Genomic DNA, 226,860 nt, shown 5'->3' with positions numbered 1-226,860 from the left:
ATGGCCCTGCGCATGGGGGCGCTGGCGGCCCGCGGCGAGTATCTGATCTGCATCGACGGCGACGCCATCCTGGAACGCGATGCCGCAGCCTACCTGGCCGCGCCCATGGTCCATCACCCCAGAGTCGGGGCGGTCACCGGAAACCCGCGTGTACGCACCCGTTCCACGCTGATCGGTCGCATCCAGGTCGGCGAGTTCTCTTCCATCGTCGGCCTGATCAAGCGCACCCAGCGCGTCTACGGCCAGATCTTCACGGTGTCCGGGGTGGTGGCCGCTTTCCGGCGCAGGGCGCTGGATCAGGTCGGCTACTGGAGCCTGGATATGGTGACGGAGGACATCGACATCAGTTGGAAGCTGCAGCGCGACCACTGGTCGATCTTCTTCGAGCCGCGCGCACTGTGCTGGATCCTGATGCCGGAGACGCTGCGCGGCCTGTGGAAGCAGCGGCTGCGCTGGGCGCAGGGCGGCGCCGAGGTGTTTCTGAAGAATATTCCAGGCATCCGGGCCTGGCCCCACCACCGCCTCTGGCCCATGGCGCTGGAATACTGCATTTCGACGATCTGGTCCTTTGCCGTGGTCCTGTCCTTGATCCTGTGGATGGCCGGCCTGATCGTGGATCTGCCCGGCCGCCTCCATGTCGAAGCGCTGGTGCCGCCCGCCTTCACCGGCATGGTGCTGGCCACGGCCTGCCTGCTGCAGGCCTGCATCAGCGTCTTCATCGATCACCGCTATGAGCGCGGACTGTTCCGCTCACTGTATTGGGTGATCTGGTATCCCCTGGCCTATTGGCTGATCGGCCTGCTCACCACGCTGTGGGCCTTCCCCCGCGTCATGCTCAGGCGCCACCGCGCCAGGGCCCGCTGGGAAAGCCCCGACCGCGGCATCAAGGCGCCCACACCATGATGATGATCGTCAAGACCCCTCGTTCCGCCCTCGCGTCCGTGATCGATGGCCTGCTCACGGCACTGGCATGGACCGCCTTCTGCTTCCTGCTTGCGTCCGGCGTCCATACCCTGGCGCTGGATCCGGCCCATGCCGCCGGCCTCTCCGCCACCCAGGCGCTGCCCAATGCGCAGACCCTCTTGGCGTACACGCTGGCGGGGGCCTGGATCGGGCTGCTGCTGGCAGCCTGGGCCTGTTACAACGCCGTGCGCTTCAGTGGCCTGGACCGGCGAAAACCGCCCGGCGATACGCTGCCCGCCGCGCTGGCCGATCACTTCGGCATCAGTCTGGCGCAGCTCCGGATTCTGCACGCCAGCCGAACTATTCTTGTCCATCATACCGATGAGGGGCGGATCAGCATGATCGATTTCGCCCATGATCCGGGGGTTCATGACGGTTGCATGCAAATGAAACAATAATTCATATGCGATGGTAATCAACGGAAAAATGAGTCACGATTGGAAAGCCAAGGATTGCCAGAACGTACCTGCGAATAAAAAATAAAACAGTCGCCTCACACCAGGTGGGGCGCAGGGGGCCTTCAAAAGGAGCTTCGCGATGGTGAACGTCACTGTGGTAGAGCCCAACGCACTCGCGCGCATGGGTCTGCTGACGCTGCTGAAGACGCTGGACTGCGCCCTCGCCACAACCGGTATCGATTATTCACAACTGTTTCAGGAGCCGCCCCGGCGCGCCCACGTGGATCTGATGCTGCTGTCGGTGCCAGACGCCTATGACAGGATGATCGAACTCGTTGCCGCAGCCCAGCAACGCTATGCGCCGCGCCGCCTCCTGCTGCTGTCCGAGACGCCGACGCTGCCCTATTCGCTGATCAATCTTCCCCATGCCCTGTCCGGGTACATCTCCAAGCACGCCTCGCAGGAAGTGCTGAAGACGTCCATCATGCTCGTCCTGGCCGGCGGCAATTGCTTTCCCCCGCCCGACCCGCCGCCCGTCAACCACCCGCAGCCAGATCACGACGAGCCGCCGAAGCGGCGCTGGTATGACCGCCATTCTCCACCCAATACCATCCTGCATGACACGCCCGCTCCCGACAACCTCCTGCATCTTCCGCCGGCCAGGCCCGGATCGGGCGCAGCCGGGGGAGCGCACCGGACAATCGCCCAGGAACTCATTTCCCGGGAAGCCGGCCTGCTTCATCTCACGCCCCGCCAATACGAAGTGCTGGTGCTCTTGGCCAAAGGCTACCCGCTGAAGAAGATCAGCCGCGAATTGAACATCTCGGTGGCAACCGCCAAGACCCACACCGAAGCGCTCTACCAGCGCCTGGCCGTCAACAGCCGCAACGCGGCGGTCTATGCCGCCGTGTCGCGCGGCGCGACACTGGGATGGCACGATCCCGCCTCCGCGGTGCGCAGCGCGGCGGCGCAGAACGACACGTCCGCCTAGAAAGGCGACACACACCATTGCGCGATGGCGCGCGCGGCGCGGCTCGCGGCGGCATCGGGCTGATAACGCGTGATCGGTTGCTTGCACGCCAGCGCCTCGTGCAGGCACTCTTCGCGGCAGATCACCTGCGGGAGCAAGCGCGCGCCGTAGTGATGGCGCCAGTCCCGCACGATGGCCCGCTCCAGCGGCCGGGAAGGGTCATAATCATTGATCAGCAAGTGGCTGGTGGCGTCGAGCCCCATCTGCGCCAGCAGGACATGGGCGGCGATGTCCGGGCGGGCGATCAGCACGTCCAGCGTGCTGTGAAACCTCAAGGCAGGCGCCGAGCGGCCTGGATGGGACGGGCAATCGAACAGCACCCAGTCGAAATCGCCCGCCAGGCCAGGCAGGGCCCGCACCCAGAAATCATCGCCATGCAAAAGGGGCGACACCCCGGCGTCTTCGATGGCAGCCCGCCCGAAAGGAACCAGCATCAGGCCGGGCGCCAGTTCGAACGCCTGGCGCCGCCACTCGAATGGAAACCCGGCGGCGACCCAGCCATGCTCGTCCCCATGCGCGACGTCGAAATGCAGGCGCAGCAGATCCGAAGGGTTCAGATCCACCAGCAGCACGCGCTGGCCCAACGCGCGCAGGGCGTCCCCCAGCATTCCCGCGACCGTCGTCGTGCCCCCGCCCCCGCGCACGCCCGTCAGGGTCAGGATGTTCATTGCGGCACATTCGGACGGTCGCCCCGGGAGGGCGCCGCCCGCCGGTGCCAGACCAGATAGTGATCCATCTCCGCGAGCAACGGCCAATGAGCCAGCGCTTTTCGGAACGCCGTGCGTTCGGCGCCGGCGGGATCGGCGGCCTGCGGGGCGCCTGCGGCGTCGCCGCGGCCATGTGTCGATTGCGCTTCAGCCATTGCGCCCTCCCTCCGTCACCGGATCAGAACATTCACAACATTCTGTATCCAGTGACGATAAGGGTTTTCCGGAACGCCCGTAAGGGACGAATGGCCGATCGGCCATTCGGGCGAGGCGGCCCTGTGCGGGATGCGCACAGGGCGGACCGCGCTAGCGGTGCTTGAACTCCGGCTTGCGCTTCTCGACGAAAGCGCGCATGCCTTCCTTCTGATCTTCGGTGGAAAACAAGGCATGGAAATTGCGCCGCTCGAACAGCAGCGACTCATCCAGCGAAGCCTCGAAGGCGCGGTTGACGCACTCCTTGGCCATCATCACGGCGGGCAGCGGCATCGAGGCGATCGTCGCGGCGGCCTCGAGGGCCTCGTCCAGCAGGCGCTCGACCGGCACGATGCGCGCCACCAGCCCGGCGCGTTCGGCCTCGACGGCATCCATCATGCGGGCCGTCAGCACCAGGTCCATGGCCTTGGCCTTGCCCACCGCGCGAGGCAGGCGCTGGGTGCCGCCATAGCCGGGAATGACGCCCAGCTTGATTTCCGGCTGGCCGAACTTGGCGTTTTCGGCGGCAATGATGAAGTCGCACAGCATGGCCAGCTCGCAGCCGCCGCCCAGCGCATAGCCGGACACGGCCGCGATGAGGGGCTTGCGAATGCGGCGCAGCCCATCCCAGGCGCCGCCCAGGTAGTCGGACTTGTAGACGTCCATGTAGGTCCAGTCGGACATGGCGCCGATATCGGCGCCGGCGGCAAAGGCCTTCTGGCTGCCGGTCAGCACCATGGCGCCGATGCCGTCGTCCGCCTCGAAGGCGCGCACGGCGGCCGACAATTCCTCGATGACCTCGTTGCTCAGGGCGTTCAGGACCTGGGGACGGTTCAGGGTCAGCAGGCCGACGCGGCCCCGGACCTCGACCTTGACAAACGATTCGCTCATGGTGCCTCCAAAGTAAACTATCGACATGAAAAACGAACAGAGAATCCAGTACCAGGTGCGGCTGGCCGACCCTGCGGGGCACCGCTACGCCGTGCGCCTGACGATCCCGCACCCCGATCCGGCCGGCCAGGACCTGCGCCTGCCCGCCTGGATCCCGGGCAGCTACCTGATCCGTGATTTTGCCCGACAGATCGAAACTCTGCAGGCCCAGTGCGGCGGCGACCCGGTCGCCACGCGCAAAACCGACAGCCACACCTGGCGCTGCGCCCCCTGCACCGGGCCTTTGATCGTGGACTATCAAGTCTACGCCTGGGATCTGTCCGTGCGCGGCGCGCACTTCGATGAAAGTCATGCCTTCTTCAACGGCTGCAGCGTGTTCCTGGCCGTGGCCGGCCAGGAATCGCAACCCTGCCTGCTGGACCTGCGCCCGCCCGCCCACGCCCGCGGCTGGCAGGTCCACACCAGCCTGCCGCCTGCCGCAGGCCATCCGGCTGCGGCCCCCGCGCACGGTTTCGGCTGCTACCAGGCCCGCGACTACGATGAACTGATCGACCATCCCGTCGAGATCGGCACGCCCCAATGCATCAGCTTCGAAGCCCACGGCGCGCGCCACGACCTGGTGTTCACCGGCCGCGTGCCCGGCCTCGACCTCGATCGCATTGCCGCCGACGCGCAGAAGATCTGCGCCGCCCAGATCGCACTGTTCGAACCCGACAACCCCCGCGCGCCGTTCCTGGACGGCGCCGCACGCTACGTCTTCCTGGTGACCGTCACGGGAGACGGCTACGGCGGCCTGGAGCACCGCGCCTCCACCGCGCTGATCACGCGCCGCGCCGACCTGCCCGTCCGGGGCCGCGAAGCCCCCGAGGGCTACACGACCTTCCTGGGCCTGCTCAGCCATGAATACTTCCACACCTGGAACGTCAAGCGGATCAAGCCCGCCGCCTTCGTCCCCTACGACCTGAGCCGCCCGAACCACACGGCACTGCTGTGGGTATTCGAGGGCTTCACGTCCTACTACGACGACCTGATGCTGCTGCGCGCGGGCGTGATCGACGAACCCGCCTACCTGAAGCGGGTCGGCCGCACCCTGGACCAGGTGCTGCGCGCCGGAGGCCGCCTGAAGCAATCCGTGGCGGAAAGCTCCTTCGACGCCTGGACGCGCTACTACAAACAGGACGAAAACTCGCCCAACGCCCTCGTCAGCTACTACACCAAGGGCGCATTGGTCGCCCTGGGCCTGGACCTGGAGATCCGCCGCCAGTCCGGCGGCGCGCGCAGCCTGGATGACGTCATGCGCCTGCTGTGGCGACGCTACGGCCGCGATTTCTACCGGGGCAGCCCCCGCGGCGTGGCCGAAGACGCCATGCCGGCGCTGATCCGCGACGCCACCGGCGCCGACGTGGCCGATTTCATCTCCCGCTACGCCCTGGGCCGCGAGGACGTCCCCTTGAAAGCGGCCCTGGCCCGTGCCGGCATCGAGCTGTCCGCGCAGCCCGATCACACCCGCCCCACGCTGGATGTGCGCACCCAGGCCGATCCCGCGGGCCTGCGCCTGGCGACCGTCTACGAGCATGGCCCCGCGCACCGCGCCGGACTGTCGGCCGGCGATCTGCTGATCGCCGCGGATGGCCTGCGCATCACCGACGCCACCAGCCTGGACCGCCTGCTGGACGCCCGCCGGCCGGGCGAACGCGTGACCCTGCACGTATTCCGGCGAGACGAATTGCGCCAATACACCGTGCGGCTGGGCAAGCCGGCCGCCCTGCGCCACCGGCTGCGGCGCATCGATCCCGGCGTGCCGGCCCGCGACACCCGGGAGGCGGAATGAGCACCCGGCGCGTCATCCTGGACGGCCTGCGCGTCCAGGCCTCCATCGGCATGCTGGACCACGAGCGCCGCGCCGCCCAACCGTTGACGATCCGGGCGGAATTCGACACCGACGCCTCGCAGCCGGTGGACGACGCGGACATCGGCACGGTGCTGGACTACCGCCTGCTGCGCGCCGCCTTGATCGACGAGGTCACCCGCGCCCACACCGATTTGCTGGAAACCCTGGTTGACCGCGTCCTGGCGCGCATCCTGCGCGACTTCCCCGGCGTCCTGGGCGTTAAAATCCGCCTTTGCAAGCCGCAGGCCTTCGACGACTGCACCGTCTGCATCGAGCAATCGCGCCGCCGCTGACCCCGTTTCCGCCTCGAGCCATGACCCCTTCTTTTTCAGCGCCGTTCACGCCCGCCTCCGACCCGATCCTTCCCTCCGAGACCCCGGCCGCCACCGGGCCGGCCGCACACCAGCGCCGCAGCGTCAGCGAAAACAAGCTCGTCAAGCGCCTGCTGCGGGAAACCGGCAAGGCCATCGGCGACTACGGCATGATCGAGGACGGCGACCGTGTCATGGTCTGCCTGTCGGGCGGCAAGGATTCCTACGGGCTGCTCGACATCCTGCTGACGCTGCGCCAGCGCGCGCCCATCGATTTCGAAATCGTCGCCGTCAATCTCGATCAGAAGCAGCCCGGGTTTCCCGAGCATGTCCTGCCCGACTACCTGAGCGCGCGCGGCATCCCCTTCCATATCGAAAACCAGGATACCTATTCCGTCGTCAAGCGCCTGATCCCGGAGGGCAAGACCACCTGCTCCCTGTGTTCGCGCCTGCGGCGCGGCATTCTGTACCGCGTCGCCCGCGAACTGGGGGCGACCAAGATCGCCCTCGGCCATCATCGCAACGACATCCTGGCGACCTTCTTCCTGAACCTGTTCTACGGCGGGCGCATGAAAGCCATGCCGCCCAAGCTGGTGTCCGACAACGGCGAACACGTCATCATCCGACCCCTGGCGTACGTCCGCGAGAAAGATCTGATCGCCTACGCCAAGCTGCGCGAATTCCCCATCATCCCCTGCAATCTGTGCGGCTCCCAGGAAAACCTCAAGCGCAAGGAAGTCAGCCGCATGCTGGAAGAATGGGACCGCCATTTCACCAACCGCACCTGGAACATCTTCCGGGCCTTGTCGCATGTCGTGCCTTCACACCTGATGGATCCGGCGCTGATGGACTTCGCCGGCCTGCGGCCCACCGGGCGCGCCGATGCCGATGGCGACCGCGCCTTCGACGAAGAGGACTTCCCCATGCCGGCTTTTTCCGAGGACGAAGACGAAGACGGCCGCATCCCGGATGCAGACGGCCCGGCGGAACAGGTAATCATCCGGCCCCGCGCGCGCCGCACGGCCGAGCCCTGACGCGGCCATCCGCCGATCCAGGCGCACGCCCCGGGCAGACGGAATACGAGACGCATCATGCCGCGCTGGACGCTTGCCCTTCTGGCCATCGCCGCCGTCCTGGCGGTCCTCTGGTGGCTGAGCCTCAAGCCCTCGAACCACCGCGATTGGGCCGACGAGGTCTCCCGCACCCTGCGCGGCAGCGTGCAGGGTTCTCTCGTCACGCTGCACGACATCCGCGATTTCGACTGGCGCAGCGAAACGGACTACACCGCGCGCTGGCACGATGACGTCTACGATCTGGACGACCTGTCCTCCGTGGACATGGCGCTGTCCTACTGGATGGGGCCGGCCATCGCCCACACGCTGGTATCCTTCGGCTTCACGGACGGGCGCCACCTGGCGTTCTCCGTCGAAATCCGCAAAGAACGCGGCGAGGCGTTTTCCTCTCTGGGCGGTTTCTTCAAGCAGTTCGAGCTGTCCATCGTCGCCGCACAAGAGCGCGACATCCTGCACGTACGCGCCGGCCCCCGGGGCGAACAAGTCTTTCTGTACCCGGTGCGCATGCCTGCGCAGGCCCGGCACGCCTTGTTCCTGTCCTACGTAGCGCGCGCCAACCGGCTTGCGGACGAACCGCGCTTCTACCACACGCTGACGGCCAACTGCACGACGCTGGTCTACGACATGGTCCGCCCGCTGGTCCCAGGCCTGCCACTGGACGTCCGGCTGATCCTGTCGGGCTACCTGCCCGAATACCTGTACAGCCACGGCGGCCTGGACACGAGCCTGCCACTGGAAACACTGCGCGCCCGCGCCAATATCACGCGCCTCGCCGCCGAACGGGCCGACTCCGCAGAAGCCTTTTCACGCCGCATCCGCACACCGCGCGAATGACATCGCGGGCGCGGCCGCAAGCCGCCGCCTCGCCCCGTCTCGACAAACCGCTCGATATCGCTTCCATGCAGGGGGCACCGTTTCCTTTCCGGGCGCAACACGGCCGTCCCATGGCGGCATGGTCACGCGCGCCCGGGCCGATTGCCTCCAACAATGGAAAACTGAATTCGCATCAGACCTATTTATCGAGCAGCAGCAACGGCGCAGAATACGTCTCACCAAGGCAGGACATAGCGCGCAAAACGGAAAGCCCGCAGCGCCCTGCCCCATTGACCTACTTTAAATGAAGGAAACCATCATGAAAGTCACCGCCACCCTCGCCGCCCTCTCGCTCGGTCTTGCCTCTGCCGGCCTGGCCCACGCCGCCGACCTGACCCGCGCCCAAGTCGTCGAACAACTGCACGCCGCCCAGGCCCAGGGCCTCGTGACCATCGGCGAACAGGCCGCCTATCCGGCCGACGCCACGCCCAGCACTCTGAGCCGCACGGAAGTGGTCAATGCATTGCGTCTGGCGCAAGCGCAAGGCCAGCTTGCATTCGGCGAGCAAGCCCACTATCCGCGCAACCAGACCGAAGGCGCGTCCAAGACACGCAACCAAGTGCTGGCCGAGCTGGCCGCCGCCCGCGCCGACGGCTCGGTGATCATCGGCGAAAGCGAACACTATCCGCTGTAATTCCGGGCGGCCAGGCTGCGGCGCCCCGTGCGCCCGGCCGTGCTGGCGCGGATTGACGGCGGCGGCATGTTGCGCGACCAGCGAGCGAAACGCCGGGCTGTCGTAGCCGAAGTAGTAATCCGGCTGAGTGCAGATGGCGTAATCCGGCGGCTCGACATGCAAGATCGACGCGGCCTACCTGGTGGGCGCCGACGCCGCCCTGTACGCAGCAAAAAGCGCGGGCAAGAACCGGGTGAAGTGGGATGAGATGGTGGGCGGTACTGGGTTCGAACCAGTGACCCCTGCCGTGTGAAGGCAGAATGCCATTGTATTTCTAAGTTTCCTGACGTCTTTATACGTATATTTTTCAATAGGTTAGTTCTTTCAGAGTCCTTTATAATACCTGCAAGTACGCAGATGTTTTGCGTACTTGTTGCGTACAAAATGAGGACGACATGGCAAACAGCATTGATAGCGTGACGGCAAGGGCCAGACTCAAGGCGCGTCGTGATGCTTACTGGCATAAGATCGCTACCGGCTGTTATATCGGATTCCGCAAGACCACCCGCGACAGCACAGGCTCCTGGATAGCGCGATATTGGGACGACGCACACCGCAAGCAGCATTTTCAGTCGCTTGGTCAATTAGACGAGTACCTACCTGGGGATCGATTTGACAAAGCGGTAGCGCTTGCTCGCGACTGAATCACACCGGGGATCGCGGAGGCTGTTTGGTTAAAGTAAAACAGGTTCCACAGTCGGCGCTGCAAGTTGCCGATAGTATCGCGCTTCGGCCTCAGCGGGCGGAATGTCGCCGATGGATTCGAGCAGGCGTTGGTGGTTGAACCACGAGACCCATTCCAGGGTCGCCAATTCCACGGCAGCCTTGGTTTTCCAGGGCGCGCGCCGATGAATCACTTCCGTTTTGTAGAGGCCGTTGATCGTTTCGGCCAGCGCATTGTCATAGGCGCTTCCGGTGCTGCCGACTGATGGATTGATTCCGGCCTCGCTCAATCGGTCGGAGTAGCGGATGGACACGTATTGGGATCCCCTATCGGAATGATGGACGAGCCTATCGGACTGCGTCGGTCTTCGGTCATAGACAGCCTGCTCCAGGGCATCCAAGACAAAGTCTGTCGTCATGCTGCTGGAGGCTCGCCAGCCGACGATACGCTTGGCATAGGCGTCAATGACAAAGGCCACGTATAACCATCCCTGCCAGGTTGAGACGTAGGTGAAATCTGCGACCCACAGTCGATTGGGCCGGTCGGCCTCGAAGCGCCGCTTCACCAGATCTCGTGGACAGGCAGCTGCGCTATCAGGGATCGTGGTGCGAACCCGTTTGCCGCGCCTGATCCCCTCGATGCCAAGGTGTCGCATCAGACGCTCCACGGTGCACCGCGCCACCATCACCCCTTCTCGATTCAACTGCTTCCAGACCTTGCGGGCTCCATAGACCCGAAAGTTCTGTTCCCACACACGCTGGATATTCACCATGAGTTGTTCATCCCTCTTGGCTCGCAGGCTTCGCAGTTCCGGATTCCGGCATCGGGCGGCATATCGCCGGTAGGCTGACGGGGCGACCTGCAACACCTTGCAGATCGGCTCGACCCCATACAGGCCCCGATGCTGGTCGATGTAGGCGTTTATTTCTTCAGTTCGCGGTCGAGCGCCGCCTGAGCGAAAAAAGCGCTGGCCGACTTGAGAATTTCATTGGCCCGGCGCAATTCCTTGACTTCACGTTCCAGAGCCTTGATGCGCTCTTGCTCTGCCTGCGGCACGCCGGCCCGCGTACCGGCCTCCACTTCCTGGATCTGAACCCACTTCAACAGGGTGTATGCCGAGCAGCCGATCTTGGGCGCAATGGACTGCACTGCTACCCACTGCGATGGATACTCGCCACGATGCTCCTGGACCAGCCGTACGGCGCGCTCACGAACTTCGGGGGAAAACTTGTTGTTCTTGCTCATGGCTCCATTCTCTCAAGAATCGAAGCCTCCTGAAAACCCGGTGTGATTCAAATAGTACCTTGATCCGATGAGTGAAGACTGCCAAGATTCCGTCATGAAATCTTGGCAGTCTTGGTCATCTTGATTACCTTGACTAGAAACAACGGGGGTCATAACCTCCAGAACCAACCGCCGTTACCGTCCTTCTCCGCCCTTACTCGAAGCTCGGCTTTCGCGCGATTGATGGTTGATGTGGAGTGGCCCGCCTCCGTCGCAAGCTCTAGTATCTTCGTGGATGGTACCCGGCCTGAGCCGATCAGCACTCCACACAAGAAATCCTTCGCTTCATCCAACCTGCTCGACAGGTTCACACTTCGCTCAGCATCAGCCAAAATCGACTGTGCATCACCGTCCACTGAGTCGCCCCAAACCACCTTGGAGGTTTCAACGGCATGAGGAATGACTAAGTGCTCAACAGAGTATTCAAATCCTCCACCATCCGGCCCAAGATTGTTCTTCGCACGAGCAAAGAGTCGCTCGTCAGAATTTGAACGTCTGGCCGCGACCAAAACGACACGCGCAAGGGCGGCGAAAGCTTGCGATCCGATGACGCGATCTAGAGGATGCTGATTGACCTTCCCACCGCTTTTCGAAAAATGAGAGATTCCGATCACGGCGGCATTGGAACGAGCCAAAACGACGAGATCGTGCAAGTCCCGACGCACATCATTGGCACGGTGCGCATCTCCGGACACTGCGTTAATAATGGGATCAATGATTACGACAGCGGCCCCGCCGATCTCGGCAATCTTCATCATTAACTGACGTATATCAGTGCTCGGATCAAACTCTCGAAAGCTACCCTTGTCCTGAATCTGAGCCACAAAATGCACTCGCTCAAGGTCGGCGCCCATAGCAATCAGACGAGGTAGCAGCGTCGCTTCAATTTCATCTTCACCAGACCAAATCACGATGTTACCTGGCTTGATGCACTGCGATCCATCCGGCCAACACGCTGCACTTGATACGATCGATGCAATAGATAGCGCAAGTGTTGTCTTCCCAGTGCCGGGCATTCCCGCAAGAATCGTGATTGCGCCCCTCGGTAGCCAGTGCCTCCATAGCCATTGAACCGGTTGAGGCTCGCACTCAGCAGCTCGCAGCAGCCGAACCCCATCGGGGAACTCAGAAGTATCCCATGCCTTCATGACTGCCCCCCCGCAACAAGCTGGGCGGAGTCAATGGAAGAGGCTACCTCCATCCGCTTGCGCCATGCTGCAGCGGCTTCGACAGTAATCAACCGCCTGCGCCCTACGCGCATGAAAGCGGGCCCTTCGCCGTTGCCCCAAAGTCTGTATAGGTGGTTTCTACTAATTCCGTGCTCGTCACAGAAACTTTGTACTGAATAAACAATGTTTTCCTTTTTCATATCAGACCTTTAAGTAAAGCGCCATGGCCAGTTCCACAGCTAAGGTCATTATTCGGAAAATACCCGCTTCACGAGCGGGTATCAGTGCCCTTTGAGGGCACTGATAGGAAAAACTAGGACATCAGATGACGCTCTTTAGCATGCTAAAACGTCAAAATACGTCAAACGAGGCTCTTCATCATAATCGGGGGACAAGCGGTACTCATCATTAAACTTGTTGTTGCGACGAACAGGAATAATGAGAGGAAATACCGATGTCCCCAGTTGATTCTATCTTAGGCTTTGGCGGCTTGGCGATTGAACGCGTTCAGCGTCGAGAGGACATTCACGTGTGGGCCAAGCCTAAGCACCGTCCGGCATGTGTGTACTGCAACGAGACCGCAGTACGGATCAAGGCCACGTACCTGCGCACAGTCAAGCACACCCGTGTGGGCGACCGTTTAATGGTGCTGCACTTGAGGGTGCCTAAGTATCACTGCAAACAGTGCAATCGGTTCTTCCGTCATCGATTCCCTAGCATTCGCCCGCGTTATCGAGCCACCGAGTCGTATCGGCTGGAGGTCTTTGAGGCGCATGAGGGCGGTGTCAGTCAAAAGCGCCTGACCAGGACTCACAGGATCGGCAGCGCGACGGTTGAGCGCTGGTATCAGTCGTATGTGCGCCGTCGCGTCTCCGAGCTCTCGGGCAGGAGCTGCCCTCAGGTGCTGGGTATCGATGAGCACTTCTTTACGCGCAAGCGAGGCTACGCGACCACGCTGGTCGATCTGAAGAACCACAAGGTGTTCGACGTGGTGTTAGGGCGTTCTGAGCCGAGTCTACGCAGCTATCTGAAGCGTTTGCCAGGCAAGGAGAACGTGCGCGTTATCGTGATGGACTTATCGGAGACCTATCGCCGCATTGCCCAGCAGTACTTCCCTAACGCCATGATCGTGGCTGATCGATTCCATGTGGTGCGTCTGGTGAATCAGCACTTTTTGAAACTGTGGCAGCAACATGATCCCGAAGGGCGAAAGAACCGAGGTTTACTGAGCTTGATGCGCCGGCATCACTGGAAGCTCTCTGCGGTGCAGAAAGAGCGCCTGCATCAGTATCTGGCCCAGTCACCGACCCTTCAGGCGTTGTACTTCGCCAAGCAGCAATTGAATGGGTTTCTAGGGATGAAGAGCTTGAAGCGAAAGCGAGCCCGGCGGATGTTGCCACAGTTCCTTGCACTGATCGCACAGTTCGAGCAAAGCCCGGCCAGAGCGCTGGCGGCCACATTAAAATCCTGGCTAGAACCCATCGTCAGGATGTGGCGCTTCACCAAGTCCAACGGCATCACAGAGGGCTTCCATACCAAGATGGAAATGATCTCGCGCCGGGCGTATGGGTTTAGGAACTTTGAAAATTACCGGCTTAGGGTCTTGGCCCTGTGCGGTTGGGATGGTGTGATGCACCGTACTTGATGAGTGCCCTTCCCCCGATTATGGGGAAGAGCCTTGATTTATAAGGGAATATTTGGTGGGCGGTACTGGGTTCGAACCAGTGACCCCTGCCGTGTGAAGGCAGTGCTCTACCACTGAGCTAACCGCCCAATCGAACTGCTCAAAAGACGCGCGCGGGGCGCGAAAACAGCCGAATGGAAAGACAGCAATTATACATGGTTTTCAAGAGGCCCGCAGAACACGGCCTCAGCCGGCCACCTCGTGAGCTTCAAGCTCGACGGGGCGGTCGATCTGCCGCCACAGGCAAGGCCGGCCCGCCGCTTTATCCAGACCGTCCAGGTAGGCTTCATGCGCTTGCGAAGCCTGCTCGGCGACCTGAATGACAGGCAAGCCCGAGGCGTCGAACCGGCCATGGGCGCTCGCCGCGCCGGCGCCGGCATCCACCGCCTCATCGGACGCCTCGCCCAGCAGGGAATCCTGGCCGCGCGTCATCGCCAGCCAAACCTCGCCGAGCAATTCCGAGTCCAGCAAGGCGCCGTGCAAGGTCCGGTGCGCGTTGGAAATGCCGAACCGCTCGCACAGTGCGTCCAGGTTGTTGCGCTTGCCCGGGAACATCTCGCGCGCCACCATCAGCGAATCGGTGACCTTGCCGCACAGCTCGGTGAAGGGCGGCAGCCCGGCGCGGCGCAGCTCGGCGTTCAGGAATTTCACGTCGAAGGCCGCATTGTGGATGATGACCTCGGCATCGCGGACGAAATCCACCAGTTGCCGGGCAACCTCCCGGAAGCGCGGATGGCCGGACAGGAATTCGGTCGTCAGCCCGTGGACCCGCAAGGCCTCGGGATCGCTGTCGCGATCGGGATTCAGGTACAGATGCAGATGGCGGTCGGTGACCCGCCGGTTGAGTATCTCGACGCACGCCAGTTCCACCACCCGGTGGCCCTGCTCGGGCTCCAGGCCCGTGGTTTCCGTATCCAGAACGATTTGACGCATGGGTTTCCTTGCCGGTCCGCCGGACCCGGCCGTATGGCTAGAATTCAGGAGACGCGGACGCCTTGAGGGTCTTCGACGCCAAGGTTGGCGAGGGCATCCGCCCGCTCATTGCCGGGGTCGCCGGCATGGCCCTTGACCCACCGCCAGTGTAATTCATGGCCGGCGGCCAGTTCATCCAGGGTGCGCCACAGGTCGGCGTTCTTGACCGGCTTTTTATCCGCCGTGCGCCAGTCGCGCCGTTTCCAGTTGGGCAACCATTCGGTCATGCCCTTCTGGACGTAGGACGAGTCAGTATGCACCGTGACGATGCAGCGCCGCTTGAGCGCCCGCAACGCCTGGATCACGGCCATGAGCTCCATGCGATTATTGGTCGTATCCGGCTCGCCGCCATACAGCGTTTTTTCGTGCGGCCCCTGACGCAGCAGCACGCCCCACCCGCCCGGCCCCGGATTGCCCTTGCAGGCGCCATCCGTCCAGGCATCGACCCTGGGCACGGCCGGCGCGGCGCCGTTTCTGGATTCAGCCATGACCATCCTCATTGATTCGATTGGCGACGGGCGACACGGCGCCCCGGCGCACGCGGCGGCGCCGGGCCTGGCGCCAGGCCGGCCCGACCAGGCGCACCCCCGAGACCCGCTTGACCGCCGCAATCGCATAGACCGCGCCGCCGGCGGGCCACCAGCGGTCGCCCGCGTGTTCCATGAAACGCCAGCGATGCAACCAGAGCTGAGTGGCGCACAGGGGCGCGTAGCAGCCGAAACGGCCCCGGTCCATCTCGAAGGACAGCAGCTTGAACCAGTCTTTCAGGCGCGCCGGAGAGACCTGGGACGGCACCGGCACCGGAAGGCGCAGTTCCAGGCCCGGCAGGGATTCCCGCAGGCCCCACAAACTATAGGGATTGAAGCCGGTCAGCACCACCCGGCCCTCGGGCATCAGCACGCGCTCGACCTCGCGCAGGACCTGGTGCGGATCCGCGCACCATTCCAGCGTATGAGGCATGACCATCAAGTCGATGCTTTGCGTGTCGAAGGGCAGTTGCTCGGGTTCGCAGACCAGCCGGCCGGCCCGCGTGCCATAAGGCGCGCTGGGGCTGTGCGCCCAGGCCTTGTAGGGGATGCGGTTGGCCTGCAGCAGGTTCCAGTGCGGCAGCCCGACTTGTATGGCATGATAACCAAACGCATTGCCAACCATGGCGTCGACCTGGCGCTGTTCCCAGGCGCGCACATACCGCCCCGCCGGGGTTTCCAGCCATTCGGCCAATTCGACCGGCATTTCGCGCTGCGCCGCCACCCTCACTCCTTGCCATGAATCAGTCCACTTCCGCACAGGCCACCCTGACGCCCATCCCGGCCCTGTCGGACAACTACATCTGGATGGTACAAAAAAACGGTCACGCCTTCGTCGTGGACCCGGGTGAATCCGAGCCCGTCGAGGCCTTGCTGCATGACGGGCTGGTCCTGGAAGCCATCCTGGTCACGCACCACCACGGCGACCACGTCGGCGGGGTGCGTGCATTACAACAGCGAACCGGTGCGCGCGTCTATGGGCCGCGCCGCGAAAACATCCCGGCCTGCGACGTCCCACTGGCCGAAGGCGACATCGTCGATCTGCCCGGCACGGGCCTGCGGCTCCAGGTGCTCGACATCCCCGGCCACACGGCCGGCCATATCGCCTACGCCGGTCAGCTCGATCCCGGCCGGCCGGCGGTCTTCTGCGGCGATACCCTGTTTGCCGCCGGCTGCGGCCGCCTGTTCGAAGGCCCCCCCGCCCAGATGCTCCACTCCCTGGACAAGCTCTCCGGGCTGGCGCCGGACACCCTGGTGTGCTGCGCGCATGAGTACACGCTGTCCAACATCCGCTGGGCGCTGCAGGTCGAGCCGGACAACGCCGCCTTGCAGCGGCGCGCCCGGGACGCCGCCCGGCTGCGCGAACAGAACCAGCCCACCTTGCCATCCACGCTCGGCCTGGAGCGAGCGACAAACCCGTTCCTGCGCACCGGCCAAGCCGATGTCCGCGCCGCCGCCACGCGGCATGCCCGGGCGCCCCTGGACACTCCCCAGGCGGTCTTCGCCGCCCTGCGGCAATGGAAAAACGACTTCAGGTAAGCCGCCGATCTCCGTCCGCCATTCGGGCGGCTTCTCAAGTCCTCTGCACAAACATGTGATTCATTGGGTAAAATCGGGAAATTTCACGCCTTGAAATCCCCCATGATCCGCCGCCCATGAACATCCTGCGACTCCTTCTGCCGTTGATCCTGGTCGCATTGGCCGGCTGCGCCGCCAACCAGACCACCGAGCAGCGCCAGGCCTATGTAGCGGAAGACACCTCGCGCACCGTCGACCTGACCCACCCGCCCCGCGACATGTGGGATCGCATCCGGCGCGGTTTCGCCATCCCCAACCTGCGCAACGAGCGGGTCGACTACTGGACGGACTACTACGCCTCGCACCCGCAATCGGTGCTGCTCATGAGCCAGCGGGCGGGCAAATACCTGTACTACATCGTCGACGAGCTCAATCGCCGCGGCATGCCCACGGAACTGGCCCTGCTGCCTTTCGTCGAATCCGCCTACAACCCCAACGCCCTGTCGCGCTCCAAGGCGTCCGGCCTGTGGCAATTCATCCCCAGCACCGGCCTGCACTACAAGCTGGAACAAAACTGGTGGCGCGACCAGCGGCGCGATCCGGTCGCCTCCACCCAGGCGGCGCTGGATTACCTGAGCTATCTGTACGATTTCCAGGGCGACTGGTATCTGGCGCTGGCCTCGTACAACTGGGGTGAAGGCGCCGTGAAGCGCGCCATCGGCAGGGCGGCGGATGCCGGCCAACCCACTGGCTACACCGCGCTGGAGATGCCCGAAGAGACCCGCAACTACGTCCCGAAACTCCAGGCCATCAAGAACATCATCGCCCGGCCCGAAAAATTCGGCATCACCCTGCCCAACGTCAGCAACACCCCGTATTTCACCACCGTACGCAAGTCGCGCGACATGGATATCGCCGTGGCCGCCGCGCTGGCGGAAATGCCGCTGGAGGATTTCCAGGCGCTGAACCCCTCGTACAACCGGCCCGTCATCCTGGCGTCCCACCAAGCGACCCTGCACCTGCCTCTGGACAAGGTCGGCGTCTTCAACGAGAACCTGAAGGCGTATACGGGCCGCCTGACCTCCTGGCAGGTCGTCCACCCGAAAAAAGGCCAGTCCCTGGCGGCCATCGCCAAGGCGCACGGCATCACCCTGGAGCAACTGCGCCAGGCCAACAAGCTGAGCGCGAAGCAGACCCGCGCCACCGTCGCCACGCTGCTGATCCCGGCACGGGAATCCCAGGCCGGCGGCCTCATGCTGGCTTCCTACTCGGCGCCCACCGCCGATTCGACACCCCAGGCCGCTGCGACCGGACGGAGCAGCACTTCGATCCGCATCGTCAACCGGCCGCACGCCGCCGACCTGCGGCCCAAGCCCGTCATCCGCACCCACACGATCCGCCGGGGCGACACCTTGTATTCGCTGGCGCGGCGCTACAACACCTCGGTGGACGCCCTGCGCAAACTCAACAATCTGAAGGGCTCCTCCTTGTCCGCCGGCCAGCGCCTGCGCGTGCCGGGCGCGGATGTACAGGGATAAATTTTCATAGGACACATCATGGGCATTCTCAACGGCAAACGCATCCTGATCACAGGCGTCATTTCCAACCGGTCGATCGCCTACGGCATCGCGCACGCCTGCCGCGCCCAGGGGGCGGAGCTGGCGCTCACCTACGTCGGCGAACGTTTCGAGGAGCGCGTACGCGGCTTCGCCCAAGACCTGGGCAGCGACATCATCATCCCCTGCGACGTATCCGACGACGCCCAGATCGAAGCCACCTTCGCCACGCTGCGCGAGCGCTGGGACGGCCTGGATGGCCTGGTCCATTCGATCGGGTTCGCGCCGCGCGATGCCCTGGAAGGCGACTTCCTGGACGGCATGACGCGCGAGAATTTCCGCATCGCCCACGACATTTCCGCCTACAGCTTCCCGGCCCTTACCAAGGCCGCCCTGCCCCTGCTGGAAGGCCGCAACGGCTCGGTCCTGACCCTGACCTACCTGGGCGCCGAAAAAGCCATCCCCAACTACAACATGATGGGGCTGGCCAAGGCTTCCCTGGAAGCCAGCGTCCGCTACCTGGCCAAATCCCTGGGCAAGCAGGGCCTGCGCGCCAATGGCATCTCCGCCGGCCCGATCAAGACCCTGGCGGCCAGCGGCATCCGCGACTTCTCCAACATGCTGAAATACGTAGAATCCCAGTCCCCGCTGGGCCGCAATGTCACCATCGAGGACGTCGGCAAGGCCGCGTCCTTCCTGCTGTCGGACCTGGCCAGCGGTGTCACCGGCGAAATCCTGCACGTCGATTGCGGCTTTTCCAACACCGTGCCGGGCATGGACTGAAGCCCTTCATCCCATCGGCACACGGACTCAGGCAAGCCGCCATGGCGCACTCTGAACAGGACCGGGCCCGCAGCAAGCTGCAGGGCTTTCTGGAAGACAAGCTCAAGTGGCACGACTACACCCATCTGGTCGTGGCCGACGAAGACATGGATCCGGCCGCCTGGTTCATCCATACTATCGGCCTGGCCCGGGCGGGGGACGCCGAACTGATCATCACCGGCACACTGGACCATGCCCTGGCCATGGAGGTGATCTCGGATGTGGTGGCTTATGGCCGCCAGGCGGGCGGCCTGGCCGATGACCAGTCGCCCGGCCCCGCCGTGCGCATCCCCGTGCAGTTGCGGGACGTCTCCACGCCTTTCGTGCGCTCGCAACGGGTCGCCCAGGCCAGCAGCCGATTCGGCGCCTCGATCCGGGTGTTCCAGATCGTCTGGGCCGATGCGGCCGGGCGGTTCCCGGACGATCCGGCCTACGATCAGGCCGGCAGCCCCCAGCAGAAGCTGTGGGAGGCTCAAACCTGAGTCTCACGCCGCCTCAAAGAAAAACCCCGCAGCACCAAAAGGGCTGCGGGGTCTTTCTTTCCGGGGCCTGCCCGGAAGAATTCCTGGCGGACAAGGGGGGATTCGAACCCCCGATACGCTATTCACGTATACACGCTTTCCAGGCGTGCGCCTTCAACCACTCGGCCACCTGTCCTGCACGCCCGCACGCCATTGGCGGCAGACGAAGTCCGCTATTCTAACAGAAGAATGCCTGACTTGTCTGAAACCGGCCCTGGCTAGGCGCGGCCGGCTGCATGAACCGGGCGCGCCAGCCTGATCAGACGATGCCCATCCCCGCGGGCGCGGCCACGCCCATGCCGCCGACCATGCGTTCGACGTAGCGGGCGATGAGATCGATTTCCAGATTGACCGGAGCGCCGACTTCCAGGTTGCGCAAGGTCGTGACCTGGACGGTGTGCGGGATCAGGTTGATGGAGATTTCCGTGCCTTCTTCCTGGTCGTCCACGCGATTGACCGTCAGACTGACGCCGTCGACCGTGACCGATCCCTTGTAGGCCAGGTATTTCGACAGATGGGCCGGCACGATAATGCGCAACTCGGTCGATTCAGCCACCGCATCAAAGCAGGTCACGCGCCCCACGCCATCGACGTGGCCGGACACCAGATGCCCGTCCAGGCTGTCGCCCAGGCGCAGGGCGTGCTCCAGGTTCACCTCGCCGGAACGATCCAGGCCGCAGGTGCGGTCCAGGCTCTCGCGCGAGACATCGACCTCGAAGGCGTCGTCATGCAAGGCGACGACCGTCATGCAGGCCCCCTGGATGGCGATCGAATCCCCCAGGCGGGTTGCGTCGAGCGGCAGGCCGCCGGCCTGGATGAGCAGGCGCACGCCCGCATCCTCGCCCGCCCCGAGGGGGCGAACTTCGGTGATGCGGCCCACGGCCGCGACGATACCAGTGAACATGGGCTACTCTCTTTTCAAACCGCAGGCCTCGGCCAGCGCCTGCCAGCGGACCGGATCGCGCAGCCGCAGCCGCATGTCCCGGCCCAGATGCGCAACATCCAGGAACTCATACCGATAGGCTTGGTCCAGGGCTTCGACAGGGGCCGGCAAGGCCGCCAGGCCCTGGCCGTCGCCCAGAATGCTGGGCGCCAGGTAGGCGACCCATTCGTCCACCAGGCGGGCCTGGATCAGCGCGCCCTGCAGCCGTGCGCCGGCCTCGACGTGGACCTCGTTGATCTCATGCTCGCCCAGCCAGCGCATCAGCGCCGCGAGGGACAGGCCGCCCTGGTTGTCCGCGGGCAGCACGATGACGCGCACGTTGCGCGCAGACAGGCGGGCGGCCTTGCCGGCGTCGGGCCGCGTCGTGAAGACCCAGACCGGATCGCCGTTGATGATCCGGGCCTGCTCGCCCAGCACGAACTGGGTGTCCAACACCGCGCGGACCGGCTGGCGCGGTGTCTCGATCGCGCGCACGTCCAGCATGGGGTCGTCGGCCAGGATCGTCCCGATGCCGGTCAGCACCATGCAGGCGCGGGCGCGCCAGCGGTGCCCATCGTCGCGGGCGGCATCCCCCGTGATCCACTGGGAACGGCCGTCTGGCAGTGCCATGCGCCCGTCGAACGATGCGGCGGACTTCAGCCACAGCCAAGGGGTGCCGCGCGTCATCCGGGCGCAAAAGCCCGGATTCTGCGCCATCACATCCTCTGCGAACAGGCCGACGTCGACGCGGATGCCGGCGGCCCTGAGCCGTTCGATCCCGCGGCCGGCCACCTTGGGGTTGGGATCCCGCAGGCCGACCACGACCCGCTCGATGCCGGCGGCAATCAAGGCGTCGGCGCACGGCGGCGTGCGGCCTGTGTGGCTGCAGGGTTCCAGCGTGACAAAGGCCGTGGCGCCGCGCACGTCCACGCCCTGGAGGGCGGCCTCATGCAGGGCCTGGGCCTCGGCATGACGCCCGCCCACCTGCTGCGTGCATCCCTCGGCCAGCCAGCGGCCGCCGCGCACCAGCACACAGCCGACGCGCGGATTCGGATTGCTGACGAACAGGGACTGCTCGGCGACCGTCAGGGCGCGCCGCATCCAGCGGTGATCCTCGGTGGACGGGAAAGAGCCGCCGGACTGCGCCTGCGCCGCGCCGTTCACGGAAGAGGCGCCTTCCGCCTTGAGGCGGCCCGACGCCGAAAGAAGGGGATCAGACGGTTTCATCGGCATCGTCCGCACGGCGGAATTCGTCGATGGCCTGGACGAACTCGCGAATATCCTCGAAGCTGCGATAGACCGACGCAAAGCGCACATAGGCCACCGGGTCCAATTGGCGCAATTCCGACATGACCAGTTCGCCGACGCGGTCGGACGGCACCTCGCGCTGGCCGCTGGTCATCAGGCGCTCCTGGATGCGCGCGACGGCGGCGTCCACCGCCGTCGCGCTGACGGGGCGCTTGCGCAGGGCCAGGGACATGCTGCCATGCAGCTTGGCCGGATCGAATTCGACCCGGGTTCCGTTGCGCTTGACGATGGCGGGCATCATCAGGTCCACCCGCTCATAGGTCGTGAAGCGGCGCTCACAGGCCGTACAGCGGCGGCGGCGGCGGATCGTGTCGCCTTCCTCGGAAACCCGGGAATCCACGACCTGGGTATCGGCACAACTGCAGAACGGACACTTCATCTGCGCTGCGGGCGCCCTCAGGCGCCCGTTCCGGTTGGGTTAGCGGTAGACCGGCAGGCGCGCGGTCAGCTCGTTGACCCGCGCGCGCACCCGGGCGACGTTGTCGGCGTCGTTCGGATTATCGAGCACGTCGGCGATCAGATTGCCGGTGAGCTCGGCCTCGGCCTCTTTGAAGCCGCGCGTGGTCATGGCCGGCGTGCCCAGGCGGATGCCGCTGGTCACGAAGGGCTTTTCGGGGTCGTTCGGGATGGCGTTCTTGTTGACGGTGATATGCGCTTCGCCCAGGACGGCCTCGGCCGCCTTGCCGGTGATGCCCTTGGCGCGCAGATCCACCAGCATCACGTGGCTTTCAGTGCGGCCGGACACGATGCGCAGACCGCGCTTGACCAGGGTGTCGGCCAGCACGCGGGCGTTGGCGGCCACCTGGGCGGCATAGGCCTTGAATTCGGGCTGCAGGGCTTCGCCGAAGGCCACGGCCTTGGCGGCGATGACGTGCATCAGCGGCCCGCCCTGGATGCCCGGGAAGATGGCGGAATTGACGGCTTTCTCGAATTCGGCCTTCATCATGATGACGCCGCCGCGCGGACCGCGCAGCGACTTGTGCGTGGTCGAGGTGACGAAATCGGCGTGCGGCACGGGATTGGGGTAGACGCCGCCCGCCACCAGGCCGGCGTAGTGGGCGATATCCACCATGAACAGGGCGCCGTTGTCATGGGCGATGCGCGCCATGCGCTCGAAGTCGATGCGCAACGAATAGGCCGAAGCCCCGCCGACGATCATCTTGGGCTTGAGGGTGCGGGCGAGTTCTTCGAGCTTGTCGTAATCCAGGACTTCATTGGCGTCCAGGCCATAGGAATGGAAGTCGTACAGCTTGCCGGAAGCGTTCACCGGAGAACCGTGGGTGAGGTGGCCGCCTTCGGCCAGGCTCATGCCCAGCACGGTGTCGCCCGGCTTGAGCATCGCCATGTACACGCCCTGGTTGGCCTGGGAGCCGGAATTCGGTTGCACGTTGGCCGCCTCCGCGCCGAAGATCGCCTTCAAGCGGTCAATGGCCAGTTGTTCGACCACGTCCACGTATTCGCAACCGCCGTAGTAACGCTTGCCGGGATAGCCTTCGGCGTACTTGTTGGTCAACTGCGTGCCCTGGGCCTGCATGACGGCGGGGCTGGCATAGTTTTCCGAGGCGATCAGCTCGATGTGCTGCTCCTGGCGGGTGTTTTCCTGCTGGATGGCGGCCCAGATATCCGGGTCGGCCTGGTCGAGAGTACGGGAACGGTCAAACATGGGGTGATGGTCCTGAGGGCAGTGGAGTCGATGGGGTGAAAGGAATCCGGGTCATTCTAGCGCGAACCCCCGCGCCCTCTCTTCAGAGGGCGTGCAGGCGGGGATTCAGGGTATAGGTGCCGGTGAGGGACGCCTGGGCCAGAACGCGCCCCCGCATGGCCTCGAGCGCCTGGGCGCCGGTGAAGCGCCCGGACACGCCCAGCTCGGCCACGTCCAGCGCATAGACCGTGAAGACGTAGCGGTGGATGCGCGCGTCGTTCCAGGGCGGGCAAGGGCCGTCGTAGCCAAAGTAGTCGCCGCTCATGTCGCGATCGGCGGCGAACCAGCCCGTATAGTCGTTCAGCCCCTGGCGCGTACCGTCCAGCGCCAGCGGGCCCGCCTTGCCGCGCGGCGTGATGTCGTTGGAATAATCGCCCTCGGCGATGGCGCGCGCATCGGGCGACACATCCACCAGCACCCAATGAAAGAAATCGGTGCGCGGAAGGTCGGCGGGAATCTCGCGGCCTTCCTGGTTGACGTCGTCGGGCCGCGTCGGCACATCCGGATCGACGCACAGGATCGCGAAGGACCGCGTGCCTTCGGGCACGTTCGTCCAGGCCAGGTGGGGATTCCGGTTGCCGGCCAGGGCAACGTGGGTCTGCGGATCGATCCGCGCGAAGGCATTGCGTTCTGGAATGACCCCCTGGTCGGGGAAAGACTCGCTGTGCAGTTTCATGAGGGCCTCCGTGGGGGTTTTTGGCTCAGGTCAGCGTGACCCGGGCGAACTTGCGCTTGCCGACCTGCATGACGTAGGTGCCGGCCGCCAGCAGCAGGGATTTGTCTTCGACGCGGTCGCCGCCGATGCGCACACCGCCTTGCTCGATATTGCGCTGGGCCTCGGATGCCGAGGCCGCCAGCCCCGATTCGCGCAGAACCTTGAGAATGCCCATGGGCGCGGCCCCGACGGTGACCTCGGGCATCTCTTCGGGAATCGCGCCGTCGCGGAAGCGGGCGTTGAACTGCTCGAGCGCGCGCGCGCCGGCCCCGGCGCCGTGGAACCGGTCGACGATTTCGCCGGCCAGCAGCACCTTGGCGTCACGCGGATTGCGGCCGGCCGAGATTTCCGCCTGCAAGGCGCCGATGGCCTCGATCGAGCGGAAGGACAGCAGCTCGAAATAGCGCCACATCAAGGTGTCGGAAATGGACATCAGCTTGCCGAACATGGAGTCCGGCGCTTCGGTGATGCCGATGTAGTTGCCCTTGGACTTGGACATTTTCTCGACGCCGTCCGTGCCTTCGAGCAACGGCATCGTCAGCACGCATTGGGGCTCCTGGCCGTATTCCTTCTGCAGCTCGCGGCCCACCAGAAGATTGAATTTCTGGTCGGTGCCGCCGAGTTCCAGATCCGCCTTCAGGGCGACGGAGTCGTAGCCCTGCAGCAGCGGGTACAGGAATTCGTGCACGGAAATCGGCACGCCACCCTTGAAACGCCGGGTGAAGTCGTCGCGCTCCATCATGCGCGCGACGGTATAGCGCGACGCCAACTGGATCAAGCCCCGCGTCCCCAGCGGATCGCACCATTCGGAGTTGTAGCGGATTTCCGTGCGGTCGGGGTCCAGCACCAGGCTGGCCTGGGCATAGTAGGTCTTGGCGTTTTCGCGGATCTGCTCGGGCGTGAGCGGCGGGCGGGTGGCGTTGCGGCCGCTGGGATCGCCGATCTGGGCGGTGAAATCGCCGATCAGAAAGATCACGGTATGCCCGAGATCCTGCAACTGGCGCATTTTATTCAGCACCACCGTGTGGCCCAGATGGATGTCGGGCGCGGTGGGATCCAGACCGAGCTTGATGCGCAAAGGCGTACCGGTGGCGCGGCTGCGGGCGAGCTTGGTGGCGAATTCGGAGACGACGAGCAATTCGTCGCAACCCCGCTGGGCCACGCGCAGATCTTCGGCGATCCGCGGGTCGACGGGGTCGGAGGGGGACGACATGATAGACGCTTTTACCAGAAAAAAATGAAAAACCGCTCGAAAAAACAGCAAGTATGCGCTAGCATAACGTGCCATCGCAGCTTCTGTACAACACAATTCGACGCCGGTCCGGGCGGCAGGGATCTCATGTTAGCAGACCCCCCGCTTCCGCCCGGGATGCGCGCAGCCTGAATCCACCACACCGATCCCGCCCATGACGCCCGAGGCCACCCAGCCGCAATACCGCCGACACATCACCCGCAGTCTGTTGTTTGCCGCCGGCGGGCTTTTCCTGACCGCGGCCGCTTTGGCCGTCGTCCAGCCGTCACCCCCCCCCGAACCTGTCTTCCAGGCCCGCCAGACGCTCGACCTGCCGCCTCTGGACACCCAGGCCGGCCATCACGACGAAGCCCCCTATATTGCCTCGACCCGGATCCGCCGCGGCGATACGGTGGCCGAGCTGCTGAACCGTCTGGGCGTGAAAGAAAGCGGCTTGCTGGCCTTCCTGACGCACGACGAGCGCGCGCGATCCATCTACAAGCTCTACCCGGGCCGCTCCGTGCAGGCCGCCCTGGACGACCAGGGCCGGATGGTCTGGCTGCGCTACGCCCACACGCCGGGCGCCTCCGTGAAATCCGGCATCGAGTCCGCCTGGCTCGAGGTCCGCCCCGAAGGCAAGGGGTACACCGCCCAGGAGCGCACCGTCGCCGCCATCCAGGAAACCCGGATCGCAGAGGGCGAGATCACCAGTTCCCTGTTCGGCGCCGCCGACGAGGCGCAGATTCCCGATGCCATCACGATGGAAATGGTGGACATCCTGGGCAGCCGCGTCGACTTCCTGAAAGATCTGCGCAAAGGCGACCGCTTCCGCATCGTCTACGACGCCTACATGCACGATGGCGAGGAAGTCGGCACCGGCCGCATCCGCGCCCTCGAATTCATCAACCGGGGCAAGACCTACAGCGCCGTCTGGTTCCAGCGCGGCAAAGAGCCGGGCGGATATTACGACTTCTCGGGCGCCAGCCTGAAGGGCGCCTTTCTGCGCACCGCGATCAAGTTCACCCGCATCAGTTCGCGCTTCGGCATGCGCAAGCACCCGATCCACAACAAATGGATCGGCCACAAGGGCGTGGACTACGCTGCGCCCTCCGGCACGCCGATCCACGCGACGGCCGACGGCACGGTCGAGTTCATCGGCCGCCAAAACGGCTACGGCAACGTCATCATCCTGAAGAACTTCGGCAAATATTCCACGCTGTACGCCCACCAGAGCCGCTTCGCCAAAGGTCTGAAAAAGGGCGATCGCGTCCAGCAGGGACAACTGATCGGCTACGTGGGCGCCACCGGATGGGCGACCGGCCCGCACTTGCACTACGAATTCCGCATCGGCAAGAAGCCGGTGGACCCGCTGTCCGTCGATCTGCCGGTGGCGCGCACGCTCGAGGCCGCCGACCGAAAAGCCTTCCAGGCCGTGGTGGCGCGCTACCAGCCGCAGATCGAACTGATGGCACGGCTGCAGGACAGCCGCATCCAGCTCGCCCAGCGATAAGGCGCGCCACCGCATGTCCCCCGCCCAGGCGGTCGAGCCGTACATCGGCCTGATGTCGGGCACCAGCACGGACGGCGTGGACGGGGTGCTCGCGGACCTGGCCGGCGGCGCGATCCGCACGCTGGCGAGCGCCAGCCTGGCGTTGCCCGCCGACCTGCGCAGCGAACTGCTGGCGCTGAACACGCCCGGCCCCGACGAACTCGCCCGCGCCGCGCGCGCCGCCAATGCACTGGCGGACTGCTACGCGGGCGTCGTCCACGCACTGCTGGCGCAAGCCGGCCTGCCGGCCGGCCGCATCCGCGCCATCGGTGCCCACGGACAGACCGTGCGCCACGCGCCCGAGTCGGGCTATACCCTGCAAATCAACGCGCCGGCACGGCTCGCGGAGCGCACGCGCATCGCCGTGGTAGCCGATTTCCGCAGCCGTGACGTGGCGGCCGGGGGGCAGGGCGCCCCGCTGGTTCCCGCCTTTCATGCCGCGTGCTTCGGATGCGGCGCAGGCCGTGCCGTGCTGAATCTGGGCGGGATCGCCAACCTGACCGTGCTGGAAGACCCGGTGCGCGGTTTCGATACCGGACCGGCCAATATGCTGATGGATGCCTGGATCCGGCGCCACCAGGGCCGGCCCTATGATGACCAGGGCGCCTGGGCGGCGCAGGGCCGGCACCACGAAGGGCTGCTGGCCGCGCTGCGGGCCGAGCCCTGGTTCGACGAGCCGCCGCCGAAATCGACCGGGCGCGACCTGTTCAGCCTGGCCTGGCTGGACGACCGGCTGGCCGCCTTGCCCTCCCGTGAGCGGCCGGGGCCCGCCGATGTCCAGGCCACCCTGCTGCGTCTGTCTGTGGATACGATCCTCGATGCCGTACGACGGCATGCCCCGGCCGTGCGGGCAATTCTGGCCTGCGGCGGCGGCGTCCGGAATCCGGTGTTCATGGCTGCGCTGGAACAGGCCTTGCCCTGCCGTCTGGCGACCACGGAAACCTGCGGCGTCCCTGCCCAGGACGTCGAGGCGCTGGCTTTTGCCTGGCTGGCGCAGGCGCACCTCCAGGGCCGCCCCGCCTGCCTGCCCGCCGTGACGGGCGCGCGGCACCCGACCATCGCGGGCTGCCTGTATCCGGCCTGACCGGCCGCGTCAGGGCGCGAATGAAGAGCCGCAGCCGCAGGTGGTATTGGCGTTGGGGTTGCGAATGACGAACTGCGAGCCTTCCAGATCGTCCTTGTAGTCGATCTCGGCGCCGACCAGATACTGGAAGCTCATGGGGTCCACCAACAGTTGAACGCCATCGCGCTCGATGGTGGTGTCGTCTTCGGCCACGTCTTCGTCGAAGGTAAAGCCGTACTGGAAACCCGAGCAGCCGCCCCCCTGCACGAAAACCCGCAATTTGAGGCCGGGGTTGTTTTCCTCGACCAGCAATTCGCGGACCTTGGCGGCGGCGGCGTCGGTGAAGATGAGCGGGCTGGGCGGAACGTCGAGATCCGCGTGTTCGATGGTGGTGCTCAAGGCAAGACTCCTGCGCGTTCTGGAACCACGCGATTCAAATCGGCGTCCTGGGAGGCCCGGACCGTATCGCCTTCGAGGATTTCGAGGCGGACCGACTGGATCGAAAGATCCGGCACCCGTTGCAGGACACCCTGGCTGCGCTGGAACTGATCAAAGACCAGCGTCAGCGGATCCGCCCCCGGGGCGGACGCGGCGGCCTCGCCTGCGGCAGGGGCCACCGGCGGGCTCAATTCGATTTTAACGGCTTTCCCTGCGGAACGGCCACTCGCCACGAACCGCATGCGGCCTTTGAAGGGTTCAGCCAGGGGGGCGGCATTGCGCGTCAACAGCACCCGGTAGCGCAGAAACTCGCCATCGACCTGGAGATCGAAGGCGCGCACCGCCACCGCGCCCGCCGGCCCCGGCGGGATCAGTTGTTCGTAGAAGGCCAGTTGATCGCGGGTACGGCCCAGCTCCTGCTGCAATTCGGCATTCTTGTCCTGAAGCACGCGCTGCGTGCCCGCCTGGACCTGCGCCTCGCTGCGCAAAGCGGCCAGCTCGGCCTGGATGCGATCCAGATCCGCCTGCAGGGATTCGGCCCGGGCCTGCTGCTTCCGGAGCTCGGCGTGCTCGCCCGAATGCATGCCGAAATGCATGGCGAGCGCCCCGGCGGCGAACACAACCGCCAGCAGCATGAGCCGGGACAGGCTGCGCACCACCCAGCGGCTGAAGCCGCCGCCGTGCGCGGGGGCGTTTTGCGTCATGCGCGCCTCTCGTCAGGGAAGGACCGCCACCTGCTGCAGCCCGGTGGTTTCCGGCAGTCCGAACATCAGGTTCATGTTTTGCACAGCCTGGCCCGCCGCACCCTTGACGAGGTTGTCCTGGACCACCAGCACCACCAGGGTATCGCCGCCGGCCGGCCGGTGCACCGCGATGCGCAGCATGTTCGAGGCGCGCACCGAGCGCGTCTGCGGCAGGCTGCCCGCCGGCATGACATCGACGAAAGGCTCGTCGGCGTAGCGCTTTTCGTACAGCGCCTGGAAATCGGTGTCCAGGGCCTCCGGCAGAATGCGCAGGTACAAAGTGGAGAACATGCCCCGGATCATGGGAACCAGATGGGGCACGAAGGTCAGCCCCACCGGGGCACCCGCAATGCGCGCGAGGCACTCGGAGATTTCCGGATGATGGCGGTGCCCGGCCACGCCATAGGCCGCGAAGTTGTCGGCGGCTTCGGAGAACAGGGAGCCGACCTGGGCCTTGCGCCCTGCCCCCGACACCCCGGATTTCGAGTCGGCGATGACGTGCGACGTATCGATCAGGGGCCGCCCGGCCTGCAGCACAGGAGCGAGGCCCAGCAGGACCGTCGTCGGATAGCAGCCGGGATTGCCGACGACGCGCGCCTGGCGGATCCGGTCTCGATCCAGTTCGGGCAAGCCATAGACAGCCTCTTTGAGCACGTCGGGGCTGCTGTGCGGCATCTTGTACCACTGCTGAAAGGTATCGACGTCCTGCAGGCGGAAATCGGCCGCCAGATCGATCACGCGCACATCGTGCTCCAGCAGGCCGCGCGCCTGTTCCATGGCCACGCCGTGCGGTGTGGCGAAGAACACCACGTCGCACTGGTCGAGCGCGGCTTCCTCCGGCGTCCGGAAGCACAGGTCGACATGGCCGCGCAGGTTGGGGTACATATCGGCCACCGGCATCCCGGATTCCTTGCGCGAGGTGATGGCCTGCAGCCGCACGTCCGGATGCTGCGACAACAGGCGCAGCAACTCCACGCCCGTGTAGCCGGTCCCGCCGACGATGCCGGCCTTGATGGAGGGGGTGGTATTCGTGCTCATGCGATGGAATCCTGTCTGAAGAACGGTTGCCTGCCGGGAAAGCGGGCCGGGGATTTCCCCAATCCAGAATTATGGCATGCGCAGCGGAGCAAAGAAAAAACGCCGCCCGGACAGGGCGGCGTTTTTCGCATCGGGCGGATGCCGCCCGAACGCAGGATCAGCGCTTGCTGAACTGCTTGCGGCGGCGGGCTTTGTGGAAGCCGACCTTCTTGCGCTCGACCTCGCGGGCGTCGCGGGTCACCAGACCCGCTTGCTTGAGCGACGGCTTAAGCGTTTCGTCGTAGTCGATCAGGGCACGCGTGATGCCGTGACGCACGGCGCCGGCCTGGCCGGATTCGCCACCGCCGTGGACGTTGACGTGAAAGTCGAACGATTCCAGGTGGTTGGTCACCTCCAGCGGCTGGCGCACGATCATGCGGCCGGTTTCGCGGGCGAAGTATTCATCGACGGGACGGCCGTTGACGACGATCTTGCCCGTGCCTTTCTTCAGGAACACTCGCGCCACAGACGTTTTGCGGCGGCCGGTGCCGTAATTCCAATTACCGATCATGATGGCCTATCCTCAAAAATCCAGGGGTTGCGGCTGCTGCGCGGTATGCGGATGCTCTGCACCGGCATAGACCTTCAGCTTCTTCGCCATGGCGTAGCCCAGCGGGCCCTTGGGCAGCATGCCCTTGACGGCCTTCTGCAGGGCGCGACCCGGGAAGCGCTGCTGCATTTTCTGGAAATTGGTTTCCGTGATCCCGCCCGGATAGGTGGAGTGGCGGTAGTAGCGCTTGTCTTGCGCCTTGGCGCCCGTGACGACGATATCGGCGGCATTGATGACGACGATGTAATCGCCCGTGTCCACGTGCGGCGTGAATTCGGGTTTGTGCTTGCCACGCAGGCGGCGTGCGACTTCGCTGGCCACACGACCCAGGACCTTGCCCTTGGCGTCGATCACAAACCAGTCACGCTTGACTTCATGCGGCTTGGCCACAAAGGTCTTCATGATGGTGTTCCTGATAAATGAGTGAAGGAATTTCCGCTGGCTCCGCCAGGGCTTTATGTAAGGAAGGACAAAGCCCGCCATAGCCCGTACGGTGTAAACCCAAACGAAAATCCTACCATTGTACATGGCCGGGGCCTGATAGACAAACATCAGCGCCCCCCCGCGCCACACCGCCTGCCGCGGCTTGCCGCTCCCCCCAAAGGGGACGCTTTTTGCCTTGGGCCGTCCCAAGGCAAAAAGAAAGGGCGCCCCGAGGGGCGCCCCGGCAGCAGGCGGGCGGCTTATTTCTTGCGGGCCAGCGCGGCGCCCAGGTAGTTGTCGTAGGCGCCTTCGTTGACGCGGAACCAGGGCACGATGTTGTCGCGGAACGCCATGTAATTGTCGAAGATCTTCTTGAAGCCTTCGTCCTTGTCGCAGAATTCTTTGTAGACCTGCGTGGCGGCATCGAAGGAAGCGTCCATGACCTCGCGCGGGAAGCTCTTGAGCACGGCGCCCCCGGCGATCAGGCGGCGCAGGGCATCCGGGTTGTTGTTGTCGTAGTACTCGACCAGATGGTTGGCCGCCGCGCGCGAGGCCACGTCGACCGCCGCCTGGTAGGCCTTGGGCAGTTCGGCGTAGGCCTTGTCGTTGACGTACAGCGACACCTGGGCGGAGCCTTCCCACCAGCCCGGGTAGTAATAGTATTTGGCGACCTTCTGGAAGCCCAGCTTTTCATCGTCCACCGGGCCGACGAATTCCACCGCGTCCAGCGCGCCCTTTTCAAGGGCCGGATAGATATCGCCCGTCGGGATCTGCTGCGGCACCACGCCCATGCGCGACAGCACCTCGCCCGCAAAGCCGGCCGTGCGCATCTTCAGGCCCTTCAAGTCGTCGATCGTCTTGATTTCCTTGCGGTACCAGCCGCCCATCTGGGCGCCCGTGTTGCCCAGGGGGAAGTTCACGATGCCGCGCGGCGCGAACAGCTCGCGCATCAGTTTGAGGCCGTCGCCTTCGTACATCCAGGCGTTCATCTGGCGCACATTCAGCCCGAAGGGCACGGCGGTATCGAAGCAGAAAGCCGGATTCTTGCCGTAATAGTAGTAGGAGGCGGTCTGGCCGCATTCCACGGTGCGGTTGCCGACGGCATCCATCACGCCGAAGCCGGGCACCAGTTCGCCGACCGGGTACAGGCGGATGTTGAAGTTGCCGTCGGTCAGATCCTTGACCATGCTGCAGAACAGTTGCGCCGTGGAGTACAACGCAGGAGTCGCCGTCGAATACGTGGACGTCATCTTCCAGTTGAGCTGGGGCGAGGTCTGCGCAATGGCGGGTGCGGCCACGGAGGCCGTGCCGGCGACGGCACCCAACCCGGCCTTTTTCAGAAATGCACGACGCTGCATGATGAAGGATCTCCTGTTTGTTAGAAATATTGGTCTGGCTCAAAGCCAAGCGTTTCGATATTACACTGCGTGCCTGCAAGCTGCACGCCGCGCTGCACGCAAGACTCCCGGCCTACTGGCCGGCAACCGCCATGCGCTCGATCAGCACCGAGCCCGTCGACTTGGCGCCGCGCGCATAGACGTCGGCCCCCACTGCGACGATCTGGCGAAACATCTCGGCCAGGTTGCCCGCGATGGTGATTTCCTGGACGGGATGGCTGATGACACCGTCCTGCACCCAATAGCCGAATGCGCCGCGCGAATAGTCGCCGGTGACGTAGTTCACGCCCTGCCCGATGAGTTCGGTGACCAGCAGCCCCGTCCCCATGCGGCGCAGCAGGGCGGGCAGGTCGTCATCCGGCTCGGTCAGGCGCGAACGCAGGCTGAGATTGTGCGACCCGCCCGCGTTGCCGGTGGTCGCCATGCCCAGCTTGCGGGCCGTGTAGGTGGACAGGAAATAGCCCGTGAGCACGCCTTGATCCACCACCCGGCGGGCCTGGGGGCGGACCCCCTCGGCGTCGAAGGGCGAGCTGCCCTGCGCACCGGGGATGTAGGGGTTCTCGACCACATCCAGGTGATCGGCCAGGACGGGCTTGTCCAGCGCATCCAGCAGGAAGCTGGCCTTGCGGTACAGTGCGCCGCCGCTGGCAGCTTGGACCAAGGCCCCAAGCAGGCCCACAGCCAGAGGCGCCTCGAACAGGACCGGATAGCGGCCGGTCTTGACCGGACGCGCACCCAGGCGCGACAAGGCGCGCTGGGCCGCGTAGCGCCCCACTTCGGCGGGCGCGGCCAGGCTGCTTGGCCGGCGCGCGGACGTATACCAGTAATCCCGCTGCATGCCGTCGCCGCGCCCGGCGATGGGCGCCACCGACAGACTGTGGCGGGAATAGGGATACCCCCCCAGGAAGCCGCGCGAATTGCCCAGGACGAAATGACCTTCCATGGTATCCAGGGAGGCGCCCTCGGAATTGGTGATCTGCCGGCTGGTCGCCAGTGCGGCGCGCTCGGCCTGGATCGCCAGGCGGGCCGCCCCCCCGGCATCGATGGACCAGGGGTGATGCAGGTCCAAATCCGGATAATGCAGGGCGAAGCGTTCGGGCTCGGGCAGGCCTGCGGCCGGATCCTCGGCGGTATAGCGGGCGATGTGCCAGGCCGCGTCCACGGTGCGGTGCAGGGCTTCGGCGGAGAAATCGGAGGTGGACGCCGATCCCCGGCGCTGGCCGGCGAATACGGTGACGGCCATCGACCGGTCGCGGGTCTGCTCGATGGTTTCGATGGCGCGCTGGCGCACCGACACGGACAGCCCCCGGCTTTCGGAGATTTCCACGGCGGCATCCGTCGCGCCCGCCTGCCTGGCATGACGCAGCGCATCGCCGACCAGCTCGCGGAACTGGGCCTGCTGTGCAGGGACATCGAGGAAATCATCGGTTCGTTGGTTCATGCGGCAGGACACTCGGTATGGGACGGTTATCATAGGCAATCACGGACCATTTTATGCCTGATCCCATGGACGACATGCCCCTGCCCGCCTCGCCGGACGATTTTCCGGAAGATCGGCGGCCCAGCAAATCCCAGGTCAAGCGCGATATGCACGCCCTGCTGGACCTGGGCCGCGAACTGATCGCACTGCCCGCCGCCAAGCTGGCCCAGTTGCCACTGGACGACACGCTGCGCGAAGCCATCGCCCTGGCCCAGCGCATCCACAGCCACGAAGGCCGGCGCCGCCAGGTGCATTACGTCGGCAAGCTGATGCGCCGCACCGACGTTTCCGCCCTGCGCGCCCAGCTCGACCTATGGGCCAACGGATCGCGCGAACAGACGCGCGCCATGCATCGGCTGGAGGATCTGCGCGACCGCCTGATCGACAGCGACGAGATCCTGACCCGATTGCTCGAACGCTTTCCTGGCCTGGACATCCAATCCCTGCGCGCGCAGATCCGCGCCGCCCGCAAGGAAGCCCGCGACAATGCCGCGCTGCCCGAAGGCCGCGAGCCGGCGCGCAAGCACTACCGCGCCCTGTTCCAGACCCTGAAAACCCTGGATTTCGAAGACGAGACTTTCTGATGAACCCCACCCTGGAAACCATCGAGCGCGTCACCGGCCCCGAGCCCACGCACAGCATCATCTGGCTGCACGGCCTGGGGGCGGACGGCCATGATTTCGAGCCCATCGTGCCCGAATTGCAGCACCCCGGCCTGCCCGCGCTGCGTTTCATCTTTCCGCACGCGCCCGTGCGCCCGGTCACGCTGAACCAAGGCATGCCGATGCGCGCCTGGTACGACCTGTACGGGCTGGACCGCGATGCGCGCGAGGACATCGATGGCCTGCGCGCCGCGCGTCATGCGGTCACGGAACTGATCGAGCAGGAGAACCGCCGCGGCATCCCCGCCGAGCGCATCGTGCTGGCCGGTTTTTCCCAAGGCTGCGCAACGGCGCTGTACACCGGCCTGCGCCACGCCGAACCTCTGGCCGGCCTGATCGGCCTGTCCGGCTACCTGCCGCTGCGCAATACCCTGCCCGCCGAGCGCCACCCCGCCAACGCCGCCACACCGGTGTTCATGGCGCACGGCACGATGGACATGGTGGTTCCCATGACCTACGCCGAAACCAGCCGGGATGCGATGCTGGCGCAGCAACAACCGGTGCAATGGCATACCTATCCGATGCCGCATGGCCTGCACCCGCAGGAACTGGACGACATCCGCGCATTCCTGACGCGGGTGACGGCGACAGCCTGAAGTGTCTGGCGGCGCTCCGATGCGCCAGGCGCCTGACAGTCCGCAGGGGACTCTTGGATCGTGGCATCCCTCCACGTCGCGCCTTGCAAGGCGCTCCGATGCGCCAGGCGCCTGACAGTCCGCAGGGGACTTCAGGCGTCCAGGCGCATCCACAGTCTTCTCATTCCTGGGTCGTCTTCGTCGGGATCGTTGCGCATGCCCAGGGAGGTCATCAGGCCCAGCATCGGGCGATTGGTCGCCAGGACGACGCCTTCGATGTAGCCCAGGCCCTGGCGGCGCGCGACGTCGATCAGGCTGCGCATCAGTGCCGCGCCGACGCCGCGCCGCTGCCAGTCGTCGGCGATCACCAGCGCGTATTCCGCCCCCTCTCCGTCGGCATTGCGCAAATAGTGCGCAAATCCCACGATGCGCTCGCGCAGCAGGCCCCGGTTTTCCGGATTGGACACCTGGGCCGTGGCGACCAGTGCGACTTCGCGGTCATAGTCGATGCGGGTATAGCGCGCCAGCATGCGCGGCGTCAGTTCGCGCAGCATCGAGACGAAACGCATGTAGCGCGACTCGTCCGACAGGTCCCGCACGAACTCCTGCAACAGCACGGCATCCTCTGGCCGGATGGGACGAAGCAGCCATTCCTGGCCGTCTTTCCGGACCATGGGCTGGACCAGGCGGCGTGGATACGGGTGGATCGCCATATGCCGATAGGCGCGGTTTTCGGGCCGCTCGCCATCGTAATCGGGATCCAGGCCGACCTGGATGCCCCCGGCATACAGGCTGGTGTCGTCCCACCAGAGAGGATCGATCGATAGCGTTCGGATGCCGGGCAGTTCGCTGACGATCTCCGAGATCCGCTCCAGCGCCTCGCGCAATTGCTCGAACGCGGCCGGGCTGAGATCTCGCTCCAGCACGCGCGACCAGAACTTGCCTCGCTGGATCAACTGGCGCGCCAGGTAATTGTTCAGCGGCGGCAGTTCGATTTCCCGATGGGGTGATGCCAGCAGGGCGGCATCGCCCCCCGGCCCGAACTGCAGGTAGGGCCCGAAGCGCGCGTCCTGGCGCAGATGGATGGCCATGGGCAGGTGTTCGAGGGCAGCGTCGGGCACGGGCTGATCGTCGGACAGAATCGGCACATGGAAGCAATCCAGCAGCCAAAGGCAACTGGAGGGCTCCAGTTCGGAGCGGCCCGACATGATGGCATCGTTGAGCAGCGCGCGCGCCTCGTCCAGGCGCGGCGGCCGACTCAGCATTTCCGGCGGCAGGGTCTGCTGCGCCAGGGTCTGGTTGTACTGATAGGATGCCAGGATGCCAAAGGCATTGGCGGCCGATTCCGGGGTGCGGAAGGCCGGCAGCCCCACCGAGTCCAGCCGGTGGCGCTGAGAGCGCATCGAAGCATCGCCCAGAAAGCAGGACATGATGGGCTTGGTCGAGGCCTCGGAGAAGCGGGCCAGGGCCTCGGCGGCGCCGTCCATGTCCGACAGGGCATCCGGAGCGATCAACACCAGCACGCCGTCCACGTTGGTGTCGCCCGCCAGCAGCTCCAGCGCCTGCCGCAACCGGGCCGGATCCAGCGGAGCATGGCTGATGACGGGATTGTCCAGCGCCGCGCCCGGCTCCAGGATCGACGCCAGATCGCGCCGCGTCTGGGTGGACAGAACGGCTCGTGACACCGGACCGCCGCCGTCGATGGCATCCAGCGCCAGGTGGGCCGCGCCATAACCGTTGGAAAACAGCGCAATGCGCCGCCCTCGCTGGCGCTTTGCGTGAACGAGCACTTTCAGCGCCGAGAACAATTGGACGAAAAACCGGATTCGCACGGCGCCCGTGCGCCGCACCAGCGCATCGAAGACCGCATCGGCCGCCGGATTGCTGTCGGAGCGTCCGGCCTTGAGCAGGATGACCGGCTTGACGCTGGCCGCCGCGAGCAACGCGCTGGTGAAACGGCGCGACGAATCGGCCTCTTCCAGGTACAGCACGATGCTGTCCGTGCGCGGATCCATCGACAGGTACTCGAGGACTTCGGCGACGGTGACGCCCTCCGCGTCGCCCGCCGAGACCACGGCGGAAAATCCGAGCTGGATGTCGCCCGCCCAATCCAGCACGGCGGCAGCCACCATGCGGGACTGCGCGACCAGGGCCACCCGGCCCACGGGCGCGCCATACGGATCAAGGCCCAGGTTCAACCCCAAATGCGGACGCTGGACGCCCAGCGCCCCGGGACCGAGCACCAGACAATCGTTCATCCGTCCCCAGGATTGGCAATACGCGCGTGTTTCGATGGGATTGGCCGCAGGCGTGGAATGCGGCAGCAGCACCAACGCGCGCGGCCGATGCTGCCGGAGCGCACCCAGTGCGGCCGGCAACTGTGCGGGATCCAGGCACAGCAGGGCCATGTCCAGCCGTTGGTCCGCCGCCAGGAAATCCAGGCGGGACGGCATGTCCATGCGACCATCGCCGCCCACCCGCACATCGGCGATCCGTCCCTGGAGCAGGGCGGGAGGCGTGCGCACGACGGGCAGCTCGCGAGAACTCAGGATCAGCAGGGAGCGCGGCTCGAACACGGCCGCCAGGCGGTGACGCAGCATGGATGGAAACTCCGGACGCCCCTGACCGGGCCGTCCCTTAAAATGACGATTCGACCTTCCGATTCTACAGGGGTTTCTCCAATACTTTGTTGCAGTGCAGCAACCCCACTCGATCTCTCGACATGACTGACACCTCCTCGCGCCCCGTGCGCACGCGCTTCGCCCCCTCTCCCACCGGCTACCTGCACCTGGGGGGCGCCCGAACCGCCTTGTTTTCCTGGGCCTTCGCCCGCCACTTCGGGGGCACCTTCGTGCTGCGCATCGAGGACACCGATCTGGAGCGCTCCACGCCCGAAGCCGTGCAGGCCATTCTCGACGGCATGCGGTGGCTGGAGCTGACGGCCGACGAGGGGCCGTTCTATCAGATGCAACGCATGGATCGCTACCGCGCCGTGATCGCCGACATGCTGGCCCAAGGAACGGCCTACCACTGCTACAGCACGCCCGAAGAGGTCGAGGCCATGCGCGAACGCGCCCGCGCCGCGGGCGCCAAGCCGCGCTACGACGGCACCTGGCGGCCCGAGCCCGGCAAGACCTTGCCCCCGGTCCCGGCCGGCATCAGGCCCGTGGTGCGCTTTCGCAGCCCGCAAGACGGCGTGACCGCCTGGGACGATCTGGTCAAGGGCCCCATCAGTTTCGACAACAGCGAGCTCGACGATCTGGTGATCGCCCGGCCCGACGGCACCCCCACCTACAACTTCTGTGTGGTGGTGGACGACTGGGACATGCGCATCACCCATGTCATCCGCGGCGACGACCACGTCAACAATACCCCGCGCCAGATCAACATCCTGCGCGCGCTGGGCGGCGAGCTGCCGCGCTATGGCCACGTGCCGATGATCCTGGGGCCCGATGGCGAAAAACTGTCCAAGCGCCACGGCGCCGTCAGCGTCATGGAATACGACCGCATGGGCTACCTGCCCGAAGCCATGGTCAACTACCTTGCACGGTTGGGCTGGAGCCACGGCAACGACGAACTCTTCTCGCGCGAGCAATTCGTGGAATGGTTCGACCCGCGCCACCTCAGCCGCTCGGCCGCCCAATGGGATCCCAAGAAGCTGAACTGGGTCAACGCCCACGCGCTGCGCGCGCTCGAACCCGCCGACCTGGCCGAGCGCGTCGCGCCTCGCATCGTGCGCCGGGGCGGCGACCCCGCAGCCATCGATCTGCCCGCAGTCATGGCCCTGCTGCGCGACCGCAGCGAAACGCTGGAAGATCTGGCTGAAGGCGCACTGCTGTTCTGCGGCCCCTACACGCCGGCCGATGACGCCCTGCGGGCGGAGGTGCTGGACGAGGCGGCGCGCGGCCTGCTGGGCGATTTCCTGCAGCGGGCCGGCGCACTGCCCGACTGGACGGAAGAAGCGCTCGACAGTCTGCTCAAGGCCATCCTGAAGGACCACGGCGCCAAGATGCCCAAGCTGGCCATCCCGCTGCGGGTGGCTGTCACCGGCCACAAGCACACGCCGTCGATCGGCGCGGTGCTGGCCCTGCTGGGCCGCGAAACCGTGCTGGAACGCCTGGCCGCCAGCCTGGCCTAGAACGGCAAGCGGTAGCCCGGCGACATGCGCCGCGCCTTGACGGTGCCGTTCGGGCCGCTCAGGCGCAGCTCCGTGGCGCTGACCCGGTCCACGCGATAACGGTTGGTATAGATCGGATCGTCCAGATTCACGGGCGAACCGTTCGATTCCAGCGTGCGCAACACCAGCGACTGCCCGTCGCGCGACCAGCAGCCGGCCTCGTACAGGCCCTGTGACGGCGTGCGCGGGCGCTTGATCTGCTCGACGTAGTTCATGGTGCCGTCGGGATTCAGCGTATAGAGCGTTCGCAGCGCGCCTGCGACGCCTTTCTGCGAACTGACCGACAACCAGTTGCCGACCAGGGAATCGCCCGCCGCCGCCACCGTGCAGGACGGCGCGGCGGCGGCGTCCATCGGCGCCGGAGCCGGCTTGATCGGCGCGCAGGCCGCCAGAGTGCCCAGGAAGGCCGCGCACGCGGCCAAGGCATGAATACGAATGCGATCCATTGCTTGACTCTCATCCATGACAAATGTCATCCAATACCCGGGATCAGCGCAGGGGCGCGGCGGGCCGACAAGGCTTCCCGGCCTACAATTTCCCGGTGCGCGCGCGTTCCGCGGGCCAGTCATCATTCTACCGACATGAGCCATTCACTACTCGTTACGCTGCACCTGTTCGCCGCCATTTTTTTCGTGGGCACGGTGTTCTTTGAAGTCCTCATTCTCGAAGGCATTCGCAAGCCCCTCGGCCGCGAGGCCATGCGCAACGTCGAATTGGCCATCGGCCAACGCGCGCGGCGCATCATGCCCTTCGTCATGATCGTGCTGTTCGGCGCGGGCCTGGGCATGGCGTGGCAATTCCGTGAATCGCTCGCCCACCCCTTCGCCAGCAGCTTCGCCACGCTGCTGTGGATCAAGATCATTCTGGCTTTCAGCGTGCTGGGCCATTTCATCACCGCCATCTCGCTCAGCGGCACGGGAAAACTGAAATCCCGCCATTTCCAGCTCATTCATCTCAGCGTGTTCTGCCACGTCGTCCTGATCGTTTTTCTCGCCAAAGCGATGTTCTACCTGGAATGGTAAACATCTCCTGAAAAGACTTTCCACGCGGTCTCGCGACAAAAAGAACGCGACTTTTTCGAGACAAGCACAATCGAATATCGGCCTCATCACACCATGCGCCGGGAATAATGCTTGGAACACGCAGGGGCTTACGATAGACTTGAAGGCGTGCAATATTCGTGATATTGCACGCCTGCGCCATTTGAGATGGGCCGCGCATCACGCGGGGGTCATATCAAATGGGTGGACATTCTCTTCGATCCCAAGGAGCATGACGATGGCAACCGCCAAGAAGGCCTCTGTCGCACCGGCCAAGAAATCCGCAGCCCCGAAGTCCGCATCCAAACCGGCAGCCAAGAAGTCCGCCCCGGCAGCCAAGAAAGCCACCCCCGTCAAGAAAGCCGCGCCAGTGAAGGCCGCTGCCAAAAAAGCAGCACCCGCCAAAAAAACCGTGGCTGCCAAAAAGGCCGCGCCGGCCAAAAAGACTGCAGTGAAGGCCGTTGCCAAGAAAGCCGCGCCAGTCAAGGCCGCTGCCAAGAAAGCAGCACCCAAGAAAGCCGCAGTGAAGAAAGCGCCGGCCAAAAAGGTTGCCGCCAAAAAAGCCGCTGCGCCGAAAAAAACCGTGGCGAAAAAAACGGTCGCGAAGAAGGCCGCCAAGCCTGCAGCCAAGAAAACGACGGCGAAGACCGCCGTCGCGAAAAAGGCGCCGGCCAAAAAGGTTGCCGCCAAGAAAGCGGCGCCTGCAAAGAAAGCGGCGCCTGCAAAGAAAGCGGCGCCTGCAAAGAAAGCGGCGCCTGCAAAGAAGGCCGCCAAGGCGCCTGCCAAGCAAACCGCCGCCAAGCCCAAGCCGGCGGCAAAGAAAGCGGCCGCCAAACCTTCCGCACCGGCCCCCGACGCCCGCACGGACGCCAATCCGGCGGCTTCCTGGCCGTTTCCCACCGCAAAGCGCCCCTGAGCGCATCGCCTCCGCTTTTCGAGGCGGAGACGGGACAGGCCCGGCGGCATCCGCCGGGCCTTTCATATTCGTGAACCACGAGCGCCCGCTATTCGCCAGACAGGCTGGCTTGATGCGACAATGAGCGCTTCTTTTTCGTCGTCTACGAGCACCGCATGGCCCAAGACATCCTGCAATTCCTGATCGACATCATCTTTCAGCTCTTCGGCATCGGCCTGATTCTGCGGGCCTGGATGTTCGCCATCCGCCTGCACCCGTTCAATCCGTTTTCCCAGGCCATTCTGCGGGCCACGGACTGGCTGGTGCAGCCGATCCGGCGTGTCGTCCCCAGCAGCGGCCGGTTCGACTGGCCCAGCATCCTGGCCTGCTGGATCACGGCGATCCTGTATCTGCTGTTGACCTGGCTGATCGCCATGGGTGGCCTGATGCCCTCCGCATCGGTCATCGGCCCCCTGCTGCTCTCGGGCCTGATGGTGGGATTCAAATGGCTGTTCAACGTGATCGTCTGGGTCACGCTGATCCAAGCCATCCTGTCCTGGATCAATCCCCTCTCGCCCATCATGCCGGTGCTCTACACCCTGACGGCGCCGCTGCTCGATCCCATCCGCCGGATGCTGCCGCGCATGGGCGGGCTGGATCTCTCGCCCTTGGTGCTGCTGGTGCTTGCCCAGATCGCCATGATGGTGCTCAACCACCTGGTCTTCACGACCTTCGGCGCATAGCGCGATCGCGCCGATCCGCCACGCAGAAAAGCAAAGGCCCGGCTGTCGCCGGGCCTTTGCGCATCGGAGGAACGCCGGAAGCGTTACATCGGCACCACGCGGGTCGGGCCGCCGCCGCTGATAACCTGGACGCGCTGGCCGGAACTGAGCGCCACGTCGTCCGCCTGCGCGATGACGCGGGTTTCGCCGTTGTCCAGCCGGACCGTGATTTCCAGGCCCCTGGTCTTGCTGACCTGGTTCTCGACGGCGTTGCCGGCCAGGCCGCCCAGCAAGGCGCCGCCGATCGACGCGAGGATCTGGCCCCGCCCACCGCCGATGGCGCTGCCCGCCACACCGCCCAGGGCCGCGCCGCCCAGGGCGCCCACGCCGGAAGACTTGTCGGACTGGATGGTCACGGGACGCACCGACACCACGGTGCCATAGCGCACGATCTGCTCCTGCTGGGCCTGGCCGTAGGTGTAGGTGGAACTGGACGCGGACTGGTTGGCGCAACCGCCCAGCATCAGCAGCGACAGGGAAACCCCGGCGATGGCGGCAAGACGCACCGCGCGGGTGGAAGAGGCAGGTGTGAGGATCGCCATGGGTGACTCCTTGGAATGAAGCGGGCCGTATCCGAATCAGGCGAACGAGCCCGCATCGATACCGTAATGCGCCTGCAGCACCGCCGCGATGTCGGCGTGCGACGGGCGATGGTTTTGCGGGCCTCTATGAGCGATTTTAAAGCCCCCCATCACGTTCGCCAAGCAGCAGGCGTCCCGCAGGGACCAGCCGTGCGACAAGCCATACAACAGCCCGGCGCGGTGCGCATCGCCGCAGCCGGTCGGGTCCACGATTCCGCTGACGGGCGCGGCCGGAATATCGGTGCGCGTCTGGCCGACGAACAGAGACGCGCCATCGCCGCCCCGGGTGACCACCACCGCCTGCAGGCCGGCGGCCAGTTCCTGGATCGAAAGGCCCGTGCGCTCTTCGATCACGCTGGATTCATAGTCGTTGGCGGTCAGGATGCTGGCCATCGCCAGCATGCGCCGCAGGTCATCGCCATCGAACAGCGGCATCGCCTGCCCCAAGTCGAAGATGAACGGAATGCCCGCCGCCTTCAAGCGTTCGGCGTGGGCGAACATGCCATCCTTGGAATCGGGCGAGACGATGGCCCAGCACGCGGCATGGCCGCTCAGGTCGTTCTCGGCGGAACGCATCATCGCGCCGGGATGGAACGAGGCGATCTGGTTGTTTTCCTGATCCGTGGTGATGTAGCACTGGGCCGTATAGGCATCGGGCAGCACGCGCACCAGGCGGGTATCGATGTCCAGGTCGCGCAGGCGCTGCAGGTAATCGTCGGCATCCTGGCCCACCGTCCCCACAGGCACGGGCCGGCCGCCCAGCAATTTCAGGCTGTAGGCGATGTTGCCCGCGCAACCGCCGTATTCCTTGCGCAGCGCGGGCACGAAGAACGACACGCTGAGGGACTTGATGCTGTCGGCCAGAATATGGTCGCGAAAGCGCCCTTCGAACACGGCAATGGTGTCGAAAGCGATGGAGCCGCAGATCAGAACGTCCTTGGACATGGCGATGGAATTCCTTCAGGGATAGAAGAGGTCGAGCTGGTAGCCGTTGATGCGGATGCCGCTCAGGGTCAGGGGGACGCGCACCAGGACTTCGCTTCGAGCCGCGAAAGGCTCGGCGGCACGGGCCGGCCCCAGGTAGTCGGCGGGAGCCAGGTTGCGGCGCACCAGCAGCGTGCCGGCGCCGTCCTTCAAATCGAGGACCAGCGTCGGCCATTCCTGCGGCTGCTCGGCCCCGTTGCGCACGGTGGCGTGCAACACGAAGTGCTGTTCGGCGGCGTCCTGCCCGGAAGCGGAATGCCCCGCGGGCGCATCGCCATCCGCGAGCTTGAGGGCGGAGCCGGTGATGGCGATCCGGGCGATGTCCCGGGCATAGGGCACCCGGCACTGCAGCGGTTCGCAGGCGCGCTCCAGCGCGGGCCGCAGCGCGGGGGCCATCCGCGCAATATCCGCGCGATAAACGTAGACGGCCTGCGCGGCCAGCAGAAGCAGCAGCAGGACGAGCAGCAGCCAGGCGCAGAAACGCAGCAGGGCATCCCACCAGCCCAGGGCGTCGTCGTCGCGCAGCAGGGGCGCGGCGGATCCGCCCTGGCCCCGATGGCCGGGACGGGCTTCGACCACGAAAGACGCCGCCTGGCCGGATGGTTCGTCCAGCCCGGCCGGCGCCCCGGCATCGGGCACCCAACCCTCATCCACCAGGATATCCTCGACCGGACGCGGCGCCGCAGGGCCCGCCGCATCGCCGATCCGCGGCTCGGGCCGGTCATCGGGCCAGGGTGCGACGCCGATGCGGAAAGCCGGTTCGGATGGGGTGGCGGGCGGGCGGCCGGAGCGAATCACCTGGGGCGGCGGAACAGCCGGCCGTCCGGCCACGGGCGCCTCTGGCGCCGTGGGGGCGGCCGGCGCGGGCGCGGCAGGCTCGGACGCGTCGGACACCACCTCGGCGTAGCCATCGAAGATGTGGGCGCACTGGACGCAGCGGATATAGCCCTTGCGCAACTGCAGGTCGGACAGGCCCGCCTGGAACACGGTCCCGCATTTCGGGCAGCGCGTGGTCAGGTCCATCGCCGCGCTCCGTCAGGCCCTTCGCCCTGCCAGGCAGACCCAGCCATCGCGCGCCGCCCAGACCTGCAAGGGCAGGTGCGGCGCATAGGCTTCGCAGACCTCATCGGCCTGGCGCTCCAGGACGCCGGACAGCGCCAGCCAGCCGCCGGGCGCGACCCGGGCGGACAACATGGGGGCCAGGAGCTTGAGCGGATTGGACAGAATATTGGCGACCACCACCTGGCTGGTTCCTTCGGGCAGGCCGTCTGGCAGGCAGGCTTCGATCTCGACGCGATTGGTCGCTGCGTTGCGAACCGTGGCCAGCACCGCCTGCTCGTCGATATCCACGCCCCGTGTCGGCCCGGCGCCCAGCAAGCGGGCGGCGATGGCCAGGATCCCGGAGCCGCAGCCGTAATCCAGCACGGTTTCTCCGCCCTGCAGGTGGGCGGCCAGCCATTCCAGGCACAGATGCGTCGTGGGGTGGCTGCCGGTCCCGAAGGCCAGCCCGGGATCGAGCTCGATGCGCACAATGCCGTCCCGCGCGCCGGCCAGGGGCAGGCCCGCGTCGTCGCGGTGCCAGCTCGGCACGATCCAGATGCGGTCGCCCACGACGATGGGCCCGAACTGGGATTGCGTCAGGCGCACCCAATCGGCATCCGGCACCTCGCGCAGGAACCAATCGGCCTGGCCGGGCGCGGGGCCCGCCAGGCCGTCCAGCGAGGCCAGCAACTGGGCCGGATCATCCCCATCGGCCAGCAGCGCCACCAGCCGGTTGCGCTGCCAGGCCAGGACGTCGGGCTCGGTGCCCGGCTCGCCGAACAGGGCCTGTTCGTGCTCCGTATCCCCGTCGGCGTCCTCAACCGACACCGACAAGGCGCCGGCTTCCAGCAAGGCGTCGGACCAGGCCTCGGCCTGGCTCTGCGCACAGTTCAGCACCAGTTCTCGCATGCCGGATCTCAAGCGCGCGCGGCGAGCTTGTGTTCGAGGTAGTGGATGCTGGTGCCGCCTTCAACGAAACGGGCATCCTGCATCAACTCGCGATGCAGCGGGATATTGGTGTGCACCCCTTCGACGATCATTTCCGACAGGGCGATATCCATGCGCATGATCGCCTGATGGCGGTCGTCGCCATAGGTGATGAGCTTGGCGATCATCGAATCGTAGTAAGGCGGCACGGTATAGCCCGTGAACACGTGCGAATCCATGCGCACGCCCGGGCCGCCCGGCGTATGCCAGTTGGAGATCCGGCCGGGGCTGGGCGTGAACTTGTAGGGATCCTCGGCATTGATCCGGCATTCGATCGCGTGGCCATGCAGATGGATGTCGCGCTGGCGCAGGGTGAATTTCTCGCCGGCGGCGATGCGCAACTGCTGCTGGACCAGATCGATGCCGGTGATCATTTCCGTGATCGTGTGCTCGACCTGGATGCGGGTGTTCATCTCGATGAAGAAAAATTCCCCGTTCTCGTACAGGAACTCGAACGTGCCGGCGCCGCGATAACGCATCCGGCGGCAGGCCTCGGCGCAACGTTCGCCGATCCGCTCGACCAGGGCGCGATCGATGCCCGGCGCGGGCGCCTCCTCGATGATCTTCTGGTGGCGGCGCTGCATGGAGCAATCGCGTTCGCCCAGCCAGACGGCCTTGCCCTCGCCGTCGGCCAGCACCTGGATCTCGATGTGGCGCGGGTTCTCGAGGAATTTTTCCAGGTAGACCTCGGGATTGTTGAAGGCGGCGCCGGCTTCGGTGCGCGTCATGGCGACCGCGTTGAGCAGGGCCGCCTCGGTATAGACCACCCGCATGCCGCGACCGCCGCCGCCGCCCGCCGCCTTGATGATGACCGGATAGCCGACCTCGGAGGCGATGCGTTGGATTTCCTTGGGGTCGTCGGGCAATGCGCCACCCGAGCCCGGCACGACCGGCACGCCGGCGGCGATCATGGCCTGCTTGGCGCTGACCTTGTCGCCCATGGTGCGAATGCTTTCGGGGCGCGGCCCGATGAACACAAAGCCGCTCTTTTCCACCCGTTCGGCAAAATCGGCGTTTTCCGACAGGAAGCCGTAGCCCGGGTGGATGGCTTCCGCGTCGGTGACCTCGGCGGCCGAGATCAACGCGGGCATGTTCAGGTAGCTGTCGCGCGGAGACGCGGGACCGATACACACGGATTCGTCGGCCAGGCGCACGTATTTGGCTTCGCGGTCCGCTTCCGAGTGCACGACGACGGTCTTGACGCCCAGTTCGCGGCAGGCCCGCAGCACTCTCAAGGCGATTTCGCCGCGGTTGGCGATCAGGATTTTTTCGAACATGGCGTTCAGGCGATGATGAACAGGGGTTGGCCGTATTCGACCGGCTCGCCGTTCTCAACGAGGATTTCCTTGATGACGCCGGACTTGTCGGCCTCAATCTCGTTCAGCAGCTTCATCGCCTCGATGATGCACAAGGGGTCGCCTTCCTTGACGGCCTGGCCGACTTCGACGAAGGCCGCCGCGTTCGGATTGGGCGAGCGGTAGAACGTGCCCACCATGGGCGCCTTGACTTGATGGCCCTGCACGGCGGCGGGCGCCGGCGCGGCGGCAGCCGCAGCGGGCGCGGCGGCTGGGGCGGCCGCGGCCACGACCTGCGCGGGCGCGCCGGCCACAGGCGCCGGGGCGACCGCTGCGACCTGGGAGAACTTGACGATGCGGACCTTGCCCTCACCCTCGGTGATTTCCAGTTCGGCAATGCCCGAATCGGCCACCAGGTCGATCAGCGTTTTCAGTTTTCGGAGATCCATGACGTATCAATTCCTGTGTGCTGGCCCGGGATGAGCGCGGGCCGGTCAATGAGTGGATTCAGGCGACGAAAACGAATGCGCCGTCGGTCCGACCCCGATGAGACGGGGAGAATCCACGACGGCCACATGAGTTGCTGCTGCCAGCGGGCGGCCCTGGAGTCTTGCCGAAGCCACCTGATCCCGGGTACGAGGGCACCCTGTAAAGCGCCTTTTTACGCTAAAACCGTTGATTTGTCCATAAAACGGGGTCCTGACCGGTGAGCAAACCTATCATTGAAACCTAAAGTATTCGCGACAGACGGGCCTGGATATCGTCTGGCTTGAGTTCGCCCATGATCGAATCGGCCACGCGACCGCGACGGTCGAAAAGCAGGGTGAACGGCAGGCCGCCGCTCTTGTTGCCCAGCTCGCGCATCAGTGGAATGCCTTGGGTGCCCGTCAGCAACACCGGATAGGACACCGGGATTTTTTCCAGGAAACGCTCGACGTTGGCCCGCGTGTCGATGGCCAGCCCCAGCAGGGCCAGGTCGGGATGGCGCTGGTGCAGGGTTTCGAGCAGGGGCATTTCACGCACGCAGGGAGCGCACCAACTGGCCCAGAAATTCATCAGCACCGGCCGCCCCACGTAGGCGGACAGCGCCTGCTCTCGCCCCTGGAGATCGGCAAACGAGCGCCCGAAGACGGGATCGGGCGGCAGGAGGGAGGCCGCCGCGCCGCGCGCCCCGCCGGCAAGCCCCAGCGCCGCCAGACAGGCCGTGCGCAAGAATTTCCGCTTGTCCATATGAAACGCCATCCATCCTGCTGACCGTACCGATCGTTCATCATAGCATCGGGCCCTCGGGACCTTCCGGACAGGCGGGCGCCGCACGCGGCGCGACGGCCCGCCCAGAGGTTCCTTACAATACAGACCGGAGGAAGCGATGCACGTACACATATTGGGAATCTGCGGCACGTTCATGGGCGGGCTGGCCCTGATCGCCCGCGCGGCGGGTCACCGGGTCACCGGTTGCGACGCGGGGGTCTACCCGCCCATGAGCACACAGTTGCGCGAGCAGGGCATCGATCTGATCGAAGGCTTCGACGCCGGCCAGACCGGGCTGGGCGCGGATCTCTACGTGGTCGGCAACGTCGTCAGCCGGGGCAATCCGCTGATGGAAGCGATCCTGGATCGTGGCCTGCCCTACACCTCCGGCCCGCAATGGCTGGCCGACCATGTCCTGGGCGGCCAGCACGTCCTGGCCGTGGCGGGCACGCACGGCAAGACCACGACCAGCGCCATGCTGGCCTGGATCTTCGAGCAATCGGGCCGGCCCGCCAATTTTCTGATCGGCGGCGTGGCGCCGGATCTGGGCGTCTCGGCCCGCTACGACGCCGCCCGCAGCCACTTCGTGATCGAGGCCGACGAGTACGACACGGCTTTCTTCGACAAGCGCTCGAAATTCGTCCACTACCGCCCCCGCACCGCCATCCTGAACAATCTCGAATACGACCACGCCGACATCTTCCCCGACCTGGCCGCCATCGAGACTCAGTTTCACCATCTGGTGCGCACCGTCCCGGCATCGGGGTACCTCGTGCGGCCCGCGGCCTGCGAAGCCCTGGACCGCGTCCTGGCGCGCGGCTGCTGGAGTCCGGTGGAAACCTTCGGCCCCACGGGCGACTGGCAGGCGCAGCCCGAGGCTGAAGACGGCCGCCGCTGTCTCATCCTGCACCGGGGCCGGTCGGCCGGCACGCTGGACTGGTCCCTGGCCGGCACCCACAACCAGGCCAACGCCCTGGCCGCGCTGGCGGCGGCCCGCCACGCCGGCATCGCGCCCGAGGACGGCATCGCCGCACTGAGCCGCTTCCAGGGGGTGCGCCGCCGCCTGGAACTTCGCGGCACGCAGGACGGCGTGGCGGTCTACGACGATTTCGCCCACCATCCCAGCGCCATCGCCACCACCCTGGACGGGCTGCGCCGCCGCGTCGGCCCGCACGCCCGCATCCTGGCGGTGATCGAGCCGCGCTCCAACACCATGAAGCTGGGCGCGATGGCCGCCCGGCTGCCAGAAGCGCTGGCCGGCGCCGACCAGGTTTTCTGCCACGGCGCCACCCGGGGCAAGCACGCCCTGGGCTGGGATCCTCGCCAGGTTCTGGCCGGCCTGGGGGCGCGCCTGTGGACGGGCGACGACCTCGACGCCCTGGCCGACGCCGTTTGCGACGCGGCGCAGCCCGGCGACCACGTGCTCGTCATGAGCAACGGCAGCTTCGGCGGCATCCATCTAACCCTGCTCGACCGGCTGGCGCAGCGCCGCCCCCGATCGTCTCACTGAACCCCGAAGTCTCCTCTCATTTATGCACGTTCTCTACGAAGACGCCGGCAAGCTCAAGGCCGAAACCATTTTTTCCGAAGCCGACACCTCGCTGCAGGTCGAGTCGGCCAGCGGCAAACGCAGCAAAATCAAACGCAACGCCGTGCTGTTCACCTTCGAGCAGCCTTCCCCCGACGGCTTGCTGCCCGCGGCCGAGACCCTGGCGGCCACGCTGGACGCCGGTTTTCTGTGGGAGTGCGCGCCGCAGCAGGAGTTCGAATCCGCCGCGCTGGCCGAGGACTACTTCGGCCATGCGCCCGACGCGGTGGAAAAGACCGCCATGATCCTGGCCTTGTCGGCCGCCCCGGCCTATTTCCACCGGCGCGGCAAGGGCGCCTTCCGTCCGGCCCCGCCCGACATCCTGCAAGCCGCCCTGGCCGCCATCGAAAAGAAACGCCGCCAGGCCGAACTGCAAGGCGAATGGACCGCCGCCTTGCTGGCGGGCACGCTGCCCGACGCCCTGCGGCCCGTCGCCGCCACATTCCTCGACCGCCCCGACAAGAACACGCTGGAATGGAAAGCCTTCGACGCCGCCGTGCAGCAATCGGGCGTCAGCCCCGAGCGGCTGCTGCTGTCGCTGGGCGTCTGGCCCCACCCCCTGGCCATGATGCGGGACCGCTTCTTTTCGGCCCATTTCCCCCGCGGCACGGACTGCCCGCCCGTCGAAGTCCTCGACTGGGGCGGCGACCTGCCGCAGGCCGAAGTCGAGGCCTATTCCCTGGACGACGCCAGCACCATCGAAATCGACGATGCCCTGTCGGTCACGATTCCCGAGCCCGGCACGGTCCGGGTCGGCATCCACATCGCCGTACCGGCGCTGGCCGTCACGCGCGGCAGCGCGCTGGACGAACAAGCGCGCGCCCGCATGTCCACCGTCTACATGCCGGGCGACAAGATTCCCATGCTGCCGCGCGAACTGATCGCCGCCTTCTCCCTGGACGAAGGTCAATGGCGTCCCGCCCTTTCGCTGTACGTCACCGGGCGGCTGGAGGATGGCGAGGTCCTGGACACCGAGACCCGGCTGGAACGCATCCGGGTGGCCGCCAATCTGCGCCACGGCCAGATCGACGGCGCAGTCACCGAGGCCGCGCTGGCCGATCCCGATGCCCCCCTGCCGCACGCCGGCTGGCTGCGCCCCTTGTGGCAATTCGCCCAGGCGCTGTGCGCCGTGCGCGACCGCACGCGCGGCAAACCGGAAAACAACGACCGCATCGAATATGGCTTCGAAATCGACGGCCCGCCCGACGACCCGGATTCGATCGTCCGTCTGGTGCCGCGCCAGCGCAACGCGCCGCTGGACCGGCTGGTGGCCGAATACATGATTCTGGCCAACACGCAATGGGGCGCCTTGCTGGCCCGCCACGGCGTGCCCGGCATCTACCGCTCCCAGCAGACCGGGCGCACCCGCATGTCCACCCAGGCCCTGCCCCACGAATCCATCGCCGTGCCGCAATACATCTGGTCGACCTCGCCGCTGCGCCGCTATGTGGACCTGGTCAATCAGGGCCAGATCCTGGCGGCGGCCGAGCATGGCGTCTCCGCCCGCCTGGCCGCCCCCTTCAAGCCCAAGGATGCAGACCTGTACGCCTTGATCGGAGCCTTCGACTCGCAGTACACGCTGTGGGGCGAATTCCAGTCCTCGGTGGAACGCTACTGGTGCATCCGCTGGCTGCAGCAACAAGGACTGAAAGAAGTCGGCGCCCACGTCCTGAGGGAAAACCTGGTCCGGCTGGCGTGCGCGCCTTTCGTGACCCGCATCAACGGCCTGCCCGAATTCGAGCGCGGCCAGGAAGTGCGGCTGGACATCCTGGGCTACGACGAGATCGGTCTGGACATCGAATGCCGCCTGCGGGAAGCAAGCTAGGCCAGGACCACGCCCCACCTTCAAGGAGCCGCAAAGCCATGGACACGCTGCCGCTGCAACTGCTGGAATACCGGCATGAAGGCCGCGGCCGCATGGCGGCCGCCCTGACGCTGTCCCTGGCTGCGCATGCGGCGCTGCTGGCCTGGCGCTTCCTGCCCGCGACGCCAGCGACGCAACCGTCCACGCTGGAAGTCACCCTGGTCAACAGCCGCAGCGAACACGCCCCCCTGAAGCCCCAGGCGCTGGCCCAACAGAACCTGGACGGCGGCGGCGACCGGACGCGCGGCATGGCCTCGTCCCCGCTGCCCCGGACCGCCGAGGGCAGCGCCGAGGAATCCGTACTGGCCGCATTGCGGCGACGCCAGGCCGAACTCGAAGCCGAACAGCGCCGCCTGCTGGCGCAACTGGAATCCCTGGACGCGGTCCAGGCGGCCAGGCCCGCGCCGGAACTGCTGGGACGCAGCATCGATCCGGGCGAAGATGACCGCCACCAGGACAGCCTGATCCTCAGCGCCCGCATCGCCGCATTGAAAGAGCGCATCGAGCGCTACAACGCCCTGCCCCGGCAGACCTTCACCGCCCCGTCCGCCCGTGCGTCGGACGACGCCCGCTACGTGGAAGCCTGGCGCCAGCGCATCGAGCTGATCGGCACGCAGCACTATCCCCCCGAGGCGCGCGGCCGCATCTACGGCGACCTGCAACTGACGGTCTACATCCGGCGCGACGGCGGCCTGGAGCGCATCCAGTTCGACCGCCCGTCGAATCAGGCCGTCCTCAACAGCGCCGCCCGGCGCATCGTCGAACTAGCCTCGCCCTTCGACCCGCTGCCGCCGGAACTGGCGCAGCACACCGATATCCTCGCCATCACGCGAACCTGGCACTTCACCCGCGAAGGCCTGGAGACGGACGCGCCCGGCGCAAAGGAAGTCCCATGAACCGGCCAGGCAGGAAAATCATCACGACCGTCCTGCTGGCGGCGCTGTGCGCCGCCTTCCTTTACCAGATCGGCCTCTTGGGCATGGTGGTCTGGTTCAATTTCCGTAACCCCGCCAACACCCCCATCATGCAGGACACGCTGCATGCCTTGCGGGCCGAAGACCCCGACGCCAGGCTGGCATACGAGTGGGTGCCGTACGACCGCATCAGCACGCACCTGAAGCGCGCCGTGATCGCCTCAGAGGACAGCGGCTTCATCGATCACGACGGGGTCGAATGGGACGCCATCCGCAAGGCCTGGAGCTACAACCAGCGCCAGGCCGATCTGGGCCGCGCACGCCGGCGCGGCGGATCCACCATCACCCAGCAATTGGCCAAGAACCTGTTCCTGTCGAATTCGCGCAATTATCTGCGCAAGGGTCAGGAGCTCATCCTCACCTACATGATCGAAGGCGTCATGAGCAAGCGCCGCATCCTGGAGCTCTACCTGAACGTGGCCCAATGGGGAAGCGCCACCTTCGGCGCCCAGGCCGCCGCCCGGCATTATTTCCGCACGGACGCGGCGCGCCTGTCGGCCGGCCAGGCCGCTCAACTGGCGGCCATGCTGCCCAATCCGGCCTACTACGACCAGCGCGGCGCCACCGCCTACCTGCGGTCCCACACGGCCACCGTGCGCGCCCGCATGCGCCAGGCCGCCGTGCCGTAGGCAGGCCCCGTCCCTTCCCGCCGTTCGGGGTACTATTGAGGTTTTCACCGTATTTCCGGCCATGCGCACGGCACGACGCTACATCGCACGCGAAATCTACCGTTCGACCGCCGTCGTCCTGGTGGCGCTCGTGGGCCTCTTCCTGTTCTTCGCCCTCATCGAAGGGCTGGACAAGGTCGGCCAGCGCCTGACCCTGCTGAACCTGTTCTACCTGCAGGCTCTGGACATCCCCAACCACCTGTACGAGCTGTTGCCCATCGGCCTGCTGATCGGCGCGGTCCTGGCGCTTGCGGGGCTGGCGCAGCGCAACGAACTCACCATCCTGCGGGCCTCGGGCGTCAGCGGCTTGCGGCTGCTGGTGGCCCTGTGGCTGCTGACGACTCCGCTGGTGCTGGGCGCCTTTATCCTGTCGGAATTCATCACGCCGGCCGCCGAGCTGCGCGGCAGCGAATCCCGCCTGGCGCTGATGGGCCGCACCGACGGCGGCCGCCTGTCCAGTGGCTACTGGTTCAAAGAGGCCGACGACCAAGGCGGCACCCGCATCATCAATATCGGCCAGCTCACCGGCAAGGGCCATGTCGACGATGTGGTGCTGTACGAATTCGCGGCCGACCACACGCTCAGGGCAACCGTCCAGGCCACCGACGGTCAGTTCGAGCAAGGGCGTCTGGTCCTGCGCGACCTGACCGAGACGCGCATCCACCCGCAATCCGCCGCCGCCCTGGCCGACGCCCGCATCCCCGCCGCGCCCATCAGCGAACTCGTCCACCTGGACGAACGCAGCGTACCCACCTCGCTGACGCCCGAACGCCTGATCGCCCGGATCCTCACGCCCGAGCGCATGGCCATCTCGGATCTGCTGGACTACATCCGCTACTTGAAGAACAACCAGTTGCAGGCCGACCGCCAGGAAGTCGCCTTGTGGCGCAAGATCGCCTACCCCTTCACCCTGCTGGTCATGGTCACCATCGCCGCGCCGATCGGCTTCATGCAGACGCGCCGGGGCGGCATCGGCCTGAAGGTCTTTACCGGCATCATCCTGGGGGTCGGTTTTTTCATGCTCAACCAACTGGCCCTGAACGCCGGCATGCTGGGCGACTGGCCGCCCTGGGCCACGGCCCTGGTCCCCAGCCTGGCCGGCCAGGCACTCGCCCTGCTCGTCCTGCTGGGCATGGAACACCGGCACCCGCTCTCCCTGTGGCTGCGCCAACGCCGGCTCCAGCGGGGCGCCGCATGACCCTGCCCGCTTCGCGGCCGCCGTCCGAAGCCCGGGGCGACGTCTGGGTCATCGGCGACGTCCAGGGCTGCGCGGGCGCCTTGCGCGCCTTGCTGGCGCATCCCGAGCTCTCCCGGCCCGACACCGAACTCTGGTTTGCCGGCGATCTGGTCAACCGCGGCCCCGATTCCCTCGGGGCGCTGCGCCTGATCCGCTCCCTGGGCGCCCGGGCCCGCGCCATCCTGGGCAACCACGACCTGCACCTGCTCGCGGTGGCCGCCGGCGTGCGGACGCCGGGAAAGTCCGATACCTTCCAGGACATCCTCGACGCGTCCGACGCCGCCGAACTGCTCGACTGGCTGCGCCATCGGCCGCTGATGGTGCGCGACCGGGGCCACGTCATGGTCCACGCCGGCATCCTGCCTGCCTGGACACTGGATCAAGCCCAGGCTCTGGCGGGCGAAATCGAGGCGGCCCTGCGGCAACCCGACTGGCATCCCGCGCTGCACGATCTGTACGGCGAGAAACCCCTGAACTGGGACGACGCCCTGCGGGGCCCCGACCGCATGCGGGTCATCGTCAACGCCCTCACCCGCATGCGGGTCTGCCATGCCGAGGACGGCCGCATGGATTTCCACCACAAGGGCAGCGCCCACGCGGTCCGGGGGCTGGTGCCCTGGTTCGATCTGCCCGGGCGCCGCGACCCGTCCGAGCCGGTGGTCTTCGGCCATTGGTCGGCCCTGGGGCTGCACATCCGCCCGGATGCGATCTGCCTGGACACGGGCTGCGTCTGGGGGCGCGCGCTGACCGCCCTGCGGCTGAGCGACCATCGCATCATCCAGCAGGACTGCACGGCCTGCCGCTGAGGCGGTCCGCCCTCAATCCCTTTCGCTCAAGCCGATTCGCCGCGCACCGCCGCACTGATGGCGGCCTGGGCACGCTGCGCCAGTTCACCCCGGGACAGCCCGGCCGACGCCGGGATGGGCGCAAGAAAACAGCACTCGACGCACACACCCCGGGCCCCGAGCAGAAACCACAGGTTCGCGACCAGAGTCTGTTCACCGACGAAGGCCAGTTCCGGCGCATGCCGTCCGTGCTTCAGAAAGCGCAAGGCCACGGGCTGCGTCGGCACGCGGGCCTGCACGGCGGCATCGAACAGCCCGGCATGAAAGGGCAGGACATGGGAACCGTCGGTCGTCGTGCCTTCAGGGAACAACCCCACCGCATCGCCCCGCTCGAAACAGGCGCGCATCTGCCGGCCGGCATCGCGCACGGCATGCCGATGGCGCCGGTCGATGAACAGCGTGCCGGCCCAGGCCACCAGCAGCCCGATCACCGGCCAGCGCCGGATATCGCTCTTGGCCACGAAAGACGTGGTGCGCACGCTGTTGAGCACGAAGATATCGACCCAGGACACATGATTGGCCACCCACAGGACGGCTCCCCGCGCCACGGGCGCGCTCACGGGGCGCACGCGAACCCCGCACAAGCGCAGCAGCACCCGGGACCAGGCCCCCACGACCCGACGCCGCCGGACGCGGCCCAATACCGGAAACACCAGCAATTCGGTCAGCAGACCCAGCAGGATCCAGGCCGACACGCAAACGAAACGGAACAGAAACAGGAACGGCGCCACCGACATCCTCCGCCCGGCATGGGCAATGGCGCACATCATAACTGGTCGAGATAGCGCTGCAGGATCACGGCGGCGGCCATGGCGTCGTCCGGTGCATGGGTTCCCAGAATCTGCTGGGCTTCGAGGCTGGAGCCGCGCTCATCCACCAGCACGACCGGCACGCGGAAGCGGCCCTCGATCTGATGCGCGAAGCGGCGGCTGTGTCCCGAGGCGGGCTGCTCGCCGCCGTCGAGCGCGAGAGGCAGCCCCACGACAACGCGGTCAGGCTGCCATTCGGCCAGCAGGGCGCCGACCTGGACGAAACGCTGCTCGCGCGTGACGGGCGTCAGGATGCAGAGAGGCCGGGCCTGGCTCGTCAGGGTATTGCCCAGCGCCACGCCGATTTTCTTCAGTCCGAAATCGAAAGCCAGCAACGTCTGCTCGGATTGGCGAATTCCGGCCCCGGGGCCGGAACCGCGCTGCGGCATGTGTTCAGGCATGGCCCGCATCGCTGGCCAGCATCGAAGCGCGGATGCCCAGTTGGGCCAGGGCGGCGTCGTAGCGGTCTTCCGCGGGCGTATCGAACAGGATATCGTTGGACGAAAGCACGTTCAGCCAGGCGTTGCGGGCAAGCTCGTCTTCGAGCTGGCCCGCGCCCCAGCCGGCGTAGCCCAGCGTCACCAGCAGCCGGGCCGGGCCATGGCCCGCAGCGACGTCCTGCAGCACGTCGCGGGACGTGGTCAGCGCGACGTCGTCGCCCAACTGGATGCTGGAGCTGTATTCGCCGCGCGGCACGTGCAGCACGAAGCCCCGGTCGGTCTGTACCGGCCCGCCAAAGAAGACCGGTGATTCCTGTACCGGCCCGATTTCCAGCGACAGGGACAGATCGATGCGCTGCAAGAGATCGCCGATGGTGAGATCGGTGGGCCGGTTGATGACCAGGCCCAGCGCGCCATGCTCGGTGTGCTCGCAGACGTAGATGACGGTGTTGGCCAGCTCGCCCGACACCATCCCCGGCATGGCCAGCAGAAACTGCCGGGACAGGTCGATGCGTGAACCGGCGTCGGAAGCATGCGGTACGGTCGTCGTCATGGCGATCCCCTGTAGTCCGGCCCTACGGCCCATGACGCTAGAGTATCAGAAACGGCCCGAATCACGCACGGAGTAAGCCGCCTCAGATTTCGATCAGCTCGAAATCTTCTTTCCGGGCCCCGCATTCGGGACAGACCCAGTTGGGCGGCACGTCTTCCCAGCGGGTGCCGGGCGCGATCCCGTCTTCGGGGAAACCGGCCGCCTCGTCATAGATCCAGCCGCAGATCAGACACATCCAGGTACGCATGACAATGAAACCCTTTATCCTCTAAAAGCCCTCGCGGCCTGCATGCCGCTCGGATTCGGCAGGCACAGCCAGCCCTCAACCGCGGCAGCTCTCCACCTCGCGGCCTGCATGCCGCTCGGATTCGGCAGGCACAGGTCAGTCCGCAGGGACTGACCTGTGTCCGGCCTCATCCATTAGAATGGGTGCATAGTACACAACCGCCGGCCGCGGCGACCGGCCTCTTCATTTCTGCTGTCATGCCCGCCCCCGATCCCGCCTCCATTCCTCTTCCCCTGATTTTCGGTCCATTCGATCCCAGCGGGGCCAGTCACCTGCCTATCGATGCGGTCATTTGCGCAGGCCTGGGCGCGCACGCCGGCACGGTCGCCACCGCCATCCACGTCCAGGATACCGCGGGCGTCGAGACCATCCAGCGCCTGCCTGCGGAACTGATCGACGACCAGGCCCGCTGCCTGCTGGAAGACATGGCCATCGGCGCCCTGAAGATCGGCCCCCAGTACGACCCGGAGAGCATCGCGACGCTGGCCCAGATCGCCGCCGACTACAGCAACCTGCCGCTGGTGCTGCAACTTAGCGCGCCGCCGCTGGTGCCCGACCTGGAAGACCTGGACCCCGAGGAAACCGTCGGCGCCCTGCTGGAATTGCTGGTGCCCCAGGCGCACCTCGTCGTCGTCGACGCCCGCCTGCCGGAACAATGGGCCGGCCAGGGCCTGCTGTCCTCGGCGCGGGCCGGCGATCCGGTCGGCGCCCTGCACGAATTCGGCGCGCCGCTCGTCCTGTGCTGCAACGCGCCGCTCGGCCCCGGCCTGAACGGCCTGGTGCTGCATGCGCACGACCAGGCCGGCGGCCGCTGGCCCTGGCCGGCGCCGCGCGTGCGCACGAGCGACGCCGAAAGCCTGCTGGCCACGGTGCTGTGCTGTCTGCTGGCACGCGGGCTCGCGCCGGCCGATGCCATCGCCCAGGCGGTCCCGGCCGCCACCGCCCTGCTGGAGCGCCACTTCCACCCCGGCATGGGGCAGCGCATCCTGCGGCACGCCGCATCGTGAGGGCCATGCAATGAATACACCCCGTTTTCCGCGCGGACTGTACGGCGTCACGCCCGACTGGGCCGACACCGACCGCCTGCTGGCCGCCATCGAACAGGCCCATGCCGGCGGTATGGCTGCCCTGCAATGGCGCCGCAAGCAGGGCGCGCCCGCGGAACTGCGCGCACAGGCCCGCGCTGTCCGCGACCTCAGCCTGCGGCTGGGACTGATCCTGATCATCAACGACGATTGGCGCCTGGCGGCCGACCTGGACGCCGATGGCGCCCACCTGGGCCGGGACGACGGCGCCGTCTCCCAGGCGCGCCTGGCGCTGGGCTCCGACAAGCTGATCGGCAGCTCCTGCTACGATCGGCCCGCGCTGGCGGCCCGGCGCCTGCAAGAGGACGCCGATTACATCGCTTTCGGCGCCTTGTACCCGTCCCGCATCAAGCCCGACGCCGCGCATGCCTCACTCGACCACCTCCGCGCCGGCCGCCGACTGGCCGAAGAGGCCTCCTGCGGCCGCCGCAGGGCGGCCGTGGTCGCCATCGGCGGGATCACGCCCGACAACGCCGTCCCCGCGATCCAGGCGGGCGCCGACAGCATCGCCCTCATCAGCGCCCTGTTCGACGCCCCCGACATTCGTGCGGCGGCGCAGCGCTGCGCCGCCCTGTTTTCCTGAACCTCTGCAGCAACTGGAACCCCGCCATGTCCCGCAACACCGAACTCTTCGAACGCGCCTGCCGCGCCATCCCGGGCGGCGTCAACTCGCCCGTGCGCGCCTTCCGCTCCGTGGGCGGCACCCCGCCCTTCATCCAGCGCGCCAGCGGCCCCTACCTCTGGGACGCCGAAGGCACCCGCTACATCGACTACATCGGCTCCTGGGGCCCCGCCATCCTGGGCCATGCCGACCCCGAGGTCGTCTCCGCCGTCCAGGCCGCCGCGGTGGACGGCCTGTCTTTCGGCGCACCCACCGAGGCAGAAATCGACCTGGCCGAGGCCATCATCGAGCGCATCCCCTCGATCGAACAGGTGCGCCTGGTCAGCTCGGGCACCGAGGCCACCATGTCGGCCATCCGCCTGGCGCGCGGCCACACCGGCCGCTCCAAGATCATCAAGTTCGAAGGCTGCTACCACGGCCACGCCGACAGCCTGCTGGTCAAGGCAGGCTCGGGCATGCTGACCTTCGGCAACCCCACTTCGGCAGGCGTGCCGCCCGAATTCGTCCAGCACACCCTGGTGCTGGACTACAACGACCTGCCCGCCGTCGAGGCCGCCTTTTCCCAATACCCCGAGGACATCGCTTGCGTCATCGTCGAACCCATCGCCGGCAACATGAACATGGTGCGCCCGGCGCCCGGCTTCCTCGAAGGCCTGCGCATGCAGTGCACCCGCCACGGCGCCGTCCTGATCTTCGACGAGGTCATGACCGGACTGCGCGTGGGGCCGCAAGGCATGCAGGGCCTGTGCGGCGTCACACCCGACATGACCACGCTGGCCAAGATCATCGGCGGCGGCATGCCGGTGGGCGCCTTCGGCGGCCGCGCCGCCATCATGGCGGACATCGCGCCGCTGGGCGCGGTCTACCAGGCCGGCACGCTATCGGGCAACCCGGTGGCGGTGGCCGCCGGTCGCGTCACCTTGCGCCGCCTCGCCGAACCGGGCTTCTACGATGCCCTGCACCGGCAGACGGGCTTGCTGATCGAGGGTCTGGTCGAACGCGCCCGCCGCCACAACGTCACCCTCAGCGGCGACTGGCAGGGCGGGCTGTTCGGCCTGTATTTCCGTGAAACGGTGCCGACCAGCCTGGCCGAAGTCTCCGCCAGCGATCTCGACGCCTTCAAGCGCTTCTTCCACGGCATGCTGTCCGAAGGCGTGCATTTCGCGCCCTCGGCCTTCGAGGCCGGCTTCGTCTCCGCCACCCATGACGACCAGGTGATCCAGGCGACGCTGGACGCCGCCGACCGGGTCTTCGCGGGGCTTCAATAGTCTGAACTTCAAGTTTCTTGACGCAGGACAAGGACACGCCACGGCGGGTTCCCTACACTGGGCATGCTCTGATCAAGTCCGCCAGGAGGCGCGTCATGACCGACTACACCCAATACGCCGCTACCCAGCACCCCGCCGTCACCCCCGCGGTTCCGGATCTCGAAACCCAGGCCACCGGCCAGGAACCCCAGGACCTGCGCCTGTGGCTGCGCATGCTCAGTTGCTGCACGCTGATCGAAAATGAATTGCGCAGCCGGCTGCGCAGCGAATTCCAGACCACGCTGCCGCGCTTCGACCTGATGTCCCAGCTCACTCACGCCCCCAGGGGCCTGAAAATGAGCGAGCTGTCCCGCCTGATGATGGTCACCAACGGCAACATCACCGGCATCACCGACCAGCTCGAAAAAGACGGCCTGGTCGAACGCCTGAAGGACGACGCCGACCGCCGCAGTTCGCTGATCCGCCTGACCCCGAAGGGCCGCCGCCACCACCGCCGCATGCAACGGGCGCACGCGTCCTGGATTCAGTCCATGCTGGGCGGCCTGGCGCCGGCGGCGCGCTCGACGCTGTTCGATCTCCTGGGAGACCTGAAACAATCCACTTACGCGCGCCTGCCTGCGGCCTGACCCCGCGCAGCGCCCACGGGCCGGCCGCCGGGCGGTCTCCCCGGCGCCCCCATTCGGCATAGAATGGGGGCTGTTTTTTTGTCTCGACCCACCGCCTCCCCGGACCCCTCGCCATGGCCATCAACCTGATCATCCCGGCGCAAGACGCCATCCACCCGATTTCCGGCATCCGCATCGGCACGGCCGAGGCCGGCATCCGCAAGGCCGGCCGCCGCGACCTGACCGTCCTGCTGCTGGAAGAAGGCGCCTCGGTGGCGGGGGTCTTCACGCGCAACCGCTTCCGCGCCGCGCCGGTCCAGGTCTGCGAAGCCCATCTGGCCGCCGGCGACGGCATCCGCGCCCTGGTCATCAATACCGGCAATGCCAATGCGGGCACCGGCGCACCCGGCCTGCAGGCCGCCCACGATACCTGCCGCGCGCTGGCGGGCCGACTGGGCGTCGCGCCGGAGCAAATCCTGCCGTTCTCCACCGGGGTCATCCTGGAGCCGCTGCCGGTGGAGCGCCTGATCGCCGGCCTGCCGGCCGCTCTGGACGATGCCCGCCCGGACCACTGGTTCCAGGCGGCCCACGCCATCATGACCACGGACACCCAGCCCAAGATTCACTCCACCCGGATCGACCTGGACGGCACGCCGGTCACGATCACCGGCATCAGCAAGGGCGCCGGCATGATCCGGCCCAACATGGCGACCATGCTGGGCTTCCTGGGCACGGACGCAGGCCTGCCGCCCACGCTGCTGCGCGCCCTGGCTGCGCGCATCGCGGATCAATCCTTCAACCGCATCACGGTGGACGGCGATACCTCCACCAATGATTCATTCATCCTCATCGCCACCGGCGCCAGCGGCGCACACATCGAGTCCGAGCAAGACCCGCGCTATCCCGCCCTGGCCGAGGCCCTGACGGCCGCCGCCCGCGATCTGGCCCAGAAGATCGTGCGCGACGCCGAAGGCGCGACGAAATTCATGACCATCCGCGTCGAGCAGGCCGCCTCCACCGAGGAAGCCCTGAAGATCGCCTACGCCATCGCCCATTCGCCCTTGGTCAAGACAGCCTTCTACGCCTCCGACCCCAATCTGGGCCGCATCCTGGCGGCCATCGGCTATGCCGGCGTCGACGATCTGGACGTCTCGAAACTGACGCTGTGGCTGGGCGACGTGCGCGTGGCCGTGCAAGGCGGGCGCGATCCCGGCTACCGCGAGGAAGACGGCCAGCGCGTGATGGCGGAACCGGAAATCCTGGTGCGCGTCGCCCTGGGGCGCGGCGACGTGGCCGACACGGTGTATACCTGCGATTTCTCGCACGAGTACGTCAGCATCAATGCGGATTATCGATCCTGATACTAGGGTTTACCCCTAGTTAACAGGAGTTGGCTGGAGTTTCTGTGTTCTAGGGTTATCCCTAGGATTATACTGGGCCAGATGCGCCGTCGGATGGCTTTACGGTCGAGGGCGCACAGTCCAGTCATCGCCCATCCGGGCAGGAATTCCCTCATGAATACGTCTCCAACGGCAGCGGCGATCACGCTGCCTCCCAACTCTTTGAACGACCAGCAAGAGGCTGCCGATGCCCGCTGGACCCCGGGCAGGATCACCCTGTGGGCAGCCATCGCCCTCATTGGCGCCGCCGCGTGGTCCGTACTGGCCATTTCTCGCGGCGAAACCATCAACGCCGTCTGGTTCGTGCTGGCGGCCGTCTGTACCTATCTGGTGGGCTATCGCTTCTATTCGAAAATGATCGAACGGCGGGTCGCCCAGCCGGACGACGGCCGCGCCACGCCCGCCGAGTACCACTCCAACGGCCGCGACTACGTCCCGACGGACCGCGTCGTCCTGTTCGGGCATCACTTCGCCGCCATCGCGGGCGCGGGCCCCCTGGTGGGGCCGGTGCTGGCCGCGCAAATGGGCTACCTGCCCGGCACGATCTGGATCGTCGTGGGCGCCGTGCTCGCAGGCTGCGTCCAGGATTACCTGGTGCTGTTCTTTTCAATGCGGCGCGGCGGGCGCTCGCTGGGCCAGATGGCCCGCGAGGAACTCGGCGTCGTGGGCGGCACGGCGGCGCTGGCCGCCACTTTGACCATCATGATCATCATCGTCGCCATTCTGGCGCTGGTCGTGGTCAACGCGCTGGGCGAATCCCCCTGGGGCGTGTATTCAGTCTCGCTGACCATCCCCATCGCCCTGTTCATGGGCTGCTACCTGCGCTACCTGCGCCCGGGCAAAGTCCTGGAGGTCTCGCTCATCGGCCTGGCCCTGCTCATGTTCGCCATCATCTCCGGGCGCTGGGTGGCCGAATCCGAATGGGGCAGCGCCTTGTTCCACCTCGACCGCCTGACCCTGGCCTGGGCCATCATCGCCTACGGCTTCATCGCCGCCATTCTGCCCGTCTGGCTGCTGCTCGCGCCGCGCGATTACCTGTCCACCTTCATGAAGATCGGCGTCATCGGCCTGCTGGCCATCGCCATCCTGGTGGTGCAGCCGGAAATCACCGTGCCCGCCTTCTCGGAATTCGCCGGCCGCGCCGACGGCCCGGTCGTTCCAGGCTCCTTGTTCCCCTTCCTGTTCGTCACGATCGCCTGCGGCGCGCTTTCCGGGTTCCACGCCCTGATCTCATCGGGCACCACCCCCAAGCTGGTCGAAAAAGAAAAGCAGACGCGTTTCCTGGGGTACGGCGGCATGCTGATGGAATCGCTGGTCGCCATCATGGCGCTGGTGGCAGCCATCTCGATCGATCGCGGCATCTACTTCGCCATGAACGTCTCCGCCGCGTCGACGGGCGGCACCGTCGACTCCGCGGTGGCGTTCGTCAACAGTCTCGGATTGACGGGCGTTCACCTGACGCCCGACATGCTGACCGACTTGGCGCGCAACGTGGGCGAGCCCAGCATCATTTCGCGCACAGGCGGCGCGCCCACGCTATCCGTCGGCATCGCCCACATCATGCACCAATGGTTCGGCGGCACCGCCATGATGGGTTTCTGGTACCACTTCGCCATCATGTTCGAGGCCCTGTTCATCCTCACGGCCGTAGATGCCGGCACACGCGTCGCGCGTTTCATGCTGCAGGACACCATCGGCAACTTCTTTCCCAAGTTCAAAGACACCTCCTGGAAGCCGGGCGCCTGGCTCTGCACGGCGATCATGGTCGCGGGCTGGGGCTACATCCTGGTCCTGGGCGTCACCGACCCGCTGGGCGGCATCAATACCTTCTTCCCCTTGTTCGGGATTGCCAACCAGTTGCTGGCCGCCATCGCCCTGGCGGTGGTGATGGCCATCGTGGCCAAGCGCGGCAATTTCCGCTACCTGTGGGTCGTCGCCGCGCCCCTGGTGTTCATCGCCGTCATCACGATCTGGGCGTCCTGGGAAAAGATCTTCTCCGATATTCCCGCCGTCAGCTACTGGGCGCAGCACGAGGCCTTCAAGAACGCGCTGGCCGAAGGCAAGACGAGCTTCGGCACCGCGCATACGGTGGAGGCGATGCAGGCCGTGGTGCACAACACCTTCGTGCAGGGCTCTCTGTCGATCGTCTTCGTCGTGCTGGCCCTGATCGTCATGGGCACGGCCGTCCTGACGGCCTGGCGCGCCTACCGTAAGACTCACCCCAGCCACAGCACCGAAGATCCGCGCGTCGAATCGCGGCTGTTCGCGCCGGCGGGCCTGCTGCCGACTCCGTCGGAAAAAGCCCTGCTGGCCCGCTGGGAAGCCGCGCCCTCATCCGCCGCGCCGGCGGCGATGGGGCACTGAGATGCTGAACCAGGTCCAGCCCGGCCAGCGCCGCCGCCTCGGCGGGCTGGGGCAGTTCTTCAAGGGCATCCTGCGCGCGGACGCCTACCAGAAATACCTGGAGCACATGGCTCGCGTCCATCCCGACCAGACGCCCGCGTCGGAACGCGAGTTCTGGCGCGAGCGCTACGACTGGGAAGACCGCAATCCTCAAGGGCGCTGCTGCTAGCCTCGCCGGCCATGGGCCAGCACACCCCCTTGATTTACAAGCCGAATTCTGCCAGAATACGTGGCTTGGCCTGGCTTATCGGTAAGTCAGGCCGTTTTTGGCATCCCGGCGTGTGCGCCACAGGCTTTGCCCTTTACTTGGGGCAGGGCCGCATCGCCAGGAATTTTCACAGGAAATCCCCATGTACGCGGTCATAAAAACCGGCGGCAAGCAATATCGTGTTTGCGCCGGCCAGAAACTGAAAATCGAACAGATACCGGCTGACATTGGGCAAGAAATCTCGCTCGACCAGGTGTTGTCCGTCGGCGAAGGCGAAACGCTGAAGATCGGCACGCCCTTCGTCGAAGGCGCCGCGGTCAAAGCCACCGTTCTTGCACAAGGCCGTCACGACAAGGTCAAGATCTTCAAGATGCGCCGTCGCAAGCACTATCAAAAGCATCAAGGCCACCGTCAGAACTACACCGAAATCCGCATCGACGCCGTTGCGGCCTGATCCGGTCATCGCATTTAGGAGCTCATCATGGCACACAAAAAGGGCGGCGGCTCGACTCGCAACGGCCGCGATTCCGAATCGAAACGGCTGGGCGTGAAGGTCTACGGCGGCCAGCAGATTTCAGCCGGCGGCATCATCGTCCGCCAGCGCGGCACCCAGTTCCACCCCGGCGTCAACGTCGGCATCGGCAAGGACCACACATTGTTCTCCCTGGTGGACGGCGTCGTGCAGTTCTCGGTCAAGGGCGCGCTCAACAAGCGTACCGTTTCAGTCAGCGCGGCGAGTTGATCGCCGTCTGATCCGCCCTCCCGCGCCGCGCCTCCGGCTTGCCGCCCCCAAAAAAGGGGCGCTTCTTGCCTTGGGACGGCCGGGCGGCGAAAAGGCCCTGCTCCTCAGCAGGGCCTTTTTTTTCATTAGAATGGTTCCACCATGAAATTCGTAGACGAAGCCACCATCGAAGTCATCGCCGGCAAGGGCGGCAATGGCGTCGCCAGTTTCCGCCGGGAAAAATTCATTCCCATGGGCGGCCCCGATGGCGGCGACGGCGGCCGGGGCGGCTCGATCCTGGCGATCGCAGACCGCAACATCAACACCCTGATCGACTTCCGCTACGCCCGGCTTCATCGCGCCAAGAACGGCGAGAACGGCCGGGGCTCGGACCAGTACGGCGCGGGCGCGCCGGACATCGTTCTGCGCATGCCGGTGGGCACGGTGATCCACGACGCCGACAGCGGCGAGCAGCTCTTCGACCTGGACCACCACGGCGCACAGGTCACGCTGGCGGCCGGGGGCGCCGGCGGCCTGGGCAATCTGCACTTCAAGTCCAGCACCAACCGCGCGCCGCGCCAGTTCACCCCCGGCCGCGAGGGCGAGCAGCGCCGCCTGCGCCTGGAACTGAAGGTGCTGGCCGACGTGGGCCTGCTGGGCCTGCCCAATGCGGGCAAATCCACCCTGATCACGCGGGTGTCCAACGCCCGGCCCAAGATCGCCGACTACCCCTTCACGACCCTGCATCCGAACCTGGGCGTGGTGCGCACCTCACCTTCGCACAGCTTCGTCATTGCCGACATCCCCGGGCTCATCGAAGGCGCCTCGGAAGGCGCCGGGCTGGGCCATCTGTTCCTGCGCCACCTCAGCCGCACCCGCGTCCTGCTGCACATGCTGGACGTGTACTCGCCCGACCCCGACGTCGATGCGGGCGCGCAAGCCATCGAGGGCGCGCAGGCCATCACGCGCGAGCTCGAACGCTACAGCCCCGAGCTGGCCGCCAAGCCGCGCTGGCTGGTGCTGAACAAACTGGACATGGTGGAGGATCCCGCCGCGATCCAGGACCGCATCTGCCGCGAACTCGGCTGGGCCGGGCCGGTCTTCGGGATTTCCGCCCTGACCGGCGAGGGCACCCAGGCGCTCACCGGCGCGCTGCAGTCCTGGCTGGACGAGCAGCAGCGCAACGCCCACGCCCACGACGAGGACCCCCGCTTCACGCGCAACGGCGAAGATCCCGGCGCGCCCGATAGCGACGATCCAGGCGATCCCCGCTTCTCGCGCTGAGTTTTCCACCCACGGCTTTCGCTCCGACCCGCCCGCCATCATGACTCGTCCGGATCTTTCCCCCTCCGTCGCCCGGGACGCGCACCGTCTCGTCCTCAAGGTCGGCTCCACCCTGGTCACCAACGAAGGCCGGGGCATCGACCTGGAGGCCGTCGCCCAATGGGCCGAGCAGATCGCGGCCCTGCATGCCTCGGGCCGGCAACTGGTCCTGGTGTCCAGCGGCGCCATCGCCGAAGGCATGGCGCGGCTGGGCTGGCCCCGCCGCCCCAAGCTCATGCCCGAGCTGCAAGCCGCCGCCGCCGTGGGCCAGATGGGCCTGGTCCAGGCCTACGAGGCCGCCTTTGCCCGCCACGGCATCCGCACCGCCCAGATCCTGCTGACGCACGAGGATCTGGCCGACCGGCGCCGCTACCTGAATGCGCGCAGCACCCTGAACACCCTGCTGGCCCTGGGCGTGGTGCCGATCGTCAATGAGAACGATACCGTCGTCACCGACGAGATCCGCCTGGGGGACAACGACACGCTGGGCGCCCTGGTCACCAATCTGATCGAGGCCGATACGCTGGTCATCCTGACCGATCAATCCGGCCTGTACAGCGCCGATCCGCGCAAGCATCCGGATGCGCGCTTCATTCACCAGGGTCAGGCGGGCGACCCGGCGCTGGAAGCCATGGCGGGCGGATCGGGCAGCGCCATCGGCACCGGCGGCATGCTGACCAAGGTTCTGGCCGCGCGGCGCGCCGCCAACAGCGGCGGCCACACCATCATCGCCTCCGGCCGCGAACCCGCCGTGCTGCAACGCCTGGCGGCGGGGGAGCCCATCGGCACCGAGCTGCGCGCAGTCCTGCCGGTGCGCTCGGCCCGGCAACGCTGGCTGGCCAACCACCTGCGCCTGCGCGGCCGCGTCACCCTGGACGCCGGCGCCGTGCGCGCGCTGACGCAAGGCCACCGCAGCCTGCTGCCCATCGGGGTGATCGCCGTCGAGGGAGAGTTCGAACGCGGCGACGTGGTGGCCTGCGTCGATGAGCACGGCGTGGAGTGCGGCCGCGGCCTGATCAATTATTCGTCCGCCGATACGGCGCGCATCCTGCGCCAGCCCAGCGCCCGCATCCCGGAGATCCTGGGCCACCTGACCGACCCGGAGCTGATGCACCGCGACAACATGATCGTCGCGCGGCCAAGAGCCCAAAGCTAGGATCCGCGCGCCGACGAACGCGGGACGCCCGCCGCGGCAAGGCCAAGCGTCTTGCGAGGATGGCGGCACAACGGGCGGCGGCGCACAGCCCCCAGGCTAACGCTGGGCCGGGATGAACTGGGTCTCCTTGACTTCCTCCATCACCACGCAGCTCTTGGTCTGAGTCACCCCCGGCAGGCGCAGCAGGATCTCGCCCAGCAGGCTGCGGTACTGGCTGATCTCCTTGATCCGCGCCTTGACCATGTAATCGAAGTCCCCGGAAACCAGGTGGCATTCGAGCACCTGCGGCACGCACAGCACCTCGCGGCGGAAATCCTCGAACGTGCGGCCCGACTTGCTGGACATGCTGATTTCCACGAACACCAGCAAGCCGGCATCCAGGGCGGCGGGCGATACTCTGGCGTGATAGCCGGTGATCACGCCGTCGCGCTCCAGGCGGCGCACGCGCTCGATGCAGGGGGTCACCGTCAACCCGACCGCATCGGCCAGCTCGGTCATCGACAGGCGGCCATTGTGCTGCAGCAGATCCAGGATCCGGCGGTCGATCTTGTCCAGGGCATGGACGGATTCCTTTTGCACGCGCATGATTATTCTCCGGGACGGTGGGTCTTGCCGCGCCGGCCCGCGCAGCGGCGCGGAACACCCGCCTGACGCAGGGCTGCTGGATCGGGCCGGTGCGGCGCACCAGGCTTTTGTCCTGTATGCGCGCCCCTAACCCCCCTGTTCCTGTATTTTTTCATGGAAATATGATTTTTTCATAAAAATTTATCTGGGTATATTGCCTATCATCATGAAAAATTAATCCCATTAGGAGCTGTCATGAAGGTTTTGGTTCTAGGGGCAGGCGTGGTCGGCGTCACGAGCGCCTATTACCTGGCCCGCCAAGGGCACGAAGTCACCGTGATCGATCGCGAAAGCGGCACGGCGGAAGAAACCAGTTTCGGCAATGCCGGCCAATTGTCCTTCGGCTATTCCTCGCCCTGGGCGGCACCCGGCATTCCCCTGAAGGCCTTCAAGTGGCTGTTCACACCGCACGCCCCGCTGACGATCCGCCCGGACGGCAGCCTGACCCAGTTGCGCTGGATGCTGGACATGTGGCGCAACTGCACGCCGGCCCGCTACGCCGCCAACAAGGACCGCATGTTGCGCTTGTCGGCCTACAGCCGCCAGTGCCTGCATGCGCTCCAGGCCGACACCGGCATTCAGTTCGAGGGCCGGCGCCAGGGTACGCTGCAGCTCTTTCGCACACAGAAGCAGATGGACGACGCCCAGCGCGACGTCCAGGCCCTGAGCGAGGCCGGAATCGCCCACGAGTTGGTCCAGGGCGACCGGCTGGCCGAATACGAACCCGCGCTGGCCCAGGTCCGCCACAAGCTGGTCGGCGGGCTGCGCACGCCGGACGACGAAACCGGCGACTGCCGCCTGTTCACCCAGGCCCTGGCCCGGATGGCCGAAGCGCAGGGGGTGCATTTCCGCTATGGCGAAACCATCCAGTCCCTGCAGACAGCGGGCGACCGCGTCACGGGCGTGCAGTGCGCCTCGGGCCTGGAGCGGGCCGACGCCTACGTCGTCGCCCTGGGATCGTATTCGCCCCTGCTGCTGCGCGGCGTGGTCGACATCCCCGTCTACCCCATGAAAGGCTATTCCATCACGGTGGACATCGCCGATCCCGACCGGGCGCCGGTGTCCACCCTGCTGGACGAAACCTACAAGATCGCCCTGACCCGCTTCGACCACCGCATCCGCGTCGGCGGCATGGCCGAAGTCGTCGGCTACGACACGGCGCTGGATCCGCGCCGCCAGCGAACCCTGGAAATGGTGCTGAACGACTTGTTCCCGGGCAGCTACGCCCCCGGAGACGTCCATTTCTGGACCGGGCTGCGCCCCAAGACCCCCGACAGCACCCCCATCGTCGGCTCCACGCAGCTGGGCAACCTGTACCTGAATACCGGCCATGGCACGCTGGGCTGGACCATGGCCTGCGGCAGCGGCCGCCTGATCGCGGACATCGTGTCGGGCAAGCCGACCGACATCCGCCACGACGATCTGGGCGTCCAGCGCTATCGCTGAACGTTCCGGGGCGGCCGGCGGGCGGCCGGCCTAGATTTCCCAGACGTAGCCGTAGCTGCGCAGGGACTCGATCGGGGGCTCCATGCCCGCCTGCAGGCCCCGCCAGCGCAAGCGGCTGATGATGCCGCGCGGCTTGGGATCATGCGGCCGGTTCCCATAGGCGTGCCGCCAGGCCGCCATCAGGGCCTGGTTCAGCATGGCGTGGCTGGCGACGTGGCCGGGCGCCTCGAACAGGCAGACCAGCACCGCGCGCTCGGAAACCGTCAGGCGCATCGAAGCGCCGCCGCAGTGCTGAAGGCACCACCCCTGGTCCTCCAGGGTCCACGGCCCAATCGCGTGGGCGGATTCTGCCGGCGCGGAACCGGCACGATCGAGACGACGCAGGCGCAAGGCGTGCAGAACGCCGGCCAGCAGGGTCGGCGGATCGCCCTGGCGCATGACGCAATCCACCCCGACCCGCAGCAGCGCCGCGATCTCGCCCCGGCGCGCAGGCCCGGTGAAAGCCACCAGGTCCAGCGGCAGGTTCATGTCGCGCACCAGATGCGCCGTCCGGCAATTGGCGGCGGCATCCGCCATGAGCAGCGCCGCCTCGCAGGATTGCATGTCGGCCCGGAGCGTCTCCCGGCCGAGCGCCTCGATCGACTCGCAGCGCCGCACCAGGCACCCCGCGGCCCGCAGGTATCGCAGGTCGGCGTTATCGGCCGGCGACAGCGCCCACACCCGACGTTCTTGCATACATTTCCCCCTGACGAACCGTCAAATATTACAAAAGTATTATTCCATAAACACCCTTGTGCTTGATCTTTTTAGTCCAATGGGCGGGTGGAAACCTTTGCAGAACGGCTCCGGCACGCCCGGCTCCTGCGCGGCCTGTCGCAGGAGGCTTTGGCACGCGCCTGCGGCCTATCGCAAAGCGCCGTCTCCAGCTACGAGAACGGCACGCGCCAGTCGCCGAAGAAACTGCTGAACCTGGCCCAGGTCCTGGAAGTGGATATCTACTGGCTGAGCCGGGGCCTGGGAGACATGACGCCCGCGCCCGGCACGTCCGGCGCGCTGGGCGAGGCCGCCTGGCCCTTTGCCTCGATCGATCCCCGGCAGTTCTGGAGCCTGACCCGCAAGGACCGCCAGGTAGTGGAGAACGCCGTCGGCGCCCTGATCGACAGCCTGCTGACGCCAGGGAAAGAACGCTAGCGGGTATACTGCACTCCACGCAGGGGTACTCGCCGGCCTGGCCGGCGTGTTGAGAAAAACCCTTCGTACCAGTACGGATAATGCCGATGCTGGGAGCGTGCGCGGTTTTCACTACGGGCTCATTCTGTCCCCGAACCCTTCTCCCGAAACGCGCTTCCCCCCTCCCCGACTCGGCTCCATTTCCGAATCCTGTTCGAACCTGGAGCTACATCTTGAACGCCAATCCGCAATTCCTCGCCTCCCGGGCGACCGTCGACCTGGCCGCTGTCGAGCCGCTGCCGCAATCCCGCAAGATCCACGTCACCGGATCCCGGCCCGACATTCGCGTGCCTTTCCGCGAAATCCGCCAGGACGACACGCCGACCTTGTTCGGCGGCGAACCCAACCCCCCCCTGACGGTCTACGACACCAGCGGCCCTTACACCGATCCCGAGGCCGTCATCGATATCCGCAAGGGCCTGCCCACGCCCCGCCTGCCCTGGATCCTGGAACGCGGCGACACCGAGGCGCTTTCGGGGCTGAGCAGCCAATACGGCCGCGCCCGCCTGGCCGACCCGGAACTGAATGCCCTGCGCTTCGACCTGAAACGCACGCCGCGCCGCGCCCGCGCGGGCGCGAACGTGACCCAGATGCACTACGCCCGCAAGGGCATCGTGACACCCGAGATGGAATTCGTCGCGATCCGCGAAAACCTGCGCCGCGAGGCGTACGTCGAATCCCTGCGCCGCAGCGGTCCGGACGGCGCCCGCCTGGCCGAACGCCTGACCCGCCAGCATCCCGGCCAGTCTTTCGGCGCCGCCATCCCCGAGCGGATCACGCCCGAATTCGTGCGCGATGAAGTCGCTCGCGGCCGCGCCATCATCCCGGCCAACATCAACCATCCCGAAGTCGAGCCCATGGCCATCGGGCGCAACTTCCTGGTGAAGGTCAACGCCAACATCGGCAATTCCGCCATCCGCTCGGACATCAGCGAAGAGGTCGAGAAGATGACCTGGGCGATCCGCTGGGGCGGCGACACGGTGATGGACCTGTCCACCGGCAAACACATCCACGAAACGCGCGAATGGATCATCCGCAATTCGCCGGTGCCCATCGGCACCGTACCGATCTATCAAGCGCTGGAAAAAGTCGGCGGGGTCGCCGAGGAACTGAACTGGGAGATCTTCCGCGACACGCTGATCGAGCAGGCCGAGCAGGGCGTGGACTATTTCACCATCCACGCGGGCGTGCGCCTGCCCTTCGTGCCCATGACGGCCAGCCGCATGACGGGCATCGTGTCGCGCGGCGGCTCGATCATGGCCAAGTGGTGCCTGGCGCACCACAAAGAGAGTTTCCTCTACGAGCGCTTCGAGGACATCTGCGAAATCATGAAAGCCTACGACGTCAGCTTCTCGCTGGGCGACGGCCTGCGCCCGGGCTCGGGCTACGACGCCAACGACGAGGCGCAGTTCGCGGAACTGCGCACGCTGGGCGAACTGACCCGGGTGGCCTGGAAGCACGACGTCCAGGTAATGATCGAAGGCCCGGGCCACGTGCCCATGCAGATGATCCGCGAAAACATGGACCTGCAGCTCAAGCACTGTCATGAAGCGCCGTTCTATACCCTCGGGCCGCTGACCACCGACATCGCGCCGGGCTACGACCACATCACCTCGGGCATCGGCGCGGCGCTGATCGGCTGGTACGGCACCGCCATGCTCTGCTACGTCACGCCCAAGGAGCACCTGGGCCTGCCCAACAAACAAGACGTGAAGGACGGCATCATCACCTACAAGATCGCCGCCCACGCGGCCGATCTGGCCAAGGGCCATCCGGGCGCGGCGATCCGCGACAACGCCCTGTCCAAGGCGCGTTTCGAGTTCCGCTGGGAAGACCAGTTCAACCTGGGGCTGGACCCGGACACGGCGCGCGCCTTCCACGACGAAACCCTGCCCAAGGACTCGATGAAGGTGGCGCACTTCTGCTCCATGTGCGGCCCGAAGTTCTGCAGCATGAAGATCTCGCAGGACGTGCGCGACTACGCCAAGGAAAACGGGCTGGACGAAGCCGCCGCGCTGGCCCAGGGCATGGCGGCGAAGTCGGCGGAATTCATCCGCCAGGGCTCCGCGCTGTACCAGAAGGCCTGAGGGCGCGGACGGCCGCCCCTTCAGGCGGCCGTCCGGCCGGCGCCGCTACCGCACCGCGTACAGGAACAATTCCACCCGGCGGTTCAGGGCGCGGCCCTCGGCGGTACGGTTGTCGCCCACCGGGCTGGCAGCGCCCCGGCCCTCGGCCATCAACCGGTCGGCGGCCACGCCGTGCCCGGACAGATAGCGCGTCACGGCCTCGGCCCGGCGCTGCGAGAGCGGCACGTTGATGGCGTCGGTCCCCGTGGAATCGGTGTGGCCGACGGCCTTGGCGCGCAATTCCGGATGTTGGCTCAGGGCCCGCGCCACGCTGTCCAGGACCGGCAGCAAGGCGGGCTTCAGCACGGCCTGGTTGGTATCGAACGACACATTGCTGGGGATGTTCACCTTCAGCGTGCCATCGGGCATCTCGATGACGGCGATCCCGAGGTCGGAAGCGCCGGATTTCTCGACATCCTGCTTGACCGTCTTCCAGTTGTAGCCGACGACGCTGCCCACCACGGTGCCGATGCCCGCGCCGATCAGCGCCGCCTGGCTGCTGTCGCCGATCAGCACGCCCAGCCCCGCCCCCAGCGCGGCCCCCGCGCCCGCGCCGACCGCCGTGTTCTGCCCCTGGGGCGACATATTGGCGCATGCCGTCAAGAGGACCAGGCTGCCGATGACCGCTGTGCGGGCGGTCCGTTCCATTGCCGTGCGCATCGCATTCTCCTTGTTATCCAGACGAGGACAGCGTAGCAAGAAGCGCCGGCACACGTGTAAGCCGATGCAGCGAAAGACGACAGGGAATTTCCGCCGGCCGGGCTCCGGCGGCGGAACCGGTGCGCGCCGGCCGGACACGGCGAACCCCGGGCGGGCGCGGAGAGTGCGCGCCAAGCCCGGGGCCCGCGGGCGCGATCAGTGCAGGATCTGGCTGAGGAAGAGCTTGGTGCGTTCGTGCTTCGGATCGTCGAAGAAGGCGTCGGGCGCGTTCTGCTCGATGATCTGGCCGTAGTCCATGAAGATCACCCGGTCGGCGACCTTGCGCGCGAACCCCATCTCGTGGGTCACGCACAGCATCGTCATGCCGGTCTCCTCGGCCAGCTCGACCATGACGTCCAGCACTTCCTTGACCATTTCCGGATCCAGGGCGGAGGTCGGCTCGTCGAACAGCATGATCTTGGGATTCATGCACAGGGACCGGGCGATGGCGACGCGCTGTTGCTGGCCGCCCGAGAGCTGGCCCGGGAATTTGTTGGCCTGCTCGGGGATGCGCACCCGTTCCAGGTATTTCATGGCGGTCGCCTCGGCCTCGGCTTTCGGGCGCTTGAGCACCCAGACCGGCCCCAGCGTCAGGTTCTCCAGCACCGTCATGTGGGGAAACAGGTTGAAGTGCTGGAACACCATGCCGACGTCCCGGCGGATGGCTTCGATCTGTTTGAGGTCGTTGGTCAGTTCCGTGCCGTCGACGATGATCTGGCCTTCCTGGTGCTCTTCCAGGCGGTTGATGCAACGGATCATGGTGGATTTACCCGACCCGGAAGGACCGCAGATCACGATGCGCTCGCTGGGCGCGACTTCGAGGTTCAGGTCCTTCAGGACATGGAACTGGCCGTACCACTTGTTGACGTTCTGCAGGCGGATGATGGGTTCCGACATGGACGAAAGCTCCTGGGCGGCTGGGCCGATGCCCCGCCGCGGCAAAGATTAACGGTGCTGCCCTTGATCCAACTGGCGTTCCAGCGACAGGCTGTAGCGCGAGATCGAGTAGCAGAAGACGAAATAGATGGCCGAGATGAACAGATAGGATTCCGTGCTGAACCCGCGCCAGACGGCGTCGGACACGGCCGCCTTGGCCGCCTGGGTCAGGTCGAAGATGCCGATGATCACCACCAGGGAGGTATCCTTGAACAAGGAAATGAAGATCCCCACCAGCGGCGGAATGACGATCTTCAGCGCCTGGGGCAGGATGATCTTGCGCATCTGCTGCCAGTAGCCCAGGCCCAGGGAATCGGCGCCCTCGTACTGGCCTTTGGGGATGGCCTGCAGGCCGCCGCGCACGGTTTCGGCCACATAGGCCGCCGCGAACAGGATGATGGCGATCTGGGCGCGCAGCAGCTTGTCGATGGAAAAGCCTTCCGGCAAGAAGAGCGGCAGCATGACCGAGGACATGAACAGCAGGCTGACCAGGGGGACGCCACGGATCAGCTCGATGTAGACCACGCATACGGCCTTGACGCCCGGCATGTGCGAACGCCGCCCCAGGGCCAGCAGCAGCCCGAAGGGAAAGGCGAAGGCGATGCCGAAGGTCGACAGGATCAGGGTCAGGGGCAGGCCGCCCCATTTGGCGTTCTCGACATAGGTGAGGCCCAGGACCCCGCCCCACATCAGCACGCCCACGGCCACCAGGCAGACCAGCCACATCAGCCCCAGGAACGGCCGCCAGAACCAGCGGATGCAACTGCAGACGATGACGCCCACCAGGATCACGGACGCCAGCAGCGGGCGCCATTGTTCGTCGTAGGGGTAGATGCCGAACAGGATCAGGCGATGCTTCTCGCGCACGAAGGCCCAGCAGTAGCCGCCCGTCGCGCGGCACTCGGCCGCCGTCGTGGCGGCGAAATCGGGCTTGACGAACAGATAGTCGATCAAGGCCGGAATCGCCATCAACAGGATCCACAGGGCCAGGATCGTCAGGATCGCGTTCAACGGCGAGGAAAACAGCCGGCTGCGCAGCCAGCCGATGACGCCCGCATCGGTGTGCGGGGGCCGGCGCCCGGTGCCAGGGAGGGTATGGTCCATCTATCGCTCCACCAGCGCGATGCGCTTGTTGTACCAGTTCATGAAGACCGAGATCGACAGGCTGACCACCAGATAGGCCGCCATGATGATCATGATGCCTTCGATGGCCTGCCCGGTCTGGTTCAGGATGGTGTTGGTGACGGCCACGATATCGGGATAGCCGATGGCCACGGCCAGCGAGCTGTTCTTGGTGAGGTTCAGGTATTGGCTGGTCATGGGCGGAATGATGACCCGCATGGCCTGGGGCAGGATCACCAGGCGCAGCGTGCGCGACCGCGACAGGCCGATCGAGGAGGCGGCCTCCCATTGGCCCTGGCTGACGGCCTGGACGCCGGAGCGCACGACCTCGCCCACAAAGGCCGAGGTGTAGGTCACCAGCCCCAGCAACAGCGCCGAGAACTCGGGCGACATGTTCAGGCCGCCCTGGAAATTGAAGCCCTTGAGTTCGGGCCGGTCGATTTCGAGCGAGCCGCCGCTGATCCAGAAAGCCAGCAGGGGCACGGCCACGAGCAGCCCGAGGGCGGCCCGCCCGAGGGGGAAGATCTTGCCGGTGGCGTCCTGGTGGCGGCGCGCCCAATGGGCCAGCACCACGATCAGCACGATGGCCAGCGCCAGACCGCCGAAGATCCAGTCCATGGCGTCGCCCTTGAGCCAGGGAATCTTGAAGCCGCGATTGGAAATGAAAACGTCCGGCAGGGGCTGCAGCGCCTGGCGCGGGCCGGGCATGATCTCGGTGATCAGGGCATACCAGAAGAAAAGCTGCAGCAGCAGCGGAATATTGCGCATGACCTCGATGTAGAGGCCGGCCAGGCGCGAGATCAGCCAGTTCTTGGACAGGCGGCTGATGCCCAGCAGCGTGCCGAACAGGGTGGCGGCGATCACGCCGATCACGGAAACCTTGAGGGTGTTCAGCAGGCCGACCACGACCGCATGGCCATAGGTGTCGGCGGGAGAGTATTCCACCATCGATTCGCCGATGGCGAAACCGGCTTCCTCATGCAGGAAGTCGAAACCGGTGGAGATGTTGCGCGCCGCCAGATTGTGCAGCGTGTTGGAGGACAGGTACCACACGCCCAGGCCGACCAGGCCCAGGATCAGAATCTGATAGATCAGCGCGCGCGTCGCGGGGTCGTTCCAGGACCAGCGCCGGCGAGGCGCCCTGGGTACGCGAGGTGTTGTTTGAGTCATAGGATGCGGGCGGTGAAGGCGGCGGCAGCAGCCGCCGCCGCTGGAACCCGGCCGCCGGGAGAACCCCGGCGGCCGAAAGAACCGTGGAGCGGATCAGGCGATCAGCGGATCGGCCAGGCGTACATCACGCCGCCCTTGGTCCACTGGGCGTTCAAGCCGCGCTCGAGCTTGAGCGGGGAGCCCATGCCGATGTTGCGCTCGAACGATTCGCCATAGTTGCCGACCTGTTCGATGATGTTGTAGGCCCATTTCTTGTCCAGGCCCAGACCTTTGCCCATATCGCCGGACACGCCCAGGATGCGCTGGATGTTGGGGTTGGGGCTCTTGAGCATCTCGTCCAGGTTCTTCGAAGTGATGCCGTATTCTTCGGCCTCGACCATGGCGTTCAGCGCCCAGCGCACCACCATGAACCACTCATCGTCACCCTGACGGACCATGGGGCCCAGGGGTTCTTTGGAGAAGTCTTCCGGCAGAATGATGTAGTCGTCCGGCGTGGCCGAAGAGGCGCGCAGGCTGCCCAACTGGGATTTGTCGCTGGTGACCACGTCGCAGCGGCCGGCCTCGAAGGTGCGGAAGCCTTCTTCAGAGGTATTGATCACGACCGGCTTGAAGTCGAGCTTGTTGGCGCGGAACCAGTCGGCCAGATTGAGCTCGGTGGTGGTGCCCTGCAGCACGCAGACGGAGGCGCCGCCCAGCTCGGTCGCGCTCTTCACGCCCAGGCTCTTCTTGACCAGTACACCCTGGCTGTCATAGTAGTTGACGCCGGCGCTCATCAGGCCCAGCGTGGTGTCGCGGGACATGGTGGCGGTGGTATTGCGGGTGAGCACATCGACTTCGCCCGACTGCAGGGCGGTGAAGCGCTGCTGGGTGGTCAGCGGAGTGACCTTGAATTTGCTGGCGTCGCCGAAAACCATGGCGGCCACGGCCCGGCACATATCGACGTCGATGCCCTGCCAGACACCCTTGCTATCGGCTTGCGAGAAGCCCGGCAGACCGGCGTTCACGCCGCATTGCACGAAGCCGCGCGCCTTGACGGCATCAAAGGTTTCACCTGCCTGAGCGGCGGTGCCGGCAAACAGCAGTGCCGCACCGACAGCTGCGAGTTTCATGAATTTCATAGTCATCCTTTCCCGATTGAGCAAGTGGCATTGAACAACACGGAATACAATCTCGTGGAATTGATCCGTCTGGGCTAGATCGTAGCCTGCCACCGCAGGCCTGAGACATGCGGGATATCCCTGCTCCCGCCATGGCAATCGGCCCGCGCCACGGCGGCCTTCCCAGCCGGATCCATCCCGGATCGACCCCGAAACGGCCAGCCGGGCATATTACGCTAAGTACACCAGACGCGCATGATCGAATTCCAGCATGTCTTCAAATCCTTCGGCCGGGGGCGCAATATCCTCGCCGACGTCAACTTCGGCATCGACCCCGGGGAATTCGTCTTCGTCTCGGGCCCCTCGGGGGCGGGCAAGTCCACCCTGCTGAAACTGGTCGGGGGGCTGGAACCCGCCAGCCGGGGCGCCGTCACGGTCAACGGCCACCGTCTCGACCGGCTGTCGGCGCGCACGCTGCCCTACCTGCGCCGCACCGTCGGCCTGATCCTGCAGGACGCCCACCTGCTGTTCGACCGCAATGCCTTCGACAACGTCATGCTGCCGTTGGCCGTGCTGGGCCTGGATCGCGTCACGGCCGCCACCCGCGCCCGCGCCGCCATGGAAAAAGTCGGCCTGCGCGGCAAGGAAGACCTTTCGCCCATCGAATTGTCCGGCGGCGAACAGCAGCGCCTGGCCATCGCCCGCGCCATCGTGGGCCGGCCCGCCATCCTGATCGCCGATGAACCCACCGCCAACCTGGATCACGACAGCGCCACCCGCATCATGGACGTATTCCGCGACTTCAACCGGGTCGGCGTCACGACCCTGATCGCCTCTCACGACACCGCGCTCATGACCCGCTACGCGAGGCGCACACTGCGCATCGACGCCGGGCGCTTCGAAGACATCGCGGGGGTGCCGACATGAACGGCACGCCCCGCAACACCAGGAGGGCGCCATGAACCGCTGGCTGCGGCATCACCGGTACGCCCTGGCCGTGGCGCTGCGGCGCCTGCGCCAGCACCCCTTCTCATCCCTGGCCAACATCGCGGTCATCGCCCTGATGCTGGCCGTGCCCGTTCTGGGAGCCTCGATCCTGCAGTCCAGCCAGCCGCTCGCCCGGCAGTTGGCGGTCGCGCCGGAACTGACGCTGTTCCTGAAGGCCGGCACCCCGGCCGCCGCGCAGCAAGCCCTGCTGGCGCGCGTGCGCGAGCAGGGCGGCGGGCACATCGCCCAGGCCCGGCTGATGCCGCGCGACCAGGCCATGGCCCAGTTGCGCGCCGATCCGACCTGGGCGCGCGCCCTGGACGCCCTGCCCGACAACCCCTTGCCCGACGCCCTCATCGTCACCCTGCGCGATTCCGACACTCCGGCGCGCGAAGCGGCCGACCTGGCCGAAGCCTGGCGCCAATGGCCGGAAATCCAGGAAATCCAGCTCGACAGCGAATGGGTGCGGCGCCTGGAATCCCTGCTCGCCTTCATCCGGGTGGGGCTTGGCATGCTGGCGGGCGCCGTGGTCATCGTCGTATTGGCGACCGTGTTCAATACCGTGCGCCTGCAGGCGCTGACCCAGCGCGAGGAAATCGCCGTCGCCCGGCTGGTGGGCGCGACCGAATCCTTCGTCCGCCGCCCCTTCCTGTATCTGGGCGCCCTCACCGGCCTGGCCGCCAGCCTGCTGGCGCTGCTGCTGGCCTGGCTGGCGCTGACCCCGCTGAATGCGATTCTGGGCGGTTTCGCCCGCAGCTACGGCGTGGACTGGGCGATCCGCCTGCCGGCGGCCCCGGACCTGCTGTTGTCCGGCCTGCTGGTGGCCCTGCTGGGCGCCGTCGCGGCGCGCCTGTCGGTCACGCGCCGCACCCGGTTCTGATGCGGCGCCCGACCGCGCCGCCCGACAGCGCCGCTGCCCGCATCGCCGCGTGGCAGCATCGGGCCGGGCGCCACGGCCTGCCTTGGCAAGGCACCCGCGACCCTTATCGCATCTGGTTGTCGGAAATCATGCTGCAGCAGACCCAGGCGGCCACGGTGGTGCCCTACTACACGCGTTTTCTGGAACTGTTTCCCACCGTCATCGACCTGGCCGACGCACCGCAAGATGCCGTCCTGCAGGCCTGGGCCGGCCTGGGTTACTACGCCCGCGCACGCAACCTGCACCGCTGCGCACAGACATTGCGCGACCAGTTCGGCGGCCGCTTCCCCGCCCGCGCCGCCGAACTGGCGCAACTGCCTGGCATCGGCCCCTCGACCGCCGCCGCCATCGCCGCTTTTGCCTTCGGAGAGCGCGCGCCGATCCTGGACGGCAACGTGCGCCGGGTGCTGGCGCGCTATTTCGCGGTCGAGGGCGACCCGACGGCGGCACGCGCGGCTCGGCAGCTCTGGGAGCACGCACAGGGGCTGCTCGCCGCCGCGCCCGCCGAACTGGACATGACGGCCTACACACAAGGCCAGATGGACCTGGGGGCCACGATCTGCACCCGGACGCGGCCCGACTGCGCGCGCTGCCCGCTGGCACCGGATTGCCGGGCGCGGATCGAGAACCGCCAGGACGAACTGCCGGCGCCGCGCGCGCGGCGGGCGCAGCCGCTGCGTCATGGGTGGATGTTGATCGCCGAATGCGCGCGCCGCGTGCTGCTCGAACGCAGGCCGGATTCGGGCATCTGGGGCGGCCTGTGGGCCTTGCCGCAATTCGAGGATGCCCTCGCGCTGCGGGCAGCCTGCGCCAGCCTGTCCGCCACCTCGGCGCCGCGGGCGATGGCGGCGGTCGATCACGTCTTCACGCATTTCCGGCTTCGCATGCACCCCTGCCGGCTGCAACTGCCGGACGGGGCCGCGCCGGCGACGGGCCACGCGGACCGCGCCTGGGTGCCCGTCGGCGAACTGGGCGCCTACGGCATGCCGGCGCCCATCGCCCGCCTGCTGGGCAGCCTGTACGACGACGCGTCCCCGCTGCGCTGACCCGCCTCCCGGCTCGGGCCGCGCTCACCCATCCGGGCGGGGGGGCTGCGCGCCGATGCTCATCAGCAGGCCGCAGGCCACCCCCAGCGTCATCAGCGCCGTGCCGCCGTAGCTCATGAAGGGCAGCGGCACCCCCACCACCGGCAGCACGCCGGTCACCATGCCGATATTCACGAACACGTACACGAACATCATCATGGACATGGCGCCGGCCAATAACCGCCCGAACTGGGTGGGCGCCCGCACGGTGATCGTCAGGCCGCGCAACACCAGCAGCATGTACAGGATCAGCAGCACCACCCCGCCGTACAGGCCGAATTCCTCGGCGTATACGGCGAAGATGAAGTCCGTGGTCCGTTCGGGGATGAAGTCCAGGTGCGTCTGGGTGCCCTGCATGTAGCCCTTGCCGTACAGGCCGCCCGAACCGACCGCGATCATGGACTGGATGGTATGAAAGCCCTTGCCCAGCGGATCCGAGCCCGGATTGAGCAGCACGCAGACGCGGTATTTCTGATAATCGTGCAGCACCACCCAATCCACCTCGGGCTGGCAGATCTGGTCTTCGTACGCCACCAGCGTTCCCAGCGCCAGCGTCACCGCCAGCACCGCCGGTATCAGCAGCTTGAACGACAGGCCGGCAAAATAGATCACGCAAAAGCCCGAGGCCAGCACCAGCAGCGCCGTGCCCAAATCCGGCTGGTCGATGATGAGCCCCGCGGGCACCGCCAGCAACACCCCGGCCACCAGGAAGTCCAGGATGCGGAAACGATTGGCCGACTGGCGCTGGAAATACCAGGCCAGCATCAGCGGCACGGCGATCTTCATCATCTCCGAGGGCTGGATGCGCGTGATTCCGAGATTCAACCAGCGGGTTGCGCCCTTGCTGGTCTCTCCGAACAGCATGACCGCCACCAGCAGGCCCACCCCGAGCACATAGAACAAGGGCGCCGCACGCATGATCCAGGCCGGGCGCAACAGCGCGACGAACCACATGGCCGCAAACGCCAGCAGGAAGTTGCGCAACTGATCGGCGAAGCGCCAATCGGTATTGCCCACCGCCGAATGCATGGTGGCCATGCCGACCAGGGCCATGACGACCAGCAGAATCAGCAGAGGCCAATCCAGCACCGCGAACATGCGGCGCGCCGCCTGCACGATCAGCTTCATGGGTTCTCCTCCAGGGCGCCGTCTCCGGGAGCCAGGGATTCATCGGGCGGGAGCGCCGGCTCGGGCGCCTCGCCTTCATCATCGGGTGCCGGATCCAGTTCGGGCCGCCCCGGAGCGGCCGCCGGCTGCGCCGGGTCGCCCTGCGCTTCCCGCTCGATCTGCAGGCGCGCGCGACGCAGCGCGGTGCGGTCCGGATCCAGCCAGTAGTCGAACACCGTGCGGGCGATCGGCGCGGCCACCGAGGCGCCCCAGCCGCCATTTTCCACGATCAGGGCCACGGCGATCTGGGGATCCTCGACTGGCGCATAGGCCATGAACAAGGCGTGGTCGCGCAGGCGCTCATCGACCGAGTGCGCCCGGTACTTGGCGCCGCGCAGGCTGTAGACTTGAGCCGTGCCGGTCTTCCCGGCCGCCTGGTAGGGCGCGCCATCGAAAGCGCGCCGCGCCGTCCCTTTGCGCACGACATCCACCATGGCCTCGCGGATCACGCGCAGATTGTCCGGCTTCAGATCGATGGTGTACTGCGGGCCGGCCACGGGATAGTTGAACCGCCCCGAGAGCGGGTCGATGATCCGGCGCACCAGGTGCGGCTTCATGTAGACCCCGTCGTTGGCGAGCACCGCGGTCGCCTGGGCCAGTTGCAGCAGGGTGAAGGCGTTGTAGCCCTGCCCGACGGCGACCGACACGGTCTCGCCCTGATACCAATGCTGCTGCTCGCGCTGTTTGTAGGCCTTGCGTTTCCAGGCGCGCGAAGGCAGCACGCCGCGGCGCTCGCCGTCCAGGTCGATGCCTGTGATCTGGCCGAAACCGAACTGCTGCGCGAAATCGTGCAGGGCATCGACGTCCATCTGGGCGCCCAGCGAGAAGAAATAGGTATCGGAAGACACGACGATGGCCCGATGCATGTCGGTCGGCCCGTAGACCGCCCCGCCGGCATTGCGGAACCGCTGCCCGGCCAGCTCGAAGTAGCCGGGATCGGGGACCAGTTCGCGCGCCGAGCGCAGCCCCATTTCCAGGGCCGCCAGCCCCACGAAAGGCTTGTAGGTCGAGCCGATGGGATAGGTGCCGTACAGCGGCCGGTTGATGAGCGGATGATCCGGCGATTCGTTCAGCTTGCGCCAGCTCTCGACGTCGATGCCGTCCACGAACAGATTCGGATCGAAAGACGGCGAGGATACGAAGGCCAGGACCTCGCCCGTGTGCGGCTCGATGGCGACCAGCGCCCCGCGCCGGCCCGAGAACTGCGCCTCGGCCAGTTGTTGCAGGCCGATATCCAGGGACAGCTCCAGGTCGGAACCGGGCACCGGGTCGGTGCGGCTCAGTTCGCGCACCGGGCGCCCGCCCGCCGTGACTTCCAGCTCCTCGACTCCGGTTCGGCCGTGCAGGGCTTTCTCCCAGGTCTTCTCGACGCCTTTCTTGCCGATGACCGAGGTGCCCCGGTAATTGCCCATCTGGCCGGTTTCTTCCAGGTTGCGCTGGTCCTCTTCGGAAATCCTGCCGACGAAACCCAGCACATGGGCGGCCGACTCGTGCCGGGGGTAGTTGCGCACCCAGCGGGCCTCCAGGTTGACGCCGGGGAAGCGGTAGGCATGGACGGCAAACCAGGACGCCTCGATGTCGTTCAGGTTGTTGCGCAGCAGGACGGGCGCATAACGGCCGCTCTGCCGGTACAGGCGCATGAACCTGCGCCGGTCGCCTTCGCTGAGATAGACCAGCTCGCCCAGCCGGTCGAGCACGTCATCGATGTCGCCCTGGATCTGGGCGCGCGTCACGGTCAGCGTGTAATCGCGCAGGTTCTGCGCCAGCACCGCGCCGTTGCGGTCGATGATCCGCCCGCGCCGAGGCGGGACGGGCACGATGGTGATGCGGTTCTGCTCGGCGCGCGCCGACAAGGTGTCGTAGCGCTCGATCTGCAAGTACCACAGGCGCCCGGCCAGCAGCAGCAGGCACACCAGGGCGAACAGTCCCGCCACCCAGGCGCGCAGCAGCACGGTCTGCCGCTGGAGATGGCCGGTCTTGCGGAATTCGAACATGCCGTCCCCGGGCCGTCGTCAGACGGGGCCCGCGCCGTCGCCGCCCAGGCGGCGCGGGCGCAGAGACATGAGCACATCGGGCAAGGGCCACAAGATGCCCGTGAACAAGGCCGACCACAGCCAATTCCAGCCCTCCCAGGCGCCGCTCAGCCAAGCGCCCAGCAGGCTGGACACCATGCAGGAACCCACGAATACCGGCAGGACCTGCAGCGTCTGCAGCCAGGCGTTGAAATGCCGCAGCCGATGGCTCAGCCGCAAGATGCCGTAGGCGGCCAGCACGTAGCACAGCGCATGCAGGCCCAGCAGGCCGGCATCCTGCACATCCATCAGCAGGCCGAACACGAAGGCGGTCGTCAGCCCCACGCGGGCGGGCGCGCGCAGGCACCAATAGAGCAGCATCAACAACAGCACGTCGGGCACCGGCTGCCAGAGCCGCCAGGGCAGCAGGGACGCCATCCATACCAGGATCAGCGAGCCCCATACCAGCCAACCGGGCGCGGCGTTCTGGAATGCGGCGGCATCCACCGGCTGCAGCGCCATCAGGGAGGAACCTCCCTGGCGCTTATTGGGCGTCGAGGGCATGTTCGATCTCCTCGGGCTGGGGCACGTCGGCCACGTCCACGCGCAGAACCAGAAAATGACGGTAGCGCTCGGGGTGCGACAACGGCTCGGCGATCGCCATCGCGAAACCGGTGCCGGGGTCGCGCTCGATTCTTTCCACGCGGCCGACCGACAGGCCGGCCGGAAACAGGCCGCCGATGCCGCTGGTCACCAGCACGTCCCCGGCGCGCACATCCACGCCGGACGAAAGGTAGCGGACTTCAAGCTTGCCGACCTCGTTGCCGCCAAAGGCGATCAGTCGCAACCCGTTGCGCAGCACCTGGACCGGGATGGACACCTGGTCATCGATCAACAGGGCGGCCTCGGAGGTGAACGGCGTGACGCGCACGATCTGGCCCACGACCCCGCCATCGTCGATCACCGGCATGCCCGGGGCGATGCCGGCGCGCGACCCCTTGTTGAAGATCAGGCGATGATTGAAGGCGCCGGACGGCACGTAGAAGACCTCGACCGCCACGGACTGTTGAGTGATGGATTCGGAGACATTGAGCAGACGGCGCAACTGCTCGTTTTCAGTGGCCAACTGGGCCGCGTGGGTCGAGAGCTGGGCCATTTCGATGCGCTGGCGGCGCAAGGCTTCCTGTTCGGCGCGTGCCAGCGTGGCCGCGTGCGACCAACTGTCGAAATACTCCATCGCGTCGCGCGGCGCCAATACGACGCGCTGAAAGGGATAGAGAAACACGGACAGGCCGCTGCGCACCGGACCCAGCACGGTCCAGTGCGCATCGGTCACGACCATCCCGAGACACAAGGCCAGCAGCAGGACCAGCCGGACTTCGATGCTGGGGCCGCGTTTGAAGAGTCTCAGGGTTCCCGGTTCATGCATGACGAGGAACGCCCGGCCAAAGCTCAGTCGTAGATGAACACCCCGCCCAGGCGCTCGAGATGTTCGAGCGCCTCGCCGCAGCCGCGGACCACGCAGGTCAGCGGGTCTTCGGCGACCACGACGGGCAGGCCGGTTTCTTCCTGGAGCAGGCGGTCCAGATCGTGCAACAGCGCACCGCCACCGGTCAGGGCGATGCCCTTGTCGGTGATGTCGGCGCCCAGCTCGGGCGGGGTCTGCTCCAGGGCCGTCTTCACCGCCGAGACGATCTGGTTGAGCGGATCGGTCAGGGATTCGAGGATTTCGTTGGAGGACACCGTGAAGCTGCGCGGGACGCCTTCGGACAGATTGCGGCCCTTGACCTCGATCTCGCGGATCTCGGAGCCCGGGAAGGCTGAGCCGATTTCCTTCTTGATGAGCTCGGCCGTGGGTTCGCCGATCAGCATGCCGTAGTTGCGGCGGATGTAGTTGATGATGGCTTCGTCGAATTTGTCGCCGCCGACGCGCACCGAACCCTTGTAGACCATCCCGCCCAGGGAGATCACGGCCACCTCGGTGGTGCCGCCGCCGATGTCCACCACCATCGAGCCGCTGGCGTCGGACACGGCAAGGCCCGCGCCGATGGCGGCCGCCATGGGCTCTTCGATCAGGTAGACCTGGCTGGCGCCCGCGCCCAGCGCCGATTCACGGATGGCGCGACGCTCGACCTGGGTGGAGCCGCAAGGCACGCACACGATGATGCGCGGGCTGGGGGCCAGCATGCTGCGCGGGTGCACCATGCGGATGAACTGCTTGAGCATCTGCTCGGTGACGGTGAAGTCGGCGATCACGCCGTCCTTCATGGGCCGGATGGCCTCGATGTTGCCGGGCACGCGGCCCAGCATCTGCTTGGCTTCGCGGCCGACGGCCTGGATGATTTTCTTGCCATTGGGACCGCCGTCATGGCGGATGGCGACGACCGAGGGTTCGTCGAGCACGATGCCCTTGCTTCGGACATAGATCAGCGTATTCGCCGTACCGAGGTCGATCGCCATGTCGCTGGAAAAGTAGCTGCGTAGGAATCCGAACATGGGCGCACTAATAAAAGGGGTGTCTGGTGGATCCGCGCGAGCGACCCGGTGCCGACTTGAACCAAAACCGCCACAACGACGGCGCAGGCCGGGCAAACCGCATGGAATCAGCAATGATAACTTATAATCCTTTAGGGTTAGACCCGGATCAGCAGTCAATGTTTTGCAAAATTCCTGCTTTTCATGCTTCCGGTCACATCCGCACACACTCAATCCGGCCGCCCCGGCGGCGGCCCCTCCGGCACGACGACATGGCACTCACCGAACAGGACATCGCCCGGCTGGCACGGCTCTCGGGCCTGCGGCTGGATTCCAACGACCAGATCCGCGCCCGCCAGGAACTGGACCGCATCCTGGGCCTGATCGAAGCGTTGCAGGCCGTGGACACGGCCGGCATCGAACCCATGGCCCACCCGCTGGCCGCCCACCAGGACATCGCCCTGCGCCTGTGCGACGACGCGCCCGAGCCGGCGCAGACGCCCGAACAGCGCGACGCCTGCCTGGCCAACGCCCCGGCCGCCCACCAGGGCCTGTTCCTCGTCCCCACCGTCATCGAATGATGCCATGACCCAGCTTTCAGAATTCCGCAGCATCCAGGCGCTGGGCGAAGCCCTGCGCGCCCGGCGCGTCAGCGCCGCCGAACTGGCCGCCGACGCGCTGCGCGCGGCGCGCGCCCATGCCGACCCCCATGTCTTCCTGCATATCGACGACGAACTGACCCTGGCCCAGGCGCGTGCCGCGGACCAGGCCCTGGCCGACGGCAGCGCCGGGCCGCTGGCGGGCATCCCTGTCGCGCACAAAGACCTGTTCGTGACGCGCGGCTGGCGCACGACCGCCGCCAGCAAGATGCTGAGCGATTACGTCAGCCCCTTCGACGCCGCCGTGGTGGATCGCTGGCGCGCGGCCGGCACCGTCTCGCTGGGCAAGCTCAGTTGCGACGAATTCGCCATGGGTTCGGGCAATGAAAACTCCGCCTTCGGCCCCGTGCGCAATCCCTGGGATCCGGAGCGCATCCCGGGGGGGTCGTCCGGCGGCTCCGCCGCCGCCGTGGCCGCCGGCCTGGTGCTCGGCGCCACCGGCACGGACACCGGCGGCTCGGTGCGCCAGCCCGCCGCCCTGTGCGGGGTCAGCGGCATCAAGCCCACCTACGGGACCGTCTCGCGCTACGGCATCATCGCCTATGCCTCCAGCCTGGACCAGGCCGGTCCGCTGGCGCACAGCGCCCGCGACCTGGTGCCGCTGCTGGACGCCATGAGCGGCTTCGACCCCCGCGACTCGACCAGCCTGGAAACCTGCGACGGCGCACCCAACGCCGCCGGCCGCATCCAGGCCGCCTTCGACGCCGCCCAGAACGGCTTCCAGGCGGGCGGCGAACGCCCGCTGGCGGGGCTGCGCATCGGCGTTCCGCGCGAGTTTTTCAACGAAGGCCTGTCGGCCGAGGTCGGCGCCGCCGTCGAATCCGCCCTGCAGGTCTTCGAATCCCTGGGCGCGGTCCGGGTGGACGTGTCCTTGCCGCGCACGCGCCTGTCGATCCCGGCCTACTACGTGATCGCCCCCGCGGAAGCCTCCAGCAACCTGTCCCGCTACGACGGCGTGCGCTACGGGCACCGCGCGGCCGAATACACCGACCTGGCCGACATGACCAGCCGGTCCCGCTCCGAAGGCTTCGGCGACGAAGTGCGCCGCCGCATCCTGGTGGGCGCCTACGTCCTGTCGCACGGCTACTACGACGCCTACTACCTGCAGGCCCAGCGCGTGCGGCGCATGATCGCCGACGACTTCCGCCGCGTCCTGGCGCAGGACTGCGACGTGATCATGGGGCCGGTCACCCCCGCCGTGGCCCGCCGCATCGGCGACAACCGCCAGGATCCGATCGCCGACTGGCTGGGCGACATCTACACACTGGGCGTCAGCCTGGCGGGCCTGCCGGGCATGTCCATCCCCTGCGGCTTCGGCGGCGAATCGGGGCGTCTGCCCATCGGCCTGCAGATCATCGGCCGCTATTTCGACGAAGGCCGCCTGCTGGCCCTGGCCGACCGCTACCAGCAAGCCACCGACTGGCATCAACGCATTCCGGGACACGCATAATGGATTGGGAAATCGTCATCGGGCTGGAAACCCACGCCCAGCTCTCCACGCGGTCGAAAATCTTTTCCCGCAGCAGCACGCGCTTCGGCGCCGAGCCCAATACCCAGGCCAATGCCGTGGACATGGCACTGCCCGGCTCGCTGCCGGCCATGAACCGGGGCGCGGTGGAACGCGCCATCCAGTTCGGCCTGGCCATCGGCGCCCGGGTGGCCGAACGTTCGGTCTTTGCGCGCAAGAACTACTTTTATCCGGACCTGCCCAAGAATTACCAGATCAGCCAGTTCGAGCTGCCGATCGTGGTGGGCGGGCGGCTGTCTTTCTTCGTCGGCGAACAAGAGCACACGGTGAACCTGACCCGCGCCCATCTCGAAGAAGACGCGGGCAAGTCGCTGCACGAGCATTTCACGGGGCCGCACGGCGAATCATCCAGCGGCATCGACCTGAACCGCGCCGGCACGCCGCTGCTGGAAATCGTGTCCGAACCCGAGATGCGTTCGGCCGCCGAGGCCGTGGCCTATGCACGCGCGCTGCATGGGCTGGTGGTGTGGCTGGGCATCTGCGACGGCAACATGCAGGAAGGCTCGTTCCGCTGCGACGCCAACGTGTCGGTGCGCCCGCGCGGCCAGGCCGAGTTCGGCACGCGCTGCGAGATCAAGAACCTGAACTCCTTCCGCTTCATGGAACGCGCGATCCAATACGAGGCGCGCCGCCAGATCGAGCTGATCGAGGATGGCGGCACGGTCGTGCAGGAAACACGCCTGTACGACGCCGACCGCGACGAGACCCGCAGCATGCGGACCAAGGAAGATTCCGACGATTACCGCTACTTCCCCGATCCGGACCTGCCGCCGCTGGTGGTGGCGCCGGAATGGATCGAGCAGGTGCGCCAGGCGATGCCCGAGCTGCCGGCGGCCAAGCGCGCGCGGTTCGAGGCCGACCTGGGATTGACGGGCTACGATGCGGCCCAACTGACGCTGCACCGCGCCACGGCGGACTACTTCGAAGCCGCCGCCGCCGCCCTGCCCGCCGGTCAGGCAAAACAGGCCGCCAACTGGATCCTGGGCGAGCTGTCGGCGGCGCTGAACCGCGACGGCCTGGACATCGGCGCATCGCCGGTCCCGCCTCAGCGCCTGGCGGCCTTGATCGCCCGCATCCTGGACGGAACGATTTCAACGAAGATCGCGCGCGATGTGTTCGCGGCGATGTGGGCGGGCGAGTCGGACGGCGACCCGGATGCCATCATCGAGTCGCGCGGGCTGCGCCAGATCAGCGATACGGGCGCGATCGAAGCCATGATCGACGAGGTGCTGGCGGCCAATCCCGCCATCGTCGAGGAATACCGGGCCGGCAAGCAGAAGGCGTTTAATTCGCTGGTAGGCCAGGTGATGAAGGCGGCCAAGGGCAAGGCGAATCCGCAGCAGGTCAATACGGTGCTGAAGCAGAAGCTGGATTCGTAGGAGTCTTATTGGCGGCGATCCCGGAACTTCCCGGGCGCCCAACCATCACCGCGCCCGCCCTGCCCCGGCGTCAACTCACACCCCGTATCTGCCCCGGTACGCCGACACGGCATCGCGGTACTGCGCCAGGGCGGGGTCGTCTTCCAGCAGCGAAAGGATATCGGTCAGCGCGGCGATGCTGACTACGGGGATGCCGTAGGTCTGTTCCACGTCCTGCACCGCCGAATGCGCGGACAGCGCATCGTCCGCGCCGGCGCGTTCCATGCGGTCCAGGGCGATCAGCACGGCGGCGGGCTGCGCGCCAGCGGCGCGGATCAGGGCGACGGATTCGCGCACGGAGGTGCCCGCCGTGATGACATCGTCGACGATCACCACGCGCCCCTGCAGCGGCGCGCCCACCAGCAGGCCGCCCTCGCCGTGATCCTTGGCCTCTTTGCGGTTGAAGGCGAAGGGCACAGGAAGGTCGCCCCGAGCGGGGTGGTTCGACAAGGCGATCGAGGCGGCGGTGGCCAGGGGAATGCCTTTGTACGCGGGACCGAACAGCATGTCGAAATCCAGCCCGGCATCCACCAGGGCCTGGGCATAGAACTGGCCCAGGCGGCCGACGCAGGCGCCGTCGTTGAACAGCCCGGCATTGAAGAAATACGGACTCAGGCGGCCGGACTTGGTCTTGAATTCACCGAAGCGCAAAACGCCCTGTTCCAGGGCGAAACGGACGAAGGCTTGGGCGCGGGAACCAGGCATGGCGGATGACCTCTGTGCAGGAAAACCCACATTATCGGATATTTGGCGCCGCATTCGCGCGGCCCGGCGCGCCGCCGCGCCCGCCGGGTTAAAGTGCAGGCTTGCAACAACCACCGGATACCCTCGTGCTGCGAATCACTTCTCTGAACGTCAACGGCATCCGCTCGGCCTTCCGCAAAGGGCTGGCCGACTGGCTGGAGACCGCCCGCCCCGACATCGTCTGCCTGCAGGAAATCAAGATCCAGGACAGCGACCTGGCCGACGACCTGCGCCACCCCGGCGAGTGGACGGGGCATTTCCACCATGCGGAGAAAAAAGGCTACAGCGGCGTGGGGCTTTACCTGCGGCGGCCGGCCGACCGCGTCGCGGCGGGCATGGCGTGCCCGGAATTCGATGCCGAGGGCCGCATCCTGCGGGCCGACTGGCCCGGCCTGACGGTCGTCAGCGCCTATCTGCCGTCGGGCTCCAGCGGCGACGAGCGCCAGGAGGCCAAATACCGCTTCCTGGCCCATTTCGAGACCTGGATCGACGCGCTGATGCGAGAGCACCGCGAAACGGGACGCGAATTCGTGATCTGCGGCGACTGGAACATCGCCCACAAGGAAATCGACCTGAAGAACTGGAAGGGCAACCTGAAGAACAGCGGCTTCCTGCCCGAGGAACGCGCCTGGCTGAGCAAGGTCTTCGACGAGCACGGCTGGGTGGACGTCTACCGCCGCCTGCACCCGGATGCCACCGGCGAGGCCTACACCTGGTGGAGCAACCGCGGCCAGGCCTGGGCCAAGAACGTGGGCTGGCGCATCGATTACCACATCGCCACCCCCGGCATCGCCGCCCGGGCGCAGGCCGCCTCGATCCACCGGGAACCACGCTACAGCGACCATGCGCCGCTGACGATCGATTACGACTGGACATGATTTGCAGGCATAAAGAACATACAATGGATGCCGTAGAAAAGGCGAGATCCGTTTTCGCCGTTCGCGCCCCCGCGTGAAGCCCCTATTATTCACAGGAGTTCACATGTCCGCTTCCATCGAAGGCACCGTCGCCGCGGCGACCGGCCTGCAAAACTGGAACATGATGCAGGAAAAAGAAAACCTGCTGCTGCGCAAGGTTCTGGACGGTCAGGCCAACACCATCCTCAGCCTGGTCAATTCGGTGCCCACCGCCCCGCAACTGGCCACCAGCGGCATGGTCGGCACGCTGCTGCACACGACCGCTTGACGCACGCTTTTCTCCGTGGATTGGGGCCTGGGTTTCCAGGCCCTTTTTCAATAAGGAAACCCATGAACCCGCTTCCTCACTGCCCCCAGTGCAACTCCGAGTACACCTACGAAGACGGCGGCCACTTCGTCTGCCCTGAATGCGCCCACGAATGGTCCCAGGCGTCCGTGACGGACGAAGAACAGGCGCGCATCATCCACGATGCCCACGGCAATGTGCTGCAAGACGGTGATACGGTGGTGGTGATCAAGGACCTGAAAGTGAAGGGCTCGTCCTCGGTGGTGAAGGTCGGCACCAAGGTCAAGAACATCCGCCTGGCCGACGGCGATCACGACATCGACTGCAAGATCGATGGCTTCGGTTCGATGGGCTTGAAGTCGGAATTCGTGAAGAAGGCTTGAAGCCGCCATTTCCGCTTCCCACGGGCGCCTGTCGGGGGGGGGGGGGGGGGGGGGGGGGGGCGGACGATCAAAAGCCCGAATCAGGCGGCCGCGCGCCGTCCAGGCGAACGCTTCCCCTGCGCCTGCCCCGACCGCAGATAATGCTGCGCCAGCACCGCGCACACCATCAACTGGATCTGGTGGAAGATCATCAGCGGCAGCAGCACCGGCCCGATGGCCGCCGCGCTGAACAGCACCCCGGCCATGGGCACGCCCGTCGCCATGCTTTTCTTCGAGCCACAGAACACGATCGTGATCTCGTCGGCGCGATTGAAACCCAGGCGGCGCGCCGACCATGTGTTCAGCACCAGCACCAGCGCCAGCAACACGCAGCAGGCCACCACCAGCCAGGCCAGCGAGGCCGTATCCACGGTCTGCCACAGCCCGCCGATGACCGACTCGCTGAACGCGGTGTAGACCACCAGCAGGATCGAACTCTGGTCGATGCTGGTGACGAGTGTGCGGTGGCCATCCATCCAGCGGCCGATCACCGGGCGCATCAGGTGGCCGGCGACGAAGGGCAGGAAGATCTGCACACTGATGCGGCCAATGGCCTGCAGCAGCGAACTGCCATCCAGCGCGGAGGTATCCGCGCCCAACAGCCACTGAAGCAACAGGGGCGTGATGACGATGCCGACGATGCTGGAGGCCGAAGCGGCGCAGACCGCCGCAGGTACATTGCCGCGCGCAATCGATGTGAAGGCGATGGCCGACTGGACCGTCCCGGGCAGGACCGTCAGGTAGACAATGCCTATGTAGAGCGGTTCGCCCAGCAGGGGCAGAAGAACCGGCCGAAGCACCCACCCCATGAGGGGGAAAATCACGAACGTCCAGATGAAGATCACGCCGTGCAGCCGCCAATGTGTGGCGCCCGCAATGATGGCCTCGCGTGAAAGCTTGGCCCCATGCAGGAAAAACAGCAGGGCGATGGCCGCAGCCGTAAGCCATTCGAAAAAGACCGCACCTTGTCCGTGGGCCGGCAAGACCGTGGCGGCCGTGACGACCGCGATCAGGATCAAGGTGAAGCGATCGAACAGCAGACGTAATTTCGACATCATGAAAGTGGGTGCTCCGGCGGTCCGGGGCTCTCGAAGAGAAGGTTAAACTGGATGCCCTGCCATGTTTGGCGGTAAACAGCTATGAATTATTCGCGAACGGACATCCCCGCCCCCGATCCGGCCGTCCTGCGCCGCAACCGCAGGCTTTCCGAAGAGGCCCGCAAGACACGCGCCCGATCCGGGCACGGCCCCTTGCGCCGCCTGCCGCGCCCCGTCTACGGGCACATCGACAGCTTGTCCAACACCTTGATCCCCCGGCGCCACCGGCACATCTGGGCCCAGTTATCCTATGCCACACAGGGCCATCTGCAAGTCTGGACGCCGTACGCCCGCTTCGTCGCCCTGCCGCAGCGCGCCGTCTGGATTCCTGCCGGGGTGCTGCACCGGGTGCAGCAATCGCCGCACACCGTCATCCGCAGCCTGTACCTGGACGCCGACGCGCTGGGCCTGGACTGGCTCGACTGCCGGGTGCTGGCAGTCAGCCCCCTGCTGCACGAACTGATCCGGCATTTCAGCACCCTGCCCATTGAGTACGATCTCGACGGCCCGGACGGCCGGCTGGCCCAGGTGCTGGCGGACCAACTGGCCGTCAGTCCGGATGCCGGCCTGATCCTGCCCTGGCCCACCGATCCGCGCCTGCAGTCCGTATGCCAGCAGTTGCAGCGTTCGCCCGACGACACGCCCGATCTGGGCTCGTTCAGCCGCCGCCTGGGCGTGTCGGACAAAACCCTGACGCGCCTGTTCCAGCAGCAGACCGGCCTGGGCTTTCGCCTATGGCGCCAGCGCGTCCGGCTGGTGCATGCCCTGCCGCTGCTGGAGCGCGGCGACCGCATCACGGACGTGGCCCTGGCCTGCGGCTACGACAGTCTGTCGTCCTTCATCGCCGCCTTCAGGGCGCATACCGGCGTGACGCCCCGGGCCTTTGCCGCAGGCGCGCGCGAAGACGATTCCCCGCTGCCCGGCTGAACGGCCAGGCGCACGGCCGTCAGAGCGGCGCATCCAGGGCCCGCACCCGCGCGCGCATCCACCACAGCAGGCCCAGCCCCGGCAAGGCGATCGCCACGGTCAGCACGAAAAACACCGGCCAGCCGAAGCCGGCGACCAACACCGGCGTCAACGGCCCGGCCAGGTAGGTGCGGCCCACGGCCGACAGCGCCGACAGCAGCGCGAACTGCGTCGCGGAAAACTTCGCCCGGCACAAGGCCATCAGCAGCGCCACGAAGGCGGCCGTGCCCAGGCCGCCGCACAGGTTCTCGACCGCCACGACCAGCGCCATGGAATAGAGATGGGGCGGCGTGACGGCCAGCATCCAGTAGCCCAGGTTCGAGACGGCCTGCAACACACCGAAGATCATCAGGGCGCGGTACAAGCCCAGGCGCGTCATCAGGGCGCCGCCCGCCAGCGCGCCGACGATGGTGGCGGCCAGGCCGAAGACCTTGTTGACCATGCCCACCTCGGTGACGTCGAATCCGGCCCCCCGGAGCAGGAAGGTGGTCGACAGCGCGCCCGCGAAGGCATCGCCCAGCTTGTACAGGACAATGAGCAACAGGATGGCCCAGGCGCCCCGGCGGCCGAAAAATTCACGCAGGGGTTCGGCCACGGCCTCGCGCAGGGTGCGCGGCGGCCGGACGGCGCGTTCCGGCTCCGGCGCCCACAAAGTCGCGAGCGAAGCCAGCGCCATCAATCCGCCCATCAGCATGTACATGGCGTTCCAGCCCAGCCATTGATCGGCCAGGATCAAGGCCAGCCCGCCGGACACCACCATCGCCAGCCGATATCCCATGACCTTCAGCGCCGCCCCGGCCGCGCGCTCGTCCTGGCGCAGCACGTCGGTGCTGTAGGCATCGAAGGCGATGTCCTGGGTGGCCGAGAGAAAAGCCACCCAGACCGCCAGCAGGGCCAGCATTTGCAGTTCCGTGCCCGGATTGAACAGGCCCATGGCGGCGATCGAGGCCGCCAGCAGCCACTGCGTGAGAAAGACCCAGCCGCGCCGCCTGCCCATCCAGGGGGGCGCATAGCGGTCCACCAAGGGCGCCCAGAGAAATTTCAGCGTGTAGGCCGTGCCCGCCAGCGTCAGGAAGCCGATGCTTTGCAGGGAAACCTGCTCGACTGTCGCCCAGGCCTGCAAGGTGCCGGAGGTCAGCGCCAGCGGCAGGCCGCTGGCAAAGCCCAGGATCAGCAGCGGTGCGACGCGCCGGCTGCCATAGACCCGCCAGCTCTGTGCCGGGGCCGCCGCGTTTTCAGTGCCGGAGTCCGCATCCCGCGCCGCGGTCATGCGCGCCCGCTCCAGGGCGACTCGAAGCGATAGACCGCGAGCTGGCTGCGCCAGCCGCGCAGCCAATGGATTTCCTGCTCGCCCCGGAAAGCGGCCAGGTGCGTGACCCGCAGCCCCAGTTGCGCCGCCAGGATCTGGAAATCCCGCAGCGTGCACAGATGGATATTGGGCGTGTCGTACCACTGATAGGGCATTTGGTCGTTGACCGGCATGCGCCCGCGCAAGATCGACCAGCCGTGCGGCCAATAGCCGAAGTTCGGGAAGGACACAATGCCGTACCGGGCCACGCGCGCCATTTCCCGCAGAATGTGTTCGGTATGGTGCATGGACTGCAGAGTCTGGGACAACACCACCGTATCGAACTGCCGGTCGTCGAACAGCGCCAAGCCTTCTTCGAGATTCTGCTGGATCACGCGCACGCCGCGCCGCACCGATGCGATCATGTGCTCATCGTCGAGCTCGACGCCGGCGCCGCTCACCTGGCGTGTGCGCTGCAGATAATCCAGCAGCCGGCCGTCGCCGCACCCGAGGTCCAGCACCCGGCTGCCCGGCGCGATCCATTCCGCAATCCGCAGCAAGTCGATCCGCATCGGCGGATCCTGCTCCGCGACCGGGTGCGGCGCAGTCTGCGCCGGGGTCTGTACCGGCGTCATGCCAGCACTCCGGTGACCCGGCGGCGCGCGCCCAGCCCCAGCCGGGCGGCAATGCCATCGTAATAACCCTGCACAACCGCATGGTAGCGCCGGTCTCCCAGGAGAAAAGCGTCGTGGCCATGCGGCGCATCGATTTCCGCATACGTGACTTCGCGCTGATTCTTCAACAAGGCGCGGACGATCTCGCGCGAGTGCTCGGGCGCGAACCGCCAGTCGGTGGAAAAGGACACCAGCAGGAAGCGCGCCTGTGCCGCCGCCAGGGCCTTGGACAAATCGCCGCCGTGCGCGCGCGCCGGATCGAAGTAATCCAGCGCGCGCGTCAGCAGCAGATACGTATTGGCATCGAAATACCGGGAGAATTTCTCGCCCTGGTGGCGCAGATAGGATTCGACCTCGAATTCGATGTCGTAGTTGTAGCGGTAATCGCCCGTGGGCCCGGGCGCGCGTTGCGTGCGGCCGAATTTCGAAGCCATGACCTCGTCGGACTGATAGGTGATGTGGCCCACCATCCGCGCCACCGACAGGCCGTTGGCAGGCACCGTCCCGTGGGCGTGGTAATCGCCCCCGCGAAAATCCGGATCGGTCAGGATCGCGCGGCGGGCGACCTCGTTGAAGGCGATGTTCTGCGCCGACAGGCGCGCCGTGCTGGCCACCACGATGCAATCGCCCACCCGGTCCGGACACGTGATCGCCCAACTGAGCGCCTGCATGCCGCCCAGCGATCCGCCCATCACGGCGGCGAAACGCCCGATGCCGAAATGATCCGCCACGCGCGCTTGGGCGTGCACCCAGTCTTCGACGGTCAGCAGCGGAAACGAAGCGCCCCAGGGCTGGCCGGTGGCGGGATTGATCGAAGTCGGCCCCGTGGAGCCAAAGCACGAGCCCAGGTTGTTGACGCCGATGACGAAGAAACGGTCGGTGTCCACCGCTTTGCCGGGGCCGACCATGTTGTCCCACCAGCCGATCTGGTCCGGCCGTCCGGCATCCATGCCGGCCACGTGATGCGAGGCATTCAGCGCATGGCAGACCAGCACCGCGTTGCTGCGCGCGGCGTTCAACTGGCCATAGGTTTCCACCGCCAAGGTGTAGGACGGCAGCACCTGGCCGCTGGACAGCGTGAGAGGTTCGGAGAAATGCAGGAATTCCGGCGAGACGAAACCGACACTGCCTTCAGGGACGATGCGCGGTTCGATGGCGGAGTCGGCCGGCGCGGAGGCGGGCACGGGAAAGACGGCGGTCGTGGTCATGAGACCTCTTTAGCTGGATTTATGGAGCGCCCGCAAGCGGATCAGGCAAATCGGCGCCAATTCGTGGTTCATTCTAGACCGCGAGCCGTTGCGCGGGCAAGCCCGCCCCCGCACGAGCCGCCCGGCCGGCAGCCCTTCCCCACGGAATTAAGACACATCAATGTTTTCCGGATTCCCTGCCGGCCCGCCGGGAGGCGATGATACATTTGCTCACGTTAGCTTTCATGGGGGTACACATGGAGCCACTGAAGGGATCCGTCATATTGAGGACGCTGACCGAGCGCGAGCACGATTGCCTGTACTGGGCGGCGCAGGGCAAGACCAGTTGGGAGATCGGGCGCATCCTGGGCATCAGCGAACGGACCGCCAACTTCCACATCGCCAACATCTGTGACAAATTCAACGTGCGCACCCGCCAGGCCGCCATCACCGCGGCAATCCGCCTGGAACTCCTGTCCCCGCCCCGCCAGGCCAGCGCAGCGAAAGCCAGAAATCACCCACCGGCGCGCGTGCCTGGTCGTCGGATCCGGCAATCACCACGGCCTCCAGCCACTCGTCGGCCGTCACTCTGATTTGCGCCTCGACCCGCACCGGGCCTTGCGGACCTTGCCCCAGAAAAGAGAACCGCTGCTGCGGATCGATCTCCGGGCCGGGCGGTTCGGCCCCGGCATTGCGATACAGGGCCTCCATCGCCCAGCGCGCCAGGCGAAGACGCGCCTGCGCATCGCCGGCCCATTCGGGGGGCAGATTCGCCGCGCCCAGCGCAAACAGCACACCGCCCGCCCGCGCCGAGTGCATCGTCAACGCCAGGGTCCGGCCCTCGAACGACACCGGCCGGGTCTGAGACTGGGGAGTATCCGGCAGCACGCCGGCCGCGCCGCCCTGGCCGAACGCCACCGGCCGCCAATCGAAAGTCGGCGAACAGGCGGCCAGCCAGACCGCGCAACAGCCAATCACCGCCAAAGCCCTGAGCATGCCTCGCCTCCTGTCCGCGCCCCGTTCGCCCCAGGCGCCGGGGCTCCATCGGCCGCATTGTACGTCGCGCATTCCCGCACGGCGATCCGCGCATCGCCCGGGGCGGGCTGGCGATGCAGCTAAAATCCTTCTTTATTCAGACCAACCCGGTACCCATTCATCATGAGCCTGGCCTCGGAAAGGCGCGCCCACCTGGCCGCGCAACCAGAATTGCTGCGCGCCATTCAACGCGGGATCGAAAAAGAAGGCCTGCGGGTGGACGCCTCGGGGAACCTGGCCGCCACCCCGCACCCCACCGCCCTGGGGTCGGCGCTGACCAACCCGCGCATCACCACCGACTACTCCGAATCCCTGCTGGAGCTCATCACCCGCCCGCTGCCGGACGCCGAGGCGCTGGTCCGCGAACTGACCGACATCCACGCCTTCGTCGCCCTGCGCAACCCCGCCGAACCGGTCTGGAACCAATCCATGCCGGCGCACCTGCCGCCTGAGGCCGAGATCCCCGTCGCCTGGTACGGCACGTCCAACACCGGCATGCTCAAGCACGTCTACCGCGAAGGGCTGGCGTGGCGCTACGGCAAGGTCATGCAATGCATCGCCGGGGTGCACTACAACTTTTCGCTGCCCGAAGCGGCCTGGGACGGGTTGGCCGACGGCGAGACGCCCCAGGACCGCCGCAACACCGGCTACATGGCCTTGATCCGCAATTTCACGCGCCACGCCTGGCTGCCGATGTACCTGTTCGGCGCCTCGCCCGCCGTATCCCGCAGCTTCCTGCAGCACGCCGGCTTCGAGGCGCAATTGACGAAGCTCAGTCCGGACACCTTCTGTCTGCCCTGGGCCACCAGCCTGCGCATGAGCGACCTGGGCTACAAGAACCCGAACCAGTCCGACCTGCAGCTTTGCTACAACGACCTGGACACCTTCACGGCCCGCATCCACAACGCCGTGACCACGCCGTGGCCCGCCTACGAAGCCATCGGCACCCACCGCGATGGCCGGCGCATCCAGTTGAACACCAGCATCCTGCAGATCGAGAACGAATACTATTCGAGCATCCGGCCCAAGCAGACCACGGGCCGCTGCGAACGGCCCAACTCCGTATTGCGCCAACGCGGCATTCAGTACATCGAAGTTCGCTGTATGGACATCGATCCCTGGACGCCCGCAGGCATTGCGATCGAGACCTGCCGGTTCCTGGACGCCTTCCTGCTGTTCTGCGCCGTCGAGGACAGCCCGCTGTTCCCCCCCCCCGGTTTCTGCCGGGAAAGCCAGGACAACTTCGCCGTGGTTTCCCGCGAGGGCCGCCGCCCCGGCCTGCTGCTGCAGCGCGACGGCTGCGCCGTCGGCCTGCGCGACTGGGCGCAAGAGGCCCTGGACCGCATCGAACCCTACGCCCGCTTGCTGGACGCGCACTCGGGGGACGGCGGCCACGTCGCGGCGCTGGAACTGCAGCGCGCCAAGGCCCTCGATCCAGAGCTCACGCCCTCGGCCCGCCTGCTGGCCGCGTTGCGCGACGACGGCCGGGAGTTCCACGACTGGACCTTGGCCCAGAGCCAGGCTCACTGGGCCGCGCTGCGGCAGCGCGGCCTGTCCGCCGACACATTGGCCGCCTACGATGCGGCCGCGCAGGCATCCCTCGCCGAGCAGGCCGCCATCGAGGCGGCCGACACGATTTCTTTCGAGGACTATGTGGCGCGGTTCCATGCGGCGCTGGGAGACGCGCCGGCGCGCTGAGGCGCGCCCGACAGGGCGCCCAAAAGAAAAATGCCCAGCCTTCGCTGAGCATCTTGCATGTGGCGCGCCCGGCAGGAATCGAACCTGCATCAGAAGCTTCGGAAACTCCTATTCTATCCATTGAACTACAGGCGCCTTGCGCATCGGCGCAAGGCCGACGCATCCGCCCGGGCACGGCACGAGGCCGGCGCAGGCGCCCATGCCATTGCGGCATGGGGACGCCATTGTAGCGTGTTTATGCCCCGCCTGCTGGCCATGCAAGGCGGCTTGCGCGCCCGCGCCGGCCGTGCGCGGCGCGTCGGGCGCGCCCGCACCATGCAACCGCCCAGGCCAGTCGCTATAATCTTCGGTTGAAGCCTGTAACACGAACGATTACCAGGATCCCATCATGAGTCTCCCCGAAAACGCCCACGGACACGAAAGCGCCATCAAGACCCCGCGTCAGTTGCTGATCACCATCGTCCTGGCCTTCCTGATCCCGATCGCGATCATCATCCTGCTGGTCAACCTGGTTGGTTCGTCCATCCGTGCGGGCGCCGGCTCCGATGCCATGTCGGAAGAGGCCACCGCCAAACGCATCCAGCCCGTGGCCGGCTTCAAACTGGTCGACGCCGATGCGCCCAAGGTCTTCAAGACCGGCGAGCAGGTCTACCAGAGCACCTGTGCGGCCTGTCACGGCACGGGCGTGGCCGGGGCGCCGAAATTCGGCGACAAGGACGCCTGGGCCAAGTACATCCAGCAAGGCTACGAAGAACTGGTCAAGAACGCCATCCACGGCATCGGCGCCATGCCGCCCAAGGGCGGCAACGCCTCGCTCGACGACTTCGAAGTCGCGCGCGCCGTGGTCTACATGACCAACCAGTCGGGCGCCCAGTTCGACGAACCCAAGGAACCGTCCGGCGACGCCGCCGCCGAAGCCGCGCCCGCCGCCGAACCCGCCGCGCCTGCCGCTGCCGCTCCGGCGCAAGCGCCCAAGGCCGCCGAAGCCGCCCAGCCGGCCGTCCCGGCCCAGCCCGCCGCCGAGGTCTCCGTCGGCGAAAAGGTCTATCAATCCGTCTGCGTCACCTGCCATTCCATCGGCCTGGCGGGCGCCCCCAAGTTCGGCGACAAGGCAGCCTGGGAGCCCTACATCAAGTCGGGCCTGGACGCCATGCTGAAGAACGCCATCACGGGCGTGGGCGCCATGCCCCCGCGCGGCGGCTCGCAGGCCACCGACGAAGAACTCAAGGCCGCCATCGAATACATGGTGGACGCCGCCCGATAAGACCGTCTTGGGCCTGCGCAAGGCGGCCCTTCGGTACCTGGACCCCGGCCCGCGCCGGGGTTTTTCATTTTCAGGCGGCTGCCGCCTGCGCGCCGCCGGGCGCATCCGGCAAAACCCTCCCTATTTTCAAACAATCGTTTGATTTAGAATGAGGCACTCCCCGGCGGTCCGGCCGGGATCCGTCCGCCCGCGCCGCCCGATCGGCCGCGCAGGCGGTCTCATGCACACGCAGGAGACACATTCCCATGTCCCATCCCATCGTCACGGCGCTGCACCAATCCATGACGCTGCCCGTCATGGCGGCGCCCATGTTCATCGTCTCGAACCCCGAACTGGTGATCGCCCAGTGCGCCAGCGGCATCATCGGATCGATGCCGGCGCTCAACGCGCGCCCCCAGGAAAAACTCGGCGAGTGGCTGACGCAGATCGAAACCAGCCTGGCCGCCCTGCGCGCCGCCGATCCGGACAGGCCGATCCCGCCCTACGCGATCAACCACATCATCCACCAGTCCAACGACCGGCTGCAGCACGACCTGGAAGTCTGCGCCGAACACCGCGTGCCGCTGGTCATCACCAGCCTGCGCGCGCCCAACCAGGTGGTGGATGCGGTCCACGGCTGGGGCGGCAAGGTCTTCCACGACGTGACCACGCTGCGCCATGCACAAAAGGCGCTGGACGCCGGCGTCGACGGTCTGATCCTGGTGTGCGCGGGCGCCGGCGGCCACGCGGGCACGCTGTCGCCCTTTGCGCTGCTGGGCGAAATCCGGCGCATCTTCGACGGCCCCGTCTGCCTGTCGGGCGCCATCAGCCGCGGCGAGGACGTCCTGGCCGCACGCGCCATGGGCGCCGACTTCGCCTACGTCGGCACGCGCTTCATCGCCAGCACCGAGGCCAACGCCCAAGCCGAATACAAGCAGATGATCGTGGACACGGCCGCCGCCGACATCGTCTACACCCCGTACTTCACCGGCATCCCGGGCAACTATCTGAAGCCCTGCGTGCGCAACATCGGCCTGGATCCCGACAATCTGCCGGCCGCCCAGGGCACGAACTTCGGCAGCGACAGCAAGAAGGCCTGGCGCGACATCTGGGGCGCGGGCCAGGGCGTGGGCAACATCGACAGCGTGCAGCCCACCGCCGACATCGTCGCCCGGATGCGGGATGAATACCGCGCCGCCGCCCAGGCGCTGCGCGACAATTTCCTCGAAGAGGTCCGCGCATGATCCGCATCGAACGCCGGGACGCGGTCCTGGAAATCCTCATCGACCGGCCGGAGCGGCGCAACGCCCTGAACGACGCCATGTACCGCGACATCGAGCGCGCCCTGCGCGAGGCCGACGCGGACCCCGCCTGCGCCGCCGTGATCCTGCACGGCGCGGGCGGCCACTTCACCGCCGGCAACGACCTGGCGGAATTCCAGATGCCGCAGGACAACTGCGACGTGGGTTCGATCGCCTTTCTGCATGCCCTGGCATCCGTGGACGTGCCGGTGATCGCGGCCGTCCAGGGGCAGGCGGTGGGCGTGGGGGTCACACTGCTGTTGCATTGCGATTTCGTCTATGCCGCGCCCGATGCGGTGTTCCGCCTGCCTTTCGTGTCCCTGGGCCTGTGCCCGGAAGGCGCCTCCAGCCTGCTGCTGCCCCGCATCGCAGGGGATCGCCGGGCCGCCCGCTGGCTGCTCGGCGCCGAGCCCTTCGGGTCCGAAGAGGCCCTGGACGGGCAGTTGCTGACCGCGCTGGCGGACGATCCGCTCGCCGCGGCGCGCGTCTGCGCCCAGGCGCTGGCCGCCCAGCCGGCGTCTGCCGTGCGCGCCAGCAAACACCTGCTGCGCGAACCCATGCGCGCCGAGGTCCATCGCGTTCTGGACACTGAGGCCGGCGTGTTCTTCGAACGCTTGAAATCCCCCGAAGCCCAGGCCGCCTTCCAGAAGTTTTTTCACCGCAAGGCTGCCGCCCAACAGTAAATCTGGCCCGCTCCCGGTGCCGGTTTTCATCCGCCCGGGGCGGGCGCGGCCCGCGTTTGTTGTTTTCCGGCACCGATTTTGGGCGCTTCCAGGAGATTAGGGTTTTCCCCTATCTTTTACCTAGGGTTTACCCTATACTGACCTTGTTGAAATCTGAAGCTTCTGAAACAGGAGTCAGTCATGGCCACTACGCACACCACCACTCTGCTGTCCGACGCCCTCGAACGCGCCTACAGCAATTCCATCCTGAGCGCTTCCCAGCCGCTGTCGCTGCGCAAGGGCATCCGCCGCACGGGCCGCCTGATCGGCCGCGCCGCCGCCGCCACCGGCCGCTTCATTGCCAGCGTGATCAACGCCCAGGCCGAAGCCCGCGCCCGCGACATGCGCTTCAGCCGCACCCCCTGGTAATCAGCGCTTCAGCAGCGCCTTCAAGCGGTCCAGCGTCCGGTCCGGATCGGTATCGCCGGCCGGCCCGGGCGCCTGCGCCTGCAGGCCCATTTCCGCGATGAAGCGCGAGGGCTCGCAGATCGTGTCTTCCCGCCCGCGGCGCCGCTTGCGGCACCAACTGACCCGGAGCGTGCGCTGCGCGCGCGTGATGCCCACATACATCAGGCGCCGCTCTTCTTCGATGCGGCGCGCCCGCGCCGCGACGGCAGCCTCGCTGACATCGCCCTCATCCTCGCCGCCACGATGCGGCAGCAAGCCTTCTTCGACCCCGATCAGGTAAACGTGGGGGTACTCCAGCCCCTTGGACGCATGCAGGGTCGACAGCTTCACCGCGTCGGGTTCCTCATCGTCGGCGCGCTCCAGCATGGTGACCAGGGCAACGTGCTGGACCAATTCCAGCAAAGTCATGTCGTCCTCGTCCGCCTTGCGCTTGAGCCATTCCACCAATTCCAGCACATTGGCCCACCGGGCCTGGGCCTGGCGCTCATCGAGCATGTCGTACAGGTGGCGCTCGTAATTCATCGCCGCCAGCAGATCGTCCAGCACCCGGCCGGCGTCGTCGCCGCGCAGGCCGTCGATCCCCACCGCCGCGCCCGCCAGGCCGGCCAATGATCCCGGTTCCACTGCGGGCGCGGCATCGGGCCGGCCGCCGTCCCGTGCCTGAGCCACCGGATCCGCATCGAAGGCGGGCGGATCGGGATCGAACGCCAGCAGATCCCCCTGGACGGCCGCTCCCGGCAGGGGCGGCACCGCACCGCCGCGCCGCGCCGCGCGGGCCTGGAAATGCGCCACCAGCCGGACAAAACCGTGCACGGCTTCGCGTTGCCGAGGCGCCGGAAGGACCGCCTCGGACACCTCCGCCGCCACGGCGTACAAGGACACCCCGCGCCGGGCGGCTTCCGCCCCCAGGGCCTGCAGGGTGCCCTGACCGATCCCGCGCCGGGGCGTGGTCGCCGCGCGGATGAAGGCCGGGTCCTCGTCCTCGTTGGCGATCAGCCGCAGCCAGGCCAGCACGTCGCGGATCTCGGCCTTGTCGAAGAAGCTCTGTCCGCCCGAGACGGTATAGGGAATCCGCAGCGTGCGCAGGGCCTGCTCCATCACCCGCGCCTGGTGGTTTCCCCGGTACAGCACGGCAAAATCCTTCCATTGGGCCTGGCGCTCGAAGCGCGCCGCCGACAGACGCATGGCGATGGACTCGGCCTCGGCCAGGTCCGAGTCCATGGGCGTGACCACGATAGGTTCGCCCGCCCCCAGGTCCGACCACAAGGTCTTGTCGAAGGTCTTGGGATTGTGGCCGATCACGCGGTTGGCCGCCTCCAGGATGCGCTGGACGGAGCGGTAGTTCTGCTCCAGCTTGATGAGCCGCAGCGCCGGATAATCGCGCGCCAACTGGGCCAGATTTTCCACCGTCGCGCCACGCCAGGCGTAGATCGCCTGATCGTCGTCGCCCACCGCCGTGAACATGGCTCGATCACCGCACAGCATGCGCACCAGTTGGTACTGGCAGACATTGGTGTCCTGATATTCATCCACCAGCAGGTACTGAACCCGCGCCTGCCAGCGCGCGCGCAGGGCCTCGTCGGCCGCCAGCATCTGCGCGGGCAGGCGGATCAGATCGTCGAAATCCACCGACTGATAGGCCCGCAGAGTCGCCTCGTAGCTGCGGTAGATGCGCACCGCTTCGGCCTCGTCGGGCCCCTGGGCGACCCGGGCCGCGCCGTCCGGATCCAGCAGCGCGTTCTTCCACAGGGAAATCGTCTGCTGCACAGCCCGCAGCCGGGCGCGATCCGTCGTGGCCAGCAGTTCCTGGACGATGCCTTGGGCATCGGTCGCATCCAGGATCGAGAAACCGCGTTTCAGCCCCGCGCCGGCGTATTCTTCGCGCAGAAAGCGCAGACCCAGGGAATGGAACGTGCCCACCGTCAGCCCGCGCAGCAGGCGGGGATTCACCAGCGCGCGGACCCGCTCGTTCATTTCGCGCGCCGCCTTGTTGGTGAAGGTCAGCGCCACCACATGGCGGGCCTGGTAGCCGCATTCGCGCAGCAGATAGGCCATTTTTTGCGTGATGACGCGGGTCTTGCCGCTGCCCGCGCCGGCCAGCACCAGGCACGGGCCGTCCAGGTAAAGCACGGCCTCGCGCTGGCGGGCGTTCAGGGCATCCAGGCCCTCCACGCCTCAGATCTCCTGGGGATCGATTTCGATCCCCCAGTGCTGGACGACGCCCCGGGCCAGTTCGTCCAGCCCGGGCAGCAGCGCCCGCAACAGCCGGTGCAGCGCGCCTCGGCCATCCGATTCGAACAGGAGCTGGGCGCGCTCGACGCGGGCCACGCGCACGATGCGCAGCGGCACGGGGTCATGCACCCGCACGCCGGCGGTCTCGGGCAAGGCCCGCGCCCGGGCGCGGGCGGCCTCGAGAAAATCGAGCGCATCGCGCACCCGGTCCGCCTGCGCGGTCAGCAGCGCCTGGCTGGAAAACGGCGGCAGGCCGAGATCCCTGCGCTCTTCGAGGCAATGAGCGGCAAAGCGCTGATAGTCGTGACGCAGCAACGCCTGATAGACCGCCTGGTCGGGGTAATCGGTCTGCACCATCACTTCGGAGCCGCCCTGGCGCCGCCCGGCCCGGCCGGCCACCTGCATCAGTTGCGCGAACAGCCGTTCGGGCGCGCGGAAGTCCTGCGAAAACAGCATCGCATCGGCATTGAGCACGCCCACCAGCCCCAGGCGCGCGAAATCATGCCCCTTGGACACCATCTGCGTGCCGACCAGGATATCGGCCTCGCCGGCATGCGCCCGGGCAAACAAGGCCTCAGCGCTGCCTTTCAGGCGGGTGGCGTCGGCATCGATGCGCAGGACGCGCGCGCCGGGAAAGCGCTCCGCCAGGAACTCCTCGACCCGCTGCGTACCGCGCCCCATGGGCTGGATGTCGGGATCGCCGCATTCGGGGCAGGCGCGCGGCACCGGCATGGCGTCGCCGCAATGGTGGCATTGCAGCACGTGCCGCCCCCCCGGGCGATGCAGCACCATGTGCGCCGTGCAGCGCCGGCACTGGCTGACCCAGGCGCAGGATGCGCAGCGCAGCACCGGCGCATAACCGCGCCGGTTGATGAACACCAGGCTCTGCCCGCCTTGCGCCAGCCGGGCTTCCAGCGCATCCAGCAACTGGGGCGTGAACCCTTGCTCCAGCCGGGCGCGGCGCGTATCCACCAGGCGGATTTCCGGCAGCGGCTGAGCCTGGGCGCGCTCCGGCAACGACAGCAGCCGATAGCCGCCCTCCTGCGCGTGACGCCAGGTTTCCAGGGACGGCGTGGCCGATCCCAGCACCACCGGGATCTTCAGGTCGTGCCCGCGCCAGACCGCCAGATCGCGCGCCGAATAGCGCAGCCCGTCCTGCTGCTTGTAGGACGCGTCGTGCTCTTCATCGACTACGATCAGACCCAGGCGCGGCAGGGGGGTGAACAGGGCCAGGCGGGTGCCCAGCAGAATGTCGGCCTGCCCGCGCGACGCCCGCAGCCAGGCACGCAGGCGGTCGCCCTCGGACAGGCGGCTGTGGATCACCGCCAGCCGGTCGCCCAGGCGCGCACGCACGCTGTGCTCCAACTGAGGCGTCAGATTGATTTCCGGCACCAGCAACAGCACCTGCCGCCCCGCCGCCCGCACCCGCCGCGCCAGGCGCAGATAGAGCTCGGTCTTGCCGCTGCCGGTCACGCCGTGCAACAACGCCACGCCGCTGCCGGCCGCCAGCAGGTCTTGCAAGCCTTCCAGGGCGCAGGCCTGGGCAGCGGTCAGGACAGGCCCCTCGCCATCCCGCGCCGGATCGGGCGCCGGGCACGCGGCGGCGTTCTCGCCGGCCGCCGCATCGACGGCCCCGGCGTCGGCACCGCCCTTGCGCTTGCGCGCGGCGCGCGACGTCCCGGGCCGCCGGTCGGCCCGGCACACCGGACCGCCCGCCGAGCGCGCACCGGTATAGGCGCCGGGCCGGCGCAACGACGGCGGCAGCACCGGCAGCAACACTTCGCCCAGGGGCCGGTGGTAGTAGTGCGCCGCGAATTCCGCGAGGCGCAGCCAATCGGCCGGCATGGGCGGCACATCATCGAGCACCGCCTCGATCGGCCGGACGCGCTCCGCCGCCACGCCGGGCGCATCGCGCACGGCCCATACCATGCCCACCATGGCGCGGCGGCCGAACATCACCCGCACGCGCACCCCCGGCGGCACGGGCCGGTCGTGGGAATAATCGAACAAGCCCGGCAAGGGCACGTCCAGCGCCACGGCCAAGTAGACCCTGGACGCCACTGCGGAGACTGTTTCGGCGGCCGGCGCCGGCGTGCCGGACGCCGCGCCTGTGGCGCGTTTCAGCGGCACAGCCCCTCCGCCGCCGCTCCGATGCGCACAGCCTGTGGATAACTTTGTGGAGAATCGCCGTTCAAAGGGGTCGACACCAAGCCGCTCAAATGGTCAAGTGCTTTCAGAATCCGCACAAAAGACAAATTTATATAATAAAAACAATGACTTATATAGTATATCGAGAATCGGCCTTCAATGACCAGCGTAAACCCTGATTCTTGATTTTTTTGTGCATAAGCACAAAATCCCGAAGCCCGCATCACCCGTGGCTTTGCACTTCAAACAGGCGGTACCGCGCCGTTTTCAGGCACTGGATGCTTCATGATACGCGCGGCTGGCGGCGTGCACTTCGTCCACCAGAACCGAAACAGCCTCCGGCGGCGTGAACTGGGAAATCCCGTGACCCAGATTGAAGACATGGCCGCCCGCCCCGACCCGGCCGAAGTCGGCCAGCACCCGGCGAACCTCGGCGCGGATGGCCGCCTCGCCGCCAAACAGCGTCATGGGATCCAGGTTTCCCTGCAGGGCGACCCGGTCTCCGACCCGGCGGCGGGCGGCGGCCAGATTGGCGGTCCAGTCCAACCCCACCGCGTCGCAGCCCGTGGCGGCGATGTCCTCGATCCACTGCCCTCCGCCCTTGGTGAAGACGATGACCGGCACGCGCCGGCCGTCGCGTTCACGCACCAGGCCATCCAGCACCTGGCGGGTGTAGGCCAGGGAAAATTGCTGGAACAGGCCGTCGGCCAGCACGCCGCCCCAGCTATCGAACAGCATCACGGCCTGGGCGCCGGCCTGGATCTGCGCGTTCAGGTAGGTCTGCACCGCCTGGGCATTGACCGAAAGGATGCGGTGCAGCAAATCGGGCCGCTGATACAGCAGCGTCTTGATCTGCCGGTAGTCGGCACTGCCCGAACCCTCGACCATATAACAGGCCAGCGTCCAGGGACTGCCGGAAAACCCGATCAGCGGCACCGCGCCGGCCAGTTCGCGACGGATCAGCGACACCGCATCGAACACGTAGCGCAGGCGGTCCATATCCGGCACCCGCAGGGCCTGGATCGCGGCTTCATCGCGCAGGGGGCGCTCGAAGCGCGGCCCCTCGCCGGCGACGAACTGCAGTCCCAGCCCCATCGCATCGGGCACCGTCAGGATGTCGGAAAACAAAATGGCGGCGTCCAGATCGAAACGCCGCAGCGGCTGCAGCGTGACCTCACAGGCGTAGTCCGGGTTCTGGGCCAGCCCCATGAAAGACCCGGCCTGCGCCCGGGTCTGGTTGTATTCGGGCAGATAGCGTCCGGCCTGGCGCATCATCCACAGCGGGGTGTAGGCCACGGGTTCGCGCATCAAGGCGCGCAGGAAAGTGTCGTTTTTCAGTTCAGGCACAGCGGATCCTAGGAGAACGGCGCAGGATCCGATGGTGCGAGCGCCCACCACGGATCCGGGAAGTCGTCCGTGCGGGGACGTTGCCTCGATTTTACCCGGCCTGTGGAATCGGGGGCGGTCCCGTTTGAACCCGCGCAGATCCCCACCCATGCGACGCTCCGATGGAGGCCCCCCCAACCTTCTTGGCCTGTGGCCGGATTTCTCATAGAACATCGATTAAATGTAAATTTATTTCACTTAATTTATCAAATTAATTTAGCGAGGATTAGCGCACAAATAGCGCTCAATTCACAACAGAAAGCGACAAAATTGCCGATATAATTTCTTAATGGTAATTATTAATATATATATAAAATATTTATCATATATACACAAATTGGAATTTATGAGATTACCTTTCCTTCGAACAAAGGCTATGAAACATCACATCCTGAGCTCCCTGGTCCTGTCCGTCGCTTCCACGCTGCCCTGCGCCGCTCACGCCTACTCGAATATCTATTTTTTTGGCGACAGCCTGTCTGATGCGGGCGCCTTCGGCGGCATCGGCGGGCTGCCTGCCAATACGCGCTGGACCACGAACTACGGCACGATCTGGACCGAGGCGCTGGCTGCCCGGTTCGGCTTGACTACCCGTCCGAACAATCCCCTTAACCCCCATGTCGCGGCGGGCGGCAATAACTATGCCCAGGGAAGCGCCCAGGCGCATCCTACGGAAGAAATCCGACAGCCCGTCGGCCCGGACGGCGGCGCTGGCGATGAGGCCCTTTACGTCGTCAACCTGAAGGAACAGGTGGACACGTACTTGGGACAACACCCTCAAGCCGATGCCAAGGCCTTGTATTCCGTATGGATTGGAGGAAACGATGTCATCGCGGCGGCCAACCGGATCGATGAGGCCCCCGATATTCTGATGGGCGCGGCCGGGAATACAGTCAATGTCGTCAATAAACTGAAAGCGGCCGGCGCGCAAACCATCTTGCTGCCGAACCTGCCGGACGTTGACTCCGCCCCGCTGGCCATCTTCGCCGCCATCCAAAATTCTGTCCCCGACGAGGCGGACATTGCGACGGCCTGGGATGCCGCCTTGAACAACCTGGCTGCAGTCAATGGCACTTATGACCGCGCCGTCATCAAACAGGCGCTGGAGGCGGCCGAGGCCGCCTCTGGGCAGCCCCCCGGCACATTCTCCGAAGCCTATGATCAGATCGTGCCCGGTCTGCAGCAATTGGCCTCCGGTTATAACCAGCTTGTGGACACAGGGCTGACGACGTCCGGGCAAACCCACGGCATCATCCGTGCAGACATCAAAGGCCTGTTCCGGGAAGTGCTTGCCAACCCCGCCGTCTATGGCTTCACGAATGTCATGGGCGCCGCCTGCGCCGGCAACGCCCTGTACTGCGTCGATCCAGGCGGCGACAAGGCCGGTTACCTCTTCACCGACCAGATGCATCCCACTCCGGCCGCCCACTCGCTCATCGCGGACTACATCACCGGCTTGCTGCAGGCCCCCTATTTCGCCGCTGGCCTGCCCGACGGCGGGTTGAACAACGCTTTCCAGTTGAATGCCACGCTCAATAGCCGCCTCGCAGCTTTGCGCGCACAGCCGCGCCCGGCCGGCACCACCAGTCTGTTCGTCCAGGGCGCCTATGGCGATGCGGGTACCCCCCTTTCCGGTACCCGGGCCCACGGACAGCTCTATACCTTGGGCATCGATTTTCAGTCTAGCGAAGCGCTCGCCGTCGGCCTGGCCGTCTCACGCCAACTGGGGGATACTGACATGGGCAGCCGCGGCACGCCCGGCAGTGTCAAGGACCGCAGCACGCTCTTGAGCGCCTACGCCAGCTATGCCTCCGACAATTTCTGGGCCGCCGGTACAGTGCATGCGGGCAGCGGAGAGCTCCAAACCCGCCGCCAGGTCGCACTGGGACAGCACACCTTGACCCTGAAAGGCAGCCCTAACCAGCGTCAATACGGCCTGGGCCTGCACGGCGGCTACAACGCCGCCTTCGGGCAGATCAAAGCCGGGCCGGTGATCGGCCTGGATTACGCGCGTGTCAGGGTGTCTCATTTTACGGAAGAGGGGACCCTCAGCAGCCGCATGTGGTTTTCGGACCAGAAGGTTGAGTCTTTGGTCGGGCGTTTCGGCGCGCAGGTGCACATGGACATCGCGGGCCGTTACACCCCTTATGCCAAAGTCGTATTCGCCAACGAATTCAAGCGCGGCGACCGCACCATCACCAGCGGCGTCGCCTCTACGATGGGCGATTGGACGACACGCCTGGACGCCCCCGACAGCAACTGGGTGGAATGGACCGCCGGCCTCACGGCCGGCCTGAGCAAGTCCGTTTCCATCCAGGGGCAAATATCCACCACCACGGGACGCGCCGGCGGCAATCAGACGGCGGGCAGCATCGGCCTGGCTGTCTCGTTCTGAGGTTGTCACACATCGGTCCGGTAGGGCGCCGGGTCGATGTCGTGCTTGCGCATCAAGGCCCAGAACGCGCGGCGGTGCTTCTGGGCCATGCGCGCGGCCAACGTGATGTTGCCTCCGTGCCGGCCCAGTGCCGCGCGAATGTAGGCGCGCTCGAACCGGGCGACCACCTGGCCTTTGGCGGCGCGGAAGGATTCCCGCGAGGTGGCCCGCTGCATGGCCAGGGCCACGGCGTAGGCCTCAAGTTCGTTGCCGGTGCGGTCGAGAATGGTGTCACAGAACGCGAGCTCGTCCTCGGTGGCGGGCGGCTCGGGCGCGCCGGCCAGGGACGGCCGGGAGCCCGCGGCGGCCCCCGGCGCCCCCGCCCCGTAGGCAGCCGCCGGCTCGGCCAGGCAGGCCGGCGCCAGGCGGTTCAACGCCTGGTCCAGCCGGGCGCGAAGTTCTTCCGGGCAAAAAGGCGGACGCACGAAATCGGCCGCGCCCAGCGCCGTCAGATCGCCCACCGCCTGCGCCCGCAGCCCCACCGCGTAGACCAGCAGCACGGTCGGCGGGCGGCCCGCCAGGGCGGCCAGCGCCGTACGCCACTCGCGGATCGAGGATTCGTCCGCATACAGCAGCCCGGCATCATAGCGGCCCCGCGCCAGGGCCGGATCCGCCAGAGCCTCTTGCGCCGTGCCATGCGGATGAGGCGGCACGTGCAGCATCAGCCGCCCCCCCAGGTAAGGGCCGCGCAGGGCGGCCGCCCAGTCTTCCCTGCCCGGCGCCAGAATCGCGCAATCCAGTCGTCCCCGCATTTCGCTTCTCCTGTTCATCGCGTAGGCACAGGATAGGAAAACCGCAGCGGGGCGAACAGTCGCAAAACTACGTCAGTGGCTTGCGCGCGCCATCACATGGCAGCGGTAGGCGTGCAGGGGGGCATCGGGACGGGCCAGCAGCGCCTGGGGCCGCTCGCAGCCCGCCGTCGCCCAGGGGCAGCGGCTGCGAAAGAAACAGCCTTGCGGCAGCACGACGTTGCCCGGCAATTCGGCGGGCTCGGCCAGCGGGGCCTCGGGCCAGGGCCGGTCCAGCCGGGGCACGGCATCGAGCAGCTCGCGCGTATAGGGATGACGCGGGGCCTGCAGCACCCGGGCGGCCGGGCCCTGCTCGACCACCTGGCCCAGGTACATCACCGCCACCCGGTCGCACAGGTGGCGCACGACCGACACATTATGCGAGATCAGCACATAGGTCAGGCCGTGCGCGCGGCGCAATTCCCGCAGCAGGTTCAGGATCTGCGCCTGAACGGAAATATCCAGCGCGGAGGTCGGCTCGTCCAGCACGATCACATCCGGCGACGGCGCCAGCGCCCGGGCGATGGCGATCCGCTGGCGCTGTCCCCCCGAAAATTCGTGGACATACCGGTCGAGATGCTCGGGCCGCAGGCCCACCTGCAAGGCCAGCGCATCGGCCCGCTTGCGCAAGCCCGCCTTGCCGGACGCCTGGCCGCCCGCGGCCACCAGCGGCTCGATGATCACCCGCCAGGCGGGCAGGCGCGGGTCCAGCGAAGACAGCGGATCCTGGAAGACGATCTGAACGTCGGACGGACGGCCATCGGCGCGCGGCAGCCTGCGCAGCTCGCCTTCGGTGGGCCGCACCAGGCCCATGAGCACCGCCGCCAGGGTGCTCTTGCCGCACCCGGATTCACCGACAATGCCGAAGGCTTCGCCGCGCCGCACCTGCATGGTGACGCCGTTCAGGGCATGGGCGTGGCGCACGGCCCGGCCCCGCCAATCGCGGGACAGCGGAAACCACACCCGGACGTCCCGAAGCTCCAGCACGGCGGTCCCCGCGCCCGCGCCGCCCCCCGCCAGACCCGGGACAGGATCAAGGGGGGTCATAGGGACGGTCGGCGGCATCATGCGTCTCCTTGGCCGTGCGCGACGGCTTCCGGCACCAGCGGATGCCAGCAGGCCACCGCCGCGCCCTGCCCGGCATCGGCCACGGGGCGCAATCCGGGCGGCCGGCGGCAGGCCTCGTCGGCAAATGCGCAGCGGTCGAAGAACACGCAACCCCGGGGCGGATGGCGCATGTCCGGCACCCGCCCCGGGATCGCGGCCAGGTCGGCGCCCGGCACGGCGCGCTCCGGCAGGCCGTCCAGCAGACCGCGCGTATAGGGATGGCGAGGCGCGCCCAGCACCTGGCCGGTCGGCCCCTGCTCGACTACAGTGCCCGCGTACATGACGTAGACCCGGTCGCAGAACTGCGACACCACCGCCATATCGTGCGTGATAAACAGGATCGCGGCGCCGCGCTCGCGCGCCCGGTGGCGCAGCAACTGCAGCACCTGGCGCTGCACCGTCACGTCCAGCGCCGTGGTCGGCTCGTCGGCGATCAGCAGCGCCGGATCGCAGGAGAACGCCATCGCGGCCATGACCCGCTGGCGCATGCCGCCCGATAGTTCGAAAGGGTAGGCCCGCAGCGTCCGGACAGGATCGGGGATCATCATGTCGCGCAGCAGCGCCCCGGCCCGCGCCAAGGCCTCGCGCCGGCCCAACCGGTGATGCGCGCGCAGCACGCCCGTCAATTGATCGCCGATGCGCCGGGTCGGGTTCAGGGCGGTCATCGGCTCCTGGAAGATCATCGCCGCGCGATGGCCGCGCCATTGCCGCATGCGCGCCTCGGGCGCCGCCAGCACGTCCTCGCCGCACAAGCTCAGGCTGCCGGCCGTGATCCGGTGGCCGCCCGGCGGCAGCAGGCGCAACGCCGCCATGGCCGTCACCGACTTGCCCGAACCCGATTCGCCCACCACGCCGACGATCTCGCCCGGCATGACGTGCAGGCTGATGCCCGCCAGCGCCCGGACCGCCCCGCCGAATACGGGGAACTCCAGCGACAGGTCGCGGATCTCCAAAACCGGGCCCGGCGCGCTCATGCCGCCCCCTTGGCGCTGCGCGCCGTCCCCCCCAGGGGGGAATGAGCGCTTGGGACGGCCCGGCGCGCTCATGCCGCCCTCGACTTCGGATCGAGCAGGTCGCGCACGCCGTCGCCCACCAGGTTGCAGGCCAGCGCCGTCACCAGGATCGCGCAGCCCGGCGTCACGGTGTACCACCATTGGTCCAGCAGGAAGTTGCGGCCCGTGGCCACCATGGCGCCCCATTCGGCCGTGGGCTGCTGAGCGCCCAGGCCGATGAAGCCGAGGGCGGCCGCCATCAGGATCGCGCCGCCGATGTCCAGCGTGGCCTGCACCACGATGGGCGAGGCCGCGTTGCGCGCGACGTGCCAGCGCACCACGTGGCGCCGCGTCGCGCCGAACGTCCAGGCCGCCTGGACGTAAGGCATCTCGCGGATGCCCAGCGTCTGGCCGCGCGCCAGCCGCACATAGAACGGGATGCGCACCAGCGTGATCGCCAGCATCGCATTGAACAGGCTGGGCCCCAGCGCCGCCGCCAGCGCCATGATCAGCACCAGCGATGGCACCGACAGCACCACGTCCATGGCCCGCATGATCAGACTGTCGAAGCGGCCGCCCACGATCCCGGAAAAACAACCGATGACCGCCCCGACCAGGCTGGCGCAGCCGGCGACGAACAGCCCCACCCCGATGGATTGGCGCCCGCCATGGAGGACGCGGCTGAAGATGTCCCGCCCGACCTCGTCGGTGCCGAACCAGTGCGCCGCCGACGGCGCCGCCAGCCGGTGCACCAGATCGATGCGTTCGGGATCGTAGGGCGCCACCCAATCCGCCAGAATGACGGCCAGCCCCACCGCCGCCAGGATGGCAAGCCCCAGCAGCATCAACGGATTGCGGCGCAACTGATACAGCAGATAGCGCATCAGCCGACCCCCCGGATGCGCGGGTCGAGCCGCCGGTACAGCAGGTCCACCAGCAGGTTCAGGATCACATAGGCGAAGGACACCACCACGGCAAAACCCATCACGGCCGGGAAATCCAGGGCCTGGATCGAATCCACCACATAGGCGCCCATGCCCGGCCAGCCGAACACGGTTTCCGTCAGCACCGCCCCGTACAGCAGGTCGCCCAGCGCCAGGCCCAGCACGGTCACCGACGGAATCAAGGCATTGGGCAAGGCGTGCCGCACCACCACGACCCAAGGACTCAGGCCATAGGCGCGGGCGGTGCGGACGTAGTCCTCGCCCAATTGTTCCAGCATGGACGAGCGCACCTGCCTGGCCACCACCCCCAGGTGCACGAAGCCCAACGTCAGCGCGGGCAGGATCATGTGCTCCAGCGCGCTGCGCCAGACGGCCCAGTCGCCCACCACCGCCGCGTCGATCAGGTACAGGCCGGTGAGGCCGGGCGGAGGCGCCAGGCCCTGGTCGATGCGCCCGCCCCCCGGCAGCCAGCCCAGCTCGCCGTAGAACACCACGATCAGGCCCAGTCCCAGCCAGAAGGCCGGGGTGGAAATCCCCGTGACCGCCAGCGTGCGGGCCACATGATCGATGAAGCGGTTGCGGTACACCGCCGACAGCACGCCCAGCGGGATGCCCAGCAGCGTCGCCAGCATCAATGCCACCAGCGCCAGCTCCAGGGTGGCGGGAAAGAATGCGGCGATATCCTGCAGCACCGGCCGGTGCGTGCGGATCGAGGTGCCGAGATCGCCCTGCAGCAACTGCCCCATGTAGCGCAGGTACTGCTGCGGCAGAGGCAGGTCCAGGCCCAACTGCGCGCGGATATGGGCGACGATTTCCGGCGTGGCGCGGTCGCCCGCCACCAGCCGGGCCGGGTCGCCGGGCACCAGGTGCGAAATGGTGAAGGTGATCAGGGACACCCCGATCACCACCCAGACCAGGCTGGCCAGCCGCCGGCGCACCACGGACAGCCAGGACACGTTCATGTCGCCCCCTGGGGACGGCCCGGCACGCTCATCTTATTTCGTCATGTCGGCGACGTTGAAGACGCGTTCCAGCATGGGGTTGAAGACGAAGCCCTTGACGCCCGCCCCCAGCCCGGCCTGGTAGTTCTTCTGATAGAGGTAGGCGTAGGCCGCATCCTTCACGACCTGCTCCTGGACTTGCTTGTAGAGCGCCACGCGCTGATCCTGGTCGCTGAGCGTCGCGGCTTCGCGCAGCCACTGGTCCACCTGGCCGTTGGCATAGAAAGAGCGGTTGCCCGCCAGACCCTTCTTGTCCGAATCGAACCAATAGCTGGTGAACATATAGGGGTCGGCGAAATCCGGGCTCCAGTTGCCGATGGAGATGTCGAAATTGCCCTGGCCAAGGTTTTCACGCAGGGTGGCGTTGGCCAGTTTTTCGAGCTTGACCGGAATCCCGACGGCGGACAGGTTGGCCTGCACCGTCAGGGCGATGGGCTCCCAGGCGGGATCCTGGGTGGAATAGCGCAGCAACAGCGGCGACTTCACCCCGCCGGCCTTTTCGACCAGCGCCTTGGCCGCCGCCATGTCCTGCCTGGGTTGAGGCAGCGCGGCGTCATGCCCCCACATGCCCTCGGGAATCGGGCCGCGCATCTGCTTGGCCTGCCCCATCATGATGCCATCCACGATGCCTTGGTAATCCAGCGCGGCCACCACGGCGCGGCGCAGATCGGCATTCTGCAACGGCCCCTGGGCGTTGTTCAGGTACAGATAGGTCACCCGCAGCGACGGGAATTCCGCCACGCGCACGGCGTCGTCCTTTTTCAAGGCCTGGAGCTGGTCCACCGGCAGTTCCTCGGCCACGTCCAGATCGCCCTTTTGCAATTGCAAGCGGCGCGCGGACGACTCCGGCACGATCTTGACCACGAACTTGTCCAGCGTGGGCTTTTTCGAGCCCGCGTAGTGCGGATTGCGTTCGAGCACGAGCGACTGCCCCTTCTGCCAGGACACCAGTTGATAAGGCCCCGAACCGGCCGTATGGCCCGACAGCCAGGCATCGGCGTCGTCGCGCTGCATCGCCTTGGGATTGACGATGGACGCGCCGTTGTTGGCCAGCGTATAGAGGAAAGGCGCAAAAGGCTTCCGCAGGGTGAAGCGTACAGTCTGGTCGTCCACCGCCTCGATCTTCATGTCGGCGGGGAACGCCTCGGACGGCCCCTGCTTCTTGGCCAGCAACCGCTCGAAGGATTGCTTCACCGCCCCGGCATCCACGGGCGAGCCGTCCGCGAACCGCTGGCCATCGTGCAGCTTGAACGTCCAGACCAGGCTGTCCGGCGACGCCGACCAACTGGCCGCCAGATCGCCCTCGACCTCGGTCGAACCCTGGCCGTCGACCTGCTTGTAGCGCATCAGGCGCTGATACGCGGGGTAGGTGACAGTCCAGTCGTTGTTGTCGATCGTGACAGCCGGATCCAGGGTCTGGGGATCGGCCGGCTTGCCGATCACCAGCGTGTCGGCCGGCGTCGCCGCCAACGCCCCGCCCGCCAGGGCCCAGGCCCCCGCGCCCAACGCCGCCGCCATCAGGGCGCGGCGGATTCCTGCCCGAATCGTGGATTGCATATCGCCTCCGTCCAATGAAAGAATCATCGGCGGGACGCCCGGCCCCCACGGGGCCGCGCCCGCCTGCAGGTCTGGTCCGCGCGGGGCCGGCTTTCCGATCAGCCCGCGACGACTTCGACCATCTCGTTCTCCGGCAGTAACGCATATTCCTGCGCGCCGGGCAATTCGTAATGCCACCATTCCGTCGGGATCGAGCAGAACCCGGCCTGCAGCATGATGCCCAGCAGCATGTGGCGGTTGCGCTGCGCGTCGGGCGGCAGGTCGTCGCGGTCATGGTGCGACTGGTCGCGCATGTCGTCGAAACCCGTGCCCATGTCCAGCGGCGCGCCGCCCGCATCGATCAGGCCAACATCCACCGCCACGCCGCGCGTGTGGTTCGACCCAAGCGAGGCATCGGCGATGTAGCGAGGATCGGGCAGCATCCGCCAGAACACCGCCTGGGCCGCCGCCGGGCGGTAGGCGTCGTAGACGACCAGGCCCAGGCCCGCGCGGCGGGCGGCGCGGGCCGCCCGAAGCAGGCAATCCGCCGCCGCCGGGCGCAGCGCGCAGCGGGCGCCGGGGGCATACACCGGGCGCCCGGCCAGGTTGTCGGGTGTGGCGTAGGCCAGCGCGATGCGCAGGCCGTCGGTTTCAGTGAGCGCTATCAGATCCGGCATGCGTGCCCCTGCCTGCCCCGGCCGGCGCAGGCGGCGCCGCATCGGCCCAGGCTCATGGGATGTGGGACAGACATTCTACCGATATTCCGGGCGGTTTCCACTGCCTACCCTCATCCTTTTGAGGAAGACCTGTTCAACCACAACGAGATTCAATCCACTGCCAAATCCAAGCCTTGCTGACCGCCTTCGTTGAAGGCGCAGGCATCAAAAAACCCATCCGCCAACGCAATGGCATGAATCCGACACCGTTCCAAAACCTTCAGACGATCACAGTATTTGAGCAGCGTAGATCTGTCTTCCGTCAGGATATAGGGGATTTTTTCGTGACAAGCCTGGGCGATCAACTTGACATCGTCGCGCGCCACCCGGCGCGACACACCAGACTTATGCGGGTTAAGATCGCCCCACAAGGCGCCCGCCACCTGGCCATGGGGCACGCTGAATGGAATGGGCCGGAAACTGGTGTCGAGAAGGACCGACGCTGTCATGCCCCACCATTTCTCAGGTCGTCCAGCCAGGCCGTCACATCAGAAACACCCGACCATGCGGTAGTCCCCCGCCGCACCATGGCCTCAAACTCCGCATCGTCGTAAACAGGCTGGTGCGATTCGAACGAGAGCAGCTTCGGATCCCGGATCGCGCCGGTCAGCAGATTTTCCTCGGCTGCAATATGCAGCAAGGCATGACGATACAGACGATTCTGTTCTTCTCGGGCCAACAGACCCTGCTCGGCCGATATTTTCAACACCATGCCATCATCCATTTCCAAGTGGATGTTAGCCTTGATCTTGCCCCCCCAATCCACAATGCGGCCATAGACATATTTCTCGATTGCCACCCATGGATCCTCGGCCCTGCGAAAATCCGTCTCATGGCTGATATGCCAGTGTCGACGTTCGTCGACGTCCGCGACCCGATACACACGGTGGGGGTTCTGTTGTGAGGATGCCTGCCAGCGCTCTATCACGGCCGCCCGTTTTGGGTCGATCCGGCCCAGCGCATCCGGGTTTTCAAGTTGAGCGAGATCCGCCCACAATGCCGTGGCCGCTATAAGCCCGGTCGCCACCAAGGCCAGAGAGCCATCTTCCACCGATACCAGCACCTCTGCCGGATCGACATCCCTGGAGGATCCACGCAAAAACTCGGTCACGTCCTTCTGGAACTCTCCGAGCAAGCTCAAAGGCACGTGCTTGAGCCCGACCTCGACATCATTGATGCGGTCGCTCACGGCAAAGCGAAGGACATTGAGCGGTTCCATATCCACATTCTAGGCTCAAGCAGGTCCGGCGTCAGTCAAACGGTGCGACATGATTGGCGCGATCCCCAGCATTTTCACTGTTAAGCGCTCTCCATCGGCCGCCCATGGTGCACTCCGGCACCGCATTGATGCAGGCGCGCCCCACCCGCGACCTGTGCGGTCGGCCCGCACCGGGGCCGTTTCCCGTCTCCCGGATGCCGGCGCCGGGCTCCGCCGCCCAGGCGCAGCGCGCTTTGCACCCGACCGCCCCGGCACGGCCGGAAAAATTGGCACATGAATTGCTTAACCCTGAATAACCATCTTTCATCGACAGGGAGCGCATCATGTACAACGACACCATCGACGGCTTCGTGAAAGCCGCCAACGCCAAACTCGAGATGCTGCGCCTCGCGCCGCACGGATTCTTCGTAGGCTGCATGCTGGCCGGCGCCTACATCGGCCTGGGCATCCTGCTGATCCTCAGCCTCGGCAGCCACGTGCCGCCGGACACCCGCCCGCTCGTCATGGGCGCCACGTTCGGCATCGCGCTGATCCTGGTCGTCATCGCCGGCGCGGAACTGTTCACCGGCCACACCATGGTCATGGCGCTGCGCCGCTACCGGGGCCAGGGCAGTTGGGCCGAGGCCTGGTCTGTCCTGGGCGTGAGCTGGGTGGGCAATCTGTGCGGCGCCGCCGTGCTGACGGGGCTGTTCGTCATGGGCGGCGGCGGCGGCCTGCTGAGCGACCCCCAGGGCCTGCTCATGAGCACCGCCGCCCACAAGATGAACGGCTCCGCCGCCAGCCTGTTTGCCCGCGCCGTGCTGTGCAACTGGCTGGTCTGCCTAGCGGTCTGGATGTCCGCCCGCTTGTCTTCCGACAGCGCGCGCTGCATCGTCATCTTCTGGTGCCTGATGGCCTTCATCGCCAGCGGCTACGAACACAGCGTGGCCAACATGACCCTGCTGCTGCTGGCCCTGGCCGGCAACCACCCCGACACCGTCAGCCTGGCCGGCATGGCCTGGAACCTGAGCTGGGTGACGCTGGGCAATATCGTGGGCGGCGCCGTCTTCGTCGCCGGCGCCTACCGCGCCGCCTCGCCGGCCCGCGCCGGGCAAGCCGCCCTCTCTTCGGCAGGCCGCGAACCCGCCGCCCGCCCCTCCCTGGACACGCCCGCCCCGCGTCCCTGAATCCGCCGATTTCCTGGAGCGCAGCATGAATCCACACGACCTCCCCGCCTCCGCCGCGCCGCGCCTGATCGTCATCGGCCACGGCATGGTCGGCCACCGCCTGCTGGAAGAGCTATCGCGCGAAGCGCACGGCTACGCCATCACTGTGTTTTGCGGCGAGCCCCGACTGGCCTACGACCGGGTGAAACTCAGCCAATGCTTCGACGGCGCGGACGCGCAAGACCTGACGCTGGCCGACGAGGCCTTCTTCCGCGAACACGGCATCACTGTGCTGCGCGGCGTGCGCGCCGCCTGGATCGACCGCAAGCGGCGCCGCGTCCACCTCTCGGATGAGCAGTTCCATCCCTACGACAAGCTGGTCATCGCCACGGGATCCAATCCCTTCATCCCCCCCATCGAAGGGGCCGACCGCCCCGGCTGCCTGCCCTACCGCACGCTGGAGGACGTCGAGGCCATCCGCGCCTGCGCCGGCGGGAGCCGGCGCGGCGTGGTCATCGGCGGTGGCCTGCTGGGGCTGGAGGCCGCCCGCGCCCTGCGCGGCCTGGACCTGGACACCCACGTCGTCGAGTTCTCTTCCCACCTGATGGCGGCGCAACTGGACGAACCCGGCGGACGCCTGCTGCGCACCAAGATCGAGGCCCTGGGCATCCACGTCCACACCGGCAAGATGACCTCGGCCATCGTCGAGGGGCTGCGCGCGCGCCACCGCCTGCGCTTCTCGGACGGCGAATTCCTGGAAGCCGACATGGTGGTCTTTTCCGCCGGCATCCGGCCCTGCGACCGCCTCGCGCACAACTGCGGCCTGGTGATCGGCGAACGCGGCGGCGTCGTGATCGACGCGCACTGCCGCAGTTCGGACCCCGACGTCTACGCCATCGGCGAAGTCGCCAGCTGGCAGGGCGGCACCTTCGGCCTGGTGGCGCCCGGCTACGAGATGGCGCGGGTCTGCGCCGCCCACCTGCTGGGCCGGGATACGCCCGTCTTCCAGGGCAGCCTGCCCGGCACCAAACTCAAACTGCTGGGTGTGGACGTCGGCTCCATCGGCGACGCCCAGGGGCGCACGCCCGGCAGCGTCAGCTGCGTGTTCGAAGACACGCTGGCCGGCACCTACCGCAAGCTGGTCATGGACCCGGAAGGCAAGCGCCTGCAAGGCGCCGTCCTGGTAGGCGACATCAGCGCCTTCGGCCTGCTGGATCAGTATTTCAGCAACGGCCTGGCCCTGCCCGCACAGCCCGCCGCGCTGATCGCGCCGCAGGCCGATGCCGCCCCGGCCCTGGGCGTGGACGCGCTGCCCGACACGGCGCAGATCTGTTCCTGCAACCAGGTCAGCAAGGGCGCCCTGTGCGGCGCCATCGCCGAGGGCTGCACGACCCTGGGCGACCTGAAGACCCGCACCCGCGCCGGCACCACCTGCGGCGGCTGTGTGCCCCTGGTCAAGCAGGTGCTGGAAAGCGAACTGCAGCGCCGGGGCATCGCCGTGGACCGCAGCCTGTGCGAGCATTTCCCCCACAGCCGCCAAGAGCTCTACCACCTGATCCGCGTCAACGGCATCCGCGACTTCAAGACCTTGATCGCCCGCCACGGCCGGGGCAAGGGCTGCGATCTCTGCAAACCCGTGGCCGCGTCGATCTTCGCCTCGTGCTGGAACGAATACGTCCTGGCGCCCCAGCACGCGCCCCTGCAGGACAGCAACGACGCCTATCTCGGCAACCTGCAGAAGGACGGCACCTACTCCGTGGTGCCGCGCATCCCGGGCGGTGAAATCACCCCCGACAAACTCATCGTCATCGGCGAGGTCGCCCGCAAGTACGACCTCTACACCAAGATCACCGGCGGCCAGCGCATCGACCTGTTCGGCGCGCGGCTGGAACAGCTTCCGGCCATCTGGCGCGAATTGGTCGATGCCGGCTTCGAATCCGGCCACGCTTACGGCAAGGCCTTGCGCACGGCCAAGTCCTGCGTGGGCAGCACCTGGTGCCGCTTCGGCGTGCAGGATTCGGTGGGCATGGCCATCCGCCTGGAACAACGCTACCGGGGCCTGCGCGCGCCGCACAAGATCAAGATGGCCGCCTCGGGCTGCACGCGCGAATGCGCCGAGGCCCAAAGCAAGGACGTGGGCGTGATCGCCACCGAGAAAGGCTGGAACCTGTATGTGTGCGGCAATGGCGGCATGCGCCCGCGCCACGCGGAACTGCTGGCCTCGGACCTGGACGGCGACACCCTGATCCGCACCATCGACCGCTTCCTCATGCTCTACATCCGCACGGCGGACAAACTGCAGCGCACCGCCGCCTGGCGCGAAAGCCTGGAAGGCGGCCTGGACTACCTGAAGGACGTGGTCGTGAAGGACAGCCTGGGCCTGGGTGCGGAGCTGGAGGCGCAGATGCAGGCCCTGGTGGACGCCTACGAATGCGAATGGGCCGCCACGCTGAAAGACACGCAGGCCCTGCGCCGCTTCCGGCCGCTGATCAACAGCGACGCGCCCGACGAGCACATCATCCACGTGCGCGAACGCGGCCAGCCGCGCCCCGCCACCGTGCGCGAACGAGCGGCGCTGGCCGTGCCGGCCGAATGAAGGAGGACGCCATGAAGCCATCGACCCAACGCCGCGCCAGGCACGCCGCCGCCCTTCACGCCGCAGACGATGCGCCGCGCCCCGACGCGACCGCCGGCGCTACCGCGGCCCCGGCCTGGCAGCCCGTCTGCCGCCTGGACGACCTGATCCCGGATGCCGGCATCGCCGCCCGCGCCCACGGCGAACAGGTCGCCCTGTTCCTGACGGAGGCGGGCCCGTTCGCCCTCGACCACGTCGACCCCTTCAGCGGCGCGGCCATCCTGGCGCGCGGCATCGTCGGCGAACTCCAGGGCCATCCGGTCGTCGCCTCGCCCATGTACAAGCAGCATTTCCGCCTGGACACCGGAGCATGCCTGGAAGACGCCACCGTGCGCGTGCGCCGCTGGCCGCTGCGCGTGGACGCCGACGGCGTCCTGAGCATCGGCCGCCCCGAAACCCCTTGCCCCCAGGAGGCCGACCATGCGCCCGCCGCCACTGCCTGAACCCCTTCCCGGCCCGGCTGTCCCGCCAGTCTTTCCCACGAACGCGGCCGCCCCGGCCGCACACCCCGCCGCCGAGCGGACCGGACACGTCTGGCTGGTGGGCGCCGGCCCCGGCGGTCCCGACCTGATCACCGTGCGCGGCCTGCGCGCCCTGCAGGCCGCCGACGTGGTGTTCCACGACAGCCTGGCCGCGCCCGAGCTGCTGGACCACTGCCGCTCCGACGCCCTGCGAATCTCCGTGGGCAAGCGGGCCGGCCGGCACAGCGTGCCCCAGGCAGACATCCACCTCCTGCTGGCCGCGCATGCCCGCGCCGGCCTCACCGTCGTGCGCCTGAAAGGCGGCGATCCCTTCATCTTCGGGCGCGGCGGCGAGGAAATGGAATCGCTGCGCGCCCAAGGCATCCCCGTGACGATCGTGCCCGGCGTCACCGCCGCCTCGGGTTGCGCGGCGGCCACCGGCATCCCGCTCACGCACCGCGACCTGGCTGCCGGCGTCTGCCTGATGACCGCCCACCGGCAGGACGGCGCGACCGGCCTGGACTGGACCTCGCTGGCGGCGGACCGCCAGCGCACCCTGGTGTTCTACATGGGCCTGTCCCAGGCCGGCCACGTCGGCACCGAGCTGATGCTGCACGGTCTGCCCGGCACGACGCCTGCCGCGCTGATCTCGCAGGGCGCCACCCCGCGCCAGAAAGCCGTGCGCTGCACCCTGGCCGGCCTGGCCCGGGCTGCGCGCGACGGCGGCCTGGCCTCGCCCTGCCTGATCGTCATCGGCGAGGTCGTCGCCCTGGCCGATCCGGCGCTCGCGCCCTGGGTGGAAACGCCCCTGGCCTGCCCCGCATGACGGCCCTGTACCCGCTGTTCGCCGACCTGGACGGTCGCCCGGTGCTGATCGTGGGCGGCGGCGCCGTCGCCGAGCGCAAGACCCGCGCCTTGCTGAACTGCGGCGCCGCCGTGCGCGTCGGCGCACCGCGCCTGACCCGCGCGCTGCGGGCCTGGGCCGCCGAAGGCCGCCTCGCACACCTGGCGGGGCCGTACCACGAGGGCTGGCTGGAATCCGCCTGGCTGGTCATTGCGGCCACCGATGACCGGGCGCTCAACGCCCGCGTCAAGGCTGCGGCCGACGCGCGCCGCATCCTGGCCAACGTCGTCGACGACCCCGAGCTGTCGTCCTTCCAGGTGCCGGCCATCGTCGACCGCGCCCCGCTGACCATCGCCATTTCCTCGGGCGGCGCCGCCCCCGTGCTGGCGCGGCGTTTGCGCGAACGCATGGAAGCCCTGTTCGACCCCGCGCTGGGCGACCTGGCCCGGCTGGCCGGCGATCACCGCGCCGCCATCCGCACCGCCTGCTCCGATCACGGCGCGCGGCGCCGCTTCTACGACTGGCTGCACGACGGGCCCGTCCTGGCGCAATTGCGCGCAGGCGAACCCGCCGCAGCCGCACGCACGCTGCGCGCCTGGCTGGACGGCGCCGGCGAAGAATCCCCGCCGGCACACCGCCTGGACTGGATCGACCCCTGCCCCGCCGACCCCGGCCAGCTTACCCTGCACCAGTTGCGCCTCCTGAACGAGGCCGACGTGCTGGTGCACGACGCCGGGGTGGGCGAAGCCGTGCTGTCCCTGGCCCGGCGCGATGCCGACCGGCGACTGCTGGAGGGGGGCGCACGGGAAGACCCAGGGACGCTGCAGGACAAAGTCCTGGCGCTATGCGCAGGACGTGGAAACAAGGTAGCGCTGATCAGCCAGCCGGCTTGAGCAAGCGCCGGACCCAATCGCCATGCCGGCCGACGGCATCGGCCAGGTCCGCCTCGGCGGCCAATTGGAAGCCCGAAAACTCGAACCCCGGCGCCACCGCGCAGCCGACCAGCACGAAATCATCGGGGCGGATCAATTCCGCGGCAAACCAGCAACCGGCGGACACCACCGCCTGGAACACCGCCCCGTCGTGGCGCATGGGATCCCCCAAGCGATGCGTGACCAGCCCGCCTTCGGGCGAGAGCACGTGCAGCGCCAAGGGCCCGCCCGCATGGAAATACCAGGTCTCGTCCGCGTCGATCCGATGCCAGGCCGAACAGGCGCCCTGCGCCAGCAGGTAGTAGATGGACGTCCCGGCGCTGCGCGGCGCCCCCAGGAACGGCACCTGCAGGCCAGAGCGGAAGACCTCGCGGTAGTAGCCGCCTTCGGGATGAGGCTGCAGGCCCAGTGCCGTCACCAGCGACCGCCAGGCTTCGGATCCGCCCGAAGCCCCGGCGCCACGGGCCGGTCGGGCATCAGCCACGGCCGCCCAGCGCCTTTTCAATCTTTTTGTCGGTGTTGTACTGACTGAGCGCGTAGACGGCCCAGATCGCCGCCGGGATCCAGCCGACCAGCGTGATCTGCAGGATCAGGCAGATGATCCCCGAAATCGGGCGGCCGATGGTGAAGAACGCCAGCCAGGGCAGCAGCAGAGCAATGAGAAGACGCATAGCGCGGGTTCCGATGTGAGAAATGGAAGAGATATTCTACCGGGCGGCAAAGGCCGGGCAACCGGGCTTATCGCATTCTCAACCCGCTTTGAGGCTGACAGACTGACCATGGCACGCGCAGGGCACTGCGCAGAATGTCTTAAATAAATGACATTAGACTGATAATGTCATATTATCGTGACATGGATGCTCTTTTACTTCTGTCCCGCCTGGGCGATCAGATCCGCCAACAGCGCAAGCATCGCGGTTTGTCCCAGGCCGCGTTGGCGCAGCGCGCCGGCCTGACTCGCCAGAAGCTCATCGAGATCGAACAAGGCGCAGACAGCGTCGGCGCCGGCTACTATGCCCGGGCCATTGCCGCCCTGGGGTCGGAACTGCATGTCGTGCCTGCCCGCATGCCCACCCTGGAAGAGCTGAAGGACATCTTCCCATGAACGCCACCACCGTAGACACCCCGCAGGGGCGTAGCGGCACACTGACGGATCTCGGCTCCGGCCAGTTCTCCTTCCGGTATGCGCCATCCGCGCAAGAACGCGCGGCCGTCTGTCTTTCCATGCCCGTCCGCTACACGGACTACCCTCATGTCGGCCTGCATCCCATCTTCCAGATGAACCTGCCCGAGGGCTTCGTACTGGAGGCCCTGCGCAACCGGTTTGCGAAGACCAGTCCGCTAAACCCGATGCTGCTGCTGGCGATGACCGGCCGCAACGAACCCATCGGCAGACTGCGTATCGATATGCCGGGCCTGCCGCCGGTTCCAGAACTGCCCGGCGAACGCCTGGCGGACTTGATCGCCTGGGACGGGACGGAAGACCTGTTTGATGAGCTGCGGGACAAATATCTCTTGCGATCAGGCATTTCAGGGGTACAGCCCAAGCTTTTAGTCCCGGAATCACCAGCAGACCGCCAGACATCCATCACCCGCGAACTGATCATCAAATCCGGCGGGCACGAGTGGCCCCATCTGGCCATCAATGAATTCCTGTGCATGTCCATTGCGCGGGCCTCTGGCCTGAACACACCCGAATTCCACCTGTCAAACAATCACCGCCTGTTCATCATGCGGCGCTTTGATCGCAACGGCCAGACTCATCTGGGATTCGAAGACATGGCCGTCCTGATGGGCATGGGAGCCCATCAGAAATATGCAGGCAGTTACGAACACATTGCCCGGGCGATCCGGCTGTTTTGCGCACCCGACCAGATCCAGTCAGCGCTGCAGCAACTGTTCCTGTCCGTCGCCGTGTCATGCCTCGTCGGCAACGGAGACGCCCACCTGAAAAATTTCGGCCTGCTGTATTCCGACCCCACAGCGCACGATACCAGGCTGGCGCCTGCCTACGACATCGTCAACACCACGGCCTACTTGCCCAACGATTCCCTGGCGCTGCAATTGGCTGGTCAAAAAAGCTTCTTTTCCGCCCGCGTGGGTCTGCGTGATTTTGCGGTGCAGTTGGACATCGACCAGCCTGTTGAGCACATCAGACATATTCTGGAAGCGATTGAATCCGTCCTCAGCGCCTACCCGGATCTTGCAGAGACAGCTCCCAAGATCGTCCACGCCATCCGCGCCAGCGCGCAGGTGCTGGAAAGCGCGTTCTAAGCCTCACTTCCTCAAATAGCTCTTCCTGCCGCTGTCCGAATAGCAATAGCGCCCGCCCCGGGGGCCCGTGCAATAGGTGCCCGCGCGGCATGAGCAGGCTGCACCCGCAGCAGGGGCCGCCGAGCGGCCTGCCGGGGCGGGCGCGAAACCGCCGCTGTCCCCCAGCAACGCACTGCACGAACGCTTACTGGCGCTGACCGAACCGTCATTGCAGACGAAGGTTTCCCCCTGGCAATGCGAAATCCCGCCCTTGCGGCCGCTGCAGGGCTGATTGGCGGCCGCAGCGGACAGGCTTAATGCCATGCCGGCCAGCAGCAGGCACAGACAGGCCGCGCGTTTGAAAAGACCGTGCCCCGCGCTTGCGCGGCAGGCCTCAATCATCCGCCTCGTCCAGATGAAACTTGTGCATGATGCGATGCGCGATCGGCGCCAACACCACACCCAGGGTCGCCATCACCACCAGGCCGACGAAGAACCCGTACACGGCAAAGAAAATCTTGCCGGCGGCCGTTTCCGGCAGCGCATAGGTGCCCAGTCCGCCGACGACGAACGCCGCGTTCATCAAGGCATCGTGCCAGCTATGGCCGCCAAACAGCCAGTGGCCGAACGCCCCCACCAGCACGGTGGCGCCCACCAGCAGCAGGGCATAACCGGCATGCGAAAGCATCCGGCGCCGGAAATGCGCCGGATGCAACAAAGGCTCATTGCGGGATTCGTACATGGAAAGCGCCCCCTTTCTTATTGATCATGGACACGCCGGCATCAAAGCGCCTCGCGAAGACCGAGGACAGCCTGATTCATTCCCCCATAGTCTACCCAATCCCCTTTCGAAAGAGGCCCCTACCGCGCCCCCCACCCCGTCAGCACGATCCGCACCGTCTTGAACACGATCAGGATGTCCAGCCACAGCGAGAAGTGCTTGATGTAATAGAAATCGTGCTGGATCTTCACCCGCGTCGCGTCGGCATCGCCCGCATAGCCCTGCATCACCTGAGCCCAGCCGGTGATGCCGGGCCGCACGACGTGACGATAGATGTAGAACGGAATTTCGGCATCGAACCGGTCCACGAATTCCCGCTGCTCGGGCCGGGGGCCGATCAGGCTCATGTCGCCCTTCAGCACGTTCCATAGCTGCGGCAGTTCATCCAAGCGGGTATTGCGGATGAAGTGGCCCACGCGCGTGATGCGGCCATCATCCTTGCACGCCAGGCGCGCGCCATTGGACTCGGCTCCGACCGTCATGCTGCGGAATTTGAAAATCCGGAAATCACGCCCGCCCAGGCCGACGCGGCTCTGGACGAACAAGGCAGGCCCGGGACTGTCCAGGCGGACGGCCAGCGCCGTCAGCAACATCAGGGGCACCGCCACCGGGACCACGACCAGGACCCCGGCGATGTCGATCAGCCGCTTGCACACGGAATACAGCGGCGACGGCAGGAGAGCGCCCACATCGTTTTCCGACAGATGCTCGATTTCGACTCGTCCGGTCAGGTTTTCCCGCATCTGCCGGACATGAAACACGGGGATGTGCGACAAGATGCACTGGGCCAGAAACCGCTCCCAGTCGGGGGCCAGCCCTTCGGCCTCCAGATCGGCAACGACCGCGTCGTACCGGACTCCGGCCAGGTCGGGGGCCGCAAGCCGCCGGACCTCCATATTGCGCCGGGGCTGGATGGACCACGTCTCGCCCAAGGGCACCGCCGCGAGCTTGCGCCGCCGGTATTTCCCCCCGACGAAGCAGGCGCCGTAGCACCAGACCAGGGTCGCCGCATAGGCCATCAACAGCACCGGCCTGGAATACGCGCCGCGGCTGAAGAACAGCACGGCGAACGCCACCAGGAACACGGCCGTCACGACCGGCGCGATATGCGCAATGAACACGCCGCCTGAAAATTGCCCCAGGCGGCGCAACGTCAGTGTGATCAGCAGAAACGACAATCCGACCGCCAGCAGGGTATTGATCCGGGCGGGATCCATCTGCCGCCAGAATGCGCCGCCCCAACCCAGGAAGGCCGGCAGGACGGCCACCGCCAGCAATCCCGCCACGATCTGGAACGGCCCGCCCAGCAGGACGTATTCGTACCAGCGGGAATGGCGCCGTTCATAGCGGCCCAGTTGCCCGGTCGCTCCGGATCCCGCTGCGCCGGACCCCTGCATCGCCGGCAGCCAGGCAAACGCCAGCATCACGATCAGGTACGCCCATTCCGACATTTCCGAAGAAAACGTATGCAGCATCAGGCTGGCCAGATAGGCCAGGGCCGCGCCGGCCGAAGCCGCGACGAAGTAGGCGTCCCAGGAGCCGCCCGCGCCACGCGCCAGAACCCGCCGGATCGGCTGCACGGCCGCCACGATGAACCCCAGCATGCCCAAAAGCCCCAGCACGCCGAAATCCGCCAGAACGCCCAGGTAGGCGTTATGGACTTGCATGGGGATGCCGTAGCCTGGATCCATGGCGGTGGATCCGAAGCCGCACCCCAGAGGCAGGCAGTCCGCCGCACGGTCGATGCCATATTCCAGCAGCCTGACGCGCTGCGGATCGCCGCTGCCCAGACGGCTCGTGGCGATCGGATCGACTGCGGTTTCCATCAGCGCTTCGGCATGGCCCCCGAAAACCCCTCCGGCACGGCTCCGCTCGGCTGGGTGCAGCACGGCCGCCCCATGGCTCAGGTATCCGATGCCCGTGCTGAGCAGCAGCAACACGAACAGTGCCGGGATGCAGAGGAGCAATGCGGGCCGGGCGCCCGACAGCGCGGCCCAGTCCCGGCGCCAGGCCAGCAGCAGGCCACACGCCAGAATCATCAGCCCCAGCACCAGCACGCCCGTGCGGCTGCCGTCGATCAGCACCAGAAAAATGCAGCCTGCGGCCGCGAGACCATTGGCGATCCAATATCGCGGCCGGACGAGCATGTCCGCCAGGAACAGCGGCATGAGGAAGGCGCCCGCCTTCCAGATCACCCCTGGCCACGCCAGGAAACTGCCTTCGCGGCCGGCCGCCCCCAGAGCGATGTAATAGCCGCTTGGCGCCGCCTTGGAGGCCAGAAACACCAGCACCACGGCCGCCACGATTCCTCGCAGAACGGAAACCCGCGCGCCCCATCCCAGGCCTGCGGCCAGACGCCAGGCAATGCAGCAGCACAAGCCGATGACGGTGATCTTGATGCCCTGGTACAGAGTCTCGGCACTGTGGTTGCCCCAGGCTGACAACAGCATGCCCAGCACCAGCACCGCGAACGAACCCCACACCCATGCGGGCGGCATGGGCCTGGCCGCCCCTGGCGCATGCACCGGCCACGTCACCGCCATCGTCGCCACGGCCCAGGCCAGCCATCCCACCCAGTACCCCAAGGGTGTCACGAGATCCCGAAGACTGCCCAGCGCAGCCAGCAGCAGGCCCAGCGTCAGTAACGATGAGATGAAGAAACCACGATGAACCATTGACAGAATGAAGTCCCCACAGCAATCCACCCACATCCTAGAGAATCGCCGCCGGGAAAATGTAAGCGGTTCATTGATTTATGATCAGAATGCCTCGCAACATCCATAAAGAATTGGACACATCGCGTCGATCCATGCCGGACAAGCCGCGCCGCCCGCCGCACGCGCCCGGCAACACGGCCAGAAACGGCCCGCCGCCATCTCACGACAGCAGCCAGTCCGATAACTTCTGGTTGATCTTTCGCACATCGAAACATGACTCGGCCAGACAACGGCTGGCGTGGCCCATGGACACGACACGTCCCGGTTCGTCCACGAAACGCAGCATGGCGTCCGCCAGAGCGTCCGCATCGCGCGCCGGCACCAGATAGCCATTGAGCCCGTCTTGCACCGTTTCCCGGCAACCGGGCACGTCCGTGGTGATCACCGGGCGCCCCATCGCCATGGCCTCCTGGGTGCTGAGCGGCACCCCCTCGCGATACGAAGGCAAGACGAACACACTCGCACGCGCCATCCAGGGCTGCACCGGCACGTGTCCCGGCCATTCGAGCAGCCCCTCGTCCACCCAGGCCTGAACCTGCGGCCGGTCCAATCCGCCGGGGTTGCTATCCAGGCCGCCCAGCAGGATGAACCGCACCTGCGGATGACGCGCCTTGACCCGTCGGGCCGCCGCCGCATATTCCACAATGCCCTTTTCGCGCAGCAAACGGCCCACCAGCAGGAAGCTCATCGGTTCGGTGACCGGCGGCGCCACGCGCCAGGCCTGCAGATCGACGCCAATCCCGCCCAGCAGCACCGATTTTGCCGATGCCGCCAGGCCGCGCTCGATGAATTCCCGCCGGTCATCGGGATTCAGGAACACCACCCGATGGGCGCGGCCCAACGCAACCCGGTACAAGGCTTCGACCGCGAAGCGCAAAGCGCGGCGGCGCCACCCCGGCCGTCCGCCCGAAGACGTGAAGACATAGCCCGCGCCCTCGACCATGGCCACGCGCCTGGGAACCCCGGCCAGCCAAGCCGCCAGGGTGCCATAGACCATCGGCTTGGTGGAAAACGCGAACACGACATCCGGCGCCAGGCGGCGCAGAATGCGGACCAGCCCCGCGATGGCCGCCAGATCGCGCACGGGATTCATGCCGGTGCGCTGCAAGCGGTAGTCGACGGGCTCCGCGCCCAGGGCCGCCAATGCCGCCCGCGTCGACGCATCGTAGTCCGGCGCCAGGCAGCGCACCCGCACGCCGGACACGGCCAGATCGCGGATCAGGCTGCCCCGGAATCGCAGCAGATCCACCGCATGATGGGAAACGATCGCCAGACTCGTCATGCCGAAGACCCTTTTCGCTCGGCCATCGCCTTCGCCGCGCAATACACCAGGCACTGGACGCTGCGGACAGCCGCCTTGAGCTTGTCCATCCAGTACGGCTCCCTGCCGATCTGCGCCGCGTAGAACAGCAGGAATCCGCCAGGGTTGCGTCGCAGATGCGCGCGGAAGTTCCGGGTATAGCCATCGTCCAGATACTCGCAGCGATAGATCGCCCGATCCAGATAGAACCGGATCGGCCCCCGATCGCCGATCCGGTTCCAGATGTAGAGTTCGGGCACGAATTTTTCGCCCGGGATGATGGGAAAAGGCAGCTCGGCCATGAGGTTCCGGCGAAACACGTAGGCCAGATCGCCTCGCACCATGCGTCCCGCCTGGGTAGGCGTGCCCACGAACGGGGCCGTCCCCTGCGCATAGGGCAGGCCGATCAGGCGCCCGTCCGGATCCGCCTTGCGAAAGCACACGCCAGCCACCGGCTGCGGCGCATCCGAGACGCCCGCCACGGCGTCCAGCACGCACTCGACGGCATCGGGCGTCAGATGATCGTCGCTGTCGACGATGAAGACCCAGTCGCCGCGCGCCTCGCGCACCCCGGCGTTCAGGGCCGCATGCTTGCCGCCATTGGCCTGGACCAGCGTGCGAACGGTGAATGGCGGCGAGTGCGTCCGGCATGATTGCAACCACGCCGCCGTGTCATCCGTGCTGCCGTCATCGACCACCAGCCATTCAAAATCCAGCCGGCGCTGCGCGCACAGACTTTCGTACAGGCGAGGCAAGGTGGGCCGGCGGTTGTACGTCGGCGTCAAGATGGTCAGCACGCAGTTTCCCCCCGATAAAGTTCCAACCAGACATCCACGACGCGCTCGATGTCCAGGTCGTCCTCGACCCGTCGGCGCGCCGACGCCGTCATTGCGGCCCTCCGCCCGGAATCCATGGCCAAGGCCTCGACCAAACCGCGCGCCAGCGCTTCATCATCCTCAGGCGGCACCAGGATGCCCGTGCCGCCCAGCACCTCGGCCACACCGCCCGCATCGGCCGCCACGACCAGCGTCCCGGACGCCATTGCCTCGGCCACCACCAGTCCGAACCCTTCAAAACGCGAGGACAGCACGAACACATCGGCGGCCCGCATCAGATCGGGCACATCATGCCGCTCTCCCAAAAACACCACCCGCTCATCCAGCCCCAGTGCTGCGCGTTGCGCCAGCAGCGCCGGCCGCAAAGGGCCGTCCCCCGCAATCCACAGCGCGACGTCCGGGCACGGCTGCGCCAGCCGCGCAAAGGCGCGCAGCAGACTCGCATGGTTCTTTTCCCCGGCCAAACGCCCCACCGACAGCAACAGGCGCATGCCGGGCCGCACGCCGGCTCGCTGACGGGATTGCGCCCGCAGACCGGGCGCTGCGGAAAACATCCTCACGTCAACGCCATTGAGCACCGGCCGCATCCGCCCCCTGGGCACCGCCCCCGCACGCTCGAAGGCGGCGACCGCTTCGCGGCTGACGTGGGTCGAAAGGTCCGCCAGCCGGTCCGTCAGGCGATAAGCCCACATCACGGCCCGTCCGCCTTCGGCCGGGCTGTGCGCCGTGCAGATCAGACGGCGCACGGGCGCGACCAGACGGATCACGCGGGCTATCAGGTTCGCATGCACCATATGACTGTGCACCACGTCCGGCCGCCATGCCCGGATCAGGCGGGCCAGACGCCGGCAACCCCGCAGCACGCCAAACGGCGTCTTGCTGAACCCCAGCGCGTGCAACTCGACCGCATCGCCGGGCCGCACTGCGGCCCCGCCGGTCAGATACGCGATGGCCACCGCATGCCCTCGTGCCGCCAGCCGCTCAGACAGGTCCGCCACTTGACGCTCGGCGCCGCCCATCCGCAAACCCGTGACGACCAGCAGGATTCTCATCGGGCCTCTCCGTCGCGCGCCGCGCCCCGCCGGACCAGGGCCGCCGCCATGCCGACCATGACCGCCAGCAGCGCCGCTTCGGCTCCCACCAGCCCCGCCGCCATGCCCAGCCCGCCATACGAGAAAGACAAGCCCGTGCCGCAAAGGACGGACAAGACCGAGAAAGCCGAAATGGCGTAGCTGGCTGGCCTGGCCCTGCCGGCGGGGATCAACAGCACCATCGCGATGCTCTGATTGAGGATGCGCAAGGGCGCCAGGCCGATCAGCACGCCATAGATCGGCAGAGACCCGTCAAAGCCCGAGCCCAGCATCACATCCAGCGCCCAGGGGCCGATCAGGATCGCCAGCCCCGTGCCCGCCAAGGCCAGGACCGCGATCGCCGCAATCACCGCCAGCGGCGCCCGGAACGACGCCGCCCCGCCGCCCGTTTCCAGGCGCTGCGAAAAAACGGGAAACACCGCCGACAAGAAAGGCAGGACCAGGCTGGTCATGCCTTTGATCAATTTCTCAGGCGGCGCAAATTCCCCCACGGCCCGTTTGCCCGCGCTCAGGCCCAGAAAAACCGGGATGGCCGACATCGCCAGATTGCTGGCGCTGCGGTAGACAAAAAAATGGAAGCCTGCGAGGATCTGGCGGCGGGCACCTCCGAAATCCCAGCGGACCGGTCCGACCTCGCGGCGGCACCAGCCCAGCGTCAGGCCGGTATTGAGCAAGGGGGGAAGGGCCAGGATGGGCAGCGCCAGCGGGAAGTCGTCCGGCGAACGGACCAGAAGCGCCAATACGCCCAGGCCGGCCAGACGCAGCGCCACGTCCAGGCATGCCGGCCCCGTCATCCGTTCCCGTCCCTGGAAATACCACATGGGGCTGAAACCGAAGGCCAGGAAATAGGCCAGCACGAATCCCAACAGCGCCGCCCCGCCCAGATAGGCATCCAGCAGCCCCAGGCCCCAGGCCGCCAGCACCAACCCGGTGAGCGGCGCCGCCAGCAGCACCTTGGCCAGCAGCACCTGGGAAAACAGGCGGTTCAGCGTCTCCAGCCGGCCCCGCGCCAAAGCGGCCTGCTGCGCGGCATTGATGTTGAAGCCATATTCCACCAGCAAGGACGCCGACAGGGCCAACGCCTGGCAGAACAGAATCTGGCCATAGGCTACCGGCCCGAGCGCGCGCGCCAGGATAGGAATCTCGAAGATCGGGACCAGAAAAGAGACGATCTGGACAGCGTACAGCGCGCCCGCATTGCGGGCGACTCGACCCCGGGCGGAAACCCGCGCCATCAGGCGCTCTTGGCCGGCGCCCACGCGAACGCCAGCATCAGAATCAGAAACCCCCATTCCGACATCTCGGTCGTGAAGGTATTGAACATCAGAGCCATGCCGTAGGCGAGCGCGGAGCCCCCCGCCGCCACGACAAACAGGCCGTGGGCCGACCGGTCGCCCCGCCGCACCACCCGCCAGACCGGCAGCGCCGCAGCCGCCAGAAAGCCCAGCATGCCCGCCAGGCCCAGAATCCCGAAATCCCCCAGCGCGGCCAGATAGGCGTTATGGACCACCATCCACGCCCCGGTCCCGATGTCCGTTCCCATCGCCCCGAACCCGCAACCCAGCGGCAGGCACGCCGCGACCTGGCCCAGGCTGGCTTGCAGCAGCTTGATGCGTGCCGGATCCCCGGCGCCGATCCGGGTCTCGAAGGTGCGGCTCAAGGCCCCTTCCAGGACCCGGCCCGGCTCGACCGCCGCCGGCGCCGTTGCCGCGCCGCTCGGCATGCCCGGCGCGGCCGCCCCAGCGTGCAGCCAGGCCATCCCCATGTTCACGCCCGTGTTGAGCAGTTGCAGGACCAGCAGCAGCACCAGCGCCGCCCAGAGCCATCGCAGGCGCCGGCCCGGCAACCGCCAGCCGCTGCGCCAGGCCAGGAACGCGAGAAAACCCGCCGCCGTCGCGCCCAGCAGCAACAACCCCGTGCGGCTGCCGTCGATCAGCACCAGAAAGATACAGGCGGCGATCATCAGGCCATTCCTGGCCCAGGCCCCAGGCGCCGCAACCGCATCGGCCAGGAACACCGGCAACAAAAAAGCCCCCGCTTTCCACAGCACCCCGTATACTGCCAGGAAGCTGCCCTCGCGAGGGCCTGCAATCAAAGGCAGCCCGGTCGGGTTCCATATCTTGGACACGGCAAGGCCGACGAGCACCATCGCGACGGCCCAATTCATCGCCCCGACCAGCCGGCGCCAATCGAGCCTCAGTGCCAGACGCCACATCGCCACGAACATGACGGCAACCACGGCGATCTTCAGCGCCTGATACGCCGAGGCCCCATCCCGATTCACGGCGGCGGCCAGAAACATGCCCAGTCCCAATACCGCGTAGGACACCATGATCCAGGCGGGGGGCATCGCCCCGGCGGGAACACCCCGGGCGCGATGCGTGACGGCCAACGCCGCCACCGCCCACGAGCCCCAGGCTCCCCAGTATCCCAGGGGGGTCACAATATCCCGCAGGCTGCCCGAGGCCATCAAGACCAAAGACGCCGTCAACAACAAGGCAGGGAGCCTGCCACCCGCCGCCGCATATTCCAAGAGCCCTCCGTCGTCATGCCGTTGCACCGGCATCAGCTTAGCAGCGACGAATCATACGGAAGGTTAACTTTTATTAGACAAAGTACGGGGCCAAGCCCTCATCCCCTCGGTTCATACTCCGGCACCCAGCGCTTCAGTCCGGCCCGCACGGCCTCATCCTCTTGCGGCCCCTGCGCCAGCCACGCCAAGACTCCTTCGTACAGCCCATCAGGCACCGTGCGCGAACGCGCGATGCGCAGTTTCTCGTGCGGAGTCGGCAGGGTCTCCTCGGCGTCGGCCAGCAACTCTTCGTACAGCTTTTCTCCAGGCCGCAGACCGGTGAATTCGATGCGGATCTCGTCCTCGGTAAAACCCGACAAGCGGATCATGTTGCGTGCGAGGTCGACGATCTTCACGGGCGCCCCCATGTCCAGGACGAAGATCTCGCCGCCCTGCCCCATCGCGGCGGCCTGCAGCACCAGTTGCGCGGCCTCGGGGATGGACATGAAATAGCGGTTGATCTCCGGGTGCGTCACGGTCACCGGGCCGCCATGCGCGATCTGCGCCTGGAACTTGGGGATCACGCTGCCCGTGCTGCCCAGCACATTGCCGAAGCGCACCACATGAAAGCGCGTGGTGCCCGGGCCATTTTGCAGCACCTCGCAGACCATTTCGGCGATGCGCTTGGTCGCCCCCATCACATTGGTGGGGTTGACGGCCTTGTCGGTGGAAATCAGCACGAAGCGCTCCGCTTCCGCATCGCGCGCGGCGCGCGCCACCGTCAGGGTGCCGGCCACGTTATTGCGCACGGCCTGCCAGGCATTGCCGACCTCCATCAGCGGCACATGCTTGTAGGCCGCCGCATGAAACACCACCTGGGGCCGATGCTCCGCAAACACCTGCGTCATGCGGGATTCGTCCTTCACATCGCCCGCCAGGCGCACGATGGGCACCTCGGGGCGGTGCTCGCCAAACCACTGCTCGATCATGTACAGGGCGAACTCGCTGGATTCCAGCAGCACGACACAGGCTGGCTCGAAGCGGGCCAATTGGCGGCACAACTCGCTGCCGATCGACCCGCCCGCGCCCGTCACCAAAATGCGCTTGCCCGTCAGCATGGCGCGCACATTATCATTGTCGATCCGCACCGACTCGCGGCCCAGCAGATCCTCGATCTTGACGGGCCGCATCATATTGATGGCCACGCGGCCGCTCATCAACTCGGCCAGGCCGGGGATGGTGAACAAGGCCGCTCCCGCCTCCGTCGCCAGCCGCGTCACCGCTTGCAACGCCTCCGCCGAGGCCGAGGGCATCGCGAGGATCACATGCCGCGCCCCGTGGCGCCGCAAAATGGCCGGCAGGTCGATAGTCGCCCCCTCGACCCGGCAACCGCTCAGCTCCAGGCCTCGCTTGTGACGGTCATCATCCACCATCGCCACGACCTTCCAATCCGGGCTGCGCGCGAGTTCGCGCAGCAGCATGGCGCCGGCCGTGCCCGCCCCGACAATCACCACGGGCTTTCGTTCAGCATCGGATACCGGCAACAGGCGGGATTCTTTCCATAGTCGCCAGGCGATGCGCCCGCCGCCCATGATCATGATCAACAACAGCGGGTACAACAGCACGATCGAACGCGGAATCAACAGCCAAGTGCCATCGAATGCAGCCAAGGCCAGCACGGCGATGACGGATATCCCCACCGCCCGGATCAGGCGGCGCAGATCCGGCAAGCTGGCAAAGCTCCACATCCCGCGATATAGCCCTGCCCAACGGCAGGCTGCGAGCTGCACTGCCATCAGGATCAGGGCGCCGTAGGCGATCTCCGCATGAAACGCGCGCGGCCATTCCAGATTGAAGCGCAGCACGAACGCCCCGATCCAGGCGATCAGCACCGCCGCCAGATCAAAAGCGAATACCAGAAAAGACCGGATATTGATCATGCGGCGGCCCTCATGCCGTCGCCTGCGCCATCACGGCGCTTAGCGCCTCGCAAGTCCGGTCGAGATGCTCGTCCCGCAGCGTCGGATGCACCAGGAACATCAGGCTGGTCTCGCCCAATGCACGCGCCACCGGCAAACGTTCCTCAGGCCGGAAGCCCGTGCCGTCGAATGCTTTTTCCAGGTAGATTTCGGAACACGAACCCGAATACACCGGCACCCCCCGATCCGCAATGGCCTGCATGATGCGTTCACGCGTCCACCCGGGCGCCAGGGCATCCAGGTTCAGGAACACATAGCATTTATAGGCCGCGTGATCGATGGAATCCGGCACGGCGGGCACTCGAAGACCCGGCAGCGCCCGGGCGCATTCCCAGATCCGCCTGGCGTGCCGCAGGCGCGTGGCCTGCCAATCCGCCATGCGCCGCAATTGGATGCGGCCGATGGCAGCCTGGACCTCGATCATGCGCCAATTGGTGCCGAACGATTCGTGCAACCAGCGATAGCCCGGCGGATGCTGGCGTTCGTAGACAGCATCCCACGACTTGCCGTGGTCCTTGTACGCCCACATGCGTTTCCAGAGATCTGGATCATTGGTCGTGACCATGCCGCCCTCGCCGCCCGTGGTCATGATCTTGTCCTGGCAAAACGACCAGGCGCCCACGTGGCCGATGGATCCCACCGGCCGCCCCTTGTAGCGAGCCCCATGCGCCTGGGCGCAGTCCTCGATCACGAACAGATTTCGTTCGCGGGCCAAGTCCATGATGGGGTCCATGTCGCAGGGCCAGCCCGCCAAGTGCACGCAAATCACTGCCTTCGTGCGCGGAGTCAGCACTGCGCGAATCGTGTCGACCGTGACGTTCTGGGAATCCGGATCGACGTCGGCAAACACGGGAACGGCACCCGCGTTGGCGATACAGGATGCCGAGGCCAGGAACGTACGGGGCGTGACGACGACCTCGTCCCCCGCGCCGATTCCCAGTCCCCGCAGCGCCAGATCCAGCGCCACCGTGCCGTTTGCCAACGCGATCGCATGGCGCGTCCCCGCCCAGGCGGCGAATTCACGTTCGAACTCGCGGCATTCCTGGCCGGTCCAGTAATTCACCCGGTTGGACAGGATCACATCGCGAGCGGCATCGGCTTCTTCAGCGGTGAACGCAGGCCAGGGGGGAAAGGGGGTATTCAGCACGTCAGCATCCTGCGATTCGAAAGTAAGGCATTGTAAAACCGTAAAACGCGCGCGAGAAAACGATTGCCCGCGATCACGCCCCCCTTCGGGAGAGAGGCCGGGCCGGCACGCCAACCACCGTCAGGCCATCTTCGACATCCGACACGACGGCAGCGCCAGCGCCCACAATGACCCCCGATCCGATGCGAACCCCTTGCCGCACCGACGCGCCGATCCCGATCCACGAACGATCCCCCACATGCACATCGCCCGCCAGATGCGCGCCCGGGCTGATGTGAACGGCATCCCCCAGAATGCAGTCGTGGTCCACGCTGCATGCCGTGTTGAGGATCGTCCCCAGGCCAATGACGGCATCTGCATTGACGATGGCGCCGGCCATGATGACCGACCCTGGTTCCACGCGGGCTGACACGGACACGCACGCCGCCGGATGCAGAATGGACACCACCTTGGCCCCCGCCTGGCGCAGTTGCGTCAACAAGACCTGTCGGATTTGATTGTTTCCTATCGCGACCACCACTCCATCCAGGCGATTCAGTGCGCTTGCCAAGCCCGCATCATCCCCCATGATCGCCCAGCGGCCAACCTGCTGCTTGCCCGGCCAGGCCCGATCATAAAATTCCACCGCACCCCAGCCTGCCGCCAGCGCCGCTTCGGCCACGACCTTGCCGTGGCCGCTGGCTCCCATAATGGCCAGGGTATGGCCGACCTGGGCCTGCCTATTCATGACGCCCCGTAAACTTTGACATCGTCGCCTCGCCCTCTGCGCTGATCCCATCGCGAACCAGCACCTTTTTCACCGTCAAGTACAGAACCTTCAAATCCAGCCACAGCGACTGATTATCCACGTACCACACGTCCAGACGAAATTTGTCTTCCCAACCGAGTGCATTGCGCCCGTTGACCTGCGCCCAACCGGTGATCCCCGGGCGCACTTCATGACGGCGGGCCTGATCCGGCGTATATAGAGGGAGGTATTCCATCAGCAAGGGGCGCGGGCCGACCAGACTCATGTCGCCCTTGAACACATTCCACAGTTCGGGCAATTCATCCAGGCTGGTGGATCGCAGCAAGCGGCCAAAAGGCGTCATCCGCTCTGCATCCGGCAACGGCTGGCCATCCGTGCCCACCGCATCCCGCATCGTACGGAACTTGATCATGTAAAAGGGGCGTCCGTGCAGACCCGGCCGCATCTGCCGGAACAAAACAGGACTCCCCAGCCGACGTCGAATCATCCAGGCCAGCACCAGGATCACCGGCGACAAGATCATCAACCCCAAGCCCGCTCCCAGAATATCCAGCAGCCTTTTCAATGTGAAATCTCCATGCCCCGCAACATCTCGGCATTTACCTGCTGAACATCGTAGCGCTCTTCCGCAATCCGACGAGACTGCTCACCCATTTCCCGAGCCAAAGATGGCTCCCCCAAAAAACGCCGCATGGCATCCGCCAGCCTATCGCTTGATCCAACGGGCACCAGATAGCCATTTACCCCTTCGACAACCGTCTCCCGGCACCCAGGGGCATCCGTCGTCACCACCGCTCGTCCGATCGCCATGGCTTCCAGCACCGTGCGGGGCGTTCCCTCTCGGTACGAAGGCAACACATACACGCAGCAATCCTGTAGTGCCGGCCGCACATCGCCCAAACGCCCCAAATATTCCACATTGCCCTCGTCCACCCACGACTGCAGTTCATCGGCACTGATCGAGTCCGGCCCGCCATCAATCCAACCGGCCAAACGGAACACGGCGGACGGAAATTCACGCCGTAGCCGGCCAGCCGCCTGGGCATACTCTCGCACCCCCTTGGCTCCCAGCAAGCGCGCAATCAGGAGAAACTTGACCTGCCCATCCGGCACTCGAGTCTTTTTAAAGTACTGCACATCAACACCCGAACCATTCACCACTGCTGATGGAGTCTTAGCGCCCAACAGGCCGACAGAACGAAACAAGGCCTGATCGTCCGGATTCTGGAAAAACACACGATCTGCAACGAGCAGCGCCAGCCGGTAAAGACCCCGCGCCAAGCCAGCGACCAGCCGCGCCTTGAACCCCTCCGGCCGATCCTGAAAGGCATAGCCCAAGCCAGTGATCAGTGCATAACGCCGGCTCACCCCCGCAAGCCGAGCGGCCAGCAAACCATAGATCACAGGCTTGATCGTATAGCCAAGGAATACATCCGGACGCAAGCGGCACATCAAACGCCATAAACCATACAGGGCCGCAAGATCCGCCACGGGATTCATGCCCGTCCGGCGCAAAGCGATATCGTGCGGCACCGCGCCACGTGCCAGCAGCGCCTGCCGGCACTCGCCATCGTCCAGCCCCGGAGCCGCCACATGAACTTCAACGCCGGCCCTTAGCAAATCGTCAATCAGCGCCCCGCGGAAATTCAGCAGGGATTCTGCGAACCCCCCCACCAGCAATAGCCTCATGCCACGCCGCCCTCGCTGGACAACCAGGCCTGGAACATCAGGATCGGCCAGAGCTGGTACTGCCAGTTATGGCTGCCCCGCACATGCTGACACCAGCGCGTACGAATTGGCGCAGGGTCAAAATAGCCCTCGGCCCGCAAACGATCCTCGTCCAACAAGCCTTCCGCCCAGGACCGCAGGGGACCACGCAGCCAGTCATCAATCGGAATCCCGAAGCCTTTTTTGGGGCGTTCGACCAATTCACGGGGCACGTGCCGGTACAGCACTTGCCGCAGCAGCCACTTGCCCTGGCCATCACGGATTTTCATGCACAGCGGCATTCGCCACGCCAACTCCACCACACGATGATCGAGCAAGGGCGCCCGCGTTTCCAGGCTGGCCGCCATCGCAGCACGATCCACCTTCGCCATCACCTCGTCCGGCAGGAACGTCTGCGCATCCATCGCCATCATCCAGTGCTCGAAGCAATCCGCTTGCGGCTGAGATGCCGGACTCGTCATCAGTGCAGGATGCTCATCCCCCCCCAGCACGACACTCGCAGGGTCTTGCCAATGGCTGGTCAGGCGACGGAAATAGTCCATCTCGGTATCCAGCTCCAGCACATCGGCCAGCTTCTGGGCCTTGGTGCCCGGAATCGCCAGTCTGAATTTTTCGGGTAATACCGGCTTGGCGAAAGCAAACAAACGGTCCCAGCCGGCAGGCGACAAACTGCGCAAAAACGCCGCGCAGGCACGCCGGACAGGCCCTGGCATGGACTGCAAGCGCAACCAGACACGGCGCGCGCCCAAATACCGGTTATACCCGCCGAACAGCTCATCGCCGCCATCGCCGCTCAGGGCCACCGTGACGTGCTGCCGCGCCAGCTTGCTGATCAAATACAAGGGAATCTGCGAGTCCGCGCTGAGCGGCTCACAATACATGCGCGGCAACAAAGGGATCACATCCAGCGCATCTTCTGGCCGCACAAGCAGCGGCATGTGGTCCGTCCCCAGATGCCTGGCAATCGCCAAAGCATGCGCGGCCTCGTCATATTCACTGCCGCTGAAACCAATCGTAAAGGTCCGCACCGGCTTGGCGCTGAGCTTTTGCATCAGCGACACTACCGTAGTGCTGTCGATTCCGCCGCTGAAAAACGCCCCGACAGGCACATCGGCCAACATCTGCTGTCCGATCGTGTCCGACAGCCTTGATTCCAGAGCATCGATTGCCGCCGTCTCATCGCCGGCAAATGGCTGCGCGCATCCCTGGGCGACGATCTCGTTGAAATTCCAGAACGGCTGCGGAGCAGCCGCCTTGGCTACGAATGCCCCCTGCCCCAGAGGAATATCGATCCATTGGCCCTGCGGCAGCTTGAACACATCCTGATAGATCGACCACGGCGTCGGCACGTAGCCATGACGCAAATACAACGCCAGCGCCCCCCTGTCCACTGCGCCCCGGAAATCCGGATGCGCCCGCAAAGCTTTCAGTTCTGAGCCGAACAGCAGCATGTCGCCTTGCCAGCCCCAATACAAGGGTTTTTCACCCAAGCGGTCCCGCGCCAGACTGAGCATCTGGCGTTGCCGATCCCATAAGGCCAGCGCAAACATGCCGACCGCCTGCTCCAGGGTTCGTTTCAGTCCCCAGGACTGGATGCATGCCAGCAGGGTTTCAGTATCCGAGTGCCCGCGCCACTCTCGTCCGGTATCACCGAGCCCAGTCCGCAGATCCAGATGGTTGTAGATTTCACCGTTGAAGACCAGCACATACCGGCCGCAGGACGAGTGCATCGGCTGGTGGCCGGCGGCGGACAGTTCCACGATGGACAGGCGGCGGTGGCCCAAAGCAAGGCCTGCGACCTCATCAACCCAGACGCCGCTATCATCCGGCCCCCGATGGCTCAAGGCATCCGCCATCCGGCGCGTACGCGCCTCCAGTCCTGCAAACGACCCCGGTTGCCAGAAGCCCGTTATCCCGCACATGTCCCGTCCGCCTTTGCGTCATTCCGGGTACTTCCTGCACGCGACTTCCTGCTGTACACGCCGCCGGCATGCACAGCCAAAAGCGTCAACATCGCCCACATCCAGGGATGCCTGAGAACATGATGGGCCATACTGAATGCCCAAAGCGCCAACAACGCAAAGAACAATTCGATATTCCCCTGGCGAGCGCTTCGCCAGAGCACGACCGACACCAGCGCCGTCAACACCACGCCGCCCAGAAAGCCGGTCGCCATCATCCAATCCAGCAGGCTATTGTGCGCTTCGGACCCTCCGAACGGCCCGCTCATCCCGGAAAGAGCACCTGGCCCATACCCAAAAACAGGTGAACCCTGAAGGACCACCCAAGCGTTCTCCCAAAGAGTCAGCCGATCCGTCCATCCTGCTCCGCCAGTCAGCATCATCTGCTCCGCATTCATCGTCCCTGTGCCTGGAAGTACGTCATCAAACAAATAATGCACTCTGGACACCATCGATTCAGACGACAGGAATATCAGCATGGCACCCAAACCGACCGTCAGCGCATAATCACGCCGCGCACGCTGTAATTCCGAATGAAAGAACATTCCCGCCATAATCATCATGGGAATCAGGGCAATCCAGATGAATCGCAAGGCCGCGCTTCCCGTACTCCAACCCGCAGCCAGTCCAACAGCCCCGACAGCTATTCCGAATCGCCGTTCCCAAAGGCCTGCCGCTGAGGTGCGTAACAGAAAAAACAACAGAAACGGAAGGCTCACCAGCAGCAAAGCATTCTGATTCGGATTGATGGCGAGGCCGGTGAATCTGACACCATATCCGCCATACCAAAGATTGAACTCACCCAATGCTCCAAACGCTATCGCCCAAATCCAAATGATGGCTGAAACAGAAAGACCCACCCACGTCAGATCGCGCAAAGTTCTCGCCACATCACCCGGCCCATCACTATTCACAACGATTCCGGCGGACACCAGAAAACAGAACGCATAGGCCAGCATGTCACGAACCGACCCTGCATAGGGATTCAAGCCCGACTGATTCCCCTGCCAACATCCCACCATCAACACGAGAAACAAAGCGGCATAGCACCCTATCAAAGATACGTGCTGCCACGGCTTCGCAGCCAGACGATGCCGCAAAGCCCCCTGCAACCATCCCGGCAACACAACCAGAATGAACAGCAACAGCAACACCTCGCCCACACCAAAGGGAGTCTCGAAAGGACGCAGCCTGGTCATTGTTGCCGTGATCAGCCCTGCTGCGAGCAGGGCTCGTGTAACCATCTTCATCTATCTACCTTTACGCATCCTCCGAGACTCGAACCGCACGAAATACGCTCACGAGTCTCTCCACCTGCTGCCCACGCTCATACGCCCCGGCCCGATCACGGAACGCGCGATCATAGCGCACACCTGCCGCGGGGTTCGACAACAAATCGGACAAAAACCCAAGAATTTCCGCGGGATCACTGGAAGCCATCCCAAAGCCCTCCCGGCGCACCAAGGCAGCCGCATCGCCCCCAACATGGCCCAAAACTAGGATCGGCCTGCCCGCACCAATGTACTCAAACAGCTTTCCTGTCAGAACCCCTCTTTCCCGAGGATCGTCCCAGGTCAGCAGCAACAGCACATCCGCCTGTTGCTGCTCTCTGATGGCCTCCTCACGCGTGATCGGCTCATGCACACAAACGGCGTCTTGTACGCCATATTCCACCGCCAGATCCGCCACCCACGCCAGATTGGGGCCATAAAACCACACATCCACCTGCGACATCAGGGAACGATCCATCGACAAGGCCTGAAACAGCTTCGTCGGATCGCGACGCCCCGCGTAGAGCTGCCCCGTGTACACGATCTTCAGACGTCGATTCTCTGTTCCCGACCTATCCGCCTGAGGCCCGGCCCCTCCGGAGAAATCCTCCGCATCAAACCCGTTCATGATCACGTGGCAAGGGCTTGGATACTTGTCCGCTAGGACCTTGGCCAGCGGCTCTGAAACCGTCACCAATGCGGCAGCCGTCCGCAAGGTTCGGCGTTCCAGCCATTTGGATATGGCCCGGTGGTGCGCATACGGATTGTCCGTCCACAGATCCCGCAGTTCGCCCACCCATGGAATGCGATACCTCCGCCCAATACTGGAGGCCACCATCAAGGCCGTATAAGGTGTCGCGGATGCGTAAATGATGTCGGGCCGCCATCCTTCGTCGATTGTCTGTTGACAGGCCTTGCGCGCAAAGAAAAACCAACCGATATACCGATCTGGCACATACATCCAGGACACATAAAAGCGCCCCGCCGCACCGACTAGCCGAGAAAACCAGCCCGTCTGGAGGTTCGGCATTGTGGCAGTAGACTTAGCCTTGGCTATCGTGCCTTTGCCCAACGCACGAGCAATAAACATATTCACATCGATCCAGTCGGTGTAGTTCACGATCCCCGCCGGCATTTTCATGCTCAAAGTCTGCGGAAGACCCTGGCGACCTGCGGAGATCACCCGCACATCATGCCCGGCATCCAGCAATCGCCGCACCATCTTGCCAGTGCGTACTGCTCCGATCGCATTGTAAGGTGGGAAGAAATAGCTGATAAACAGCACCTTCAGTCTGGATCCATCTTGCTCTCGATAAACCCCGGCGTGCTTCGGTTTTGCCAAGCGCCCAGCCTCAACCAGGTACGCCAATACACCATACCCCGCCAGCCAATAAATAGGTTGACGAGCCACGTGATGAAAGAAAGAAAAGACAATAACCGCCGACAGCGCGCTGAAAATCAAGATGCGCCCCTGCCGGTAGGCAAGGAACCATGCGCACACTGGAAACAGATAGACCGCAAACAACATCGGAAATCCACCAATTGTCAGCGCATCGATCACCGTATTGTGCACTTCCGAGCCTTGAAATGGAGCACCCATGCCTGAATAGCTACCAGCCCCAAATCCGAATAGAAAACTCGGCATCGAAGAAAGCCAAGCATCGATTCCATGAAAAAAAAGCAACCGCCGGGCATCTCCATAATCGACCGCAGCCCACCGCGCCTCTATATTGCTGATAAGCTCATGCCCAAAAAACAGCCAAACCAATCCCATGGCCAGCAAAAACCACAACAGGCGCGTCCTAAATTTCAAATAGGGAATAAAAATAGCAAAACAGCCCGCCAATACAAAAACAGCCATTGAAACCTTGGCCGCATTCGATTGCGCCAGATATCCAAAGACAGCCAGTCCCAGCAGCGCCGAGAAAATCAACGGGACATGTCGCATATAAACCAACAGCAAAAGCAAGCTGCAAAGCACGTACAAGGCCACTTGATTAGGATTGAGCGCCCCTCCCCTGAAACGTGCCGCCAAATACCACACCTCGTCCGAAGATCCAAATACCAGAACCAGAATCCAAATAAACAACAAACCGGCAATCAGAGAAACCGCCATGCGACGATAATGCGTGGGGCGGAAGGCGATGCTGCACAGGAACATCAAACTGAACGCATAGGCCACCCAATCCCTCATCGAGCTCCCTATCAGATTGATCGACGAGTAATGCCAGGTTTGCGGAAAAAGCACAACAACCAGATACCCCACAATCAGCGGCGGCCCCCAATGCCGCACACCATGAAAAGCGCCCCCTCCCCTGGATTTCCAAATCAATGCCGTCACAATAAAGCCCATCAACATAGTGACCGACAGCATCAGTTCGCCCAGCCCGACACCTACAGGCAACCGCCAACCGGTCTGCAGGATGAGTGCCAACGCAATACCAGAGAATGAATCTATAACGGACGATATTTTCAGATAGCGCGCCGCAGATGCTTCACACTCGCTCGCTTGCATACAACCCATCGTCTTAACTTTATTTTTCATGATGTCTTTGCTTTTGACACCAGCGTGTGAAAGCATTCTCCATAATGCTGCGCAACACGATCCATATCGAATCGCTCCATGATCCGCCGCCGCGCGGCGCGCCCCAACGATTGACGGTCTTCCGGCGCCATTTCCAGCAATTCAAGCATTGCCATCGCCAATAATTCCGGCTCTCCTGCACGAACGACCCGTCCTGTCGGCCCGACGATGTCGGCGCAATCCCCGACATCAGTCACCACACAAGGAACTCCACATGCCATCGATTCGCCTATCGCGTTTGGAAAGGCCTCCGCTTTTGATGCCAGGCAGGCGATATCAAAAACATTATTCAGATCTGATATATCGGATCTTTCTCCCAACAACAGTACAGCTTTGGCAATCCCCAATTCATCGATCCACGCCATCAATTGCGGACTTTTCTCTGTCACCCCAGTCCCAGCAAGCAAAAATTTAACATCCGGACGGTGCTGGTGTACAACTTTCGCAGCCCGCAGAAAATCATGATGCCCTTTAACAGGATGGAATCGCGCCACCATTCCGACGACCAGCTCATCCGCTATCTGCAGAGCGGAACGCACAGCAACGCCTTTTTCAGGACATGGGGCAAAAGTTTCAACATCGAAACCATTGGGGATCACCCGCATGCCGCTTCCACCAAAACCAAAATTCCGATGTGTCTCAAGGCTGAAAAAACTGTTAAATACACAGCCCTGCACCCGTTCCGACAGCCAAGCATTCGCGCGGATGACCCACCGCGTATTGAATCGCTCACGGGACAGTCCATAAAAGCTTTGTCGAACACCGAAGCTCAGGGGTGCATGACTATTTGCAAGGAAACGCCCCAGCCACGCCAGCAGATTACCGTGATACATCCACCCCTGGATAAGATCAAAACGATGCTGTCGAATCAAGCGGCCCAACACAAAGGGCGCCGCCAAGATATGCACCAGACGGTCCATTCGCAAGCAGATCACCGGAATCCCAAGTGCTTTAATCTTCTTGCCTACAGTACCCTCATCAAGCAGGGAAACCACCACAGGGTCGAACTGATCCCGATCCAACCGCTGCAGGATCTTGAGCAGCATCTGTTCCGCCCCCCCTGTTCCCAGGGTCGTAGTGACAAATAATACGGACTTTGCTTTCTGTCTGATCATCGTGCCAACCGCAAACCAGACTCTGCAAAAATCCGCTTCCCAATATATTCGGCACCCTCCTGGGTCAAATGCCCACCATCATAAGAAATCAACCCGTCATGTCCCGTTACCTGTGGGCAGAGCCCATCCGGACCACATATAATTTCAACCTGGTCAACGAAGACCTCGCCTGGCAAACCACGTTTCAAAATAGCATTAGCCCGAAACACCTCGGAGTTTATCTTATTACGCAATGCGGCACGACTATCTTTACCCAATGCCAGAAGCCGGTGAATATCCACCTCACCGAAGCTCTTCGGACCCACTACAAACAGATGCTGGTCCGAGCGTAAATTCATGTTGGAAATTGTTCTCGGCATCAACTCAGCAGACCAAGATTGCCAACTCGACACCATCACGACAATATCCGCTTCTCTGATTTGCGGCATTGATGACCGGATGGTCGGATTTCTAGCACAGGCCGGTCTATTGATGGGAGCAATATTCTTGCTGACGTCCTCCTCGACATAGGACATCTGGCAAATGGTGGGGATATAGATTGTCCGTATCTGCGCATCTTGCCAGACGCCCGCCTCGTACACCATATTGACAAAATCCTGGGCGTGGCTATCTCCTAGAATCAAAATTTTCCGCTCAGCCCCGGGCGCAAAGACGCCCGCATGAGCATCAAACCGCCTGACGACATAGCCTGACTGCAGGCCAATATCGGCATAGCGCCACCATGCCAGTTCTTCGGCGGTATACCGGCTGGAAACCCCTTGTGTCGCAACCAACCAAGCACCAAAGCCCAGCATGCCGGCAGACAGAACCCCTGCCCACCAGAAGACCGCCCTACGCGATATCCACGCCCGATCACGAAAAGGATGCTCTACGTAGCGCCAGCTTATCCAGGCCAGAAGCAGGCTGACGGCAACCAGACCCAGACTCACCCCCAAACCTGGACTCCAGCCTGCAATATGTACAAAAGCAAAGACCGGCTGATGCCACAAGTAGGCACTGTAGGAGATCAGCCCAAGCCCCACCATCACTCGCCACGACAGCACGCGTCCCAGCAAGCCATCCGCCTGCACAAACGCCAGAATCAAGGCCGTTCCCAGTGATGGAACCAATGCACGCCAACCCGGAAAGGGTGTTCCCCCGCTGAACATCGTCACGGCCCACACGACAGCCCCCAGCCCCACCCAGGCCAGCGATTCGGCAAGCTGCGCCCCCAGATTCGGGATTCGTCCCCGGAATGCCGCCAAAGCGACCAAAGCTCCCAGCAACAGTTCAAAAGCCCGCGAGGGAATCAGATAAAAAGCGGCCACCAGGCGCCCTGTCTGCACACCCCACTGACTGATCGCCAGGGAAGCCGCAGCCACCAAAAGAATCGACAGCCACAGCCAGGCCCGCGCATGACGCCAAACAAGCCAGAGGAATAATGGAAAAAAAATGTAGAACTGCTCCTCTACACCCAAACTCCAGGTATGGAGCAGAGGATTGCCCGCCGTCGCAGCGAAGTAATCCGTCGTGCGCCAGAACAAGATGTTGGAAACAAAGATCGTCACCGCAATCAGCCCCTGGCCTAGCCGCCAGAATGCGTAGGGATCCATCAAGAACCAGCCAAAGGGGATGCACACCAGCAAGACCAAGAACAAAGCAGGCAAAATCCGCCGTGCGCGCCGCTCGTAGAAGGTCACGAGGGAAAACGTGCCTGCGCTCAGTTCCCTGAGCAGGATCCCCGTGATCAGATAACCGCTGATCACAAAAAAAACATCAACCCCGACAAATCCACCGGAAAGCCCCGGCACGCCAGCATGAAACAGAATCACGGACAAGACCGCAATCGCGCGCAGACCATCAATTTCTGGACGGTATTTCAATACAGTAGACATCTTGCTCTTGAGTTTTAATTACGCCACAGATCTACACGATCCGTACGGCAACCGTCATTGGTCCGCCAGCCACGCCTGAAACATCAAAATGCTCCACAGCTTACTCGATCGATCCGCCCGTCCGCTGAGGTGTTCCCGCCATGTTTCCCGGACTCTTTTCGTATTGAAATAGCCTTCTTGCAACAACCTGGATTCTTGCAGCAGATCTTCCGCCCACTCACGCAACGGGCCTCGCAACCAACTACCCAACGGCACCGCGAAACCGGCCTTTGGACGATCCACCAGAGATTGCGGCACATAGCGATATAGCAATTGCCGCAACACCCATTTGCCTTGGCCGCCCCGGATTTTCATCGAAAGCGGCAAGCGTGCGGCGAACTCAACCACACGATGATCCAGCAACGGCACCCGTGTTTCCAAGCTATTGGCCATCGCTGCACGGTCAACCTTCACCAGGATGTCATCGGGCATGTAGCCGCAGACATCCAGAGACATCATCCAGGCCTCGAACGATTCCACAAACCGCCACTCACCAGGATTGCGCAGCAAGGAATCCGGTTCGTTCGCACCCAGAACCACTGACTCCGTATTCATCCAATGGCTGCGCACGCGAAAATATAAATCTTCCCGACTGGCAGCACCCAGGATTGCCAATAGCTTTTCGATTCGCTGAGGAACCGGTAACGGCGCCAGCAGGGCCGCAACGCCCTGGCGCAATGGCGCAGGAACCATCCGAAGCCAGCCCCAGAGCCTGGGCATGAACTGATACGGCGTATACCCCCCGAACAACTCATCGCCACCATCCCCACTGAGCGCCACCGTTACACGTTGGCGCGCCATCCGGCTGACGAGGAAAGTGGGGATCTGAGAACTGTCCGCAAAAGGCTCGCAGTAAATGCGAGGCAACTCCGGAACGATCGCCAGAGCGTCCTGCTCCGTGACATATAGTTCCGCATGATCCGTGTCCAGGTGATCCGCTACGGCGCGTGCATGCACCGCTTCGTCGAACGCCTTGTCCTGAAACCCGATTGCATAAGTGTTCACCCGTTGCGAGGCCTGCCGCTGCATCAGCGCCACAACCAGGCTGCTGTCGATCCCGCCACTCAGGAATGCCCCAAGGGGGACATCCGCCACTCGCTGCCCCTGGATGCTCGTCATCAACCGCGCCTCCAGCTCATCTATGGCCTGCCCATCGGTTCCAGTGAACGGGGTTTCCAATCCAGCCCGCACGACATTGCGGTAATCCCAGAATGGCCTGGGCATGGCATCCCGATCCCCTGCGGCAATGACGACATAATGTCCTGCCGGCAGTTTTCGGATACCGCGATAGATACTATACGGAGCGGGGATGTAGTTGTATCGCAACAGCAGCGTCAGCGCTTCACGGTCAATCATCCCTTGAAAATCAGGATGAACACGCAATGCCTTCAGCTCGGAACCAAACAATAAGGTTTGCCCTTGCCATCCCCAGTACAGCGGCTTCTCCCCCATGCGGTCCCTGGCCAGAGTCAAGGTGCGGTCCTGCCGATCCCATAAGGCAAAAGCGAACATGCCGACACACGCCTGCAAAGTCCGATCAAGGCCCCATCGGGCAAGACAAGTCAGCAACGCCTCGGTATCGGAATGGCCCCGCCAAGTATTGCCCTGCCCTTCTTGCTCTAAGCGATTTCGCAACTCCCCATGGTTATAGATTTCGCCATTGAATGCCAAGATGTACCGGCCACACTGCGACACCATAGGTTGATGGCCAGCAAGAGAAAGATCTGAGATAGAGAGACGTCTATGTGCCACTCCGAAACCTGTCACATCATCGCACCAAACTCCATCGCTATCAGGGCCACGATGTTTTATAGCCAAGCTCTGTTTACGCAAGATTGCGGTTGAGTCATCCGCGGCGAATCGGGCGGATCTAAAAAATCCAGCAAACCCGCACATTTAGAATGTTCTCCAAATATCATACATCTGCCAACGCGCACGCACTGTCATGCATGATCTCTCTCTTGAAGTATTCGGAAAACCGATCTAGTGTATGATCCCTCAGCACACGAGCTCTCGCTTCCGAACCGAGCCGGCGACACTCCGCTGGGTTTTCAAGCAGGTACTTAATCGACGACGCCAAAGCACTCGCATCCGGTTTTATTAGTATCGCGCAAGACTCATCAAGCAGGCGTCTCGTTTCCCCGACATCAGTTGCAATCACAGCACATCCAGATGCCATGGCTTCCAATAGTGCTTGAGATGGGTAGTTCTCCTTATCCTGCAACGATAAAAAGATCTTGGATCGCGCCAAGACATCAAAAGGATCCTGGCACTCATACACCTTGGCGCGCTCTGTAATGGGCGGATTAGAACCAAAGCCACACAAATGTATCTCCAACCCTTCTGGAAGATTGGGGGCAGCCTTCAAAAAAAGGCCATAGCCTTTTTCCGGAGAAAAACGAGCCATCATCACGACATCGATATCCCTAATATCCCGCAACTTAACCTCAGAAAAATCAGTGAAACTGCACGGGGAAACATGGACTTTTCTCCTGTCTGTTTCATTTTCACATGCGCAACGTATATTCTTCCCTATAGAATCAGACAGACAGTCTACAGAATATGTCGCTTTAACAGCACGCCGCACCCAACCTGCATTAAACCCCAACCTAGAGTCAACAACAGAAAATGAGAACAGTGGCAAAAAGCGGCTCAGAGCCGCATATAGATACACAAGGAATCCAGGATTAGCGATGATATGCACATGTTTGTATTGAGCAGATCTAATTAAATACAGCGCTCTTATAATTCCCAACGCTCTATTTATTTTACGAAAGAAGACGGGAATAGATCTCCATCCAAAATCAATCAATCTAAAGGATGATTGTGGAAAAATGATATTTAGATCGCGCATACCAAGCAATGCATCATGCGTGCAGATCACAGTCACTTCCACACCTTGATCATGAAGAGATCCAGCAAGCCTTGCATAGCGACGCTCCATACCGCCAAACTTTCTTCCACAGAATAGAAGGAACGCAATTTCTGACATTTATTGTCCATTTTCTGCATAAAGCAGCAATATTTCTAATATGCGCATTTCAGATCTCTTTGCTCTCACCGGCCAAAACCCACTTACCTCCGTCACGGCCCAGTAAATATACCGATCAATATCGGATAATTTCTACGTAAAATTTGTCACAACACAGAAAACAAGAAAACAATAATTACTTAATTCGACTGAATCCACTAGCCAGAGACGATGCCAGACAAAACATCGCGAACATTTCCACCCTTCCATGTGCCGGTTTCAGAACGCTTGTAAAAACTCACCCATTCCAAGATATGAGATACGTCTTGTGAAACACAGACTGCCAAGCCGCACGACCGTTCTGGTAGAAAATACTTCTTAAGTATCCCTCCATTTTCATAGCGATCATTTAATAAGGCCGTCGGAATTCCATACCACCCAGCTTCAATTGTCGTCGAACCGCAATCAGTAATATGTAAATCACATTTCGCCAATACCAGTGGCAACGGCAGCGATGTAGGCAACTCCCAACAAACAGCTCCCTCCTTGCCAAAAGAGCGCTCTAAAAAGGACACTACCTTGTCCTTGATTCCGCTACGAACCTGCACAGGATGGAGTCTCAACCACCAATTGTATTCATTCTTAGATGCGTTGATGGCCTGAATTAGAGCCTCTGGAAGAAACTCATAATAGTCTGGATCCTTAAAAAATTCTCGCAAACCCCATTGCATCGTCACAAGAATGGTTTTTTTACCAACCAAACTAGGTATGCAGTCAGATAACACCTCTTCAACAAGCGAATCACTTTCTCTTCGATGGATAAATCGTTGAAACCACGGATTTCCTATGACATGTACTTCCCGTCCACGCTTACGAGCCCATTCAAGGGTATCCGCTGCTGTACGATCCCAACACAGAAAACCAGAAGGCACATACTCATCCGGACCATCTCTTAGTATTTCCTTGTATACAACATGCCCCTCATTAATGACTCCATGCTGGACATCGTACACAGGAACCGACATTTCATTTGCTGCCCAGCAAAGTTCGGGCCCCGGAGCAATGCCAATAATCGCTCTCGGCGAAACAGCTTCGATCACTGTTCGCCATACGTTTTTCTTTGCATATATGTTTGATCTTACTCGATCGCCGCCAAATTTAAGCTTGGAGAAAATAGTAGCAAATGCGTACGCTCTATTTATACAGAAAGGACTTCCATACGCCTTCTCCCCCACTAAAAAGCTATAAGGCGACGCTACCGTACAGCAAGTCTTCCCAAGATCTTTCAGAACATCTGAGACGCTATCTAAAATATGGGAATACGCAAGTCCATTGTAAGAATATCCACAATCCAAGTCGTGCCGAACCAGCAAAACATCAACCTTTGATGGAAGCGCCTTAGCGCCTGGGCAACCCAAAGTCCTCAGCAAGCCTCCCAATGAGCCCATACTGACCATCATTCATCACCAAAAGCATCCCAATTAACAGGCTCGCATCGCTCAATATCACGGCAGACACGACGGCCAATAACCTCGCTTAGATGCTTCGGCGCCAAACCATAGCCAGGACGAACACTTCTGACGCACTGATCCGTAACAATATCTCCTGCCTTTAATGCCCGAACAAAGTAAAGCGAGCGCCGAAATTTGGCATTATCTTTTTCACTGGGCTTTCGTCCATAATCAATGCTTCCCAGAGCTGACCAGGCAGTTCTAGAATCCCTGCATAATACGGCGAGCTCATGTGGCTCCAAGGAGAAACTATCATCGGCACCGCCACCCTCCCGATCAAGAGTGAAATGTTTCTCAATAATAGAGGCCCCCAGCGCGATGCTAGCGATGGCAGTAGCATTATCCAGCGTATGATCCGACAGCCCGGTCACCACCTCATAACGTCGCGCCATGTCTGATATTGTATTTAAATTGTAATCTGAAGCGGGTGCGGGATATCCGCTGACACAATGTAAAATAGCCACATCCTTACATCCATTATCGTAAGCAGTATCGATAGCCTCTTGAATCTCAGCCATATCCGCCATGCCTGTAGAAATTATCATCGGCTTCCCAGTGCTTGCCACATACTTGATCAGAGGCAAATCCACCACCTCAAATGATGCGATCTTGTATGCCGGCGCCCCCAGATTCTCCAATAGGTCGACTGCACTATTATCAAATGGACTACTAAATATTGTGATCCCCAACTCTCTAGCCCTATCAAATAGCGGACGATGCCATTCCCACGGCATATGTGCATCTTGATAGAGCTGATAGAGCGTCTTGCCATTCCAGAGCCCACCGTTAATCTGAAATGCTTCAGTATCACAATTCAAGGTGATCGTATCGGCAGTATAGGTCTGCAACTTGACAGCATCGGCACCCGCTTCCTTTGCCTGTTCAATGATGCGTGTTGCTCTCTCAAGACTTCCATTATGATTCGCAGAAACTTCAGCAATGATATAAGGCGGATGATCCTTTCCAACCATGCGTCCGTCTATCATAAATGATGCATGTTTCTTCATAGCTTTTGTTCCCTCATGGATTTCCACTCCTCCGCCAGTATTCCGAAGCACAAGACATCCTCATAGCAACCATTCGTTTCGAAATGATCCCGTAGCAATCCTTCCTGAAGAAAGCCTAGCCTCCTATGAAACCCGATGGAAGCAACATTACTGCCAATGACTTCCCCATACACTTTATGCAATCCAAGAAATTTGAATGCATGGTCTAAGGCCAAAACACCCATCGGAAATCCTGTTCCTTTCGGGGCACCGGGATCTCGATAGAATCCCCACTCTGCTACAGACATCCCCTGCAGGCGCCTTAGTGTTATGACACCAAGCGGCAACCCATCCTCCTCGTACAATAAAGCACACCTCAGAGGATCGCGCTGAAGCCCAGTGAACCATGCCTGATGCTCCGATTGGCTTATTTCCTGACGTGTAAACATATTTTCTCGGATGTCCGGATGATTACGCCAACTTAGAACTTGCTCTAAATCTGACTCAATCATTGCTCGAATTCGCCTATCGGCCATTGGCATACTCTCCTGATGCGAGGAAGGTAGCCACATCTTCCGCACCTGTCCCTGAAATCATTGCAAGCCCTGCTTGGCTCATGCGCTCAAGGCGCTCTGGGTTCTCTTGAAAATCACGAATCCACTGCGGCAAATCAAGTCCGATCCGGTCAACGGCAAGTAATTCCGCAGCGCCAGCCTTCACTATTGCATTTGCTCCGGATACTTGATTCTCTGCCAATACTACTAACAATGTCGGCACACCTAAGCAGCACCTCTCCCAAGCAGTACCGCCTGCCGCACCGATACATAGATCATTTTCAGCCATATGCCGAGCCATATCATTTACACCGAAAAGAACTTCGGTAGGGACTCCGATACTTGCAGCCTGCCGTTTCACAGTAGCCGAATGTGGTGCATTAGCCCCCATGATCACCGTAATTCTGCTCTCCTTAGGCAACTTGATACCTGCCATCACATCCAGAATACGTCCGGTTATGTTTTCCGAATCCACCCCTCCCATCGTGATTAACCAGTACTTCAGAGACATAGATCGGCGACGGAGTACGCTATAGCTGCGTGTAGCGGAAAACTCGGGCCGCAAAAGTGCATAGTGAGGACCAATAAGTCTTCGGCACTGCGTCGGGGTCAAATTTAGATAATCTGTTTCCGTGCGCCCAAGATTCTGATCCAGCAACACGTCACACTGATGGCGCCTATCGGCCAGATCATCGATCACAAGAAGACGCGCGTAACAATCTCGTAGCGACATCTCCCAATATTCATCCAGCGCATAATGGTCCACAATCAGCCAATAGGGACGCAGGTTCTCGAGCAGAGGACGGCATGCTGCAGAATCCATCGCCTGGGTAGAACCCAACCATGCCGAATGAGCGAGGTGCCCTGGCTGAGCGCCCTCTCGCCATCCAGCAGGCGCCGGCAACATATTTACAGAATAACCGCGTGCCTGGATCACGGTCGCCAAATGGCCTGGATGATCACGGCAGATAAATGTCGAACTGATTCCCCTAGAGCGAAGAGCATCAGCCAATGTTAAGCAACGCATAACATGGCCTGTCCCAATTTGTACTGATGCATCAGCTCGGAAGACCGCGGTTCGCATCACACTCAACTCGTATCGCCGAACACATCCAATGGCCAACGGACAGGAACGCCAGCGTCGGCCAGCGCTCTCTTGGCGCCAGCCGGGGTTTGCTCAGTAAAATGAAACATGCTGGCGGCAGCCACTGCCGCCGCACCGCCTTGCATCACCGCATCAACCATGTGTTGATACGAACCAGCCCCACCGGACGCGATTACCGGGATATTGACCGCACTCGCTATGGTTTCAATCAGGCCAAGATCATAACCCGCCATTGTGCCATCCCGATCAATAGAAGTAATCAGTATCTCACCAGCCCCCATGGCTTCCAATTGACGAGCCCATTTAACGGCATATAGACCCGTTGGCCGAGTACCTGCATGGCTGAAGCACTTCCAATTTCCTCTATCATCAACACGAACATCAACACTTGCCACGATACATTGCACCCCATGCCGGCGCGCAATTTGGGGAATCAGTTGAGGACAATCATATGCCGCAGTATTAATGCTTATCTTATCTGCACCCGCACGTAAAAGCGCGGAAACCTGATCGAGATGCCGCACCCCACCCCCAATAGTCAGTGGAATGTGGCAATCCTGGCTCAAATCCTCGATTGAGTCAAAATCCAACTCATTGCCAGGTTGATGCGCCGCGATATCAACAAGAATAAGCTCATCAACTTCCCGAGCTGCGTACACCCGAATGGCAGGCAGTACCGAACCAACTCGACGCCAACTATCAAAACCAATACCTTTTACAAGTCCGAACTGTTTCCACAACAGCGTAGGGATCACTCGTACTTTCAACATACTTCTGTCAATACAAAATTCTTCAAAAATATTTGCCCAGCCTTGGAACTTTTTTCCGGATGGAACTGAACTCCCCATACAAGCCCCTTACGGATCGCCACCGGCAAAAGCACACCATAATTTGTGGTAGCAACGATATCTTCCTGATCCACCACGTCGAAGGCATAACTGTGCACAAAATAAAAGTCCGTGCCATTCGGAATCCCCTGAAATAAGCCAGTCGACCCAGAAGGAAGTTCTATTGAATTCCAACCGACATGAGGAATTCGAAGCTCGCATCCCAAACTAGAAAGATGCCGGACTTCACCGCGGATCAATCCAAGACCTGAGACACCTACATCATCGGAGCCTTCAGCCCCTTCGTGCCCCAAATCGCAAAGCAATTGCATGCCCACGCAAATTCCGAGCAGAGGTTGATATCTCCCCAAGACCGCATCAAGCAGCGCACTCCACCAGCCTGTCCGATGTAAGCGTAATGCACAATCTGAAAAATTCCCCACACCCGGAAGAATCAACCGGTCTGCCTGAATAGCATCGAGAGGGTTGGCCAACAGCCGGACCTCACCATGCCCCTGTAAGGAGTGGGCCAGAGAACCTAGATTACCAACACCATAATCAATTATACCGACAATCATGGGATATTATCATCATTGATTTTCTTCAGATTGCCATGTCGATCTTTCAACAAGCCACCTGCAGAGTCACGCTGAAATAGTTTTTTGTTTGTAAATCTGTCGCAGATTTTTATAAATTCATCAACAGTGACATCCAATGGCCTCAGAATATCTTCTAGACCTTTCCCCAAATACTCCCAGGGAAACCTGCCGTCCAGGCGTTTCACAGCATCCAAACCATCCAACCTGCTGAGGCGACCGCGGCGGATATGCAGACAAGCAAGATCAGTCGCACGCCCAAAACCAAATTTCAAAAATTTAAAATAATCGTGAATCCCCGTCTGATAGTTATCGAGATTCTCATAACTGACCATGGATCCTTCCACCGTCTTATGATAGGTAGTGAAGCCATTGGCTTGGGCAATCAAGGCATTTGAAAGCCCGTCCCATGGTATATAGTGCCCAAGGAACAACCCAGTTACCCCAACGCGTGCAAGTTCGGCATCGGTAGGATAGGTGTAATTGATGAGATGTTTCTGCTCTATCCCTTCCATGCCCAAAAGATCTGTAACCCGCATCCCCAACAAGCCACCAAACTCCTCCAGCCATCGGCGGTCAAGCACATTATTCTCAGCAGCGGCAGCCGGACCACCATACTCATTCTGAGAATTTTCCCCCCATACGATCAACGGCACATTGAATTGCACTGCTGCGCGCACAGGGATTGTGAATATTCCGACATGCTCCGGCCAAGAGATGTCACCCACCTGCATCAGGCCGATCCTATTCATCTTGGCCCTGACGACTGGATTAGGACTGACTTCGATATAATCGACACCCAACTGCTTGATATTTTCAATATTCTTCCGACCGATCTCTGTCAGGTCACACGTTGTAGATGTCACGCATAGCGGATTCAAGCCAAGCTGCAGCATCCTGACAACTTGGTAAGTACTGTCCTTTCCGCCACTAACCGGAACGATGCAATCCCAATTGGTTCCGCCCTTGTTGCGATATTTATCCAGGATGTCCAGCAACGATTTATAGCGGCTATCCCAATCAACTTCATTGCGCATTTCATAACTGCGACAGGCATTGCAAACCCCATGCTCATCAAGCCGCAAATCCGGTTTGGTATCCGGCATAACACAATGCGCGCAATATCTAATCATCATAGCCCCCCTTAAAAATCAGCCGTTTTTTCCATCAGGAACCAAGTGATATCATCTTGAGGAAAGCTCGGATCCAGATGATAGGCAAAACCGTAATCAATAAGCTGTAATTGCGGATACCGGCTCATGATCTCACCAGCGAAATCCCGCTTGAAAAGCCGATTTTCATGTCCTCGATATGAAATAGCCACTGGAACTGGATTGTAGTACTCCGCCACTAGCACGTATCGTTCAGAGGATGCCACCAATTTGTCATAGACTTCCGTCAATGAGTCGGGAGCGATATGTATGAGAACACCCTTTATTAGCACCAAGTCCCACTTACGATCCGGCTGAAACTCAAGAATCGAAGTTCTATGCACATGATCCTCGCCCAGAACAACACTCAATTGGTCGGCAGCCTGTGAATTGATCTCTATCCCTTGAATATCCAAAGACGGGTAAAGCAACTGCAGTGCTCTTGCATTCATCCCAATATTTGCGCCGAATTCGATGCAAGAGCGCAAACCGCTAGCACTCTTAAGGGCCTTGGAAAAAAATTTTAGATTTGCTGCCAGCAGCTCTTTCCCCTGATTCCGGTTGATGTACTCAACACCGAAATCTCCTGCCCAAAAATCTTCTTGTTCAGTCTTGAATTTTTTCATTAAAATCTCATCAAAATATCTTAATCCGATTTAATCAACGACATACACTATACCAACGGTCATTCTTATACCGCCTCCATTCTGGTTTCCCGATTCAGCGTTTCGATCAAATCCTTGTCCGTTTTATATTTTAATGTAAGATGCCCGTTTATTTTTGATATTTCCGGATTTCCATCCAACACTGCAAATACCTCATCAGCGGAATAAAAGCTCTTTTCATTATTTAATTTTTCGTAGAGGCGATTGAACATTTTAAGATCTTCCTGGTAGTCCAGTGTCATTCTGTAATCCCGCACCAGGCTTGGAGGCAATTGCACTAGATTTATTTTGAAATGACCCGGATTATTTTGAAAATACCACGTCATATATTCAGAATATTCGGCAGCACCGAAATAATCCCGTACCTTTTTAAGGGCACGGACATTAATGATTTCTCCAGCAGTCCCAACAGCAGCATTTCTGGCTGCCGTATAATCAGCGCCAGAGAGAAAATGCTGCTCCAGAAGATAAGTAATAATCTCTGGAAGGATCAAAGGACAATCCGCCGTCACTCTCACGACCACATCGATATTAAAGTGTTCACAGGCTCCAAGATATCTGCTGATTACATCATCTGGCTCTCCTTGCCAGAAGTCGACCGCTCCGTTAAGTGTATGGTTACGCAGGACAGCATCAGCCTCTAGATCAGACGTGGCCAGCACCACCCTATGGACAGCCGGAATCGCCAGACACTGAGACAAGCAGCGATCAACCGAAGGAACACCAACAATCGGGAGCAGTGCCTTCTGCTGCAGACGGGAAGATTTCATGCGGCATGCAGCGATAACTGCAATATTTGCAGGCCGAAAATTCTCTCGGTGGAAAGATGCATTGGCTGCTGGGCTCATGGCTAAAAGATGCTTTTGGTTCTGAATATCTTGAATTTCACGGAAACTCAAACCGCTTTGCTTTGTCCTGCGGAAAATGATGTCAGACTTAGAAATCAGATCGCCAGAGTTCATCGCATGACGCGCTATCGGGATCTGAATGGACTTTCTGAGATATTCTTTTTCATCGTCACTAACAAATAATCCATGAGACGCCAAGCTCGCGTTCTTCAAAGACGCACATAGAGATCGCATTTGATCTGGCTCTAATGAGGAAAACCCATCATACTTTGCCATTTTACGATCAAGGCAAAAATGTTTCTCTATATATGAACACCCAAGCACTGCGGCATAAATAGGAACCTCCAGCGCGAAGTTTTCATTGGCATCCGCATGATCGGCCATGCAGAGGGGAACTCCTGGAAAAGCAGCGTGCAAAACTGGAATTTTCTGCAATCCTGTATTGGATATTTTCGTGGGATAACTTTGATAGCCTATTTGCAATATGACATTTTCTGCTATGCCCGAGAAATAATCATATACCGCATGAACTTCATCCAGCGCCAATCCTGATACATTGATGATCAGTCGTCGGTCTCCAAACTCGACCTGCTCAAGAACACTGCGTATCTCATGATTTTCTAACACAGAGGCCTGCAGCTTGATACCCACGATATGATCTATATTTTCTTGCAGAACAATAGCGCCATAGCCATCAAATATGTCAACCCAGGCATCTCCATATTTGGCGGTCTCATTGATCATGTTTTTCCACACCGACCGGTCGAAACAAAGTTCCTTGTAAACCGGATACCATTCAAAATCCGGCAACGCTATACCGTCTGGAGAGAAAATTTGAAATTTTATGCCTTTGTTCTCGTATTCAACACGAGAAAACGCGTCGATCATTCGCCCAAGATAGTTAACGTTTCCTGCATGAACGTTGGCGACTTCGAAAATGACATAAGGCGGAACGTATCTTTTATTCATTTACTATGGCCTCACTGACAATGATGTCTTATAGATCACGCCTAATTCTTTCTGTTTTATTGAATGATTGATTTCACAGCACTCTGAACAATCAACTGCTCGTCATAGGACAAAGTTGCATACATCGGCAAACTGATTGCCTCACGATAATATTTTTCAGCCTCTGGAAATTGTCCGATACGGAAACCCATACTTCTATAGTAAGGCTGAGTATGCACAGGAATATAATGCAGATTCACACCGACACCCTGACTTCGTAATTTTTCAAATACGTCGCCATGTGCCATTCTTATATCCTCCAAGTGCAATCGAATCACATACAGATGATATGCTGAGTAGCATCTTGAATGCTGCACGGGAATAGTTATAGGAAGGCCCTCGAAAGCCAGATCATAGCGTCGAGCTACTTCATGGCGTTTAGTGACGTATTCATCAAGACGCTCGAGTTGACTTATGCCCAGCGCAGCCTGTAACTCTGTCATTCTGTAATTCAATCCAAGAGCTATCTGCTGATAGTACCAGGGGCCATCAGGTTTATGCGTCATCAAGGAAGGATCTCTGGTAATTCCATGGCTACGTAGCAGCTTCATCTGCTCTGCCAGAGCCTCACTATTGGTGGTCGCCATACCACCTTCGGCTGTAGTGATTATCTTAACGGGATGAAAGCTGAATACAGTGATATCGCTATGCTGACAAAATCCAACATACTGTCCTTGATATTTTCCACCGATGGCATGTGAAGCATCTTCAATAATTTTGAAGCCATACCGATCAGCCAGGACATGAATAGCCTCCATGTCACACGATTGCCCAGATAGATGCACGGGTACCACAATCTTAGGAAGACGGCCAATTCGATCGGCTTCGATCAATTTGGACTCCAGTGCACCGACATCCATGTTGTAGGTCAACGGATCAATATCGACAAAATCGACTTGAGCCCCACAGTACAGAGCGCAATTCGCTGTCGCCACGAATGTAATAGGCGATGTCCACAAGAGATCTCCGGGACCTAGCCCAAGCGCTAAGCAAGCGAGATGCAGCGCAGACGTTGCGCTATTGGATGCTACTGCGTATTTCGCCTTGACCTTTGCAGCTATCGCCTGCTCAAAGGCCGGCACCCTGGGCCCTTGCGTAAGGAAATCGGATCGGAGCACATCCACTACAGCGTCTATATCTGCCTGGCTGATATCCTGACGTCCATATGGAATCATAATGGTCTACAACTTACCTATCTTATTCAGATTTTTCTCAACCCATGCGGCCAATGTCTCTGGCCGCATCCACTCTGGATTCGTATCACTTGCATAGGTAAATCCTTCTGGCACAATCCTTCCGCCCTTTATTCGCTCCGGTGAATCGTTCCAACCATTGATGGCGGGCAGTATTTTATAATGCTCCGGGTATTCATAAGTATAAAGAGAATCCTCCGCACTGATCATTTGTTCATGTAGTTTTTCGCCCGGGCGTATGCCAATTATTTTATGTGCCGCATCCGGTGCTATCACACGAGCAAGATCCACGACTTTCATCGAGGGAATTTTCTTTACATAGATTTCACCGCCCACCATATCATCAAAGGCATGCCATACCAATTCCACGCCCTGCTCCAGGGAAATCATGAACCGAGTCATACGAACATCCGTAATCGGTACCTCTCCGCTTTCTCGAAGAGACATGAAGAAAGGTATTACAGAGCCACGCGACCCCATGACGTTACCGTAGCGCACCACAGAAAATCTCGTTCCATGCTCTCCAGAATAGGCATTTCCAGCGACAAATAGTTTGTCGGACGCCAATTTGGAAGCACCATAAAGATTAACAGGACTACTGGCCTTGTCAGTAGAAAGCGCCACGACGCGTTTTACACCCTGATCGATGCAGGCATCGATCAGATTCATCGCACCAATGACATTCGTCTTGATGCACTCGAAAGGGTTGTATTCCGCAGTGGGAACGATCTTCGTCGCGGCCGCATGAACCACATAATCGACTCCATCCAATGCGCGATACAACCGATCTTTGTCTCGGACATCGCCAATGAAGAAACGCACTCTGGAATCTGACTTGTAAATCTTTGCCATCTCCCATTGTTTCATTTCATCCCGAGAAAGGATGATGATTTTTTTTGGCTTGCAGCGAGCCAAAGTCATTGGCACGAAAACATGCCCGAAAGAACCGGTTCCTCCGGTTACAAGAATGGTTTTTTCTTTAAACATTTATTTAAAACATCCTAATATTCAATGCAGTTTCGGCAAGATCGAAACAGCCGCCGGAATCATCTGCTCTTTATTTTCCATCGAAGCACGAAGAAGATTATTTTCAAATATTTCTTTATAGAGCAGCTCATGACACTCCCATCGAATATGATAACCATCATCCTGGAGTAAGGATGGATTTGATTTTGTCATGTTGTACAAATCAACAACCGCATGCGCCGAACCCGAAAAAACCTGATCAATGATACCGTTGTATCTGGATACGGCCTCGCCGACACCAAAAGTCCGTTCTGACAGACCCGGTCCGGGATGCGGGATATTGATTGCAATTACTTTGCAACCAATACGGCTCATTAGATTACGAAACTGCATCATATTGCTCTCGAATTCAGACGACCCAACGAAAGAGATCTGTTTTTTTTTGGTGAAATATAGCCTTCTCTTTGACTTAAACGAAATATAGAATCTTGCCAAGCGACGAAAGCCTTGAATTCTCGAAAGAACCCCCAGAATACGCCGTTCGTATTTCGACATCAAACGCGGCAGACAATCCACAACCCCTACCTGCAATACCACCACATCGGGAAGCAAGGGCAAAATATACTCTTCCTGATAGTTTTCAGATATTATCTGCCTTGATGTATTAGCACGCACGGATCCGTTGATCACGAGCCAGTTCTTGAGATGGCATGCAAGCAGTGTCGAATACATCTGCTCATAAGCAACCCCCTCACGATGACGTGACATCGAGAGGGAGTCACCCACAATCAATAGCTTTTTCACGAAAAAGGCCTCAACCAAGGCATTGGGAATACATGGTTGGCTGAAATCCAGCAAAATATGAATGCCAAAATCTTTCCAATCAGCATTCCTACAGCCACACCCACTAGACCAAAATCCCGACACAAGATAAAAGAAAGAACCAATCCAATCCCACCACTCACGAATGTATTGATCGCCAGCAGATCATTTCGGTTCTGGATATGCATGAATATGGCTGTTGAGTAATAACATGCACCAAAAAATGCGCTGACTGCAAATATCAAGGCTATCCAGATTCCTGCAGAGAACCTTTCCCCAACCAACCAAGGATAGATTAACCAGATAAGCAGGCAATAAATGCTAAGGGCAAGAAACGCGCCGCTCACGACTTTATAAACTGACAACACCAACAGTTTCCGATTTTTCACTTCATCTTTTATGACGCTCTTTGTTATTGCTGGATGCCATGATCTGAAAAATGCTTCGTACGCCATATGGAGCCCCATGCCAACCTGCATGGCGGCCATATAGATTCCCGTATCGGCCAGTCCAAGATTTTCCTTGACTATGAATCTATCACCAGCGATCAACAGCCATCCACCAATTGCATGGGGAATCAAAGGCAATCCGAAACGCACTGCATCTTTGCCATACTCCCTCCATGCGTGCGGCTTTACGAACAGCTTGTCCCGTGACATCCATAACATGACAACAAGCCCGAGCAGGCCTACCGATAGTGCATGACCGAGCACCCGACCCTGCCAAGCCATTCCGGCGATCAAAACCAGCCATAAAGAGGCTATCGCATTGATTGAGCTTTGAGAAACTTGAAGAACCCCAAATTTCTTCGCCTTTCCTTCTACCTGCAGAAGCGTAAGCTTGATATTGACAACGAACTGAACCCCCGCAACGATCACAGCAACAATTAGCCAGCCAACTGGAACGCCTGTGGTAGAAGCCATCCAGTCACCCGCCAGAATAACCGCAGCAATTGACACGAAAGTAGTGAACACCAACATAATTGTGATCGTACTAATGTACTCTGCAAGTTGGGCACGACCTAACTGGAAGTAGCGTATGCTGATGACTCCATTCATGCTCAAACCTACCACAGCACTAAAAATGCTGAGCATTACCAGGAACATCGATACTACGCCATAGTCTGACGGCGATAGAACCCGCGTCAAAATCGGGAGCAAAATAAAGGGAATAGCAGCATTAAAAACATTGGCAACCAGATATATAAGCGCATTACCTAGAACCTGGTTTTTAATATGCACATCGCATCCTCGAAAAATCATTCAGGGGCAAATCATCAGTCACACGACCGTACATGATGGTGCTCACACGAATAGCAGCTCAAGGATCCGCTGCACGCTGTCTCCATGTCCATACAATTCGTTCGCCTCAAATCCAGCCAGATCAACTTGAGACATACCTGCCACAATGCGCTCCCGATCAGTGCCCACCAACACATTCGCCCCCACCTCCACCAACTCAACCCACTCCGTCTCATCCCTCAAGGTGACGCAGGGTTTCCCATGAAAGTAAGCTTCCTTCTGCACCCCGCCAGAATCCGTGACGACCAAGCGGCAATGGGATTCCAGCCACACCATTTCCAGATACCCAACGGGGTCCACGGCACAAACCGTATCCGGCAGGCCCAGATGAAACTGCGCCAATTGTTTCCGGGTCCGGGGATGCAGCGGCAGCACGACCGGCAGCGGGGACTTAGCCAACCCTGCCAGGATGCCCCGCATCCGGTCAGGATCGTCCGTATTTTCAGCCCGGTGGATAGTGCATAGGGAAAACTCCCCGAGCCTGAGCGCATCGAACCATGCCGGTTTTCTAGCCAGAGGCTTGTAGTACAGGGCTGCGTCATACATGACGTCGCCCACCACGTGGATCTTTGAATCCGCGACGCCCTCTTTCTGCAGATTTCGCTGTGCGACCTTGGTCGGCGCGAACAACAGGTCGGCAACGTGATCCGTCAGCACCCGATTGATTTCCTCAGGCATCCGACGATTGAAGGATCTGAGCCCTGCCTCGACATGAGCCACCGGCACATGCAGTTTGGCAGCGGCCAGCGCACCCGCCAGCGTACTGTCCGTATCACCATAGACCAGAACCCAGTCGGGTTTTTCCTGAACGATCAGCGCATCCAGCTTTTCCAGCATGCGGCCGGTATTCTGCCCGTGAGATCCACCGCCCACCCCCAGATGATGATCCGGACGGGGGATGTCGAGTTCATCGAAAAACACGTCGGACATATTGGCGTCGTAATGCTGCCCGGTATGGACCAGAATCTCGCGCGAGTCAGGATGATGTGCGGCCAACGCACGCGATACCGTGGCGGCCTTGATGAACTGAGGCCGCGCGCCAATGACTGTGAGCAGCTTCATCGACGAAACCTCAGATAGATGTCTTTCAGCAGGTTCCACAGTTTGATTTCACTGGGATAAGCCGTATGGGGGCGCTCGGGCCGGTTCAGATAGTCCTGCAGTTGAGCCTCGGTCCAGCCCATCTTCTTCAGGAAATACTGGCGATCATCATCCAGCTCGGCCTGGCTGGGATAGGGAATGTTTTCCAGATCCCTGATCGCTTCTTCACGCGTCATCTGTCCAGCCACGATCAGGGTCGAAAAATGTACCCGACGCTTGTCCGCACCGAATTTCTGCGGCAGCAGATAGCCCTGATAGAACCGGGTAAAGATCGATTCATAATGTTTATAGGGATACGGCTTATAGCCATGGGATTCCTGCAAGGCCCGCATGGCGTCGAACTTGTTGTATTCCATCAGGTTCAGGATCTGGGTCCATTTGATCCGCCGCACGAACTCAGCCCACACATACTGCAGGGTACCGAAGGTCGGCAATGTCCGGATCTTCACATTTCCATGTGCTTTGGCAATGGCCCGGATGTTGCGCTGATCGTGCTTGAACCAGTTCCAGGATTTGGGAATACTGAGGCCTTCGGTTGCCTGGTTCGATCCGGACAGAATCCATTTCACACCATGCTGCGTCGCCTGCTGGTAGTTCACCGCCAGCATGGCATTGTCGTACAGCAGTTCAACGTCGATCACGTCGGCATCGAAGAATGCCTGCATCAACGCCCGGTATTCAGGCCAGTCGATCACGTGAGTATGCAGATCCACCCCCAGGCCCTGCACCAGGTTTGCGATGTTGTTCTGGGCCAATTCGGAATTCCAGCCATTGTCCATGTGAACGGCCAGCGGCCGCAGACCGAGTTCTACCGCGCGCACCAGCACCCAGGAACTGTCCACCCCGCCAGAAACACCGACAACGCAGTCATAGCGCTTGCCTTGGCCATCGCGCTTGACTCGTTCGACGAAGGCATTCAACTGACTCTGCCGCTCTGCGGGCTCGGCATGAATGATGTGGCCTGAATGCTGCAGGAATGTCGTGCAGTAATTGCACACGCCCTGCGCGTCGAACTGGATGTCGCCCGCGCTGGTGTCCATCACACATCGGGTACACATCTGATAGGGTTTGCTCATGCTGAAACGTCCAGAATGCGCTCCAAATCCTGGTAGCGCGGATAAGTAATCAAAACGGCCCGGTGCGGGCCATGAAAAACAAACATCGATCCGGCGGCGGCCGCAGAGGCCCCAGCCAAGACAGCCTCGCGCAAATGATCCAGACTGCCGGCGCCCCCCAAGGCAATGACAGGCACTGATACGGATTGTGCAAGGTGTCGAACCAGATCCGTGTCGTAGCCTGCCCTCATGCCATCCCGATCTGCGTCGTTCAGCAGAATTTCGCCCGCGCCAGCCTCGATCACGCGCTGCGCATGGCCCAGCCAGTCCAGCGATAACCGCTTTCCCGCGCTGCTGCTATACAAGTGCGGCCGCTTGCGCCAATCCCGCTGAATATCAATGGAGGCAATGACGCTTTGACTGCCATAACGGCTGGCAATTCGGGTCACCAGATCGTAATCCGACAGGACGGCGGTCTGCAGACAGACCTTTTCCACACCCAGATCGAATATCCGGGCGGCTTGATCCAGGGTCCGGATACCTCCGCCATAGGCCAGGGGCATGAAGCATTCCCCCGCAAACAACTCGATCGTACTGAAATCAGGACCTTTGCCGGATCGGGTCGCTTCGATGTCCAGCACCATCAGTTCATCGACTTCCTTTTCATTGAAGATGCGGATGGCGTTGGTGGGATCGCCCACGTACACAGGGTCCTTGAAACGCCGCGTCTTGACCAGTCCGCCTTGACGCAGCAATAGTGCGGGAATGACCCTATGCCGCAGCATGAACCCACTCCACGAAACGACGCATCATGGCCAGTCCGAACCGATGGCTTTTCTCCGGGTGGAACTGTGCGCCGAACAAATTGGCCTTCGAAAACGCGGCAACGAAGTCGTCGCCGTACTCGCAAGTCGCCACCACGTCTCCCGGATCATTGCACCGAATGCGATACGAATGCACGAAATAAAATCGCTGATCAGACTCATCCGCGGACAGCAAGGCATTTTGCTTTGTAATGCGCAAGGTATTCCAGCCCATGTGCGGCACAGGCAGCCGCGTGAGCCCCGGGTCGGGAAACCGTGTAGCCTGCGCATCGAACCAGCCTAGCCCCGGAAGCCGGCCTTCTTCGCTGCCCCGGCACATCAGTTGCATCCCCAGGCAGATGCCAAGCACAGGCACCGCATGGTTATTGACGGCATCATTCAAAGCACGGTCCAGGCCACGCTCCATCAGCGCCCCCATCCCATGATCAAAAGCGCCGACTCCAGGCAGCACCAGCGCTTGCGCCTCGCGCACCTCTTCCGGCGTCGACACGCGATTGGCCGAAGCACCGGCCTTCTCCAACATCCGGATGACGGAACGGATGTTGCCGCAGCCATAATCAAGCACAGAGATTATTTTCACGATCAGCGTGACCTTTCTTCAAGCCCCGACACCTGCAGTCTGCCTGCCGCCATATCGACTGGACAACATCAGATACACCACATACATACCCGCGTAACCAGCACCATAGGCAATCAGCGTAAGACGGTAGGAATCGAAACCATATAGAACCACGATCACCATCCCCAACAAAACACTTTGCCAAATCAGATCCACCTTCTGCTTTTGCGCCAGAAAGAAGGTATAACTCAGGGGACTGGCGATGAAACGCAATGCAAATAACGGAACCAGCCAGATGGCCATCACCCCAGCCAGGCGCCAAGGCTCACCGAACACCAGGGTGAAGGCGGACTCGGCCAACGGCACCGTGACCAGCACAAGACAAAAAGACAACAGCGCCAAAATACGGAACGTCCGACGATAGACCTGTCTGCAATGGCCGTGTGTACGCATTTCCAGCCCGGCATCACGGATGAACACGTCGCGAACGGCGGCACCCAGCACTGCCAACGGCGCCCCCAGGGTTCTGGAGGCCAGCGCAAAACAGCCTGCCACCTCCCCGCCGTAGCGTGCTGCCAGCACAATCACCGGCAACTGAGCCGCCGAAGCATTGATCATGTCGCTCGGCATTGCCAGCAAGGGAAAGCGCCAGTACTTGCGCCAGACCTCGGACCACAGAAGCTGCAATTCAGACCATGCGCGCGGCAGATACGCCAGGATCGGCAGCAGCCTGATGGCCACGCACACAGCCACAGCCGTCCCGGCAATCTGAGCCACGACCAATGACTCGGCAACCGGATTAAACCAGGCAGCCAGTATCTGCAGCCCGGTCACGCCTGCTGCCTGAACCAGGCGGATTGCATTGAGCGCATGAATCTGCCCGTTATTGGCAGCCCATGCTTGCCAGACGACAGATAAGGCGGCACACAAACACATAGGCGCCAGCCAGCCGGTCAACGCAGCAGAAACTCCGAATAACCCGGCCGGCCACAGGCCGACGACCAGCCAAGTCAACAGGCCCAACAAGCCCCCCATGCCCAACACCACCAGAACCGTCGCGACCACCAGGCGACCGCGCTCGACACCATCCGAAGCCAGGCCAAAGGCGGCATCCAATCGAGCCGTCAGGAACAGGTTCAGGACCACCGACACCCCATACCAAGCGGCGAACAAACCGAACTCTGCCGGCACGTATAGCCGGGCAATCAGCAGTGAGCCGGCAATCGGGATCGCTTGCGACAGTGCGGCTCCTGAAAAGACCACGGCCACTCGCTGCCAGTAGGAGGACAGCCGCTTACGGTGCATCATGGCTCACCAGTGCACGGATCTGCATTTGAGCCGCCTGCGCATAAGCCCGCACTCCCACCTGATTCAAATGACTCTCGTCCATATAGATCAGATTTTCGGCCAGCCACGGGGCTTGATTGAAAACGGGCAACTGGTCGAGCGCCAGGAAATGCGCGCCGCTACTCTTTACAAGGCGAGAAATTTCATCGTTTGCGCGGCGATAGGCTGGATCTACGGGGACACGGCTCGTTAGGCCAAGGCTGGCGAAGCGCTGTATCCGCATCGGGTTTTTCAACCACAGCGGCACCTGGGACAGAACATAGATCCGATCCGGACGATGCGCTTTCAGGAAGGCTTCCAGATTGGCGGCAAAGCCGGAATCCTGCAGTTGATAACTCCACATGCCCGCCAGAACCAATACTCGACTCCGATCCCGCTCCAGCTCCGTCTGCACTCGCCGGATCTGGTCCAGACACTGCGCCTGAGACCATTCAGGCAGTTTGCTGATGTTGAAGTCCGGAATCGGGATGCAACTACTGGCCGTCAGCACCCTGGCCTTGAAATGCTGTTCTTTGCCAAGTTCAGCAAAAAAATCATTCAGCATCGCCGCGTGCGAGTCGCCAACCACGAGAACTTCCAGTTCGCTGGTCAGGTCTCCTTTTACACAATGCCCGGTATCAGATCCATGGCAGATCAAATCTGCCGGATCTGCGTACCGTGTATATTCGGATCCCAGGCCTGCGGATGCAATATAGGTCTTAGCCGCCGGAGCCACCTGATACAGGCCCAGCAACCCGACACCTGCAATCAACGCCCCAGCCAACGCGCTGGGTACTGTCAGATATGGACGCAGTACATTCAGACGTAGCTTTCTAGCCGGCTCCTCGATCAGATAAAACGACAGGCACGCCAGCAATAAAGTGCCAAATCCAAAAACCAAAGTCGCCTGCAAGCCTAGCGACTGACTACCAGTGTAGTACCGGATACAGGCCAAAATCGGCCAGTGCCATAGATAGAGCGAATAAGACAGAAAGCCGATCCAGACCATGACGGGATGGGCCAATGCAACTGACAAACGAGAGCGGGAAGCCGCGATGATCAGGGCGGCTCCGATGACCGGCGGCAGGGACAGGAGGCCGGGAAAAGAGGACGCACTATTCAATCCGAATAGGCTGGACGCGATCAACACCAACCCCACCAGAATGGCACCATCTGCACACCGCTGCGACCAATCGCGACCCACGACGTTGATCGCCAGCCACGAGCCCACCAGAAATTCCGGAATGCGCGAGTACAGCGCGTAATAGGTTTCCTGACGGTGCCCGCCAAGCCGTAACTGCCATTCGGCCACCAACACCAACACGAGAATCAGGATCGGAATGACCCGCTTGACCCAGGTGCCAGAAAGCATCAACACCAATGCGGGCAAAAGCAGGTAGAACTGCATTTCGACCGCCAGCGACCAAGTATGCAACAGCGGCTGCTCCGCCAGGCCGGGGGCAAAGTAGTTGCCAAAATGAGCGAAATACTGATTGCTGGTGAAGATCGCCGTGGATTTCAGGCTCGCTAAAAAATAAGCATAATCATCGTCAGTGAACAGCAGCTTTGCCACGCCCCAGACCAAGAGCAACATGAAGAAATAGGCGGGTACGATCCGGCGTAGCCGGCTGATGTAAAACCGCCGCAGGCATACCGTGACAGCGTAGTCGGCTGCTTGCTTCTTCAGAAAAAGCTGTTGCGTAATCAAAAACCCGGAAATGACCAGGAAGATATCCACGCCCACATAACCACCGGGCAATAGCGCTGGATCATAATGGAACAACATGACCGCCAAGACCGCCAGGGCACGTAAACCCTGGATATCCAGACGATACCTAGCATGATCAACTGCACGCATCATTTCCTGTTTACCTCTGATTCCCGCTGCAGCTCTTCGATCTCCCGCCTCAGGGCTTCGTATTCCCTCTGTTTGATCTTCAGGAAGCTGCGCGTAAGTTCGGCCTTGGCAGCGATCCCTGCGGGAGTCAGCAGGTAGGCGTAGCCCAGCTTGTTTTCGCTATGTCGAAAGTTCTGCATCTTGATCAGCCCCTTGTCCAGCAGGGCGCGCATGCAGTAATTGGTCTTCCCCAGGCTGATTCCCAGAGCCTGTGACAAGTCACGCTGGCTCAGCCCCGGGTCTGCTTCCAGCAGACGCAGGACTTTGAGGTGGCTTTCTTCGTAAACGCCTTCGGTCATTTTTTCAAGAACGGATGGTAGTCCTCTGTCAATGGGGCCAAAGGCGCATGACGGATGGCCGACACAGTCTGAATAGCGGTACGATTTTCCTCCAGCCCGAACCCCTGCCCAGCCAGGATGCCCTCGTAGCTGCGCGTATGCAGATCGGTGAAGCCGCCGGAAAACTCGATTTCCTGACCATCCACGGTAATGGATCGGAATGTGCGCTGGCCGCTGGCCTTCTGCGTATCCGGCACATCGGCATAATCCACGGACAAGAACCAGCGCACCCGGGCGTGCTCGTATTCCAGGTAGCCGCCCGCGTAGGTTTCCGCATTGGCATGCACCACATTGGCCTGCAGGTTGCCAAAAATGTAATGCAGCATGTCGAAGAAATGCACGCCGATATTGGTGGCGATGCCGCCGGATTTTTTCACATCGCCCTTCCAGGACTGCAGATACCAGTGGCCGCGAGACGTGATGTAGGTCAGGTCCACTTCGTGCTTGGTGTTTTTCTTCTGCTCTGCGACTTGCTTGCGCAGGGCCACGATGGCGGGGTGCACGCGCAGTTGCAGGATGGTGTTGACCTTGCGCCCTGTGTCGCGCTCGATTTCCTGCAGGCCGTCGATGTTCCAGGGGTTCAGCACCAGCGGTTTTTCGCAGATGGCGTCTGCGCCGGACCGCAGGGCGAAACGCATATGCGAATCGTGCAGGTAGTTGGGTGAGCAAATGGACACGTAGTCGATGCGCTTGTCGTCGCCCGAGCGGCGCATCTTGTCGATGTGGCGGTCGAACCGTTCGAATTCCGTAAAAAATTCCGCATCCGGAAAGTGGCTGTCGATGATGCCCACGGAATCGTTGGGATCCAGGGCGGCCACCAGCCGGTGGCCGGTGTCCTTGATGGCTTTCATATGGCGCGGAGCGATGTAGCCGGCGGCGCCGATCAGAGCGAAGTTCTTCATGTCTCTCGTTTGGCTGGATAAAAAGGCAGATGAATCAGGCCGCTTGGCATTGCCGCACGGTATCGACCACGCGGCTGATAGCCGCCTCGTCCAGATACGGATGCATCGGCAAACTCATCACCCGCTCGGCCACGGCATCGCCAACCGGCAGCGACACGCCGTCATCCGCCACCGCCGGTTGGCGGTTCAGGGGAATGGGGTAATGGACGGCAGTGGGGATGCCTGCGGCTTTCAGGGCGTCCTGCACGGCATCGCGCCCGTCGAGTTGCACGGTGTACTGCGCCCAGGCGCAGGCATTGTGGGCCTCGATGACCGGTGTGGCCTGGATGCCGGCCGCATTGAACAGGCGGGTATAGGTGTCCGCCACGCGCTGGCGGGCGGCGATCTCGTCGTCCAGCACAGCCAGTTTCGGCAACAGGATGGCAGCCTGCAGGGTGTCCAGGCGGCTGTTCACGCCGACGCGGATATGGTGGTAACGGCGGTCCTGTCCATGACGGGCGATCTGGCGCAGCACGACCGCCAATGCGTCATCGTTGGTAAAGATCGCGCCGCCGTCCCCGTAGCAACCCAGGGGCTTGCTGGGGAAGAAACTGGTACACGAGATCGTGGACAGATTGCCGCTCTTGCGGCCCTTGTAGCGGCCGCCCAGGCTTTGGGCCGCGTCCTCGATGACCGTCAGTCCGTGCTTGTCGGCGATGGCGTTGATGGCGTCCATGTCGGCGCACTGGCCGTACAACGAGACGGGAATGATGGCGCGGGTGCGCGGGGTGATGGCGGCTTCCAGCCTGGCCGGGTCCAGGGTGTAGGTGCGCGGATCGATATCGACGTAGACGGGCTTGGCGCCCAGCAGGGCGACGGTTTCGGCGGTGGCGATATAGGTGAAACCCGGCGTAATGACCTCATCCCCCGGGCCGATGCCCAGCGCCATCTGGGCGATCTGCAGGGCGTCGGTGCCGTTGGCGACCGTGATGCAGTATTTGGCGCCGGTGTAGTCGGCCAGCCGCTCTTCCAGTTGGGCCACTTCCGGTCCCAGGATGAATTGGCCGTGGGCCAGCACGCGCTGGATGTTGGTATCGATTTCGTTTTTCAGGCGCTGGTACTGGGCTTGCAGATCAACGAATTGCATGATGACGATGAGTATGGAATGAAAATCAAAGACGGACGCACTGGCCGTCGGTCAGCCGGTAGGTGGCGCCGGTATGGGAACAGATGGTTTCACCATGACCGCTCAGGGGCAGATCCAGTTGTTCGCCGTGCTGGCTCATCCAGCCGATCTGGCGCGCCGGCACGCCGACCATCAGGGCGTAGGGTTTGACGTCCTTGTTGACGACGGCGCCCGCGCCGATGAAGGCGTATTCACCGATGGTGACGCCGCAGACGACGGTGCAGTTGGCGCCCAGGGTGGCGCCCTTCTTGACCAGGGTGTCGCGGTATTCGTCCTTGCGCTCGATCAGCGAGCGCGGGTTGTAGACGTTGGTGAACACCATGCTGGGGCCGCAGAACACGCCTTCTTCCAAGGTGACGTTATCGTAGACGGAGACATTGTTCTGGATCTTGCAGCGGTCGCCGATCACGACTTTGTTGCCGACGAAGACGTTCTGGCCCAGGGAAACACCCGCGCCGATGCGGGCGCCGCCGCAGACGTGGACGAAATGCCAGACGCGCGATCCTTCGCCGATCTGGGCGCCGGGATCGACGATGGCGGTTTCGTGTTGGTAATGGGTCATGGGTTCTGGACGTTGGAGGGGATTGCAGGCATTTCAGGCACGCTACCGCCGTGCTGTGACACGGTCAGCAAGCGCCAGGCGATGTTCATCGGGTGAACGCGATCATACATCACCTGGCCAGGCACTAAAACAAAGAAGTAGCCACAGGATTTATCTGAAACTGCCCGTCACGCCCAGCCACATCCCGTGCTGCCTCTGCCCCGCTCCATGCTGGCCGGTATAGGCGAAGCCAATGCGGGCGCTGCGCGCAACGGGCGCCTGGACGCCCAGGTCCAGGCGCAGGACATGACGCGGCAGGGGCAGGCCTTCGACTTCATAGCGCCGCTGCGGATCGGCCCGATAGGCCTGATGGCTGGCCAGGGCGGATCCGCCCCATAGACGGCGCACGCCCAGCTCCAGCGCCATCAGAGCATCTCCATGCCGCGTGGACCAGGGACGCCGGACCTGGACACCCAATTGCCCCATCCAGCGGCGATCCGTGTTTTCGTCCAGAGCGACGGCCGCCAATCCGCCACTTTCTTCCGCCGCGGGACGATGCAGGCGCAGCCAGACCGCCCGGGCGTAGGGCGTCAATTGCCACGAACCCAGGGGAACCGGCCGCTCCGGCTGGACATGCAGCCAGGCCTGGACCAGCCGCGCGTCGGTGCGGCTGCGCAGCGTGGCGTCTTCCGGGTCGGCCTGGCGGTCGAGGTCGGCCCGATGCCAGGACTGCGCGGCACCCAGGCTCATGCGCCAGCCATGGCGCGCCAGGCTGGCGCCCAGGCCCAGGTGCGCGGACCGATCATGCACGCGATACAGGTTTCCCATCTGGGCCGGTGCAGGCGCGGCCGACCCCGGGTTCGCCAGGCGGGTGTCCTGGGTGCCCATGAAGACCGACAGGAAGCCGCCCGTGCCCACCTGCCGGCTGACGCCGATCTGCAGGCCGCCGGTGTCCCGGTCGTCGCCCGGCAGGCCCCGGACACCGCTCCGCTCGGTGTTGGCGGCCCAGCTCCGGGCCCAGGCCTGGCCGCTGTCGCCGTGCGCCAGGGCGGCATCCCGCGCAAAACGGCTGTCGTCCAGCAGGGCGCCGCGCCAGGCGGCGTCGGCCGTGCTCAAGCCCTGCGCGTTGTATCGCAGGCCCAGGGTGACGGTGTTGGCGCCATACTCCAGGACGGGGTCCAGGTAGCGCAAGGCGCTGACGACCCGGGTGTAGCGGCCATCGCCGGGCACAGGATCGCCGCCGCCATCCGCCCCGTATTCCAGGCCGCCATCGGCCTGGACGATAATCCAGCGACGATCGGGCGTCCAGGCGCCGGGCGCAGGCTCGATCGCCAGCTCGCCGCCCAGGCGCGCCGTGCCAAAAGACCAGATCCGGTCGGCCTGGCCGCCGGCATCGATGCGGATGCGGGTCTGGGCGCCCGGCAGCAGGGCCAGGCGCTGGCCAATCATCAGGGTGCCGGTCTGATCCGTATCGCCCGGGCTCAGCAGGCCGGCGATACGGGCCTCGTCCACCTGGCCGGTACCGGACAGCACGGTGCCGGGTCGGGTCAGCACAGGCCCCCACCACAGTTGCCCGATGTGCAGGCCGCCCTGCGCCAGGACGAGCGGGTCGCGGTCGATGCTGAATCCCGCGCCCGCCAGCCGCAAAGTGCCGGCGCCGTCCTTGACGACCGGGGCATTGGTCTGGATCCCGCCCGCCCAAGTGGCCTCGCCCGCCGGCACGCGCCACACGGCGGCGGCGCCCAGGCCGGCGATGGGGGGCAGGCCCCAGTGCGCGGGCGGCGTGCGGGCGGTGTCGGCGGAGCGCACCTGCATCGCTTGCCCGATACGGATGCCGGGGCGCAGCTCCAGGCGGGTACCGGCCGACATTTCCAGACTGTTGCCCGGCACGCCCAGGGCGCTTTCGTGCGCCAGGCCCAGGCTGCCCTCGGCCAGCACGATCTGGCCGTTCGTGGCGCTCGCGCCGGCCAGTTCCAGATGCCCACCGCCCAGTTTCCAGAACGGAATGGGCAGCAGGGGATCGACCGGGTGGCCCAGAATGGGGCCTTGCAGTTCCAGGGTCCGGCCGCCGGCGACCCGGAATCCGCTGGCGCCCTCCAGGTGCAGCCCCCGCGCGATGCGCCGGTCTTCATCCACGGCGATCCATTCGCCGCGCAAAACAAAAGGCGCCGGGGAATCATCCCACGGCGCCTCGGGCAACACCTGCGTCAGGCCGGGCGGCGGCAGGCCCAGGCAAAGCAGCGCCAGGATGGCGCGCAAGAAAAGCGTTCTGAAGATGGACATTCTTGTCTCCTGTAGAGGTTTTGTGTCACTGAATGTGACAACCCGGTTTTACAGAAGACGGAAGGGAATGGGGAGTTGAGTTGCGGCGGACTTAAGATGGGTCAAGCCACCGCCGCCCCCTGCTGGTACTTCCACGCGCTGCGGCACATGTCCTCGAGCGTGCGGGCGGCCGTCCAGCCCAGATCCCGGCGGGCTTTGGCGGGATCGGCATAGCAGGCGGCGACGTCGCCCGGGCGGCGCGGCTGGATGCGGTAAGGCACGGGGCGCCCGGACGCCTGCTCGAAGGCGCGGACGAGCTCCAGCACGCTGTGGCCGCGCCCGGTGCCCAGGTTGATCGCATGCCAGCCCGGGTGGCTGGCCAGAAAGCCCAGGGCGGCGGCATGGCCCTCGGCTAGGTCCATGACGTGGATGTAGTCCCGCACACCGGTGCCGTCGAGCGTGGGGTAGTCGTTGCCGAACACGCTCAGCTCGGCCCGCTGGCCGGCGGCGACCTGGGCGACGTAGGGCATGAGGTTGTTGGGCACGCCTCGCGGGCTTTCACCGATCAGGCCGCTGTCGTGCGCGCCCACCGGGTTGAAGTAGCGCAGGCAGGCCAGACGCCAGACCGGGTCGGAGGCCGCCAGATCGCTCAGGATTTCCTCGATGTGCAGCTTGCTGCGGCCGTAGGGGTTGACGGCGCGCGTGGGGTGGCGCTCGTCCAAGGGCAGGGATTGCGGCTCGCCATAGACGGTGGCGCTGCTGCTGAAAACCAGGGTGCGCACGCCGCCGGCACGCATGGCTTGCAACAGGCAGAGTGTGCCCTGGACGTTGTTGCAGAAGTAGTCCAGCGGTTTTTCGACGGATTCGCCTACGGCCTTCAGGCCGGCGAAGTGGATGACGGCCTCGATGGCGTGGTCGCGCAGGGTGCGGGCCAGCAAGGCCTCGTCGCGCACGTCGCCCCGCACGAAGACCGGCGCCGCGCCCAGGATGCGCGCCAGTTGGCCGACGACGGCCTCGCTGCTGTTGGACAGGTTGTCGAGCAGGACGACGTGGTGGCCCTGTTGCGCCAGGACGGTGGCGGTGTGGCTGCCGATGTAGCCCGTGCCGCCGGTGAGCAGGATGTTCATGCGGGGTGTGGTTCCATGGAGAGAAGAATTCATGGAATCGTACCAGTCGTCTTCAGCCGAGGTCGGCTTTTACGAATAGCTCGCTACAGTGAAAGCGGGTAGTTTGTAGGTCCGACTACTTATTGCGATAGTCCCAAATTGGGACTATGATTGAACCATGCGCATCATTGCCACGCGCACCTTAAGGCGCTTCTGGGATCGGCACCCAGACGCAAAACAAGCTATCCAGGTCTGGGTAGACGAAGTTCGCCAGGCCAATTGGCAGCAGCCAGCAGACATCAAGGCCCGCTATGCCAACGCCAGCATCCTTGGCAACCGGCGCGTCGTGTTCAATGTCAAAGGCAATGACTATCGATTGGTTGCAGCCATCGCTTACCGCTTGGGCGTCGTCTATGTGAAGTTCATCGGCACGCACGCTGAATATGATGACATCGACGCCGCAACAGTCGAAATGGAGTAGCCCCATCATGGAAATCCGCCCCATCCGTACCGAAGCCGACTATGAGATGACGCTCAAGGAGGTTTCTCGCCTGGTTGATCTTGATCCCGCGCCCGATACCGTGGAGGGCGACAGGCTGGAAGTGCTGTCCACGCTGGTGCAAGCCTATGAGTCCCGCCATCATCCCATCGACCTGCCGGACCCGATCGAAGCAATCAAATTTCGCATGGAACAATCGGGACTGAGTATCAAGGATCTGGAGCCAATGATCGGGCGGCGCAACCGCGTCTACGAGATACTGAACCGGAAGCGCGCCCTGACCCTGCCCATGATCCGAAAACTGCACCAGGAGCTTGGCATTCCCGCCGAGAGCCTGATCCAGCCGACCGCATAAAAAGAGACGGGCAGGCATTAGCCTGCCCGCTGATGCCGCTCGAATCCGGTCCGGGCGGTCTGCGGGCAGAGTGCGGGCTCGGGGAAGCGCGGCGGCCCGCTACAATCCATCCCATCACATTTTGTCATTGCTTGTGTCATGCCCTCTTCTCCGGCCGTTCTCCCTGCCTGGCTGTCGACCTGGATGTCTGCCGGCGCTGCGCTGTTCTTCCTGCTGATGCTGTCGGTGCCCTCAGGCTATTCCATCGGCGGCGGCGTCTTGCTGCTGGGCGGGCTGGCCGCGTGGTGGACTGCCCGGCGCGCGGGGCGCCGGACCCAGGCCGGTGTGCCGGACGGGCTTGCGCCCGCCCCCTGGACGGCCGAGGACCGCACGCTATGCGCGCTGCTGCTGGCGGTGTTCGCCATCAATGCGCTGGCCGTGCTGTGGCACGGGGATTCGGGCAAATACCTGGACCAGGGCGCCCGCTACCTGTTGGCCGTGCCCATCCTGGCGGGCCTGCGGCGCATCCGGCTGCGCCTGGATTGGGCAGCGGCGGGGTTGGCGCTGGGCCTGTTCGCCACGGCGGGCGTCGCCGCATGGCAGACGTTGGGTATCGGCTATGTCCGCGCCATGGGTTTCGTCACCAGCGCCATCCCGTTTGCCGACATGGCGCTCACCATGGGATTCTGGAGCTTGATGGGGGCCGCCCTGGCGGCGATCCAGCGGCGCTGGGCCTGGAGCGTCCTGCTGCTGGCCGGGGCGCTGGCCGGCCTGTACGCCATGATCGCCGCCGCCACGCGCGGCAGCCTGATCGCGCTGCCGGTGCTGCTGGTGCTGGCCGCTGTGGCGCTGCTGCGCCGCGCGCACCTGCGCCCGCTGCTGGCGGGCATCGCCCTGCTGGGTGCCACGGCGGTTATCGCGCTGGCCGTGCTGCCGGCCGGCCAGATCGCCGAAAGCCGCTATGCCGCCGCGCTGGACGAATGGCAAGCCTACCGCCAGCAAGGCGATGCCTCGAACAATGTCGGTTCCCGCCTGGAGGCCTGGAAGGCGGCACTGATCAGCATTCCGGAACGGCCTTTGCTGGGCTGGGGCCATGCGCAATACGATGCTCACCTGCAGACCTTGATCGAGGCCGAACGGGTGGCGCCCTTTGTGGGGACGCTGTCCAATACGCACAATCAGTTCATCGAGATCTGGCTGCACCAGGGCAGCCTGGGGCTGATCGCGTTTCTGGCGCTGCTGATCGCCAGTTTCTGGTATTTCTGCCGCCGCCTGCGTGCGCCCGAGCCGGCGGTGCGGGTGCTGGCCTGCTGCGGGGCGGCGTTGCCGGCCGCTTTCGCCGCCTATGGGCTGACCCAGGTGATTCTGGGCCGCAACAACGGGGTGATGTTCTTCCTGGTATCGCTGGCTGTGCTGTGGGCCGCGCTGCGGCAAGCCGAGTACGACGCCGCGCACGGGGTCTAGGCTTTTTCCCGGCCGCGCAGCCACTCCCTCAAGGCCTGATTCATGCGGGTCTGCCAGCCGGGCCCTCCGGCCTTGAAGGCATCAATGATATCGACGTCGTAGCGGATCGCTGTCTGAATCTTGCGCGGTGCTTTCTGAGGCCCGCGCTGGCCGCGTAGTTTCTGCTGCAGCGACTCAGGCAATCCATCCAGGCGCACGGCCGTGCGCATGTCGGCCTCGGTCCATTCCGGGTTGTCGTCGTCCACGCGCTCAGGATCGATTGATTTCTTGCTCATACAAATACACCTCCCGCCGATTGGCCTTGCGCAAGCTGATGATGCGGATCGCATGCTCGCGCTCTGTGAATACCACCACATGCACACGGCCATCGATCTTGCCCAGCGCCCGGATGCGCACCTCGCCGTAATCGCACCGTGCATCGACTTTGAATACCGCGGTCTCGAACTCGAACTGGGACGCCAACGCGAACGGCAGGCCGCGCTCTCGCTCATTGATCCTCGATTTATACGGATCAAATTCGATATCCATATTCTGATTGTAGATGCATTTAAATCAATGATCCATCTTTCTGTAGACACATTGACGGGATGGGAGCATGTTGCATCGCCCATCTTATGGATATCTGTCTTGTAAGCGAGGCGGGCTGTGGTGGATTGATCACAACCTGCACTGGAGGCAAGGCGGAGCTTCCGCCCGGCTACAGCGGTGCGATCCGCCCGAACTCGACCTGCACGGTCTGCGGGCGGCCCAGGATGTCCAGCAGCAGGGTGACGCGGTCGGCGGAGACCGCCCGGACCAGTGCCTGGACGCCGGCCAGCGCCGGATCCCGCAGGCGCACGGCCATGCCGGGCTGGTAGGGGCCGATGTCGGCCAGACCGGCGGTTTCGCGCAGGTCTTCGGCCCGGCGGATGGCCTGGACGGCATCGTCCGCCAGGGTGGCGGGCTGGTGGCCGAACATGACCAACCGGCTGACGCCCACCGTGGAACGCACCACGGACAGGGACTGCGTGGCCCGGGTGGGCCGCAGGAACAGGTAGCGGGGGAACATGGGCTCGCGGGCGGTCAGCGCGGGATCGGCCGCGGCCGTACTTGCCGGATCGGACGGCGTCGGCGCGACGGCCGCGCGCCGACGCCGCCCAGGTTCCCGGAAGACCTTGAACAGCGGCAGATAGACCTCGAAATCCTGGCGCCGCAGTTGTTCGGCGGCGGTGCGTTCCTGACGGGGCTTGGTGTGAGCGACGTACCAGGCGGAGGGAAGATCAGGCGTATTCAATATGGCACCCGCACATCCGGGGCATCCACGGGAAAATCCCGGTGATTGCGCGACACCAGCAACATCCCATGGACCTGGGCGGAAGCCCAGATGATGGCATCCGGTAGCCGGATGCGCCGTTCCCTGCGGATGACGACGGCACGACCCGCCACCTGGTCATCCACCCCGATCCGCTCGAAGGAATCCAGCCAGCGACGGATCGCGGATTCTTCGTGCGGCACGGCACCCGCCAGCACCTCCATCCAGGTAATGATGCTGATGGCCGGCCGCGCATGGCGGTCGAGTTCGGTATGTGCCTTTTCGTGCCCGCTGAGGAAATCGATGAGCACGTTGGTATCGATCAGCGCTCTTACCATTCCGCTCTTTGCGCCTCCTGGTATTCGAGCCCGTCGATCGAGCGATCCCGCCAGAGACCGAACACGGCCGATGCATCACCCGGCGCATGGTGCGCGAGATAGGCATCGATGGCATCACGAATGATGGCCGCACGGGACCGCCCTTCGGTGCGCACTTTTGCGGCAAGGGCCTGCAACTGCGTTTCCGAGAGATCGATGAGGATTCTGGCCATGGTTTTTGAGTCCTCAGAAGATATCATCATTGTATATCATCCAGAATCATGACCAAAGGAAATCCAGCATATCCACCTGAACCTGCACTGTCAGCCTGCGACTTCTACGCAAGCCTGTCGCCTGCCCGGATCACCTCGCAGCAACAATTCGGGCGCCTCCTCTTTCAAGGAAGGCGCCCGATGCATGGCGCGCGGCAGCGGAACCGGATGGCCAAGCCAGCCATCCGGATCGCCCGAAGATCAAGCCTCCGCGTGTTTGGCGGCCTCGACGGCGGCGTCGGTGTCGTGCGGGGCGCCGTTGAAGAACACGTTCAGCAGCACGGCCGACAGCGACGTCAGCAGGATGCCCGATTCGATCAGCGGGTGGATGGCGTGCGGCATCCACTGGCGGAAGTTCGGGGCGACCACGGGGATCATGCCCATGCCGATGGAGATGGCCACGATCATGGCGTTGTTGCGGTTCTTGGCGAAATCCACGCCGCCCAGGATGCGGATGCCGGTGGCGGTGACCATGCCGAACATCACGATGCCCGCGCCGCCCAGCACGACGGTGGGCAGGGATTCGACCAGCGCCGCAAGCTTGGGCAGCAGGCCCAGTACCAGCAGGATGACCCCGCTGGCCACGCAGACGAAGCGGCTGCGCACCCCCGTGACGGCGACCAGGCCGACGTTCTGGGAGAAGCTGGAATACGGGAAGGTGTTGAAGATGCCGCCGATCAGGGTGCCCAGGCCGTCGGTGCGCAGGCCGCGCGCCAGGTCTTTCTGGCCGATCTTCCTGCCGGTCATGTCCGACAGGGCCAGGAACATGCCGGTGGATTCGATCAGGATCACGATCATGACCAGGACCATGGTCAGGATCATCCAGAAATCGAACTTCGGCATGCCGAAATGAAAGGGCATGACGATGTCCACCCATTCGGCCCGGCCGACCTTCTCGAAGGTCATGATGCCCATGGCGGACGTGATGACGGCGCCGATGACGATGCCCAGCAGCACGGCGATGTTGGCCAGGAAACCCTTGCAGAACTTGGCGATCAGCAGGATCGACACCAGCACGATGGCGGCGATGCCCACGCCGGTGAGATTGGCGTACTTGGGATTGGGCATCGTGGGCATGAGCGCCAGGCCCTCGGGCACGGCCGGCAGGGGCGAGCCCGGCGCGCCCGAGGCGGCCCGGATGTCGTTCAGCCACGCGACGTAATTGGGATCGACCAGGGACGGCGCGGTGGGGCCGAAGGGGTTGCCGAAGATCCAGTTGATGCCCACGCGCATCAGAGTGATGCCGATGATGGCGATGATGGTGCCGGTGACGACCGGCGGGAAGAAGCGCAACAGGCGGCTGATCCAGGGGGCGATGAGGATGGTGATGATCCCCGCCGCGATGATGGTGCCGAACAAGAGCTGCGCGCCTTCGTGCCCTGGGTTGGACTGGGCGATGTGGATCATGGGCCCGACCGGGGCGAAGCTGACGCCCATGATGACGGGCAGCTTGATCCCGAACCACGGGGTGGCGCCCAGGGACTGGATGATGGTGGCGATGCCGCAGGCGAACAGGTCGGCGGCGATCAGCAGCGATACTTCGTGGGCGTCCAGGCCGAGCGCCCGGCCGATGATCAAGGGGACGGCCACGGCGCCGGCGTACATGACCAGCACGTGTTGCAAGCCCAGGGCCGTCAGTTGGCCCATCGGCAGGATTTCATCCACCGGGGCGACGGTTTTGCTCATGTCTTGTCTCCAGGGTCGGGGCTCGCCCTTGCGCGGGGATGGCCCTCATGTCTTGGTTTTGAAGTCTGAAAAACGCTTTTCCAGCGTTCAGTGGCCACTCTACCGGAGGTCGCCACGCACAGTCATGTGCAAAGCACGATAAGGTTTTTTCGGCCCGGCGCATAATCCTGGGTAAACCCTGAGCGTTTTCAGACAATCCCGCCTGGGCCGGGGTGAAAGACCGGGAAAGCCCCTAGATCTCAACCCCGCAGGCGGTCGATCCAGTGGCGGGTGGAAGCGTCGTGCCCGGCGCCCGGCCCGCCGCTGGCGGATGCACCGGGGCCGGCCGCGTCGGCGCGGTGCGCCTGGCTGGCCGCCGGATCCAGCTCGGCAATGATGCCGCGCGCCAGGATCTTGCCGTATTCGACGCCCCATTGGTCGAAGGGGTCGATGCCCCAGATCACGCCTTGCGTGAAGACGCGGTGCTCGTACAGGGCCAGCAGGGCGCCCAGGGAATACGGGGACAGGCGCGGCAGCGCGATCAGGTGGTTGGGGCGCCCGCCCGGATGGACGCGGTGCGGCGCCAGCCAGGCGGCGCGGGCTTCTTCCATGCCCTCGGCCAGGCATTCTGCGTGCGCCTGGGCCAGGGTCTTGCCGCGCATCAAGGCCTCGCGCTGGGCCAGGCAGTTGGCCAGCAACTGGCGGTGGTGCGCCGGCCAATGGTGGTCGGCCTCGCGGCACAGGATGAAGTCCACCGGCGCGCCGTCGCTGCCCTGGTGCATCCATTGAAAGAAAGTGTGCTGCGCATCGGTGCCGGGCATGCCCCAGACGGCCGGGCCGGTGGGCACGCCCACGGGGCGGCCGGCGACGTCCACCGACTTGCCCAGGGATTCCATATCCAGTTGCTGGATGTAGGGCACCAGGTTCGCGAGACGCGAATCGTAGGGGGCGATGTTCAGCGACCCCTGGCCCAGCACGCTGCGGTTGGCCACCCCGGCCAGCGCCATGCGCACCGGAGCGTTTTCCGCCAGAGGCGCCTGGGCGAAATGCGCATCCATGGCGGCCGCGCCCGCGCGCAAGCCTTCCAGCACGTCGACGCCCACGGCCAGCGCGGTGCTCAGGCTGACCGCGGACCAGAGCGAAAACCGCCCGCCGACCCAATCCCACAATTGAAAAATCTGATTTTCCGGCACGCCCCAGGCGCGGGCGCGGTCGGGCCGGGCGGTGACCGCCGCCAGATGGGCGGCCGGATCCAGGCCGGACGCAATCAGCCATTCGCGCGCACGCGCGCCGTTTTCCAGGGTTTCCGCCGTGGTGAAGGATTTGGAGACCAGCACGACCAGGGTTTCGCGCGGGTCCAGCCCCGCCAATCCGCCTTCGATCGCGTGGCCGTCGATATTGGCCACGAAGCGCACGTCGCGCCAGGTGCCGGCATAGCCGAAGGCCGTCACCGCCAGGCGCACCCCCCAATCGGATCCGCCGATGCCCACATGCACGACGTGGCGCCAGCGCCGTCCGGCATCGGCGCGCTGCACCCAGGCGTCCATGCGTTCGCGCTCGGCCTGCACCTCGGGCGGCGCCTCGGGCGCGCGCAGCAGGGTATGCCAGGCGGCGCGGTCTTCCGTGACGTTGACGACCTCGCCGGCCAGCAGGCGCGCGCGCTGCGTGTCGAAATCCCGCGCCCGCAGCAAGGCCTCGCCTGCGGCCATGAGTTCGGGCGAATGACGCTGGCCGCTGGAATCGAGCGTCAGGCCGGGGGCCTCGATCAGGTCCAGCACGCCGGTGCGCGATGCGCAGGTCTGCGCCGCCAAGGCAAAGCGCTTCCACTCGGGAAGGCCGGTGAGGGGGGCAAGCGTATCGGCGGCAAGGCGATCGGACATGGCGGTGGAATGAAGGTCGGCGGGATCGCCGGTCATTATGTCATGCGGTCATACGAAGCAAGCGCGCCGGGGGTCACAGCACAGCCTCCAATCCTTTGCGGTCCAGCAGATTCAGCAGCTTCAAGGAAGGACCACTGGGTTGCTTGTCGCCCTGCTCCCACTTGCGAACGGTCGAGACGCTGGTGTTGAGCACAGCGGCCAACACGGACTGGCTGAGCCTGAGCTTCGTACGCATGGCGCGGATTTGTTCACTGGTATAGGCGGGGACCGGATCCAGGCACAGGGCGTCATAGCGCAGCATCTTGCGTTTGTCGATGAATCCCAGCCGATGCAAGTCGCGGGCCGTTTCATGGACAGCGGCCAGCAGCGGGCTGTCAGCCGAATGTTTGATCGTCATGGCAAATCTCCTGTAGCGAGCCGTCCCCGATGGCGGCGTCCATCTGTGATGGCGCCAATCTCAACAAGTCCGAAGCCAGCATCCGCAAGGCCATCAATTCAGCGCCAGTGATGTTTTCCCTGTCGTTCTTGGCGAATCCGAACATGAAGAACCAGCGATCCCCACGGTTAGTCGCTACCAGAGTCCGCGCACCCCCGCTTTTTCCGCGTCCCGCGAGACCGACGCGTTTCTTGAATATGCCACCACCCAGATCGGCATCCAGGAGGCCCTGCGCCATCTCCGAAACGGCGCGGCAAAGCGCATCGTGCGTCAATCCGGTCTTCCGCATCCAACGCAGGAAATGACGCGTCAGGAAAACCCGCTGTCGTCGAGTCATATTATGCCACTCAGTGCCATAGCAACCAAGCTCATCCCGAGCTTAGCGGCCTGACGGTTGCATTCCAACCCCTCCATGGACAAAAACGCCCCGGCGCTTCCCTGTCGAAGGAAAGCGCCGGGGCGTGCAGGCGCCGGATTCAGCAGCGCTCGAAGATGCCGGCGGCGCCCATGCCCGTGCCCACGCACATGGTGACCATGCCGTACTGCAGGTTGCGGCGGCGCAGGCCGTGGATGGTGGTGGCCGAGCGGATGGCACCGGTGGCGCCCAGGGGGTGGCCCAGGGCGATGGCGCCGCCCAGCGGGTTGACCACGTCTTCGTTCAGGCCCAGGTCGCGGATGACGGCCAGGGACTGCGCGGCAAAGGCTTCGTTGAGTTCGATCCAGCCCAGTTGGTCCTGCGTCAGGCCGGCCTTTTTCAGGGCGGCGGGGATGGCCTCCTTGGGGCCGATGCCCATGATGTCGGGCGGCACGCCGCGCACGGCGAAGGACACGAAGCGCGCCAGCGGCGTCAGGTTGTGCTCTTTCAGGGCGCGCTCGGACACGACCAGCAGGGCGCCGGCGCCGTCGGAGGTCTGCGAGCTGTTGCCTGCAGTGACACTGCCCTTGGCGGCGAACACGGGGCGCAGGCGGGCCAGGGCTTCCAGACTGGTGTCGGCGCGCGGGCCTTCGTCCAGATTGACGGTGCGGCGGGTTTCGCGGACTTCACCGGCCTTCAGGTCGGGCAGGCGGCGCACGATCTCGACCGGCAGCATTTCATCGGTGAACTCGCCCGACTGCTGGGCGGCCAGGGCGCGCTGGTGCGAGCGCAGGGCAAAGGCGTCCTGGTCTTCGCGGGAGATCTTCCAGCGCTGGGCGACCTGCTCGGCGGTGGACCCCATGCCATAGGCGATGCCGATGTTCTCTTCCTTCAGGTAGACATCCGGGCTGAAAGAGGTGTTGATCCCCATGGTGGGGACCAGGCTCATGGATTCGGTGCCGCAGGCCAGCATGACGTCGGCCTCGCCCACGCGGATGCGGTCGGCTGCCATGGCGACGGCCGTCAGGCCGGACGCGCAGAAGCGGTTGACGGTGACGCCGCCGACGGATTGCGGCAGGCCGGCCAGCAGCACGCCGACGCGCGCGACGTTCAGGCCCTGCGGGCCTTCGGGAATGGCGCAGCCGACGATGGCGTCCTCGATCGCGGCGGGATCCAGGCCGGGCGCCTGGGCCATCACGCCCTGGATGGCCTTGGCCAGCAGTTCATCGGGACGGGTGTGGGAATACATGCCGCGCGGGGCCTTGCCGATGGGCGTGCGCGTCGCGGCGACGATGTAGGCTTGTTGCAGAGCAGTCATGGTAAGTCTCCTTGTTCGGGTATCCGGGCCGCTGCGCGGCCCGGGGCATCGTCTGCGACGCGTCAGTTGCGGACGGGCTTGCCGGTTTGCAGGAGACCGGCAATGCGCTCTTGTGTCTTGGGATTGGCAAGCAGCGCCAGGAAAGCCTCGCGCTCCAGCCGCAGCATCCAGGCCTCGTCGACCAGGCTGCCCGGATCGACGTCGCCGCCGCAGATGGCCGTGGCGACCTGTTCGGCGATGTGGAAGTCGTAGTCCGAGATGTAGCCGCCCACGCGCATGTTCACCAACTGAGCCTTGAGGGTCGCGATGGCGTCGCGGCCGGCCACGGGGAAGCGCGCGGCCAGCGGCGCGCGGTAGCCCTGCTCGGCCAGGTTGGCGGCTTCGCGCACGGCCACGTACAACAGTTCGTGGCGGTTCATCACGATGGGGTCGGAATCCCGCAGGAAGCCGATCTGGCGGGCTTCCAGCGCGGATTTGGACACGCGCGCGGTGGCCACGGCCAGGACGAACTCCTTGACGTAGGCCAGCAGCGGGGCGTCCGGGGCGGACTGCGCCTGGATCTCGGCCGCGCGGCGGGCGCTATACGTGATGCCGCCCGCGCCCGGCACCAGGCCGATGCCGACTTCCACCAGACCGATGTAGCTTTCCAGATGGGCGACGCGGCGCGCACAATGCACGGACAGTTCGCAGCCCCCGCCCAGCGCCAGGCCGGCCACGGCCGCGACCACGGGCACCTGGGCGTAGCGCAGGCGCATGACCATGTCCTGCATTTCCTTCTGGATCGGCTCGACGGCCTTGACGCCGCCGGACATGAAGGCGGGCAGCATGGCCTTCAGATCGGCGCCGGCGGAGAACGGGTCGTCCAGTTGGGCGACCACCAGCGCCTTGTAGCCCTGCTCGGCCAGGTCCACAGCGCGGACCACGCCGCGCACCACGTCCGGGCTGAGGGTGTGCATCTTGGTCTTGAACGACACCAGGAGCACGTCCTGGGGATGCGGGGCGGGCAGCGTCCAGCACATCACGGCGTCGTCCTCATGAACGACGTTCGGCGCCAGGGCCGGGCCTTCGCCCACCAGGCGCGGCGCGCCGATCTGGCGCTGGTAGACAGGCAGCGCGCTGCGCGGCACATAGGCGTTGGCGGCCGGGCTGTAAGAGCCTTCCGGCGTATGCACGGCCTGCTTGTCCCAGACGGCGCCGCTGGTGGCCCAGGCGGGCAGCGGGGCATCGGACAGGGTCTTGCCGGCGGCGATATCCGCCTGGATCCACTCGGCGACCTGGCGCCAGCCGGCGGCCTGCCAGATCTCGAAAGGCCCCTGGGCATGGCCGAAGCCCCACTTCATGGCCTGGTCCAGCTCGCGCGCGCTGTCGGCGATGTCGCCCAGGTGCACGGCGCTGTAGTGGAAGGTGTCGCGCAGCACGGCCCAGACGAATTGGGCCTGGGGATGCGTGGAATCATGCAGCGCCCGCAAACGCTTGGCGGGATCGCGTTCCTTCAGGATGTCTTTGACTTCGTCAGCGGCCTTCTCGCCGGAAGGCACGTATTCGCCGGCCTGCGGATCCAGGCGCAGGATCTGCTTGCCTTCTTTCTTGAAGAAACCGGCCTTGGTCTTCTGGCCCAGGGCGCCCTTCTCGATCAGGGCGGCCAGCACGGGCGGCACGCCGAAATGCGCGCGGAAGGGATCATCGGGCAATTGGTTTTTCATCGTGTCGATGACGTGCGCCAGCGTATCCAGACCCACCACATCGGCGGTGCGGTAGGTGCCGGATTTGGCACGGCCCAGGCGGGTGCCGGTCAGGTCGTCGACCAATTCATAGGGCAGGCCAAGCGCCTGGGTGTGATGAAAGACCGACAAAATGCCGAACACGCCGATGCGGTTGCCGATGAAGTTCGGCGTATCCTTGGCGCGCACGACGCCCTTGCCCAGTTGCGACACGAGGAAAGTTTCCAGGTGGTCCAGCAGCGCCGGCTCGGTGGCGGCGGTGGGGATCAGCTCGACCAGCGGCATGTAGCGCGGCGGGTTGAAGAAGTGCACGCCGCAGAAGCGGTGGCGCAGGGTCTCGGGCAGCGCCTCGGACAAGGCCGTGATCGACAGGCCCGAGGTGTTGCTGGCGACGATGGCACGCGGGTTCAGGGCCGGCGCCAGCTTGTGATAGAGATCGCGCTTCCAGTCGAGACGCTCGGCGATGGCCTCGATGACGACGTCGCAATCGGCCAGCAGCGCCAGGTCTTCGTCGTAATTGGCCGGCGTGATCAGATCGGCCAGCGCATTGACGCCCAGGGGGGCGGGGTTGAGTTTCTTCAGTTGGGCGATGGCGCGCTGAACGATGCCGTTCTTGCCGCCCTGGCCGTCGTCCTTGGCCAGATCGAACAGCACGACCGGCACGCCGGCGTTGACGCAGTGGGCGGCGATCTGCGCGCCCATGACCCCGGCGCCGCACACCGCCACGCGGCGGATGAACAGAGGGGCGGACTGGCTGGTTTGCATGATATTGTGTCCTCGCTGGTTTTAATGGGCCGGCCGATTGTTCGGGATGCGCCGTGCAGGGTGCGCGGCTGCCGCATGCTGCGGGCGGCTGGCTGCGGTTGCGGTGCGCATCGCCTTCCCGGGCCGATTTTTTGATTGTCGCTGATTTACGATGAAAATTCAAACAATCGTTTGAATTTAATGTTTGCTGCTGCCATGGCCCGATTGCCCCGCCTCTACGCCCCCCGCATTCCCCAGTTGATCCAGGCGCGTTTCGCGCATCCGCTGGCCCCGCCCGATGCGCCCGCGCCCGCAGCGGCGCTGGACCGGATCCGCGCCTGGCTGGCGGAGGAAACCGGGCGGGCCGCGGCGGGCGAAGCCGGCGCCCTGGCCTTGCATGCCTGGATCATCCTGCCCGATCGCATCACGCTGCTGGCCACGCCCGGAGACGAAACCGCGCCCTCGCGCCTGATGCAGGCGCTGGGGCGGCGCATGGGTTCGGGCCTGATGCGCACGCGCGTCTACGCAGGACGCTATCACAATGCCCTGCTGGAACCGGGCCGCTGGGTGCTGCCGGCCATGATGTGGCTGGAATCGCTGGCGGTCTCGGCCGGCCAGGTGGGCGCGGCCACGCAATGGCCCTGGTCGTCGGCGGCGGAACACGCGGGACTGGTCGGCGTGGAGCCCGCGCCCGCCGCAAACGGCATGCCCGGCGGTGCGAAGACCGCCGGCGCGGCGCACATCCGCCCGGTGCTGACGGACCATCCCGACTATTGGCGCGAAGGCGACACGCCTTTTGCACGCCAGGCCGCCTGGCGCAATCGGCTCGCCGCCGGGCTGGGCGAGGCGCAGCGCCTGCCGATCGAGGCGGCCTTGTCAGGGCAATGGGCGCTGGGGGAAAAAATCTTCATGGCGCACCTGGGGCGCCTGGCATCCCGGCGCGTCAGCCCGGCGCCGCGCGGGCGGCCCAGGAAATCACTGCACTGATAATGTTTATCACACCGACGAGCAATCCCTCCAAAGCGCCAAAGTTAAAATTCGAGACAAATCATGTATATTCTTACGACTGCGAGGCATGGATCAAAAGCCAGGCCGGATCCAGACGGCTGCGCCCAACAAGAAGCAAAGTGATCGATGCCGCACCGACAGAGGGTGATTGAGCATGCCAGCCTTGCGTATCGTGATTGCCGATGATCACCCTATCGTCCGGGTGGGTATCAAGGCATTCCTGGCCGAGCACTCCATACGTTTCACTTTGGCGGGGGAAGCGTCCAGCGGCGATGAGCTGCTGTCATTGCTCTCGGCCACGCCGGGGGTCGATGTCGTCATCACCGATTTCGCCATGGATGAAGGACGGCAAGACGGTCTGCGGCTGCTGCGCCGTCTGCAACAACAACATCCCGGGATCAGGATCGTGGTGCTGACCATGCTGACCAACGGCGCATTGCTCAACAGCATTCAGAAGGCGGGGGTTGACTGCATTGTCGGCAAGCGCGACGTGCACAAGAACCTGGCTTCCGCGATCGAAAACGCCGTCAACCACCGGCCCTTTTTATCGCCAGACTTGAAAGCGCTGCTCGATGCCGCCAACCGCCTTTCTTCCTCCCCATCCGCCGATCACGCATCGCGGCTGTCGCCCCGGCAGGCCGAAACTTTGCGATTGCTGCGCAGCGGCCTGACCGTCTCGGAAATCGCCGCGTCGCTGAATCGCAGCAAGAAGACCATCAGCGCCCAGAAACAAGGGGCCATGGCGAAGCTGGGCCTGCAAAACGACGCCCAGTTGTTTGAGTACCTGCACAGTAGCTTCGAGCGCTAGGCCTGCGCGAACCGCCGGGCCAGAGCCGCGAGTTCTCCATCGAAAGCGGCCACCTCCGGGAGGGCTGCGGAGGCGTCCCGATTTTTGAGGATGTTTTCAACTTCGACCGCCCGGTCCGCCAGGCCGACATGCCCGACGACGGCCAATGCGCCCGCTTGCCGATGCACCCAGTCTTGCAGCGCCTCGAGATCCCGGGCCTGCAGCAGCGCGGGCAACCGCGTCCGATCCTCTTCTATGACCATGGCAAATTCTCGCAATACGGCTGCCGGCACGTCCATCACGCCGGCAGGCGGCGCCATGGAAGGCTTTACCGGCGCGGCCAGATCATCAGGCCCGCTGGATACGACGCCGCGCAGCAGTTCGTCCAGCTCGCCGAGCTTGACCGGCTTGAGCAAAATCGTCACCCCCTGAGCCAGGCCAGTCGGCTGCCCGGGCAGCACCAGCGGCGTTGCCGAAAGCAGGGCCACCGGCAAGGTCCGCAGCGCCGGATCGTCTGACTGGCGCAACCGCTGCAACAGCGAGACGCCATCGAGCCTGGGCATATGGCCATCGGTGATCAATACATCGTAGTCATGCGGGCGCGCCAGCCGCCGCCAGGCATCCTCGCCATCTTCGCAGCTATCGACCACGCATCCCAGCGTCTCGAGCTGGGCCGCCAGCAGCTTGCGGCTGATGGCGTGGTCTTCGGCGACCAGCACCTTGCACGGCCGCGTGCCGCCCTCATCGGACCGGCCGGCGGGCGCGCCTTCTTCGCTTCGCCCCTCTCCTTGCAGCAAGCGCACGACGTCCCGCCAATGCAGCAGACTGTCGTCGACCTTCAGCCTGAAAATGGGCCGCTGCCCGGACACCGTGGCCACCACCACCTGCTCGCCTGGGGCACACGTCAGCTCCAGGCCGGACGGCGCACCGGCGGCCTGATCGCGCGCCTGTGGCTTCACCAGGTGCTCGCAGCCCAGAATCTTCAAATATTCGCGCAGCAACCGATCCACGGCCGGATTTTGAATCGCGAGATAGAGCGCCTGATACGGCACGCGATCGATGAATGCCTGAGCGGCGACGGGCAACGACAGTTCAAGCGCGGCCTGCGCCCCTTTGCCCTGGGGGTTGTCCGCCAGTGTCAGTTGCCCGCCCATGGCCTGGGCGATTTTCCGGCAGATCGACAGCCCCAGCCCGGTGCCGCTGACCGCTCCGGCCAGATCCAGCCCCGTCTGGCCCTGGGTATAGGGTGCAAAGAGTTCTTCCTGGGTGACGCCGGCCAGCCCCACGCCGGTATCGGTCACGGTGCAGTGCAGCGAGGCGAAGGCGGCCTGCCGGTCGCCCTCGCGCCGGATCTCGACTGCCACCGAACCGGCGTTCGTGAACTTGATGGCATTGCCCACCAGGTTCGTGAAAATCTGGCGCAAACGCAAGGCGTCACCCTGCACATACATGGGGACGGCTGGATCGACGCGCAGAGTCAGCGCCAGCCCCTTTGCCATCGCCGACGCCTTGAACAGGCGGACGACGTCCACGACGACCGATCGCACATCAAATGGCCTGGCGTCGAGCTGGATGCGGCCGGCCTCGATCTTGGAGGCATCCAGGATCTCGTCGAGCAATGCCAGCAGATGATTGGCGGACTCATCGATGGTGTCCACCATCGCGGCCTGCTCCGGCAGGAGCCGGCTTTCCCTGAGCAGCTCGAGCATGCCGACGACGCCATTCATCGGCGTGCGTATCTCATGGCTCATGACCGCCAGGAAATGCGCCTTGCCTTGCGCGGCGCGCTCGGCGGCCTCTTTGGCCGCCTCGATCTGCGCCGCCTGATGTTTGATATCGGAGATATCCACCCAGTAGCCGCACCAGACCACCACACCGTCCGGGGCATGGGTGGGCACGGCATTGCCGCGGATCCAGCGCGGTTGCGCAGACCCATTCAGCACCCGGAATTCGAGCAGAAAAGGTTCAAGACTTTCACTGGCGACGCGCTGCCGCTCAAGGAACTCGTCCACGTCGCGCGGGTCGATGCGCTCCAGAAAGCGCCAAGGGTGGTCGCGCATGGCCTCCGGGGTAAGCCCCCAGATATCGACCGAATTGCCGCTGACATAATCAAATGCCAGATCATCCACACCGCTCTTGCGGGCCTGGAACACCACGGCGGGCAGGTTGCGGGTGACCGCATGCAGCTTGGCTTCGGCCTCGCGGCGCTGCAAGGCTTCGCGGCGATACTTTACAAACGCCAGGAACAGCGCGCCAAGCACCAGCGCCCCCGCCAATAATGCGGGCAGCAATTTTTTGGCGACCCGCATCCAATCGACCGCCGAGGGCTTGTAGACCACGGCGGTCCATGAATTGAGTATCTGGCGCTTCAAGGACGGCGGCGTCGCGCCCAAGACGCGGTTCACCAGCGGCACCAGCCACGCATAGCGGTCGACAATGGCGGCGCTGAGCGGCACGACCAGGCCCGTCTGGCCCGCAATCTGCAATGAATAACGATAAGGGCCGCGAATCAGCGCATCGACGATGGCCGCGTTGCCGACGTACGCTTCCACGTGCCCGTATTTGACCATGTCCAGCCCCTCGGTCGCGCTTGGCGCGGCGAACACGCTGGCCCCCGCAATCCTGTCGCGCAACTTCTGCCGCGTAGATTCAGGAGCCGCCGTGACGATGACCTTGCCGCTCAACTCGTTGGCCAGGTGGCGGCCGGACTGCCCGGGCCGCGTGACGAAGACCTCGGGCAGCGTCTCGTAGGGTTCGCTATAGATGAATCTCCGGCCGACCGGATGCGAGTGCGTCATGAGGGGCACGATATCCACTTCGCCCTTCAGCATGAGGTTTTGAAGTTCCATCATGCTGCCGACCGGCACGAGCTGGAAACGCAAACCCAGCGTCTGGGCAAGCAAATCGGCGTACTCGCCGGCCACGCCGCTGACCCGCCCCGCCAGAGGGTCGTAGAACGACAAGGGCTGCCACGCCGGCACATATCCCATGCGCAGCACGGGCAGGCCGGCCAGTTTTTCACGCTCGTCCGGCGACAAGCGCACCGTATGCTCGAAGTCTTCGAGATCGACCCGCGACGAAGACCCCGTGGGCAGATAGGCCCACGCCAGCCACGCGGCGCAGATCAACGCCAGCACCGCCAACAGGGACCACGAAACCAGACGACGCTTCATATCAAGGGAGCCGTTGCACACACCACGTTACATGAGGATCACCCGCCCGGAGATCCGGATGACCAGGCTGCAAGGCCGCACACCACAAGCGTGATCCGGGGAGCCAAACATCACCAGGATGATACGTCACTTCCTGGCTGATCCTCGAGCGGCCCGCCGCACGTCGAAACGCCCCAGTTGTGGCAACTGCAGGCCAAAGAGCGCCGCAACCCGCGCCTGGACATCAGAACCGAGATGAGTGAAGTTCGTCTCGATCTCGGCATACGCCGCCACACTGATATCCGCGCGGCGGGCCACCTCTTCTTTCGAGAGCCACAGGTACTCGCGCCAGGCCCGCAGCAGGCCCCACCCATGCGATGAAGCCAGCGCGAGCACTTCGCGCGGGATGGTTGCCTCGGCGGGTATGCCGCCGGGCCGATTGGCGGACACCAACCGTCCGAACTGGTACCCCGCGAGTACGGTCAGCACATCAGGCTCACCGGCCCCACGCTGAACGGCCGGCTCAAGGCTGTTCTTTTCGCCGTGCGCCGCACTCATCAGCCTTTGACGGTCGGCCCGTTTCAAGCCGGCCCGCGCATCGCCATTTCGAGAAAGAACCGCGCGGGATGCCGGTAATGCATAGATTCTGCAACGCTCGGCTTCGTCGCTCCGTTCAGGCAGGCGCTGACCGCCGCGGTTCGTGCTGGATGCTCGGTTGGAGTGTTTCATAATCTATCTGTACCTTCGGTAAGTGGGCACATGACCGCATTGGTCTGTAAACCCATAGTGGGCCTTGAGCGCGAACCACCCCATCAGACAAGTCTCAAAATCGCACATGACTTACAACGCTCACTTCTTGCCACAGCACCGCGGCGCTTCCGGATTCACCCCCTTCGATCACGGCACCTGCGGCGTGAACGCCTGAAACACGGCCGAGTCTTCCCATTTGCCGCGATGGGTCATCCAGTTCGAGGCCGTGCTGACCCGCGTATCCACTTCCAGCCGGACCGCCAATACTTTGCCGCGTTCGGGCGCACGCGTCTGAACGCGGTCGCCCGGCACCAGGACGGACACGATTTTTTCCGGATCGCGGCTGGACACCAGTTGCACCGGCTCGCCGTCGAGCTGGGCGTCGGCCACCCGGTACGCCACCTCAACATGGCCTTCGTTCATCCGCGCCGAACCCGCATCGATCGCCAGGCCCATGCGCTGCGGGTTTTCGCACTTGACGAGCACCGTCACCATGCGCTCCCCCAGCGCCGCCCGCCCACCGCTTTCGAGCACCAGCAGCTCGGCACGGGCAACCCTTCCGTAGTCGACGACCGAGTCGCTGATCTCGACCGCACAGGAGGCGGCATGGGCCATCGGCGGCAGACAAGTCGTACCGAGCAAGGCCCACATCAACAGCCGGGGCCATGCGCGGGCAAGCGACGGCGAGCCCGGCGGCGAAGCGTGAAAGTGTGTCATCTGGATTCACCCATGGTCGGACAGCCGGCAGACAGCGTCGACTGTTTCGTAGTAATTGTTCACGTCCGGTTTGTCGCCAAGCTGGAACGACAGCTCGCACTGCCGGCCGTCGGACATCTCGGCCCGCAGCGGCATCGGCGCGTCGAGGCCGGGCAGGAACACTTTTCCCTGACTCAAGACGGCCGTGACGAAATCGCCATTGGCATCGATCACCGATACCCCCCTGGCCAGCAGGCTGCCGTCCGAGACTTTCGTTCTGAGCAGCACGCGCCGGGTCTTGACCACGCCAAAGTCCAGGCGCTGCACGGCGCCCCGGGCCGCCTCGATCTCACGATAGCCATTGACCAGATCGACATTGCGGGGCAACGACGGGGTCGCCACTTGCAGCCGGCTGGTCCGGTACGGGGTCAGGCCCGGCACGACCGCCCGCCCCGAGATGTCGGTCCAGACCGGCCCCTGCGGGGTGGCAATCTTGACGCCCGCCACGTCGCCGACCTTGGCGATGGCGTAGGTGTCATTGATCGGATAGGGAGACAAGGTGACGCCCGAACCATGAATCGCCACCCCTCCCCGCAACTGGCCGCTGTACATGGTGCCCGACGAGCCGTTCCGGGCAGCGCCCAGGCTGGCCTGGAAATAGCGGGGCAGCAGGCTCAAATTGCCCGACACGCTGGTTTCCCGATCCTGGCCGTCATGTTCGGCCGACAAGTCGTATCCCACGTATTCATTGACCTGCTCGCTGACGCTGGCGCCCGACCGGGTACGTCCCTCATGGCTATTGACATACCCACGCACCGAACGCGGCCCAAGCGGGATGCTGACCGACAGCAGTACGGTGTTGCCCGACGAATCACTGCCGCCGCTGGCATGCTGGAAATTCAGCGAAACCGTCACGCGCTTGATCGATTTGCTCCAGGCCGCCGTGAAATATTGGGTGCGGCGGCCATCGAACGTGCCGGCGCGCGAATAGGATCCCTGCACGCTGCCGAATGCATCATTCGACCATCCGATCGAGCCCGTATATTGCATGCGGTATCTCGCGTCGAATCCGCTCCACCGGTCGTCGTTCACCACATCGCCCAGATCGCGAAACCCCGGCGTCTGCATCGTGGCGCCCAGGCTGGCCGAGACCGTCTCGATGATCTGCGAATTGAGCGACACGCTCGTCTGCATGCCCTTCGCCTGGTGATCTTTCGAATACGAGACAACCTGCCGCACACTGCCATTGACCGAGGGGGTGAATGCGCGGTTGAGCGCGGCGCCCACCGCGTAGTAGTCCGTTGCCGCCATGAGGCCCGCGGTCACGTTCGAATCCTTGTCGAGCCCCCAGGTGCCGGTGCCCGTAGCGATGAAAGGCTCGCGCGTCGTCCTGCGGGAACCATAAGCGCGGTATTTGCCCAGCGCCAGGGAATACCCCGGCGTGCCTCCCAGATCACCCGATGTCAGCTCGGCGGCGGGCACGACGAAGGTATGCACCCCCCCATTGTTTTCAATGACCGACACGTGCAGGTCGCTCGAACGGTTCAAGAGCGGGATATCCGCCAGGCTGAACGGGCCCTGGGGCACGACCGTCGTATAAATGAGCGAGCCGCTTTGCCGCACTTCGATGCGCGCCGGCGAATTGGCAATGCCGCTGACCAGCGATCTCGCGGCCTGGCGGCCCTCCTGCAATGCCGCTTCGGGCACCCATTGCACACCGGTGATGCTACTCCCTGCAAACAGCGAGTTGGCAATGGAAATCTGCCCCGCCTGCACAGTCTGCCCCAGGCCGGCAAAGGTTTTCTGCCCATAGGCATACAGGTGGTCGAAACGCGTGCGCCCCGCGCTTTCGACATAGCTTTGCCGGCTGCGCAGCACCCAGTCGCCGGCATTGAAGCCCGCCTCGGACTGAATGGAGCGGAATTGATCCGAACGGCCCGGCGATTGATTGCGCGTCAAGAGCACATCGTAATTGAGGATGGCGCCGGCGCCGCCCGTTGCATACGCGCGGTGCCCGGCCCCTTGGGGCCGGATCGCGTCCGTGGGCACGATCAGGCGTACTTCCTCGCGGCCCGGGATCAGCTTGACGATGGTATTGGGATACTGCGTCAGGAAATCAGCGCATCCAGGCTGCTTGTCGCCAGTTGGCGCGTCACGCCATTGCAGGCCGGCACCCGACATGAACGCTTCGTCGAAGCAGACCTGGCCCTGGTCGTCAAAACGCGCACCGACCTGCCCGATCCTCTGATCATTGACGAACACCGTCACGCGGGCCATGCCGGCCCGGAATCGAGCGCCGCTTTTGAAGTACTCGGCCACATCCGCGCCCAGCCCCCGGTTCTTGAGCATCTCGAGATCGAATTCCACCGCCGGCGCCTGCGCGCCCGTGCCCGCCGCCGCGCGATCCTGATGCGCCGGCGCGGCCAGCGCCTGCGGTGCGGGGCCGATCGCCATCACGCCGGCCCACGCCAGGGCAGCGCCATCCACCCACCGCATTTACGGCCTCTTCGCCAACGGCGCCTCAAACGCACCCGCGGCGAACCCGTACGCTGTCGCCGGGTTGATCCGCACCCCGGTCAAGCCCGCCGCGCCGCCATGCAGCGGAAAGCTGAACGTCTGGTTGGGCAGAATGTAAGTGCGGTCAAGATTCAGCCTGGCGCCCGAAGGCAGCAAAGCGGCTTCGGGACTCAGACGCACCACGTACGGGCTGGGGTTTTCAAGCTTCAGGTCTGTGCCGTCGACACTCCATTTCAGGCGCTTCCAGGGCTCGGGATCCTGGGCGAGGCCGGCAGGCCGGATGAGCACCGGCAGGTTCTGCCGGAAATTGACATTGACGCGCACCCCCGGCGCATTGCTCTTGGGCGGAATGCCATCGAAGACCACGCGCCGCAGCCGCTCCGTCTTGAACGGTTCGTGCGGCTGGAGAATGAACCGCACCAACTGGGTCTGGCCCGGTTCAACCCGCGCAACGGGCGGCGTCACGATCAGCAGATCCTCGTCGTCTTCGGGGATTCCCCGCAGCGAGGTATACAGCAGCGCCGGCGCATCGTCCGTGTTCCGAACATTCATGCTGGCTTCTCCGTCGCTTTCTTCGACGATCACCACTGAGGTTTCAGGGCGCATCCCCGCCGCATGCGCCTGCGTAGCACCGGACATCACGGCAAATAGGGACAACATACCGTGCAGGGCCGACAGCGCCACGGCAGATTTGAGGGTTTTATGCATAGTCTTGAAAGAACCGTGCGGCCAGTATGCGGGTGGACTGCGCTGCGGACCGCCGGACTCATGCACCCGAGAAGATTGAAGAGCCGCCGCAGCCCCAGTCCATGCGCAGGACACGCATGTAACCGGTTTCAAACGATTAAGGATGAGGAATGATCGCCTCGCGCCATCTTGCAATCCATAAGACTTGTCTTGTTTTCTCAAACCGCGCGGAATCTTTAGGACAAGTCTTATCGACCGATCCCAGGCACGGGAAGATCATGAGAGTCACCTTCTCTACTTCTAGTGTTTGGAATCTTATGAAACGCACGCTTCTTTCCCTGATGATCGCCACTTCAGCCGCCACGCCGATGCTGGCCAATGCCGCCTCGTCGGTTCAACTCAGAGTCACCGGCTCCATCGTCCCCGCCTCATGCTCGATCACGATGCCCGGCGGCACAACCATCGACTACGGAACAATCACGTCGGACAAACTGACAAAAGATGCCCCCACTGTGATTGGTGACGATGTACGCGCCAAGCTCCAGGTCAGTTGCGACGCGCCCACGCTGTTCGCCATCAAGGCGACCGACGAGCGCGCCGGTTCGGCAATCACTGGGACCGGTGAAGCGACCGAAATCTTGTTTGGCCTGGGCAAGACGGGGGCGACCGACATCGGCGCCTACAGAATCTCTCTCGACAACGTGAGCGGCGATGGGAAAATCGTGAACGTACTGCGCAGCTCGGTCGGCAGCAGCACTTTTATCAAAAACGCACAGGCGCAACCCGGCGCAATATCGGCTTTTGGCGATGGCAGCAACGCCGTCCCGGTCGCCTACAAGAATGTCACCGCCGACCTCAGCCTGAAAACCTACGTTCAAAAAGCCAGCGCCTTGCCTCTGAAGCAGGAAGTCAAGTTCGACGGCCAGACCACGTTCGAAGTGGTTTATCTGTAAACCAACCTGCTCCAATACCCATTAACAACCAAGAAGGGGAACCCTCATGAAACGCACGCTTCTTTCCCTGATGATCGCCACTTCAGCCGCCACGCCGATGCTGGCCAATGCCGCCTCGTCGGTTCAACTCAGAGTCACCGGCTCCATCGTCCCCGCCTCATGCTCGATCACGATGCCCGGCGGCACAACCATCGACTACGGAACAATCACGTCGGACAAACTGACAAAAGATGCCCCCACTGTGATTGGTGACGATGTACGCGCCAAGCTCCAGGTCAGTTGCGACGCGCCCACGCTGTTCGCCATCAAGGCGACCGACGAGCGCGCCGGTTCGGCAATCACTGGGACCGGTGAAGCGACCGAAATCTTGTTTGGCCTGGGCAAGACGGGGGCGACCGACATCGGCGCCTACAGAATCTCTCTCGACAACGTGAGCGGCGATGGGAAAATCGTGAACGTACTGCGCAGCTCGGTCGGCAGCAGCACTTTTATCAAAAACGCACAGGCGCAACCCGGCGCAATATCGGCTTTTGGCGATGGCAGCAACGCCGTCCCGGTCGCCTACAAGAATGTCACCGCCGACCTCAGCCTGAAAACCTACGTTCAAAAAGCCAGCGCCTTGCCTCTGAAGCAGGAAGTCAAGTTCGACGGCCAGACCACGTTCGAAGTGGTTTATCTGTAAACCAACCTGCTCCAATACCCATTAACAACCAAGAAGGGGAACCCTCATGAAACGCACGCTTCTTTCCCTGATGATCGCCACTTCAGCCGCCACGCCGATGCTGGCCAACGCCGCCTCGTCGGTTCAACTCAAAGTCACCGGCTCCATCGTCCCCGCCTCATGCTCGATCACGATGCCCGGCGGCACAACCATCGACTACGGAACAATCACGTCGGACACGCTGAAAAAAGATGCCCCCACTATGATTGGTGACGATGTACGCGCCAAGCTCCAGGTCAGTTGCGACGCGCCCACGCTGTTCGCCATCAAGACGACCGACGAACGCGCCGGTTCGGCAATCACTGGGACCGGTGAAGCGACCGAAATCTTGTTTGGCCTGGGCAAGACGGGGGCGACCGACATCGGCGCCTACAGAATCTCTCTCGTCAACGTGAGCGGCGATGGGAAAACCGTAAACGTACTGCGCAAAGCCACCGGGGAAACCTCCTATGCAAAGTTTGCACAGGCGCAACCCGGCGCAATATCGGCTTTTGGCGATGGCAGCAACGCCGTCCCGGTCGCCTACAAGAATGTCACCGCCGACCTCAGCCTGAAAACCTACGTTCAAAAAGCCAGCGCCTTGCCTCTGAAGCAGGAAGTCAAGTTCGATGGCCAGACCACGTTCGAAGTGGTTTATCTGTAAACCAACCTGCTCCAATACCCATTAACAACCAAGAAGGAGAACCCTCATGAAACGCACGCTTCTTTCCCTGATGATCGCCACTTCAGCCGCCACGCCGATGCTGGCCAATGCCGCCTCGTCGGTTCAACTCAGAGTCACCGGCTCCATCGTCCCCGCCTCATGCTCGATCACGATGCCCGGCGGCACAACCATCGACTACGGAACAATCACGTCGGACAAACTGACAAAAGATGCCCCCACTGTGATTGGTGACGATGTACGCGCCAAGCTCCAGGTCAGTTGCGACGCGCCCACGCTGTTCGCCATCAAGGCGACCGACGAGCGCGCCGGTTCGGCAATCACTGGGACCGGTGAAGCGACCGAAATCTTGTTTGGCCTGGGCAAGACGGGGGCGACCGACATCGGCGCCTACAGAATCTCTCTCGACAACGTGAGCGGCGATGGGAAAATCGTGAACGTACTGCGCAGCTCGGTCGGCAGCAGCACTTTTATCAAAAACGCACAGGCGCAACCCGGCGCAATATCGGCTTTTGGCGATGGCAGCAACGCCGTCCCGGTCGCCTACAAGAATGTCACCGCCGACCTCAGCCTGAAAACCTACGTTCAAAAAGCCAGCGCCTTGCCTCTGAAGCAGGAAGTCAAGTTCGACGGCCAGACCACGTTCGAAGTGGTTTATCTGTAAACCAACCTGCTCCAATACCCATTAACAACCAAGAAGGGGAACCCTCATGAAACGCACGCTTCTTTCCCTGATGATCGCCACTTCAGCCGCCACGCCGATGCTGGCCAACGCCGCCTCGTCGGTTCAACTCAAAGTCACCGGCTCCATCGTCCCCGCCTCATGCTCGATCACGATGCCCGGCGGCACAACCATCGACTACGGAACAATCACGTCGGACACGCTGAAAAAAGATGCCCCCACTATGATTGGTGACGATGTACGCGCCAAGCTCCAGGTCAGTTGCGACGCGCCCACGCTGTTCGCCATCAAGACGACCGACGAACGCGCCGGTTCGGCAATCACTGGGACCGGTGAAGCGACCGAAATCTTGTTTGGCCTGGGCAAGACGGGGGCGACCGACATCGGCGCCTACAGAATCTCTCTCGTCAACGTGAGCGGCGATGGGAAAACCGTAAACGTACTGCGCAAAGCCACCGGGGAAACCTCCTATGCAAAGTTTGCACAGGCGCAACCCGGCGCAATATCGGCTTTTGGCGATGGCAGCAACGCCGTCCCGGTCGCCTACAAGAATGTCACCGCCGACCTCAGCCTGAAAACCTACGTTCAAAAAGCCAGCGCCTTGCCTCTGAAGCAGGAAGTCAAGTTCGATGGCCAGACCACGTTCGAAGTGGTTTATCTGTAAACCAACCTGCTCCAATACCCATTAACAACCAAGAAGGAGAACCCTCATGAAACGCACGCTTCTTTCCCTGATGATCGCCACTTCAGCCGCCACGCCGATGCTGGCCAATGCCGCCTCGTCGGTTCAACTCAGAGTCACCGGCTCCATCGTCCCCGCCTCATGCTCGATCACGATGCCCGGCGGCACAACCATCGACTACGGAACAATCACGTCGGACAAACTGACAAAAGATGCCCCCACTGTGATTGGTGACGATGTACGCGCCAAGCTCCAGGTCAGTTGCGACGCGCCCACGCTGTTCGCCATCAAGGCGACCGACGAGCGCGCCGGTTCGGCAATCACTGGGACCGGCGTGCCGAACAATGCCTTTTTTGGCCTGGGCAAGACGGGCTCGACCAATATCGGCGCCTACAGAATCTCTCTCGTCAACGTGAACGCCGATGGGAAAACCGTGAACGTACTGCGCAAAGCCATCGGGAGCACCTCCTATGCAAAGTTTGCAGAGATGCGGCCCGACGAAATATCGGCTTTTGGCGATGGCAGCAACGCCGTCCCGGTCGCCTACAAGAATGTCACCGCCGACCTCAGCCTGACAACTTCCGTTGAAAAAGCCAGCGCCTTGCCGCTGGACAAGGAAATCAAGTTCGACGGTTTGGCCACGTTCGAAGTGGTTTATCTGTAAGCCAACCTGCTCCAATACCCATGAAAAATCTTAAAAAGAAACAAACCTTTTTGAAGCGCGCCCTCCTTTCCTCGTTGATCGCCACCGCAGCCGCCACGCCGATGCTGGCCAGCGCCGCCTCGTCGGCTCAACTCAAAGTCACCGGCACCATCGCCCCCGCCGCATGCTCGATCACGATGCCCGGCGGTGCGACCGTTGACTACGGCAAGATCGCGGCCAGCACGCTCAATGCAACGGCAGACACCAAGATCGAAGAGAAAATCCGAGCCAAGGTCAGCATCACTTGCAGTGCGCCCACCCTGTTCGCAATCAAGGTGACCGATGAACGCCCTGGAACCGCCATCACAAGAAACGGTGACACTTATCCGCTCTATGGCCTAGGCACCCAGCATAACGTCAAAGTCGGCGGCTACGGATTGGATCTGCTCAACAGCCAAGCTGACGGCAAATCCGTTTCGATCATGCGAAAACCGGCTGAAGCGGCAGATTGGGAAACGGGCCCAAAAACCTATGCCATCCCAGGCAGCCTGCTGGCCTTCGGTGGGCCAGCCGTGGCAAGCACCACAGCAAACGCTGATATCAGGGTCAGGACCTATGTCGCCCCGTCCCGCGACTTGCCACTGGCCGAAGAGACCCCCCTGGACGGCTTGGCATCATTTGAACTGGTCTATCTGTAAATAAAGCCTGCCCCGCGCCGGGGAACGCCTTGTCCCAGCCATCCGTGCGGGGACAAGGCGTTTTTATGTGCCGTGCGATCAGAACGAACTGGTCACTTCCATGAAGAAGGTGCGGCCGGGCTGGTTGTAGGTGTAGGCGCCGGCGCCATGGATGTAGTTGGCGGACTGGGGGCCCGTCAGATTCACGCCGATGGCGTTGCCCGCACGGAAAATGCGTTTGTCGAACACATTGTCCACCCCGGCCGTCACGCGGAAATGCTTGTTGACCTTGTACTGCGTACTCAGGCCGAACAAGGCGTAGGGCGGGATCTTGTCGGTGGCGCTGCCCGTCAGGGGGTGGCCGTAGTAATCGTATTTCGGCCCTTCCTGCTCGCCGTAGACCGTTGCCTTGGCGCGCAGCGACCAGGCCGGTGTCACTTGCCAATCCAGCGTGCTGTTGATCGTGTACTCGGGGATGGTGGACAAATGCTCGCCGGTATCCTTGTTCTTCGATTCGATCATGTAGGTGAAGTTGGTGGACCACAGCCAGTCCTGGGCAAAAGGCCAGGTCAGGTTGCCCTCGATGCCCTGGACGACGGCGCGAGGAATGTTTTCCCATTGGAAAACGTTCTGGACTTTACCCCCCGCCACGAAAGACGATACGGGCGAACGCCCGGCCTCGATCTTGTCGCGGTAATCGTTGTGAAAATAAGTCAGGCTGGCGCCCAACCCCTCCGGGCTGCGAAACTCGATTCCCAACTCTTTATTGAGGCTGGTTTCCGCTTTCAGGTCCGGGTTGCCCATCAGGAAGCAGCCGTTGCCGCCCCCCGCCGGATTGCCCCAGCAGCCGTTGCCCGCGCTGTATAGCGCATAGCCGGAATTGCTCTGGTACAGATTGGGCGCCTTGTAGGCGCGGGCGATGCCCGCCTTCACCGTCCATTGATCGTTGACCATGTAGGACAGGTTCAGCGCGGGGCTCCAGTTGTTGCCCTGGAGGCTGTGATGATCGAAACGCAAGCCCGGCGTTACGGTCCAGTGATCGCCGATGTACAGGTTGTCCTCGGCGAATATCGAATAGATGTTCGCATGCGTCTTGGCTTGATAGGCCACCTCAGGCGCCGGAACCTGCGCCTGAAGGTTGCGCTTCTTCAGGTCGGAGGAATAATCCTCCAGATCCTGACGCACCCATTCCAGACCGAAGGTGCCCATCTGCTCGATGCCGCCCCAGTTCAGGCGGCGGTTCAGTTCGGTATGGGCCGTCAGTGTGCGCAAATTGATGTCGCCGTAGCCGCCATCATTGACCTTGGGATTCGTCGGGTCGTTGAATGCTCCTTCGGTGCCCCCCGCCAAGCCTTCCAGCAGACGGGTATTGCGCGTCCGCTCATACTGCAGATAGCTGAGCGTGTGGGTGTCGGCATTCCAGTCTCCGCTGTGCGTCAGTGAATAGGCCTGACGATACGTGCGGTTGGTCTCGCTGCCCAATTCGCGCTTCACCATGTCGTTGGTGTTCGTGTTCTGCGTGTCGCCCACGTAGACGTTGCCCTGGCGCCCGTAGCCGGCCTCGAAATCGATCTTGTGGCCGGCGGCGGGCTTCCAGCTCAGCACACCATTGACGTCGCGGTTCTTGAAACCTTCGCGGCCGGCGGGGAATGAGTCCTTGTGCTGCCCACCGCGCGCTGACTGATGCCCGTCATTGATGTCCCACGCATCCCCCTGGAAATTCGCCGCGCTGCCGTACAGCCGGAAATCCAGGCGCTCGGAGATCGGGCCGGCCAGGCTGAAAGTGGTGCGCGCGGTCGAGCCTTCGTCGCTGTGCTCGGGCGCGTTCGCATAGACCGAAACCGAGCCGCTCAGCGTGTCCGGGGCGGGCTTGGTGATGATGTTCACCACGCCGCCGGCGGCGCCATTGCCATAGCGCGCGGCGGCGGGGCCGCGCAGGACTTCGATGCGTTCGATCTGCTCGGGCGGCACCCAGTTGGTATCGCCGCGCGTGTCGCGCTCGCCGCGCCAGCCGAAGCGCACGGAATTGCGGGACGAGACGGGCTTGCCGTCGATCAGGATCAGCGTGTTTTCCGGCCCCATGCCGCGGATGTCGATCTGGCGGTTGTTGCCGCGCTGGCCGCTGGAGGAATTGCCGGTCAGGTTCACGCCCGGCATGGTGCGGATGATTTCCGACACGTCGGTGGCGGGCGGCGATTTCTGGATATCCTCGGCGGTGATGGTGGATGCGCCCGGGGTCTGTTTCAGTTCCTGTTCGGCCTTGACGACGACGCGGTCGAGCTGGGCGACGCCATCGGCGGATTGCGCGCCGGCCGGGGCGGCGGCCAGCCCCAACGCGATGAGAAGACTGATCGGGGGCAGAGCGCGGCCCTGGACCTGGGAGGCAGACATAGGATTCCTTCGATTGCTGCAGTGAGTCAAAGAGATGAGAATATAAACGATAACAGTTTCTATTCTCATAAAAATTGACGCACATCAGCATGACGCCTTGCGGCTGCGCCGCGGTTAGCCTTCCGCCAACAGCCAGCGCCAGCCCGGCATCAGGGCGTCCAGCGGCGCGCTCCGGTGCGTGCGCCCCGCCAGCACGGCGTTGTCCAGCCGCAGGCCAGGACACAAGGCCAGTTCCCCGGCCAACTCCCGCATACCGTCCACCATGGCGCGTTCCCGGCGCAGGGCCAGCCGGCGGGCGCGCTCCGCCGCGTCGAGGGCCGGGCCGGACTCTTCGGGCGCCAGGCTTTGTTCGTGTTCTCCCACGGTCAGCCGCACGCCGAGCGCAGGCAGACCCTGCGCGCACAGCCATGCACGGCGCCGGCGCAGCAGGCGGACGGCGTAGCGCCCGCCCCACCAGACGGAAGGGCTGGACAACACGTAGCCGCCGAAAGCCTGCGGCCGATGGGTCAGCACGTAGAGGGCGAACAGGGCGCCCAGCGAGTGGCCGCACAGCACCTGGCGATGCGGGTCCAGGCGCCAGTCGCCGCCGACCCGGGCGCGCACGCGATCCAGCGTGCGCAGCCAGCGGGCGGCCCCCGCCCGCACGCCGGGCGACGCGTCGCACCCGTCCGTCCGCCTCACCGTGGGGACGTAGTCCCAGCGGCGGTCCTCGGGCACGCCCGGCCCCAGGCCCACCAGCAGGCCCGGCAGGCCGGCGGCATCGGCGCGCATCGTCTCGAACTGTTTGAGGTCCAGCACATAGGCCACGGGCCAGCCGCCGGCCGGCATCGGGCCGGGCGGCGCGGCGACGCGCACGGCGCAGACGCGGCCGTCTTCCAGGGGCAGGTCAAAGGCAGGCGAATCCATGTTCCACTATACTGGCAAGGCCCTAAACGGTTCTCATTCTACCGAGACGCCTGCCCGGGCTTCCGACCCTGCTCACGCCGCCGCATACGGCAGGCCCCGCCTTTTTTCCGCATGGACGCTACGCTGACCCCTTCCGCCCCGGTTCTGATGGACTATCGGCGCATGCTGCGCCGCCGCTGGCTGCTGGTCGGCCTGCTGTCGGTCGTCATCCTGGTCTCGATCCTGGCGGACTTCATGCTGGGGCCATCGGGCCTGGGCTGGGCCGACCTGAGCCATGCGCTGTTCCATCCCGATCTGGCCGATCCGACCACCCGCGTGATCGTCTGGGACATCCGCCTGCCCTACGCGCTGATGGCAGTGGCGGTGGGCCTGGCCCTGGGGCTGGCGGGCGGAGAGATGCAGACCATTCTGAACAATCCGCTGGCCAGTCCCTTCACGCTGGGCATTTCTTCGGCGGCCGCGTTCGGGGCATCGCTGGCGATCGTGCTGGGCCTGTCGCTGCCGGGCGTGCCGCAATCCTGGACGATCGCCGCCAATGCCTTCGTCTTCGCGCTGATCTCGGCGCTGCTGCTCGATGCGGTGGCGCGCTGGGGTTCGATGAGCACGTCCGGGCTGGTGCTGTTCGGCATCGCGCTGGTGTTTTCCTTCAACGCGGCCGTATCGCTGGTGCAGTTCGTGGCCAGCGCCGAGGCGCTGCAGGGCCTGGTGTTCTGGACCATGGGCAGCCTGGCGCGTTCGTCCTGGCCCAAGGTCGGCATCCTGCTGCTGGTCTTCGCCGTGCTGCTGCCGCTGTCGCTGCGCGATACCTGGAAACTGACCGCGCTGCGCCTGGGCGAAGACCGCGCCGCGAGCTTCGGCATCGATGTGCCGCGCCTGCGGCTGACGGCGCTGGTGCGCATCAGCGTGCTGGCCGCGCTGGCCGTGTCCTTCGTCGGCACCATCGGTTTCGTGGGGCTGATCGCCCCGCACATTGCGCGCCGCCTGTTCGGCGAGGATCACCGCTTCTACCTGCCGGGCAGCGCACTGGTGGGCGGAACGATTCTGTCGCTGGCCTCGATCGCCTCCAAGAACATCGTGCCCGGCATCATCGTGCCGGTGGGCATCGTCACCTCGCTGGTCGGGGTGCCGTTTTTCCTGGCGGTCGTCTTGCGCCGCCAAATGAAATAGCCATGCTGCAGATCCAGGACCTGTCGGTCGCCTACGGGCATCGCCCCATCATCCGCAACCTCTCCGCCGGGCCGCTGCTGCCCGGCCGGGTGGTCTCCCTGCTGGGCCCCAACGGCAGCGGCAAGTCGACGCTGCTCAAGGCCATGGCCGGCCTGCTGAAGGTCGCCCGCGGCCAGGTGCTGCTGGACGGCCAGGACCTGACGAAACTGAGTTTCGAGCGCCGCGCGCAGCGCGTGGTCTACCTGCCGCAATCCCTGCCGGCGGCCGTACATCTGCGGGTCTTCGAGTCCGTGATGGTGGCCGCGCGCGCTTCGGACCTCGACCCGCACGCCCAGGACGCCAGCCCGCAGCGCATCCTGGAAGTGCTCGGACGCCTGGGCATCGAGCACCTGGCCATGCATTACCTGGATCAGTTGTCCGGCGGCCAGAAGCAGTTGGTGGGCCTGGCGCAGGCGCTGATCCGCACGCCGCGCCTGCTGCTGCTGGACGAACCCCTGTCGGCCCTGGACCTGAACTACCAGTGCCATGTGATGGACCTGCTGGCGCAGGAAACCCGCGAGCACGGCCTGACCACGCTGATCGTGCTGCATGACCTGAACATCGCCCTGCAGCGCAGCGACGAAGCCTTGCTGATCCGCGAGGGGGCGCTGGTCGGCCACGGCCGCCCGGACCAGGTCGTCACGGCCGAATCCCTGGCCGCCGTCTACCAGGTCGACGCCCGGGTCGAAACCTGCTCGCGCGGGCTGTCCCACGTGCTGATCGACGGGTTGTGCGCCCCCGCTTCCTGAAAGGATCCCGATGACCCCGCTTCCTTTTGCGTCTTTCCTGCGCGCCTTGCTGCTGGGCCTGGCCTGCCTGGCCGGCGCGGCGACGGCCGCCCCCATCCAGGTCACCGACGTGCTTGGCCGCCAGGTCACCCTGCCCGGGCCCGCGCACCGCGTCGTCCTGGCGCAAGCGCGGCATTTCCAGGTACTGTCCCTGCTGGCGCCGGACCCCGCCGCCCTGCTGGCGGGCTGGTCCGACGAGTTGCGGACCTCGTTCGCCCCGGACTACCAGGCCGCCCTGAAACGCTTCCCCGCCCTGGCGCACGTGCCGGTGGTGGGGCGCCACACGCCGGATTCATTCTCGGTGGAACGCACGCTGGCCCTGCGCCCCGACCTGGTGGTGATGACCGCCACGTTCGCCGGCCTGCGGCCCGGCCAGGCGGCCGGCGAATCGCCGCTGGTCGGCCGTCTGGAAGCCGCCGGGGTGCCGGTGATCGTGATCGACTTTTTTCTGCAACCGATGGAAAACACCGTCCCCAGCCTGCGCGCGCTGGGCTACGCCATCGGCCAGGCGCAGCGGACCGAAGCCTTCATCGCCTTTTATCAGCGGCATATGCGCGCCGTCGCCGAGCGGCTGGCGGACTTGCCCGCCGATCAGCGCCCGCCGGTCTTCGTGCATGCGCATGCGGGCGTCACCGATTGCTGCAGTTCGCCGGGCACGGGCACATTCAACGATATGGTCGCCTATGCCGGCGGCCACAACATCGGCGCCGATGTGCTGAAAAGCGCCACCGGCAAGCTGAACTTCGAATACATCAATGCGCGCGCGCCCCGCGTGTACGTCGCCACCGGCACCGGCTCGCAAAAGGGCGCGGGCCTGGCGATCGGCGCGGGCGTGGCCGGGGACGACGCCCGCGCCAGCCTGGCGCGGCTGATCGAGGCCAACCACCTGGAGGCGCTGCCGGCGGTGCGCTCGGGCAACAGCCACGGCATCTGGCACGCATTCAACGATACGCCGCTGCACGTGGTGTTCATCGAAGCCCTGGCCCATTGGATCCACCCGGACCGGTTCGCCGACCTGGACCCCGCCGCGACCCTGCGCGAACTCAACGAACGGTTCCTGGCCGTCCCCCTGGAGGGCACCTACCTGGTCGACCTGAAGCCCGGGACCGCCCGATGACGCTGCGGGAAACCGCGCTTGCCTCCGGCACGCCGGACGCGCGCCGCGTGCGCCTGCATGTCCCCGAAGGCCGGCCGCCCCGGGACGGTTGGCCGCTGCTGGTGCTGCTGGACGGGGACTGGATCTGGCCCCTGGATCCGCCGCTTGGGGCCAGCCCGGCCTGCGCCGTCCTGATCCCGGGGCACGGCGGCCCGCAATCCCGCTTTCAAGGCGCTGAAGCGCCCGCACCGGCCCAGGACGCCCCCCAGGCGCAGGCCCTGGCGCGGCGCGCGCTGGACTTCACGCCGCCCTCGCCGGATGGCGGCCGTTGGCCCGATCCGCGCCGGCCCGAGTGGCAGTGCGGCGGCGCGGATGCCTTCCTGGACGCGCTCCTGGGGCCCATGCTGGTCTGGGCGAGCGCCCAGGCCCCCCTGAATCCGGCCCGGCTGAGCCTGTACGGCCATTCCTACGGCGGCTTGTGCGCGCTCTACGCGCTGGTCCGCCATCCCGGGCGTTTCGCCCGCACGATCTGCGCCAGCCCTTCGCTCTGGTGGCGCGATGGCTGGCTCGAAACCCTGCTCGACGGCCTGCCCCGCGCGCTGCCGCCCGGCCCGCAGGCCTGCGGCGCGCCGTCGCCCCGGACTGCGTCCGTCCGGTTGACGCTCATGGCCGGCACGGACGAACGCTGGCACCCCCGCCCCCTGGACCCCGGGCATCCGCGCCGCCCGGCCGATGGCATCCCGACCCTGCCCCGTCTGGAGGCGCTATGCCGCCGGCTGGCCGGCCTCGCCTGGCTGGACTGCGCGCTGGAGCGCCTGGACGGCATCCAGCACGGCGACGCCTTGCGAGCCGGCGCGCGGCGGGCCCTGGCGCTCGCCGCCTGACGGCACGCGCCCGCACGGCAACCCAGGCCTGCCATGCCGCACCCGGATCTCTCCGTTCCATACCAGGTAGTCCTGTCGCGCGGCTTGCCGGACGAGGCCGGGGCCGTGCGTCTGCGCCGCGACCTGCCCGAGGCCGAATGGCGCCGGATCGCCCGGTTGCGGCAACCCGATGACCGGCTGCGCAGCCTGGTCGGCCGCGCACTGGCCCGCCGTCTGCTGGGCCAGCGCCTCGGACGGGCGCCGGCGAAGGTTTCCCTGGGCGCCGGGCCGCGGGGCAAGCCGATGCTGATGGATACCGGACCGCACGCATCCGGCATGCCCCCGGCCCTGCATTTCAACATCGCGCACAGCGGCGACCTGGTTCTGGTCGGCGTCGGCCCCGAACCGCTGGGCGTGGATGTGGAGCACTGCCCGGACAGCGTGGATGCGGCGCTGTGGCGGCTGATCACCGGCCGGCCGCCCCCCCCTGAAGCCCCCCCCGACCCCCAGGCGCTTTGCGCCCACTGGGTCCGCCGCGAGGCCGTCCTCAAGGCATGCGGGCTGGGATTGGCGGCCGAGCCCGGGACGCTGCGCCTGGCGGACGCCGACGCGGCGGGCTGGTCGCGGGTGTCGGGCAGGCCCGAGGTCGAGAACCTGCGGGTGCGCTTGCTTTGGTCATCCCCGGACCACTGCGCCGCCCTGTGCCTGCCGGATGCAGCGATCCGCCCGCCCGCCTGCGCGTCCGCCGGCAGTCCGCCCTCGGAAAGCTGGTCTCTGCGCACGCAGGCGCTGGCCGACTGGATCGGCGCGCCCCGGCCCGCCACCTGACTTCAAGCTGAATCCACGGGCTGAATCCCGTATTTTCATAGACTATAATCATTCTCATTATCATGTCCAAGATTATTGAAGCTTGAATCATGACGACGGCACCTCTTTCTTCGGCTTCCGGTCCCCTCCCCTTCGCCGGCGAACCGCCCCGCCCCGTCCAGGTCTGGCCCGACCGGTTTGCCGCCCGCTACCGGGCCGCCGGCTATTGGCGCAATGAGACATTCGGCGCCTGGCTGCGCGAGCGCGCCACGGCGCATCCGGACCGCCTGGCCGTCGTCGGCGGCGAGCACCGCTGGACCTATGCCGAGCTGGACCGCCGCGCCAGCGCGCTGGCGTCGGGCTTTCTGGCGGCCGGCCTTCAGCCTGGCGACCGCGTGCTGGTGCACCTGCCGAACATCCCCGATTTCATCGCCGTGGTGATGGGCCTGTTTCGCGCCGGCCTGATCCCCGTCTACGCCCTGCCCGCGCACCGCATCACCGAAATCGAACACTTCGCCCAGGGCTCGGGCGCGCGCGCCTACGTGGCCGCCGCCTCTCATGCCGGCTTTGACTATACGGGGCTGGCGCGCGAGCTCCAGGCCCGGCAGCCCCGGGTCGCGCACATCTGGATCGCGGCGGCCGCCGCCGCGCCGGCGCCGACCGATCCATTCCCGCGCCTGGAGACGCTCTATGCCATGGACGGCAGCGCCCTCCCGGCCAGCATCTCGCAGGGTGCGGATGTGGCCTTCCTGCAGATTTCAGGCGGCAGCACGGGGCTGTCCAAGCTGATTCCGCGCACGCACGACGACTACATCTATACCCTGCGGGAATCCGCCCGCATCTGCGGCCTGGGGCCGGACAGCGTGTTCCTGGGGGTGCTGCCGATCGCGCACAATTTCCCCATGAGTTCGCCGGGATTCCTGGGCGCGCTGTACGCGGGCGGCCGCGTGGTGCTCTGCCCCTCGCCCGATCCGGAATCGGCGTTCGCCCTGATCGAGCGCGAAGGCGTCACGGTCACCAGCCTGGTGCCGCCGCTGCTGCTGCAATGGCTGGACCGCGCGCCCGTCTCGGTGCACGATCTGCGCAGCCTGCGCGCGATCCAGGTGGGCGGCGCCAAGCTGTCGGCCGAAATCGCCCGCCGCGTGCGTCCCACGCTGGGCGCCACGCTGCAGCAGGTCTTCGGCATGGCCGAAGGGCTGGTGAATTACACCCGGCTCGATGACCCGGACGAACTGATCATTCACACGCAGGGCCGCCCCATCAGCCCGGACGACGAGATCCTGATCCTCGACGACGAGGGCCGGCCGGTCGAACCCGGCCAGGCGGGCCATCTGCTGACCCGGGGCCCGTATACGATCCGCGCCTACCACGACAATCCCTCGGCCAATGCACGCGCCTTTACCGAGGACGGCTATTACCGCACCGGCGACGTGGTGCGCATGACGCCCGAGGGCTATCTGGAAGTCCAGGGCCGCGCGGGCGACCACATCAACCGCGCCGGCGAAAAGATCTCCGCCGAAGAAATCGAGGATCACCTGCTGTCGCACCCGCAGGTCTTCGACGCCGCCGTCGTCTCCGTGCCGGACGAGTTCCTGGGCGAGCGCAGTTGCGCCTTCGTCATCCCCAAGGGCGGACGCCCGCGCCCGGCGGATCTGAAACGCTGGATCCGCGCGCGCGGCATCGCCGACTTCAAGGTGCCCGACCAGATCGTGTTCGTGGAGGCCTTCGCCTCCACCGCCGCCCTGAAAATCAGCCGCAAGGCCCTGCGCGCCCAATTGCGCGCCCAACTGCTGGAACAGGAAGCGCAGGCACGCACCGAGCCGTGACGCCGGCTTCGATCATTCACTCACACGCAACACCGACATGCCCACCCTGAACCTCGAATCGATGCGCGCCGACGTTGCGCGCATGCTGCGCGAATCACCCGACGATATCGGTGACGACGACAACCTGATGGATCTCGGCCTGGATTCCATGCGCCTCATGAAGCTTGCCTCTCAATGGCGCGAGGCCGGAGCCCGGCTGGAATTCGCCGACCTGGCCGCCGACGCCACCCTGGCGCACTGGTGGGCGATCGTCTCACGCGGCCAGGCAGGGGCATGAACACTCCGGATGCCGGCGGCATGGTCCGGGCCGCGCCTTCCTGGGCGCCGCTGACCGAGGCCCAGGAAGGCCTGTGGTACGCCCAGCGCCTGGACCCGTCCAATCCGATCTTCAATCCCGCGCACTGCACCACCCTGCGCAGTCCGCTGGACGTGCCGCGCTTCGAACAGGCGGTGAACCAGACGCTGGCCGAGGCCGAATCGCTGTCCCTGCGCTTCGAAGACCGCCCGGACGGCCCCGCGCAGCAACTCGACCCGGCGCGCGCGCCACGCCTGGAGATCCGCGATCTGCGCCACTTGCCCGAGACGCAGGCGCAAGCCCGGGCGGACGACTGGATCCGGGGCGATCTGCGGCGTCCCGTCGACCCCCTGCGCGATCCCCTGTCGCGCCAAGTATTGTTCCTGTGCGGTCCGGCGCTGGCGCTGTGGTACCAGCGCGTGCATCACCTGGCCGCCGACGGCTACGGCATGGCCCTGATCGAAAGCCGCGCCATCCGTCTGTACCGGGCGCTGGGGGAAGGCGCCGCCGATCAGGAACCGCCGCTGGCGCCGCTGGCGCCGGTCTGGGACGAGGACCGCGCCTGGCGCGCCGATCCGAGGCGCGCCCAGGCGCGCGAATTCTGGCTGGCGCGCTGCGCGGGCCTGGTGCCCGCCGCCAGCCTGGCCGCCGGGACCGCGCTCAGCGCCCACGATTGCCTGCGCCTGGAGCGCGGCGCGCCCGCGGCGCTGATCGAGGCGCTGCGGGCGCTGGAGGCCGCCAGCGAAGTCGGCTGGCCCGACATCCTCACCGCCCTGGGCGCCGCCTATGTGGCGCGCCACCTGGGCCCGTCGGCCTGCGTGACGGGCGTGCCGGCCATGGGCCGCCTGGGCGGCAAGAGCGCCCGGGCCGTGGCGACCGTCATGAACGTGCTGCCCTGGGCCTGGACGCCGGACGAAGAGGCCCCGCTGGCCGACATGCTGCTGGATGCCGCGCGCTCGCTGCGCGGCCTGCGCCGGCACAGCCGCTACCGCGCCGAGCACCTGCGCCGCGGCCTGGCGCTGCCCGGGGGCCTGCCGCGCCTGCACGGCCCGATCCTGAACATCCTGCCGTTCGACGCGCCCTATGCGGCAGCCGGCCTGGATGCCTCGCAAGCCGTGCTGTGCACCGGGCCGGTCGAGGATCTGACGCTGAGCTTCCGCGCAGCCCCCGATGGGGGCGGCCTGCGCATCGAGATCGAGGCCAACCCCGCCCTGTACACCTGGGCGCAGGTCGACACCCATTTGCAGCGCCTGACGGCCTTTGTGTCGGCCGCCCTGTCGGCGCCCCGCCTGGCCGCCGTCCCCACCCTGACGGCGCAGGAGCATGAACGCTGGGTGCTGGCGCCCAACCGCACGGATCACCCCGTGCCCGAAGGCACGCTCTGGTCGCGCATCCACGACCGCCTGCGGGCCGAGCCCGGCCGCATCGCCCTGGAAGACGGGGCGGAGGCCTGGACCTGCGCCCGGATCGATGCCTGGACGGCCCGCGCCGCCCGCCGCCTGCGCAGCCTGGGCGCCGGCCCCGGCACACGGGTGGCCGTGGCCCTGCCGCGCTCGGCCCGGCGCGTGCTGTGCATGCTGGCGATCCTGCGCAGCGGTGCGGCCTACCTGCCCCTGGATCCGCGCCAGCCGCCCGCACGCCTGCGCGGCATCCTGAGCGATGCCCGCGCCCGCATTCTGATCGGCCCCGCCGATCTGTGCGCAGGCCTGGAGACCCGGCCGCTGGCGGCGGACACGCTGGGCGGCGCAGGCGCGGCAGACGGCGACGCGCCCGGAACACCCGCCGGCCCCGAGGATCCCGCCTACGTCATCTACACCTCGGGCTCGACGGGGGCGCCCAAGGGCGTCATCGTGCCCCACGCGGCCATCGTCAACCGGCTGGAGTGGATGCGCGCGCACTACGCCATCGGCCCCGCAGACCGCATCCTGCAAAAAACCCCGGCGACCTTCGACGTCTCCGTCTGGGAACTGTTCCTGCCTTTCCTGAGCGGCGCCTGCCTGGTGGTGGCCCCGCCCGAAGCGCACCGCGATCCAGCCTGGCTGTGCCGCCTGGTGCGCGAGCAGGCCATCACTGTGATGCATTTCGTGCCCTCCATGCTGGCGGCGGTGCTGGACGAACCCGCCGCGCGCGGGCTGGCGCCCCGGCTGGTGTTCTGCAGCGGCGAGGCGCTGCCGGCCGCGCTGCGCGACCGCTTCCACCGCACGATCCGGGCGGAACTGCACAATCTGTACGGCCCGACCGAGGCCGCCGTGGACGTGTCGTACTGGCCCGCCGGCCCCGAGGACGACAGCCAGCCCATCCCCATCGGCCATCCCGTCTGGAACACCCGGCTGCATGTCCTGGATGCGCGGCTGCGGCCCGTGCCGCCAGGCACGCCCGGCCAGCTATACCTGGGCGGCCGCCAGTTGGCGAGCGGCTACCTGGGCCGGCCCGACCTGACGGCCGAGCGCTTCATCCCGGCCCCGCCCGGCCTGCCCGGCGGCCGCCTGTACGCGACCGGCGACCTGGCCACGCAGCGCGAGGACGGCGCCGTGGTCTACCTGGGCCGGCTGGACCATCAGGTCAAGCTGCGCGGCCAGCGCATCGAACTGGGCGAAATCGAGGCCGTCCTGGCCGCCCATCCGGATGTCGCCCAGGCGGCCGTCCTGGCGCGCGAAGACCGCCCGGGCCAGACCCTGCTGGCCGCCTACGTGGTGACCGAATCCGGCCGCGCCTTCGACCGCGAGGCCCTGGCCGCCCACATGGCCGCCCATCTGCCGGACTACATGGCGCCGGCCGCCTGGGTGCCGCTGGCGGCGCTGCCGGTGACGGCCAATGGCAAGCTCGACCGCAAGGCCCTGCCCGCGCCCGACCTGTCCCTCCAGGGTTCGGCACGCCCCTTGCGCAGCGCCGCCGAACACCGGGTGGCGCAGGCCTTCCGCACCGTGCTGGGGCTGCCGGCGCTGCCGGGCGCGGACGACGATTTCTTCGCCCTGGGCGGGCATTCGCTGCTGGCGGCGCGGCTGGCGCTGGCGCTGCGCGATGGCCATGACCTGTCGCTGGGCACGGTCTTCCAATATCCCACGGTGGCGCGCCTGGCCGCTCACCTGGAGGACGCGGATGGCCGCGCCGCGGGGGCCGTTCAGGCCGGTTTCGGCCCTGTCGTGACCTTGCGCGAGGCGCCCGGCCGGCCCGCGCTGTTCTGCATCCATCCGGCCGGCGGCCTGTCCTGGTGCTACGGCGCCCTGGCCCGCGCCCTGCCCACGCCGCGCACCGTGCACGGCCTGCAGGCCGCCGCCCTGGCCCTGGACGGCCAGCCGCCCGCCGCCAGTCTGGGCGCCCTGGCGCAAACCTACGCCGACCGGGTGCTGTCGCTCCAGGCCGAAGGCCCCTATCACCTGGCCGGCTGGTCCGTGGGCGGCATCCTGGCGCACGCCGTGGCCGCCGAACTCCAGGCGCGCGGCCGCGCGGTGGGCGTCGTCGCCCTGCTGGACGCCTATCCCTGCGAAGCCTGGCGCAACCGCCCCAAACCCGCCCCTGCGGACCTGTACAAAGCGCTGCTGCACATCGCCGGCGCCGATCCGGACGCGCTGGCGCCGGAGCGCCTGAACCGCGATGGCGTCGTCGCGTTCCTGCGCGAGCAGAACCACCCCCTGGGCGAACTGTCCGACGCCCGGCTGGATGCCGTGTTCGCCACGGTCAGCCATACCAACCGGCTGGTGCGCGGCCACCGCCACGCGCGCTACGAAGGCGCGGCGCTGCATTTCCAGGCCGCCCTGGACCATGCCGATTCGGGCCTGACCCCGGCGCTCTGGCAGCCGCACCTCGGCACGCTGGCCTGCCATGCGATAGACAGCACCCACGCCGGGCTGCCGGGGGCTGCCGCCACCGCCCGGATCGCCCCCATCCTGGACGCCTGCTTGCGCACGGCGGACCAGGGCGCGCCGATCACTGCTTCCGCCTGACTCCGTTTTCGCTCCCTTCGATGACTCAAGGAATCCGCATGAACACGCTCTCTCTGCCCCACCCCGCCCCGCGGCGCGGCGCCCGCGCTCTGGTGGCCGGCGCCGCCCTGGCCCTGGCCGCCGGCTGCGCATCGAACGCCCCGGCCACGCCCCCCTCTGCGGCGACGGCCACGCCGGTCTGGACCGTCTCGGCGCAATCCGCCAGCCTGCCGCCGGGCGTCTACCAGGGCGCCTACAGCGCCACCGCACAGCGCCTGTACGCGACCTCGGCCATCGGCCGCCCGCCGGTGAAGGAGTCGCGCCTGCTCGCCATCGATCCCGCCAGCCTGCGCGTCGTGGACTCCGCCGTCCCCGCCCCGCAGGCCAGCCGCACGGACGGCCAGGTGCAAGCCGTCTACGGCCTGGCCGTGGATGACGCCCGCAGCCAGGTCTGGACGACCAACACCCGCAGCGGCTCGGTGGCCGTCTACCGGCAAGCGGACCTGTCGCTGGTCAAACAGTTTCCCGACGGCGCCGTGCCGCATGCGCGCGACGTGCTGATCGATGCCGAACACCATCGCGCCTACGTTTCCTCGCCGGCCTCGAACCTGATCCACGTCTTCGACAGCGCCACGCTGCAGCCGTTGCCCGGCATCACCCTCACGGGCGCCGGCGAGGCGCCCAAGCCCATGAGCCTGGCGCTGGACGCCGCCCGCCAGCGCCTGTACGCCGTCAGCCTGAATACGGCCGAAGTCTTCGCCATCGACACGGCCACCGGCCGCCAGACCGCCCGCTATACCGTGCCCGGCGTGCGGGGCGCCTCGGGCATCGCCGTCGACAGCCAGGCGCAGCGCCTCTACGTGGCGGCCCAGAAATCCGGCGATCTGACGGTACTGGACGCCCGGGATGGCAAAGTCCTGCAGCATCTGGCGACCGGCGCCGGCGCCCTGAACGTCGCCTTCGATCCCGTCCGCCGCCTGGCCTACGTGGCCAACCGCGGGGCGGGCACCGTCACCGTCCTGGACGAAACGGGCGCGATCCAGGCCCAGGTGGACACCGGATCGGCGCCGAACCACATTGCCCTGGATCCGCAGGGCAATGCCTGGGTCATGGTGAAAAAGAGCAAGAGCGATCCGCGCGGCGACCGCGTCGTGCGCATCGAGGCCCGCCGCTGATCATGGACATGCCTGCCGGCAAGCCCTGCGATCCCGGCGCGGACGCCCTGTCCGGCTTCCTGCCGGGCGACAGCCTGTTCAGCACCGGGGGCGCGGGAATCCATGGCCGGGGCTGCCTGCTGCAGGCCGCCCCGCGCGAGGATGTGGGCGCTTGCGCCGCCCATCTGCTTGCCCAGGCGGCCGAACTGCACGCCGACGCGGCGCCCGCAACGGCGTGCGCGGCGGATGGGATGCGGCCCCTGCTGCTGGGTCTGCTGCCCTACGACCCGGCCGGCCCGGCGTCCGCGCAACTGCGGGTGCCCCGGTGCCTGCGGCGGATCGCCGCGCCGCTCGAACCGCTGGCGGCGCCCGGCGCCGCCATCCTCCAACGCCGGGAACACCCCGACCGGGACGGGTATGAGCGCGCCGTGGGCGCGGCGCTCGAACGGCTGGGCCGGGACGCCTCCCTGCGCAAGCTGGTCTTGTCCCGCACCCTGGAGCTGGAACTGGACCGCCCCCTGGATCTGCCCGGCGTCCTGGCGCGCCTGTGGCGGGCCAGCCCGCACGGCCATACCTATGCCCTGCCCGTTTCCGGGATCGGCGCCGAGCAGGATTATTTTCTGGGCGCCAGCCCGGAACTGCTGGTCAGCCGGGAAGGCCGCCGCGTGCGGGTGCACCCCCTGGCGGGCACCGCCGCGCGCCACCCCGACGCCGCCGAGGACGCCCGCATCGCCCAGGCGCTGCTGGCCTCGCCCAAAGACCGGCTGGAGCACGCCGTCGTGGTCGAAGCCATCGAAGCCGTGCTGCGGCCGCTGTGCCGCACCTTGAACGTCCCCGCGCAACCCGGCCTGACCTCGACCGCCCGGCTCTGGCACCTGGGCACCCTGATCGAGGGCGAACTGGCCGATCCCGCGATCAGCGCCCTGGATCTGGCCGTCGCCCTGCATCCCACCCCGGCGGTCTGCGGCCTTCCCACGGCGGACGCCCGGCGCGCCATCGCCGCACTCGAACCTTTCGAGCGCGGCTACTTCGCCGGGGCCGTAGGCTGGTGCGATATCGCCGGCGACGGGGCCTGGGCGGTCGCCATCCGCTGCGCCCGCGCCAGCGGCCGCCGGCTGACCTTGTCGGCCGGCGCGGGCATCGTTCCCGGCTCAGTCCCCGAACTCGAATATAGGGAAACCGGCAACAAGCTGCGCACCATCCTGGATGCGCTGGGCTTGCACTGAGTGAACCGCCCTTTACCCTGGAGCCCCGCTTCATGAGCATTCCCCCCCTCGCACCCTACGCCATGCCCCGGGAGCCCGCGCGCAACCGGGTGCGCTGGCGC

Annotated in this window: 216 protein-coding genes, 3 tRNA genes, 1 pseudogene, 2 riboswitches and 1 other annotated feature (2 of these 223 cut by a window edge); of the genes and pseudogenes, 89 read left to right on the top strand and 131 right to left on the bottom strand. The window is 64.5% G+C overall.

What is annotated here, in order from left to right:
- The 3 genes from pgaC to ABRZ00_RS06905 form a co-directional block, all read left to right on the top strand.
- A protein-coding gene (gene pgaC, locus ABRZ00_RS06915; RefSeq protein WP_368642521.1) for a poly-beta-1,6-N-acetyl-D-glucosamine synthase crosses the window boundary here: on the top strand, window positions 1–903 show its 3' portion. The gene continues 432 nt to the left of window position 1, outside the view; the window shows 903 of its 1,335 coding nt (coding positions 433–1,335); the start codon falls outside the window, past its left edge; its stop codon occupies window positions 901–903.
- Window positions 900–1,361 (top strand): poly-beta-1,6-N-acetyl-D-glucosamine biosynthesis protein PgaD, encoded by a 462-nt coding sequence (pgaD, locus tag ABRZ00_RS06910; protein ID WP_368642522.1) that lies wholly within the window; start codon window positions 900–902, stop codon window positions 1,359–1,361. The genes pgaC and pgaD overlap by 4 nt, the downstream gene beginning before the upstream one ends.
- Before the next feature lie 139 nt (window positions 1,362–1,500).
- The gene (locus ABRZ00_RS06905) at window positions 1,501–2,352 is read left to right on the top strand and encodes a DNA-binding response regulator (RefSeq protein ID WP_368642523.1); all 852 of its coding nucleotides are present in this window, start codon (window positions 1,501–1,503) and stop codon (window positions 2,350–2,352) included.
- Here ABRZ00_RS06905 and bcsQ read toward each other — a convergent pair.
- The 3 genes from bcsQ to ABRZ00_RS06890 form a co-directional block, all read right to left on the bottom strand.
- Window positions 2,349–3,059: a cellulose biosynthesis protein BcsQ gene (gene bcsQ, locus ABRZ00_RS06900; protein ID WP_343836097.1), complete on the bottom strand. Its 711-nt coding sequence runs from the start codon at window positions 3,057–3,059 to the stop codon at window positions 2,349–2,351. The two genes, ABRZ00_RS06905 and bcsQ, sit on opposite strands and share 4 nt — an antisense overlap.
- Entirely contained in the window at window positions 3,056–3,253 is a 198-nt protein-coding gene (locus ABRZ00_RS06895; protein WP_368642524.1) for a hypothetical protein, read from the bottom strand. The genes bcsQ and ABRZ00_RS06895 overlap by 4 nt, the downstream gene beginning before the upstream one ends.
- Window positions 3,254–3,404: 151 nt before the next feature.
- Window positions 3,405–4,181 carry an enoyl-CoA hydratase gene (locus tag ABRZ00_RS06890; RefSeq protein ID WP_343836099.1) on the bottom strand — a complete coding sequence of 259 codons (777 nt, stop codon included), beginning with the start codon at window positions 4,179–4,181 and terminating at the stop codon, window positions 3,405–3,407.
- A 25-nt stretch (window positions 4,182–4,206) separates the two neighbouring features.
- On the opposite strand from ABRZ00_RS06890, the gene ABRZ00_RS06885 reads away from it, so the two are divergent.
- From ABRZ00_RS06885 to ABRZ00_RS06860, 6 genes are all read left to right on the top strand, one after another.
- Window positions 4,207–6,012: a M61 family metallopeptidase gene (locus tag ABRZ00_RS06885; RefSeq protein WP_368644163.1), complete on the top strand. Its 1,806-nt coding sequence runs from the start codon at window positions 4,207–4,209 to the stop codon at window positions 6,010–6,012.
- Window positions 6,009–6,365 (top strand): dihydroneopterin aldolase, encoded by a 357-nt coding sequence (locus tag ABRZ00_RS06880; protein WP_343836101.1) that lies wholly within the window; start codon window positions 6,009–6,011, stop codon window positions 6,363–6,365. The genes ABRZ00_RS06885 and ABRZ00_RS06880 overlap by 4 nt, the downstream gene beginning before the upstream one ends.
- Before the next feature lie 20 nt (window positions 6,366–6,385).
- Entirely contained in the window at window positions 6,386–7,417 is a 1,032-nt protein-coding gene (gene ttcA / locus ABRZ00_RS06875; protein WP_368642526.1) for a tRNA 2-thiocytidine(32) synthetase TtcA, read from the top strand.
- A gap of 57 nt (window positions 7,418–7,474) precedes the next feature.
- Window positions 7,475–8,290, top strand: a complete 816-nt coding sequence (locus ABRZ00_RS06870) for a DUF4105 domain-containing protein (RefSeq protein WP_368642527.1) — start codon at window positions 7,475–7,477, stop codon at window positions 8,288–8,290.
- Between the two features lie 298 nt (window positions 8,291–8,588).
- Window positions 8,589–8,963 carry a DUF4148 domain-containing protein gene (locus tag ABRZ00_RS06865; RefSeq protein WP_368642528.1) on the top strand — a complete coding sequence of 125 codons (375 nt, stop codon included), beginning with the start codon at window positions 8,589–8,591 and terminating at the stop codon, window positions 8,961–8,963.
- Between the two features lie 434 nt (window positions 8,964–9,397).
- A complete protein-coding gene (locus ABRZ00_RS06860; protein ID WP_368644162.1) occupies window positions 9,398–9,646 on the top strand; it encodes a hypothetical protein in 249 nt (82 codons plus the stop codon).
- 30 nt (window positions 9,647–9,676) lie between these two features.
- On the opposite strand, the gene ABRZ00_RS06855 is transcribed toward ABRZ00_RS06860, so the two are convergent.
- A protein-coding gene (locus ABRZ00_RS06855) for an IS3 family transposase (protein ID WP_343839197.1) occupies window positions 9,677–10,911 on the bottom strand; the annotation gives its coding sequence in 2 pieces (ribosomal slippage) (window positions 9,677–10,632 and window positions 10,632–10,911; 1,236 coding nt in all).
- Window positions 10,517–10,633 (bottom strand) — a sequence feature (AL1L pseudoknot). It overlaps the preceding gene by 117 nt.
- A 149-nt stretch (window positions 10,912–11,060) precedes the next feature.
- Complete coding sequence (locus ABRZ00_RS06850; RefSeq protein WP_368644161.1) at window positions 11,061–12,098, bottom strand: AAA family ATPase; 1,038 nt, start codon at window positions 12,096–12,098, stop codon at window positions 11,061–11,063.
- A 475-nt stretch (window positions 12,099–12,573) separates the two neighbouring features.
- On the opposite strand from ABRZ00_RS06850, the gene ABRZ00_RS06845 reads away from it, so the two are divergent.
- Window positions 12,574–13,764 carry an ISL3 family transposase gene (locus ABRZ00_RS06845; protein WP_368644160.1) on the top strand — a complete coding sequence of 397 codons (1,191 nt, stop codon included), beginning with the start codon at window positions 12,574–12,576 and terminating at the stop codon, window positions 13,762–13,764.
- Between the two features lie 53 nt (window positions 13,765–13,817).
- Here the strand turns inward: ABRZ00_RS06845 and ABRZ00_RS06840 are convergent.
- The 4 genes from ABRZ00_RS06840 to ABRZ00_RS06825 form a co-directional block, all read right to left on the bottom strand.
- A tRNA-Val gene (locus ABRZ00_RS06840) sits at window positions 13,818–13,892 on the bottom strand.
- 97 nt (window positions 13,893–13,989) lie between these two features.
- Window positions 13,990–14,736: a DNA polymerase III subunit epsilon gene (dnaQ, locus tag ABRZ00_RS06835; RefSeq protein ID WP_368642529.1), complete on the bottom strand. Its 747-nt coding sequence runs from the start codon at window positions 14,734–14,736 to the stop codon at window positions 13,990–13,992.
- 44 nt (window positions 14,737–14,780) lie between these two features.
- On the bottom strand, window positions 14,781–15,263 hold the full coding sequence (gene rnhA, locus ABRZ00_RS06830) for a ribonuclease HI (protein ID WP_368642530.1): 483 nt from the start codon (window positions 15,261–15,263) through the stop codon (window positions 14,781–14,783).
- Window positions 15,256–16,008, bottom strand: a complete 753-nt coding sequence (locus tag ABRZ00_RS06825) for a methyltransferase domain-containing protein (RefSeq protein WP_343836323.1) — start codon at window positions 16,006–16,008, stop codon at window positions 15,256–15,258. The genes rnhA and ABRZ00_RS06825 overlap by 8 nt, the downstream gene beginning before the upstream one ends.
- Window positions 16,009–16,040: 32 nt before the next feature.
- Here ABRZ00_RS06825 and gloB point away from each other — a divergent pair, with 32 nt between their 5' ends.
- The 4 genes from gloB to ABRZ00_RS06805 all read left to right on the top strand — a co-directional run bounded on the left by gloB (window position 16,041) and on the right by ABRZ00_RS06805 (window position 19,680).
- Window positions 16,041–16,841, top strand: coding sequence for a hydroxyacylglutathione hydrolase (gloB, locus tag ABRZ00_RS06820; protein ID WP_368644159.1), 801 nt, complete (start codon window positions 16,041–16,043; stop codon window positions 16,839–16,841).
- 116 nt (window positions 16,842–16,957) lie between these two features.
- Window positions 16,958–18,358, top strand: a complete 1,401-nt coding sequence (locus ABRZ00_RS06815) for a transglycosylase SLT domain-containing protein (protein WP_368642532.1) — start codon at window positions 16,958–16,960, stop codon at window positions 18,356–18,358.
- Window positions 18,359–18,376: 18 nt separating this feature from the next.
- The gene (gene fabI, locus ABRZ00_RS06810; protein ID WP_343836114.1) at window positions 18,377–19,159 is read left to right on the top strand and encodes an enoyl-ACP reductase FabI; all 783 of its coding nucleotides are present in this window, start codon (window positions 18,377–18,379) and stop codon (window positions 19,157–19,159) included.
- Window positions 19,160–19,200: 41 nt separating this feature from the next.
- Window positions 19,201–19,680 (top strand): DUF4262 domain-containing protein, encoded by a 480-nt coding sequence (locus ABRZ00_RS06805; RefSeq protein ID WP_368642533.1) that lies wholly within the window; start codon window positions 19,201–19,203, stop codon window positions 19,678–19,680.
- Between the two features lie 84 nt (window positions 19,681–19,764).
- Here ABRZ00_RS06805 and ABRZ00_RS06800 read toward each other — a convergent pair.
- The 7 genes from ABRZ00_RS06800 to tyrS all read right to left on the bottom strand — a co-directional run bounded on the left by ABRZ00_RS06800 (window position 19,765) and on the right by tyrS (window position 25,579).
- A tRNA-Ser gene (locus ABRZ00_RS06800) sits at window positions 19,765–19,855 on the bottom strand.
- Window positions 19,856–19,978: 123 nt separating this feature from the next.
- Window positions 19,979–20,623 carry a riboflavin synthase gene (locus ABRZ00_RS06795; protein ID WP_368642534.1) on the bottom strand — a complete coding sequence of 215 codons (645 nt, stop codon included), beginning with the start codon at window positions 20,621–20,623 and terminating at the stop codon, window positions 19,979–19,981.
- Between the two features lie 3 nt (window positions 20,624–20,626).
- Window positions 20,627–21,868 (bottom strand): bifunctional diaminohydroxyphosphoribosylaminopyrimidine deaminase/5-amino-6-(5-phosphoribosylamino)uracil reductase RibD, encoded by a 1,242-nt coding sequence (ribD, locus tag ABRZ00_RS06790; RefSeq protein ID WP_368642535.1) that lies wholly within the window; start codon window positions 21,866–21,868, stop codon window positions 20,627–20,629.
- Complete coding sequence (nrdR, locus tag ABRZ00_RS06785; protein WP_343836118.1) at window positions 21,855–22,328, bottom strand: transcriptional regulator NrdR; 474 nt, start codon at window positions 22,326–22,328, stop codon at window positions 21,855–21,857. The genes ribD and nrdR overlap by 14 nt, the downstream gene beginning before the upstream one ends.
- A gap of 39 nt (window positions 22,329–22,367) precedes the next feature.
- Complete coding sequence (glyA, locus tag ABRZ00_RS06780; protein ID WP_343836119.1) at window positions 22,368–23,612, bottom strand: serine hydroxymethyltransferase; 1,245 nt, start codon at window positions 23,610–23,612, stop codon at window positions 22,368–22,370.
- Window positions 23,613–23,694: 82 nt separating this feature from the next.
- Window positions 23,695–24,327, bottom strand: a complete 633-nt coding sequence (locus ABRZ00_RS06775) for a YbhB/YbcL family Raf kinase inhibitor-like protein (protein ID WP_368642537.1) — start codon at window positions 24,325–24,327, stop codon at window positions 23,695–23,697.
- 25 nt (window positions 24,328–24,352) lie between these two features.
- The gene (gene tyrS / locus ABRZ00_RS06770; protein ID WP_368642538.1) at window positions 24,353–25,579 is read right to left on the bottom strand and encodes a tyrosine--tRNA ligase; all 1,227 of its coding nucleotides are present in this window, start codon (window positions 25,577–25,579) and stop codon (window positions 24,353–24,355) included.
- A 193-nt stretch (window positions 25,580–25,772) separates the two neighbouring features.
- On the opposite strand from tyrS, the gene ABRZ00_RS06765 reads away from it, so the two are divergent.
- Together ABRZ00_RS06765 and ABRZ00_RS06760 are read left to right on the top strand one after the other, a co-directional pair.
- Window positions 25,773–27,107: a peptidoglycan DD-metalloendopeptidase family protein gene (locus tag ABRZ00_RS06765; protein ID WP_368642539.1), complete on the top strand. Its 1,335-nt coding sequence runs from the start codon at window positions 25,773–25,775 to the stop codon at window positions 27,105–27,107.
- 13 nt (window positions 27,108–27,120) lie between these two features.
- Window positions 27,121–28,230 (top strand): anhydro-N-acetylmuramic acid kinase, encoded by a 1,110-nt coding sequence (locus ABRZ00_RS06760; protein WP_368642540.1) that lies wholly within the window; start codon window positions 27,121–27,123, stop codon window positions 28,228–28,230.
- A gap of 9 nt (window positions 28,231–28,239) precedes the next feature.
- Here ABRZ00_RS06760 and erpA read toward each other — a convergent pair whose 3' ends face one another.
- From erpA to pmbA, 7 genes are all read right to left on the bottom strand, one after another.
- Window positions 28,240–28,608, bottom strand: coding sequence for an iron-sulfur cluster insertion protein ErpA (erpA, locus tag ABRZ00_RS06755; RefSeq protein WP_343836126.1), 369 nt, complete (start codon window positions 28,606–28,608; stop codon window positions 28,240–28,242).
- Window positions 28,605–29,351, bottom strand: coding sequence for a DUF6776 family protein (locus tag ABRZ00_RS06750; RefSeq protein ID WP_368642541.1), 747 nt, complete (start codon window positions 29,349–29,351; stop codon window positions 28,605–28,607). The genes erpA and ABRZ00_RS06750 overlap by 4 nt, the downstream gene beginning before the upstream one ends.
- A 12-nt stretch (window positions 29,352–29,363) precedes the next feature.
- Window positions 29,364–30,428, bottom strand: a complete 1,065-nt coding sequence (gene argC, locus ABRZ00_RS06745; protein ID WP_343836128.1) for an N-acetyl-gamma-glutamyl-phosphate reductase — start codon at window positions 30,426–30,428, stop codon at window positions 29,364–29,366.
- A gap of 157 nt (window positions 30,429–30,585) precedes the next feature.
- Complete coding sequence (gene rpsI, locus ABRZ00_RS06740) at window positions 30,586–30,978, bottom strand: 30S ribosomal protein S9 (protein WP_343836129.1); 393 nt, start codon at window positions 30,976–30,978, stop codon at window positions 30,586–30,588.
- 12 nt (window positions 30,979–30,990) lie between these two features.
- Window positions 30,991–31,419: a 50S ribosomal protein L13 gene (gene rplM, locus ABRZ00_RS06735; RefSeq protein WP_043685031.1), complete on the bottom strand. Its 429-nt coding sequence runs from the start codon at window positions 31,417–31,419 to the stop codon at window positions 30,991–30,993.
- Between the two features lie 281 nt (window positions 31,420–31,700).
- Entirely contained in the window at window positions 31,701–32,798 is a 1,098-nt protein-coding gene (locus tag ABRZ00_RS06730; RefSeq protein WP_368642542.1) for a TRAP transporter substrate-binding protein, read from the bottom strand.
- Between the two features lie 112 nt (window positions 32,799–32,910).
- A complete protein-coding gene (gene pmbA / locus ABRZ00_RS06725; protein ID WP_368644157.1) occupies window positions 32,911–34,278 on the bottom strand; it encodes a metalloprotease PmbA in 1,368 nt (455 codons plus the stop codon).
- A gap of 65 nt (window positions 34,279–34,343) precedes the next feature.
- Between pmbA and yjgA the strand changes: the two genes are divergently transcribed.
- Window positions 34,344–34,901, top strand: a complete 558-nt coding sequence (yjgA, locus tag ABRZ00_RS06720; RefSeq protein WP_368642777.1) for a ribosome biogenesis factor YjgA — start codon at window positions 34,344–34,346, stop codon at window positions 34,899–34,901.
- Window positions 34,901–35,575, top strand: a complete 675-nt coding sequence (locus tag ABRZ00_RS06715) for an alpha/beta hydrolase (RefSeq protein ID WP_368642544.1) — start codon at window positions 34,901–34,903, stop codon at window positions 35,573–35,575. Before yjgA ends, ABRZ00_RS06715 begins: the two co-directional genes overlap by 1 nt.
- 131 nt (window positions 35,576–35,706) lie before the next feature.
- Here ABRZ00_RS06715 and ABRZ00_RS06710 read toward each other — a convergent pair whose 3' ends face one another.
- Window positions 35,707–38,154 carry a GNAT family N-acetyltransferase gene (locus tag ABRZ00_RS06710; protein ID WP_368642545.1) on the bottom strand — a complete coding sequence of 816 codons (2,448 nt, stop codon included), beginning with the start codon at window positions 38,152–38,154 and terminating at the stop codon, window positions 35,707–35,709.
- Window positions 38,155–38,276: 122 nt separating this feature from the next.
- Here ABRZ00_RS06710 and gltX point away from each other — a divergent pair, with 122 nt between their 5' ends.
- Window positions 38,277–39,692 (top strand): glutamate--tRNA ligase, encoded by a 1,416-nt coding sequence (gene gltX / locus ABRZ00_RS06705; RefSeq protein WP_368642546.1) that lies wholly within the window; start codon window positions 38,277–38,279, stop codon window positions 39,690–39,692.
- Here gltX and ABRZ00_RS06700 read toward each other — a convergent pair.
- A complete protein-coding gene (locus ABRZ00_RS06700; RefSeq protein WP_368642547.1) occupies window positions 39,689–40,177 on the bottom strand; it encodes a hypothetical protein in 489 nt (162 codons plus the stop codon). The two genes, gltX and ABRZ00_RS06700, sit on opposite strands and share 4 nt — an antisense overlap.
- A gap of 135 nt (window positions 40,178–40,312) precedes the next feature.
- On the opposite strand from ABRZ00_RS06700, the gene ABRZ00_RS06695 reads away from it, so the two are divergent.
- From ABRZ00_RS06695 to ABRZ00_RS06685, 3 genes are all read left to right on the top strand, one after another.
- On the top strand, window positions 40,313–40,753 hold the full coding sequence (locus tag ABRZ00_RS06695) for a hypothetical protein (protein WP_343836138.1): 441 nt from the start codon (window positions 40,313–40,315) through the stop codon (window positions 40,751–40,753).
- Window positions 40,754–41,009: 256 nt separating this feature from the next.
- On the top strand, window positions 41,010–41,687 hold the full coding sequence (locus ABRZ00_RS06690; protein ID WP_368642548.1) for a histone: 678 nt from the start codon (window positions 41,010–41,012) through the stop codon (window positions 41,685–41,687).
- A 155-nt stretch (window positions 41,688–41,842) separates the two neighbouring features.
- Window positions 41,843–42,409 carry a YggT family protein gene (locus tag ABRZ00_RS06685; RefSeq protein ID WP_343836140.1) on the top strand — a complete coding sequence of 189 codons (567 nt, stop codon included), beginning with the start codon at window positions 41,843–41,845 and terminating at the stop codon, window positions 42,407–42,409.
- 83 nt (window positions 42,410–42,492) lie between these two features.
- On the opposite strand, the gene ABRZ00_RS06680 is transcribed toward ABRZ00_RS06685, so the two are convergent.
- The 7 genes from ABRZ00_RS06680 to ABRZ00_RS06650 all read right to left on the bottom strand — a co-directional run bounded on the left by ABRZ00_RS06680 (window position 42,493) and on the right by ABRZ00_RS06650 (window position 48,566).
- Window positions 42,493–42,990: a glycine zipper 2TM domain-containing protein gene (locus ABRZ00_RS06680; RefSeq protein WP_368642549.1), complete on the bottom strand. Its 498-nt coding sequence runs from the start codon at window positions 42,988–42,990 to the stop codon at window positions 42,493–42,495.
- 36 nt (window positions 42,991–43,026) lie between these two features.
- Complete coding sequence (locus tag ABRZ00_RS06675) at window positions 43,027–43,974, bottom strand: carbohydrate kinase family protein (RefSeq protein WP_343836142.1); 948 nt, start codon at window positions 43,972–43,974, stop codon at window positions 43,027–43,029.
- Between the two features lie 15 nt (window positions 43,975–43,989).
- Complete coding sequence (locus ABRZ00_RS06670; protein WP_368642550.1) at window positions 43,990–45,036, bottom strand: DUF3426 domain-containing protein; 1,047 nt, start codon at window positions 45,034–45,036, stop codon at window positions 43,990–43,992.
- Window positions 45,037–45,048: 12 nt separating this feature from the next.
- A complete protein-coding gene (prmA, locus tag ABRZ00_RS06665; RefSeq protein WP_368642551.1) occupies window positions 45,049–45,963 on the bottom strand; it encodes a 50S ribosomal protein L11 methyltransferase in 915 nt (304 codons plus the stop codon).
- Window positions 45,964–45,971: 8 nt separating this feature from the next.
- Window positions 45,972–47,318, bottom strand: coding sequence for an acetyl-CoA carboxylase biotin carboxylase subunit (accC, locus tag ABRZ00_RS06660; RefSeq protein ID WP_368642552.1), 1,347 nt, complete (start codon window positions 47,316–47,318; stop codon window positions 45,972–45,974).
- 5 nt (window positions 47,319–47,323) lie between these two features.
- Window positions 47,324–47,785, bottom strand: a complete 462-nt coding sequence (gene accB, locus ABRZ00_RS06655; protein ID WP_343836147.1) for an acetyl-CoA carboxylase biotin carboxyl carrier protein — start codon at window positions 47,783–47,785, stop codon at window positions 47,324–47,326.
- Window positions 47,786–48,065: 280 nt separating this feature from the next.
- A complete protein-coding gene (locus tag ABRZ00_RS06650) occupies window positions 48,066–48,566 on the bottom strand; it encodes a TlpA family protein disulfide reductase (protein ID WP_368642553.1) in 501 nt (166 codons plus the stop codon).
- 139 nt (window positions 48,567–48,705) lie between these two features.
- Between ABRZ00_RS06650 and mpl the strand changes: the two genes are divergently transcribed.
- The 6 genes from mpl to ABRZ00_RS06620 all read left to right on the top strand — a co-directional run bounded on the left by mpl (window position 48,706) and on the right by ABRZ00_RS06620 (window position 55,724).
- The gene (mpl, locus tag ABRZ00_RS06645) at window positions 48,706–50,097 is read left to right on the top strand and encodes a UDP-N-acetylmuramate:L-alanyl-gamma-D-glutamyl-meso-diaminopimelate ligase (protein ID WP_368642554.1); all 1,392 of its coding nucleotides are present in this window, start codon (window positions 48,706–48,708) and stop codon (window positions 50,095–50,097) included.
- Window positions 50,098–50,119: 22 nt separating this feature from the next.
- Window positions 50,120–52,000, top strand: a complete 1,881-nt coding sequence (locus ABRZ00_RS06640; protein ID WP_368642555.1) for a ribonuclease catalytic domain-containing protein — start codon at window positions 50,120–50,122, stop codon at window positions 51,998–52,000.
- Window positions 52,001–52,038: 38 nt separating this feature from the next.
- Window positions 52,039–52,935: an energy transducer TonB gene (locus ABRZ00_RS06635; RefSeq protein ID WP_343836152.1), complete on the top strand. Its 897-nt coding sequence runs from the start codon at window positions 52,039–52,041 to the stop codon at window positions 52,933–52,935.
- Window positions 52,932–53,642 carry a monofunctional biosynthetic peptidoglycan transglycosylase gene (mtgA, locus tag ABRZ00_RS06630; RefSeq protein WP_368642556.1) on the top strand — a complete coding sequence of 237 codons (711 nt, stop codon included), beginning with the start codon at window positions 52,932–52,934 and terminating at the stop codon, window positions 53,640–53,642. Before ABRZ00_RS06635 ends, mtgA begins: the two co-directional genes overlap by 4 nt.
- 61 nt (window positions 53,643–53,703) lie before the next feature.
- The gene (gene lptG / locus ABRZ00_RS06625; RefSeq protein WP_343836155.1) at window positions 53,704–54,879 is read left to right on the top strand and encodes an LPS export ABC transporter permease LptG; all 1,176 of its coding nucleotides are present in this window, start codon (window positions 53,704–53,706) and stop codon (window positions 54,877–54,879) included.
- Window positions 54,876–55,724, top strand: coding sequence for a symmetrical bis(5'-nucleosyl)-tetraphosphatase (locus ABRZ00_RS06620; protein WP_368642557.1), 849 nt, complete (start codon window positions 54,876–54,878; stop codon window positions 55,722–55,724). The genes lptG and ABRZ00_RS06620 overlap by 4 nt, the downstream gene beginning before the upstream one ends.
- A 26-nt stretch (window positions 55,725–55,750) precedes the next feature.
- On the opposite strand, the gene ABRZ00_RS06615 is transcribed toward ABRZ00_RS06620, so the two are convergent.
- From ABRZ00_RS06615 to ABRZ00_RS06600, 4 genes are all read right to left on the bottom strand, one after another.
- Window positions 55,751–56,500 (bottom strand): lysophospholipid acyltransferase family protein, encoded by a 750-nt coding sequence (locus tag ABRZ00_RS06615; protein ID WP_368642558.1) that lies wholly within the window; start codon window positions 56,498–56,500, stop codon window positions 55,751–55,753.
- Between the two features lie 29 nt (window positions 56,501–56,529).
- Window positions 56,530–56,973 (bottom strand): Holliday junction resolvase RuvX, encoded by a 444-nt coding sequence (ruvX, locus tag ABRZ00_RS06610; RefSeq protein ID WP_368642559.1) that lies wholly within the window; start codon window positions 56,971–56,973, stop codon window positions 56,530–56,532.
- Entirely contained in the window at window positions 56,966–57,565 is a 600-nt protein-coding gene (locus ABRZ00_RS06605; RefSeq protein ID WP_343836164.1) for a YqgE/AlgH family protein, read from the bottom strand. Before ABRZ00_RS06605 ends, ruvX begins: the two co-directional genes overlap by 8 nt.
- An 82-nt stretch (window positions 57,566–57,647) precedes the next feature.
- On the bottom strand, window positions 57,648–57,812 hold the full coding sequence (locus ABRZ00_RS06600) for a rubredoxin (protein ID WP_043685094.1): 165 nt from the start codon (window positions 57,810–57,812) through the stop codon (window positions 57,648–57,650).
- 236 nt (window positions 57,813–58,048) lie between these two features.
- Between ABRZ00_RS06600 and ABRZ00_RS06595 the strand changes: the two genes are divergently transcribed.
- From ABRZ00_RS06595 to proB, 11 genes are all read left to right on the top strand, one after another.
- The gene (locus ABRZ00_RS06595; RefSeq protein WP_368642560.1) at window positions 58,049–58,858 is read left to right on the top strand and encodes a hydroxymethylpyrimidine/phosphomethylpyrimidine kinase; all 810 of its coding nucleotides are present in this window, start codon (window positions 58,049–58,051) and stop codon (window positions 58,856–58,858) included.
- 10 nt (window positions 58,859–58,868) lie between these two features.
- Window positions 58,869–59,519 (top strand): thiamine phosphate synthase, encoded by a 651-nt coding sequence (gene thiE, locus ABRZ00_RS06590; RefSeq protein WP_368642561.1) that lies wholly within the window; start codon window positions 58,869–58,871, stop codon window positions 59,517–59,519.
- A gap of 26 nt (window positions 59,520–59,545) precedes the next feature.
- Window positions 59,546–60,826, top strand: a complete 1,281-nt coding sequence (gene hemL, locus ABRZ00_RS06585; RefSeq protein WP_368642562.1) for a glutamate-1-semialdehyde 2,1-aminomutase — start codon at window positions 59,546–59,548, stop codon at window positions 60,824–60,826.
- Window positions 60,827–60,921: 95 nt separating this feature from the next.
- Window positions 60,922–61,452 carry a MarR family transcriptional regulator gene (locus ABRZ00_RS06580; RefSeq protein WP_343836174.1) on the top strand — a complete coding sequence of 177 codons (531 nt, stop codon included), beginning with the start codon at window positions 60,922–60,924 and terminating at the stop codon, window positions 61,450–61,452.
- A 113-nt stretch (window positions 61,453–61,565) separates the two neighbouring features.
- Window positions 61,566–62,792 (top strand): bifunctional glutamate N-acetyltransferase/amino-acid acetyltransferase ArgJ, encoded by a 1,227-nt coding sequence (argJ, locus tag ABRZ00_RS06575; protein WP_368642563.1) that lies wholly within the window; start codon window positions 61,566–61,568, stop codon window positions 62,790–62,792.
- A gap of 153 nt (window positions 62,793–62,945) precedes the next feature.
- Window positions 62,946–65,195: a carbon starvation CstA family protein gene (locus tag ABRZ00_RS06570; RefSeq protein WP_368642564.1), complete on the top strand. Its 2,250-nt coding sequence runs from the start codon at window positions 62,946–62,948 to the stop codon at window positions 65,193–65,195.
- A gap of 1 nt (window position 65,196) precedes the next feature.
- A complete protein-coding gene (locus tag ABRZ00_RS06565) occupies window positions 65,197–65,403 on the top strand; it encodes a YbdD/YjiX family protein (protein ID WP_368639759.1) in 207 nt (68 codons plus the stop codon).
- A 181-nt stretch (window positions 65,404–65,584) separates the two neighbouring features.
- Window positions 65,585–65,896 carry a 50S ribosomal protein L21 gene (rplU, locus tag ABRZ00_RS06560; protein ID WP_343836182.1) on the top strand — a complete coding sequence of 104 codons (312 nt, stop codon included), beginning with the start codon at window positions 65,585–65,587 and terminating at the stop codon, window positions 65,894–65,896.
- Between the two features lie 27 nt (window positions 65,897–65,923).
- Window positions 65,924–66,184: a 50S ribosomal protein L27 gene (gene rpmA / locus ABRZ00_RS06555; RefSeq protein WP_343836184.1), complete on the top strand. Its 261-nt coding sequence runs from the start codon at window positions 65,924–65,926 to the stop codon at window positions 66,182–66,184.
- A gap of 141 nt (window positions 66,185–66,325) precedes the next feature.
- A complete protein-coding gene (obgE, locus tag ABRZ00_RS06550) occupies window positions 66,326–67,447 on the top strand; it encodes a GTPase ObgE (protein WP_368642565.1) in 1,122 nt (373 codons plus the stop codon).
- Window positions 67,448–67,487: 40 nt separating this feature from the next.
- Window positions 67,488–68,642, top strand: coding sequence for a glutamate 5-kinase (gene proB / locus ABRZ00_RS06545; RefSeq protein ID WP_368642566.1), 1,155 nt, complete (start codon window positions 67,488–67,490; stop codon window positions 68,640–68,642).
- A gap of 96 nt (window positions 68,643–68,738) precedes the next feature.
- Here proB and ABRZ00_RS06540 read toward each other — a convergent pair whose 3' ends face one another.
- Window positions 68,739–69,227, bottom strand: a complete 489-nt coding sequence (locus ABRZ00_RS06540; protein WP_368639760.1) for an Lrp/AsnC ligand binding domain-containing protein — start codon at window positions 69,225–69,227, stop codon at window positions 68,739–68,741.
- Window positions 69,228–69,461: 234 nt separating this feature from the next.
- Here ABRZ00_RS06540 and ABRZ00_RS06535 point away from each other — a divergent pair, with 234 nt between their 5' ends.
- Window positions 69,462–70,712, top strand: coding sequence for a D-amino acid dehydrogenase (locus ABRZ00_RS06535; RefSeq protein ID WP_368642567.1), 1,251 nt, complete (start codon window positions 69,462–69,464; stop codon window positions 70,710–70,712).
- Window positions 70,713–70,742: 30 nt separating this feature from the next.
- Here ABRZ00_RS06535 and ABRZ00_RS06530 read toward each other — a convergent pair whose 3' ends face one another.
- Window positions 70,743–71,447: a hypothetical protein gene (locus tag ABRZ00_RS06530; RefSeq protein WP_343836195.1), complete on the bottom strand. Its 705-nt coding sequence runs from the start codon at window positions 71,445–71,447 to the stop codon at window positions 70,743–70,745.
- Between the two features lie 87 nt (window positions 71,448–71,534).
- On the opposite strand from ABRZ00_RS06530, the gene ABRZ00_RS06525 reads away from it, so the two are divergent.
- Together ABRZ00_RS06525 and thiC are read left to right on the top strand one after the other, a co-directional pair.
- Window positions 71,535–71,903: a helix-turn-helix transcriptional regulator gene (locus tag ABRZ00_RS06525; RefSeq protein WP_343836197.1), complete on the top strand. Its 369-nt coding sequence runs from the start codon at window positions 71,535–71,537 to the stop codon at window positions 71,901–71,903.
- An 11-nt stretch (window positions 71,904–71,914) separates the two neighbouring features.
- A riboswitch (TPP riboswitch) is annotated at window positions 71,915–72,015 on the top strand.
- Between the two features lie 100 nt (window positions 72,016–72,115).
- Window positions 72,116–74,029, top strand: coding sequence for a phosphomethylpyrimidine synthase ThiC (thiC, locus tag ABRZ00_RS06520; RefSeq protein WP_368642568.1), 1,914 nt, complete (start codon window positions 72,116–72,118; stop codon window positions 74,027–74,029).
- Between the two features lie 45 nt (window positions 74,030–74,074).
- Here thiC and ABRZ00_RS06515 read toward each other — a convergent pair whose 3' ends face one another.
- The 5 genes from ABRZ00_RS06515 to ABRZ00_RS06495 all read right to left on the bottom strand — a co-directional run bounded on the left by ABRZ00_RS06515 (window position 74,075) and on the right by ABRZ00_RS06495 (window position 79,113).
- Window positions 74,075–74,728 carry an OmpA family protein gene (locus ABRZ00_RS06515; protein WP_343836201.1) on the bottom strand — a complete coding sequence of 218 codons (654 nt, stop codon included), beginning with the start codon at window positions 74,726–74,728 and terminating at the stop codon, window positions 74,075–74,077.
- Window positions 74,729–74,923: 195 nt separating this feature from the next.
- The gene (locus tag ABRZ00_RS06510; RefSeq protein WP_343836203.1) at window positions 74,924–75,664 is read right to left on the bottom strand and encodes an amino acid ABC transporter ATP-binding protein; all 741 of its coding nucleotides are present in this window, start codon (window positions 75,662–75,664) and stop codon (window positions 74,924–74,926) included.
- A gap of 48 nt (window positions 75,665–75,712) precedes the next feature.
- A complete protein-coding gene (locus tag ABRZ00_RS06505) occupies window positions 75,713–76,807 on the bottom strand; it encodes an amino acid ABC transporter permease (RefSeq protein WP_343836205.1) in 1,095 nt (364 codons plus the stop codon).
- On the bottom strand, window positions 76,808–77,995 hold the full coding sequence (locus ABRZ00_RS06500) for an amino acid ABC transporter permease (protein ID WP_368642570.1): 1,188 nt from the start codon (window positions 77,993–77,995) through the stop codon (window positions 76,808–76,810).
- A gap of 101 nt (window positions 77,996–78,096) precedes the next feature.
- Window positions 78,097–79,113: an amino acid ABC transporter substrate-binding protein gene (locus ABRZ00_RS06495; protein WP_368642571.1), complete on the bottom strand. Its 1,017-nt coding sequence runs from the start codon at window positions 79,111–79,113 to the stop codon at window positions 78,097–78,099.
- Window positions 79,114–79,347: 234 nt separating this feature from the next.
- Between ABRZ00_RS06495 and ABRZ00_RS06490 the strand changes: the two genes are divergently transcribed.
- The 3 genes from ABRZ00_RS06490 to mutY are packed head-to-tail and all read left to right on the top strand — an operon-like array spanning window position 79,348 to window position 82,044.
- Window positions 79,348–80,019, top strand: coding sequence for a cell division ATP-binding protein FtsE (locus ABRZ00_RS06490; protein WP_368642572.1), 672 nt, complete (start codon window positions 79,348–79,350; stop codon window positions 80,017–80,019).
- A 31-nt stretch (window positions 80,020–80,050) separates the two neighbouring features.
- Window positions 80,051–80,959 (top strand): permease-like cell division protein FtsX, encoded by a 909-nt coding sequence (locus tag ABRZ00_RS06485; RefSeq protein ID WP_343836214.1) that lies wholly within the window; start codon window positions 80,051–80,053, stop codon window positions 80,957–80,959.
- Window positions 80,959–82,044 (top strand): A/G-specific adenine glycosylase, encoded by a 1,086-nt coding sequence (gene mutY, locus ABRZ00_RS06480; protein ID WP_368642573.1) that lies wholly within the window; start codon window positions 80,959–80,961, stop codon window positions 82,042–82,044. Before ABRZ00_RS06485 ends, mutY begins: the two co-directional genes overlap by 1 nt.
- Before the next feature lie 24 nt (window positions 82,045–82,068).
- On the opposite strand, the gene rodA is transcribed toward mutY, so the two are convergent.
- From rodA to ABRZ00_RS06455, 5 genes are read right to left on the bottom strand one after another with little or no spacing between them, the layout of a single operon-like run.
- Window positions 82,069–83,211, bottom strand: coding sequence for a rod shape-determining protein RodA (gene rodA, locus ABRZ00_RS06475; protein ID WP_368642574.1), 1,143 nt, complete (start codon window positions 83,209–83,211; stop codon window positions 82,069–82,071).
- Window positions 83,208–85,244 carry a penicillin-binding protein 2 gene (mrdA, locus tag ABRZ00_RS06470; protein ID WP_368642575.1) on the bottom strand — a complete coding sequence of 679 codons (2,037 nt, stop codon included), beginning with the start codon at window positions 85,242–85,244 and terminating at the stop codon, window positions 83,208–83,210. The genes rodA and mrdA overlap by 4 nt, the downstream gene beginning before the upstream one ends.
- Window positions 85,245–85,262: 18 nt before the next feature.
- Window positions 85,263–85,826, bottom strand: a complete 564-nt coding sequence (gene mreD / locus ABRZ00_RS06465) for a rod shape-determining protein MreD (RefSeq protein WP_368642576.1) — start codon at window positions 85,824–85,826, stop codon at window positions 85,263–85,265.
- Window positions 85,807–86,691, bottom strand: coding sequence for a rod shape-determining protein MreC (gene mreC / locus ABRZ00_RS06460; protein WP_368639770.1), 885 nt, complete (start codon window positions 86,689–86,691; stop codon window positions 85,807–85,809). The genes mreD and mreC overlap by 20 nt, the downstream gene beginning before the upstream one ends.
- 23 nt (window positions 86,692–86,714) lie before the next feature.
- On the bottom strand, window positions 86,715–87,758 hold the full coding sequence (locus tag ABRZ00_RS06455) for a rod shape-determining protein (protein ID WP_323018576.1): 1,044 nt from the start codon (window positions 87,756–87,758) through the stop codon (window positions 86,715–86,717).
- Window positions 87,759–88,009: 251 nt separating this feature from the next.
- On the opposite strand from ABRZ00_RS06455, the gene gatC reads away from it, so the two are divergent.
- The 3 genes from gatC to gatB are packed head-to-tail and all read left to right on the top strand — an operon-like array spanning window position 88,010 to window position 91,303.
- A complete protein-coding gene (gene gatC / locus ABRZ00_RS06450) occupies window positions 88,010–88,318 on the top strand; it encodes an Asp-tRNA(Asn)/Glu-tRNA(Gln) amidotransferase subunit GatC (RefSeq protein WP_368642577.1) in 309 nt (102 codons plus the stop codon).
- A gap of 4 nt (window positions 88,319–88,322) precedes the next feature.
- Complete coding sequence (gene gatA, locus ABRZ00_RS06445; RefSeq protein WP_368642578.1) at window positions 88,323–89,846, top strand: Asp-tRNA(Asn)/Glu-tRNA(Gln) amidotransferase subunit GatA; 1,524 nt, start codon at window positions 88,323–88,325, stop codon at window positions 89,844–89,846.
- Window positions 89,846–91,303 carry an Asp-tRNA(Asn)/Glu-tRNA(Gln) amidotransferase subunit GatB gene (gene gatB, locus ABRZ00_RS06440; protein WP_368642579.1) on the top strand — a complete coding sequence of 486 codons (1,458 nt, stop codon included), beginning with the start codon at window positions 89,846–89,848 and terminating at the stop codon, window positions 91,301–91,303. The genes gatA and gatB overlap by 1 nt, the downstream gene beginning before the upstream one ends.
- A gap of 75 nt (window positions 91,304–91,378) precedes the next feature.
- Here gatB and pyrE read toward each other — a convergent pair whose 3' ends face one another.
- Entirely contained in the window at window positions 91,379–92,047 is a 669-nt protein-coding gene (gene pyrE, locus ABRZ00_RS06435) for an orotate phosphoribosyltransferase (RefSeq protein WP_343836238.1), read from the bottom strand.
- 125 nt (window positions 92,048–92,172) lie between these two features.
- On the opposite strand from pyrE, the gene ABRZ00_RS06430 reads away from it, so the two are divergent.
- The 3 genes from ABRZ00_RS06430 (at window position 92,173) to ABRZ00_RS06420 (ending at window position 93,672) form a co-directional block, all read left to right on the top strand.
- Complete coding sequence (locus ABRZ00_RS06430; protein ID WP_368642580.1) at window positions 92,173–92,964, top strand: exodeoxyribonuclease III; 792 nt, start codon at window positions 92,173–92,175, stop codon at window positions 92,962–92,964.
- A gap of 103 nt (window positions 92,965–93,067) precedes the next feature.
- The gene (locus ABRZ00_RS06425) at window positions 93,068–93,271 is read left to right on the top strand and encodes a hypothetical protein (RefSeq protein WP_343836242.1); all 204 of its coding nucleotides are present in this window, start codon (window positions 93,068–93,070) and stop codon (window positions 93,269–93,271) included.
- A 62-nt stretch (window positions 93,272–93,333) separates the two neighbouring features.
- A complete protein-coding gene (locus ABRZ00_RS06420; RefSeq protein ID WP_343836243.1) occupies window positions 93,334–93,672 on the top strand; it encodes a zinc ribbon domain-containing protein YjdM in 339 nt (112 codons plus the stop codon).
- A gap of 80 nt (window positions 93,673–93,752) precedes the next feature.
- Here ABRZ00_RS06420 and ABRZ00_RS06415 read toward each other — a convergent pair whose 3' ends face one another.
- On the bottom strand, window positions 93,753–94,766 hold the full coding sequence (locus tag ABRZ00_RS06415) for a bile acid:sodium symporter family protein (RefSeq protein ID WP_368642778.1): 1,014 nt from the start codon (window positions 94,764–94,766) through the stop codon (window positions 93,753–93,755).
- An 84-nt stretch (window positions 94,767–94,850) separates the two neighbouring features.
- Between ABRZ00_RS06415 and ABRZ00_RS06410 the strand changes: the two genes are divergently transcribed.
- Entirely contained in the window at window positions 94,851–95,735 is an 885-nt protein-coding gene (locus ABRZ00_RS06410) for a helix-turn-helix transcriptional regulator (protein ID WP_368642581.1), read from the top strand.
- A 19-nt stretch (window positions 95,736–95,754) separates the two neighbouring features.
- On the opposite strand, the gene ABRZ00_RS06405 is transcribed toward ABRZ00_RS06410, so the two are convergent.
- The 3 genes from ABRZ00_RS06405 to ABRZ00_RS06395 all read right to left on the bottom strand — a co-directional run bounded on the left by ABRZ00_RS06405 (window position 95,755) and on the right by ABRZ00_RS06395 (window position 98,944).
- Entirely contained in the window at window positions 95,755–97,044 is a 1,290-nt protein-coding gene (locus ABRZ00_RS06405) for a muropeptide transporter (RefSeq protein WP_368642582.1), read from the bottom strand.
- Window positions 97,041–97,634: a methionine biosynthesis protein MetW gene (metW, locus tag ABRZ00_RS06400; RefSeq protein WP_343836328.1), complete on the bottom strand. Its 594-nt coding sequence runs from the start codon at window positions 97,632–97,634 to the stop codon at window positions 97,041–97,043. Before metW ends, ABRZ00_RS06405 begins: the two co-directional genes overlap by 4 nt.
- A gap of 59 nt (window positions 97,635–97,693) precedes the next feature.
- Window positions 97,694–98,944, bottom strand: a complete 1,251-nt coding sequence (locus tag ABRZ00_RS06395) for a homoserine O-acetyltransferase (protein WP_368642583.1) — start codon at window positions 98,942–98,944, stop codon at window positions 97,694–97,696.
- Window positions 98,933–99,011: riboswitch (SAM riboswitch) on the bottom strand. It overlaps the preceding gene by 12 nt.
- Window positions 99,012–99,141: 130 nt before the next feature.
- Between ABRZ00_RS06395 and ABRZ00_RS06390 the strand changes: the two are divergent.
- Window positions 99,142–99,318: pseudogene (locus ABRZ00_RS06390) on the top strand (response regulator transcription factor); the annotation flags it as partial.
- Between the two features lie 52 nt (window positions 99,319–99,370).
- On the opposite strand, the gene ABRZ00_RS06385 reads toward ABRZ00_RS06390, so the two are convergent.
- Entirely contained in the window at window positions 99,371–99,919 is a 549-nt protein-coding gene (locus ABRZ00_RS06385) for a hypothetical protein (RefSeq protein ID WP_368642857.1), read from the bottom strand.
- 162 nt (window positions 99,920–100,081) lie between these two features.
- Here ABRZ00_RS06385 and gshA point away from each other — a divergent pair, with 162 nt between their 5' ends.
- Window positions 100,082–101,656 carry a glutamate--cysteine ligase gene (gene gshA / locus ABRZ00_RS06380; protein ID WP_368642584.1) on the top strand — a complete coding sequence of 525 codons (1,575 nt, stop codon included), beginning with the start codon at window positions 100,082–100,084 and terminating at the stop codon, window positions 101,654–101,656.
- Window positions 101,657–101,716: 60 nt separating this feature from the next.
- Here the strand turns inward: gshA and ABRZ00_RS06375 are convergent.
- Window positions 101,717–101,791 (bottom strand) — tRNA-Arg (locus tag ABRZ00_RS06375).
- Between the two features lie 253 nt (window positions 101,792–102,044).
- Here ABRZ00_RS06375 and ABRZ00_RS06370 point away from each other — a divergent pair.
- From ABRZ00_RS06370 to ABRZ00_RS06355, 4 genes are all read left to right on the top strand, one after another.
- Window positions 102,045–102,920: a cytochrome c5 family protein gene (locus ABRZ00_RS06370; protein WP_368647885.1), complete on the top strand. Its 876-nt coding sequence runs from the start codon at window positions 102,045–102,047 to the stop codon at window positions 102,918–102,920.
- Window positions 102,921–103,165: 245 nt separating this feature from the next.
- Entirely contained in the window at window positions 103,166–104,143 is a 978-nt protein-coding gene (locus ABRZ00_RS06365; protein WP_343836258.1) for a nitronate monooxygenase family protein, read from the top strand.
- Window positions 104,140–104,883 carry an enoyl-CoA hydratase-related protein gene (locus ABRZ00_RS06360; RefSeq protein WP_368642586.1) on the top strand — a complete coding sequence of 248 codons (744 nt, stop codon included), beginning with the start codon at window positions 104,140–104,142 and terminating at the stop codon, window positions 104,881–104,883. Before ABRZ00_RS06365 ends, ABRZ00_RS06360 begins: the two co-directional genes overlap by 4 nt.
- A gap of 180 nt (window positions 104,884–105,063) precedes the next feature.
- Window positions 105,064–105,291, top strand: coding sequence for a hypothetical protein (locus ABRZ00_RS06355; protein WP_368642587.1), 228 nt, complete (start codon window positions 105,064–105,066; stop codon window positions 105,289–105,291).
- On the opposite strand, the gene ABRZ00_RS06350 is transcribed toward ABRZ00_RS06355, so the two are convergent.
- The 3 genes from ABRZ00_RS06350 to hemE form a co-directional block, all read right to left on the bottom strand.
- Window positions 105,292–107,502, bottom strand: coding sequence for a UvrD-helicase domain-containing protein (locus ABRZ00_RS06350; protein ID WP_368642588.1), 2,211 nt, complete (start codon window positions 107,500–107,502; stop codon window positions 105,292–105,294).
- Between the two features lie 3 nt (window positions 107,503–107,505).
- Window positions 107,506–109,623, bottom strand: a complete 2,118-nt coding sequence (locus ABRZ00_RS06345) for a primosomal protein N' (RefSeq protein WP_368642779.1) — start codon at window positions 109,621–109,623, stop codon at window positions 107,506–107,508.
- Between the two features lie 354 nt (window positions 109,624–109,977).
- Window positions 109,978–111,057 (bottom strand): uroporphyrinogen decarboxylase, encoded by a 1,080-nt coding sequence (gene hemE, locus ABRZ00_RS06340; RefSeq protein WP_343836266.1) that lies wholly within the window; start codon window positions 111,055–111,057, stop codon window positions 109,978–109,980.
- A gap of 415 nt (window positions 111,058–111,472) precedes the next feature.
- Here hemE and ABRZ00_RS06335 point away from each other — a divergent pair, with 415 nt between their 5' ends.
- Complete coding sequence (locus tag ABRZ00_RS06335; protein ID WP_368647884.1) at window positions 111,473–113,491, top strand: autotransporter outer membrane beta-barrel domain-containing protein; 2,019 nt, start codon at window positions 111,473–111,475, stop codon at window positions 113,489–113,491.
- A gap of 5 nt (window positions 113,492–113,496) precedes the next feature.
- Here the strand turns inward: ABRZ00_RS06335 and ABRZ00_RS06330 are convergent, their stop codons facing one another.
- The 9 genes from ABRZ00_RS06330 to ABRZ00_RS06290 form a co-directional block, all read right to left on the bottom strand.
- A complete protein-coding gene (locus ABRZ00_RS06330) occupies window positions 113,497–114,282 on the bottom strand; it encodes a helix-turn-helix domain-containing protein (protein WP_368644616.1) in 786 nt (261 codons plus the stop codon).
- A 72-nt stretch (window positions 114,283–114,354) separates the two neighbouring features.
- On the bottom strand, window positions 114,355–115,365 hold the full coding sequence (locus ABRZ00_RS06325) for an oligopeptide/dipeptide ABC transporter ATP-binding protein (protein ID WP_368644615.1): 1,011 nt from the start codon (window positions 115,363–115,365) through the stop codon (window positions 114,355–114,357).
- Window positions 115,366–115,382: 17 nt separating this feature from the next.
- On the bottom strand, window positions 115,383–116,399 hold the full coding sequence (locus ABRZ00_RS06320; RefSeq protein WP_368642591.1) for an ABC transporter ATP-binding protein: 1,017 nt from the start codon (window positions 116,397–116,399) through the stop codon (window positions 115,383–115,385).
- 68 nt (window positions 116,400–116,467) lie between these two features.
- On the bottom strand, window positions 116,468–117,301 hold the full coding sequence (ddpC, locus tag ABRZ00_RS06315) for a D,D-dipeptide ABC transporter permease (protein ID WP_368642592.1): 834 nt from the start codon (window positions 117,299–117,301) through the stop codon (window positions 116,468–116,470).
- Window positions 117,301–118,323, bottom strand: a complete 1,023-nt coding sequence (locus tag ABRZ00_RS06310) for an ABC transporter permease (RefSeq protein ID WP_368647883.1) — start codon at window positions 118,321–118,323, stop codon at window positions 117,301–117,303. Before ABRZ00_RS06310 ends, ddpC begins: the two co-directional genes overlap by 1 nt.
- 33 nt (window positions 118,324–118,356) lie before the next feature.
- The gene (locus ABRZ00_RS06305; RefSeq protein ID WP_368647882.1) at window positions 118,357–119,919 is read right to left on the bottom strand and encodes an ABC transporter substrate-binding protein; all 1,563 of its coding nucleotides are present in this window, start codon (window positions 119,917–119,919) and stop codon (window positions 118,357–118,359) included.
- A gap of 98 nt (window positions 119,920–120,017) precedes the next feature.
- Window positions 120,018–120,575 (bottom strand): D-alanyl-D-alanine dipeptidase, encoded by a 558-nt coding sequence (ddpX, locus tag ABRZ00_RS06300; protein WP_368642595.1) that lies wholly within the window; start codon window positions 120,573–120,575, stop codon window positions 120,018–120,020.
- Between the two features lie 149 nt (window positions 120,576–120,724).
- The gene (locus ABRZ00_RS06295; protein WP_368644612.1) at window positions 120,725–121,063 is read right to left on the bottom strand and encodes a hypothetical protein; all 339 of its coding nucleotides are present in this window, start codon (window positions 121,061–121,063) and stop codon (window positions 120,725–120,727) included.
- The gene (locus ABRZ00_RS06290; RefSeq protein WP_343836285.1) at window positions 121,060–121,833 is read right to left on the bottom strand and encodes a hypothetical protein; all 774 of its coding nucleotides are present in this window, start codon (window positions 121,831–121,833) and stop codon (window positions 121,060–121,062) included. The genes ABRZ00_RS06295 and ABRZ00_RS06290 overlap by 4 nt, the downstream gene beginning before the upstream one ends.
- A 323-nt stretch (window positions 121,834–122,156) precedes the next feature.
- On the opposite strand from ABRZ00_RS06290, the gene ABRZ00_RS06285 reads away from it, so the two are divergent.
- The 5 genes from ABRZ00_RS06285 to ABRZ00_RS06265 are packed head-to-tail and all read left to right on the top strand — an operon-like array spanning window position 122,157 to window position 127,811.
- Window positions 122,157–122,999 (top strand): formate/nitrite transporter family protein, encoded by an 843-nt coding sequence (locus tag ABRZ00_RS06285; protein WP_368647881.1) that lies wholly within the window; start codon window positions 122,157–122,159, stop codon window positions 122,997–122,999.
- Window positions 123,000–123,024: 25 nt separating this feature from the next.
- Window positions 123,025–125,574 (top strand): nitrite reductase large subunit NirB, encoded by a 2,550-nt coding sequence (nirB, locus tag ABRZ00_RS06280; protein ID WP_368644610.1) that lies wholly within the window; start codon window positions 123,025–123,027, stop codon window positions 125,572–125,574.
- 11 nt (window positions 125,575–125,585) lie between these two features.
- Window positions 125,586–126,056, top strand: coding sequence for a nitrite reductase small subunit NirD (gene nirD, locus ABRZ00_RS06275; protein WP_368647880.1), 471 nt, complete (start codon window positions 125,586–125,588; stop codon window positions 126,054–126,056).
- Window positions 126,034–126,900, top strand: coding sequence for a uroporphyrinogen-III C-methyltransferase (cobA, locus tag ABRZ00_RS06270; protein WP_368647879.1), 867 nt, complete (start codon window positions 126,034–126,036; stop codon window positions 126,898–126,900). Before nirD ends, cobA begins: the two co-directional genes overlap by 23 nt.
- Entirely contained in the window at window positions 126,897–127,811 is a 915-nt protein-coding gene (locus ABRZ00_RS06265) for an NAD(P)-dependent oxidoreductase (protein ID WP_368647878.1), read from the top strand. The genes cobA and ABRZ00_RS06265 overlap by 4 nt, the downstream gene beginning before the upstream one ends.
- Here ABRZ00_RS06265 and ABRZ00_RS06260 read toward each other — a convergent pair.
- Both ABRZ00_RS06260 and ABRZ00_RS06255 read right to left on the bottom strand, forming a co-directional pair.
- Window positions 127,795–128,334, bottom strand: a complete 540-nt coding sequence (locus tag ABRZ00_RS06260; RefSeq protein ID WP_368647877.1) for a cupin domain-containing protein — start codon at window positions 128,332–128,334, stop codon at window positions 127,795–127,797. The two genes, ABRZ00_RS06265 and ABRZ00_RS06260, sit on opposite strands and share 17 nt — an antisense overlap.
- Window positions 128,327–128,521, bottom strand: coding sequence for a YqaE/Pmp3 family membrane protein (locus ABRZ00_RS06255; RefSeq protein ID WP_368647876.1), 195 nt, complete (start codon window positions 128,519–128,521; stop codon window positions 128,327–128,329). Before ABRZ00_RS06255 ends, ABRZ00_RS06260 begins: the two co-directional genes overlap by 8 nt.
- A gap of 182 nt (window positions 128,522–128,703) precedes the next feature.
- Here ABRZ00_RS06255 and ABRZ00_RS06250 point away from each other — a divergent pair, with 182 nt between their 5' ends.
- Both ABRZ00_RS06250 and ABRZ00_RS06245 read left to right on the top strand, forming a co-directional pair.
- Window positions 128,704–128,955, top strand: a complete 252-nt coding sequence (locus ABRZ00_RS06250) for a helix-turn-helix domain-containing protein (RefSeq protein WP_368642604.1) — start codon at window positions 128,704–128,706, stop codon at window positions 128,953–128,955.
- Window positions 128,952–130,124 (top strand): type II toxin-antitoxin system HipA family toxin, encoded by a 1,173-nt coding sequence (locus tag ABRZ00_RS06245; protein ID WP_368647875.1) that lies wholly within the window; start codon window positions 128,952–128,954, stop codon window positions 130,122–130,124. The genes ABRZ00_RS06250 and ABRZ00_RS06245 overlap by 4 nt, the downstream gene beginning before the upstream one ends.
- 373 nt (window positions 130,125–130,497) lie before the next feature.
- Here ABRZ00_RS06245 and ABRZ00_RS06240 read toward each other — a convergent pair whose 3' ends face one another.
- From ABRZ00_RS06240 to galE, 44 genes are all read right to left on the bottom strand, one after another.
- A complete protein-coding gene (locus tag ABRZ00_RS06240; RefSeq protein ID WP_368642606.1) occupies window positions 130,498–130,845 on the bottom strand; it encodes a two pore domain potassium channel family protein in 348 nt (115 codons plus the stop codon).
- A 119-nt stretch (window positions 130,846–130,964) separates the two neighbouring features.
- Window positions 130,965–133,559, bottom strand: a complete 2,595-nt coding sequence (locus tag ABRZ00_RS06235) for a sugar transferase (RefSeq protein ID WP_368642607.1) — start codon at window positions 133,557–133,559, stop codon at window positions 130,965–130,967.
- Between the two features lie 202 nt (window positions 133,560–133,761).
- A complete protein-coding gene (locus ABRZ00_RS06230) occupies window positions 133,762–134,883 on the bottom strand; it encodes a glycosyltransferase family 4 protein (RefSeq protein ID WP_368642608.1) in 1,122 nt (373 codons plus the stop codon).
- Window positions 134,880–135,698 (bottom strand): glycosyltransferase family 2 protein, encoded by an 819-nt coding sequence (locus ABRZ00_RS06225; RefSeq protein ID WP_368642609.1) that lies wholly within the window; start codon window positions 135,696–135,698, stop codon window positions 134,880–134,882. The genes ABRZ00_RS06230 and ABRZ00_RS06225 overlap by 4 nt, the downstream gene beginning before the upstream one ends.
- Window positions 135,692–136,789 (bottom strand): glycosyltransferase, encoded by a 1,098-nt coding sequence (locus ABRZ00_RS06220; protein ID WP_368642610.1) that lies wholly within the window; start codon window positions 136,787–136,789, stop codon window positions 135,692–135,694. Before ABRZ00_RS06220 ends, ABRZ00_RS06225 begins: the two co-directional genes overlap by 7 nt.
- On the bottom strand, window positions 136,786–138,063 hold the full coding sequence (locus ABRZ00_RS06215; protein ID WP_368642611.1) for an oligosaccharide flippase family protein: 1,278 nt from the start codon (window positions 138,061–138,063) through the stop codon (window positions 136,786–136,788). Before ABRZ00_RS06215 ends, ABRZ00_RS06220 begins: the two co-directional genes overlap by 4 nt.
- Window positions 138,063–139,319: a hypothetical protein gene (locus tag ABRZ00_RS06210; RefSeq protein ID WP_368642612.1), complete on the bottom strand. Its 1,257-nt coding sequence runs from the start codon at window positions 139,317–139,319 to the stop codon at window positions 138,063–138,065. The genes ABRZ00_RS06215 and ABRZ00_RS06210 overlap by 1 nt, the downstream gene beginning before the upstream one ends.
- Before the next feature lie 140 nt (window positions 139,320–139,459).
- Entirely contained in the window at window positions 139,460–141,280 is a 1,821-nt protein-coding gene (locus tag ABRZ00_RS06205) for a polysaccharide biosynthesis protein (RefSeq protein ID WP_368642613.1), read from the bottom strand.
- 10 nt (window positions 141,281–141,290) lie between these two features.
- Window positions 141,291–142,466, bottom strand: coding sequence for a DegT/DnrJ/EryC1/StrS family aminotransferase (locus ABRZ00_RS06200; protein ID WP_368642614.1), 1,176 nt, complete (start codon window positions 142,464–142,466; stop codon window positions 141,291–141,293).
- Window positions 142,467–142,539: 73 nt separating this feature from the next.
- Entirely contained in the window at window positions 142,540–143,193 is a 654-nt protein-coding gene (locus tag ABRZ00_RS06195; protein WP_368642615.1) for an acetyltransferase, read from the bottom strand.
- Window positions 143,186–143,779 carry a sugar transferase gene (locus tag ABRZ00_RS06190; RefSeq protein WP_368642616.1) on the bottom strand — a complete coding sequence of 198 codons (594 nt, stop codon included), beginning with the start codon at window positions 143,777–143,779 and terminating at the stop codon, window positions 143,186–143,188. The genes ABRZ00_RS06195 and ABRZ00_RS06190 overlap by 8 nt, the downstream gene beginning before the upstream one ends.
- Window positions 143,776–144,903: a glycosyltransferase family 4 protein gene (locus ABRZ00_RS06185; RefSeq protein ID WP_368647874.1), complete on the bottom strand. Its 1,128-nt coding sequence runs from the start codon at window positions 144,901–144,903 to the stop codon at window positions 143,776–143,778. The genes ABRZ00_RS06190 and ABRZ00_RS06185 overlap by 4 nt, the downstream gene beginning before the upstream one ends.
- Window positions 144,900–146,864, bottom strand: coding sequence for an asparagine synthase (glutamine-hydrolyzing) (gene asnB / locus ABRZ00_RS06180; RefSeq protein ID WP_368647873.1), 1,965 nt, complete (start codon window positions 146,862–146,864; stop codon window positions 144,900–144,902). The genes ABRZ00_RS06185 and asnB (ABRZ00_RS06180) overlap by 4 nt, the downstream gene beginning before the upstream one ends.
- On the bottom strand, window positions 146,852–148,153 hold the full coding sequence (locus ABRZ00_RS06175) for an O-antigen ligase family protein (protein ID WP_368647872.1): 1,302 nt from the start codon (window positions 148,151–148,153) through the stop codon (window positions 146,852–146,854). Before ABRZ00_RS06175 ends, asnB (ABRZ00_RS06180) begins: the two co-directional genes overlap by 13 nt.
- 10 nt (window positions 148,154–148,163) lie before the next feature.
- A complete protein-coding gene (locus tag ABRZ00_RS06170) occupies window positions 148,164–150,755 on the bottom strand; it encodes a glycosyltransferase (protein ID WP_368642620.1) in 2,592 nt (863 codons plus the stop codon).
- Window positions 150,716–151,873, bottom strand: a complete 1,158-nt coding sequence (locus ABRZ00_RS06165; protein ID WP_368647871.1) for a glycosyltransferase — start codon at window positions 151,871–151,873, stop codon at window positions 150,716–150,718. The genes ABRZ00_RS06170 and ABRZ00_RS06165 overlap by 40 nt, the downstream gene beginning before the upstream one ends.
- Window positions 151,870–153,747: an acyltransferase family protein gene (locus tag ABRZ00_RS06160; protein ID WP_368647870.1), complete on the bottom strand. Its 1,878-nt coding sequence runs from the start codon at window positions 153,745–153,747 to the stop codon at window positions 151,870–151,872. Before ABRZ00_RS06160 ends, ABRZ00_RS06165 begins: the two co-directional genes overlap by 4 nt.
- A 54-nt stretch (window positions 153,748–153,801) precedes the next feature.
- Entirely contained in the window at window positions 153,802–155,682 is a 1,881-nt protein-coding gene (gene asnB, locus ABRZ00_RS06155; RefSeq protein WP_343834986.1) for an asparagine synthase (glutamine-hydrolyzing), read from the bottom strand.
- Window positions 155,683–155,701: 19 nt separating this feature from the next.
- Window positions 155,702–156,778 (bottom strand): glycosyltransferase family 4 protein, encoded by a 1,077-nt coding sequence (locus ABRZ00_RS06150; RefSeq protein WP_343834985.1) that lies wholly within the window; start codon window positions 156,776–156,778, stop codon window positions 155,702–155,704.
- Window positions 156,779–156,975: 197 nt separating this feature from the next.
- Complete coding sequence (locus ABRZ00_RS06145) at window positions 156,976–158,217, bottom strand: hypothetical protein (protein WP_343834984.1); 1,242 nt, start codon at window positions 158,215–158,217, stop codon at window positions 156,976–156,978.
- Window positions 158,214–159,275, bottom strand: coding sequence for a pseudaminic acid synthase (gene pseI, locus ABRZ00_RS06140; protein WP_343834983.1), 1,062 nt, complete (start codon window positions 159,273–159,275; stop codon window positions 158,214–158,216). Before pseI ends, ABRZ00_RS06145 begins: the two co-directional genes overlap by 4 nt.
- Entirely contained in the window at window positions 159,272–159,790 is a 519-nt protein-coding gene (pseH, locus tag ABRZ00_RS06135) for a UDP-4-amino-4,6-dideoxy-N-acetyl-beta-L-altrosamine N-acetyltransferase (protein ID WP_343834982.1), read from the bottom strand. Before pseH ends, pseI begins: the two co-directional genes overlap by 4 nt.
- Complete coding sequence (pseG, locus tag ABRZ00_RS06130; protein WP_343834981.1) at window positions 159,780–160,892, bottom strand: UDP-2,4-diacetamido-2,4,6-trideoxy-beta-L-altropyranose hydrolase; 1,113 nt, start codon at window positions 160,890–160,892, stop codon at window positions 159,780–159,782. The genes pseH and pseG overlap by 11 nt, the downstream gene beginning before the upstream one ends.
- A gap of 5 nt (window positions 160,893–160,897) precedes the next feature.
- Entirely contained in the window at window positions 160,898–161,683 is a 786-nt protein-coding gene (locus ABRZ00_RS06125; RefSeq protein WP_343834980.1) for an imidazole glycerol phosphate synthase cyclase subunit, read from the bottom strand.
- Entirely contained in the window at window positions 161,677–162,318 is a 642-nt protein-coding gene (gene hisH, locus ABRZ00_RS06120) for an imidazole glycerol phosphate synthase subunit HisH (protein ID WP_343834979.1), read from the bottom strand. Before hisH (ABRZ00_RS06120) ends, ABRZ00_RS06125 begins: the two co-directional genes overlap by 7 nt.
- Window positions 162,315–163,469, bottom strand: coding sequence for an N-acetyl sugar amidotransferase (locus ABRZ00_RS06115; protein ID WP_343835016.1), 1,155 nt, complete (start codon window positions 163,467–163,469; stop codon window positions 162,315–162,317). The genes hisH (ABRZ00_RS06120) and ABRZ00_RS06115 overlap by 4 nt, the downstream gene beginning before the upstream one ends.
- A gap of 11 nt (window positions 163,470–163,480) precedes the next feature.
- Window positions 163,481–164,113: a pseudaminic acid biosynthesis-associated methylase gene (locus ABRZ00_RS06110; RefSeq protein ID WP_343834978.1), complete on the bottom strand. Its 633-nt coding sequence runs from the start codon at window positions 164,111–164,113 to the stop codon at window positions 163,481–163,483.
- A 65-nt stretch (window positions 164,114–164,178) separates the two neighbouring features.
- Window positions 164,179–165,969 carry a cytidylyltransferase domain-containing protein gene (locus ABRZ00_RS06105; RefSeq protein WP_368642623.1) on the bottom strand — a complete coding sequence of 597 codons (1,791 nt, stop codon included), beginning with the start codon at window positions 165,967–165,969 and terminating at the stop codon, window positions 164,179–164,181.
- Window positions 165,970–166,025: 56 nt separating this feature from the next.
- Window positions 166,026–167,183, bottom strand: coding sequence for a UDP-4-amino-4,6-dideoxy-N-acetyl-beta-L-altrosamine transaminase (gene pseC, locus ABRZ00_RS06100; protein ID WP_368642624.1), 1,158 nt, complete (start codon window positions 167,181–167,183; stop codon window positions 166,026–166,028).
- A gap of 6 nt (window positions 167,184–167,189) precedes the next feature.
- Entirely contained in the window at window positions 167,190–168,188 is a 999-nt protein-coding gene (gene pseB / locus ABRZ00_RS06095; RefSeq protein WP_343834975.1) for a UDP-N-acetylglucosamine 4,6-dehydratase (inverting), read from the bottom strand.
- A gap of 21 nt (window positions 168,189–168,209) precedes the next feature.
- Entirely contained in the window at window positions 168,210–168,971 is a 762-nt protein-coding gene (locus tag ABRZ00_RS06090; RefSeq protein WP_343834974.1) for a hypothetical protein, read from the bottom strand.
- Window positions 168,968–170,230: an oligosaccharide flippase family protein gene (locus ABRZ00_RS06085; protein ID WP_343834973.1), complete on the bottom strand. Its 1,263-nt coding sequence runs from the start codon at window positions 170,228–170,230 to the stop codon at window positions 168,968–168,970. Before ABRZ00_RS06085 ends, ABRZ00_RS06090 begins: the two co-directional genes overlap by 4 nt.
- A 63-nt stretch (window positions 170,231–170,293) precedes the next feature.
- Window positions 170,294–171,352 (bottom strand): non-hydrolyzing UDP-N-acetylglucosamine 2-epimerase, encoded by a 1,059-nt coding sequence (wecB, locus tag ABRZ00_RS06080; protein WP_368642626.1) that lies wholly within the window; start codon window positions 171,350–171,352, stop codon window positions 170,294–170,296.
- Window positions 171,349–172,467 (bottom strand): N-acetyl sugar amidotransferase, encoded by a 1,119-nt coding sequence (locus ABRZ00_RS06075; protein ID WP_368642627.1) that lies wholly within the window; start codon window positions 172,465–172,467, stop codon window positions 171,349–171,351. The genes wecB and ABRZ00_RS06075 overlap by 4 nt, the downstream gene beginning before the upstream one ends.
- Window positions 172,464–173,231, bottom strand: a complete 768-nt coding sequence (locus ABRZ00_RS06070; protein WP_343834969.1) for an AglZ/HisF2 family acetamidino modification protein — start codon at window positions 173,229–173,231, stop codon at window positions 172,464–172,466. The genes ABRZ00_RS06075 and ABRZ00_RS06070 overlap by 4 nt, the downstream gene beginning before the upstream one ends.
- Entirely contained in the window at window positions 173,218–173,850 is a 633-nt protein-coding gene (hisH, locus tag ABRZ00_RS06065) for an imidazole glycerol phosphate synthase subunit HisH (RefSeq protein WP_368642628.1), read from the bottom strand. Before hisH (ABRZ00_RS06065) ends, ABRZ00_RS06070 begins: the two co-directional genes overlap by 14 nt.
- A gap of 18 nt (window positions 173,851–173,868) precedes the next feature.
- Window positions 173,869–175,137: a lipopolysaccharide biosynthesis protein gene (locus ABRZ00_RS06060; protein WP_368642629.1), complete on the bottom strand. Its 1,269-nt coding sequence runs from the start codon at window positions 175,135–175,137 to the stop codon at window positions 173,869–173,871.
- Complete coding sequence (locus ABRZ00_RS06055; RefSeq protein ID WP_368642630.1) at window positions 175,124–177,016, bottom strand: acyltransferase family protein; 1,893 nt, start codon at window positions 177,014–177,016, stop codon at window positions 175,124–175,126. Before ABRZ00_RS06055 ends, ABRZ00_RS06060 begins: the two co-directional genes overlap by 14 nt.
- Window positions 177,013–177,351 (bottom strand): MarR family EPS-associated transcriptional regulator, encoded by a 339-nt coding sequence (locus ABRZ00_RS06050; RefSeq protein WP_368642631.1) that lies wholly within the window; start codon window positions 177,349–177,351, stop codon window positions 177,013–177,015. Before ABRZ00_RS06050 ends, ABRZ00_RS06055 begins: the two co-directional genes overlap by 4 nt.
- On the bottom strand, window positions 177,348–178,292 hold the full coding sequence (locus ABRZ00_RS06045) for a Gfo/Idh/MocA family oxidoreductase (RefSeq protein WP_368642632.1): 945 nt from the start codon (window positions 178,290–178,292) through the stop codon (window positions 177,348–177,350). The genes ABRZ00_RS06050 and ABRZ00_RS06045 overlap by 4 nt, the downstream gene beginning before the upstream one ends.
- Window positions 178,293–178,326: 34 nt before the next feature.
- The gene (locus ABRZ00_RS06040; protein ID WP_368642633.1) at window positions 178,327–179,418 is read right to left on the bottom strand and encodes a DegT/DnrJ/EryC1/StrS family aminotransferase; all 1,092 of its coding nucleotides are present in this window, start codon (window positions 179,416–179,418) and stop codon (window positions 178,327–178,329) included.
- A 25-nt stretch (window positions 179,419–179,443) separates the two neighbouring features.
- Window positions 179,444–180,019, bottom strand: a complete 576-nt coding sequence (wbpD, locus tag ABRZ00_RS06035; protein WP_368642634.1) for a UDP-2-acetamido-3-amino-2,3-dideoxy-D-glucuronate N-acetyltransferase — start codon at window positions 180,017–180,019, stop codon at window positions 179,444–179,446.
- 150 nt (window positions 180,020–180,169) lie between these two features.
- On the bottom strand, window positions 180,170–182,281 hold the full coding sequence (locus ABRZ00_RS06030) for an autotransporter domain-containing protein (RefSeq protein ID WP_368647869.1): 2,112 nt from the start codon (window positions 182,279–182,281) through the stop codon (window positions 180,170–180,172).
- Window positions 182,282–182,382: 101 nt separating this feature from the next.
- Window positions 182,383–183,387, bottom strand: coding sequence for a UDP-glucose 4-epimerase GalE (gene galE / locus ABRZ00_RS06025; RefSeq protein WP_368642636.1), 1,005 nt, complete (start codon window positions 183,385–183,387; stop codon window positions 182,383–182,385).
- Window positions 183,388–183,544: 157 nt separating this feature from the next.
- Here galE and ABRZ00_RS06020 point away from each other — a divergent pair, with 157 nt between their 5' ends.
- The 3 genes from ABRZ00_RS06020 to ABRZ00_RS06010 all read left to right on the top strand — a co-directional run bounded on the left by ABRZ00_RS06020 (window position 183,545) and on the right by ABRZ00_RS06010 (window position 185,663).
- On the top strand, window positions 183,545–183,847 hold the full coding sequence (locus ABRZ00_RS06020) for a type II toxin-antitoxin system HigB family toxin (protein ID WP_343834957.1): 303 nt from the start codon (window positions 183,545–183,547) through the stop codon (window positions 183,845–183,847).
- A gap of 7 nt (window positions 183,848–183,854) precedes the next feature.
- Window positions 183,855–184,220 carry a type II toxin-antitoxin system HigA family antitoxin gene (locus ABRZ00_RS06015; RefSeq protein ID WP_368642637.1) on the top strand — a complete coding sequence of 122 codons (366 nt, stop codon included), beginning with the start codon at window positions 183,855–183,857 and terminating at the stop codon, window positions 184,218–184,220.
- Window positions 184,221–184,358: 138 nt separating this feature from the next.
- Window positions 184,359–185,663 (top strand): O-antigen ligase family protein, encoded by a 1,305-nt coding sequence (locus ABRZ00_RS06010; RefSeq protein ID WP_368642638.1) that lies wholly within the window; start codon window positions 184,359–184,361, stop codon window positions 185,661–185,663.
- Here ABRZ00_RS06010 and ABRZ00_RS06005 read toward each other — a convergent pair.
- From ABRZ00_RS06005 to ABRZ00_RS05955, 11 genes are all read right to left on the bottom strand, one after another.
- Complete coding sequence (locus ABRZ00_RS06005; RefSeq protein ID WP_368642639.1) at window positions 185,660–185,938, bottom strand: BrnA antitoxin family protein; 279 nt, start codon at window positions 185,936–185,938, stop codon at window positions 185,660–185,662. The genes ABRZ00_RS06010 and ABRZ00_RS06005 overlap by 4 nt on opposite strands.
- Window positions 185,913–186,191 (bottom strand): BrnT family toxin, encoded by a 279-nt coding sequence (locus ABRZ00_RS06000; protein WP_368642640.1) that lies wholly within the window; start codon window positions 186,189–186,191, stop codon window positions 185,913–185,915. The genes ABRZ00_RS06005 and ABRZ00_RS06000 overlap by 26 nt, the downstream gene beginning before the upstream one ends.
- Before the next feature lie 169 nt (window positions 186,192–186,360).
- The gene (locus ABRZ00_RS05995) at window positions 186,361–186,936 is read right to left on the bottom strand and encodes a transcription termination/antitermination protein NusG (protein ID WP_368642641.1); all 576 of its coding nucleotides are present in this window, start codon (window positions 186,934–186,936) and stop codon (window positions 186,361–186,363) included.
- Window positions 186,933–187,292: a type II toxin-antitoxin system VapC family toxin gene (locus tag ABRZ00_RS05990; RefSeq protein WP_343834950.1), complete on the bottom strand. Its 360-nt coding sequence runs from the start codon at window positions 187,290–187,292 to the stop codon at window positions 186,933–186,935. The genes ABRZ00_RS05995 and ABRZ00_RS05990 overlap by 4 nt, the downstream gene beginning before the upstream one ends.
- Entirely contained in the window at window positions 187,286–187,504 is a 219-nt protein-coding gene (locus tag ABRZ00_RS05985; protein WP_320347699.1) for a CopG family transcriptional regulator, read from the bottom strand. Before ABRZ00_RS05985 ends, ABRZ00_RS05990 begins: the two co-directional genes overlap by 7 nt.
- A gap of 240 nt (window positions 187,505–187,744) precedes the next feature.
- Entirely contained in the window at window positions 187,745–189,229 is a 1,485-nt protein-coding gene (locus tag ABRZ00_RS05980) for a nucleobase:cation symporter-2 family protein (protein ID WP_368642642.1), read from the bottom strand.
- Window positions 189,230–189,468: 239 nt separating this feature from the next.
- Window positions 189,469–191,088, bottom strand: coding sequence for a glucose-6-phosphate isomerase (gene pgi, locus ABRZ00_RS05975; protein ID WP_368642643.1), 1,620 nt, complete (start codon window positions 191,086–191,088; stop codon window positions 189,469–189,471).
- 73 nt (window positions 191,089–191,161) lie between these two features.
- Window positions 191,162–191,485: a helix-turn-helix domain-containing protein gene (locus tag ABRZ00_RS05970; protein WP_368642644.1), complete on the bottom strand. Its 324-nt coding sequence runs from the start codon at window positions 191,483–191,485 to the stop codon at window positions 191,162–191,164.
- The gene (locus ABRZ00_RS05965) at window positions 191,463–191,861 is read right to left on the bottom strand and encodes a type II toxin-antitoxin system RelE/ParE family toxin (protein WP_343834946.1); all 399 of its coding nucleotides are present in this window, start codon (window positions 191,859–191,861) and stop codon (window positions 191,463–191,465) included. Before ABRZ00_RS05965 ends, ABRZ00_RS05970 begins: the two co-directional genes overlap by 23 nt.
- A gap of 139 nt (window positions 191,862–192,000) precedes the next feature.
- Window positions 192,001–193,197, bottom strand: a complete 1,197-nt coding sequence (locus ABRZ00_RS05960; RefSeq protein ID WP_343834945.1) for an acetyl-CoA C-acyltransferase — start codon at window positions 193,195–193,197, stop codon at window positions 192,001–192,003.
- Window positions 193,198–193,259: 62 nt separating this feature from the next.
- The gene (locus ABRZ00_RS05955) at window positions 193,260–195,683 is read right to left on the bottom strand and encodes a 3-hydroxyacyl-CoA dehydrogenase/enoyl-CoA hydratase family protein (RefSeq protein WP_368642645.1); all 2,424 of its coding nucleotides are present in this window, start codon (window positions 195,681–195,683) and stop codon (window positions 193,260–193,262) included.
- 195 nt (window positions 195,684–195,878) lie between these two features.
- On the opposite strand from ABRZ00_RS05955, the gene ABRZ00_RS05950 reads away from it, so the two are divergent.
- Together ABRZ00_RS05950 and ABRZ00_RS05945 are read left to right on the top strand one after the other, a co-directional pair.
- Entirely contained in the window at window positions 195,879–196,649 is a 771-nt protein-coding gene (locus ABRZ00_RS05950; protein WP_368642646.1) for a hypothetical protein, read from the top strand.
- 175 nt (window positions 196,650–196,824) lie between these two features.
- Window positions 196,825–197,478 carry a response regulator gene (locus ABRZ00_RS05945; protein ID WP_368642647.1) on the top strand — a complete coding sequence of 218 codons (654 nt, stop codon included), beginning with the start codon at window positions 196,825–196,827 and terminating at the stop codon, window positions 197,476–197,478.
- Here ABRZ00_RS05945 and ABRZ00_RS05940 read toward each other — a convergent pair.
- The 5 genes from ABRZ00_RS05940 to ABRZ00_RS05920 all read right to left on the bottom strand — a co-directional run bounded on the left by ABRZ00_RS05940 (window position 197,475) and on the right by ABRZ00_RS05920 (window position 205,256).
- On the bottom strand, window positions 197,475–200,630 hold the full coding sequence (locus tag ABRZ00_RS05940; RefSeq protein ID WP_368642648.1) for an ATP-binding protein: 3,156 nt from the start codon (window positions 200,628–200,630) through the stop codon (window positions 197,475–197,477). The two genes, ABRZ00_RS05945 and ABRZ00_RS05940, sit on opposite strands and share 4 nt — an antisense overlap.
- A 126-nt stretch (window positions 200,631–200,756) precedes the next feature.
- Window positions 200,757–201,338 carry a helix-turn-helix domain-containing protein gene (locus ABRZ00_RS05935; protein ID WP_368642649.1) on the bottom strand — a complete coding sequence of 194 codons (582 nt, stop codon included), beginning with the start codon at window positions 201,336–201,338 and terminating at the stop codon, window positions 200,757–200,759.
- A 168-nt stretch (window positions 201,339–201,506) separates the two neighbouring features.
- Window positions 201,507–202,076, bottom strand: a complete 570-nt coding sequence (locus tag ABRZ00_RS05930; RefSeq protein ID WP_368642650.1) for a hypothetical protein — start codon at window positions 202,074–202,076, stop codon at window positions 201,507–201,509.
- 6 nt (window positions 202,077–202,082) lie between these two features.
- Window positions 202,083–204,551, bottom strand: coding sequence for a fimbria/pilus outer membrane usher protein (locus tag ABRZ00_RS05925; protein WP_368642651.1), 2,469 nt, complete (start codon window positions 204,549–204,551; stop codon window positions 202,083–202,085).
- Window positions 204,552–205,256, bottom strand: coding sequence for a fimbria/pilus chaperone family protein (locus ABRZ00_RS05920; RefSeq protein ID WP_368642652.1), 705 nt, complete (start codon window positions 205,254–205,256; stop codon window positions 204,552–204,554). It abuts the gene before it with no gap.
- A gap of 320 nt (window positions 205,257–205,576) precedes the next feature.
- Here ABRZ00_RS05920 and ABRZ00_RS05915 point away from each other — a divergent pair, with 320 nt between their 5' ends.
- Genes ABRZ00_RS05915 through ABRZ00_RS05885 form a run of 7 tightly spaced genes read left to right on the top strand, consistent with a single transcriptional unit; the run spans window position 205,577 to window position 210,299 of the window.
- Window positions 205,577–206,212 carry a DUF1120 domain-containing protein gene (locus ABRZ00_RS05915; RefSeq protein ID WP_368642653.1) on the top strand — a complete coding sequence of 212 codons (636 nt, stop codon included), beginning with the start codon at window positions 205,577–205,579 and terminating at the stop codon, window positions 206,210–206,212.
- 46 nt (window positions 206,213–206,258) lie between these two features.
- Window positions 206,259–206,894: a DUF1120 domain-containing protein gene (locus ABRZ00_RS05910; protein WP_368642653.1), complete on the top strand. Its 636-nt coding sequence runs from the start codon at window positions 206,259–206,261 to the stop codon at window positions 206,892–206,894.
- A 46-nt stretch (window positions 206,895–206,940) separates the two neighbouring features.
- Window positions 206,941–207,576 (top strand): DUF1120 domain-containing protein, encoded by a 636-nt coding sequence (locus tag ABRZ00_RS05905; RefSeq protein WP_368642654.1) that lies wholly within the window; start codon window positions 206,941–206,943, stop codon window positions 207,574–207,576.
- 46 nt (window positions 207,577–207,622) lie between these two features.
- Window positions 207,623–208,258: a DUF1120 domain-containing protein gene (locus tag ABRZ00_RS05900; RefSeq protein WP_368642653.1), complete on the top strand. Its 636-nt coding sequence runs from the start codon at window positions 207,623–207,625 to the stop codon at window positions 208,256–208,258.
- A 46-nt stretch (window positions 208,259–208,304) separates the two neighbouring features.
- The gene (locus tag ABRZ00_RS05895) at window positions 208,305–208,940 is read left to right on the top strand and encodes a DUF1120 domain-containing protein (protein ID WP_368642654.1); all 636 of its coding nucleotides are present in this window, start codon (window positions 208,305–208,307) and stop codon (window positions 208,938–208,940) included.
- Between the two features lie 46 nt (window positions 208,941–208,986).
- Window positions 208,987–209,622 (top strand): DUF1120 domain-containing protein, encoded by a 636-nt coding sequence (locus tag ABRZ00_RS05890; RefSeq protein ID WP_368647868.1) that lies wholly within the window; start codon window positions 208,987–208,989, stop codon window positions 209,620–209,622.
- Between the two features lie 20 nt (window positions 209,623–209,642).
- Complete coding sequence (locus tag ABRZ00_RS05885; protein WP_368639856.1) at window positions 209,643–210,299, top strand: DUF1120 domain-containing protein; 657 nt, start codon at window positions 209,643–209,645, stop codon at window positions 210,297–210,299.
- 78 nt (window positions 210,300–210,377) lie between these two features.
- Here ABRZ00_RS05885 and ABRZ00_RS05880 read toward each other — a convergent pair whose 3' ends face one another.
- Window positions 210,378–212,669, bottom strand: coding sequence for a TonB-dependent siderophore receptor (locus ABRZ00_RS05880; protein ID WP_368639857.1), 2,292 nt, complete (start codon window positions 212,667–212,669; stop codon window positions 210,378–210,380).
- 114 nt (window positions 212,670–212,783) lie between these two features.
- Window positions 212,784–213,575 (bottom strand): alpha/beta hydrolase, encoded by a 792-nt coding sequence (locus tag ABRZ00_RS05875; protein ID WP_368642656.1) that lies wholly within the window; start codon window positions 213,573–213,575, stop codon window positions 212,784–212,786.
- Between the two features lie 111 nt (window positions 213,576–213,686).
- Here ABRZ00_RS05875 and ABRZ00_RS05870 point away from each other — a divergent pair, with 111 nt between their 5' ends.
- The 11 genes from ABRZ00_RS05870 to ABRZ00_RS05820 all read left to right on the top strand — a co-directional run.
- Entirely contained in the window at window positions 213,687–214,742 is a 1,056-nt protein-coding gene (locus tag ABRZ00_RS05870; protein WP_368642657.1) for a FecCD family ABC transporter permease, read from the top strand.
- Between the two features lie 2 nt (window positions 214,743–214,744).
- On the top strand, window positions 214,745–215,530 hold the full coding sequence (locus tag ABRZ00_RS05865) for an ABC transporter ATP-binding protein (protein ID WP_343834937.1): 786 nt from the start codon (window positions 214,745–214,747) through the stop codon (window positions 215,528–215,530).
- Window positions 215,531–215,540: 10 nt separating this feature from the next.
- Window positions 215,541–216,686: an ABC transporter substrate-binding protein gene (locus ABRZ00_RS05860; protein WP_368642658.1), complete on the top strand. Its 1,146-nt coding sequence runs from the start codon at window positions 215,541–215,543 to the stop codon at window positions 216,684–216,686.
- Entirely contained in the window at window positions 216,683–217,549 is an 867-nt protein-coding gene (locus ABRZ00_RS05855; protein ID WP_368642659.1) for an alpha/beta hydrolase, read from the top strand. Before ABRZ00_RS05860 ends, ABRZ00_RS05855 begins: the two co-directional genes overlap by 4 nt.
- A gap of 33 nt (window positions 217,550–217,582) precedes the next feature.
- Window positions 217,583–218,356, top strand: coding sequence for a 4'-phosphopantetheinyl transferase superfamily protein (locus ABRZ00_RS05850; protein ID WP_368642660.1), 774 nt, complete (start codon window positions 217,583–217,585; stop codon window positions 218,354–218,356).
- 89 nt (window positions 218,357–218,445) lie between these two features.
- The gene (locus ABRZ00_RS05845) at window positions 218,446–220,161 is read left to right on the top strand and encodes a (2,3-dihydroxybenzoyl)adenylate synthase (protein ID WP_368642661.1); all 1,716 of its coding nucleotides are present in this window, start codon (window positions 218,446–218,448) and stop codon (window positions 220,159–220,161) included.
- A gap of 37 nt (window positions 220,162–220,198) precedes the next feature.
- On the top strand, window positions 220,199–220,438 hold the full coding sequence (locus ABRZ00_RS05840; RefSeq protein WP_343834931.1) for a phosphopantetheine-binding protein: 240 nt from the start codon (window positions 220,199–220,201) through the stop codon (window positions 220,436–220,438).
- The gene (locus tag ABRZ00_RS05835; protein ID WP_368642662.1) at window positions 220,435–224,400 is read left to right on the top strand and encodes an amino acid adenylation domain-containing protein; all 3,966 of its coding nucleotides are present in this window, start codon (window positions 220,435–220,437) and stop codon (window positions 224,398–224,400) included. The genes ABRZ00_RS05840 and ABRZ00_RS05835 overlap by 4 nt, the downstream gene beginning before the upstream one ends.
- Before the next feature lie 38 nt (window positions 224,401–224,438).
- A complete protein-coding gene (locus tag ABRZ00_RS05830) occupies window positions 224,439–225,554 on the top strand; it encodes a hypothetical protein (protein WP_368642663.1) in 1,116 nt (371 codons plus the stop codon).
- Between the two features lie 2 nt (window positions 225,555–225,556).
- Complete coding sequence (locus ABRZ00_RS05825) at window positions 225,557–226,759, top strand: isochorismate synthase MenF (protein WP_368642664.1); 1,203 nt, start codon at window positions 225,557–225,559, stop codon at window positions 226,757–226,759.
- A 32-nt stretch (window positions 226,760–226,791) separates the two neighbouring features.
- On the top strand, window positions 226,792–226,860 hold the 5' end (the start) of the coding sequence (locus ABRZ00_RS05820; RefSeq protein WP_368642665.1) for an isochorismatase family protein. Its footprint extends 606 nt past the window's final position; the window shows 69 of its 675 coding nt (coding positions 1–69); it begins with the start codon at window positions 226,792–226,794; its stop codon lies off the right edge, out of view.

The sequence above is a fragment of the Castellaniella ginsengisoli genome (assembly GCF_040955415.1).
GTDB lineage: Bacteria > Pseudomonadota > Gammaproteobacteria > Burkholderiales > Burkholderiaceae_B > Castellaniella > Castellaniella ginsengisoli.
This window is presented reverse-complemented; position numbering and strand designations above follow the sequence as displayed.

Bases quoted from the DNA above. Each gene is read 5' to 3' on its own strand.
- yjgA (WP_368642777.1), top strand. From the start codon at position 34,344: ATGGACGACATGCCCCTGCCCGCCTCGCCGGACGATTTTCCGGAAGAT.
- dnaQ (WP_368642529.1), bottom strand. From the start codon at position 14,736: ATGCGTCAAATCGTTCTGGATACGGAAACCACGGGCCTGGAGCCCGAG.
- mrdA (WP_368642575.1), bottom strand. From the start codon at position 85,244: ATGTTCGAATTCCGCAAGACCGGCCATCTCCAGCGGCAGACCGTGCTG.
- ABRZ00_RS06220 (WP_368642610.1), bottom strand. From the start codon at position 136,789: ATGAGAATCCTGCTGGTCGTCACGGGTTTGCGGATGGGCGGCGCCGAG.
- mreC (WP_368639770.1), bottom strand. From the start codon at position 86,691: ATGCATGAACCGGGAACCCTGAGACTCTTCAAACGCGGCCCCAGCATC.
- ABRZ00_RS06265 (WP_368647878.1), top strand. From the start codon at position 126,897: ATGACGGCCCTGTACCCGCTGTTCGCCGACCTGGACGGTCGCCCGGTG.
- ttcA (WP_368642526.1), top strand. From the start codon at position 6,386: ATGACCCCTTCTTTTTCAGCGCCGTTCACGCCCGCCTCCGACCCGATC.
- argC (WP_343836128.1), bottom strand. From the start codon at position 30,428: ATGAGCACGAATACCACCCCCTCCATCAAGGCCGGCATCGTCGGCGGG.
- ABRZ00_RS05960 (WP_343834945.1), bottom strand. From the start codon at position 193,197: ATGACTGCTCTGCAACAAGCCTACATCGTCGCCGCGACGCGCACGCCC.
- ABRZ00_RS06365 (WP_343836258.1), top strand. From the start codon at position 103,166: ATGTCCCATCCCATCGTCACGGCGCTGCACCAATCCATGACGCTGCCC.
- ABRZ00_RS05840 (WP_343834931.1), top strand. From the start codon at position 220,199: ATGCCCACCCTGAACCTCGAATCGATGCGCGCCGACGTTGCGCGCATG.
- ABRZ00_RS05940 (WP_368642648.1), bottom strand. From the start codon at position 200,630: ATGAAGCGTCGTCTGGTTTCGTGGTCCCTGTTGGCGGTGCTGGCGTTG.
- ABRZ00_RS06485 (WP_343836214.1), top strand. From the start codon at position 80,051: ATGAACCGCTGGCTGCGGCATCACCGGTACGCCCTGGCCGTGGCGCTG.
- ABRZ00_RS06805 (WP_368642533.1), top strand. From the start codon at position 19,201: ATGGCGCACTCTGAACAGGACCGGGCCCGCAGCAAGCTGCAGGGCTTT.
- ABRZ00_RS05875 (WP_368642656.1), bottom strand. From the start codon at position 213,575: ATGGATTCGCCTGCCTTTGACCTGCCCCTGGAAGACGGCCGCGTCTGC.
- ABRZ00_RS06010 (WP_368642638.1), top strand. From the start codon at position 184,359: ATGCCCTCTTCTCCGGCCGTTCTCCCTGCCTGGCTGTCGACCTGGATG.
- cobA (WP_368647879.1), top strand. From the start codon at position 126,034: ATGCGCCCGCCGCCACTGCCTGAACCCCTTCCCGGCCCGGCTGTCCCG.
- ruvX (WP_368642559.1), bottom strand. From the start codon at position 56,973: ATGCCTGAACACATGCCGCAGCGCGGTTCCGGCCCCGGGGCCGGAATT.
- mreD (WP_368642576.1), bottom strand. From the start codon at position 85,826: ATGCCCTCGACGCCCAATAAGCGCCAGGGAGGTTCCTCCCTGATGGCG.
- ABRZ00_RS06335 (WP_368647884.1), top strand. From the start codon at position 111,473: ATGAAACATCACATCCTGAGCTCCCTGGTCCTGTCCGTCGCTTCCACG.
- argJ (WP_368642563.1), top strand. From the start codon at position 61,566: ATGGCCATCAACCTGATCATCCCGGCGCAAGACGCCATCCACCCGATT.
- ABRZ00_RS05930 (WP_368642650.1), bottom strand. From the start codon at position 202,076: ATGACACACTTTCACGCTTCGCCGCCGGGCTCGCCGTCGCTTGCCCGC.
- ABRZ00_RS05845 (WP_368642661.1), top strand. From the start codon at position 218,446: ATGACGACGGCACCTCTTTCTTCGGCTTCCGGTCCCCTCCCCTTCGCC.
- ABRZ00_RS05910 (WP_368642653.1), top strand. From the start codon at position 206,259: ATGAAACGCACGCTTCTTTCCCTGATGATCGCCACTTCAGCCGCCACG.
- ABRZ00_RS06415 (WP_368642778.1), bottom strand. From the start codon at position 94,766: ATGTCGAAATTACGTCTGCTGTTCGATCGCTTCACCTTGATCCTGATC.
- ABRZ00_RS06165 (WP_368647871.1), bottom strand. From the start codon at position 151,873: ATGATCAGACAGAAAGCAAAGTCCGTATTATTTGTCACTACGACCCTG.
- wecB (WP_368642626.1), bottom strand. From the start codon at position 171,352: ATGAAGCTGCTCACAGTCATTGGCGCGCGGCCTCAGTTCATCAAGGCC.
- ABRZ00_RS06650 (WP_368642553.1), bottom strand. From the start codon at position 48,566: ATGGACAAGCGGAAATTCTTGCGCACGGCCTGTCTGGCGGCGCTGGGG.
- pmbA (WP_368644157.1), bottom strand. From the start codon at position 34,278: ATGAACCAACGAACCGATGATTTCCTCGATGTCCCTGCACAGCAGGCC.
- ABRZ00_RS06385 (WP_368642857.1), bottom strand. From the start codon at position 99,919: ATGCTCAGGGCTTTGGCGGTGATTGGCTGTTGCGCGGTCTGGCTGGCC.
- pseH (WP_343834982.1), bottom strand. From the start codon at position 159,790: ATGGCCGATAGGCGAATTCGAGCAATGATTGAGTCAGATTTAGAGCAA.
- ABRZ00_RS05830 (WP_368642663.1), top strand. From the start codon at position 224,439: ATGAACACGCTCTCTCTGCCCCACCCCGCCCCGCGGCGCGGCGCCCGC.
- ABRZ00_RS05945 (WP_368642647.1), top strand. From the start codon at position 196,825: ATGCCAGCCTTGCGTATCGTGATTGCCGATGATCACCCTATCGTCCGG.
- ABRZ00_RS06235 (WP_368642607.1), bottom strand. From the start codon at position 133,559: ATGGTTCATCGTGGTTTCTTCATCTCATCGTTACTGACGCTGGGCCTG.
- mutY (WP_368642573.1), top strand. From the start codon at position 80,959: ATGCGGCGCCCGACCGCGCCGCCCGACAGCGCCGCTGCCCGCATCGCC.
- ABRZ00_RS06890 (WP_343836099.1), bottom strand. From the start codon at position 4,181: ATGAGCGAATCGTTTGTCAAGGTCGAGGTCCGGGGCCGCGTCGGCCTG.
- gltX (WP_368642546.1), top strand. From the start codon at position 38,277: ATGACTGACACCTCCTCGCGCCCCGTGCGCACGCGCTTCGCCCCCTCT.
- fabI (WP_343836114.1), top strand. From the start codon at position 18,377: ATGGGCATTCTCAACGGCAAACGCATCCTGATCACAGGCGTCATTTCC.
- ABRZ00_RS06330 (WP_368644616.1), bottom strand. From the start codon at position 114,282: ATGCGGGGACGACTGGATTGCGCGATTCTGGCGCCGGGCAGGGAAGAC.
- ABRZ00_RS06420 (WP_343836243.1), top strand. From the start codon at position 93,334: ATGAACCCGCTTCCTCACTGCCCCCAGTGCAACTCCGAGTACACCTAC.
- ABRZ00_RS06290 (WP_343836285.1), bottom strand. From the start codon at position 121,833: ATGGAACCGCTCAATGTCCTTCGCTTTGCCGTGAGCGACCGCATCAAT.
- ribD (WP_368642535.1), bottom strand. From the start codon at position 21,868: ATGAAACCGTCTGATCCCCTTCTTTCGGCGTCGGGCCGCCTCAAGGCG.
- ABRZ00_RS05970 (WP_368642644.1), bottom strand. From the start codon at position 191,485: ATGACGATCAAACATTCGGCTGACAGCCCGCTGCTGGCCGCTGTCCAT.
- ABRZ00_RS06775 (WP_368642537.1), bottom strand. From the start codon at position 24,327: ATGAAACTGCACAGCGAGTCTTTCCCCGACCAGGGGGTCATTCCAGAA.
- pseB (WP_343834975.1), bottom strand. From the start codon at position 168,188: ATGTTTAAAGAAAAAACCATTCTTGTAACCGGAGGAACCGGTTCTTTC.
- ABRZ00_RS06005 (WP_368642639.1), bottom strand. From the start codon at position 185,938: ATGAGCAAGAAATCAATCGATCCTGAGCGCGTGGACGACGACAACCCG.
- ABRZ00_RS05950 (WP_368642646.1), top strand. From the start codon at position 195,879: ATGGCCCGATTGCCCCGCCTCTACGCCCCCCGCATTCCCCAGTTGATC.
- ABRZ00_RS05915 (WP_368642653.1), top strand. From the start codon at position 205,577: ATGAAACGCACGCTTCTTTCCCTGATGATCGCCACTTCAGCCGCCACG.
- ABRZ00_RS06620 (WP_368642557.1), top strand. From the start codon at position 54,876: ATGACCCTGCCCGCTTCGCGGCCGCCGTCCGAAGCCCGGGGCGACGTC.
- ABRZ00_RS06860 (WP_368644162.1), top strand. From the start codon at position 9,398: ATGGCAAACAGCATTGATAGCGTGACGGCAAGGGCCAGACTCAAGGCG.
- ABRZ00_RS06050 (WP_368642631.1), bottom strand. From the start codon at position 177,351: ATGACCGAAGGCGTTTACGAAGAAAGCCACCTCAAAGTCCTGCGTCTG.
- mtgA (WP_368642556.1), top strand. From the start codon at position 52,932: ATGAACCGGCCAGGCAGGAAAATCATCACGACCGTCCTGCTGGCGGCG.
- pseI (WP_343834983.1), bottom strand. From the start codon at position 159,275: ATGAAGAAACATGCATCATTTATGATAGACGGACGCATGGTTGGAAAG.
- ABRZ00_RS06680 (WP_368642549.1), bottom strand. From the start codon at position 42,990: ATGGCGATCCTCACACCTGCCTCTTCCACCCGCGCGGTGCGTCTTGCC.
- ABRZ00_RS06320 (WP_368642591.1), bottom strand. From the start codon at position 116,399: ATGAGCGCGCCGGGCCCGGTTTTGGAGATCCGCGACCTGTCGCTGGAG.
- ABRZ00_RS06060 (WP_368642629.1), bottom strand. From the start codon at position 175,137: ATGATGCACCGTAAGCGGCTGTCCTCCTACTGGCAGCGAGTGGCCGTG.
- ABRZ00_RS06215 (WP_368642611.1), bottom strand. From the start codon at position 138,063: ATGGCGCGGGTTTCCGCCCGGGGTCGAGTCGCCCGCAATGCGGGCGCG.
- ABRZ00_RS05835 (WP_368642662.1), top strand. From the start codon at position 220,435: ATGAACACTCCGGATGCCGGCGGCATGGTCCGGGCCGCGCCTTCCTGG.
- ABRZ00_RS06410 (WP_368642581.1), top strand. From the start codon at position 94,851: ATGAATTATTCGCGAACGGACATCCCCGCCCCCGATCCGGCCGTCCTG.
- accC (WP_368642552.1), bottom strand. From the start codon at position 47,318: ATGTTCGAAAAAATCCTGATCGCCAACCGCGGCGAAATCGCCTTGAGA.
- ABRZ00_RS06615 (WP_368642558.1), bottom strand. From the start codon at position 56,500: ATGTCGGTGGCGCCGTTCCTGTTTCTGTTCCGTTTCGTTTGCGTGTCG.
- ABRZ00_RS06115 (WP_343835016.1), bottom strand. From the start codon at position 163,469: ATGATTAGATATTGCGCGCATTGTGTTATGCCGGATACCAAACCGGAT.
- ABRZ00_RS06205 (WP_368642613.1), bottom strand. From the start codon at position 141,280: ATGATCAATATCCGGTCTTTTCTGGTATTCGCTTTTGATCTGGCGGCG.
- ABRZ00_RS06230 (WP_368642608.1), bottom strand. From the start codon at position 134,883: ATGACGAGTCTGGCGATCGTTTCCCATCATGCGGTGGATCTGCTGCGA.
- ABRZ00_RS06250 (WP_368642604.1), top strand. From the start codon at position 128,704: ATGGATGCTCTTTTACTTCTGTCCCGCCTGGGCGATCAGATCCGCCAA.
- ABRZ00_RS06490 (WP_368642572.1), top strand. From the start codon at position 79,348: ATGATCGAATTCCAGCATGTCTTCAAATCCTTCGGCCGGGGGCGCAAT.
- rpsI (WP_343836129.1), bottom strand. From the start codon at position 30,978: ATGATCGGTAATTGGAATTACGGCACCGGCCGCCGCAAAACGTCTGTG.
- gloB (WP_368644159.1), top strand. From the start codon at position 16,041: ATGAATCAGTCCACTTCCGCACAGGCCACCCTGACGCCCATCCCGGCC.
- ABRZ00_RS06670 (WP_368642550.1), bottom strand. From the start codon at position 45,036: ATGGACCTGACCACGCGCTGCCCGAAATGCGGGACCGTGTTCCAGGCG.
- ABRZ00_RS05965 (WP_343834946.1), bottom strand. From the start codon at position 191,861: ATGACTCGACGACAGCGGGTTTTCCTGACGCGTCATTTCCTGCGTTGG.
- ABRZ00_RS06675 (WP_343836142.1), bottom strand. From the start codon at position 43,974: ATGTCCAAGGACGTTCTGATCTGCGGCTCCATCGCTTTCGACACCATT.
- ABRZ00_RS06170 (WP_368642620.1), bottom strand. From the start codon at position 150,755: ATGCTTTCACACGCTGGTGTCAAAAGCAAAGACATCATGAAAAATAAA.
- nirB (WP_368644610.1), top strand. From the start codon at position 123,025: ATGAATCCACACGACCTCCCCGCCTCCGCCGCGCCGCGCCTGATCGTC.
- gatC (WP_368642577.1), top strand. From the start codon at position 88,010: ATGGCACTCACCGAACAGGACATCGCCCGGCTGGCACGGCTCTCGGGC.
- ABRZ00_RS06850 (WP_368644161.1), bottom strand. From the start codon at position 12,098: ATGAAGGCATGGGATACTTCTGAGTTCCCCGATGGGGTTCGGCTGCTG.
- ABRZ00_RS06710 (WP_368642545.1), bottom strand. From the start codon at position 38,154: ATGCTGCGTCACCGCCTGGCGGCCGTGTTCGAGCCGCGCTCCCTGCTG.
- rplM (WP_043685031.1), bottom strand. From the start codon at position 31,419: ATGAAGACCTTTGTGGCCAAGCCGCATGAAGTCAAGCGTGACTGGTTT.
- pgi (WP_368642643.1), bottom strand. From the start codon at position 191,088: ATGTCCGATCGCCTTGCCGCCGATACGCTTGCCCCCCTCACCGGCCTT.
- ABRZ00_RS06195 (WP_368642615.1), bottom strand. From the start codon at position 143,193: ATGAATAGGCAGGCCCAGGTCGGCCATACCCTGGCCATTATGGGAGCC.
- ABRZ00_RS05850 (WP_368642660.1), top strand. From the start codon at position 217,583: ATGCCGCACCCGGATCTCTCCGTTCCATACCAGGTAGTCCTGTCGCGC.
- ABRZ00_RS06885 (WP_368644163.1), top strand. From the start codon at position 4,207: ATGAAAAACGAACAGAGAATCCAGTACCAGGTGCGGCTGGCCGACCCT.
- ABRZ00_RS05860 (WP_368642658.1), top strand. From the start codon at position 215,541: ATGACCCCGCTTCCTTTTGCGTCTTTCCTGCGCGCCTTGCTGCTGGGC.
- ABRZ00_RS06285 (WP_368647881.1), top strand. From the start codon at position 122,157: ATGTACAACGACACCATCGACGGCTTCGTGAAAGCCGCCAACGCCAAA.
- ABRZ00_RS06765 (WP_368642539.1), top strand. From the start codon at position 25,773: ATGACGCCCGAGGCCACCCAGCCGCAATACCGCCGACACATCACCCGC.
- ABRZ00_RS06295 (WP_368644612.1), bottom strand. From the start codon at position 121,063: ATGACAGCGTCGGTCCTTCTCGACACCAGTTTCCGGCCCATTCCATTC.
- hemL (WP_368642562.1), top strand. From the start codon at position 59,546: ATGTCCCGCAACACCGAACTCTTCGAACGCGCCTGCCGCGCCATCCCG.
- ABRZ00_RS06730 (WP_368642542.1), bottom strand. From the start codon at position 32,798: ATGCAGCGTCGTGCATTTCTGAAAAAGGCCGGGTTGGGTGCCGTCGCC.
- ABRZ00_RS06395 (WP_368642583.1), bottom strand. From the start codon at position 98,944: ATGACCACGACCGCCGTCTTTCCCGTGCCCGCCTCCGCGCCGGCCGAC.
- ABRZ00_RS06425 (WP_343836242.1), top strand. From the start codon at position 93,068: ATGTCCGCTTCCATCGAAGGCACCGTCGCCGCGGCGACCGGCCTGCAA.
- ABRZ00_RS06895 (WP_368642524.1), bottom strand. From the start codon at position 3,253: ATGGCTGAAGCGCAATCGACACATGGCCGCGGCGACGCCGCAGGCGCC.
- ABRZ00_RS05990 (WP_343834950.1), bottom strand. From the start codon at position 187,292: ATGGTAAGAGCGCTGATCGATACCAACGTGCTCATCGATTTCCTCAGC.
- ABRZ00_RS06175 (WP_368647872.1), bottom strand. From the start codon at position 148,153: ATGAAGATGGTTACACGAGCCCTGCTCGCAGCAGGGCTGATCACGGCA.
- ABRZ00_RS06185 (WP_368647874.1), bottom strand. From the start codon at position 144,903: ATGAGGCTATTGCTGGTGGGGGGGTTCGCAGAATCCCTGCTGAATTTC.
- ABRZ00_RS06600 (WP_043685094.1), bottom strand. From the start codon at position 57,812: ATGCGTACCTGGATGTGTCTGATCTGCGGCTGGATCTATGACGAGGCG.
- ABRZ00_RS05855 (WP_368642659.1), top strand. From the start codon at position 216,683: ATGACGCTGCGGGAAACCGCGCTTGCCTCCGGCACGCCGGACGCGCGC.
- ABRZ00_RS06750 (WP_368642541.1), bottom strand. From the start codon at position 29,351: ATGACGCAAAACGCCCCCGCGCACGGCGGCGGCTTCAGCCGCTGGGTG.
- rplU (WP_343836182.1), top strand. From the start codon at position 65,585: ATGTACGCGGTCATAAAAACCGGCGGCAAGCAATATCGTGTTTGCGCC.
- nirD (WP_368647880.1), top strand. From the start codon at position 125,586: ATGAAGCCATCGACCCAACGCCGCGCCAGGCACGCCGCCGCCCTTCAC.
- prmA (WP_368642551.1), bottom strand. From the start codon at position 45,963: ATGCGAGAACTGGTGCTGAACTGTGCGCAGAGCCAGGCCGAGGCCTGG.
- ABRZ00_RS06310 (WP_368647883.1), bottom strand. From the start codon at position 118,323: ATGAACGTGTCCTGGCTGTCCGTGGTGCGCCGGCGGCTGGCCAGCCTG.
- ABRZ00_RS06825 (WP_343836323.1), bottom strand. From the start codon at position 16,008: ATGCCGGTCGAATTGGCCGAATGGCTGGAAACCCCGGCGGGGCGGTAT.
- obgE (WP_368642565.1), top strand. From the start codon at position 66,326: ATGAAATTCGTAGACGAAGCCACCATCGAAGTCATCGCCGGCAAGGGC.
- ABRZ00_RS06045 (WP_368642632.1), bottom strand. From the start codon at position 178,292: ATGAAGAACTTCGCTCTGATCGGCGCCGCCGGCTACATCGCTCCGCGC.
- ABRZ00_RS06815 (WP_368642532.1), top strand. From the start codon at position 16,958: ATGAACATCCTGCGACTCCTTCTGCCGTTGATCCTGGTCGCATTGGCC.
- ABRZ00_RS06685 (WP_343836140.1), top strand. From the start codon at position 41,843: ATGGCCCAAGACATCCTGCAATTCCTGATCGACATCATCTTTCAGCTC.
- ABRZ00_RS06595 (WP_368642560.1), top strand. From the start codon at position 58,049: ATGCCCGCCCCCGATCCCGCCTCCATTCCTCTTCCCCTGATTTTCGGT.
- ABRZ00_RS06580 (WP_343836174.1), top strand. From the start codon at position 60,922: ATGACCGACTACACCCAATACGCCGCTACCCAGCACCCCGCCGTCACC.
- hisH (WP_343834979.1), bottom strand. From the start codon at position 162,318: ATGATTGTCGGTATAATTGATTATGGTGTTGGTAATCTAGGTTCTCTG.
- ABRZ00_RS06240 (WP_368642606.1), bottom strand. From the start codon at position 130,845: ATGTACGAATCCCGCAATGAGCCTTTGTTGCATCCGGCGCATTTCCGG.
- ABRZ00_RS05870 (WP_368642657.1), top strand. From the start codon at position 213,687: ATGGACGCTACGCTGACCCCTTCCGCCCCGGTTCTGATGGACTATCGG.
- ABRZ00_RS06125 (WP_343834980.1), bottom strand. From the start codon at position 161,683: ATGTTGAAAGTACGAGTGATCCCTACGCTGTTGTGGAAACAGTTCGGA.
- ABRZ00_RS05885 (WP_368639856.1), top strand. From the start codon at position 209,643: ATGAAAAATCTTAAAAAGAAACAAACCTTTTTGAAGCGCGCCCTCCTT.
- ABRZ00_RS06020 (WP_343834957.1), top strand. From the start codon at position 183,545: ATGCGCATCATTGCCACGCGCACCTTAAGGCGCTTCTGGGATCGGCAC.
- ABRZ00_RS06635 (WP_343836152.1), top strand. From the start codon at position 52,039: ATGGACACGCTGCCGCTGCAACTGCTGGAATACCGGCATGAAGGCCGC.
- rnhA (WP_368642530.1), bottom strand. From the start codon at position 15,263: ATGGCTGAATCCAGAAACGGCGCCGCGCCGGCCGTGCCCAGGGTCGAT.
- ABRZ00_RS06070 (WP_343834969.1), bottom strand. From the start codon at position 173,231: ATGCTGCGGCATAGGGTCATTCCCGCACTATTGCTGCGTCAAGGCGGA.
- pseC (WP_368642624.1), bottom strand. From the start codon at position 167,183: ATGATTCCATATGGACGTCAGGATATCAGCCAGGCAGATATAGACGCT.
- ABRZ00_RS06245 (WP_368647875.1), top strand. From the start codon at position 128,952: ATGAACGCCACCACCGTAGACACCCCGCAGGGGCGTAGCGGCACACTG.
- ddpX (WP_368642595.1), bottom strand. From the start codon at position 120,575: ATGCCGGATCTGATAGCGCTCACTGAAACCGACGGCCTGCGCATCGCG.
- ABRZ00_RS05895 (WP_368642654.1), top strand. From the start codon at position 208,305: ATGAAACGCACGCTTCTTTCCCTGATGATCGCCACTTCAGCCGCCACG.
- ABRZ00_RS06355 (WP_368642587.1), top strand. From the start codon at position 105,064: ATGGCCACTACGCACACCACCACTCTGCTGTCCGACGCCCTCGAACGC.
- rpmA (WP_343836184.1), top strand. From the start codon at position 65,924: ATGGCACACAAAAAGGGCGGCGGCTCGACTCGCAACGGCCGCGATTCC.
- ABRZ00_RS05865 (WP_343834937.1), top strand. From the start codon at position 214,745: ATGCTGCAGATCCAGGACCTGTCGGTCGCCTACGGGCATCGCCCCATC.
- wbpD (WP_368642634.1), bottom strand. From the start codon at position 180,019: ATGACCCATTACCAACACGAAACCGCCATCGTCGATCCCGGCGCCCAG.
- ABRZ00_RS05980 (WP_368642642.1), bottom strand. From the start codon at position 189,229: ATGAGCAAAACCGTCGCCCCGGTGGATGAAATCCTGCCGATGGGCCAA.
- ABRZ00_RS06015 (WP_368642637.1), top strand. From the start codon at position 183,855: ATGGAAATCCGCCCCATCCGTACCGAAGCCGACTATGAGATGACGCTC.
- ABRZ00_RS06455 (WP_323018576.1), bottom strand. From the start codon at position 87,758: ATGTTCGGATTCCTACGCAGCTACTTTTCCAGCGACATGGCGATCGAC.
- gatB (WP_368642579.1), top strand. From the start codon at position 89,846: ATGGATTGGGAAATCGTCATCGGGCTGGAAACCCACGCCCAGCTCTCC.
- nrdR (WP_343836118.1), bottom strand. From the start codon at position 22,328: ATGAAGTGTCCGTTCTGCAGTTGTGCCGATACCCAGGTCGTGGATTCC.
- ABRZ00_RS05890 (WP_368647868.1), top strand. From the start codon at position 208,987: ATGAAACGCACGCTTCTTTCCCTGATGATCGCCACTTCAGCCGCCACG.
- bcsQ (WP_343836097.1), bottom strand. From the start codon at position 3,059: ATGAACATCCTGACCCTGACGGGCGTGCGCGGGGGCGGGGGCACGACG.
- ABRZ00_RS06075 (WP_368642627.1), bottom strand. From the start codon at position 172,467: ATGAGCAAACCCTATCAGATGTGTACCCGATGTGTGATGGACACCAGC.
- asnB (WP_343834986.1), bottom strand. From the start codon at position 155,682: ATGTGCGGGTTTGCTGGATTTTTTAGATCCGCCCGATTCGCCGCGGAT.
- rodA (WP_368642574.1), bottom strand. From the start codon at position 83,211: ATGAAGCTGATCGTGCAGGCGGCGCGCCGCATGTTCGCGGTGCTGGAT.
- ABRZ00_RS06905 (WP_368642523.1), top strand. From the start codon at position 1,501: ATGGTGAACGTCACTGTGGTAGAGCCCAACGCACTCGCGCGCATGGGT.
- ABRZ00_RS06110 (WP_343834978.1), bottom strand. From the start codon at position 164,113: ATGAAAAAATTCAAGACTGAACAAGAAGATTTTTGGGCAGGAGATTTC.
- galE (WP_368642636.1), bottom strand. From the start codon at position 183,387: ATGAACATCCTGCTCACCGGCGGCACGGGCTACATCGGCAGCCACACC.
- ABRZ00_RS06605 (WP_343836164.1), bottom strand. From the start codon at position 57,565: ATGACGACGACCGTACCGCATGCTTCCGACGCCGGTTCACGCATCGAC.
- ABRZ00_RS06150 (WP_343834985.1), bottom strand. From the start codon at position 156,778: ATGTCAGAAATTGCGTTCCTTCTATTCTGTGGAAGAAAGTTTGGCGGT.
- ABRZ00_RS06760 (WP_368642540.1), top strand. From the start codon at position 27,121: ATGTCCCCCGCCCAGGCGGTCGAGCCGTACATCGGCCTGATGTCGGGC.
- ABRZ00_RS06510 (WP_343836203.1), bottom strand. From the start codon at position 75,664: ATGTCGGAACCCATCATCCGCCTGCAGAACGTCAACAAGTGGTACGGC.
- ABRZ00_RS06530 (WP_343836195.1), bottom strand. From the start codon at position 71,447: ATGCAAGAACGTCGGGTGTGGGCGCTGTCGCCGGCCGATAACGCCGAC.
- ABRZ00_RS05905 (WP_368642654.1), top strand. From the start codon at position 206,941: ATGAAACGCACGCTTCTTTCCCTGATGATCGCCACTTCAGCCGCCACG.
- ABRZ00_RS06715 (WP_368642544.1), top strand. From the start codon at position 34,901: ATGAACCCCACCCTGGAAACCATCGAGCGCGTCACCGGCCCCGAGCCC.
- ABRZ00_RS06030 (WP_368647869.1), bottom strand. From the start codon at position 182,281: ATGTCCATCTTCAGAACGCTTTTCTTGCGCGCCATCCTGGCGCTGCTT.
- ABRZ00_RS06690 (WP_368642548.1), top strand. From the start codon at position 41,010: ATGGCAACCGCCAAGAAGGCCTCTGTCGCACCGGCCAAGAAATCCGCA.
- ABRZ00_RS06000 (WP_368642640.1), bottom strand. From the start codon at position 186,191: ATGGATATCGAATTTGATCCGTATAAATCGAGGATCAATGAGCGAGAG.
- ABRZ00_RS06570 (WP_368642564.1), top strand. From the start codon at position 62,946: ATGAATACGTCTCCAACGGCAGCGGCGATCACGCTGCCTCCCAACTCT.
- pgaD (WP_368642522.1), top strand. From the start codon at position 900: ATGATGATGATCGTCAAGACCCCTCGTTCCGCCCTCGCGTCCGTGATC.
- ABRZ00_RS06565 (WP_368639759.1), top strand. From the start codon at position 65,197: ATGCTGAACCAGGTCCAGCCCGGCCAGCGCCGCCGCCTCGGCGGGCTG.
- ABRZ00_RS06405 (WP_368642582.1), bottom strand. From the start codon at position 97,044: ATGACCGCGGCGCGGGATGCGGACTCCGGCACTGAAAACGCGGCGGCC.
- ABRZ00_RS06105 (WP_368642623.1), bottom strand. From the start codon at position 165,969: ATGAATAAAAGATACGTTCCGCCTTATGTCATTTTCGAAGTCGCCAAC.
- ABRZ00_RS06865 (WP_368642528.1), top strand. From the start codon at position 8,589: ATGAAAGTCACCGCCACCCTCGCCGCCCTCTCGCTCGGTCTTGCCTCT.
- pseG (WP_343834981.1), bottom strand. From the start codon at position 160,892: ATGCGAACCGCGGTCTTCCGAGCTGATGCATCAGTACAAATTGGGACA.
- ABRZ00_RS05900 (WP_368642653.1), top strand. From the start codon at position 207,623: ATGAAACGCACGCTTCTTTCCCTGATGATCGCCACTTCAGCCGCCACG.
- ABRZ00_RS06305 (WP_368647882.1), bottom strand. From the start codon at position 119,919: ATGCAATCCACGATTCGGGCAGGAATCCGCCGCGCCCTGATGGCGGCG.
- ABRZ00_RS06535 (WP_368642567.1), top strand. From the start codon at position 69,462: ATGAAGGTTTTGGTTCTAGGGGCAGGCGTGGTCGGCGTCACGAGCGCC.
- ABRZ00_RS06795 (WP_368642534.1), bottom strand. From the start codon at position 20,623: ATGTTCACTGGTATCGTCGCGGCCGTGGGCCGCATCACCGAAGTTCGC.
- ABRZ00_RS06695 (WP_343836138.1), top strand. From the start codon at position 40,313: ATGAGCCATTCACTACTCGTTACGCTGCACCTGTTCGCCGCCATTTTT.
- ABRZ00_RS06370 (WP_368647885.1), top strand. From the start codon at position 102,045: ATGAGTCTCCCCGAAAACGCCCACGGACACGAAAGCGCCATCAAGACC.
- accB (WP_343836147.1), bottom strand. From the start codon at position 47,785: ATGGATCTCCGAAAACTGAAAACGCTGATCGACCTGGTGGCCGATTCG.
- ABRZ00_RS06640 (WP_368642555.1), top strand. From the start codon at position 50,120: ATGCACGTTCTCTACGAAGACGCCGGCAAGCTCAAGGCCGAAACCATT.
- ABRZ00_RS05925 (WP_368642651.1), bottom strand. From the start codon at position 204,551: ATGCGGTGGGTGGATGGCGCTGCCCTGGCGTGGGCCGGCGTGATGGCG.
- ddpC (WP_368642592.1), bottom strand. From the start codon at position 117,301: ATGCGCTATCTGCTGTATCAGTTGCGCCGCAATCCGTTGATGCTGCTG.
- ABRZ00_RS06055 (WP_368642630.1), bottom strand. From the start codon at position 177,016: ATGATGCGTGCAGTTGATCATGCTAGGTATCGTCTGGATATCCAGGGT.
- proB (WP_368642566.1), top strand. From the start codon at position 67,488: ATGACTCGTCCGGATCTTTCCCCCTCCGTCGCCCGGGACGCGCACCGT.
- ABRZ00_RS05935 (WP_368642649.1), bottom strand. From the start codon at position 201,338: ATGAAACACTCCAACCGAGCATCCAGCACGAACCGCGGCGGTCAGCGC.
- ABRZ00_RS06505 (WP_343836205.1), bottom strand. From the start codon at position 76,807: ATGGACCATACCCTCCCTGGCACCGGGCGCCGGCCCCCGCACACCGAT.
- ABRZ00_RS06500 (WP_368642570.1), bottom strand. From the start codon at position 77,995: ATGACTCAAACAACACCTCGCGTACCCAGGGCGCCTCGCCGGCGCTGG.
- gatA (WP_368642578.1), top strand. From the start codon at position 88,323: ATGACCCAGCTTTCAGAATTCCGCAGCATCCAGGCGCTGGGCGAAGCC.
- glyA (WP_343836119.1), bottom strand. From the start codon at position 23,612: ATGTTTGACCGTTCCCGTACTCTCGACCAGGCCGACCCGGATATCTGG.
- ABRZ00_RS06870 (WP_368642527.1), top strand. From the start codon at position 7,475: ATGCCGCGCTGGACGCTTGCCCTTCTGGCCATCGCCGCCGTCCTGGCG.
- ABRZ00_RS05985 (WP_320347699.1), bottom strand. From the start codon at position 187,504: ATGGCCAGAATCCTCATCGATCTCTCGGAAACGCAGTTGCAGGCCCTT.
- asnB (WP_368647873.1), bottom strand. From the start codon at position 146,864: ATGTGCGGGATAACGGGCTTCTGGCAACCGGGGTCGTTTGCAGGACTG.
- pyrE (WP_343836238.1), bottom strand. From the start codon at position 92,047: ATGCCTGGTTCCCGCGCCCAAGCCTTCGTCCGTTTCGCCCTGGAACAG.
- ABRZ00_RS06040 (WP_368642633.1), bottom strand. From the start codon at position 179,418: ATGCAATTCGTTGATCTGCAAGCCCAGTACCAGCGCCTGAAAAACGAA.
- ABRZ00_RS06495 (WP_368642571.1), bottom strand. From the start codon at position 79,113: ATGAAATTCATGAAACTCGCAGCTGTCGGTGCGGCACTGCTGTTTGCC.
- ABRZ00_RS06160 (WP_368647870.1), bottom strand. From the start codon at position 153,747: ATGTCTACTGTATTGAAATACCGTCCAGAAATTGATGGTCTGCGCGCG.
- ABRZ00_RS06880 (WP_343836101.1), top strand. From the start codon at position 6,009: ATGAGCACCCGGCGCGTCATCCTGGACGGCCTGCGCGTCCAGGCCTCC.
- metW (WP_343836328.1), bottom strand. From the start codon at position 97,634: ATGCGGATCGACTTGCTGCGGATTGCGGAATGGATCGCGCCGGGCAGC.
- ABRZ00_RS05880 (WP_368639857.1), bottom strand. From the start codon at position 212,669: ATGTCTGCCTCCCAGGTCCAGGGCCGCGCTCTGCCCCCGATCAGTCTT.
- ABRZ00_RS06515 (WP_343836201.1), bottom strand. From the start codon at position 74,728: ATGCGCACGGCAATGGAACGGACCGCCCGCACAGCGGTCATCGGCAGC.
- gshA (WP_368642584.1), top strand. From the start codon at position 100,082: ATGAGCCTGGCCTCGGAAAGGCGCGCCCACCTGGCCGCGCAACCAGAA.
- mpl (WP_368642554.1), top strand. From the start codon at position 48,706: ATGCACGTACACATATTGGGAATCTGCGGCACGTTCATGGGCGGGCTG.
- lptG (WP_343836155.1), top strand. From the start codon at position 53,704: ATGCGCACGGCACGACGCTACATCGCACGCGAAATCTACCGTTCGACC.
- ABRZ00_RS06255 (WP_368647876.1), bottom strand. From the start codon at position 128,521: ATGCGTCTTCTCATTGCTCTGCTGCTGCCCTGGCTGGCGTTCTTCACC.
- ABRZ00_RS06360 (WP_368642586.1), top strand. From the start codon at position 104,140: ATGATCCGCATCGAACGCCGGGACGCGGTCCTGGAAATCCTCATCGAC.
- ABRZ00_RS06145 (WP_343834984.1), bottom strand. From the start codon at position 158,217: ATGATGGTCAGTATGGGCTCATTGGGAGGCTTGCTGAGGACTTTGGGT.
- thiE (WP_368642561.1), top strand. From the start codon at position 58,869: ATGAATACACCCCGTTTTCCGCGCGGACTGTACGGCGTCACGCCCGAC.
- ABRZ00_RS06845 (WP_368644160.1), top strand. From the start codon at position 12,574: ATGTCCCCAGTTGATTCTATCTTAGGCTTTGGCGGCTTGGCGATTGAA.
- ABRZ00_RS06700 (WP_368642547.1), bottom strand. From the start codon at position 40,177: ATGGATCGCATTCGTATTCATGCCTTGGCCGCGTGCGCGGCCTTCCTG.
- ABRZ00_RS06540 (WP_368639760.1), bottom strand. From the start codon at position 69,227: ATGCGCGTGCAAAAGGAATCCGTCCATGCCCTGGACAAGATCGACCGC.
- tyrS (WP_368642538.1), bottom strand. From the start codon at position 25,579: ATGTCGTCCCCCTCCGACCCCGTCGACCCGCGGATCGCCGAAGATCTG.
- ABRZ00_RS05825 (WP_368642664.1), top strand. From the start codon at position 225,557: ATGGACATGCCTGCCGGCAAGCCCTGCGATCCCGGCGCGGACGCCCTG.
- ABRZ00_RS06325 (WP_368644615.1), bottom strand. From the start codon at position 115,365: ATGACCCCCCTTGATCCTGTCCCGGGTCTGGCGGGGGGCGGCGCGGGC.
- ABRZ00_RS05955 (WP_368642645.1), bottom strand. From the start codon at position 195,683: ATGCAAACCAGCCAGTCCGCCCCTCTGTTCATCCGCCGCGTGGCGGTG.